209 protein-coding genes, 1 tRNA gene and 3 rRNA genes (2 of these 213 only partly in view) are annotated in these 226,521 nt (G+C 71.4%); 90 read left to right on the top strand and 123 right to left on the bottom strand.

From position 1 onward, the window contains the following. The 6 genes from ACQEUU_RS31845 to ACQEUU_RS31820 form a co-directional block, all read right to left on the bottom strand. A protein-coding gene (locus ACQEUU_RS31845) for an ABC transporter substrate-binding protein (protein ID WP_433072784.1) crosses the window boundary here: on the bottom strand, window positions 1–553 show its 5' portion. The gene continues 503 nt to the left of window position 1, outside the view; only the first 553 of its 1,056 coding nucleotides appear in the window; its start codon is at window positions 551–553; the stop codon falls past the left edge of the window. Next, window positions 550–1,575 (bottom strand): ABC transporter permease, encoded by a 1,026-nt coding sequence (locus tag ACQEUU_RS31840; protein WP_433072783.1) that lies wholly within the window; start codon window positions 1,573–1,575, stop codon window positions 550–552. Before ACQEUU_RS31840 ends, ACQEUU_RS31845 begins: the two co-directional genes overlap by 4 nt. Beyond that, the gene (locus tag ACQEUU_RS31835; RefSeq protein ID WP_433072782.1) at window positions 1,575–3,059 is read right to left on the bottom strand and encodes a sugar ABC transporter ATP-binding protein; all 1,485 of its coding nucleotides are present in this window, start codon (window positions 3,057–3,059) and stop codon (window positions 1,575–1,577) included. Before ACQEUU_RS31835 ends, ACQEUU_RS31840 begins: the two co-directional genes overlap by 1 nt. Before the next feature lie 12 nt (window positions 3,060–3,071). Continuing rightward, window positions 3,072–4,229: an ROK family protein gene (locus tag ACQEUU_RS31830; protein WP_433072781.1), complete on the bottom strand. Its 1,158-nt coding sequence runs from the start codon at window positions 4,227–4,229 to the stop codon at window positions 3,072–3,074. A 176-nt stretch (window positions 4,230–4,405) separates the two neighbouring features. Beyond that, a complete protein-coding gene (locus tag ACQEUU_RS31825) occupies window positions 4,406–5,278 on the bottom strand; it encodes an SDR family oxidoreductase (RefSeq protein ID WP_433072780.1) in 873 nt (290 codons plus the stop codon). 53 nt (window positions 5,279–5,331) lie between these two features. Then, complete coding sequence (locus tag ACQEUU_RS31820; protein WP_433072779.1) at window positions 5,332–6,396, bottom strand: MBL fold metallo-hydrolase; 1,065 nt, start codon at window positions 6,394–6,396, stop codon at window positions 5,332–5,334. Window positions 6,397–6,443: 47 nt separating this feature from the next. On the opposite strand from ACQEUU_RS31820, the gene ACQEUU_RS31815 reads away from it, so the two are divergent. Then, a complete protein-coding gene (locus ACQEUU_RS31815) occupies window positions 6,444–7,271 on the top strand; it encodes a glutathione S-transferase family protein (RefSeq protein ID WP_433072778.1) in 828 nt (275 codons plus the stop codon). Here ACQEUU_RS31815 and ACQEUU_RS31810 read toward each other — a convergent pair. Together ACQEUU_RS31810 and ACQEUU_RS31805 are read right to left on the bottom strand one after the other, a co-directional pair. Next, window positions 7,219–8,499, bottom strand: a complete 1,281-nt coding sequence (locus ACQEUU_RS31810; protein ID WP_433072777.1) for an MFS transporter — start codon at window positions 8,497–8,499, stop codon at window positions 7,219–7,221. The two genes, ACQEUU_RS31815 and ACQEUU_RS31810, sit on opposite strands and share 53 nt — an antisense overlap. Next, a complete protein-coding gene (locus ACQEUU_RS31805; RefSeq protein WP_433072776.1) occupies window positions 8,496–9,113 on the bottom strand; it encodes a helix-turn-helix domain-containing protein in 618 nt (205 codons plus the stop codon). The genes ACQEUU_RS31810 and ACQEUU_RS31805 overlap by 4 nt, the downstream gene beginning before the upstream one ends. Before the next feature lie 75 nt (window positions 9,114–9,188). Between ACQEUU_RS31805 and ACQEUU_RS31800 the strand changes: the two genes are divergently transcribed. The 6 genes from ACQEUU_RS31800 (at window position 9,189) to ACQEUU_RS31775 (ending at window position 15,835) form a co-directional block, all read left to right on the top strand. Further along, window positions 9,189–9,839 carry a B3/B4 domain-containing protein gene (locus ACQEUU_RS31800; RefSeq protein WP_433072775.1) on the top strand — a complete coding sequence of 217 codons (651 nt, stop codon included), beginning with the start codon at window positions 9,189–9,191 and terminating at the stop codon, window positions 9,837–9,839. A 204-nt stretch (window positions 9,840–10,043) separates the two neighbouring features. Further along, on the top strand, window positions 10,044–13,742 hold the full coding sequence (locus tag ACQEUU_RS31795; protein WP_433072774.1) for a multifunctional oxoglutarate decarboxylase/oxoglutarate dehydrogenase thiamine pyrophosphate-binding subunit/dihydrolipoyllysine-residue succinyltransferase subunit: 3,699 nt from the start codon (window positions 10,044–10,046) through the stop codon (window positions 13,740–13,742). 140 nt (window positions 13,743–13,882) lie between these two features. Continuing rightward, on the top strand, window positions 13,883–14,059 hold the full coding sequence (locus tag ACQEUU_RS31790; RefSeq protein ID WP_433072773.1) for a DUF6104 family protein: 177 nt from the start codon (window positions 13,883–13,885) through the stop codon (window positions 14,057–14,059). Between the two features lie 92 nt (window positions 14,060–14,151). Continuing rightward, the gene (locus ACQEUU_RS31785) at window positions 14,152–14,958 is read left to right on the top strand and encodes a DUF4097 family beta strand repeat-containing protein (protein WP_433072772.1); all 807 of its coding nucleotides are present in this window, start codon (window positions 14,152–14,154) and stop codon (window positions 14,956–14,958) included. Continuing rightward, window positions 14,955–15,698, top strand: coding sequence for a helix-turn-helix transcriptional regulator (locus ACQEUU_RS31780; protein WP_433072771.1), 744 nt, complete (start codon window positions 14,955–14,957; stop codon window positions 15,696–15,698). Before ACQEUU_RS31785 ends, ACQEUU_RS31780 begins: the two co-directional genes overlap by 4 nt. Next, the gene (locus tag ACQEUU_RS31775; RefSeq protein WP_433072770.1) at window positions 15,695–15,835 is read left to right on the top strand and encodes a hypothetical protein; all 141 of its coding nucleotides are present in this window, start codon (window positions 15,695–15,697) and stop codon (window positions 15,833–15,835) included. The genes ACQEUU_RS31780 and ACQEUU_RS31775 overlap by 4 nt, the downstream gene beginning before the upstream one ends. Window positions 15,836–15,860: 25 nt before the next feature. Here the strand turns inward: ACQEUU_RS31775 and ACQEUU_RS31770 are convergent, their stop codons facing one another. The 5 genes from ACQEUU_RS31770 to ACQEUU_RS31750 all read right to left on the bottom strand — a co-directional run bounded on the left by ACQEUU_RS31770 (window position 15,861) and on the right by ACQEUU_RS31750 (window position 19,952). After that, window positions 15,861–16,817: a zinc-binding dehydrogenase gene (locus tag ACQEUU_RS31770; protein WP_433072769.1), complete on the bottom strand. Its 957-nt coding sequence runs from the start codon at window positions 16,815–16,817 to the stop codon at window positions 15,861–15,863. Between the two features lie 9 nt (window positions 16,818–16,826). Then, window positions 16,827–17,708, bottom strand: a complete 882-nt coding sequence (locus ACQEUU_RS31765; RefSeq protein ID WP_433072768.1) for a hypothetical protein — start codon at window positions 17,706–17,708, stop codon at window positions 16,827–16,829. A 35-nt stretch (window positions 17,709–17,743) separates the two neighbouring features. Beyond that, a complete protein-coding gene (locus tag ACQEUU_RS31760; RefSeq protein WP_433072767.1) occupies window positions 17,744–18,169 on the bottom strand; it encodes a type II toxin-antitoxin system VapC family toxin in 426 nt (141 codons plus the stop codon). After that, on the bottom strand, window positions 18,156–18,413 hold the full coding sequence (locus tag ACQEUU_RS31755) for a hypothetical protein (protein WP_433072766.1): 258 nt from the start codon (window positions 18,411–18,413) through the stop codon (window positions 18,156–18,158). Before ACQEUU_RS31755 ends, ACQEUU_RS31760 begins: the two co-directional genes overlap by 14 nt. Window positions 18,414–18,512: 99 nt before the next feature. Next, window positions 18,513–19,952, bottom strand: coding sequence for an acetyl-CoA synthetase (locus ACQEUU_RS31750; protein ID WP_433072765.1), 1,440 nt, complete (start codon window positions 19,950–19,952; stop codon window positions 18,513–18,515). Window positions 19,953–20,300: 348 nt separating this feature from the next. On the opposite strand from ACQEUU_RS31750, the gene ACQEUU_RS31745 reads away from it, so the two are divergent. From ACQEUU_RS31745 to ACQEUU_RS31725, 5 genes are all read left to right on the top strand, one after another. Beyond that, window positions 20,301–21,371, top strand: coding sequence for a trypsin-like serine peptidase (locus ACQEUU_RS31745; RefSeq protein WP_433072764.1), 1,071 nt, complete (start codon window positions 20,301–20,303; stop codon window positions 21,369–21,371). Between the two features lie 204 nt (window positions 21,372–21,575). Then, window positions 21,576–22,739, top strand: coding sequence for a trypsin-like serine peptidase (locus ACQEUU_RS31740; protein WP_433072763.1), 1,164 nt, complete (start codon window positions 21,576–21,578; stop codon window positions 22,737–22,739). 506 nt (window positions 22,740–23,245) lie between these two features. Continuing rightward, window positions 23,246–24,751 (top strand): trypsin-like serine peptidase, encoded by a 1,506-nt coding sequence (locus ACQEUU_RS31735; RefSeq protein ID WP_433072762.1) that lies wholly within the window; start codon window positions 23,246–23,248, stop codon window positions 24,749–24,751. A gap of 442 nt (window positions 24,752–25,193) precedes the next feature. Continuing rightward, complete coding sequence (locus ACQEUU_RS31730; protein ID WP_433072761.1) at window positions 25,194–26,705, top strand: hypothetical protein; 1,512 nt, start codon at window positions 25,194–25,196, stop codon at window positions 26,703–26,705. Window positions 26,706–26,899: 194 nt separating this feature from the next. Then, complete coding sequence (locus tag ACQEUU_RS31725; protein WP_433072760.1) at window positions 26,900–28,384, top strand: trypsin-like serine peptidase; 1,485 nt, start codon at window positions 26,900–26,902, stop codon at window positions 28,382–28,384. 52 nt (window positions 28,385–28,436) lie between these two features. On the opposite strand, the gene ACQEUU_RS31720 is transcribed toward ACQEUU_RS31725, so the two are convergent. Together ACQEUU_RS31720 and ACQEUU_RS31715 are read right to left on the bottom strand one after the other, a co-directional pair. Further along, entirely contained in the window at window positions 28,437–29,789 is a 1,353-nt protein-coding gene (locus ACQEUU_RS31720; protein WP_433072759.1) for a hypothetical protein, read from the bottom strand. Window positions 29,790–29,923: 134 nt separating this feature from the next. Beyond that, window positions 29,924–31,096 (bottom strand): NAD(P)-dependent malic enzyme, encoded by a 1,173-nt coding sequence (locus tag ACQEUU_RS31715; RefSeq protein ID WP_433072758.1) that lies wholly within the window; start codon window positions 31,094–31,096, stop codon window positions 29,924–29,926. Between the two features lie 276 nt (window positions 31,097–31,372). Here ACQEUU_RS31715 and ACQEUU_RS31710 point away from each other — a divergent pair, with 276 nt between their 5' ends. The 4 genes from ACQEUU_RS31710 to ACQEUU_RS31695 are packed head-to-tail and all read left to right on the top strand — an operon-like array spanning window position 31,373 to window position 34,281. Continuing rightward, window positions 31,373–32,230 carry a transporter substrate-binding domain-containing protein gene (locus tag ACQEUU_RS31710; protein ID WP_433072757.1) on the top strand — a complete coding sequence of 286 codons (858 nt, stop codon included), beginning with the start codon at window positions 31,373–31,375 and terminating at the stop codon, window positions 32,228–32,230. A 3-nt stretch (window positions 32,231–32,233) separates the two neighbouring features. Beyond that, window positions 32,234–33,061, top strand: a complete 828-nt coding sequence (locus ACQEUU_RS31705; RefSeq protein ID WP_433072756.1) for an amino acid ABC transporter permease — start codon at window positions 32,234–32,236, stop codon at window positions 33,059–33,061. After that, the gene (locus ACQEUU_RS31700) at window positions 33,058–33,801 is read left to right on the top strand and encodes an amino acid ABC transporter ATP-binding protein (protein ID WP_433072755.1); all 744 of its coding nucleotides are present in this window, start codon (window positions 33,058–33,060) and stop codon (window positions 33,799–33,801) included. The genes ACQEUU_RS31705 and ACQEUU_RS31700 overlap by 4 nt, the downstream gene beginning before the upstream one ends. Before the next feature lie 54 nt (window positions 33,802–33,855). Continuing rightward, window positions 33,856–34,281, top strand: coding sequence for a CGNR zinc finger domain-containing protein (locus tag ACQEUU_RS31695; protein ID WP_433072754.1), 426 nt, complete (start codon window positions 33,856–33,858; stop codon window positions 34,279–34,281). On the opposite strand, the gene ACQEUU_RS31690 is transcribed toward ACQEUU_RS31695, so the two are convergent. Continuing rightward, window positions 34,251–34,547, bottom strand: coding sequence for a S24 family peptidase (locus tag ACQEUU_RS31690; RefSeq protein WP_433072753.1), 297 nt, complete (start codon window positions 34,545–34,547; stop codon window positions 34,251–34,253). The two genes, ACQEUU_RS31695 and ACQEUU_RS31690, sit on opposite strands and share 31 nt — an antisense overlap. A gap of 90 nt (window positions 34,548–34,637) precedes the next feature. Here ACQEUU_RS31690 and sodN point away from each other — a divergent pair, with 90 nt between their 5' ends. From sodN to ACQEUU_RS31675, 3 genes are all read left to right on the top strand, one after another. Beyond that, window positions 34,638–35,039, top strand: a complete 402-nt coding sequence (gene sodN, locus ACQEUU_RS31685) for a superoxide dismutase, Ni (RefSeq protein ID WP_270155758.1) — start codon at window positions 34,638–34,640, stop codon at window positions 35,037–35,039. A 128-nt stretch (window positions 35,040–35,167) separates the two neighbouring features. After that, complete coding sequence (locus ACQEUU_RS31680) at window positions 35,168–35,593, top strand: anti-sigma factor (RefSeq protein ID WP_270155759.1); 426 nt, start codon at window positions 35,168–35,170, stop codon at window positions 35,591–35,593. 17 nt (window positions 35,594–35,610) lie between these two features. Beyond that, window positions 35,611–36,390 (top strand): RNA polymerase sigma factor SigF, encoded by a 780-nt coding sequence (locus tag ACQEUU_RS31675; RefSeq protein WP_270155760.1) that lies wholly within the window; start codon window positions 35,611–35,613, stop codon window positions 36,388–36,390. Here the strand turns inward: ACQEUU_RS31675 and ACQEUU_RS31670 are convergent. Next, on the bottom strand, window positions 36,387–36,773 hold the full coding sequence (locus ACQEUU_RS31670; RefSeq protein ID WP_433072752.1) for a hypothetical protein: 387 nt from the start codon (window positions 36,771–36,773) through the stop codon (window positions 36,387–36,389). The two genes, ACQEUU_RS31675 and ACQEUU_RS31670, sit on opposite strands and share 4 nt — an antisense overlap. A 118-nt stretch (window positions 36,774–36,891) precedes the next feature. On the opposite strand from ACQEUU_RS31670, the gene ACQEUU_RS31665 reads away from it, so the two are divergent. Next, on the top strand, window positions 36,892–37,857 hold the full coding sequence (locus ACQEUU_RS31665) for a diacylglycerol/lipid kinase family protein (RefSeq protein ID WP_433072751.1): 966 nt from the start codon (window positions 36,892–36,894) through the stop codon (window positions 37,855–37,857). 278 nt (window positions 37,858–38,135) lie between these two features. Further along, the gene (locus tag ACQEUU_RS31660) at window positions 38,136–38,390 is read left to right on the top strand and encodes a WhiB family transcriptional regulator (RefSeq protein WP_270155763.1); all 255 of its coding nucleotides are present in this window, start codon (window positions 38,136–38,138) and stop codon (window positions 38,388–38,390) included. Between the two features lie 181 nt (window positions 38,391–38,571). Here ACQEUU_RS31660 and ACQEUU_RS31655 read toward each other — a convergent pair whose 3' ends face one another. Beyond that, window positions 38,572–40,041 (bottom strand): PAS domain-containing sensor histidine kinase, encoded by a 1,470-nt coding sequence (locus ACQEUU_RS31655; protein WP_270155764.1) that lies wholly within the window; start codon window positions 40,039–40,041, stop codon window positions 38,572–38,574. A gap of 389 nt (window positions 40,042–40,430) precedes the next feature. Here ACQEUU_RS31655 and ACQEUU_RS31650 point away from each other — a divergent pair, with 389 nt between their 5' ends. From ACQEUU_RS31650 to ACQEUU_RS31620, 7 genes are all read left to right on the top strand, one after another. Then, complete coding sequence (locus tag ACQEUU_RS31650; protein ID WP_270155765.1) at window positions 40,431–41,150, top strand: GntR family transcriptional regulator; 720 nt, start codon at window positions 40,431–40,433, stop codon at window positions 41,148–41,150. 24 nt (window positions 41,151–41,174) lie between these two features. Next, window positions 41,175–41,891: a dethiobiotin synthase gene (gene bioD / locus ACQEUU_RS31645; protein ID WP_433072750.1), complete on the top strand. Its 717-nt coding sequence runs from the start codon at window positions 41,175–41,177 to the stop codon at window positions 41,889–41,891. Window positions 41,892–41,928: 37 nt separating this feature from the next. Then, window positions 41,929–42,510: a helix-turn-helix domain-containing protein gene (locus ACQEUU_RS31640; RefSeq protein ID WP_433072749.1), complete on the top strand. Its 582-nt coding sequence runs from the start codon at window positions 41,929–41,931 to the stop codon at window positions 42,508–42,510. Window positions 42,511–42,593: 83 nt separating this feature from the next. Continuing rightward, the gene (locus ACQEUU_RS31635) at window positions 42,594–43,754 is read left to right on the top strand and encodes a sensor histidine kinase (protein WP_433072748.1); all 1,161 of its coding nucleotides are present in this window, start codon (window positions 42,594–42,596) and stop codon (window positions 43,752–43,754) included. After that, complete coding sequence (locus ACQEUU_RS31630) at window positions 43,745–44,398, top strand: response regulator transcription factor (RefSeq protein WP_433072747.1); 654 nt, start codon at window positions 43,745–43,747, stop codon at window positions 44,396–44,398. Before ACQEUU_RS31635 ends, ACQEUU_RS31630 begins: the two co-directional genes overlap by 10 nt. Next, on the top strand, window positions 44,395–45,159 hold the full coding sequence (locus tag ACQEUU_RS31625) for a hypothetical protein (RefSeq protein WP_433072746.1): 765 nt from the start codon (window positions 44,395–44,397) through the stop codon (window positions 45,157–45,159). The genes ACQEUU_RS31630 and ACQEUU_RS31625 overlap by 4 nt, the downstream gene beginning before the upstream one ends. 51 nt (window positions 45,160–45,210) lie before the next feature. Then, on the top strand, window positions 45,211–46,857 hold the full coding sequence (locus ACQEUU_RS31620; protein WP_433072745.1) for an acetolactate synthase: 1,647 nt from the start codon (window positions 45,211–45,213) through the stop codon (window positions 46,855–46,857). Window positions 46,858–46,863: 6 nt separating this feature from the next. On the opposite strand, the gene ACQEUU_RS31615 is transcribed toward ACQEUU_RS31620, so the two are convergent. Continuing rightward, entirely contained in the window at window positions 46,864–48,423 is a 1,560-nt protein-coding gene (locus tag ACQEUU_RS31615; RefSeq protein ID WP_433072744.1) for a serine/threonine-protein kinase, read from the bottom strand. 245 nt (window positions 48,424–48,668) lie between these two features. Between ACQEUU_RS31615 and ACQEUU_RS31610 the strand changes: the two genes are divergently transcribed. After that, window positions 48,669–49,049 carry a thioesterase family protein gene (locus ACQEUU_RS31610; RefSeq protein WP_433072743.1) on the top strand — a complete coding sequence of 127 codons (381 nt, stop codon included), beginning with the start codon at window positions 48,669–48,671 and terminating at the stop codon, window positions 49,047–49,049. Here ACQEUU_RS31610 and ACQEUU_RS31605 read toward each other — a convergent pair. From ACQEUU_RS31605 to ACQEUU_RS31575, 7 genes are all read right to left on the bottom strand, one after another. Beyond that, on the bottom strand, window positions 49,039–49,251 hold the full coding sequence (locus ACQEUU_RS31605; protein ID WP_433072742.1) for a biotin/lipoyl-binding carrier protein: 213 nt from the start codon (window positions 49,249–49,251) through the stop codon (window positions 49,039–49,041). The two genes, ACQEUU_RS31610 and ACQEUU_RS31605, sit on opposite strands and share 11 nt — an antisense overlap. A 33-nt stretch (window positions 49,252–49,284) precedes the next feature. Continuing rightward, window positions 49,285–50,676, bottom strand: coding sequence for an acetyl-CoA carboxylase biotin carboxylase subunit (locus ACQEUU_RS31600; RefSeq protein ID WP_433072741.1), 1,392 nt, complete (start codon window positions 50,674–50,676; stop codon window positions 49,285–49,287). A gap of 133 nt (window positions 50,677–50,809) precedes the next feature. Continuing rightward, a complete protein-coding gene (locus tag ACQEUU_RS31595) occupies window positions 50,810–52,078 on the bottom strand; it encodes an HD-GYP domain-containing protein (protein ID WP_433072740.1) in 1,269 nt (422 codons plus the stop codon). Further along, window positions 52,075–53,430, bottom strand: a complete 1,356-nt coding sequence (locus ACQEUU_RS31590) for an HD-GYP domain-containing protein (protein WP_433072739.1) — start codon at window positions 53,428–53,430, stop codon at window positions 52,075–52,077. The genes ACQEUU_RS31595 and ACQEUU_RS31590 overlap by 4 nt, the downstream gene beginning before the upstream one ends. Before the next feature lie 225 nt (window positions 53,431–53,655). Further along, window positions 53,656–54,594, bottom strand: coding sequence for an NAD-dependent epimerase/dehydratase family protein (locus tag ACQEUU_RS31585; RefSeq protein ID WP_433072738.1), 939 nt, complete (start codon window positions 54,592–54,594; stop codon window positions 53,656–53,658). A gap of 9 nt (window positions 54,595–54,603) precedes the next feature. Continuing rightward, the gene (gene rsrA, locus ACQEUU_RS31580) at window positions 54,604–54,870 is read right to left on the bottom strand and encodes a mycothiol system anti-sigma-R factor (protein ID WP_433072737.1); all 267 of its coding nucleotides are present in this window, start codon (window positions 54,868–54,870) and stop codon (window positions 54,604–54,606) included. Then, complete coding sequence (locus ACQEUU_RS31575; protein ID WP_433072736.1) at window positions 54,867–55,472, bottom strand: sigma-70 family RNA polymerase sigma factor; 606 nt, start codon at window positions 55,470–55,472, stop codon at window positions 54,867–54,869. Before ACQEUU_RS31575 ends, rsrA begins: the two co-directional genes overlap by 4 nt. A 233-nt stretch (window positions 55,473–55,705) precedes the next feature. Here ACQEUU_RS31575 and ACQEUU_RS31570 point away from each other — a divergent pair, with 233 nt between their 5' ends. Further along, window positions 55,706–56,443, top strand: coding sequence for a class I SAM-dependent methyltransferase (locus ACQEUU_RS31570; RefSeq protein WP_270158216.1), 738 nt, complete (start codon window positions 55,706–55,708; stop codon window positions 56,441–56,443). A 4-nt stretch (window positions 56,444–56,447) separates the two neighbouring features. Here the strand turns inward: ACQEUU_RS31570 and ACQEUU_RS31565 are convergent, their stop codons facing one another. Both ACQEUU_RS31565 and ACQEUU_RS31560 read right to left on the bottom strand, forming a co-directional pair. After that, a complete protein-coding gene (locus ACQEUU_RS31565; RefSeq protein WP_433072735.1) occupies window positions 56,448–56,780 on the bottom strand; it encodes a TraR/DksA family transcriptional regulator in 333 nt (110 codons plus the stop codon). A 171-nt stretch (window positions 56,781–56,951) separates the two neighbouring features. Continuing rightward, window positions 56,952–57,683 (bottom strand): SOS response-associated peptidase, encoded by a 732-nt coding sequence (locus tag ACQEUU_RS31560; protein WP_433072734.1) that lies wholly within the window; start codon window positions 57,681–57,683, stop codon window positions 56,952–56,954. A 107-nt stretch (window positions 57,684–57,790) separates the two neighbouring features. Between ACQEUU_RS31560 and aroA the strand changes: the two genes are divergently transcribed. After that, complete coding sequence (gene aroA, locus ACQEUU_RS31555; RefSeq protein ID WP_433072733.1) at window positions 57,791–59,080, top strand: 3-phosphoshikimate 1-carboxyvinyltransferase; 1,290 nt, start codon at window positions 57,791–57,793, stop codon at window positions 59,078–59,080. Between the two features lie 34 nt (window positions 59,081–59,114). Next, complete coding sequence (rsgA, locus tag ACQEUU_RS31550; RefSeq protein WP_433072732.1) at window positions 59,115–60,203, top strand: ribosome small subunit-dependent GTPase A; 1,089 nt, start codon at window positions 59,115–59,117, stop codon at window positions 60,201–60,203. A 28-nt stretch (window positions 60,204–60,231) separates the two neighbouring features. Here the strand turns inward: rsgA and ACQEUU_RS31545 are convergent, their stop codons facing one another. Beyond that, entirely contained in the window at window positions 60,232–60,675 is a 444-nt protein-coding gene (locus ACQEUU_RS31545; RefSeq protein ID WP_433072731.1) for a YiiD C-terminal domain-containing protein, read from the bottom strand. Between the two features lie 101 nt (window positions 60,676–60,776). On the opposite strand from ACQEUU_RS31545, the gene hisN reads away from it, so the two are divergent. Then, window positions 60,777–61,559, top strand: a complete 783-nt coding sequence (gene hisN / locus ACQEUU_RS31540; protein WP_433072730.1) for a histidinol-phosphatase — start codon at window positions 60,777–60,779, stop codon at window positions 61,557–61,559. Here hisN and ACQEUU_RS31535 read toward each other — a convergent pair. From ACQEUU_RS31535 to ACQEUU_RS31520, 4 genes are all read right to left on the bottom strand, one after another. Continuing rightward, the gene (locus tag ACQEUU_RS31535; protein WP_433072729.1) at window positions 61,556–62,341 is read right to left on the bottom strand and encodes a fructosamine kinase family protein; all 786 of its coding nucleotides are present in this window, start codon (window positions 62,339–62,341) and stop codon (window positions 61,556–61,558) included. The two genes, hisN and ACQEUU_RS31535, sit on opposite strands and share 4 nt — an antisense overlap. After that, window positions 62,328–62,810, bottom strand: a complete 483-nt coding sequence (locus ACQEUU_RS31530; RefSeq protein WP_433072728.1) for a low molecular weight protein-tyrosine-phosphatase — start codon at window positions 62,808–62,810, stop codon at window positions 62,328–62,330. The genes ACQEUU_RS31535 and ACQEUU_RS31530 overlap by 14 nt, the downstream gene beginning before the upstream one ends. A gap of 59 nt (window positions 62,811–62,869) precedes the next feature. Next, the gene (locus ACQEUU_RS31525) at window positions 62,870–63,946 is read right to left on the bottom strand and encodes a serine hydrolase (protein WP_433072727.1); all 1,077 of its coding nucleotides are present in this window, start codon (window positions 63,944–63,946) and stop codon (window positions 62,870–62,872) included. A 105-nt stretch (window positions 63,947–64,051) separates the two neighbouring features. After that, a complete protein-coding gene (locus tag ACQEUU_RS31520) occupies window positions 64,052–64,948 on the bottom strand; it encodes a phenylalanine 4-monooxygenase (RefSeq protein ID WP_433072726.1) in 897 nt (298 codons plus the stop codon). 126 nt (window positions 64,949–65,074) lie between these two features. Between ACQEUU_RS31520 and ACQEUU_RS31515 the strand changes: the two genes are divergently transcribed. Continuing rightward, complete coding sequence (locus ACQEUU_RS31515) at window positions 65,075–65,527, top strand: Lrp/AsnC family transcriptional regulator (protein ID WP_433072725.1); 453 nt, start codon at window positions 65,075–65,077, stop codon at window positions 65,525–65,527. An 87-nt stretch (window positions 65,528–65,614) separates the two neighbouring features. On the opposite strand, the gene rrf is transcribed toward ACQEUU_RS31515, so the two are convergent. From rrf to ACQEUU_RS31500, 3 genes are all read right to left on the bottom strand, one after another. Further along, window positions 65,615–65,731 (bottom strand): 5S ribosomal RNA (rrf, locus tag ACQEUU_RS31510). A 78-nt stretch (window positions 65,732–65,809) separates the two neighbouring features. Then, window positions 65,810–68,918, bottom strand: a 23S ribosomal RNA gene (locus ACQEUU_RS31505). Between the two features lie 337 nt (window positions 68,919–69,255). Further along, a 16S ribosomal RNA gene (locus ACQEUU_RS31500) occupies window positions 69,256–70,779 on the bottom strand. The 16S, 23S and 5S rRNA genes sit together here, the layout of an rRNA operon. A gap of 552 nt (window positions 70,780–71,331) precedes the next feature. Between ACQEUU_RS31500 and ACQEUU_RS31495 the strand changes: the two genes are divergently transcribed. From ACQEUU_RS31495 to ACQEUU_RS31485, 3 genes are all read left to right on the top strand, one after another. Beyond that, on the top strand, window positions 71,332–71,736 hold the full coding sequence (locus ACQEUU_RS31495) for a hypothetical protein (RefSeq protein WP_433072724.1): 405 nt from the start codon (window positions 71,332–71,334) through the stop codon (window positions 71,734–71,736). 176 nt (window positions 71,737–71,912) lie between these two features. Next, the gene (locus ACQEUU_RS31490; RefSeq protein WP_433072723.1) at window positions 71,913–72,068 is read left to right on the top strand and encodes a hypothetical protein; all 156 of its coding nucleotides are present in this window, start codon (window positions 71,913–71,915) and stop codon (window positions 72,066–72,068) included. 6 nt (window positions 72,069–72,074) lie between these two features. Then, complete coding sequence (locus ACQEUU_RS31485; RefSeq protein ID WP_433072722.1) at window positions 72,075–72,299, top strand: hypothetical protein; 225 nt, start codon at window positions 72,075–72,077, stop codon at window positions 72,297–72,299. Here the strand turns inward: ACQEUU_RS31485 and ACQEUU_RS31480 are convergent. Together ACQEUU_RS31480 and ACQEUU_RS31475 are read right to left on the bottom strand one after the other, a co-directional pair. After that, entirely contained in the window at window positions 72,296–72,607 is a 312-nt protein-coding gene (locus tag ACQEUU_RS31480; RefSeq protein ID WP_433074441.1) for a group II truncated hemoglobin, read from the bottom strand. The two genes, ACQEUU_RS31485 and ACQEUU_RS31480, sit on opposite strands and share 4 nt — an antisense overlap. A 203-nt stretch (window positions 72,608–72,810) precedes the next feature. Continuing rightward, complete coding sequence (locus tag ACQEUU_RS31475) at window positions 72,811–73,386, bottom strand: hypothetical protein (RefSeq protein WP_433072721.1); 576 nt, start codon at window positions 73,384–73,386, stop codon at window positions 72,811–72,813. Window positions 73,387–73,579: 193 nt separating this feature from the next. Between ACQEUU_RS31475 and ACQEUU_RS31470 the strand changes: the two genes are divergently transcribed. Beyond that, entirely contained in the window at window positions 73,580–74,896 is a 1,317-nt protein-coding gene (locus ACQEUU_RS31470) for a glycoside hydrolase family 6 protein (protein WP_433072720.1), read from the top strand. Here ACQEUU_RS31470 and ACQEUU_RS31465 read toward each other — a convergent pair. From ACQEUU_RS31465 to ACQEUU_RS31450, 4 genes are read right to left on the bottom strand one after another with little or no spacing between them, the layout of a single operon-like run. Next, on the bottom strand, window positions 74,893–75,480 hold the full coding sequence (locus tag ACQEUU_RS31465; RefSeq protein ID WP_433072719.1) for a GTP-binding protein: 588 nt from the start codon (window positions 75,478–75,480) through the stop codon (window positions 74,893–74,895). The two genes, ACQEUU_RS31470 and ACQEUU_RS31465, sit on opposite strands and share 4 nt — an antisense overlap. Then, window positions 75,461–75,811, bottom strand: a complete 351-nt coding sequence (locus ACQEUU_RS31460) for a DUF742 domain-containing protein (RefSeq protein WP_433072718.1) — start codon at window positions 75,809–75,811, stop codon at window positions 75,461–75,463. Before ACQEUU_RS31460 ends, ACQEUU_RS31465 begins: the two co-directional genes overlap by 20 nt. Further along, the gene (locus ACQEUU_RS31455; protein ID WP_433072717.1) at window positions 75,808–76,233 is read right to left on the bottom strand and encodes a roadblock/LC7 domain-containing protein; all 426 of its coding nucleotides are present in this window, start codon (window positions 76,231–76,233) and stop codon (window positions 75,808–75,810) included. Before ACQEUU_RS31455 ends, ACQEUU_RS31460 begins: the two co-directional genes overlap by 4 nt. Further along, window positions 76,226–78,463 (bottom strand): sensor histidine kinase, encoded by a 2,238-nt coding sequence (locus ACQEUU_RS31450; protein WP_433072716.1) that lies wholly within the window; start codon window positions 78,461–78,463, stop codon window positions 76,226–76,228. Before ACQEUU_RS31450 ends, ACQEUU_RS31455 begins: the two co-directional genes overlap by 8 nt. Window positions 78,464–78,769: 306 nt before the next feature. Here ACQEUU_RS31450 and ACQEUU_RS31445 point away from each other — a divergent pair, with 306 nt between their 5' ends. Further along, window positions 78,770–79,072, top strand: coding sequence for an EthD family reductase (locus ACQEUU_RS31445; RefSeq protein ID WP_433072715.1), 303 nt, complete (start codon window positions 78,770–78,772; stop codon window positions 79,070–79,072). A gap of 449 nt (window positions 79,073–79,521) precedes the next feature. After that, entirely contained in the window at window positions 79,522–79,662 is a 141-nt protein-coding gene (locus ACQEUU_RS31440; protein ID WP_433072714.1) for a hypothetical protein, read from the top strand. A gap of 13 nt (window positions 79,663–79,675) precedes the next feature. On the opposite strand, the gene ACQEUU_RS31435 is transcribed toward ACQEUU_RS31440, so the two are convergent. Continuing rightward, window positions 79,676–81,268, bottom strand: a complete 1,593-nt coding sequence (locus ACQEUU_RS31435; protein ID WP_433072713.1) for a peptide chain release factor 3 — start codon at window positions 81,266–81,268, stop codon at window positions 79,676–79,678. Between the two features lie 180 nt (window positions 81,269–81,448). Between ACQEUU_RS31435 and ACQEUU_RS31430 the strand changes: the two genes are divergently transcribed. Further along, entirely contained in the window at window positions 81,449–82,381 is a 933-nt protein-coding gene (locus ACQEUU_RS31430; RefSeq protein ID WP_433072712.1) for a CPBP family glutamic-type intramembrane protease, read from the top strand. 71 nt (window positions 82,382–82,452) lie between these two features. Here ACQEUU_RS31430 and ACQEUU_RS31425 read toward each other — a convergent pair whose 3' ends face one another. The 6 genes from ACQEUU_RS31425 to ACQEUU_RS31400 all read right to left on the bottom strand — a co-directional run bounded on the left by ACQEUU_RS31425 (window position 82,453) and on the right by ACQEUU_RS31400 (window position 88,839). After that, a complete protein-coding gene (locus ACQEUU_RS31425) occupies window positions 82,453–82,866 on the bottom strand; it encodes a VOC family protein (RefSeq protein WP_433072711.1) in 414 nt (137 codons plus the stop codon). A gap of 173 nt (window positions 82,867–83,039) precedes the next feature. Continuing rightward, window positions 83,040–83,116, bottom strand: a tRNA-Met gene (locus ACQEUU_RS31420). A gap of 53 nt (window positions 83,117–83,169) precedes the next feature. Beyond that, on the bottom strand, window positions 83,170–86,136 hold the full coding sequence (locus tag ACQEUU_RS31415) for a UPF0182 family membrane protein (protein WP_433072710.1): 2,967 nt from the start codon (window positions 86,134–86,136) through the stop codon (window positions 83,170–83,172). Between the two features lie 132 nt (window positions 86,137–86,268). Continuing rightward, window positions 86,269–87,309, bottom strand: a complete 1,041-nt coding sequence (locus tag ACQEUU_RS31410) for a YlbL family protein (RefSeq protein WP_433072709.1) — start codon at window positions 87,307–87,309, stop codon at window positions 86,269–86,271. A 10-nt stretch (window positions 87,310–87,319) separates the two neighbouring features. Continuing rightward, a complete protein-coding gene (locus tag ACQEUU_RS31405) occupies window positions 87,320–87,745 on the bottom strand; it encodes a molybdenum cofactor biosynthesis protein MoaE (protein WP_433072708.1) in 426 nt (141 codons plus the stop codon). A gap of 20 nt (window positions 87,746–87,765) precedes the next feature. After that, window positions 87,766–88,839 carry an NAD-dependent epimerase/dehydratase family protein gene (locus ACQEUU_RS31400; protein WP_433074438.1) on the bottom strand — a complete coding sequence of 358 codons (1,074 nt, stop codon included), beginning with the start codon at window positions 88,837–88,839 and terminating at the stop codon, window positions 87,766–87,768. A gap of 130 nt (window positions 88,840–88,969) precedes the next feature. Between ACQEUU_RS31400 and ACQEUU_RS31395 the strand changes: the two genes are divergently transcribed. The 3 genes from ACQEUU_RS31395 to ACQEUU_RS31385 all read left to right on the top strand — a co-directional run bounded on the left by ACQEUU_RS31395 (window position 88,970) and on the right by ACQEUU_RS31385 (window position 91,810). Beyond that, window positions 88,970–90,175 carry a zinc-dependent metalloprotease gene (locus ACQEUU_RS31395; protein WP_433072707.1) on the top strand — a complete coding sequence of 402 codons (1,206 nt, stop codon included), beginning with the start codon at window positions 88,970–88,972 and terminating at the stop codon, window positions 90,173–90,175. Continuing rightward, window positions 90,172–90,747, top strand: coding sequence for an NUDIX hydrolase (locus ACQEUU_RS31390; protein WP_433072706.1), 576 nt, complete (start codon window positions 90,172–90,174; stop codon window positions 90,745–90,747). The genes ACQEUU_RS31395 and ACQEUU_RS31390 overlap by 4 nt, the downstream gene beginning before the upstream one ends. Window positions 90,748–90,814: 67 nt before the next feature. Further along, window positions 90,815–91,810, top strand: coding sequence for an endonuclease/exonuclease/phosphatase family protein (locus tag ACQEUU_RS31385; RefSeq protein WP_433072705.1), 996 nt, complete (start codon window positions 90,815–90,817; stop codon window positions 91,808–91,810). Here the strand turns inward: ACQEUU_RS31385 and ACQEUU_RS31380 are convergent. After that, a complete protein-coding gene (locus ACQEUU_RS31380) occupies window positions 91,797–92,381 on the bottom strand; it encodes a DUF2064 domain-containing protein (RefSeq protein WP_433072704.1) in 585 nt (194 codons plus the stop codon). The genes ACQEUU_RS31385 and ACQEUU_RS31380 overlap by 14 nt on opposite strands. Next, window positions 92,378–92,893 carry a M48 metallopeptidase family protein gene (locus ACQEUU_RS31375; RefSeq protein WP_270157779.1) on the bottom strand — a complete coding sequence of 172 codons (516 nt, stop codon included), beginning with the start codon at window positions 92,891–92,893 and terminating at the stop codon, window positions 92,378–92,380. The genes ACQEUU_RS31380 and ACQEUU_RS31375 overlap by 4 nt, the downstream gene beginning before the upstream one ends. 336 nt (window positions 92,894–93,229) lie before the next feature. Here ACQEUU_RS31375 and ACQEUU_RS31370 point away from each other — a divergent pair, with 336 nt between their 5' ends. The 3 genes from ACQEUU_RS31370 to ACQEUU_RS31360 all read left to right on the top strand — a co-directional run bounded on the left by ACQEUU_RS31370 (window position 93,230) and on the right by ACQEUU_RS31360 (window position 98,189). Beyond that, the gene (locus tag ACQEUU_RS31370) at window positions 93,230–94,432 is read left to right on the top strand and encodes a ThiF family adenylyltransferase (RefSeq protein ID WP_433072703.1); all 1,203 of its coding nucleotides are present in this window, start codon (window positions 93,230–93,232) and stop codon (window positions 94,430–94,432) included. Window positions 94,433–94,496: 64 nt separating this feature from the next. Beyond that, window positions 94,497–95,834, top strand: coding sequence for an ABC1 kinase family protein (locus tag ACQEUU_RS31365; protein ID WP_433072702.1), 1,338 nt, complete (start codon window positions 94,497–94,499; stop codon window positions 95,832–95,834). A gap of 261 nt (window positions 95,835–96,095) precedes the next feature. Beyond that, a complete protein-coding gene (locus ACQEUU_RS31360) occupies window positions 96,096–98,189 on the top strand; it encodes a heavy metal translocating P-type ATPase (protein WP_433072701.1) in 2,094 nt (697 codons plus the stop codon). Between the two features lie 150 nt (window positions 98,190–98,339). Here ACQEUU_RS31360 and ACQEUU_RS31355 read toward each other — a convergent pair whose 3' ends face one another. From ACQEUU_RS31355 to ACQEUU_RS31340, 4 genes are all read right to left on the bottom strand, one after another. Beyond that, on the bottom strand, window positions 98,340–98,537 hold the full coding sequence (locus ACQEUU_RS31355; RefSeq protein WP_433072700.1) for a hypothetical protein: 198 nt from the start codon (window positions 98,535–98,537) through the stop codon (window positions 98,340–98,342). 40 nt (window positions 98,538–98,577) lie between these two features. Then, the gene (locus ACQEUU_RS31350; protein ID WP_433072699.1) at window positions 98,578–98,847 is read right to left on the bottom strand and encodes a WhiB family transcriptional regulator; all 270 of its coding nucleotides are present in this window, start codon (window positions 98,845–98,847) and stop codon (window positions 98,578–98,580) included. A 520-nt stretch (window positions 98,848–99,367) separates the two neighbouring features. Next, window positions 99,368–100,252: an acyl-CoA thioesterase gene (locus tag ACQEUU_RS31345; protein ID WP_433072698.1), complete on the bottom strand. Its 885-nt coding sequence runs from the start codon at window positions 100,250–100,252 to the stop codon at window positions 99,368–99,370. Between the two features lie 134 nt (window positions 100,253–100,386). Then, window positions 100,387–102,429, bottom strand: coding sequence for an ATP-dependent DNA helicase UvrD2 (locus ACQEUU_RS31340; protein ID WP_433074435.1), 2,043 nt, complete (start codon window positions 102,427–102,429; stop codon window positions 100,387–100,389). A 208-nt stretch (window positions 102,430–102,637) separates the two neighbouring features. Here ACQEUU_RS31340 and ACQEUU_RS31335 point away from each other — a divergent pair, with 208 nt between their 5' ends. Together ACQEUU_RS31335 and ACQEUU_RS31330 are read left to right on the top strand one after the other, a co-directional pair. Beyond that, the gene (locus ACQEUU_RS31335; protein WP_433072697.1) at window positions 102,638–103,483 is read left to right on the top strand and encodes an alpha/beta hydrolase; all 846 of its coding nucleotides are present in this window, start codon (window positions 102,638–102,640) and stop codon (window positions 103,481–103,483) included. A gap of 75 nt (window positions 103,484–103,558) precedes the next feature. Beyond that, complete coding sequence (locus tag ACQEUU_RS31330; protein WP_433072696.1) at window positions 103,559–103,807, top strand: glutaredoxin domain-containing protein; 249 nt, start codon at window positions 103,559–103,561, stop codon at window positions 103,805–103,807. Between the two features lie 93 nt (window positions 103,808–103,900). Here the strand turns inward: ACQEUU_RS31330 and ACQEUU_RS31325 are convergent, their stop codons facing one another. The 16 genes from ACQEUU_RS31325 to ACQEUU_RS31250 form a co-directional block, all read right to left on the bottom strand. Further along, the gene (locus ACQEUU_RS31325; protein WP_433072695.1) at window positions 103,901–104,344 is read right to left on the bottom strand and encodes a hypothetical protein; all 444 of its coding nucleotides are present in this window, start codon (window positions 104,342–104,344) and stop codon (window positions 103,901–103,903) included. Between the two features lie 63 nt (window positions 104,345–104,407). Further along, window positions 104,408–105,382 (bottom strand): NAD(+) diphosphatase, encoded by a 975-nt coding sequence (nudC, locus tag ACQEUU_RS31320; RefSeq protein WP_433072694.1) that lies wholly within the window; start codon window positions 105,380–105,382, stop codon window positions 104,408–104,410. 66 nt (window positions 105,383–105,448) lie between these two features. Beyond that, window positions 105,449–108,709 carry an ATP-dependent helicase gene (locus ACQEUU_RS31315; protein ID WP_433072693.1) on the bottom strand — a complete coding sequence of 1,087 codons (3,261 nt, stop codon included), beginning with the start codon at window positions 108,707–108,709 and terminating at the stop codon, window positions 105,449–105,451. After that, complete coding sequence (locus tag ACQEUU_RS31310) at window positions 108,703–111,828, bottom strand: ATP-dependent helicase (protein ID WP_433072692.1); 3,126 nt, start codon at window positions 111,826–111,828, stop codon at window positions 108,703–108,705. Before ACQEUU_RS31310 ends, ACQEUU_RS31315 begins: the two co-directional genes overlap by 7 nt. A 187-nt stretch (window positions 111,829–112,015) precedes the next feature. After that, entirely contained in the window at window positions 112,016–114,868 is a 2,853-nt protein-coding gene (locus ACQEUU_RS31305) for a CDP-glycerol glycerophosphotransferase family protein (protein ID WP_433072691.1), read from the bottom strand. Between the two features lie 94 nt (window positions 114,869–114,962). After that, complete coding sequence (locus ACQEUU_RS31300) at window positions 114,963–115,283, bottom strand: MGMT family protein (RefSeq protein WP_270157426.1); 321 nt, start codon at window positions 115,281–115,283, stop codon at window positions 114,963–114,965. Further along, on the bottom strand, window positions 115,271–115,630 hold the full coding sequence (locus tag ACQEUU_RS31295) for a hypothetical protein (protein ID WP_433072690.1): 360 nt from the start codon (window positions 115,628–115,630) through the stop codon (window positions 115,271–115,273). The genes ACQEUU_RS31300 and ACQEUU_RS31295 overlap by 13 nt, the downstream gene beginning before the upstream one ends. Window positions 115,631–115,652: 22 nt before the next feature. Beyond that, window positions 115,653–116,795 (bottom strand): S8 family serine peptidase, encoded by a 1,143-nt coding sequence (locus tag ACQEUU_RS31290; RefSeq protein ID WP_433072689.1) that lies wholly within the window; start codon window positions 116,793–116,795, stop codon window positions 115,653–115,655. A gap of 5 nt (window positions 116,796–116,800) precedes the next feature. Next, window positions 116,801–117,709, bottom strand: a complete 909-nt coding sequence (locus ACQEUU_RS31285) for a hypothetical protein (protein WP_433072688.1) — start codon at window positions 117,707–117,709, stop codon at window positions 116,801–116,803. Between the two features lie 56 nt (window positions 117,710–117,765). Next, a complete protein-coding gene (locus tag ACQEUU_RS31280) occupies window positions 117,766–119,073 on the bottom strand; it encodes a S8 family peptidase (protein ID WP_433072687.1) in 1,308 nt (435 codons plus the stop codon). Then, window positions 119,067–119,783, bottom strand: coding sequence for a hypothetical protein (locus ACQEUU_RS31275; protein WP_433072686.1), 717 nt, complete (start codon window positions 119,781–119,783; stop codon window positions 119,067–119,069). Before ACQEUU_RS31275 ends, ACQEUU_RS31280 begins: the two co-directional genes overlap by 7 nt. 56 nt (window positions 119,784–119,839) lie before the next feature. Further along, on the bottom strand, window positions 119,840–121,021 hold the full coding sequence (moeZ, locus tag ACQEUU_RS31270; RefSeq protein WP_433072685.1) for an adenylyltransferase/sulfurtransferase MoeZ: 1,182 nt from the start codon (window positions 121,019–121,021) through the stop codon (window positions 119,840–119,842). Between the two features lie 76 nt (window positions 121,022–121,097). Next, entirely contained in the window at window positions 121,098–121,958 is an 861-nt protein-coding gene (locus ACQEUU_RS31265; RefSeq protein ID WP_433072684.1) for an alpha/beta fold hydrolase, read from the bottom strand. Window positions 121,959–122,066: 108 nt separating this feature from the next. Further along, a complete protein-coding gene (locus ACQEUU_RS31260; protein ID WP_433072683.1) occupies window positions 122,067–122,657 on the bottom strand; it encodes a TetR/AcrR family transcriptional regulator in 591 nt (196 codons plus the stop codon). A 24-nt stretch (window positions 122,658–122,681) separates the two neighbouring features. Beyond that, window positions 122,682–123,410, bottom strand: a complete 729-nt coding sequence (locus ACQEUU_RS31255) for an ABC transporter ATP-binding protein (protein ID WP_433072682.1) — start codon at window positions 123,408–123,410, stop codon at window positions 122,682–122,684. Beyond that, entirely contained in the window at window positions 123,407–124,549 is a 1,143-nt protein-coding gene (locus tag ACQEUU_RS31250; protein WP_433072681.1) for an ABC transporter permease, read from the bottom strand. The genes ACQEUU_RS31255 and ACQEUU_RS31250 overlap by 4 nt, the downstream gene beginning before the upstream one ends. A gap of 711 nt (window positions 124,550–125,260) precedes the next feature. Here ACQEUU_RS31250 and ACQEUU_RS31245 point away from each other — a divergent pair. After that, window positions 125,261–125,569, top strand: coding sequence for a hypothetical protein (locus tag ACQEUU_RS31245; RefSeq protein ID WP_433072680.1), 309 nt, complete (start codon window positions 125,261–125,263; stop codon window positions 125,567–125,569). Window positions 125,570–126,401: 832 nt separating this feature from the next. On the opposite strand, the gene ACQEUU_RS31240 is transcribed toward ACQEUU_RS31245, so the two are convergent. After that, window positions 126,402–126,683: a hypothetical protein gene (locus tag ACQEUU_RS31240; protein ID WP_433072679.1), complete on the bottom strand. Its 282-nt coding sequence runs from the start codon at window positions 126,681–126,683 to the stop codon at window positions 126,402–126,404. A gap of 346 nt (window positions 126,684–127,029) precedes the next feature. Then, complete coding sequence (locus tag ACQEUU_RS31235) at window positions 127,030–127,968, bottom strand: Ku protein (protein ID WP_433072678.1); 939 nt, start codon at window positions 127,966–127,968, stop codon at window positions 127,030–127,032. 51 nt (window positions 127,969–128,019) lie between these two features. Between ACQEUU_RS31235 and ligD (ACQEUU_RS31230) the strand changes: the two genes are divergently transcribed. The 5 genes from ligD (ACQEUU_RS31230) to ACQEUU_RS31210 all read left to right on the top strand — a co-directional run bounded on the left by ligD (ACQEUU_RS31230) (window position 128,020) and on the right by ACQEUU_RS31210 (window position 131,061). Further along, complete coding sequence (ligD, locus tag ACQEUU_RS31230) at window positions 128,020–128,937, top strand: non-homologous end-joining DNA ligase (RefSeq protein ID WP_433072677.1); 918 nt, start codon at window positions 128,020–128,022, stop codon at window positions 128,935–128,937. Further along, on the top strand, window positions 128,934–129,818 hold the full coding sequence (ligD, locus tag ACQEUU_RS31225) for a non-homologous end-joining DNA ligase (protein ID WP_433072676.1): 885 nt from the start codon (window positions 128,934–128,936) through the stop codon (window positions 129,816–129,818). Before ligD (ACQEUU_RS31230) ends, ligD (ACQEUU_RS31225) begins: the two co-directional genes overlap by 4 nt. 33 nt (window positions 129,819–129,851) lie before the next feature. Beyond that, entirely contained in the window at window positions 129,852–130,061 is a 210-nt protein-coding gene (locus tag ACQEUU_RS31220; RefSeq protein WP_433072675.1) for a hypothetical protein, read from the top strand. A gap of 62 nt (window positions 130,062–130,123) precedes the next feature. Next, window positions 130,124–130,744 (top strand): TetR/AcrR family transcriptional regulator, encoded by a 621-nt coding sequence (locus ACQEUU_RS31215; RefSeq protein WP_433072674.1) that lies wholly within the window; start codon window positions 130,124–130,126, stop codon window positions 130,742–130,744. Window positions 130,745–130,830: 86 nt separating this feature from the next. Next, entirely contained in the window at window positions 130,831–131,061 is a 231-nt protein-coding gene (locus ACQEUU_RS31210) for a DUF3107 domain-containing protein (RefSeq protein WP_433072673.1), read from the top strand. A gap of 75 nt (window positions 131,062–131,136) precedes the next feature. Here the strand turns inward: ACQEUU_RS31210 and ACQEUU_RS31205 are convergent, their stop codons facing one another. Continuing rightward, window positions 131,137–131,781, bottom strand: coding sequence for a ferritin-like fold-containing protein (locus ACQEUU_RS31205; RefSeq protein WP_433072672.1), 645 nt, complete (start codon window positions 131,779–131,781; stop codon window positions 131,137–131,139). 349 nt (window positions 131,782–132,130) lie between these two features. On the opposite strand from ACQEUU_RS31205, the gene ACQEUU_RS31200 reads away from it, so the two are divergent. Next, window positions 132,131–133,924 (top strand): DEAD/DEAH box helicase, encoded by a 1,794-nt coding sequence (locus ACQEUU_RS31200; RefSeq protein WP_433072671.1) that lies wholly within the window; start codon window positions 132,131–132,133, stop codon window positions 133,922–133,924. Between the two features lie 188 nt (window positions 133,925–134,112). Further along, complete coding sequence (locus tag ACQEUU_RS31195) at window positions 134,113–134,982, top strand: alpha/beta fold hydrolase (protein ID WP_433072670.1); 870 nt, start codon at window positions 134,113–134,115, stop codon at window positions 134,980–134,982. Between the two features lie 9 nt (window positions 134,983–134,991). Here the strand turns inward: ACQEUU_RS31195 and ACQEUU_RS31190 are convergent, their stop codons facing one another. Genes ACQEUU_RS31190 through ACQEUU_RS31180 form a run of 3 tightly spaced genes read right to left on the bottom strand, consistent with a single transcriptional unit; the run spans window position 134,992 to window position 137,372 of the window. Continuing rightward, window positions 134,992–135,978 (bottom strand): RecB family exonuclease, encoded by a 987-nt coding sequence (locus tag ACQEUU_RS31190; protein WP_433072669.1) that lies wholly within the window; start codon window positions 135,976–135,978, stop codon window positions 134,992–134,994. 1 nt (window position 135,979) lies between these two features. After that, window positions 135,980–136,696 (bottom strand): MBL fold metallo-hydrolase, encoded by a 717-nt coding sequence (locus ACQEUU_RS31185; protein ID WP_433072668.1) that lies wholly within the window; start codon window positions 136,694–136,696, stop codon window positions 135,980–135,982. 49 nt (window positions 136,697–136,745) lie between these two features. Next, window positions 136,746–137,372: a DUF6758 family protein gene (locus tag ACQEUU_RS31180; RefSeq protein WP_433072667.1), complete on the bottom strand. Its 627-nt coding sequence runs from the start codon at window positions 137,370–137,372 to the stop codon at window positions 136,746–136,748. A gap of 74 nt (window positions 137,373–137,446) precedes the next feature. Here ACQEUU_RS31180 and ACQEUU_RS31175 point away from each other — a divergent pair, with 74 nt between their 5' ends. After that, a complete protein-coding gene (locus ACQEUU_RS31175; RefSeq protein ID WP_433072666.1) occupies window positions 137,447–137,842 on the top strand; it encodes an NUDIX hydrolase in 396 nt (131 codons plus the stop codon). A gap of 18 nt (window positions 137,843–137,860) precedes the next feature. On the opposite strand, the gene ACQEUU_RS31170 is transcribed toward ACQEUU_RS31175, so the two are convergent. Beyond that, window positions 137,861–141,376 carry a hypothetical protein gene (locus ACQEUU_RS31170; RefSeq protein ID WP_433072665.1) on the bottom strand — a complete coding sequence of 1,172 codons (3,516 nt, stop codon included), beginning with the start codon at window positions 141,374–141,376 and terminating at the stop codon, window positions 137,861–137,863. Window positions 141,377–141,716: 340 nt separating this feature from the next. Continuing rightward, on the bottom strand, window positions 141,717–142,697 hold the full coding sequence (locus tag ACQEUU_RS31165) for a lysostaphin resistance A-like protein (protein ID WP_433072664.1): 981 nt from the start codon (window positions 142,695–142,697) through the stop codon (window positions 141,717–141,719). Between the two features lie 99 nt (window positions 142,698–142,796). On the opposite strand from ACQEUU_RS31165, the gene ACQEUU_RS31160 reads away from it, so the two are divergent. Continuing rightward, window positions 142,797–143,528: a hypothetical protein gene (locus tag ACQEUU_RS31160; RefSeq protein WP_433072663.1), complete on the top strand. Its 732-nt coding sequence runs from the start codon at window positions 142,797–142,799 to the stop codon at window positions 143,526–143,528. After that, complete coding sequence (locus ACQEUU_RS31155; protein WP_433072662.1) at window positions 143,525–144,085, top strand: DUF6529 family protein; 561 nt, start codon at window positions 143,525–143,527, stop codon at window positions 144,083–144,085. The genes ACQEUU_RS31160 and ACQEUU_RS31155 overlap by 4 nt, the downstream gene beginning before the upstream one ends. Here ACQEUU_RS31155 and ACQEUU_RS31150 read toward each other — a convergent pair. Further along, a complete protein-coding gene (locus tag ACQEUU_RS31150) occupies window positions 144,082–145,023 on the bottom strand; it encodes an HpcH/HpaI aldolase/citrate lyase family protein (RefSeq protein WP_433072661.1) in 942 nt (313 codons plus the stop codon). The two genes, ACQEUU_RS31155 and ACQEUU_RS31150, sit on opposite strands and share 4 nt — an antisense overlap. Window positions 145,024–145,065: 42 nt before the next feature. Between ACQEUU_RS31150 and ACQEUU_RS31145 the strand changes: the two genes are divergently transcribed. Next, entirely contained in the window at window positions 145,066–145,515 is a 450-nt protein-coding gene (locus ACQEUU_RS31145) for a hypothetical protein (protein ID WP_433072660.1), read from the top strand. Here the strand turns inward: ACQEUU_RS31145 and ACQEUU_RS31140 are convergent. Next, window positions 145,455–146,414 (bottom strand): EamA family transporter, encoded by a 960-nt coding sequence (locus ACQEUU_RS31140; RefSeq protein ID WP_433072659.1) that lies wholly within the window; start codon window positions 146,412–146,414, stop codon window positions 145,455–145,457. The two genes, ACQEUU_RS31145 and ACQEUU_RS31140, sit on opposite strands and share 61 nt — an antisense overlap. A gap of 97 nt (window positions 146,415–146,511) precedes the next feature. Here ACQEUU_RS31140 and ACQEUU_RS31135 point away from each other — a divergent pair, with 97 nt between their 5' ends. The 3 genes from ACQEUU_RS31135 to ACQEUU_RS31125 all read left to right on the top strand — a co-directional run bounded on the left by ACQEUU_RS31135 (window position 146,512) and on the right by ACQEUU_RS31125 (window position 149,515). Further along, complete coding sequence (locus ACQEUU_RS31135) at window positions 146,512–147,711, top strand: magnesium transporter MgtE N-terminal domain-containing protein (protein WP_433072658.1); 1,200 nt, start codon at window positions 146,512–146,514, stop codon at window positions 147,709–147,711. A gap of 1 nt (window position 147,712) precedes the next feature. Further along, window positions 147,713–148,180 (top strand): DUF1003 domain-containing protein, encoded by a 468-nt coding sequence (locus tag ACQEUU_RS31130; RefSeq protein ID WP_433072657.1) that lies wholly within the window; start codon window positions 147,713–147,715, stop codon window positions 148,178–148,180. Between the two features lie 195 nt (window positions 148,181–148,375). Then, window positions 148,376–149,515, top strand: a complete 1,140-nt coding sequence (locus ACQEUU_RS31125) for an Mrp/NBP35 family ATP-binding protein (RefSeq protein WP_433072656.1) — start codon at window positions 148,376–148,378, stop codon at window positions 149,513–149,515. Between the two features lie 48 nt (window positions 149,516–149,563). Here ACQEUU_RS31125 and ACQEUU_RS31120 read toward each other — a convergent pair whose 3' ends face one another. The 4 genes from ACQEUU_RS31120 to sigE form a co-directional block, all read right to left on the bottom strand. Beyond that, window positions 149,564–149,920, bottom strand: a complete 357-nt coding sequence (locus tag ACQEUU_RS31120; RefSeq protein WP_433072655.1) for a sec-independent translocase — start codon at window positions 149,918–149,920, stop codon at window positions 149,564–149,566. 153 nt (window positions 149,921–150,073) lie between these two features. Then, window positions 150,074–151,858 carry a trypsin-like peptidase domain-containing protein gene (locus tag ACQEUU_RS31115; protein ID WP_433072654.1) on the bottom strand — a complete coding sequence of 595 codons (1,785 nt, stop codon included), beginning with the start codon at window positions 151,856–151,858 and terminating at the stop codon, window positions 150,074–150,076. Window positions 151,859–152,039: 181 nt separating this feature from the next. Continuing rightward, complete coding sequence (locus ACQEUU_RS31110) at window positions 152,040–152,567, bottom strand: anti-sigma factor family protein (RefSeq protein WP_433072653.1); 528 nt, start codon at window positions 152,565–152,567, stop codon at window positions 152,040–152,042. A 1-nt stretch (window position 152,568) separates the two neighbouring features. After that, window positions 152,569–153,138: an RNA polymerase sigma factor SigE gene (gene sigE, locus ACQEUU_RS31105; RefSeq protein WP_270154997.1), complete on the bottom strand. Its 570-nt coding sequence runs from the start codon at window positions 153,136–153,138 to the stop codon at window positions 152,569–152,571. A gap of 248 nt (window positions 153,139–153,386) precedes the next feature. On the opposite strand from sigE, the gene ACQEUU_RS31100 reads away from it, so the two are divergent. Continuing rightward, a complete protein-coding gene (locus tag ACQEUU_RS31100) occupies window positions 153,387–154,025 on the top strand; it encodes an O-methyltransferase (RefSeq protein WP_433072652.1) in 639 nt (212 codons plus the stop codon). A gap of 89 nt (window positions 154,026–154,114) precedes the next feature. On the opposite strand, the gene ACQEUU_RS31095 is transcribed toward ACQEUU_RS31100, so the two are convergent. Continuing rightward, window positions 154,115–155,524 (bottom strand): leucyl aminopeptidase, encoded by a 1,410-nt coding sequence (locus tag ACQEUU_RS31095; RefSeq protein WP_433072651.1) that lies wholly within the window; start codon window positions 155,522–155,524, stop codon window positions 154,115–154,117. 75 nt (window positions 155,525–155,599) lie between these two features. Next, on the bottom strand, window positions 155,600–155,767 hold the full coding sequence (locus tag ACQEUU_RS31090; RefSeq protein ID WP_101788278.1) for a DUF3117 domain-containing protein: 168 nt from the start codon (window positions 155,765–155,767) through the stop codon (window positions 155,600–155,602). 187 nt (window positions 155,768–155,954) lie between these two features. On the opposite strand from ACQEUU_RS31090, the gene ACQEUU_RS31085 reads away from it, so the two are divergent. Together ACQEUU_RS31085 and ACQEUU_RS31080 are read left to right on the top strand one after the other, a co-directional pair. Beyond that, window positions 155,955–156,731 (top strand): PaaX family transcriptional regulator, encoded by a 777-nt coding sequence (locus ACQEUU_RS31085; RefSeq protein WP_433072650.1) that lies wholly within the window; start codon window positions 155,955–155,957, stop codon window positions 156,729–156,731. Beyond that, on the top strand, window positions 156,728–157,504 hold the full coding sequence (locus ACQEUU_RS31080) for an enoyl-CoA hydratase-related protein (RefSeq protein ID WP_433072649.1): 777 nt from the start codon (window positions 156,728–156,730) through the stop codon (window positions 157,502–157,504). Before ACQEUU_RS31085 ends, ACQEUU_RS31080 begins: the two co-directional genes overlap by 4 nt. Window positions 157,505–157,512: 8 nt before the next feature. Here ACQEUU_RS31080 and ACQEUU_RS31075 read toward each other — a convergent pair whose 3' ends face one another. The 6 genes from ACQEUU_RS31075 to ACQEUU_RS31050 all read right to left on the bottom strand — a co-directional run bounded on the left by ACQEUU_RS31075 (window position 157,513) and on the right by ACQEUU_RS31050 (window position 161,694). Further along, window positions 157,513–158,028, bottom strand: coding sequence for a DNA-3-methyladenine glycosylase I (locus tag ACQEUU_RS31075; protein WP_433074431.1), 516 nt, complete (start codon window positions 158,026–158,028; stop codon window positions 157,513–157,515). Window positions 158,029–158,057: 29 nt separating this feature from the next. Beyond that, window positions 158,058–158,720: a hypothetical protein gene (locus ACQEUU_RS31070; protein ID WP_433072648.1), complete on the bottom strand. Its 663-nt coding sequence runs from the start codon at window positions 158,718–158,720 to the stop codon at window positions 158,058–158,060. A gap of 69 nt (window positions 158,721–158,789) precedes the next feature. After that, entirely contained in the window at window positions 158,790–159,374 is a 585-nt protein-coding gene (locus tag ACQEUU_RS31065) for a TIGR00730 family Rossman fold protein (protein WP_433072647.1), read from the bottom strand. An 11-nt stretch (window positions 159,375–159,385) separates the two neighbouring features. Beyond that, the gene (locus tag ACQEUU_RS31060; protein ID WP_433072646.1) at window positions 159,386–160,183 is read right to left on the bottom strand and encodes a TIGR00730 family Rossman fold protein; all 798 of its coding nucleotides are present in this window, start codon (window positions 160,181–160,183) and stop codon (window positions 159,386–159,388) included. A 220-nt stretch (window positions 160,184–160,403) separates the two neighbouring features. After that, complete coding sequence (gene dapE / locus ACQEUU_RS31055; RefSeq protein WP_433072645.1) at window positions 160,404–161,471, bottom strand: succinyl-diaminopimelate desuccinylase; 1,068 nt, start codon at window positions 161,469–161,471, stop codon at window positions 160,404–160,406. A 7-nt stretch (window positions 161,472–161,478) separates the two neighbouring features. Beyond that, on the bottom strand, window positions 161,479–161,694 hold the full coding sequence (locus ACQEUU_RS31050) for a hypothetical protein (protein WP_433072644.1): 216 nt from the start codon (window positions 161,692–161,694) through the stop codon (window positions 161,479–161,481). On the opposite strand from ACQEUU_RS31050, the gene ACQEUU_RS31045 reads away from it, so the two are divergent. Next, on the top strand, window positions 161,693–162,586 hold the full coding sequence (locus ACQEUU_RS31045; RefSeq protein WP_433072643.1) for a hypothetical protein: 894 nt from the start codon (window positions 161,693–161,695) through the stop codon (window positions 162,584–162,586). The two genes, ACQEUU_RS31050 and ACQEUU_RS31045, sit on opposite strands and share 2 nt — an antisense overlap. 10 nt (window positions 162,587–162,596) lie before the next feature. Here ACQEUU_RS31045 and ACQEUU_RS31040 read toward each other — a convergent pair whose 3' ends face one another. From ACQEUU_RS31040 to fdxA, 3 genes are all read right to left on the bottom strand, one after another. Then, a complete protein-coding gene (locus tag ACQEUU_RS31040) occupies window positions 162,597–163,271 on the bottom strand; it encodes a DUF4178 domain-containing protein (RefSeq protein ID WP_433072642.1) in 675 nt (224 codons plus the stop codon). 114 nt (window positions 163,272–163,385) lie between these two features. Next, on the bottom strand, window positions 163,386–164,456 hold the full coding sequence (gene dapC, locus ACQEUU_RS31035) for a succinyldiaminopimelate transaminase (RefSeq protein ID WP_433072641.1): 1,071 nt from the start codon (window positions 164,454–164,456) through the stop codon (window positions 163,386–163,388). Window positions 164,457–164,562: 106 nt separating this feature from the next. Continuing rightward, window positions 164,563–164,883 carry a ferredoxin gene (fdxA, locus tag ACQEUU_RS31030; RefSeq protein WP_148029241.1) on the bottom strand — a complete coding sequence of 107 codons (321 nt, stop codon included), beginning with the start codon at window positions 164,881–164,883 and terminating at the stop codon, window positions 164,563–164,565. A gap of 144 nt (window positions 164,884–165,027) precedes the next feature. Between fdxA and ACQEUU_RS31025 the strand changes: the two genes are divergently transcribed. From ACQEUU_RS31025 to ACQEUU_RS30990, 8 genes are all read left to right on the top strand, one after another. Beyond that, window positions 165,028–165,219, top strand: coding sequence for a putative acetyltransferase (locus tag ACQEUU_RS31025; protein ID WP_333486664.1), 192 nt, complete (start codon window positions 165,028–165,030; stop codon window positions 165,217–165,219). Window positions 165,220–165,236: 17 nt separating this feature from the next. Further along, window positions 165,237–166,298: an ABC transporter substrate-binding protein gene (locus ACQEUU_RS31020; protein WP_433072640.1), complete on the top strand. Its 1,062-nt coding sequence runs from the start codon at window positions 165,237–165,239 to the stop codon at window positions 166,296–166,298. Between the two features lie 101 nt (window positions 166,299–166,399). Further along, a complete protein-coding gene (locus tag ACQEUU_RS31015; RefSeq protein WP_433072639.1) occupies window positions 166,400–167,173 on the top strand; it encodes a class I SAM-dependent methyltransferase in 774 nt (257 codons plus the stop codon). 166 nt (window positions 167,174–167,339) lie between these two features. After that, the gene (locus ACQEUU_RS31010) at window positions 167,340–169,574 is read left to right on the top strand and encodes a hypothetical protein (RefSeq protein ID WP_433072638.1); all 2,235 of its coding nucleotides are present in this window, start codon (window positions 167,340–167,342) and stop codon (window positions 169,572–169,574) included. 4 nt (window positions 169,575–169,578) lie between these two features. Then, window positions 169,579–171,399 carry a UvrD-helicase domain-containing protein gene (locus ACQEUU_RS31005; protein ID WP_433072637.1) on the top strand — a complete coding sequence of 607 codons (1,821 nt, stop codon included), beginning with the start codon at window positions 169,579–169,581 and terminating at the stop codon, window positions 171,397–171,399. A 59-nt stretch (window positions 171,400–171,458) separates the two neighbouring features. Continuing rightward, window positions 171,459–173,291: a sigma factor-like helix-turn-helix DNA-binding protein gene (locus tag ACQEUU_RS31000; protein WP_433072636.1), complete on the top strand. Its 1,833-nt coding sequence runs from the start codon at window positions 171,459–171,461 to the stop codon at window positions 173,289–173,291. A gap of 16 nt (window positions 173,292–173,307) precedes the next feature. Beyond that, window positions 173,308–174,369: a cysteine--tRNA ligase gene (locus ACQEUU_RS30995; RefSeq protein ID WP_433072635.1), complete on the top strand. Its 1,062-nt coding sequence runs from the start codon at window positions 173,308–173,310 to the stop codon at window positions 174,367–174,369. 276 nt (window positions 174,370–174,645) lie between these two features. Further along, window positions 174,646–177,147 (top strand): penicillin acylase family protein, encoded by a 2,502-nt coding sequence (locus tag ACQEUU_RS30990; RefSeq protein ID WP_433074428.1) that lies wholly within the window; start codon window positions 174,646–174,648, stop codon window positions 177,145–177,147. On the opposite strand, the gene ACQEUU_RS30985 is transcribed toward ACQEUU_RS30990, so the two are convergent. After that, window positions 177,148–178,083 carry an MBL fold metallo-hydrolase gene (locus tag ACQEUU_RS30985; RefSeq protein WP_433072634.1) on the bottom strand — a complete coding sequence of 312 codons (936 nt, stop codon included), beginning with the start codon at window positions 178,081–178,083 and terminating at the stop codon, window positions 177,148–177,150. It lies immediately after the preceding gene. Between the two features lie 30 nt (window positions 178,084–178,113). Then, complete coding sequence (locus ACQEUU_RS30980; protein WP_433072633.1) at window positions 178,114–178,515, bottom strand: hypothetical protein; 402 nt, start codon at window positions 178,513–178,515, stop codon at window positions 178,114–178,116. 105 nt (window positions 178,516–178,620) lie between these two features. On the opposite strand from ACQEUU_RS30980, the gene ACQEUU_RS30975 reads away from it, so the two are divergent. Further along, complete coding sequence (locus tag ACQEUU_RS30975) at window positions 178,621–179,520, top strand: hypothetical protein (RefSeq protein ID WP_433072632.1); 900 nt, start codon at window positions 178,621–178,623, stop codon at window positions 179,518–179,520. 149 nt (window positions 179,521–179,669) lie between these two features. Here ACQEUU_RS30975 and ACQEUU_RS30970 read toward each other — a convergent pair whose 3' ends face one another. After that, window positions 179,670–180,092: a DUF6113 family protein gene (locus ACQEUU_RS30970; RefSeq protein ID WP_433072631.1), complete on the bottom strand. Its 423-nt coding sequence runs from the start codon at window positions 180,090–180,092 to the stop codon at window positions 179,670–179,672. Window positions 180,093–180,103: 11 nt separating this feature from the next. After that, window positions 180,104–181,009 carry an N-acetyl-1-D-myo-inositol-2-amino-2-deoxy-alpha-D-glucopyranoside deacetylase gene (gene mshB, locus ACQEUU_RS30965; protein ID WP_433072630.1) on the bottom strand — a complete coding sequence of 302 codons (906 nt, stop codon included), beginning with the start codon at window positions 181,007–181,009 and terminating at the stop codon, window positions 180,104–180,106. Window positions 181,010–181,042: 33 nt separating this feature from the next. On the opposite strand from mshB, the gene ACQEUU_RS30960 reads away from it, so the two are divergent. Then, the gene (locus ACQEUU_RS30960; protein ID WP_433072629.1) at window positions 181,043–183,109 is read left to right on the top strand and encodes a prolyl oligopeptidase family serine peptidase; all 2,067 of its coding nucleotides are present in this window, start codon (window positions 181,043–181,045) and stop codon (window positions 183,107–183,109) included. Window positions 183,110–183,168: 59 nt separating this feature from the next. Here the strand turns inward: ACQEUU_RS30960 and ACQEUU_RS30955 are convergent, their stop codons facing one another. Further along, a complete protein-coding gene (locus tag ACQEUU_RS30955; RefSeq protein ID WP_433072628.1) occupies window positions 183,169–184,962 on the bottom strand; it encodes an ABC transporter ATP-binding protein in 1,794 nt (597 codons plus the stop codon). Next, window positions 184,962–186,650 (bottom strand): ABC transporter transmembrane domain-containing protein, encoded by a 1,689-nt coding sequence (locus ACQEUU_RS30950; RefSeq protein ID WP_433072627.1) that lies wholly within the window; start codon window positions 186,648–186,650, stop codon window positions 184,962–184,964. Before ACQEUU_RS30950 ends, ACQEUU_RS30955 begins: the two co-directional genes overlap by 1 nt. Before the next feature lie 144 nt (window positions 186,651–186,794). On the opposite strand from ACQEUU_RS30950, the gene ACQEUU_RS30945 reads away from it, so the two are divergent. The 3 genes from ACQEUU_RS30945 to ACQEUU_RS30935 all read left to right on the top strand — a co-directional run bounded on the left by ACQEUU_RS30945 (window position 186,795) and on the right by ACQEUU_RS30935 (window position 191,365). Then, window positions 186,795–187,415: a phosphotransferase gene (locus ACQEUU_RS30945; RefSeq protein ID WP_433072626.1), complete on the top strand. Its 621-nt coding sequence runs from the start codon at window positions 186,795–186,797 to the stop codon at window positions 187,413–187,415. A 253-nt stretch (window positions 187,416–187,668) separates the two neighbouring features. Next, the gene (locus ACQEUU_RS30940; protein WP_433072625.1) at window positions 187,669–190,395 is read left to right on the top strand and encodes an AAA family ATPase; all 2,727 of its coding nucleotides are present in this window, start codon (window positions 187,669–187,671) and stop codon (window positions 190,393–190,395) included. A 61-nt stretch (window positions 190,396–190,456) separates the two neighbouring features. After that, window positions 190,457–191,365, top strand: coding sequence for an alpha/beta hydrolase family protein (locus tag ACQEUU_RS30935; RefSeq protein ID WP_433072624.1), 909 nt, complete (start codon window positions 190,457–190,459; stop codon window positions 191,363–191,365). Between the two features lie 73 nt (window positions 191,366–191,438). Here ACQEUU_RS30935 and ACQEUU_RS30930 read toward each other — a convergent pair whose 3' ends face one another. The 5 genes from ACQEUU_RS30930 to ACQEUU_RS30910 all read right to left on the bottom strand — a co-directional run bounded on the left by ACQEUU_RS30930 (window position 191,439) and on the right by ACQEUU_RS30910 (window position 196,946). After that, window positions 191,439–192,875 carry an MFS transporter gene (locus tag ACQEUU_RS30930; protein ID WP_433072623.1) on the bottom strand — a complete coding sequence of 479 codons (1,437 nt, stop codon included), beginning with the start codon at window positions 192,873–192,875 and terminating at the stop codon, window positions 191,439–191,441. Window positions 192,876–192,947: 72 nt separating this feature from the next. Beyond that, window positions 192,948–193,436 (bottom strand): MarR family winged helix-turn-helix transcriptional regulator, encoded by a 489-nt coding sequence (locus ACQEUU_RS30925; protein WP_433072622.1) that lies wholly within the window; start codon window positions 193,434–193,436, stop codon window positions 192,948–192,950. An 89-nt stretch (window positions 193,437–193,525) separates the two neighbouring features. Beyond that, on the bottom strand, window positions 193,526–194,266 hold the full coding sequence (locus ACQEUU_RS30920; RefSeq protein ID WP_270158595.1) for a succinate dehydrogenase/fumarate reductase iron-sulfur subunit: 741 nt from the start codon (window positions 194,264–194,266) through the stop codon (window positions 193,526–193,528). Continuing rightward, entirely contained in the window at window positions 194,263–196,188 is a 1,926-nt protein-coding gene (locus tag ACQEUU_RS30915) for a fumarate reductase/succinate dehydrogenase flavoprotein subunit (protein WP_433072621.1), read from the bottom strand. The genes ACQEUU_RS30920 and ACQEUU_RS30915 overlap by 4 nt, the downstream gene beginning before the upstream one ends. Further along, the gene (locus ACQEUU_RS30910; RefSeq protein WP_433072620.1) at window positions 196,185–196,946 is read right to left on the bottom strand and encodes a succinate dehydrogenase cytochrome b subunit; all 762 of its coding nucleotides are present in this window, start codon (window positions 196,944–196,946) and stop codon (window positions 196,185–196,187) included. Before ACQEUU_RS30910 ends, ACQEUU_RS30915 begins: the two co-directional genes overlap by 4 nt. Window positions 196,947–197,075: 129 nt before the next feature. Here ACQEUU_RS30910 and ACQEUU_RS30905 point away from each other — a divergent pair, with 129 nt between their 5' ends. The 6 genes from ACQEUU_RS30905 to ACQEUU_RS30880 all read left to right on the top strand — a co-directional run bounded on the left by ACQEUU_RS30905 (window position 197,076) and on the right by ACQEUU_RS30880 (window position 204,051). Next, complete coding sequence (locus tag ACQEUU_RS30905) at window positions 197,076–198,005, top strand: LysR family transcriptional regulator (RefSeq protein WP_433072619.1); 930 nt, start codon at window positions 197,076–197,078, stop codon at window positions 198,003–198,005. Between the two features lie 33 nt (window positions 198,006–198,038). Beyond that, a complete protein-coding gene (locus ACQEUU_RS30900; RefSeq protein WP_433072618.1) occupies window positions 198,039–199,169 on the top strand; it encodes a PP2C family protein-serine/threonine phosphatase in 1,131 nt (376 codons plus the stop codon). Further along, window positions 199,166–200,314, top strand: a complete 1,149-nt coding sequence (locus ACQEUU_RS30895) for a sensor histidine kinase (RefSeq protein WP_433072617.1) — start codon at window positions 199,166–199,168, stop codon at window positions 200,312–200,314. The genes ACQEUU_RS30900 and ACQEUU_RS30895 overlap by 4 nt, the downstream gene beginning before the upstream one ends. 288 nt (window positions 200,315–200,602) lie before the next feature. Further along, on the top strand, window positions 200,603–201,391 hold the full coding sequence (locus ACQEUU_RS30890; protein WP_270158601.1) for a hypothetical protein: 789 nt from the start codon (window positions 200,603–200,605) through the stop codon (window positions 201,389–201,391). Window positions 201,392–201,403: 12 nt separating this feature from the next. Next, entirely contained in the window at window positions 201,404–203,302 is a 1,899-nt protein-coding gene (locus ACQEUU_RS30885; protein WP_433072616.1) for a fumarate reductase/succinate dehydrogenase flavoprotein subunit, read from the top strand. Next, complete coding sequence (locus ACQEUU_RS30880) at window positions 203,299–204,051, top strand: succinate dehydrogenase/fumarate reductase iron-sulfur subunit (RefSeq protein ID WP_433072615.1); 753 nt, start codon at window positions 203,299–203,301, stop codon at window positions 204,049–204,051. Before ACQEUU_RS30885 ends, ACQEUU_RS30880 begins: the two co-directional genes overlap by 4 nt. A gap of 57 nt (window positions 204,052–204,108) precedes the next feature. On the opposite strand, the gene ACQEUU_RS30875 is transcribed toward ACQEUU_RS30880, so the two are convergent. From ACQEUU_RS30875 to ychF, 13 genes are all read right to left on the bottom strand, one after another. Further along, window positions 204,109–205,347: a hypothetical protein gene (locus ACQEUU_RS30875; protein WP_433072614.1), complete on the bottom strand. Its 1,239-nt coding sequence runs from the start codon at window positions 205,345–205,347 to the stop codon at window positions 204,109–204,111. Window positions 205,348–205,421: 74 nt separating this feature from the next. Next, on the bottom strand, window positions 205,422–206,984 hold the full coding sequence (locus ACQEUU_RS30870) for a hypothetical protein (protein ID WP_433072613.1): 1,563 nt from the start codon (window positions 206,982–206,984) through the stop codon (window positions 205,422–205,424). 64 nt (window positions 206,985–207,048) lie between these two features. Beyond that, the gene (locus ACQEUU_RS30865; RefSeq protein ID WP_433072612.1) at window positions 207,049–207,444 is read right to left on the bottom strand and encodes a (deoxy)nucleoside triphosphate pyrophosphohydrolase; all 396 of its coding nucleotides are present in this window, start codon (window positions 207,442–207,444) and stop codon (window positions 207,049–207,051) included. After that, the gene (locus tag ACQEUU_RS30860; protein ID WP_433072611.1) at window positions 207,441–208,532 is read right to left on the bottom strand and encodes an NlpC/P60 family protein; all 1,092 of its coding nucleotides are present in this window, start codon (window positions 208,530–208,532) and stop codon (window positions 207,441–207,443) included. The genes ACQEUU_RS30865 and ACQEUU_RS30860 overlap by 4 nt, the downstream gene beginning before the upstream one ends. After that, window positions 208,529–209,158: a hypothetical protein gene (locus ACQEUU_RS30855; protein ID WP_433072610.1), complete on the bottom strand. Its 630-nt coding sequence runs from the start codon at window positions 209,156–209,158 to the stop codon at window positions 208,529–208,531. The genes ACQEUU_RS30860 and ACQEUU_RS30855 overlap by 4 nt, the downstream gene beginning before the upstream one ends. Window positions 209,159–209,161: 3 nt before the next feature. Continuing rightward, on the bottom strand, window positions 209,162–211,654 hold the full coding sequence (locus tag ACQEUU_RS30850) for a type IV secretion system protein (protein ID WP_433072609.1): 2,493 nt from the start codon (window positions 211,652–211,654) through the stop codon (window positions 209,162–209,164). Then, complete coding sequence (locus ACQEUU_RS30845; RefSeq protein ID WP_433072608.1) at window positions 211,651–214,128, bottom strand: ATP-binding protein; 2,478 nt, start codon at window positions 214,126–214,128, stop codon at window positions 211,651–211,653. The genes ACQEUU_RS30850 and ACQEUU_RS30845 overlap by 4 nt, the downstream gene beginning before the upstream one ends. A gap of 47 nt (window positions 214,129–214,175) precedes the next feature. After that, window positions 214,176–217,994, bottom strand: a complete 3,819-nt coding sequence (locus tag ACQEUU_RS30840; protein WP_433072607.1) for a TcpE family conjugal transfer membrane protein — start codon at window positions 217,992–217,994, stop codon at window positions 214,176–214,178. Between the two features lie 54 nt (window positions 217,995–218,048). Next, the gene (locus ACQEUU_RS30835) at window positions 218,049–218,312 is read right to left on the bottom strand and encodes a hypothetical protein (RefSeq protein WP_433074425.1); all 264 of its coding nucleotides are present in this window, start codon (window positions 218,310–218,312) and stop codon (window positions 218,049–218,051) included. Window positions 218,313–218,369: 57 nt separating this feature from the next. Then, window positions 218,370–219,092, bottom strand: coding sequence for a conjugal transfer protein (locus ACQEUU_RS30830; RefSeq protein WP_433072606.1), 723 nt, complete (start codon window positions 219,090–219,092; stop codon window positions 218,370–218,372). A 689-nt stretch (window positions 219,093–219,781) separates the two neighbouring features. Beyond that, complete coding sequence (locus ACQEUU_RS30825) at window positions 219,782–220,060, bottom strand: hypothetical protein (protein ID WP_433072605.1); 279 nt, start codon at window positions 220,058–220,060, stop codon at window positions 219,782–219,784. Window positions 220,061–220,176: 116 nt separating this feature from the next. Further along, complete coding sequence (locus ACQEUU_RS30820) at window positions 220,177–220,908, bottom strand: class I SAM-dependent methyltransferase (protein WP_433072604.1); 732 nt, start codon at window positions 220,906–220,908, stop codon at window positions 220,177–220,179. 93 nt (window positions 220,909–221,001) lie between these two features. Then, window positions 221,002–222,078 (bottom strand): redox-regulated ATPase YchF, encoded by a 1,077-nt coding sequence (ychF, locus tag ACQEUU_RS30815; protein WP_433072603.1) that lies wholly within the window; start codon window positions 222,076–222,078, stop codon window positions 221,002–221,004. Window positions 222,079–222,129: 51 nt separating this feature from the next. Here ychF and ACQEUU_RS30810 point away from each other — a divergent pair, with 51 nt between their 5' ends. Further along, entirely contained in the window at window positions 222,130–223,419 is a 1,290-nt protein-coding gene (locus ACQEUU_RS30810) for a DNA recombination protein RmuC (RefSeq protein WP_433072602.1), read from the top strand. 14 nt (window positions 223,420–223,433) lie between these two features. Next, window positions 223,434–223,949, top strand: coding sequence for a DUF6542 domain-containing protein (locus ACQEUU_RS30805; protein ID WP_433072601.1), 516 nt, complete (start codon window positions 223,434–223,436; stop codon window positions 223,947–223,949). 63 nt (window positions 223,950–224,012) lie between these two features. On the opposite strand, the gene ACQEUU_RS30800 is transcribed toward ACQEUU_RS30805, so the two are convergent. Beyond that, the gene (locus tag ACQEUU_RS30800) at window positions 224,013–224,636 is read right to left on the bottom strand and encodes a TetR/AcrR family transcriptional regulator (RefSeq protein WP_433072600.1); all 624 of its coding nucleotides are present in this window, start codon (window positions 224,634–224,636) and stop codon (window positions 224,013–224,015) included. Here ACQEUU_RS30800 and ACQEUU_RS30795 point away from each other — a divergent pair. After that, window positions 224,623–224,904 (top strand): cupin domain-containing protein, encoded by a 282-nt coding sequence (locus tag ACQEUU_RS30795; protein ID WP_433072599.1) that lies wholly within the window; start codon window positions 224,623–224,625, stop codon window positions 224,902–224,904. The genes ACQEUU_RS30800 and ACQEUU_RS30795 overlap by 14 nt on opposite strands. A 326-nt stretch (window positions 224,905–225,230) precedes the next feature. Here ACQEUU_RS30795 and ACQEUU_RS30790 read toward each other — a convergent pair whose 3' ends face one another. Continuing rightward, complete coding sequence (locus tag ACQEUU_RS30790) at window positions 225,231–226,202, bottom strand: ABC transporter permease (RefSeq protein WP_433072598.1); 972 nt, start codon at window positions 226,200–226,202, stop codon at window positions 225,231–225,233. Window positions 226,203–226,215: 13 nt separating this feature from the next. After that, on the bottom strand, window positions 226,216–226,521 hold the 3' portion of the coding sequence (locus tag ACQEUU_RS30785; protein ID WP_433072597.1) for an ABC transporter ATP-binding protein. The gene runs 657 nt beyond the window's last position; only the last 306 of its 963 coding nucleotides appear in the window; the start codon falls outside the window, past its right edge; it ends in the stop codon at window positions 226,216–226,218.

Raw genomic sequence — 226,521 nt, 5'->3', positions numbered from 1 at the left:
TGACCGGGTTCGAGACGTTCTTCTCCTTGAGCGCGGCGCCGATGTAGTGGCCGGCGGCCACGCCCATGCCGTAGTTGTCGCCGCCGACCCAGGTGCGGTAGGCGAGCTTGTCGGGGAAGATCCGGTCGAGGTTGACCACGGGGATGCCGGCGTCGGTGGCCCGCAGCGCGATCTGGTTCAGCTGCTGGCCGTCGTTGGGCAGGATGACGAGCGCGCTCACCTTGGCGGCGATCAGCGACTCGACGGCGGAGATCTGCTGGTTGATGTCGTTGGTGGGTTCGACGGGCCGGAACTCGACGTCCGTGTACTGCTTGGCGGTGGCCTCGGCGTTCTTGGCGATGGCCGCGATCCAGCCGTGGTCGGCGGCGGGGGCGGAGAAGCCGATGGTCACCTTGGTGCCCGGTTCGTCGTTGCCGCCGGCCGCCTGGGTGGCGGCGGGAGCGGCGGAGGTCGGCGCGGCTGCCGGCTCGTTGCTGGTGCAGCCGGCCGCCAGCAGCGCGGCCCCGCCGAGCCCGCCGATGAGGAATCCCCTGCGTGCGACGTTGTCACTCATGGTGCTCTCTCCTTCAAGTTCCGCCGCTGGAGAAGGACGGCGACGACGATGATCAGGCCCTTGGCGATCAGCTGGTCGCTGGTGTTGAGGCCGTTGAGGATGAACAGGTTCGTGATGAGCGTGAAGATGAGCAGGCCGAGGATCGATCCGATGATCGTGCCCCGGCCTCCGGTGAGCAGGGTGCCGCCGATGATCACGGCGGCGATGGCGTCCAGCTCGTACAGGTCGCCATGGGTGGACGAGCCGGTCGTGGTGCGGGCCATGATGAGGATGGCGGCGATGCCGCAGCACAGGCCCGACAGCGCGTACAGCAGCATGGTGTGGCGGCGCACGTCGATGCCGGCGAGCCGGGCCGCCTCCGGGTTCCCGCCGACGGCGTAGGTGCGGCGGCCGAACGTGGTCCGGTTGAGCAGGATCCAGCCGAGCGCCACGACCAGCGCGAAGACGTAGACCAGCAGCGGGACGCCGAGCACCCGGGTGGTCGACAGCTCGACGATGGCGGAGTTGTCCGGCTGGATGAGCTGGGTCTTGCGGTCGGACATGCGCTGGGCGAGCCCGCGCGCCGCGACCAGCATGGCGAGGGTGGCGATGAACGGCACCAATCGCCCGTAGGCGATGAGCAGTCCGTTCACCAGCCCCGCCCCGGTGCCGACCAGGATGGCGCAGATCGCCATGACGACCGGCCCGAACTCCTGCGTGGCCACCGTCGTCGCCCAGACCGAGGCCAGCGCCATGATCGCGCCGACCGAGAGGTCGATGCCGCCGCCGATGATCACGAACGTGGCGCCGACGGTGATCACGCCGATGGTGGCGGCCAGCGAAAGGATGCTGACCAGGTTCGAGGTGGTGGCGAAGGCCGTCGGCCGGGTGACCAGCCCGACGGCGACGAGCAGGGCGATCGCGACCAGCAGGCCCACGTGGCCGCCCTCGATCAGCCCGCGGAGCGGGTTGCGCGCCGGCCGGGGCGGTGACGCCGTCCCGGCCGGCCCGGAATCCGCCCGTGGTTTGGTGGGGTCGCTCATCAGGCCGCCCTCCCGTTCATGATCATGTCGAGTACGAGGTGCTCGTCGAGCTCGCGGGCGTCGCCCTCGTGTATGACGGCGCCCTCGCGCAGCACGAGCACGCGGTCGGCCAGGCCGAGCACCTCCGGCACCTCGCTGGAGACCAGCAGCACCCCGATGCCCCGGTCGGCCAGCTCGCGGATGACCGCGTAGAGCTCCGCCCGCGCGCCCACGTCGACGCCCCGGGTCGGCTCGTCGAGCAGCAGCAGCTTGCGGCTGCCGAGCAGCCAGCGGGCGAGCACCGCCTTCTGCTGGTTGCCGCCCGACAGCGTCTTGATCGGCCGTTCCGGGTCGGGCGGGCGGATGTCGAGCGCCTTGGTCAGCCGCTGCGCCTCCGCTCTCTCCCGCGTACGGTCCAGCCAGCCGAACGTGGCGAACCCCGGCAGGCTGCCGAGGGTGATGTTGGCCGTCACGCTCTGGTCCAGCAGCAGCGCCTGGGCCTTGCGCTCCTCGGGGGCCAGTCCCATGCCCCGGCGCACGTTCCCGACGACGCTGTGCCGCACCTGCTCGCCGGACAGCACCACCCGGCCGGCGGCCGGGCGCGCCCCGTACACCGCTTCGAGGATCTCCGAGCGCCCCGAGCCGACCAGGCCGGCCAGCCCGACGATCTCGCCGGCGCGCACCGAGAACGACACGTCGCGGAACGCGCCCGGCGAGCTGAGCCCCTCGACCCGCAGCACCTCCTCCCCGGGTTCGCGCTCGGACCGGGGCGGGAAGACGTACTCGACGTTCCTGCCGGTCATGAGCGAGACGATCTGGGAGGTGGGGGTGTCGCGGGCGGGCAGCCCCACGGCGACGGTGCGGCCGTCCTTGAGCACGGTGACGCGGTCGCCGATCTCGCGGATCTCCTCCAGCCGGTGGGAGATGTAGACCACGGCGACGCCCTGGCCGGTCACTTCGCGGATGATGCGGAAGAGGTTGGCCACCTCGTCGTGGGCGAGCGCGGCCGACGGCTCGTCCATGATGATCAGACGGGCGTCGTGCGACAGCGCCCTGGCCATCGACACGACCTGCTTGGCCGCCGGGGACAGCCGGCCGACCTCGGTGGTGGGGCGGATCTCGGGGTGGCCCAGGCGTTCCAGCACCTGACGGGTGGCCCGGTTGCCCGCGGCCCGGCTGACGAAGCCGAAGCGGGCGTGCTCGTGTCCGAGGTAGACGTTGTCGGTCACGCTGAGCCCGTCGACCAGGTCGAGCTCCTGGTAGATGGTGGCGAAGCCGAGCTTGATCGCGTCGTTCGGGCCGGACGGGCGGACCCGCTGCCCGTTGAACTCGATCGTGCCCTCGTCCGGCTGGTGGACGCCGGCCAGGACCTTGATGAGCGTGGACTTGCCGGCGCCGTTCTGGCCCAGCAGGCAGTGCACCTCGCCCGCCCGCACGTCGAGATCCACGCCGTCCAGCGCGCGCACGCCGGGAAACTGCTTGACGATGCCCCTCATGACGAGCATGCGGGCTCCCTTTCAGGCGTTGACGATCTTGTTGATGTTGTCCGGGGACAGGTAGTGCTCGATCGCCAGGATTCCGGCGCCCAAGGCGGCGGCGTCGACTCCCATGCGGCTCGGCACGATCGACAAATGGTGGGTGGCCAGCGGCAGCGACCGGCGGTAGATCGTCTCCCTGACGCCCGCGAGCAGGTGCTCGTGGACCCGGGAGAGCGCGCCGCCGATGACGATGGCCTCGGGGTTGAAGAAGTTGACCAGGCCGGCGAGCACCTCGCCGATGAGCCGGCCGGCCTCGCGCACCAGCCGCAGCGCCTGGGTGTCGCCGGCCTGGACGAGTGCGACGACGTCGGCGCCGGTCTCGGCGGGGACGCCCAGTTCGGTGAGCCGGCGGGCGACAGCGGCGCCGCCGGCCACGGCCTCGAGGCAGGCGCTGTTGCCGCAGCGGCAGCCGGACTCCTCGTGGCCGTTGACGCGGATGTGGCCGATGTCGCCGGCCGAGCCCTGGGCGCCTCTGTGGAGCCTGCCCTCGGCCACGATGCCGCAGCCGATGCCGGTGCCGACCTTGACGAACAGCAGGTGGCGGGCCGTGGGGAAGGCGTTGCGGTGCTCGCCGAGCGCCATCACGTTCACGTCGTTGTCGACGAGGACGGCGGCGCCGGGGAAGGAGTCGGGGATCGGGTAGTCGTTCCAGCCGGGCATGATCGGCGGGTTGTTGGGCCGGCCGGTGGCGAACTCGACCGGTCCCGGCACTCCCATGCCGATCACCCGCAGCGCGGCCCGGGGCCGCCCCGCCGCGGCGAGCAGCCGGTCGATCCGGCCGTCGACGTGGGCCAGGACCTTCTCCGGCCCCTCGCCGATGAGCAGCGGGTCCTCACACTGGGCGAGCACCACCCCGGTCATGTCCATGAGCACGATCCGGCAGTGGGTGGCGCCGAGGTCGACGCCCGCGAACGCGTGCTCCTCGGTGTGGAGGCGGAGCTGGCGCGGCGGCCGGCCGCCGGTGGACTCGCCGCTCTCGGTCTCCTCGACCAGCCCGCGTTCGATCAGCGCGTCGACGCGCTGGGAGATCGTGGAGCGGGCCAGGCCGGTGAGCCTGGCGAGATCGGAACGGGTCGTGGCCGATCCTGCGCTGATGAGCGTCAGGACGTCTCCGGGCGAGCCCGGGGCGGGGGTCATGCCGCGACAATAAGATCACGCCCCGCGTAATTCAAGAGTGCGAGCGACATAACTCCCCATACTTACGCCGATCAGCGAACAAAGTCTGATTCGCCGGGCAAAGCAAAGGCCGGACGGGGATCTCTCCCGTCCGGCCGTGACCTGCCCCTTCGCGAGGCCGCGCGCGAAGCCCGCAATCAGAGCATGCGCTGCATCGACTCGGCGGCGGACTGCACGTACGGCTGCTCGGCCATGATCTCGCCCCAGTGGTCGGCGACCGACTCGGGCGTGAGGTCGTCGGTCTTCCAGCCGGGGCCCTCGGCGACGAACACCCGGGCCACCCGGCCGCCGCCCACGCTGAACACCTCGCCGCTCACCTCGCACGACTCGTGCACCAGGTAGGCCACCAGGGCGCTGATCCGCTCGGGGGTGAACTTCGACTCGAACTCCGCGGGCAGCAGCGCCTCGGTCATCCGCGTCCAGGCGATGGGCGCGATGGCGTTGGCCTTGATGCCGTTGCGCGCGCCCTCGATGCCGATGGTCTTGGTCAGGCCGACCAGGCCCATCTTGGCCGTGGAGTAGTTGGCCTGGCCGAAGTTGCCGAACAGGCCTGCCGGGCTGGAGGTGTTGACGACCCGGCCGTAGCCGGCCTCCTTCATGTGCGGGTAGGCGGCCTGGCTGACCAGGAACGAGCCGCGCACATGCACGGCGAGCACGTTGTCGAAGTCCTCGACCGTCATCTTGGCCAGCGACTTGTCACGCAGGATGCCGGCGTTGTTGATCACGATGTCGACCTTGCCGAACGCGTCGACCGCCGACTGGACGATCGCCCGCGCGCCCTCGGGGGTGGCGACGTTGTCGGTGCTGGCCAGCGCCTGGCCGCCGTTCTTGGTGATCAGCTCCGCCACCTCGGCGGCGGGACCGGCCGACGCGCCCGTGCCGTCCAGCGCGCCGCCGAGGTCGTTGACGACGACCTTGGCGCCGCGCTCGGCCAGCAGCAGCGCGTGCGAGCGGCCGAGGCCGTGCCCGGCCCCCGTGATGATCGCGACCCTGTCATCGAACCGCAGCATCGAACCTCCAGGCCAGAAGAACAAGATTCTGTTAGCTGCACGATAACCCAGGATCAGTTCCCGGCACCGGTCCACAGGTCCGGCTCGCCCGGCAGGCGGCGCGCCCGGCCCCGCGACTCCAGCCAGACCAGGTGGGCCAGCGTCTCGTTGCCGGCGGTACGGCGCATGAACGGCGGGATCGACTCCCAGGGGCGCGACCAGGTCAGCTTGGTCGCCACCTCCCAGCAGGTGACGCCGTCCGCGCCCGAGACGACCCGCTCGATCTCGGCCAGCCGCTCGCGGTGGTGCTCCATCACGTAGTCGACCCGCCCGGCCAGCTCCAGGAACCGGTACTCGTGCGCGGGGAGCACCTCCTCCACGTCGAACGCGCGCAGGGCGTCCAGCGCGTCCAGGTAGTCGGCCAGCGGGTTCGGCGCCGACTGGGGATGCACCACGACGGCGGAGGTGATCCTGGGCAGCACGTGGTCGCCGGTGAACAGCAGCTTCCTGGACGGCTCGGCGAAGCACAGGTGGCCGGGCGAGTGCCCGGGGGTCCACACCGCCCGCAGGTCCCAGCCGGGCAGGTCCAGCCGGTCGCCGTCCTCGATGAGCCGGTCGGGTGCGGCCATCGTGACGAAGCTGCGGATCATCATGGAGGCGCCGGCCAACTCGTCCACGAACGCGGAGGGCACGCCGCACCGCAGCAACTGCGCGCGCTCCCCGGCGACGAGGCCGTCGATGAACGCCTCGTCGTAGCGGTCGCGCAGCAGCCCGGCGTCCGCGGGGTGCAGCCCGATCCACGCGCCCGACGCCTCCCTCACCCGCCCGGCCAGCCCGTAGTGGTCGGGGTGGATGTGGGTGACGAGCACGGCCCTGACGTCGGCGACGGTGTAACCGGCCACGCCGAGCCCGGCCTCCAGGGCTCCGTACGCCTCGTCGGTGTCCCACCCGGCGTCGACGATCGCCACGCCGTCGGCCAGCTCCAGCGCGTAGACGAGCACGTACCGCAGGGGGTTGATCGGGATGGGCACCGGGATCGACCAGAGTCCCGGCCGCACCCGCTCGACCTCGGGGATGCCGCCGCCCGTCCAGGCCGCCCGCTGCTTCTCGTTGGAGGGGGTCACCACGAACTTCGCCATGCACGTGATTCTGCCCGTACCTCCCGAACCATGTTCTACTAGGGGTCATGGACGGGGTACGGGACGGGCGCTGGGTCAGGCAGGCCAACCACTTCACCGACCGGCTGGGGCCGCCGGAGCCGGGCCGCTACCGGCTCTACGCCTCCTACGCCTGCCCGTGGGCGCAGCGGGTGCTGATCGTCCGCGAGCTGCTCGGCCTCCAGGACCTGCTGGACGTCGTGATCGTGGACCCGATCAGGGACGAGCGGGGCTGGCGGCTGCCGGGCGGCGGGTTCCTGTCGGAGCTGTACCTGGCCACCGACCCGGGCTTCGAGGGCCGCCACACGGTGCCGTGCGTGTGGGACCTCAAGGAAGGGCGCATCGTCACCAACGACTTCCCGCAGATCACCCTGGACCTGGAGACCCGCTGGGGCGGCACGCCCGACCTGTACCCGGAGGAGCTGCGCGACCGGATCGACGCCCTGAACGACCGCCTCTACCACGGCCTCAACAACGCGGTCTACGAAGCCGGCTTCGCCAAAAGCCAGGAGGCGTACGAGGACGCGGTGCGCCGGGTGTTCGCCACGCTGGACTTCCTGGAGGAGCGGCTGACGGGGTCGGAGTTCCTGTTCGACCGGCTGACCGAGAGCGACGTGCGCGCCTACACGACGCTGGCGAGGTTCGACACGGTCTACTACGCGCACTTCAAGTGCTCGATACGCCGGCTGACGGACTATCCGGCGGTGTGGGCGTACGCGAGGAGGCTGTACGCGATCCCGGCCTTCCGCGAGACCACGGACTTCGACCACATCAAGCGCCACTACTACCTGACCCAGACGGCCATCAACCCGAACCGGCTCGTGCCCCTGGGACCGGAGCTCGACTGGAGCCTGTGACCGGCATCCGGACGAACAGCAGCGCCGAGGCCAGCACCACGGCCGCGCTCACCCCCCAGGCGGCGGCCACGCCGGCCTGCACGGCCAGCGTGCCGAGCGTCAGGTTGGCCAGGATGCCGCCGGCCTGCAGGGAGAGCGAGGACGTGGAGGTGACGGTGGTGCGTTCGGCGGCCGTGACGGCGTTGTGGGTCATCTCCAGGCACAGCAGCCCGGCCACCGACGAGCCGACGAACAGCAGCACGTAGGCGCCGCCGGCGGTCAGGAGCCCGGCCGCGCCACCGAGCCCGGCGGTCGCGGCCAGCGCGCCGACGGAGAGCGCGGTGGCCACGAGACCGGCGATCGCCCCCCTGGCCGAGCCGCCGGCCAGGCGGGCCGCCCGGGGCGCGAGCGCGCTGCCCGCGGCGCTGCCGGCGAAGCCCAGCGCGGCGACGACCGCGTACGCCGTGCTGCCCTGCTCGGCCGTGCCCGTCAGCTCGGCCAGCCGGCCCGGGGTGAGCAGCTCGATCGACATCAGCATCACGCCCGAGGCCGCGGCCGCGAGCATCAGACGGCGCAGCACGCGCCCGCCGGCCGCCAGCCGCACCCCGGCGGCCACCGTGGCGGGCACCTCGCGCAGCACGCCTCGCAGCGTCCGGCGGGCGTGCGGGGGCTCCGGCAGCGCGAGCAGCACGACCGCCAGCAGGACCGCCGCCGCCACCGCGCCGACCAGGCTCGGCACGGCCAGCGGGAACACCGGCCCAGGCGGCACCACGAGCGGCAGGACGCCACCGGCCAGCACGCCGAGGCAGAGCGACACGGACTCCATGGCCGCGCCGCGGGACAGCCCCGGCTTGAGGTCGGCGTCGCGCCCTTCGAGGCGGTGCAGCGTGTCGACGTACCAGGAGGTGGCGGGACCACTGGACAGGGCCCTGGCGACGCCCTTGAGCGCGCCGCTGACCAGGAACATCCAGAAGGTCGTGGACACGCTCATCAGCAGGAGCGCCGCCGTCAGGAACGCGGCGGAGACGGCCAGCATCACCCGCCGCCCCACGACGTCGGACAGGCCGCCGGTGGGCAGCTCCAGGGCCACGGTGACCGTCGAGAAGACCGTGACTACCAGGCCGATCTGCGCCAGGCCGAGACCTCTCTCGGTCATCAGCAGCACCATCGCGGGCATCGTCAGCCCGACCGGCAGCCAGGTCAGGAAGCAGACGAGCGTGTAGCGGCGTAACGCGGAACGGGCGGTCATGACTCCTCCTCCTGGGAGGCCTCCTGGCAGGCCTCCTGGGAAGCCTCCTGGGAAGCCTCCTGGGAAGCGCGGGGAACGGCGCCCAGCCAGACGTGCACCTTCCTGGCGCCGGGGTCGCCGGCGTGGCGGGCGGCGAGCCGGCGCAGGATCTCGTCGGCCCGCTCCTTGAACTCGCGGAGCGCGGCGGGCGGCAGGGTGAGGAGGTGGTCGCTCATCCCGGATACGTCCGCCCACTCCTCGGGCCAGTCGGCCTGGTCGTACTCCTCCATCACCCGCCCGACCATCTCGGCCTGCCGCAGGTGGATGATCCTGAGCGCCTCGCGGCCCTCCGCGCTGGCGGACAGCTCGACGGCGTCCCACGAGGTGTAGCGGTGGCGGGCCCGCCATCGGCGTTCGCGGCCGTCGCGCTGGTCGGCGTCCTCCTCGATGAAGCCGTACTTGAACAGCTCGCGCAGGTGGTAGCTGGTCGAGCCCGAGCTCTCTCCGACCTTGCGGCCCAGCTCGCTCGCGGTGGCCGGCCCGTCGCCGCGCAACAGGCCGAGCAGGCGCACCCGCAGCGGGTGGGCGACCACCTTGAGGACCCGCGGGTCACTGATCTTGTACTGCTCCTTCATACGAGGAAGCGTAAACCGCAAAGGCTTTTTTGCAAAGACAATTTTGCGGTTCTTGGAGATCGATAGACTGGACGCATGCTCGACGACATCTGGGTGGACGACGCGGTGACCGCGCTCCGTCCCGACTTCGCGGTGCTCGCCATGACGGCCCGCGGCCTGCGCAACGGACCGACCGACGACCGGTCCCGCGCCTGGCTCGCCGAGGCGGCCGAGGCCGCGCGGCCGGTCCAGGACGCCAAGATCGACGCCTGGAAGGACGCCTACCGCGCCTTCGGCGCCAAGCCGCAGCGCACCCGCCCGTCGGTCGACGCGCTCACCCGCAGGCTCCCACTGCCCGAGATCAACCTGGTGGTCGACGCCTACAACGCCGTCAGCGTCAAGCACGCGCTGCCCATCGGCGGCGAGGACCTCGACCGCTACTCCGGCCCCGCCCGCCTGGTCAGCGCGACCGGCGACGAGGAGTCGGAGGAGGCGCTGGGGCGGCCCGAGCCCGGCGAGGTCGTCTGGCGCGACGACCTGGGCGTGACCTGCCGCCGGTGGAACTGGCGCCAGGTGGCGCGCACCCGCCTCACCGAGGACACCACCAACGCGATCTTCCTGCTGGAGCGGCTGGAGCCGATGACGATGGAGGAGCTGAAGGAGGCCGGCGAAGAGCTGGCCGACCTGCTGACCCGGCTCACGCCGGAGGTCCGGATCAGCTCCCGGCTGCTATCAGGAGGGAAGTAAACGTCCCCGCCGGGGGTTGGTACGAAAGAGTAATAGTCTTGGCGCAGCCCGGACAGGCAAGGAGAGGCGCGGCCTCTTCGGGGACCCCGAGAGGATCGACCATGACGCGACGGCCTAGGCTGCGCGCTGAACCGGTCCGGGCGAGTAGCCTTGGACAGGTTCTCTATCATCAACGCCGATCTGCGGAAGAGGGCGATTTCCGCCGTGTCGTCTGAGTCGTCGCGGACAAACCCGCTGGCAAGCTTCGGTCAGAACGAATGGCTTGTCGACGAGCTGTACCAGAAGTACCTCCAGGATCCCGAGTCTGTGGACAAGGCCTGGTGGAACTTCTTCGCTGACTACAACCCTGACTACGGACCGGGGCGCACCCCGGCCAGGGAGGCGGCGAACGGCACGGCTACCGCGCCCGCGCCTCCTCCCGCACCCACCCCCAAGCAGGCCCCCACACCTGCTCCCAAGCAGGCCCCCGAGCAGGCGAAGGAGTCGCCCAAGGCGGCGCCCGCCGCTGCCAAGCCGAAGCAGCCGCAGACCCCGGTGCCCAAGGGCGCCGAGGAGGTCAAGCTGCGCGGCGCCGCGGCGCGCACGGCCGTCAACATGGACGCCTCGCTCGCCATCCCGACCGCGACCAGTGTGCGGGCGATCCCGGCCAAGCTGCTCGTCGACAACCGCATCGTGATCAACAATCACCTCAAGCGGGGTCGTGGCGGCAAGGTCTCCTTCACCCACCTGATCGGCTTCGCCGTGGTCCGCGCGCTGGCGACCATGCCGGAGATGAACTACTCCTTCGCCGAGGTCGACGGCAAGCCGACCCTGATCAAGCCGGAGCACGTCAACCTCGGCCTGGCCATCGACGTGCAGAAGAGCAACGGCGAGCGCCAGCTGCTCGTGCCGTCGGTCAAGGCGGCCGAGGAGATGGACTTCCGGCAGTTCTGGATGGGCTACGAGGAGGTCGTCCGCAAGGCCCGCGCCGGCAAGCTCGGCGTCGACGACTTCGCCGGCACCACGATCTCCCTGACCAACCCCGGCACGATCGGCACCGTCCACTCCGTGCCGCGCCTGATGCCCGGCCAGGGCACGATCATCGGCGTGGGCGCGATGGAGTACCCCGCCGAATACCAGGGCGCGTCCCCCGAGACGCTCTCCCGCCTGGCCGTCTCCAAGGTCATGACGCTGACCAGCACCTACGACCACCGCATCATCCAGGGCGCGCAGTCCGGCGACTTCCTGCGCACGGTCCACCGGCTGCTGCTGGGCGAGGACGGCTTCTACGACGAGATCTTCGAGTCCCTGCGGATCCCGTACGAGCCGGTCCGCTGGGTGCAGGACGTGTCGGCCTCGCACGACGACGACGTGTCCAAGTCCGCCCGGGTGCTGGAGCTGATCCACGCCTACCGCGTACGCGGCCACCTCATGGCCGAGACCGACCCGCTGGAGTACAAGCAGCGCAAGCACCCCGACCTCGACATCCAGTCCCACGGCCTGACCTTGTGGGACCTGGAGCGCGAGTTCGCCACCGGCGGCTTCGGCGGTCGCCCGCTGATGAAGCTGCGCGAGATCCTCGGCGTGCTGCGCGACTCCTACTGCCGCACGGTCGGCATCGAGTACATGCACATCCAGAACCCCGAGGAGCGGGCCTGGATCCAGGCGCGGGTGGAGAAGCCGCACGCCTCCCCGGCCCGTGACGAGCAGCTCAACATCCTGAGCCGGCTCAACACCGCCGAGGCGTTCGAGACCTTCCTGCAGACCAAGTACGTCGGCCAGAAGCGCTTCTCGCTGGAGGGCGGCGAGTCCCTGATCCCGCTGCTCGACTCGGTGATCAGCGACGCCGCCGACGAGGACCTCGACGAGGTCGTCATCGGCATGGCACACCGCGGCCGGCTCAACGTGCTGGCCAACATCGTGGGCAAGTCCTACGGGCAGATCTTCGGCGAGTTCGAGGGCAACATCGACCCGCGCACCGCCCACGGCTCCGGCGACGTGAAGTACCACCTGGGCGCCTCCGGCGAGTTCACCGCGCCGAGCGGCAGGACCATCACCACCTCGGTGGTGGCCAACCCGTCCCACCTGGAGGCGGTCGACCCGGTCCTGGAGGGCGTCGTCCGCGCCAAGCAGGACCTGCTGGAGCGCGGCGAGGAGGGCTTCACGGTCCTTCCGGTGCTCGTCCACGGCGACGCGGCCTTCGCCGGCCAGGGCGTCGTGGCCGAGACGCTCAACCTGTCGCAGCTGCGCGGCTACCGCACCGGCGGCACCGTGCACGTCGTGGTCAACAACCAGGTCGGCTTCACCACCTCGCCCGCCTCGTCGCGCTCCTCGGTCTACGCGACCGACGTGGCGCGGATGATCCAGGCGCCGATCTTCCACGTCAACGGCGACGACCCGGAGGCCGTGGTCCGCGTGGGCCGGCTGGCCTACGAGTACCGTCAGACGTTCCGCAAGGACGTCGTCATCGACCTCATCTGCTACCGCCGCCGCGGCCACAACGAGGGCGACAACCCCGCCTTCACCCAGCCGCTGATGTACGACCTCATCGACGCCAAGCGCTCGACCCGCAAGCTCTACACCGAGGCGCTGATCGGCCGGGGCGACATCACGGTCGAGGAGGCCGAGTCGGCGCTCCGCGACTACCAGGCCAAGCTGGAGCAGGCGTTCACCGAGACCCGCGAGGCGGCGAAGAAGCCGCTGGAGGCGGGGGCGATGCGGGTGCCGCCGACCGAGGTGGTCAAGTGGTCGCACGCCGACACGGCGACGTCGATCACCGACGAGACGCTCAAGCGCATCGTCGACACCCAGCTCAGCCTGCCCGAGGGGTTCACGCCGCACCCGCGCCTGGCGCCGGTGCTGCAGCGCCGCGGCCAGATGGTCGAGCAGGACGCGATCGACTGGAGCATGGGCGAGACGCTGGCGTTCGGGTCGCTGCTCATCGACGGTCACCCGGTCCGCCTCGTCGGTCAGGACTCCCGGCGCGGCACGTTCACCCAGCGCCACGCGGTGCTGGTCGACCGCGTGACCGGCGCCGAGCACACCCCGCTCAAGACGTTCAACCAGGGCACGACGAAGTTCTACGTCTACGACTCGCTGCTCAGCGAGTTCGCCGCGCTGGGCTTCGAGTACGGCTACAGCGTCGTGCGGCCCGACGCCCTGGTGGCGTGGGAGGCACAGTTCGGCGACTTCGTCAACGGCGCCCAGACGATCATCGACGAGTTCATCTCGTCCGGTGAGCAGAAGTGGGGTCAGCGGTCGGCCGTGGTGCTGATGCTGCCGCACGGCTACGAGGGCCAGGGCCCCGACCACTCCTCGGCCCGGATCGAGCGCTTCCTGCAGGTCTGCGCGCTCGACAACATGACGGTCGTGCAGCCGACCACCCCGGCCAACCACTTCCACCTGCTGCGCTGGCAGGTGAAGTCGGGCCGCCACCGGCCGCTGGTCATCTTCACGCCGAAGTGGCTGCTGCGCCACAAGCGGGCCACGTCGAAGGCCGCCGACTTCACCTCCGGCACCTTCCAGCCGGTCATCGGCGAGACGCTGATCGACCCTGGCAAGGTCACCAGGGTGGCGCTGTGCTCCGGCAAGGTCTACTACGACCTGCTGGCCAAGCGCGAGGCCGACGGCCGTGACGACGTCGCGCTGGTCCGCCTGGAGCGGCTCTACCCGTACCCGAAGGAGGAGCTCGACGCCGAGCTGGCCCGCTACAGCCCGCAGGCCGAGCTGCTCTGGGTGCAGGACGAGCCGATCAACATGGGCCCGTGGCCCTACCTGTCGCTCAAGCTGGCGGAGGACCCCGACCTGCTCGACGGCCGCCGCCTGCGGCGCGTCTCCAGGCCCGCCAACAGCTCGCCCGCGGCCGGCTCGCACGCCGCCCACGACGCGGAGCTGGAGGAGATCCTGCGCCAGGTCTACGGCTGATCCGATCGGTCCCGTCAACCCCCGCCCACTCGGCGGGGGTTGACGCGTCTTCGCGGCCGTCCTGGCAGGCCGGGCACGGCACTAAAGTCAAAGGTGGGCGTGCCGGCGCGCGGCCGGCGGAGCCGAGGAAACGGAGCGCGATGTACTTCACGGATCGGGGGATCGAGGAGCTGGTCGACCGGCGGGGCGAGGAGGAGGTCACCCTGCTGTGGCTCGGCGAGCGGCTGCGCGAGTTCGTCGATCTCCATCCCGAGTTCGAGACCCCGGTCGAGCGCCTGGCCACCTGGCTGGCCAGGCTGGACGACGAGAACGAGTGACCGGCGACCCGCCCGGTAAACGCGATACATCTTGAGTTTTCCCTCGACGCGACATATCGTGTCTTAGGTAGGTGTGTCGCGGAGAGGGCGGGATGATGCAGCAGTGGACGATCGAGGGCCCCGAACAGCTCACCTTCGGGCACGTCGGCTCGCTCGACGTGCGCGTCGTCGCCGGCCGGCTCGCCGTGCTGGCGAGTGACGGCCCACCGGCGCTCAAGGTGGCCGAGTTCGACTCCGAATCACCGCTGCTGGTCGCCTACGACGAGGACGCCCGCCGGCTGAGCGTCACGTACAAGGATCTGACCTGGGACGGGATGCTCGGCTGGTTGCGCCGCGACCGGCGCAGGACCGTCGCGACGCTCACCGTGCCGCGCAGCTGCGTGGTCAACGCCGGGGTGGTGTCGGCGTCCGCCGTCGTGGCCGGGTTCGAGGCGGCGACGCGGGTCAAGAGCGTGTCCGGGGAGATCGTGCTCGACGGCGTCAGCGGCGAGGTGAACGCCACCACCGCCTCCGGCCACGTGGAGAGCCGGGCGATGGCGGGCGACCTGTCGTTCAAGAGCGTCTCCGGCGACCTGACCGTGGCCGGCGGGCTGCCGCGCAGGCTGCGCGCCAACACCGTCTCCGGCCGCATCACCGCCGACCTCACGCTGCGGCCGACCGGCCACGTGACGCTGCACACGGTCTCCGGCGCCATCATGGTCCGGCTGCCGGACAACGCGCAGGCGGACGTCACGATCAGGTCGACGTCCGGCCGGCTGGTCAGCGCCTTCGGCGAGATCGCACAGAGCGGCGGCTCCGGCACCCGGTCCATGTCGGGCCGGCTGGGCGGCGGCATGGCGTCGCTGTCGGCGACGACCGTCTCCGGCGACGTCACGCTGCTCAAGGGGGAGAAGGAATGAGTCCCGTCTTCGGTCACGGCAGGCTCCGGCTGTACCTGCTCAAGCTGCTGGAGGAGAGCCCCCGCCACGGGTACGAGGTGATCCGGCTGTTGCAGGACCGGTTCCTCGGCGTCTACTCCCCCTCCCCCGGCACCATCTACCCGCGCCTGGCCCGGCTGGAGGAGGAGGGCCTGGTCACGCACGAGGTGACCGACGGCAAGAAGGTGTTCTCCATCACCGACAAGGGCCGCGCCGAGCTCAACGAACGCCTCGACGAGCTCGACGACCTGGAGCAGGAGATCTCGGCCTCGGTGCGCGACATCGCCAGGGAGGTGAAGGAGGACGTCCGCGACACGGTCAAGTCGCTGCGCGAGGAGCTGACGCGGATGGCCAAGGACGTGCGCACCACCGGCTCCCGCGACGACGTCCGCCAGACGCACGAACGGCAGAAGCAGGAGTTCCGGCGGCTCAAGGAGGAGCAGAAGCGGCAGTGGACCGAGCACGCCCAGCACTGGCAGGGGCAGGGCGAGCGGCTGGCCGGGGAGTGGCGGCGCATCTGGGCGGAAGTGTGGCGCACGGTCGGCGACGCGCCGGACAACCGGGTCGAGCTGGACAACGAGCTGGGCGAGGCGCTGGCCGACTTCGTGGCCCGGGTGCGCGAGGAGGCGTCGGGCTCCCCCCTCACCCGCGAGAAGCTCGACGACCTGCGGCGCACCCTCGACGAGGCCGCCGCCCGGGTCCGCGACACCCTCCGGTCGTGATCCGCTACGGTCTGCGCCCGCCGGTGCAGCGCCTGGTCCCCCGCCGCCGGATCCAGGCCCCGGCCGCGCCGCCTTCGGACCCGCCGCGCCGGGAGACCGCGCCCGCGCCGGGCGACGCCCGCCCGGCGCGCCCCTGACGGGCAGGCGCGCGCCGCGCGGTCGTCAGACCGTGAAGACGATCTTGCCGAAGACGTCGCCCTCGTGCATGGCGGCGAACCCGTCCCCGGCCTGCGCGAGCGGCACCGTCCGGTCGATGACCGGCCGGAGCCCGGTCTGCTCCAGGAAGACGCCCAGCCGCCGGAGCTGGTCGCGCGTGCCCATGGTGGAGCCGACCACCGAGAGCTGCAGGAAGAAGACCCGGTTCAGGTCGGCCGGCGGGACGGCCCCGCTGGTCGCGCCGCTGACCACGATCCGTCCACCCGGTCTGAGCGACTTGAGCGAATGGTCCCAGGTGGCCTGGCCCACGGTCTCCATGACCGCGTCCACCCGCTCCGGCAACCGGGCGCCGGTCTCGAAGACCTGGTCGGCGCCGAGCTCGCGGGCGCGCTCCCGCTTGGCCTCCGAACGGCTGGTCGCCCAGACGCGGAACCCGCCCGCGCGGCCCAGCGCGATGAGCGCGGTCGCGACCCCGCCCCCGGCCCCCTGCACCAGCACGGTCGAGCCGGGCTCCAGCCCTGCCTTGTCGAACAGCATCCGGTACGCGGTCAGCCACGCCGTCGGCAGGCAGGCGGCCTCCTCGAAGGAGAGCGCGGCCGGCTTGGGCACAAGGTTGCGGCGGGGCACGGCCACCCGCTCCGCGAACGTGCCGTCGTACACCTCCGACAGCAGCGACCGCTTCGGGTCGAGCGTCTCGTCGGCCCCCGAGCCGACCACCGCGTGCACGACGACCTCGTTGCCGTCCTCGTCGACGCCGGCCGCGTCGCAGCCGAGCACGATCGGCAGCCGGTCCTGCCGGATGCCGACGCCCTTGAGCGTCCACAGGTCGTGGTGGTTGAGCGCGGCCGCCCGCACCGCTACGGTCGTCCAGCCGTCGGGGACCTTCGGCTCCGGGCGCTCGCCCAAGGTCAGCCCGGCGAGGGGGTTGTCGGCATCGGTCTGTGTGGCGGTAACGGCGAACATGGCCGCACCTTACTTGACGCTGATCCGGATGCCGTCGAGCGCCTTGCCGATGAACGCCTCGTCGCCCATGGCGACCACCCGCATCCCGTCGCGGCACACGTCCTGGACCGGGCGGCCGCGTCCCCGGATGGCGCGGGGCAGGCCGCGCGGCTTCTCGCAGCCGGGGCTGGGGATGAGGGCCACCATGTCGGTCGAGCCGCCGCCGAACCAGAGCTGCGGGCCCACCGGGTCGCCCTCCTCGACGTCGCCGGGCTCGGCCAGCCGCACCCGGCCGGCGCCGGACAGCACGAGGTGGCCGTCGTCGGTCACCTGGCCGCGCAGCCCGTCGGCGACCGCCACCCGCTGGGCGAAGTCCAGGCCGGGCGGGCGGTCGTACAGGGCCATCCGCCACGGGCCGAACGCGAACAGCAGCACCTGCCCGTACGAGCCGCTGCCGGCCTGGCGCGGCCAGAGGGTCACGTTGTCGGCGAACGACCTGATCGGCTCCCCGCCCTTGGTGATCTCCAGCTCGCCGTTGTAGGGGGCGGTGAGCTGACGGAACAGGCCGTCCACCCACAGGCCCCGGAACGGCCGCAGGCCCAGCCGCTCGAGACCGAGCTCGGCGGGGTAGCGCACGGTGGCCCGGACGCCGTGCGGGAACACCACCTCGATCCGCGCCACGTCGCCCTTCACGACCGGCTGAGGATGCAGCAGGTTGTGGCCGCTGCCGACGCGGGTGAGCGACCGGATGGGACCGATGGGCCTGTCGGCCGTCGCGGCCGGTGACTCCTCCCGGCGGCTGAGGACCAGCCCGACGACGGACACGCCGAGCAGCACGAGCACGAGCAGCAGCCCGATGGGGCGGCGGCGGTCGCGCGCGCCCACCTCGATGACGTCGAACGGATCGGCCACGGCGGACCTCGCAGGCGAGTGGTGCTGCCTTCAGTTCAGTGGAGCGGCGACCGCCAGCGCAACCCCTCGAACTTGGCGAAATCCCGATCACAGGTCACGAATTCGCATCCATGCTCGATGGCGAGCGCCGCGAGGTAGGCGCCGGGGATGAGCTTTCCCTTCGCGTCGGAGGCGCGGCACAGCCGGGTGAAGATCTCCCAGTGGCGCTGGCCTGCGTGGATCGTCACCGCGTGGGCCTGGCCCCGGACGCTCTCGGCGAAACGTCGGGCCGTCTCGAAGGGAGTCGCACCGGGGATACGCGGGTTGGTGACGATCCGGATGAAGCCGTTGATGACGACATCGCTCAACGCGTAGGACTCCTCTCCGTGGAGAAGGTCCTTGAGCACAGCGAGGCACTGCTCGTGATGCTCCATGTCGCGCCGCTGGGCGTTGACGAGGATGTTGACGTCAGGCATCCTCATGGCGCCGCACCCCCAGCACCCGCTCGATGTCCTCCAGTTCCAGAATCTCCTGGATCTGGTGCCAGGTCAGCTTCGGCCCCGCTTCGGCCCCTGAGACGGGTAGGTCGATCACGGGTCGCTCCGCCATGTCGGCGGAGCGGTTGAGCAGGTGGCGCAAGGCGTCCTCCATCACTGAGTTGAGACTGCGTCCGTTTCTGGCCGCGTACGCCTTCGCCTCGTTGAGAAGCGTCTCGTCGATGCGCACCGTGGTCCTCCGCATGACTCCAGCGTCCATCAGTGACATTTAAATGTCAATAGCGGAGCGTAGTCGTACGGACACGATCTTTGCATGGCCTTTGCCGTCTCACCAACTCGCCACGTTGACCTGGCCGTCCGTCGTCAGCTCGACCCGCCGGCCCACGAGCTCCCGCGACTCGGCGTCGGCCAGCAGGTCGTCCCGGGTCACGTGCGCGTACGCCCGCGCCCCCGAAGGCAGGTCCACCACGAGGTGGCCGCGCTGCCGGGCGCCGTCCCTGGCGTGCGCGACCGTGTAGCCGGCCACGACCCCCGGGCCCTCGCAGGTGTCCGCGATCGGCACCGGCTCGGCGGTGAAAACGGGCTCGGGTCCGCCCAGGACGCCCCCCGGCTCCGTGGACCAGATCGCGTAGGTGTGCTTGGTGAGGTGCATGCCGACCCCGGTGACCAGCCCGTGCCCGCCTTCGGCGCGCAGCCGTTCGGCCATGGCGGCGGTGGAGTGCAGCACGTAGTCGCTGGCAGGGCCGCCCGCGTACGGCAGGCCGCCGGTGACGGTGAGGCCCCGCGGGTCCAGCGGGTCGAGTTTGATCGCGTCGCACGCCTGCCGCAGCGCGATGGCGAAGCAGCTGTAGACGTCGAACGCCCGCATGTCGTCCAGGGTGAGCCCGGCCCTGGCGAACGCGGACTCCGCGGCCCTGGCGATGGCCGGGGAAGCGCCGAGCGCGGGCCGGGCGGCCACCTCCCAGGTGTCCTCGGCGTAGGCCCAGCCGCGCAGGTAGAGGCGCTGGTCGCCGGGCACCCCGAGCCGGTCGGCGAGCTCGGAGCTGACCAGGAGGACGGCCGCAGCCTGGTCGACCTCGATCACGGCCACGGTGTTGCTGTTGTAGGGCCAGCCGACGAACCGGCCCCCGCCGATCAGTTCCTCAGCGGTGCGCGGGGTGCGCCGCCAGGCGTGCGGGTTGGCCGCGGCCACCCGCGTCATCGGCGCCATCATCCGGCCGCGGTCCAGCATCTCCTCCTCGACGGTGAGGCCGAGGGCGGCGCGGCGGGCGGTCTCCATGATCGGATAGGTGTGCACGGGCAGGAAGAGCTCGTGCGCCAGCTCGCTCGGGTGCGGGGGCCGTTCCCAACCGTAGGGCGGCCTGGGGTCGGCGGGGTGGCTCCACGGCGCGTGCTCGCCCGCCTGCCGGTACGCCCTGCGGGTGGCCAGCGCCTCGGCGCCGGCGACCAGCGCGGAGTCCAGCTCTCCCGCCGCGATCCCGGCCGCCGCCCGGCCGATGAGCGCCTGCGGGGCGGTGCCGCCCACCTTGGAGTACGCGGTGTGCCGGGGCGTGGCGCCGAGCCTCTCGGCGAGCCGGCCGGTGGGCGTGTCGTACTGCCAGGAGTCGGTGTAGACGATCTGGATCGAGTCGAGGCGTTCCACCGGGAAGCGGGTCTGGCCGGCGGCGGCGCGCGCCACGCCCTCCCACAGGTCGAGCGGTTCGGGGCCGGGCTGCTCGCGGACGGTGCGCTGGGCCGCGCCGATGAGACAGGGGGTGCGTGGATCCATGCCCCCATCCAACCAGAACAAGATTCGGTTGATAAGGAACGGGTTTCCCCGGGGCGGCACAGAACAAGATCCATGAGCGGCGATCAAGGAATCCGGGGCGCCCGGAAGAGCGATGTTCCCTGCCGATCGGAGCGTCCTCCCATAAGGCCCGCAAGCCGCTCGAATTCGCGCGTCAATCCCGGGCCCACCTGGGGCGACGACGTACAATGAAGATCATTTCTAGCACCCTTGACATGGTTCTTATGCGACGCAAGTCACGCTCGCCTAGATAACGAATCTCCATCCCGGCTGCAATACGCCTTGTTGATCTGGAAAAATCCACCGTTACAACCCCAGAAAGGCACTTTCATGATCCCCCGGGCCAGGCACCTGCTAGCCGCCGCCGTCAGCGGCGCGCTGCTGATGCTGCCCACCCTCCCGGGGACCGCGAGCGCCGCGGCGAGCCAGGTCTTCGCCGTCTCGCTGGCCAAGAGCAAGGCCGAGGTGCAGAAGGTCGCCGACTACTGGAAGCCCGAGAGGCTCAGGAAGGCCGAGACCTACAGCCCGGCCGCGCCCCCCTCGGGCGCGCCGAAGGCCGGAGGCGGCTCGGTGAACGTGCCGGCCCAGCGCATCGTGGCCCTGCGCAAGAAGGCCGGTCCGGTCAACGCCGTCGCGCCGCGGCAGGGCACGGCCAGCACGATCGGCAAGGTCTTCTTCCGCCTCGCGGGCAAGGAGTACTGGTGCTCGGCCGCCGCCGTCGCGGCCGCCAACCATAGCGTGGTCGCCACCGCCGCGCACTGCGCCTACGACCCCCGCAGGGGCGAGGCCGCCGACTCCTGGATCTTCGTCCCCGACCCGGGGGCCGCCGGGACCACACCGCACGGCGTCTACGTCGGCTCCTCGATCAGCATGCACGAGGACTGGCCGGGCAAGAACGACTACGACTACGACTACGCGTTCGTCACGGTCCACCGCGGCTTCACCTGGGTCAAGCAGGGCAACGCCTACGTCGCCAAGGACGTCGGCCGGCTGCAGGACAACGTCGGCGGGCTCGGGCTGGAACTGTCCAGGAAGCCGCCGATGGCCCGGGTGCACGCGTTCGGCTATCCCGCGGGCCCGCAGCCCGACGGCAGCCAGCCGTTCAACGGGCAGACGCTGAGGAGCTGCGTGGGCGCCACCCGCAAGACCATCGCGCCCGGCCTCGACCTCGACCACGGCGTGCAGCTCAGCCCGTGCAACTTCAGCAAGGGCGCCAGCGGCGGCCCGTGGATCACCGGCCTGCGCGCCAACCTGGGCGACCTCATCGGCGTCAACAGCCTGACCTGGAACCGCGACGCCAAGGGCGAGTTCGACGCGGTGTCCTCGCCGTACCTCGGGCCGGTGGCGGGTGACGTCTACCGTCACGCCGCCGCGCAGACGACTCCGGCAAATGTGATTTAGTTCACGTCCCCTGGAACGGCCACTCGGGGCGATCAGCCCATACACGGATCTCGGTACGGTCACGGCGGCGTCCGCCACGTTGACAGCGGCCGGTGAAAACCCGCATGACCAGAGTGAACCGTTATACGGTTCCGGCTGTCCATCTGCCGGTATCCGGGCGCATCAAGGCGCCGCGCCGGCGTAAGACAGAAGCCTGGAGTTACCTTGAAGCGCATCCTCCTCCCCATCGGCGGTGCCGCCGTGGCGACCGGCATGCTGGTCGTCGGTCTGCCCGCCACCGCTCAGGCCGCCGGAGACGTCGCGATCGACCCGATGGCCAGGAACGCCGGCCAGGCGGCTTCGGTCGCCTCCTTCTGGTTCGCCTCGAACGGTGCCGCCCTCCGCCGCGCCACCGCGTACACCTGGGACTCCAACGAGGTCCGGAAGGTCGTCTCCAAGGGCGGCTACACCCCCGACGGCAGCCCCGGGACCGCCGCCCCCACCAGCGGCAACAAGGCCGCGGGCGGGTCGCAGAACGTGAACCTGCCCAAGACCGTCGGCAAGGTGTTCTTCGTCGACGGCTCCGGCAAGTACCGCTGGTGCTCGGCCACCTCGATCCAGTCGAACTACCGCAACCTGGTCGTCACGGCCGGCCACTGCGTGTACGACACGGAGTCCAACAAGGCCCTGCTGGACAACTGGGTCTTCGTGCCCGGCTACTACCAGGGCAAGGCGCCGTGGGGCATCTACGTCGGCAAGCAGGCGTTCACCCACTACGACTTCGACGTCTACGAGGACTACGACCGCGACTACGCGTTCGTCACCGTCTACAACGGCATCCAGTTCACCGGCGCCAAGCAGGTGAGCAAGCGCGAGTTCCAGCGGTTCAGCGGCCCCAAGCGGTCCTGGGGTGGCCGTCACTACATCCTGCTGTCCAAGGACGCCGGCCGGCTCGGCGACAACGTGGGCGGCCAGGGCTTCGCCTGGAACCAGCCCGCCAACCGCACCGTCCGCACCTTCGGCTACCCCTCGGCGCCGCACCCCGACGGCGACAGGCCGTACAGCGGCGTCACCCCGAAGCACTGCTACGGCAAGACCACCGGCAAGTCCGTGAGCGCCTCGTGGCTCAAGATCCAGGAGCACATCGCGCTCAAGTGCGCCGTGACCCCCGGCTATGACGGCGGGCCGTGGATCCAGCAGTACAGCAACGCCAAGCGGGTCGGCTACGTCAACGGCGTGACCAGCACCTTCGCCGACCAGGACGGGAACGACCGGATCGACTACATCACCTCGCCGTACTTCGACGGGGAGACGGCCTCGGTCTACAACTCGGCCAAGAACGTGTGGTCGGGCAAGATCGTCGGCCCCAACGGCGAGCTCTACCGCTGACCCTCCCGCTCCACCTGAAAGGGCCCGGCCGCCTGGCGCCGGGCCCTTTCGCATGCCCGGAGGTTCCAGTGGAACCGGGTGGCTCGCGGACGGCACGACCGATCTCCGGCGTGACGCGAAACCCCGCAAATAGGCACATATCTACCGAGAGATCCGCGAACCTGAAGGTTTCCTGGCAGGAGGCTGGCATGTTAGACGGAGGATCAGCCCCATTCGGTTCCTGTGATCTAAGTCACATTCAACTGACTACCGTACGTGACAGCCCTCTAACGGCACTTTGGTACCAGAAGCCACACTCCCTCCCTGCCCTGCGAAAACGTGCTCTTATGATCACTGGCCGCGATTATCTCTGACTGATAACGGAATGGTCACGGGCGTTTGGGTCGATGCCAGACCTTTCGGATTGGCTTCCACCTGCGGAGATCACCGCGCTATGTTCCTTGCTATCCCTTTACTGACGCATGGGACGCACGTTGCGGCCCACGACAGACCAAGGAGCAGTTCCCTTGAAGCGCATCCTCATCCCCGCCGGTGGCGCCGTTCTGGCCACCGGTCTCCTGGCCGCCGGCCTGGCCACCACCACCGCTCAGGCCACCAGCGACGTCGCCACCGACGCGATGGCGAAGAACGCCGCCGCGGCCAAGGCCATCGCCGAGTTCTGGGCGGACAGCAACGGCGCTGCTCTGAAGGCCGCCAAGGAGTCCAACGTCTGGGACAAGACGGACGTCAACAAGCTGCAGAGCAAGGGCGGCTACAGCTCGGACACCAAGCCGGGCTCGACGGCTCCGATCGGCGAAGAGAAGAAGAGCACCGCCAAGGCGCAGAACGTCAACCTGCCGAAGACCATCGGCAAGGTGTTCTTCGTCAACGGCAAGGGCGAGAAGAAGTGGTGCTCGGCCACTTCGATCCAGTCGAAGTACCGCAACCTCGTCGCCACCGCCGGCCACTGCGTCTACGACGTGCAGGCCAACTCCGACGTGATGTCCAAGTGGGTCTTCGTCCCCGGTTACTACCAGGGCAAGTCCCCCTACGGCATCTATGTCGGTAAGCAGGCCTTCACCCACTACGACTTCGACGTCTACGAGGACTTCGACCGCGACTACGCGTTCGTCACCGTCTACAACGGCGTCAAGCTCGGTGGGGGCACCGCCAAGAAGGTCTCCAAGGCCGAGTTCGACAAGTACCAGGGCCTCAAGGAGGCCAAGGACGTCGAGATCAGCCGCGAGGAGTTCCGCGCGTGCAAGCTCGACCCCACCTCCACCGAGGCGTGCTGGGTGAAGCCCGGCTCCCGCCCCGAGAAGGTCGGCCCGGACTACCCCGGTGCCGTCGTGGAGAAGGACGAGGTCAGCGAGCGCACGTACCAGCGCGCTCCCGTCGGCAAGAAGAACGGTGCGAAGTTCGGTGAGCCCATCACCGACATCGTCACCGAGAGTGAGTACAAGAAGTACGCCGGCCCCGGCAAGAAGTGGCAGGACCGCGCCGGCAACTTCCTCATCACGCACTACTACGTGCAGAAGTGGGTCAAGCCCGGTTCCGACACGAAGTTCTTCAAGACCGTCTTCACCATCATCGAGAACGCCGCGACCGACGCCGGCCGCCTCGGTGACGTCGTCGGCGGCCAGGGCTTCGCGTGGAACCAGCCGACCGGCAAGTACGTGCGCGTGTTCGGCTACCCGGCCTCCGCTCACCCCGACGGCCACAAGAACTTCACCGGCGTCACTCCGAAGTGGTGCTACGGCAAGACCACGAAGAAGCTGGTCGGTGACAAGGCCAAGAAGATCGAGGAGCACGTCGGTCTCAAGTGCGCCATGACCGAGGGCGCCGACGGTGGTCCGTGGCTGTACAACTACAAGAACAGCAAGCGTCTCGGCTACGTGAACGGTGTCACCAGCACCTTCAACGACCAGGACGGCAACAACCGCGTCGACTACATCTCGTCGCCGTACTTCGACGGCGAGACGAACACGGTGTACAAGGCCGCCGCCAACGTGTGGTCCGGCAAGATCCTCTAAGTGGGGACGCCCTGACGGTCGATCCCTGAGAGATCGTCATCTGTAAGACCCGAAGGGCCCGGCAGTCCAGCCGGGCCCTTCGGCGTTCCCGGACTCGGAAAGGTGAAGGGCGCTTGGACGCACGGGAGCCATGGATGGTGCCATCAGAGCACTGTGATGTGCGTCACACCCGCCCGATCGAGGTCACCGACGCGGCGCACGGATCTCCCGAGTCACTTTAACAACATCCTTATGCTGATCTGCGGGAACGCCTCTCGGGGTGGCTTCCCCCCGCTCCTGCGCGGGAGCCGACTAAACATCACAGATTGATCACGTCCGACTTGTCGCCTCTTTTCCTTCCAAAGCGGCTTCCGGCGAGCAAGATCGACACTGTATGTTCTGGCTATCCCTTTACTGACGCATGGGACGCAAGAGGCGTTCCACGACAGCGCAAGGAGTTACCTTGAAGCGCATCCTCCTTCCCGCCGGTGGCGCCATTCTGGCCACCGGTCTCCTGGCTGCCGGCCTGGCCGGCACCGCTCAGGCCGACGACAAGGTCGCCGCTGACGCCCTGGCCGCCAGCCAGGCGAAGGCCGCCGAAGTCCTCGACTTCTGGACCAAGTCCAACAACGCCGCCCTGAAGCAGGCCTCGGCCTACTACTGGGACGACAAGGCGGTCAAGAAGATCGTGTCCAAGGGCGGCTATTCGCCCGACGGCAAGCCTGGCTCGACCGCGCCCATCGGCGAGGAGAAGAAGGTCGCCAGCAAGACCCACAACGTGAACCTGCCGAAGACCATCGGTAAGGTCTTCTTCGAGGGTCGCGACGGCAACCTCTACTGGTGCTCCGGCACCTCGATCCAGTCGAACTACCGCAACCTGGTCGCCACCGCTGGTCACTGCGTCTACGACGTGGCCGGCAACGACGAGGTCGTGTCGCGCTGGGTCTTCGTCCCGGGCTACTACCAGGGCAAGACGCCTTACGGTGTGTACGTGGGCAAGCAGGCCTTCACCCACTACGACTTCGACGTCTACGAGGACTTCGACCGCGACTACGCGTTCGTCACGGTCTACAACGGCATCGGCGGCACGCTCAACAAGCCGAAGCAGGTCACCAAGGCCGAGTTCGACGCGTACAAGGGCGACAAGGACGTCAAGAAGGTCCAGGTCTCCCTCGAGGAGTACAAGAAGGGCAAGCTCGACCCCAAGACCACTGAGTACTACTCGGTGGACCCGGGCTCGCGGGCCGAGAAGGTTGGCCCCGACTACCCCGGTGCGGTCGTCGAGAAGAAGGAAGTCAGCAAGAGCGAGTGGTGGCGCGCTCCGGTCGGCAAGGCCAACGGCGCCAAGTACGGCGAGCCGGAGACCGTGTCGGTCACCAAGAGCGAGTTCCTGTCCTACCGCGGCCCCGGCGAGAAGAACGTCGACCGCGCTGGCAACTACACCATCACGCGCTACTACGTGCAGCAGTGGTACAAGCCGGGGACTGAGTTCAAGTTCATCCGGACTGACTACTTCATCATCGTGCACGAGGTCAAGGACGTCGGTCGCCTCGGTGACGTCGTCGGTGGCCAGGGCTTCGCGTGGAACCAGCCGACCGGCAAGTACGTCCGTACCTTCGGCTACCCCTACGCCAAGCACCCCGACGGCAGCAAGCCGTTCTCCGGCAACACGCCGAAGTGGTGCTACGGCAAGACCGGCGCCAAGACCACTCAGGTGCCGTCGCTGAAGATCGAGGAGCACGTGTCGCTGAAGTGCGCCGTCACCGGCGGCTACAACGGCGCCCCGTGGCTCTTCAAGTACAGCAACGCCAAGCGCCTCGGCTACGTCAACGGCGTGACCAGCGTTCTGTACGACACGGACGGCAACGACCGCTGGGACTACATGTCCAGCCCGTACTTCGACGGTGAGACCGCTGCGGTCTACAACGCCGCGAAGAACGTCTGGTCGGGCCAGATCACCCCGATGCCCAAGTAATTCGGGTTGATCTTCCTGGGTCGGGGGTCCAAACCTCGATTCTCCTGCACCACCCGAAGGGCCTGGCGAAAGCCAGGCCCTTCGGCCGTTTCTGATGACATTTCTGACAAGATCTCTGTTGCTTTGTGACAAGAGTGACCAGAGTGTCGATAGTGTCTGATCACCCCTCTATGTCAGACCTGTGGAGCCATTCCGTGAAGCGCCTGTTCGTGCCCCTCGCCGCTGCCAGCCTTGCCGCCGCAGCCTTGGCCATTCCGGCACAAGCCGCCCCCCAGTGGGTCAAGGACCCCCTGACCCCTCAGCCCAAGGACGCCTACGGCGCCGCCTTCTTCTGGCTTGACGCGAACGGCGCCGCCCTGAAGAAGGCCACCCAGTACACCTGGGACGCCAAGGAGGTCGACAAGATCGTCCGTAAGGGCGGGACGACCCCCGATGACGGCAAGCCGGGCGCCACCGCTCCGGCGACGACCAGCTCGGGCGGCAAGACCAAGAACGTGAACCTGCCGCGGACCATCGGCAAGGTCTTCTTCGTCGACAAGTCCGGCAAGCACCAGTGGTGTTCGGCGACCTCGATCCAGTCGCGCCACCGCAACCTGGTCGTCACGGCCGGCCACTGCGTGTTCGAGAGCGGCCAGGACGTCTTCGCCAAGTGGGTCTTCGTCCCCGGCTACTACCAGGGCAAGGCCCCGTACGGCATCTACGTGGGCGCCTACGCCTTCACGCACTACGACCTCGACGTCTACGACGACTACGACGGCGACTACGCGTTCGTGGCCGTGCACAACGGCTTCGCGCTGGCCGGCGAGAAGGAGGTCACGGCCAAGGAGTACCACGCGTGGGCCGGCGACAAGTGGGTGAAGCCGCGTGAGATCACCCGCGAGGAGTTCACCAAGTGCCAGCTCAACCTCGGCGAGTGCTGGTCGGAGGGCAAGGACACCCAGCCTGAGCTGGCGGGCCCGGACCACCCCGAGGCGGTCCTGGAGAAGGTCGAGGTCAGCCCGGAGACGTACAAGAAGGCCAAGGTCGGCCGCGCGCAGGGCGCCAAGTACGGCGAGCCGGTGACCGAGTCCGTCACCGAGGCGCAGTGGACGGCCTACAAGGGCCCCGGCACCAAGGCCAAGGACCAGGCCGGCAACTACACCATCACCCGCTACTACGTGCAGCGGTGGGTCAAGCCCGGCACGGCCCGCAAGTACTTCGAGGCCCGGTTCATCATCGGCCTGGCCAAGGACACCGGCCGGCTCGGTGACGTCGTCGGCGGCCAGGGCTTCGCGTGGAACCAGCCGATGGGCCAGCAGACCATGGTCTTCGGCTACCCGGCCGCCCCGCACCCCGACGGCGACAAGCCGTTCACCGGCGTGACGCCCAAGTACTGCTACGGCAAGACCGGCACCAAGACCATCCAGGCGAACTCGTTCCGGGTGGAGACGCACCAGGTGCTCAAGTGCTCGATGACCCCGGGCGCCGACGGCGGCCCGTGGCTGATCAAGTGGAACAACGCCAAGCGCACCGGCTACGTCAACGGTGTCACGAGCGTGTTCTACGACAACGACGGCAACGACCGGGTCGACCACATCAGCTCGGCCTACTTCGACAGCGAGACCGCCGACGTCTACAACAAGGCGAACCTCGCCGAGACGAAGAAGGTCGTCGGCCCGAACGGCGAGCTGCTGCAGTAGTCACGCGGTCGGAAGAGCCCGCCGGCGCGCCCCGGCGGGCTCTTCCCGTTCTTCAGACCGCCAGGGCCCGCGTCCGCTCCTTCAGCGCCCGGACCGGGGCCTCGTTCTCGTACGGTTTCAGCCGCCTGCGCAGGTCGGTCATGTAGCTGCGGGAGCGCGCCGACTTCAGCTCGCTCCCCAGCGTCATGGCGCCGAACGCGACCGAGCAGGCCTCCTCCAGCTCGCCGCACTGCAGCAGCCCCGCGGCCAGCAGCGACAGGTTGAACATGCGGCCGCGCACGAACCGGCCGTCCATGTCCAGCGAGCGCCGCGCCTGCCGTACGGTCCGCTCCCCCTCTCCCAGGTCGCGGAAGCAGTGGGCGAACTTGGCCGACAGGTAGGCCTCGTCGAAGTAGCCCAGCCAGCTCGGCTCACCGGTCGGCTCGCGGACGTCGAAGGCGCGCTCGGCCTCGTGCAGCGCGCCGCCGCAGGCGCGGCCGTCGCCCAGCCCGGCGTGCGCGTGCGCCTCCAGGACGTGGCTGGAGGCGAGCAGGGTCGCCACCCCGGCCCGCCGGGCGGAGAGCTGTGCGGTCCGCGCCAGGTCCAGGGCGTGCGCGTGCCGGCCCAGGTAGATCGCCTGGTGGGCCATGCCCGCCAGGATCTCGCCGCCCAGCGCGTGGTCGTCGGCGCCTCTGGCCAGGCGCAGCGCCTGGATCAGGTAGCGCTGGGCCAGGCCGTGCTGCTCCTGGTCGTAGGCCATCCAGCCGGCCAGCCTGGTGAGCTCGGCGGCGGCCGCGGCCAGCCGGCGGCCGGTCGCGTCGCCGTACGAGCCGTCCTTGAGCAGCGGTGTGACCGCCGTGTCCAGATAGCGCACGACAGACGAGCGGACGTGCCCGCTGCCGAACCGGTTGTCCAGCTCACCGAAAGAACGGGTGACCTCGTGGATGGCGGCGACGTCCGCCATGCCCACTCTCCGGGCGCCCAGCGCGCTGGGCCGCCCTTCCGGCGGCGAGGTGAGCCACCGCACCGCCCCCACGGAGCCCGCCCCGATCGCGAACGTCGAGTCGATCAGGAACCTCCGTCTCTCCACATCGGCCCGCCACAGCGCCGTCACGGTCGCGACCCCCTCCTGCCACGTGTGCGTGAACTCCTGCCCGAGATCGTGGGGCGTCGCGGTGGGCAGGCCCAGGTCGCCGACCGTGACGGGCCTGCCCAGCCGTAAGGCGAAGATCTCGGTCAGGAGTCCGGGCACCGGGTCCCGCGGCCGCTGACCACCGATCCATCGCAGGACGGAGCTGTGGTCGTACTTGAGGCCGGGGGCGCCACGCGCGGCTCCCAGATCGTTGAGGCGCCTGGCGAGACCTTTGTGGGAAAACCCCGCCTCGGCGATGAGCTGCCGTAGCAGTCGGTTGGGCTCGCGTCGCATCGCTCTCCTCTAAGGCAGGAGCAGGCGCCCGCATGCTTACAGAGGGTTCCTGTTATAGCACGCTGAGTAAAGGAAGTTTGGCGAATCCTTGACCCGGGGCGGACCCGGCGCTGTTTCTGCCTGAGAGGCGGCGGTCAGGCGCGGGCGACTCCGTCGGCCCTGGCCTGCGCGGCGACGGCGGCGGAGACCGCGGGGGCGACCCGCGCGTCGAACGGGCTCGGGATCACGTAGTCGGCCCGCAGGTCGTCGCCCACCACGCCCGCGAGGGCGTCGGCGGCGGCCACCTTCATGTTCTCGGTGATCGTGGTGGCCCGCACGTCGAGCGCGCCGCGGAAGACGCCGGGGAAGGCCAGCACGTTGTTGATCTGGTTGGGGAAGTCGGAGCGGCCGGTGGCGACGACCGCGGCGTGGCGGGCGGCGACGGCGGGCTCGACCTCGGGCGTCGGGTTGGACAGGGCGAACACGATGGCGCCCTCGGCCATGGAGGCGATGGCCCGCTCGCTGACGGTGGAGCCGGACAGGCCGACGAACACGTCGGCGCCCGCCAGCGCCTCCTCGGTGGACCCGCTGTGGCCGGCCCGGTTGGTGTCGCGGGCCAGGGCCTCCTTGATCGGGTTGAGCCCTTCGCGGCCGGCGTAGAGCATGCCCTTGGAGTCGGCGACGGCGATGTCGCCGATGCCGGCCTCCAGCAGGATGCGGCTGACCGCGACGCCGGACGCGCCGGCCCCGGCCACCACGGCGCGCAGGTCGCCCAGCGTGCGGCCGGTCAGGCGCGCCGCGTTGCGCAGCGCGGCCAGCACCACGATCGCGGTGCCGTGCTGGTCGTCGTGGAAGACGGGGATGTCGAGCCGCTCGCGCAGCCGCTCCTCGACCTCGAAGCAGCGCGGCGCGCTGATGTCCTCGAGGTTGATGCCGCCGAAGGAGGGCGCGAGCCGGGCGACGGTCTCCACCAGCTCGTCGACGTCCGTGCAGGCCAGGCAGAGCGGCACGGCGTCGACGCCGCCGAACTCCTTGAACAGCAGCGCCTTGCCCTCCATGACGGGCATGGCGGCCGACGGCCCGATGTCGCCCAGGCCGAGCACGGCGGTGCCGTCGCTGACGACGGCGACCACGTTGGGGACCCAGGTGTAGGTGTCGGCCAGCGCGGGCGTCTCGGCGATGGCGCTGCAGACGCGCGCCACGCCGGGCGTGTAGGCGAGCGCCAGATCGTCGTTGTCGCGGACCGGAACGGTGGAGCGGACCTCAAGCTTGCCCCCGCGGTGCAGCGCGAAGGCAGGATCGTTCTCGTAAGCGGATGTGTCGGACACAGCGACCCCAGTAGTGGTTGCGACGGAAGAGACCTTGGGCAGACGGGCGGAGAAGCCCGGCTTCGGTTTCGCCAGGATTCCCTCGTCGATGCCTCGGAGGGTACGGGGGTCACCCGTCGCACCATACTGACACACGCTGACAGGGGGTCAGGTACCGCCCCCGAAGCCGTTCCGTTGACGCATCGTTAATTCTCTGATGACAGAGTGCCCCTAAACCAGCTTTAAACTGCACAAAACTCATCTTCGCTGCTCTACCACTATCGAGGAGGCCTCCCCATGGCCCTCTGGTCCATGAAGCGCCACGGCATCGCCGCCGGCGCGCTCGCGTTGACCGCCGCCCTGACCCTGTCCGCGTGCGGCAGCGACTCGGGAGGCACCGACACGGCCTCCGGCGACGCGTCGGCCTCCGCCGCCGGCGGTGCCAAGCTCGTGAACCCCGGCAAGCTCACCGTGTGCACCAACGTCCCGTACGAGCCGTTCCAGTTCAAGGACGACAGCGGCAAGATCGTCGGGTTCGACGTCGACATCGTCGACCTCGTCGCCAAGAAGCTCGGCGTCGAGCAGGAGATCGTGGACATCGACTTCGCGGTGATCAAGAGCGGCGCCGCCATGGCCACCAACAAGTGCGACCTGGCCGCCGCCGGCATGACCATCACCGAGGAGCGCAAGGCGAACATCACGTTCTCCGACCCGTACTTCGACGCCACCCAGGCGCTGCTGGCCAAGAAGGGCACCGGCGCCACGTCCCTGGAGGACGTCAAGGCCAAGGGTCTCAAGCTGGGCGCCCAGGCCAGCACCACCGGCCTCGACTACGTCAAGAAGCAGGGCTTCGACCCGACCGAGTACGCCGACTCCCCCAAGGAGCTGCTCGCCCTCCAGGCCGGCCAGGCCGACGTGATCGTCCAGGACCTGCCCGTGGTGCTCACCTGGCTGAAGAAGCCGGAGATCGCGGAGAAGTTCGAGCTGATCGCCAGCCTCGACACCGGCGAGCAGTACGGGCTCGGCATGAAGAAGGACGCCGACCCGGTGCTGGTCAAGACCGTCAACGAGGAGCTCACCGCGGCCAGGTCCAACGGGACCTACGACGAGATCTTCATGAAGTGGTTCGACAAGAAGCCCGGGGAGCTGGGCTGATCCATGGCGGACCAGCCGAAGACCGCTGAGCCGGTCCAGCGCCGGCTCAGCCCTCGAAAGAGGCAGCGCATCAGCCGCGGCGCCCAGTACGTCGTCCTGGTCCTGGCCGCAGTCGCCCTGGTCCTGTACGCCGACTGGGGCGAGCTCGGGAAGAACTTCGCCCGGCAGGACGTCGCGGCCGAGATGCTGCCCGACCTGTTCACGATCGCGCTGAAGAACACGATCATCTACTCGGTCGGAGGGTTCGCCTTCTCGTTCGTGTTCGGTCTGATCGTGGCGCTGATGCGGTTGTCCACGGTGGGTCCGTACCGGTGGCTGGCGACGCTCTACATCGAGATCTTCCGTGGCGTGCCCGCCCTGCTGGTCTTCCTGATGATCGTCTTCCTGCCGCTGGCCCTGCCCGGCTTCGCGGTGCCCTTCGGCACCTACGGCCAGGCCATCCTCGGTCTCGGCCTGGTCGGCACCGCCTACCAGGCCGAGATCTTCCGGGCCGGCCTGCAGGCGGTGCCCAAGGGGCAGACGGAGGCCGCCAGGTCGCTGGGCATGTCGGCCGGCCGGGCGCAGTTCACCGTGGTGATCCCGCAGGCCATCCGGATCGTCATCCCGCCGACCACCAACCAGTTCGTGGCCCTGCTCAAGGACTCCTCGCTGGTGCTGTTCCTGGGCGTGTCGGGCGAGTACGTCGAGCTGACCAAGTTCGGCAATGACATGGCGTCCACGTACGCCAACGCCACGCCGCTCCTGGTCGCGGGCCTGACGTACCTGATCGTCACGGTGCCGCTTGGCTACCTCGCGGGACGGCTGGAGAAGCGCAAGGGGACGAACCGATGACGCACGCGATCGAGATCAAGGACCTGCACAAGCACTTCGGCCAGAACGAGGTGCTGCGCGGCATCGACATGACTGTCGAGCCCGGCCAGGTCGTCTGCGTCATCGGGCCGTCGGGCTCCGGCAAGTCGACGCTGCTGCGCTGCGTCAACCTGCTGGAGGAGCCCACCCGGGGCAAGGTCCTCGTCGAGGGCGTCGAGGTGACCGACCCTGACGTGGACATCGACGCCGTACGACGCCGTATCGGCATGGTGTTCCAGCAGTTCAACCTGTTCCCGCACATGACGGCGCTGCAGAACGTCATGATCGCCCAGCAGCGGGTGCTGAAGCGCGGCAGGAAGGAGGCCGAGGTCGTCGCCAGGGAGAACCTGCGCAAGGTGGGCGTCGGCGAGAAGTGCGACTCCTTCCCCGGGCAGCTCTCCGGCGGGCAGCAGCAGCGGGTGGCCATCGCCAGGGCGCTGGCCATGGACCCGAGCCTCATGCTGTTCGACGAGCCCACCTCCGCGCTCGACCCCGAGCTGGTCGGCGACGTGCTCGCGGTCATGCGCCAGCTGGCCGAGGAGGGCATGACCATGCTCGTGGTCACCCACGAGATGGGCTTCGCGCGCCAGGTGGCCGACCGGGTGGTGTTCATGGACGGCGGCGTGATCGTCGAGGACGGACCGCCCGCCCAGGTGATCGGCGACCCGCGGCACGAGCGGACCCGCTCCTTCCTGGCGCGCGTCCTGCACCCTGAGGAGTGACCGCCGGGCGTCCGGGGCACCGGGCGCCCGGTGCTTTTCGTGTAATACTCGCGCATGGACTTGACCTCTTACGCCGAGTGGGCGGTCCGTCTCGTCAACGACCCCGACCCCCCGGCGGAGCTGCGTGGGCTGCGGGCCGAGCTGGCCGCCGTCTTCGACGCCGCGGACGCCGAGGAGCGGCTCGTGGCCCTGCTCAACGAGCTGCTCGTGCGCTACCCCGTACGACCCCAGCTGACCGACCACGACGGCCAGGGCTGGCACCTGCACCTGGCCGGCCACACCGGCGCCGCCGCCGTCATGGGACTCGCCTCCATGGTGGCCGAGCTGGGCGCCGACCGGCTCGGCCGCTGCCTGGAGCCGCACTGCACCCGGGCCTTCCTCGACACCTCGTCCAACCGCTCCCGCCGCTACTGCTCGGCCCGCTGCGCCAGCCGGGCCAACGTCGCCGCCTACCGGGCGCGCCGCCGCGGCGGCCAGTAACGCAGCACGACGCGGCCCACGACGTCGGTCACCGGGCCGAAGTCCCAGCTGTCGCGGCGGCCCGCGGCGCGCTGATTGTCGCTCTCCAGCCACCAGCCGCCGGCCTCGCGCCAGGCGGCCCGTTTGACGATGAGCCGTTCCTGATTGCCAGGCAGCCGGGCCACCACGACGTCGCCCGGCCGGATCCGGGCCCGGCGGCGCACCAGCAGCCAGTCGCCCGGCAGCAGCGCGGGCCGCATCGAGTCACCCTCGACACGCACTCTCATGGGCCGCCACCCCCTCCTCCAGAGGCGTTTGCAGACGAGTAAGGTCGGTACGAGGACCAAGCTGATTCGGCATCAAGGAAGGATTTTCTGATGCTCGCACGACTGCTACGACCCAAGCATGTCGCTTCCGCGCACTGCGACCTGCCCTGCGGCGTCTATGACCCGGCGCAGGCCCGGATCGAGGCGGAGTCGGTCAAGGCGATCATGGAAAAGTACGCGGCCAACGAGGACCCGGTCTTCCGCGCCCGTGCCATCAAGATCAAGGAGGAGCGCGCCGAGCTGGTCAAGCACCACCTCTGGGTGCTCTGGACCGACTACTTCAAGCCGCCGCACCTCGAGCAGTACCCCCAGCTCCACCAGCTCTTCTGGGACGCCACCAAGCTCGCCGGCGCCGCCGGGGCCAAGGGCACCGTGGACGTCGCCAAGAGCGAGGAGCTCCTGGGCAAGATCGACGAGATCTCCAAGATCTTCTGGGAGACCAAGGCCGCCTAAATCGGCATAAAAGGCTCTGTGCGGTCAACGGCCGCACAGAGCCTTTTCCGTTGAGGGCGAGTCTGAATCCGCCAAGCACCTCTCCCGGGCGGTAAGTTGCAGTCAGCGTCGTATACGCGAGGAGGATCGTGACCGAGGAAACCGAGGCGCGCGTGACAGGCGAGGCAGGCATCCGTGACGTGGTGAGCATCAGGCTCCCCGCCGACAGCGCTTATCTTTCCGTGTTGCGCACGGCCACAGCCGGACTGGCCGCCCGGCTGGACTTCACGCTCGACGAGATCGAGGATCTGCGGATCGCGGTCGACGAGGCGTGCGCCATGCTGCTCAACGAGGCGGTGCCGGGCACCGACCTGACCGCCGAGTTCGAGCTGACCGGGCAGGAGATGCAGGTCCGGGTCGAGGTGGCGACAGTCGGGAGCTCCGCGCCGAAGCGCGACGACTTCGCCTGGATGGTGCTGACAGCCCTCGCCGACGACGTGGACGCGGTGACCGACGTCGCCGACCGCATGGCGATCATCCTGCGTAAGCGCCGAGGCGCGGCGAGGCCGGCGTGACGGAAAGGACTGGAGCCATGGCCGCCAGCGAACACGCCGTGCCCGACCGGGTCCGTGCTCGCCTGCTGTTCGCCGAGCTGTCCGAGCTGGGCCCCGACGAGCCGCGCCGGCAACGCATCAGGGACGAGTTGGTCGAGCTCCACCTTCCCCTGGTCGAATACCTGGCCCGCCGCTTCCGCAACCGGGGTGAGTGGCTCGACGACCTGACCCAGGTCGCCACCATCGGGCTGATCAAGTCCATCGACCGCTTCGACCTCAACCGCGGCGTCGAGTTCTCCACCTACGCCACGCCCACCATCGTCGGCGAGATCAAGCGTCACTTCCGCGACAAGGGCTGGGCGGTCCGGGTGCCGCGCCGCCTGCAGGAGCTGAAGCTCTCGCTGACCAAGGCCATCAGCGAGCTGTCGCAGCGCGAGGGACGCGCGCCGACCGTGGCGGAGCTGGCGGCCTACCTGAAGATGACCGAGGAGGAGGTGCTGGAAGGCCTTGAGTCGGCCAACGCCTACTCGACGGTCTCCCTGGACGCGCCCGACTCGGGCGACGACGACGCCCCTGCGGTGTCCGACTCGCTCGGCATCGTCGACGAGTCGCTCGAAGGTGTCGAATACCGCGAGTCACTCAAACCGCTGCTCGAACGGCTGCCTCCGCGCGAGAAGCGGATCCTGCTGCTGCGGTTCTTCGGCAACATGACGCAGTCGCAGATCGCCACCGAGCTCGGCATCTCGCAGATGCACGTGTCGCGCCTGCTCGCCCGCACCCTCGCCCAGCTCCGCGAGGGTCTGACGGCCGACGACTAGACGTCGTCGCCGAAGAGCGCGTGCGTGGTGGGAGGCGCCAGGAGCATGCCCAGCCCGGCGAGGGCGACCACGATCAGAGGGATCCCGAGCGCGGGCTGGTCCGCCTGGATGAGCGTGACGGCCACCGGGAAGATGAAGATCTGGGTCACCACGCTGGGCGCCCTCCCCCAGCGTTCGGCGGCCAGCAGCCCGCCCCACGCGACCCAGAGCAGCCCCGCGCCGATCAGCACCCCGAACGCGGCCTCGGCCAGCGCCGTCGTCAGGGAGCCCGCCTCGCCGAGCACCGTCTCCACGGCCACGTAGATCCCCAGCCCGAGCGCGACCAGCCCCTCAAGGGCGACGATCACGGCGGCCATCACCAGACTCCACGGACGCTTCCCCACACCCCGCACCCTATCCGTCCCCGCCCGCGCCCCGGGCGTGCGCCTTCTCGTCCAACATCGTGTCCGAAATAGGACGTTTGCGACAAGCCCGACATCCATCAGCGGCTACGCTGGCCTCATGCGCGCGATGCTCCTGGTCAACCCCAAGGCCACCACCACCAACGCCCGCACGCGCAACGTGCTGATCCGCGCGCTCGGTGCCGCCGTGGAGCTGGCCGTGGAGGAGACGGCCTACCGCGGCCACGCGGCCACGCTGGCCGCGACCGCCCGCGCCAAGGGCTACGACCTGGTGGTCGTGCTGGGCGGCGACGGCACCATCAACGAGACCGTGAACGGCCTGCTCAACCCGGTCAACGGCGCCCCCGAGCCGCTCGGCGACGATCCGAGCCTGAGCCGCCCCGCGCTCGCCGTCATCCCCGGCGGCAGCGCCAACGTCTTCGCCCGCGCCCTCGGGCTGCCGAACAACCCGGTCGAGGCCACCGGCGCCGTGCTGGAGGCGCTGCGCGAGGGCCGCAGACGCACCGTGGGCCTGGGGCAGGCGCTGTGGGAGGGTGAGAGCCGCTTCTTCACCTTCTGCTCGGGCCTGGGGTACGACGCCGAGGTCATCAGGGCCGTCGAGGGCCTGCGCGGCACCGGCCGCAAGGCCACGCCCCTCCGCTACGTGAACACCGCGCTGCGCCACTACCTGGCCACCGACAAGCGGCATCCCGCGATGACGCTGACCGGGCCGGGCGTCCCCACCACCCGCGGGGTGTTCCTGGCGATCGTCTCCAACACCTCGCCGTGGACGTATCTCGGCCCCAGGCCGGTCACCCCCACCCCGTGGGCGAGTTTCGAGACCGGGCTCGACCTGCTGGGGCTGCGGCGGATAGGCGTCACGTCGCTGCTGCCGGTCATCCGCCACATCCTCACCGAGCGTGACAGCCTGCCGTCCGGCAGGCACCTGACGCAGTTGCACGACGAGGCGGAGTTCACCCTCACCGCGAGCCGTCCCGTGGCGTTTCAGCTGGACGGAGACTATCTGGGCGAACGTGAGGCGGTGACGTTCCGGGCTACACCGAACGCGTTACAAGTTCTGGTCTAGCTCGTTACATTCGGTCATAGTGTGACGCATACGACAGCCATTACGGTGAAAACTTGGGCTCCGCCCTCTTGCGTGCACTCTCCGTGGCTGAAAAGCTCATAGTGACGTCGGAACGTAGGACCTTTAACCCAAACCCCCAGGTCCTCCGGCGTTCAGCGCGGGCACCCCCGGTTCCAGACAGAGCGCCGGGGCACTGTTCGCACGCCTTAGTGAAACTCTTCACAAAGTAGTAGCCGCACGGAGCCGACCGCAGGCTCCATCTACTAAGGAGTGAACGCATGGACTGGCGCCACCGAGCTGCCTGCCGTGACGTGGACCCCGAGCTGTTCTTCCCGATCGGGAACACCGGACCGGCACTCATGCAGATCGAGGAAGCCAAAGAGGTCTGCCGTTCCTGTTCGGCCGTGGAGTCCTGCCTCAAGTGGGCGCTGGAGTCCGGGCAGGACGCCGGCGTGTGGGGCGGTCTCAGCGAAGACGAGCGCCGCGCGCTGAAGCGCCGCACCGCTCGGGCCCGCGCCCGTGCCAGCGCCTGACCGACCTCGACCCGGAAGGCAGGAATCCGCCTGAAAGCCACGACCAGCCGACCAGCCCGGCACGACGACGTGTCCGCCGGAACCACGCCGCGTCCCTGACCACAGGGGCGCGGCGTTCAGGTATCAGGCCCCAGGCACCAGGCATCAGGCATCAGGCACCGGCCCTTCAGGCATCCGGACGTCATCCGGCGGGCAGCGGGATCGACAGCGTGGCCTCCGTGCCCCCGCCCTCGCGCGGCCTGATCGCCAGCTTGCCCGACAGCTCCCCCTCGACGAGCGTGCGCACGATCTGCAGCCCGAGGCTGGTCGAGCTGTCGAGGTCGAACCCCTCCGGCAGGCCCCTGCCGTCGTCCCAGACGACCACGTGCAGCCGCCCGGGACTGGACTCCACCACCACCTGCAGCCGCCTCGGCCGGCCGTGCTGGAGCGCGTTCTGCAGCAGCTCGGTCAGCGCCATGGCCAGCGGGGTGGCGATGAGCGAGGGCAGCACGCCGAACGCCCCCACCCGGCGCGGCGTGACGGCCGCCTCCGGCGCCGACACCTCACCCGCCATCGCGATCACCCGGTCGGCGATCTCGTCGAAGTCGACGAACTCCTCCGGCGCGTGGGAGAGGGTCTCGTGCACGATCGCGATCGAGCCGACCCGCCGCACCGCCTCCTCCAGCGCCTCGCGCCCCTCCGGCACCTGCAGCCGCCTGGCCTGCAGCCGGAGCAGGGCGGCGACGGTCTGCAGGTTGTTCTTGACCCGGTGGTGGATCTCGCGGATGGTGGCGTCCTTGGTCATCAGCTCGCGCTCGCGCCGCCGCAGCTCGGTCACGTCGCGGATGAGCACCAGCGCGCCGATGCGGCCGCCGCCGACGATCAGCGGGATCGCGCGCAACTGCACGATCGTGCCGCCTGACTCCACCTCGGTCTCCTTGGCGGCCCGCCCGCTGGCCACGATCATCAGGTCTTCGTTGATGGGCTCGTCGGAGTAGCACAGCGTCGCGGTGACCCGGCCCAGCTCGACCCCCACCAGGTCGGCGTGGAGTCCGAGCCGCCGGTAGGCCGAGAGCGCGTTCGGGGACGCGTACGTGACCCGGCCGGCCCGGTCGAGCCGCAGCAGGCCGTCGCCGACGCGCGGCGAGCGCACCAGGATGGGCTCCTCGCCGGAGAACGGGAAGCGGCCCTCCGCCACCATCTGCGCCAGGTCGGAGGCGCTCTGCAGGTAGGTCAGCTCCAGCCGCGACGGGGTGCGGGCCGACGACAGGTTGGTGGAGCGCTGGATCACGGCCAGGAACCGGGCCTCGCCGCCGGGGACGGCCCGCCGCACCGGGATGGTCTCCTCGCGCACCGGCACGCCGGTCGACCAGTCGGGGTCGCCCTCGCGGCAGATGCGCCGCTCGGACCAGGCGGTGTCGATCAGCGGGCGCTCGCCTCTGGTCACGACGCTGCCCACGACGTCGTCGTGGTAGACGGTGGGGCCGGTGGTGGGCCGCATCTGGGCGATCGCGATCCAGCCGCCCTCGCCGAGCAGCGGCGCCCACAGGATGAGGTCCGCGAACGACAGGTCGGCCAGCAGCTGCCAGTCGGAGACCAGCGAGTGGAGCCAGTCGAGGTCCGCCGCGTCGAGCGCCGTGTGGCGGACGACGAGGTCGCTGAGAGTCGGCACGAGTGCATCATGCGTGCTTCTCCGCTGAACAACCAAACCGGCGCCCTGACGGAACCGCCAGATGAGGGCCCCAGTGAGAACCATCACATCGTCGGGGCGGCAGGAGCCCGGGAAGCCGCGTTCCGCCCGAGCCCGCGCGTGCGCGCCGCCGAAAGGGCCATCCCTCGGTTGCCACGCCGCCCACGGCTGTGGATATCCTTCACCATCAGCCTGAGCTGCCTGTACGGGGCGCGCGGCAGGGCAGGTGAGCGGGTCTGCGCGGAGCAGGGAGCCGGGACACCGGGGAGCTGCCCTCGCACGCGGTTGACCGTGAGGGCAGATATGAGTTCCGATGATCTAGCGGTGATCAGACACGCCCTCACCGCCGTGGCAGAAGTGAAGGTGAGAGCGTGACAGACGAAGGCCCTCGCGTACCGAAGTACTACGACGTGAAGCGGAGCCTGCTCGAGCTCACGAAGTCGCTGGCGCCGGGCACCGCGCTGCCGCCGGAGCGGACGCTCGCGGTGCGCTTCGAGACCTCCCGCACCACGGTCAGGCAGGCGCTGACCGAGCTGGTGGTGGAGGGGCGGCTGCTGCGCATCCAGGGCAAGGGCACGTTCGTCGCGCAGCCCAAGGTGGCCCAGGTGCTCCAGCTCACCTCGTACATCGGAGACCTGCGCACGGCGGGGCTGGAGCCCGACACGAAGATCCTGGAGATCGGCTACATCACCGCCGACGAGCCGCTGGCACGGCGGCTGGCGATCAACCCCGGCGGCCGGGTGCTGCGCATCCACCGCCTGCGCCTGGCCAACGGCGAGCCCGTCTCGGTCGACACCACCCACCTGTCCGCGCGGCGCTTCCCGCGCCTGCGCCGCGAGCTGGAGGAGCACTCCTCGCTGTACGAGACGCTGCACAACGCCTACAGCGTGCGGCTGACGGACGCCGAGGAGATCATCGAGACCGTGCTGGCCACCCCGTACGACGCCAAGCTGCTCGGCGTGGACGTGGGCCTGCCCATGCTGCTGCTCACCCGCCACGCCTTCGACGCCGACGGCCACCCGGTGGAGTGGGCGCAGTCGCTCTACCGCGGCGACCGCTACAAGTTCGTCACCCGCCTGCGCCGCCCCTGACCTTCCCCCCTCTACGCTGGGCCGATGAGCGTCATCGTGGTCACCGGCACCGGCGTGGGCGTGGGCAAGACGGTGGTGTGCGCGGCCCTGGCGGCGCTGGCCCGCGCCCGCGGGGCGAGCACGGCCGTGGTGAAACCCGCGCAGACCGGCCTGGGGCCCGGCGAGCGCGGCGACGTGGACGAGGTCATCAGGCTGTCCGGAGTGCCGACCACGTTCGAGCTGGCCCGGTTCGAGCCGCCGCTGTCGCCCGCCGCGGCGGCGCGCGCGGCCGGGGTGCCGCCGGTGTCGCTGCCGCAGGCCGCCGCGCGGGTCCGTGAGCTGGCCGAGAGCAACCGGCTGGTGGTCGTGGAGGGCACGGGCGGGCTGCTGGTGCGGTTCGACGAGGACGGCGCCACGATCGCCGACCTGGCGCGGCTGCTGGGCGCGCCGGTGCTCGTGGTGGCCGGGGCCGGCTGCGGCACGCTCAACCACACGGCGCTGACCCTGGAGGCCGTCGCGCACCGCGGGCTGGACCTGGCCGGGGTGGTCATCGGCGCGTGGCCGAGGGAGCCGGGCGTGACCGAGCGGAGCAACGTGGCCGACCTGGAGATGCTGGCGGCCCGGCCGCTCGCCGGCGCGTTGCCGCTGGGCGCGGGGCGGCTCGACGCTGGGGCCTTCGCGGCGGCGGCGCGGCGCGGGCTGGCCGTGACGCTGGGCGGCGCCTTCGACCCTGCCGCGTTCCGCGACTCGTACCGCGTCTAAAATTGCCGGGCCGGCAAGTCGATGTGCGAGGGTGGCCATGGCGAAGGCGATCGAGGACGTGCTGGCCGAGGTCGGCCCCCGGCTCAAACGGCTGCGCGCCGACCACGGCCTGACCCTGACCGGGCTCGCCGAAACCACCGGCATCTCCACCAGCACGCTGTCGCGCCTGGAGTCGGGGCAGCGCCGGCCCACCCTGGAGCTGCTGCTGCCCATCGCCCAGGCCTACCAGGTGCCGCTGCAGGAGCTCGTGGGCGCGCCGCAGGTCGGCGACCCGCGCATCCGTCCCACGCCGCGGCGGCTGAACGGCATGACCGTGCTGCCGCTGACCCGTCAGCCGGGGCCGCTGCAGGCGTTCAAGATGATCATCCCGCCGGGGCGGGGCACGCCCGAGCCGCAGACCCACGAGGGCTACGAGTGGCTCTACGTGCTGTCCGGCCGGCTGCGCCTGGTGCTGGCGGACCGCGACCTGCTGCTGAAGGCGGGAGAGGCGGCCGAGTTCGACACCCGGCTGCCGCACTGGTTCGGCAGCGCCGACGAGCAGCCCGTCGAGATCCTCAGCCTCTTCGGCCGGCAGGGCGAGCGCATGCACGTCCGGGCCCGGCCGAAGTCCCGCGCCTGATCCCCGGGGTGGGGCTACCCCCACCCCGACGAGGACGTCAGACCCATGTCCAGCGGGCATCCCGACTCAATACGGTGGATCCCATGAAGGTCCCCCGCCCCTGGTCGGCCCGGGCCTGGCTGGACACCGCCCACGTGATCACCGGCCTGCCGGTCGCGGCCGTGCTCGCCTCGGCCACGCTCCCGCTGGTCCTGTTCCCCGGCACGCTCCGCCGCGCCCTGCCCTGGCTCACCCGGGTGCAGCGCTCCAGGTTCGCGGCGTTCCAGTCGGCGCGCATCCCCCCGGTGCCGGTGGCGGCCCACTGGCGCACCCTCAGCCTGTGGCGGCAGACGGGCTACCACGTGCTGTCGCCGCTCGTGAGCCTCCCCGCGGCCGTCCTGGTGTCGACGGCCTGGGGGGCGGGTCTGGTGGGCGTGCTGTCGTTCCTGGCCCCGGTCATGAACCCGCCGCCCCTGGTCTTCACCCCCGACCTGCGCGACCCCGCGGTGACGGGCGTCTACGTCCTGGCCGGCGTCGTCCTGCTGGCGCTGGCGCCGCTGCTGGCACGCGCCATGGCGGCGCTCGACCTGGCGATCGCCCGCGCGCTGCTCGGCCCCAGCCGCAAAGAGCTGGACGAGCGGATCGAGACGCTGACCGAGAGCCGCGCGGGCGTGATCGACGCCGCGGACGCCGAGCGCCGCCGCATCGAGCGCGACCTGCACGACGGCGCGCAACAGCGGCTGGTGTCCCTGGCCCTTAACCTCGGCCTCGCCCGCGCCACGCTGACCGACCTGCCCGAGCCCGCCCGTCAAGCCATCGAGCAGGCCCACGAGGAGTCCAAGCAGGCGCTCAGGGAGCTGCGCGACCTCGTACGCGGCCTGCACCCGGCCGTACTCAACGACCAGGGCCTGGACGCGGCGCTCTCCGGCGTGGCGGCGCGGGCCCCCGTCCCGGTGCGGCTGGACGTCGGCCTCGACCGCCGCCCCTCCCCGACGATCGAGGCGGTGGCGTTCTTCGTCGTCTCCGAGGCGCTGACCAACATCGCCAAGCACGCCGCCGCCACCAGGGCCGAGGTGAGCGTGCGGCGCGAACGCGACCGGCTGCTCCTGCTGGTGTACGACGACGGCTGCGGCGGGGCCACGATGGAGCGCGGCACGGGGCTGCGCGGCCTGGCCCAGCGGGTCGAGGCCGTGGACGGGACGCTGAAGCTGAGCAGCCCGCTGGGCGGGCCGACGACGATCGAGGTGGAACTGCCGTGCGCATAGTGCTGGCCGAGGACTCCGTGCTGCTGCGCGAGGGCCTGATACGGCTGCTGGAAGGCTCCGGCCTACGCGTGGTGGCGGCCGTGGCCGAGGCCGAGGGCCTGCTGCGCGCCGCCGAGGAGCACCGGCCCGACCTGGTGCTGACCGACGTGCGCATGCCGCCCACGCACACCGACGAAGGGCTGCGGGCCGCGCTGGTGCTGCGCCGCGAGCAGCCGAAGCTCGCGGTCCTGGTGCTGTCGCAGTACGTGGAGGAGCGCTACGCCGCTCAGCTGCTGTCGTCCGCCATCGGCGGCGTCGGCTACCTGCTGAAGGACAGGGTGGCGGACGTGGCCGAGTTCGTCGACGCGCTGCGCCGGGTCGCGGCCGGAGGCACCGCCCTCGACCCCGAGGTGGTCGCCCAGCTTCTGCTGCGCGGCCACAGCGACCCTCTGGACCGGCTGACGCCCCGCGAGCACGAGGTGCTCAAGCTGATGGCCGAGGGCCGCTCCAACGCGGGCATCGGCCAGGCACTGGTACTCAGCGAGGGCGCGGTGGGCAAACACATCGGCAACATCTTCGCCAAGCTGGACCTGCCCCCGGCCGAGGGCGACCACCGGCGGGTGCTGGCCGTGCTCCAGTTCCTCAAGATCAGGAGCTTGCCGTGAGACGGCTCTGGCTGATCCTGGGCACCGTGCTGACGGTGGCGGCGCTGGCCGTCTCCACCGGGGTCGTCTGGGCGGCGCTGGCCGACCCCAGCCCGCCCAGCGAGCTGTCCTGGCGCTCCATCCCGTTCCGGGGCGGCGCGCTGACGGTCGAGGCCCGCGGCGACGACGTCAGCGTGCACATCCAGGCGGGACAGGCCGGCTCCATCGGAGTCGAGCGTGACCTGGTGTGGACCGGCAGGAAGCCCACGGCGCGCGAGCAGTGGGACGGCGGCACGCTCCGTCTCGACGGCACCTGTCCCGGCGGTGGGCACCCCGCCATGGCGGACTGCCTGATCCGCTACCAGCTCTTCGTACCGCCCGAGACCGACGTCTCCGCGACCGCGAACGCCCCGCTGAGCGCCCGCCGCATGCGCGGCGACGTCAGCCTCACCTCGGTCTGGGGAGCCGTCGGCGCCCACGACCTCACCGGTGACCTGCGGCTGCGGAGCGAGACCGGCGACATCGCCGCCGACCGCCTGCGCGGCGGCGCGGTCGACGCGCAGACCGGCACCGGCACGGTGCGGCTGTCGTTCGAGACTCCCCCGTCGGACGTGCGCGCCACCGTGAGGGCCTCCGGCGACATCGGGCTGGAACTGCCGGGAGGCGTCTACGACGTGATCGCCGGCGCCCCCAATACGGACGTCGACAGCCGTCTCGACCCGTCCTCCTCGCGCAAGGTGCGCGCCTCCACCCCCGACGGCGGCATCCACATCTGTTGCTGACCTCCCCCTGGGTGCTGTTTACTCCTGTGGCTCATTGGTAAGTTCCGGGCTATGGAGTCTGCGAAACACGCCGGTGACGCCGCTGTCGCCGTGTCCAAGGCCTACGGTGTCGAGACCATGTTCACCCTGTCGGGAGGGCATGTCTTCCCCCTGTACGACGGTGCCCAGCACGAGGGCATGCGCATCCTCGACGTCCGCCACGAGCAGAGCGCGGTGTTCGCCGCGGAGGCCACGGCGCGGCTGACGAGGAAGCCCGGCCTGGCGGTGCTCACCGCGGGCCCCGGCATCACCAACGGCGTCAGCGGTGTGGCCACGGCCCACTTCAACGGCTCGCCGGTGGTCGTCATGGGCGGGCGCGCCCCTCAGTCCCGCTGGGGCAGCGGCGCCCTGCAGGAGATGGACCATCCGCCGCTGCTGACGCCGATCACCAAGCTGGCGTTCACCTCCTCCGGCGCCGACTCGGTCGGCCAGGACGTCGAGATGGCCTTCCGCACCGCCGTGGCGCCGCACCGGGGGCCGGTCTTCCTCGACTTCCACATGGACCACCTGTTCTCGCCGTCGCCCATGCACGAGCCCCAGACGCAGTCGCCCTCACCGCTGGAGCCCGACCCCGACAGCCTGCGCGCCATCGCCCGGCTGCTGGCCGAGGCCGAACGCCCGGTCCTGGTGTACGGGTCCGACGTGTGGATGGACCGGGCCGAGGAGGCCGCCCGCGACTTCGCCGAGGCCTGGCGGCTGCCGGTCATCCCCAACGGCCAGGGCCGCGGCGTCCTCCCCGCCGGCCACGAACTGCTCGTCACCCGCGCCCGCGGCCAGGCGTTCGCCCAGGCCGACCTGGTCATCGTGATGGGTACCCCGCTGGACTTCCGGCTCGGCTACGGCTGGTTCGGCGGCAAGGACGGCGCCCCGCTCGCCAAGGTGGTGCACATCGCCGACGCGCCGTCCCACCTGGCCACCCACATGTCCCCGGTCGCCTCCGCCGCCGGCGACCTGTCGGTGGTGCTGTGGAGCCTCGGCGACGCCTGCGGCGAGGTCGGCGTCAAGCCGTCGCGTTACGCCGACTGGCTGTCCACGCTCGCCGACCACGCCGCGGCGGCCGTCGCCGGTGACGCCGCGCTGCTGGCCGCCGACACCGACCCGATCCACCCCATGCGCATCTACGGCGAGCTGGGCAAGCTCCTGGCCGACGACGCGGTGGTCATCGGCGACGGCGGCGACTTCGTCTCCTACGCCGGCAAGTACGTCGAGCCGCGCCGGCCGGGCAACTGGCTCGACCCCGGCCCGTACGGCTGCCTCGGCACCGGGCTCGGCTACGCCATCGCCGCCCGCCTGGCCCGCCCGTCCTCGCAGGTGGTGCTGCTGCTCGGCGACGGCGCCGCGGGCTTCTCGCTGATGGACGTCGACACGCTGGTCCGGCACCGCCTCCCGGTCGTGATGATCTGCGGCAACAACGGCATCTGGGGTCTGGAGAAGCACCCGATGCAGCTGCTCTACGGCTACGACGTGGCCGCCGAGCTGCAGCCGCAGTGCCGTTACGACCAGGTGGTGACGGCACTGGGCGGCGGCGGCGAGCTGGTCACCAAGCCGTCGGAGATCGGGCCGGCGCTGCGCCGCGCGTTCGACTCCGGCATCCCGTACCTGGTGAACATCGCCACCGACCCGCAGATCGCCTACCCGCGCAACACCACGGGGGTGTGAAGGCGGCTAGTCCTTGGGCACCGGGGTCGTCGTGGGGCTCGGGGTGGCCGATCCGCACGGGTCGATCGGGATGAGGACGACCTTGACCGGCTTGTCGATCTGGAGCTCCTCGCCGCCGTCAGGCCAGCTCTGCGCCACCTTGAGGCACTCGTGCTTCACCTTGCCGCCGGTCTGGTCGTCGGCGAAGACCTTGAAGCCGACGTTCTCGATCATGGCCTTGGCCTGCGGGTACGGCAGATCGACCACGTAGGGCACGGGCTTCTTGGGCTTGGGGCTCGGCGAGGTCGGCGCCGACTTGGACGGCTTGTCCGCGGGAGTGATCGTCGGAGTTGGGGACTCCTCCGGCTCCTCCGTCTCCTGAGGGGTGGGGGTCATCTCCTGGCGCACCGGCGGCGTCTCGGCCTGGCGCGTCACGCTCGGCTTGGGCGGCCTCTTGGTGGGCTTGGTGGGGGTCGGCTCGTCGACGGGCGCCGGGTCGTCCTGCGCCGCCGCGGTCGTCTCCACGGGCGACCCGCTCGAACCGCTCATGTTGGTCAGCGCGACCGCGCCCGCACCCACCCCGACCACCAGGGCGGCGGCCAGCGCGGCCACCAGGCCGCCGCGGCGGGGCGTCTTGGCGGCGCGGCGGCCCTGCCGGGGCGCGGCGGCCGTGGTGGCCTCCGCGGCCTGCGGCGGCCCGGTCGGGTAGGCATCCACGGGCGGCGGCATGGACGCGCCCGTGGTCGGTATGACCGGCTGCGGACGCGGCGGCTCGCCGGCCGCGATCATGCGTGCGGCGTCGCTCATCGCCCTGGCGTTCGGGAAACGCCGCGCGGGGTCCTTGGACAGCGCCTGCTCCACCAGCGCGCGCACCGGCGGCGGGATGTCGGGAGGCAGCGGCGGGGGCGCCTCCCTGATGTGCTTGAGCGCGATCGTGACGGGGCTGTCGCCGTCGAACGGGCGCTGCCCGGCCAGGCACTCGTAGGCGACCACGCCGAGCGCGTAGATGTCGACGGCGGGCGTGACGGGCGCGCCCTCGGCCTGCTCGGGCGCGCAGTAGGCGGCGGTGCCGAGGACCATGCCGGCGTCGGTGAGCCGGTTGCCCAGGTCGGAGCGGGCGATGCCGAAGTCGGTGAGCACGAGCGTGCCGTCGCGCTGCACGAGCAGGTTGCCCGGCTTCACGTCGCGGTGGACGATGCCCCGGTCGTGCACGGCCTGCAGGGCCGACGCGGCCTGCGCGATCAGCTCCATGGCCGGCTGGGGGGCGATCCGGCCCAGGCGGGTGAGCAGCCGGTCGAGCGGCTCGCCGTCGACGAACTTCATCACCAGGTAGACGGTGTCGCCGCTGACGCCGTAGTCGTAGACGTCGACGACCCCCGCGTGGTTGATCGTCGCCATCGCCCGCGCCTCGGCCTGGAACCGGGCCAGGAACCCCGGGTCCTGCATGCGGCCCGGGAGCAGCACCTTGACGGCGACGGTCCGGGCGAGGACGGTGTCCTCGCCGCGCCAGACCTCGCCCATGCCGCCGGCGCCGATGCGGGTATCCAGACGATACCGCCCGGCCAGCGTTGTCCCTTGGGCCACCATGACTTCCCCCGCTACCCCTCTGCCTCTCGAACCTCGCCCACCCCAGGGTTCTCCAACAAAGCGAATTTGTGTCGCGGTGAGATCACGCAGAGGTCACGGAATTCCGTGAATGTACGACTCACCTTTCTCACACGCGACACAAATGCCACAAGCCGTACAAACCCTATCCTGCGGCCTAGGGGCCGCGCTTGTCCCCGTTTTCGGCCAGATCACGATGCCTGCGCCTCACCACTAGGCTGGACCGCATGACGCTCGCTCCGGGTCTCCGCTCCCAGCTGCTCACCATGGTCGAGCGGAGCGACACCGCGGCCAAGATCGGCAGTGGCGACCTGGCGGTGCTCGCCACCCCCCGCCTGCTGGCCCTGGCCGAGCAGGCGACCGTGCAGGCCGTCGCCGCCCACCTCGCCCCCGGCCAGACCTCGGTCGGCACCCGCGTCGAGCTCGAACACCTCGCGGCGAGCCCGGTCGGGGCGCACGTCGAGATCGGCGTCGAGCTGACCGCGGTCGACGGCAGACGTCTGACCTTCGGCTTCCACGCGCGCGACAAGGACACGCTCGTCGCCCGCGGCACGATCGAGCGGGTCGTGGTCGACCGCGACAGGTTCATGGCACGCGTCACTCGATGACGGCGATCAGGTCGCCTTCCTGGATCACGTCGCCCTCGGCCACCTTCAGCTGGGCCACCACGCCGTCCTCCTCGGCGAGCACCGGGATCTCCATCTTCATCGACTCGAGGATGACCAGCGTGTCGCCGTCGGAGACCGTCTCGCCCTCCTTGACGACCACCTTCCACACGTTCGCCACCATCTCCGCACGAACTTCAGCCACCGCGACTCCCCTCTACGAAATGATCCAACAATGTCATGCGGGACCGCCGCCGCGCATCCGCGCGACGAGACCCGTGTCGTAGTCGCCGCTGACGAACTCGCGGTGCTCCAGCAACTCCGCGCAGAACTCCAGGTTGTTCTTCGGGCCCTCCACGGTGAAGCTCGCCACCGCCTTGCGGGCCCGCTCCAGCGCCTCGGTACGGGTCTCGGCATGGACGCACAGCTTGGCCATGAGCGGATCGTAGAACGGAGTCACCGTATCGCCGGCCGCGTAACCGGAGTCGACCCGTACGCCGTCGCCGACCGGCTCGTCCCACACGGTGATCACGCCGGGCCCCGGGAGGAAGCGCCGGGGATCCTCGGCGTAGACGCGGAACTCGATCGCGTGGCCGGTCGTCACCGGCGCCACCTCGGGGCTCTCCCCGGCGGCGACCCGCAGCTGCAGCTCCACCAGGTCGAGGCCGGTGACCAGCTCGGTGACGGGATGCTCCACCTGGAGCCGGGTGTTCATCTCCAGGAAGACGAAGTCCTGGGCGTCGGCGTCGACCAGGCACTCCACGGTGCCGGCGCCGAGGTAGCCGACGGCCTCCCCCGCCCGCACGGCCGCCGCGAGCATCCGCTCCCGCAGCTCGGGGGTGAGGCCGGGGGACGGCGACTCCTCCACCACCTTCTGGTGGCGGCGCTGCACCGAGCAGTCGCGCTCCCCCAGCGCCACGACCTCGCCGCCCGGCAGGCCCAGGATCTGCACCTCGACGTGGCGGGCCCGTTCGATGTAACGCTCCAGCAGGATGGCCGGCCCGGCCAGCGCGTCGCCCGCGCCACCCGCCGCCGCGGCGGCCGCGAACCGCGCGGCGGCCCTGGACGCCTGCTCGAACGCCTTGGCCAGCTCCCGCTCGTCACGGGCCACGCTCATGCCGATGCCGCCGCCGCCCCCGGCGGTCTTGACCATCACCGGGTAGCCGATGTCCCGGGCCGCCGCCAGCGCCAGGTCCAGGTCGGTGGCGGGCTCGCGGGTGCCTGCCGCGACCGGGACCCCGGCCGCCTCCATCAGGTTACGAGCGTTGATCTTGTCGCCCATGCGGTCGATCGCCTCGGGCGACGGCCCCACCCAGGTCAGCCCGGCGTCGATCACGGCACGCGCGAACCCGGAGTTCTCCGACAGGAACCCGTAACCCGGGTGGACCGCGCGCGCTCCGGTGGCCCTGGCCGCGTCCAGCACCTTGGCGGCGTCGAGATAGCTCTGCGCGGGAGCGGCCGGGCCGATCAGCACGGCCTCGTCGGCCTCGCGCACGAACGGCAGCCCCGCGTCCGCCTCCGAGTGAACCGCGACGGCCCGAAGCCCCAGCCTCTTGACCGTACGAATGATCCGACGGGCGATTTCTCCCCTGTTGGCGACCAGAACGGGCCCCAGCGACTCAATCAGCACGGAGCAACCCTACGACCGCCGCGCTCGACACCCCGTTCCTCCGAAACCACCGATCCTCACCGACGGATCTGTAGGATTCCTACAATGACCGGCACGCGGCGGCCCGCCGGCCAGCCGCCGGACTGCGTGACCCCTACAGCCGCAGCAACGGCCGGCCCGCCGCCCGGGCCAGCGCCTCCACCGCGTCGGCGTCGTAGGCGACGCCCGCGCCCGCCCTCAGCCGTTCCAGGGCCGCGCTCGCCCTGTCGCGGTCGGTCGACCCGCCCAGCAGGTCGTCGTAGGCGTTGACCACCTTGATGATGCGGCTGGCGAGCGGCGGATCCTCGCTCACCGGATCGCACTGGCGGCTCACCAGGTCGGCCACCCGGTCGAGCACGCCCGTCTGCCTGATCACCTCGGCGCCCAGCTCGGCGATGCGGCGGGCCTGGTCGGGCTCGGCCAGCACGGTCGCGCCTCCGGGGATCGGATCGCGCAGCGAGAGCTGGCCGATGTCGTGCATCAGCGCGGCGTACTCCAGCTCCAGCAGCTCCGGCTCGGCCATGCCCAGCTCCCTGCCGACGGCCACGGCCAAGCGGCTCACCCGGCGCGAGTGGCCGGGCTCGACGTAGCCGCCGACCTCGGTGACCCTCGACAGGGCGCGCACGGTCTGCAGGTAGGTGGCGCGGATCCCGGCGTACTTGCGGAAGGCCACCTGGGTGACCAGCAGCGGGGCCGCGAAGACGAGCAGCGCCACCAGGTCCATGCTGTGCGTGGCGAGCGCCAGCAGCACTCCTGAGGAGGCCACCGCGGCGCCGAGCGGGAAGGCGACGTTGAGCTCGTCGCGCACCGCCACCCGGAACGCCGTGCGCACCTGCTCGGCCCTGAGCATGGCGGCGATCAGCACGTCGATCAGCAGCATCAGGACGATGAGCACCACCATCACGCCGAGCGCGGGCCACCAGGTGCCGCCCTCGCCCTGGGTGAGCCGGTAGAGCGGGTCGGCGAGCGGCCGGAAGGCGAAGGCCAGCAGCGCGCCGGTGAGCAGGCGGCGGGCCATCGCGTCCAGCCGGGGCGGCCGGCCGACGGCCAGATGGGGCAGCGCGCCCGCGATCATGCCGACCGCGATCACGGCCACGACCTGGAGCGCGGAGTGGCGCAGCGGGTTCTGGCTGAGGTCGAGCAGCAGCGTGTAGCCGAGCGCGGCCGCGGCCCCGATGGGGGCGACCTCCCGGTTGCCCGGCATGGTGAGCCGGGCCAGCTCACCGGCCGCGATCAGCGCGCCGAACCCGACGGCGACCTCCGGCCGGTCGAGCCCGGCGGCCGAGATGTGGCCGATGCCGGCCACGGCGACCGCGCCGGCGGCGCAGACGAGCAGCAACTGGCCGGTGCGGAGCCGCGGCAGTCCACGGAGTCCCCGGCTCACTGCCCGGTCACCACCTGGATGGGCATGGTCGGGTCGTCGTGATCCTTCGTGAGGGTCTCGGCGGCGTCGGGAGGCGGCGGGTCGAGACGCCGCGGCGGCTGCCACGGCTCGCGCTCCAGCGCCCGCACGAACGCGGCCACCATGACCGGGTCGAACTGGCTGCCCGCCCCCTTGCGCAGCTCCTCCACGGCCACGCTGACGGGCCGGGCGCCGCGGTAGGAGCGGTCGGAGGTCATCGAGTCGAAGGCGTCGGCCACGGCGATGACGCGGGCGAACTCCGGGATCTCGTCGCCGGCCAGCCCCATCGGGTAGCCCTTGCCGTCGTGGCGCTCGTGGTGGTGCATGATCCCGGCGAACGCCTCGTCGAGGAAGTCGATGCCCTGCACGATCTCCAGCCCGCGCATCGGGTGGAGCTGGATCGCGGCGAACTCCTCCTCGGTGAGCGGCCCGTCCTTCTGCAGCACCTTGGTGGGCACGCCCAGCTTGCCGACGTCGTGGAGCATGCCGGCGTAACGGATGGCGCGCATCCGCTCGGTGCCCATGCCGATCTCCTCGGCGATCATGCCGGACGCGAGCGACACCCGGGTGCAGTGGCCCCTGGTGTAGTAGTCCTTGGTCTCCACCGCCTGGCACAGGGCCGCGATCGTGGCGTCGTACGAGCGCTGCTGCGCGTGGTACTGGCCGAACGCCCAGCGGGCCACGAAGAGCGGCACCAGCACCAGCACCGCCGAGATCGACTGGATGGTCGCCCACAGCCCGGCCACCAGGAGCCCGAACGTGCCGTAACCGAAGTAGGACAGCAGGAACTGGGTCAATCCACCCAGCGGCATGCCGGCCGGCCTGACGCGGGTCGCCAGCCTGACCATGGCGAGCGTGAGCAGGATGTTGAGCGGCACGAACACCGCCGTCGCGGCGACGTACGGGCCGATGAGGTCGTCGAACGCGTGGACCTCCGGCACGCCGATCGCGCCGCCGAGCCAGACGTAGACGACCCCGGCGGCGTAGCCGCAGATGGCGAACTGCGCGCCGTTGAAGACGCGCTTGATGAGCGGCAGCCCCGGCCGCACGCTGAGCATGGCCGTCAGCCCCACGAGCGCCGCGCCCTCGGGCCCGATCAGGACCACGGCGGCCAGCGCGGCCGAGAAGCTGACCGACACGGCGAAGTGCTCCACGGTGAGCAGGGTCGGCATCGACTCGCACACCAGGAACAGGAGCATCAGGACGAGCAGGACGTCGTAGTTGCCGGCCAGGGCCGGCCCTCCGGGCGCGACGGCGCCCCATCCGATGAGCCCGGCCACCGCGCCGATCAGGGCGATCAGGTAGACCCTCGCGGGCCACGGCAGTTCACGCATTGCGGCCCCCCTCGCGCGATCAGATCCAGGAGACACCGGGGGGCGCCGCGCCGCCCGCCAGGAAAATGATCACGGGAGTGATGAGCACGACGGCCGTGAACAGCCGGGCGATCAGTGGCTTCAGCATGCGCTCGCCTCCTCGTCGATTCCTGAGGCTCACGCTACAGAAGTCGGGCCCCGCAGACCGGCCGAGTCGCGAATCGCAAGCAAAGCGTAATCGAACAACTACCTGTGGCGACTCCGGGCCCACTCCACCGTGAGCTTGATCCCCGCGGGCAGGTCGATCCGCGGCTCCCAGCCGAGGCCCTCGTAGGCGGGCACCGGGTCGACGGCCATGGCCGGCAGGTCGCCGGGGCGCGGCGGGGCGAAGCCCGGCTTGTCGGGCGCGCCGACCGCGTCGGCGATCAGCGTGTGGAGCCTGCGGTCGGTGGTCTGGATGCCGGTGCCGAGGTTGAACCGGCGGCCGTCGCCGTCGGAGCCGCACGCCCGGACGAAGCCCTCCACGACGTCGTCGACGTAGACGTAGTCGCGGGTCTGCGTGCCGTCGCCGTAGACGACCGTGGGGGTGCCGGCGAGCAGCGCGTCGGTGAAGATCGACACGACGCCGGCCTCACCGTCGGGCGACTGGCGCGGCCCGTAGACGTTGGCCAGCACCAGCGTGGTGTATTCCATCCCGTACAGGCCGCGGAAGGCGGACAGGTAGGTCTCGCCGCTGAGCTTGGAGGCCGCGTAGGGCGAGCGCGGGTCGGTGGGGGCGTCGCCGGGCACCGGGATCGTCTGCGGCCTGCCGTAGACGGCGACGGAGGAGGCGAACACCACCTTGCGCGCGCCGCCCTCGCGGGCGGCGGCGAGCACGGCCGCGGTGCCGGTCACGTTGAGGCTGGCGTCCGCCACCGGGTCGGCGACGCTCCTGCGCACGCTGACCTGCGCGGCGAGATGGCAGACGACCTCCGGCCTGAGCTCGGCCGCGAGCGCGACGAGCGCGGGGTCGCGGACGTCGACCTCGTGCAGCCGCAGCCGGCCGGTCCCGGTGGCCTCGGCGAGGTTGTCGCGGTCACCCGACGACAGGTCGTCGACGACCGCGACCTCATGCCCCTCGGCGAGCAGGCGGTCGACGAGATTGGACCCGATGAATCCGGCACCTCCGGTGACGAGCACGCGCATGAGGTGATCCTAGTCGGACAGCTCGGCCCTTACTCGCGCGATACGCGCCAGCACCTTGTCGCGCAGGTCGCCTGGGATCGGGTCGCAGCCGCACTTCCTGGCCACCAGCTGCTTGATCGCCTTGTCGAGGTCGTACTCTTCGAGGCAGGGGCCGCACTCGTCGAGATGCACACGGATCTCGGCGACGTCTCCGGCGGTCAGCTCGCCGTCGAGATACTCGTAGACCCGATCGAGGACGTCACGACAGTCGGTCTCATGCGGCCTGCCACAGCTCATTTCGATCCCTCCGTCGGGACCAGGCCCCTCTCACGAGCGTAGTCCTCCAAATGACCGCGCAACTGCCTGCGCCCGCGGTGGAGCCTGGACATCACGGTGCCGATCGGAGTGCCCATGATGTCGGCGATCTCCTTGTACGGGAAGCCCTCGACGTCGGCGAGGTAGACCGCGATCCTGAACTCCTCGGGCAGGGCCGCCAGGGCGTCCTTGACGTCGCCGTCGGGGAGGTGCTCGAGCGCTTCGACCTCGGCGGACTTCAGCCCGCTCGAGGTGTGGGAGCCCGCCCGCGCGAGCTGCCAGTCCTCGATCTCCTCGGTGCCGGCCTGCTTGGGCTCGCGCTGCTTCTTGCGGTAACTGTTGATGAACGTGTTGGTGAGGATCCGGTAGAGCCAGGCCTTGAGGTTGGTGCCTTCCTGGAACTGGTGGAAGGACCCGAACGCCTTGGCGAAGGTCTCCTGCAGCAGGTCTTCGGCGTCGGCGGGGTTTCTGGTCATCCGGAGCGCCGCCGAGTAGAGCTGCTCGAGGTAGGGCATGACGTCGCGCTCGAATCGCTCGCCCCGCTGCTCCAGAGTCTCCGCGCCTGTCGCGGGCACCGGACCCACCCCCCTAAGATCACCAGTGACCGCCCGTGACGGAACACCGTACTCAGGGGAGGATACCCGTTCGCCGGTGACCGGCCGGTCGCCGGGGACGGCGTCGAGCAATGTGAGCATGCTCGTCGCAACACGCCCGTGCCTCCGTCTGTTCCCGCAAGATAGAAGGTGACGAACAACCCGGTGCGGGGAAAACCATACGTACCGGCTGGTAGCCATTTCCCGGAACCCAGGAGTCGCGTGTGCTGCCCATTCCGGCCGAGGAACTCAACGGCTCAGGAACACTGGGGCCGTACTGGACCTTTTACCACGCCGTCGTCGCCGAGCAGCTCAGCAGATGGCTCCCCGCCGACCCGTCCGTCGTCCTCGACCTGTCCGGCGGGCGCGGCCGCTGGTCCAGCCAGGCGGCGCGAGCGGGCCACCGGGTGATCGAGGTCCTCGACTTCCGCCGCACCGCCGAGGGGGGCCGGTTGCGGGACGCGGGGCTGGTCCGCCACGTACGCGCCGACGACCTGTCGTTCCTGCCCGACGAGAGCGTCGACGCGGTGGTCGCCGAGGAGCGCGCGATGTCGATCGAGCTCATGGCGGAGTCGGCGATGAGCGACGTGGCGCGGGTGCTCAAGCCGGGCGGCCGGGCCCTGGTGTGCGTCGACTCGCTGGTGCTGGGCATGGCGATCCTGGCCGAGCAGGGCCAGTGGCAGCACCTGCGGCAGACCGGGGAGGTCATGCTGGTGCCGTGGCCGGACGGCAGCATCACGCGCTGCTTCAGCAGCACGCAGCTGCGCGAGCTGCTGACGGGCGCCGGCCTGGAGGTCGAGTGGGTGCGTCCGCGCACGGTGCTGTCGCCCTCGACCGTCGACCACGTGCTCGGCTCCGACACCCGCACCCTGTCCTACCTCGTGCGCACCGAACTCGACGCGCGGCCGGACGAGGACGACACGGTCGGCATCCACCTGGTGGCCAGCGCCCGCAAGAGCTGAGCGGTCAGCGCCTGCGCTCCCGCTTTCCCTGGCACTGCACGCACCGGGCCGCCTCCGGGCGGGCCTCCAACCGGCCTTCCGGCACCTGCGCGCGGCAGTCGACGCACTGCCCGTAGCTGCCTTCGTCCAGCCTCTTGATGGCGTCGATCACCGCTCTGCGCTGCGTCGTGGCGACGGTGAGCATCGCCCTGGCCCGATCGGCGTCGGTCAGGTCGGAGCCCGCGTCGGCGGCGGAGTGCTCCCGGATCGCCACCGGGTCGCCCTGGAGAACCCCGATCGATCGGTCGAGTTCGGCGAGCATGTCTTCCAGTCGCTCACGAGCGGTCGTGACGTCCACGGATCCGCACCTCCGGGAAAGTGGGGGCAGCCCGCGGCGGGAGTCCCCGGTGATCCCGCGCGGTGCGATTCAGGGGCATGGGGTAAGCGGTGACACCCTGTGAAGGGATGCCATGCTTTCCTCACCGGATGCCCGCTTCGTGCCCTCCTTACACCTTCGGAGCGGAGCGCTTCATCCCTCCTCCGGGAGGGGCTCGATGAGTCCGGGGCCGTTGTTCCTGACGTTGTTGACGTCGGTGCTGACGGGGTGGGCCGTGAGCCTGCCCGGCTGGGCCGGCACCAGCAGCCGCTGGGCCTGCTCGGTGTCGGTGACCTGGGGGTCGAGCCACTCGCCCCAGCGCTCCCGCTCGATCATCATCGGCATGCGGTCGTGGATGCGGCCCAGCTCGTCCTCGGCGTTCGTGGTGATCACCGTGCAGGTGACCAGCCACTTCAGCGGGTCGTCGTCGGCGCGGTTCGGGTCCTTCCAGAACTCGTAGAGCCCCGCCATCGCCAGCACCCCGCCGTCGGACGGGTGGATGAAGTAGGGCTGTTTCTTCTTCTTGTCGCCCTCGACCGGCATCCACTCGAAGTAGCCGTCGGCCGGCAGCAGGCAGCGCCGCTTGGCGAACGCCTGCCGGTAGGACGGCTTCTCGGCCAGCGTCTCAGCCCTGGCGTTGATCATCCTGGACCCGACCGACGGGTCCTTGGCCCACGCGGGCACCAGCCCCCACTTGACCACGCGCAGCTGCCGCACGGCCCGCTCGGCGTCCTTCGGCACCCGGCTCAGGACGGCGTAGACGTTCTTGGTCGGCGCCACGTTGTAGTCGGCGCCGAGCTCCTTTTCAGGGTCGGCGTCCTGCTCCACCTGGAACTCCTCCAGGAGCTGGTGCTTGTCGCGCGCCGACGCGTATCTCCCGCACATGACTCCCACACTGCCACGTTCGTCTTTCGCTCGCATGTACGAGTCGTACGAGTTCCGCGGATTCCTCGCGTTCCTGGAGCGGCGCGCCGGGCCAGTAGGCTTTGACCATGCCCGACGTCCACTGGCCCGCCCCGCACGCCGACGCCCCCGTCACGGCGTCCGTCTCGCTGCCCGGCTCGAAGTCGGTGACCAACCGGGCGCTGGTGCTCGCCGCGCTCGCCGACGGCCCCGGGGTCGTCCGGCGCGCGCTGCGCAGCCGCGACGCCGACCTGATGGCCGACGCGCTGCGCGCCCTCGGCGCCACGCTCACGACCTCGGCCGAGACCGCGTCCGGCGTCGACTACACGGTCACCCCGGGGCCCGTCCGCGCCGGCGCGCGCGTCGACGCCGGGCTGGCCGGCACCGTCATGCGGTTCGTGCCGCCCGTGGCCGCGCTCGCCGACGGGCCGGTGACCTTCGACGGCGACCCGCACGCGCGCAAGCGGCCGATGGGCCCGATCCTCGGCGCGCTGCGGGCGCTGGGCGCGCGGGTCGACGGCGACGCGCTGCCGTTCACCGTCCACGGGCCGCTCACCGGGGGCGAGGTCACGCTCGACGCCTCGGCCTCGTCGCAGTTCGTCTCGGGGCTGCTGCTGGCGGCCGCGCGGTTCGAGAAGGGGGTGGTGGTCCGCCACGCCGGGCCGCCGGTGCCCTCGCAACCCCACATCCGGATGACGATCCACATGCTCCGCACGGCCGGAGTCCGGGTCGACGACGGCGAGCCCGACGTGTGGCGCGTCGAGCCGGGGCCGATCGCGGCCCGCGAGTGGGTGGTGGAGCCCGACCTGTCCAACGCGGCCCCGTTCCTGGCCGCCGCCCTCGTCACCGGCGGCACGGTGACGGTCCCCGGCTGGCCTCTGGAGACCACTCAGGCGGGCGACGCGCTGCGCGACCTGCTCGCCCGGATGGGCGCCGACGTCCGCCTGGAGTCCCGCTCCGCCGAGGCCGCCGACCTCGTCGTGACCGGCACGGGCGAGCTCGCCGGGATCGACGCCGACCTGCGCGAGGTGGGCGAGCTGACCCCGACCGTCGCCGCGCTGGCCGCGCTCGCCGGCACGCCGAGCCGCCTGCGCGGCGTCGCCCACCTGCGCGGCCACGAGACCAACCGGCTCGCCGCGCTGGTCAACGAGATCAACCGGCTCGGCGGCGACGCCGAGGAGACCGATGACGGCCTGGTCATCCGCCCCCGCCCGCTCCACGGCGGCCTGTTCCACAGCTACGACGACCACCGCATGGCCACGGCCGGCGCGGTGATCGGCCTGGCGGTTCCCGGCGTCGAGGTGGAGAACATCGCGACGACGGGTAAGACCCTTCCGGAGTTCGCGCGGATGTGGGCCGCCATGCTGGGCGGCCGGTGACCGCCGTGTGCGAGTTCCTCCGCCATCACGGGGTATGCGGGCCTTCCGGACGAGGCGGCGAGGTCATGGGAGCGGATCGCTGAGAAGGCGGGAGTACGACGAGGACGACGTGCGGGTCAGGCCGGGCAAGGGCTCCAGGCCGCGGACCCGCATCCGCCCTGCCCACGAGGACGCGGAGCAGGGCTTCGTGGTGGCGGTCGACCGAGGCCGCTACACCACGCTGGTGGAGGCCAAACGCAAGCAGCAGCGCCGCCTGGTAATGGCGATGAAGGCGCGCGAGCTGGGCCGCAAGGGCATCGTGGTGGGCGACCGGGTGGCGCTCGTAGGGGACGTCTCCGGCAGGCCCGACACCCTGGCCAGGGTGGTGCGGGTGGAGCCGCGCACGTCCATGCTGCGGCGCTCGGCCGACGACACCGAGGACACCGACGGCATCGAGCGGCCCGTGGTGGCCAACGCCGATCAGCTCGTCATCGTGACGGCGCTGGCCGATCCGCCGCCCAGGCCGCGGATGATCGACCGGATCCTGGTGGCGGCGTTCGACGCGGGGATCGACCCGCTGCTCTGCCTGACCAAGTCCGACCTGGCGCCTCCCGACGACCTGGTGGCCCAGTACGCGCCGCTGGGGGTGCCGCACGTCGTGGTCCACCGGGGCGGTTCGCTCGACGAGCTGCGCGAGCACCTCAAAGGACGCCTCAGCGTGCTGGTCGGACACTCGGGAGTGGGCAAGTCGACGCTGGTCAACGTGCTCGTCCCGGACGCCAACCGGGCCGTCTCCCAGGTGAACGCGGTCACCGGACGCGGCCGCCACACCTCCACCTCCGCCGTCGCCCTGGAGCTGCCCGAAGGCGGCTGGATCATCGACACGCCGGGGGTGCGCAGCTTCGGGCTGGCCCACGTCTCGGCGGAGACCGTGCTCGCGGCGTTCCCCGACCTGGTGGAGGGCACGCTCACATGCCCCAAGGGCTGCACCCACCTGACGGAGGGCTGCGCCCTGGACTCCTGGGTGGCGGCCGGTCACGCCGACCTGGCCCGCCTGCGGTCCCTGCGCCGCCTCCTCGCCAGCCGCGAGGGCTCCCTCGACGACGCCCCCGACCAGCCCGCGGGCCCCGTCCCGGAGCGCTGACCGTACGCCATCCCCGGTTCGGGGGGCGTCAGCCTGACGGGAGCAGGGTCCAGGAGAAGGTGAGGGTGGCGACCGGTGTGCCCTCCTCGTTGCGCACCTCGACCTCGACGTCGAACTCCGGCCGCTCCCCCGCGTCCAGCCGCGGCACCACCTCGTCGCGGGAGGCCAGCAGCCGGGCCGACGCGACGATCTCCCCCTTGGCCGGCTTGAGGTAGCGGACCGTGGACGCGGCGACCAGGGGCACCGCCCGGCTGAGCTGGTCCCCGAAGGCCGTGAGCATCGCGGCGCCGGACGCCGCCTCGGCCAGCGTGAACAGGGCTCCCGCGTGCGGACCGCCCACATGGTTGTGCAGATCGGGCCGGTCCGGCAGCCGGCTGACGGCGCGCCCGTCGGCCGCCGAGTCGAAGGTGATGCCGAGGGTGCGGGCGAAGGGCACCGACTGGATCAGCAGATCGCCGATGTCAAGGGACATGCCCGCATACTACTCGTCAGTAACCGGGAAAGCGGGAGTACCGGAAATGCCGCCGCGACTGACTGATGTCCGGCGCGGGCGGCACGGTAGCGTGACACCTCGTGCAGGGATACCACGATGACCTCCGCCTCGCCCACGTCATGGCCGACGCCGCGGACGACCTGACGATGCGGCGATTCAAGGCGGTCGACCTCAAGGTCGAGACCAAGCCGGACCTCACCCCGGTCAGCGACGCCGACCGGGCCGTCGAGGAGGCGATCCGGGGCACGCTGCGCCGTGCCAGGCCGCGCGACGCGGTGGTGGGCGAGGAGTTCGGCACGACCGGCTGGGGCGCCAGGTCGTGGATCATCGATCCCATCGACGGCACCAAGAACTACGTGCGCGGCGTGCCCGTCTGGGCGACCCTGATCGCGCTCATGGAGTACGGCAAGGTCGTCGTCGGCCTGGTGTCGGCTCCGGCGCTGGGCCGCCGCTGGTGGGCGGTATCCGGCGGCGGCGCGTGGACCGGCAAGAGCCTGACCAAGGCGAGCCGGATGCGCGTCTCGTCCGTCTCCTCCCTGGAGGACGCCTCCTTCTCCTACTCCAGCTTCGGCGGCTGGGAGGAGACGGGCCGCCTCGGCGGCTTCCTCGACCTGGGCCGCGCCTGCTGGCGGACGCGCGCGTACGGTGATTTCTGGTCGCACATGATGGTGGCCGAGGGCTCGGTGGACCTTTCGGCCGAGCCCGAGCTGTCCCCGTGGGACATGGCGGCGCTCACCGTCATCGTCGAGGAGGCCGGCGGCCGCTGGACCGACACGACCGGCGCGCGCGGCCTGGAGGGCGGCAGCCTGGTGTGCACCAACGGGCTCCTGCACGACGAGGTCATCGCGCGGCTCAACGCCTAGAGCGCGAGCACCCCGGCCACCGCGTCCATCAGCCCTGCGCGGTACGAGCCGCCGAACAGCACGACGTGCACGAGCAGCGGATGGAGCTGATGCAGCGGCACCCGCTCCCGCCAGCCGCCGGCGAGCGGCGCCACCTCCTGGTAAGCGCCCAGGATCCGATCCAGGTACGGAGCCCCGAACAGCGCGAGCATGGCCAGGTCGGTCTCCCGGTGACCGCCGTGGGCCGCGGGGTCGACCAGCACGACCCGGCCGCCGGACCACAGCAGGTTGCCGCTCCACAGGTCGCCGTGGATGCGGGCGGGCGGCTCAGGCTCCCCGCAGACCTCGGCGAACCGCTCCACCGCCCGGTCGATGAGCGCCAGGTCACCGGACGACAGCCGCGCCATGCGGGCGAACGGCAGCACCCGCCGCTCCGCGTAGAAGGCCGGCCAGTCGTCGGCCGGCGTGTTGTCCATCGGCAGTTCGGCGATGAACCCCGGCCACGGCGCGCCGAAGGCGTCGGCCCCGGCGAGGTGCATCCGCGCCAGATCACGGCCGAACCACTCGGCCGCGGCGGCGGACGGCCGCTCCTCCTCCACCCACGACAGGACCAGCCGGTCAGGCCCGGCCTCGATCACCTCGGGCACGGCGACGACCTCGCCCAGCCAGCGCAGCCCGGCGGCCTCGGAGGCGAACACCTGGGAGGCGGCGCCCGTCTTGGCGAACACCACCCGCCCGTCGTCCAGCACGCCCCGCTGCAGCCGCCAGCCGTGCGACCGGCCCAGGTCCTCAGTCGATCTCATCGGCGATGTGCTTGGCGATGCCCTGAGAGGCGCTCTCGACCAAGGAGAGCACCTCCACGAACCCCTCGTCGCCGCCGTAGTACGGATCGGGCACCTCGGCGCCGGAGGGAGCCTCAGGGTCGAAGGAACGGAACAGCCGCACCTCCACACCAGGAGGCGCCATCCGGCTGAGGAACGCCGCGTTGTCGCGATCCATGGCCAGCACCAGGTCATAACGGTCGAACCAGTCGCGGGTGAACTGCCGGGCGACATGCCGGGATCCGTCGTACCCGTGAGCGGCGAGCACCCGCATCGCCCGCTGGTCCATCGGGCCGCCGACATGCCAGCCACCGGTGCCGGCGCTCTCCACGATCACCCGCTCGCCCAGCCCGTGAGCGGCCAGCACCGAACGGAGCACGGCCTCGGCCATCGGGGAGCGGCAGATGTTGCCCATGCAGACCACGCACACGCGGTAGGTCGGAGATGTCATGTCTCTATCGTGACCCCTCCCCCCGACCACTCGTCACCCCGGGGCACACAGGGCCACCATCACGCCGGGCAGCGCCGGAAAGACTTCATGATCCGCTCTGCTACGCCTTCCACGGTCGCGATCCCGTACCCGACCTCCGGGCCGCCCTCGGTCAGCACCGCGATCGCGTAGTCGTGGCCACCGCCCCGGATCAGGCCGGCGCTCACGACGGCCCAGCGTTCCGTGGACACCCGCTTCAGCCAGCCGTTCTTCAGCGCCACCCGATCGCCCCGGCACCGAGCGGCGCTGATCCCCCAGTCCTGCCCGTCGACGACCTCGCCCATGAGCCGAAGCACCCGCCCGCGATCGGCGGCGCGCAGGGGACTCCGCTCCGACACCAGCGCCTGGACCAGCCGGACCTGGTCCTCGGCCGAGGTCCGGGTGATCCCCCAGCAGTACAGGTCGACGCAGGTGCCGGGGACGCCCTCGGTATGCCGCAGCCCGAGCTTCCTGCCCGCCGCGGTGAATCCGGAGGCCGCGCCGATGCGCGGCCAGAGCCTGTCGGCGGCGTGGTTGTCGCTGTAGCGGATCATGGCCCCCGCGTCCCGCCTGACCGCCGCGGGCAGCTTCTGCCAAGGGGTACGGAGGAGCAGCGCCATCAGGATCTGGACCTTGGCCGTGCTGGCAGTGATCATCGGGCGGCGAGGCCGGTAGCCGTAGACGCGGCCGGTGGTGAGATCCTTGACCAGGGCCGCGACCGGGCCGGGCCGGGTGGCGAGGTAGCGGTCGAGACGCCGGGTGATCTTCTTGGCGTCGATCCGGCGCACCTGCTCGACGGTCCCGGCGCCCTCTTCATCCCGCTCGGACCTCCCGCCGGTCTCCTCCGCCCGATCGGGCCGCCCCGCCGTCCTGGTCACTCCGGAACGGCGTTCGCCGTGAGGGTCCGACGGGACGGGCCCTTCGGGGCGGGCTTCCCTCCGCCCGACGCCCGGCAAGCCGAGCTCGCCAACGGATCCCGCCTCCCCGAACAGGCCCGGGATGACCGGTGGCCCGAGTGCTCGGGGCGAGCCTCGGTCCGGAGCCCTGGCGCGGGCGGGAGCCGAGGCCGTGGCGAACGCCGGCGCGGCCAGCAGGCTCCACAGGACCACCAGCGCCATGACCAGCCGTGATAACCCGCCGCGCGGCCCCGCGATCAGCCGTGGCAGAGCGCCACGTAGCCCCGCGATCATCCATGCATTATCACGAAGACCGCACCCACGCCGCTAGACGCGGTGGCGCTCCCCGGCCAGCAGCCCGGCGATCGAGTCGTCATCGCACGTGGCCCAGAACCCGCCGACCACGTCCTCCAGGTGCGCCAGCGACTCAGCCGCGAACAACACATCCTGATATTTCGTGATGTCGTAGTGGGTCGTCCCCATGGCGGCCACGTCCAGCGGCCGGATGTCCATGCCGCGGAACTCCTCGATCTCCCCGTACGAGGAGAGGATCCCCGCCCCGTAGGCCCTGAGCTCGCCGGCCTCGCGCATCACGCCGAACTCCAGCGTGAACCAGAACACCTTCGAGACGAACTCCAGCGCCTCCTCGCCTTCCACCCGCCGCGCCGCCTCCCCGGCCAGCCGGTAGAGCGCCGCGTACCGGTCGCTGGCGAGCGCGTTGGCGTGACCGATGACCTCGTGCACGACGTCCGGCTCCGGCGTGTAGAACGGCACGGAATGGTGCCGGATGTACTGCGTGGAGTGGAAATACCCGTCCGCCAGCACGCCGTAGAACTCCCGGAGCGGCACCAGCCCGGCGGCGGGCAGGTAGCGGAACCCGGTGAGCGGCTCCAGCAGCTCACTGACCTCCTGCAACTGCGGGATCCTGGTCTCGGGAAGCCCGAGCCTGGCTGTGGCGTCGAGATACTCGGCGGTGGCGTACTTGCGATGCTTGATCGCCAGCTCCCGGCTGACCAGGGCCCAGACCTCGTGCTCCTGCTCGGTGTACTCAGCCACGGGGATCGGCGTGCCGCGCCGGTAGCCCACGGCCAGGGCCGCGATCGCGTTGCGCCGCGCCCGATACACGGAATCCGCGAACCCGGGGTGCGACGCGGCGAGCTCGACCACCACCGACCCGTCGTCCTGGGTCGCGACCGGGGCGAAGTACTGTGCTTCCTCGAACATGCACCAGATGACAGCAAGTCCCCGCCGATCTGGCAAGAGCCGCCAGTTTTGCTACGCGATACGCTCAATTTCGTACGATGAACACCGATATTTCTAGTCGAATCGCGCAGCCTTTGAGGAGCCTTCGTGGACGATCTCGACGCCCGACTGCTGGTGACCATGCGCGCCCATCCCCGCATCGGCCTCACCGAGCTGGCCCGCCGGCTCGGTGTCGCCCGCGGCACCGTCCAGGCCCGCCTCGACAAGCTCATCGCCAAGAAGGTGATCGCCGACTTCGGCCCCACGGTCGACCCCGCGCGCGCCGGGCATCCGATCCTGGCCTTCGTCTGGCTCCAGATCGCCCAGGGGCGCCTGGCGGAGGCGGTGGAGACGCTGAGGGCGGTGCCGCAGATCCTGGAGGTGCACGGCACCAGTGGCCAGCACGACCTGCTCTGCCGGGTGGTCGCGAAGAGCACCGACCACCTTCAGGAGATCATCGCCGACATCCTGACGTCTCCGGCAGTGCAGCGCACCGACACCACGATCACCTTGTCGACCCAGATCCCCTTCCGGATCGAACCGCTCCTTCTCAACCCCTGAAACGCGCCCCGGAAGAGCTCCGACAACGCTCCAGAAATGCGGAAAGGCCCCGAGCGCAATGCTCGGGGCCTCCCCAACTAAAAGATTGTCCGGCGGTGACCTACTCTCCCACACCCTCCCGAGTGCAGTACCATCGGCGCAGAGAAGCTTAACTTCCGGGTTCGGAATGTAACCGGGTGTTTCCTTCCCGCCATAACCGCCGTAACCCTCCGAAACACACAAACATCACTGTTTGCAGTCTCAGAATTGCCTAGTGGACGCGAGCAAGAAAAACAATGCTTTGTGGTCAAGTCCTCGGCCTATTAGTACCGGTCAGCTCCACACGTTACCGCGCTTCCACCTCCGGCCTATCAACCCGGTCATCTCCCGGGAGCCTTACCCCCTCACAGGGTGGGAGACCTCATCTCAAGGCAAGCTTCCCGCTTAGATGCTTTCAGCGGTTATCCCTCCCGAACGTAGCCAACCAGCCATGCACCTGGCGATACAACTGGCACACCAGAGGTTCGTCCGTCCCGGTCCTCTCGTACTAGGGACAGCCCCTTTCAAGTCTCCTGCGCGCGCAGCGGATAGGGACCGAACTGTCTCGCGACGTTCTAAACCCAGCTCGCGTACCGCTTTAATGGGCGAACAGCCCAACCCTTGGGACCTACTCCAGCCCCAGGATGCGACGAGCCGACATCGAGGTGCCAAACCATCCCGTCGATATGGACTCTTGGGGAAGATCAGCCTGTTATCCCCGGGGTACCTTTTAGCCGTTGAGCGACACCGCTTCCACACGCCGATGCCGGATCACTAGTCCCAGCTTTCGCTCCTGCTCGACCCGTCAGTCTCACAGTCAAGCTCCCTTGTGCACTTACACTCAACACCTGATTGCCAACCAGGCTGAGGGAACCTTTGGGCGCCTCCGTTACCCTTTAGGAGGCAACCGCCCCAGTTAAACTACCCACCAGACACTGTCCCCGATCCGGATCACGGACCAGAGTTAGACATTCAAAACGACCAGAGTGGTATTTCACCAATGACTCCACCCGAACTAGCGTCCGAGCTTCCCAGTCTCCCACCTATCCTACACAAGACGCTCCAAACACCAATGTCAAGCTGTAGTGAAGGTCCCGGGGTCTTTCCGTCCTGCTGCGCGAAACGAGCATCTTTACTCGTAGTGCAATTTCGCCGGGTCTGCGGTTGAGACAGCGGGGAAGTCGTTACGCCATTCGTGCAGGTCGGAACTTACCCGACAAGGAATTTCGCTACCTTAGGATGGTTATAGTTACCACCGCCGTTTACCGGCGCTTAAGTTCTCACCTTCGCCAACTCGAAAGCCGGCTAAGCGGTCCCCTTAACGTTCCGGCACCGGGCAGGCGTCAGTCCGTATACATCGTCTTACGACTTCGCACGGACCTGTGTTTTTAGTAAACAGTCGCTTCCCCCTGGCCACTGCGACCCCCACCAGCTCCCACCGCAAGGATGTTCACCAGCAGAGGTCCCCCTTCTCCCGAAGTTACGGGGGCAATTTGCCGAGTTCCTTAACCACAGTTCACCCGATCGCCTTGGTATTCTCTACCTGACCACCTGAGTCGGTTTAGGGTACGGGCCGCCACAACACTCACTAGAGGCTTTTCTCGGCAGCATAGGATCATCCACTTCGCCACAATCGGCTCGGCATCACATCTCAGGATATGCGCGGGGCGGATTTGCCTACCCCACTCCCTACATGCTTACCCCAGGACAACCATCGCCTGGGCTGGACTACCTTCCTGCGTCACCCCATCGCTTACCTACTACCCGATCGGATCGAGCGTTCACCCTGACCCCAGGCCCGAAGGCCCGAGCGAGCTAAGGACTCTTAGCATCACGAGGTTCGATATGGGCGCATTGAAGCGGGTACGGGAATATCAACCCGTTGTCCATCGACTACGCCTGTCGGCCTCGCCTTAGGTCCCGACTTACCCTGGGCGGATTAACCTGCCCCAGGAACCCTTGGTCATCCGGCGCGAGGGTTTCTCACCCTCGATTCGCTACTCATGCCTGCATTCTCACTCGCACAGCCTCCACCACTCGATCACTCGGCGGCTTCACCGGCAGCACGACGCTCCCCTACCCACCAACAAGACTCACGTCCCATCAGTGCCACGACTTCGGCGGTGTGCTTGAGCCCCGCTACATTGTCGGCGCAGAATCACTTGACCAGTGAGCTATTACGCACTCTTTCAAGGGTGGCTGCTTCTAAGCCAACCTCCTGGTTGTCTCTGCGACTCCACATCCTTTCCCACTTAGCACACGCTTAGGGGCCTTAGTCGGTGATCTGGGCTGTTTCCCTCTCGACTACGAACCTTATCGCCCGCAGTCTCACTGCCACGCTCTCACTTACCGGCATTCGGAGTTTGGCTGACGTCAGTAACCTTGTCGGGCCCATCGGCCATCCAGTGCTCTACCTCCGGCAAGAAACACGCAACGCTGCACCTAAATGCATTTCGGGGAGAACCAGCTATCACGAAGTTTGATTGGCCTTTCACCCCTACACACAGATCATCCCCCAGGTTTTCAACCCTGGTGGGTTCGGTCCTCCACCCAGTCTTACCTGAGCTTCAACCTGCCCATGCGTAGATCACTTCGCTTCGGGTCTACAGCATGCGACTCAAACGCCCTCTTCAGACTCGCTTTCGCTACGGCTCCCCCACACGGGTTAACCTCGCCACACACCATAACTCGCAGGCTCATTCTTCAAAAGGCACGCAGTCACATCACACAACAGCAAGCTGCTGTAAGCTCCTACGGCTTGTAGGCACACGGTTTCAGGTACTCTTTCACGACCCCTCACCGGGGCACTTTTCACCTTTCCCTCACGGTACTCGTGCACTATCGGTCATCAGGGAGTATTTAGGCTTACCAGGTGGTCCTGGCAGATTCACACAGGATTTCTCGGGCCCCGTGCTACTTGGGATCCCCTCCAGCAGTCGACAAGGTTTCGCCTACCCGGCTCTCACGGTCTACGGCAGCCCTTCCCAGAGCTTTCGACTACCCCATCGATTTCTCACTGCTCGAAGAAACGGCAGCTCCTTCAAGAAGGTCCCACAACCCCGGACATGCAACGCCTGCCGGCTATCACACACGCCCGGTTTGGCCTCCTCCGCTTTCGCTCACCACTACTCACGGAATCACTCTTGTTTTCTCTTCCTACGGGTACTGAGATGTTTCACTTCCCCGCGTTACCACCAACCGCCCTATACATTCAGGCGGAGGCAACACCACATGACTGGTGCTAGGTTTCCCCATTCGGACATCCCCGGATCAACGTCTGGTTGGCGACTCCCCGAGGCTTAACGCAGCCTCCCACGTCCTTCATCGGCTCCTGATGCCAAGGCATCCACCGTGTGCCCTTAAAAACTTGGCCACAAAGATGCTCGCGTCCACTATGCAAATCTCAAACAACAAACAGCAACCAGATCACCCGCCACACCTGTGACGAGCCCTCCGGTCCTGTGCTGAGGTCGTACAGACAGCGAGCCCACCCCAGGGGATGGGCCCAGCCGAGTCCGTTCCCTCAGGACCCAACAGTGTGTCCAACCAGTCTCGGCCCTCCCCCGCACGCTCCCACTCCCACCCCTCACGAAGAGGATGCGGGCGGTACTAGCACGGTGACAACCGGGACCGGTTGAGTAGCCAGTGCTCCACTAGTGAGCTGTCACCCCACCACACGTACGGTGGTGACGGGTGAGAGTGCTCCTTAGAAAGGAGGTGATCCAGCCGCACCTTCCGGTACGGCTACCTTGTTACGACTTCGTCCCAATCGCCAGCCCCACCTTCGACCGCTCCCCCCACACGAGGTGGTTGGGCCACGGGCTTCGGGTGTTGCCGACTTTCGTGACGTGACGGGCGGTGTGTACAAGGCCCGGGAACGTATTCACCGCAGCGTTGCTGATCTGCGATTACTAGCGACTCCGACTTCATGGGGTCGAGTTGCAGACCCCAATCCGAACTGAGACCGGCTTTTAGGGATTCGCTCCACCTCGCGGTTTAGCAGCCCTCTGTACCGGCCATTGTAGCATGTTTGCAGCCCAAGACATAAGGGGCATGATGACTTGACGTCATCCCCACCTTCCTCCGAGTTGACCCCGGCAGTCTCCCATGAGTCCCCACCACCCCCGAAGGAGCGTGCTGGCAACATGGAACAAGGGTTGCGCTCGTTGCGGGACTTAACCCAACATCTCACGACACGAGCTGACGACAGCCATGCACCACCTGTCACCCAGTCCGAAGAGGCGCACATCTCTGCACGTTTCCGGGTGATGTCAAACCTTGGTAAGGTTCTTCGCGTTGCGTCGAATTAAGCAACATGCTCCGCCGCTTGTGCGGGCCCCCGTCAATTCCTTTGAGTTTTAGCCTTGCGGCCGTACTCCCCAGGCGGGGCGCTTAATGCGTTAGCTCCGGCACGGAACCCGTGGAAGGGTCCCACACCTAGCGCCCAACGTTTACAGCGTGGACTACCAGGGTATCTAATCCTGTTCGCTCCCCACGCTTTCGCTCCTCAGCGTCAGGTAAGGCCCAGCAAGCCGCCTTCGCCACCGGTGTTCCTCCTGATATCTGCGCATTTCACCGCTACACCAGGAATTCCACTTGCCCCTGCCTACCTCTAGCCGGCCCGTATCCACCGCAGACCCGCAGTTAAGCTGCGGGCTTTCACGGCAGACGCGACCAGCCACCTACGAGCTCTTTACGCCCAATAATTCCGGACAACGCTTGCGCCCTACGTATTACCGCGGCTGCTGGCACGTAGTTAGCCGGCGCTTCTTCTGCAGGTACACGTCAACTTCGTCCCTGCTGAAAGAGGTTTACAACCCGAAGGCCGTCATCCCCCACGCGGCGTCGCTGCGTCAGGCTTCCGCCCATTGCGCAATATTCCCCACTGCTGCCTCCCGTAGGAGTCTGGGCCGTGTCTCAGTCCCAGTGTGGCCGGTCGCCCTCTCAGGCCGGCTACCCGTCGTCGCCTTGGTAGGCCACTACCCCACCAACAAGCTGATAGGCCGCGAGCCCATCCCCGACCGAAAAACTTTCCACCCGCATCCGATGCCGGAGCAGGTCGTATCCGGTATTAGACCCAGTTTCCCGGGCTTATCCCAGAGTCAGGGGCAGGTTACTCACGTGTTACTCACCCGTTCGCCGCTCGAGTACCCCGAAGGGCCTTTCCGCTCGACTTGCATGTGTTAAGCACGCCGCCAGCGTTCGTCCTGAGCCAGGATCAAACTCTCCATAAGATGATTTGAATCCCAACCAAAAAGGAATCCGTCATAAATGACGGGGTTGTGCATCATGCACTGGCTTTTAACACACTGTTGAGTTCTCAAGAAACGGACGCGTACATCCCGGCAAGATCCGCAGCGGGCTCCTGCCGAAGAGGCGTTCATCTCGTCTTTGTGTCACCGATCTTTTCAGCCCCCCGAGTTTGTGTCAAATTGACGCAAACCCTGCCGAGCCGCCAAAGTAGGCAACCGCCCCGTCTCCGAGGCAACCCCTCTAACTTACCAGACGATCCGGACAGATGCGAATCAACCGGACATCTGGCGAGGAAGTGGGTTTGCCGGGCTTCTGTGGCTCTCGCGAGCCCCTCGTTGCCCTGGCCTGAGCAACTCTAGCAGCCTCCAAGACCGTCCCGAGCCCACAGAGGTAATCAGGAGGTCCTCCCCTCCCCAGAGAACACCCAAACCTCAGGGCTCGCGGGAGTGTAGGCAAGCGAACGGCAAGCGATCCGCAACACGCTTCCTGTACTCATGACTCACGAGCACACTGCGCTCTCGGAGGTGTCCGGCATGACCCGCTCGGAATTCGACGACATCCGTGCTTTCCTCGCCGACCCGGCGAGCCAGGCGGGCGACCTGCTGGCCGTGGCCAGGGCGCTGGTGGAGGACCTGGAGCAGGCCCGCATGCGCGAGGCGGTGCTGCGGACCCACTACCTGAGGCTGCTGACCGCCGCCCGTGCGAGCGTGGCGGCCGAGTACGCCGGCGCGGACGACCCCATGACGTTCGTCAAACACGAGCTGGGCGGGCGCGGCCAGCTCCCGGAGCAGGGCGAGGCCGTACAGCGCATCCTGTCGGACGCGCGGACGGCGGCCGCGCTGCTCGCCTGCCTGGCGGAGCGGGAGGCGAAGCCGCGCCCGCGCGGCAGCGTCCGCCTGCGCCGCTGCGTCGGCCCCGCCCGCAGCCTCCCCCGCTGACCTGCCCAGATCGACGTCCGACCGGTCACTCGATCATGAAGAGGCCGGAATGACCGGCCCTCGCGGGCCGGCCGAGCCGCAAACAACCCGGGGGTGACCGCGCGCATACCTACGCTTGGGGCGGCGACTGTAAGACTGCGCATATGTGGCAGAGAGGGATGAATTGGGCGGCCATCGTGCTGGTAGCCGTATTCAACCTGATGTGGCTGGGCGTGGTCATCTACGCGGACGTGACCTCCACGCTCTGGTCACGCCTCACCCAGGCCGCGGTCGCCCTGCTCCTGCTCGGCTGGGCCGCCAAGAGGACGGCGCAGATGATCGGCAAGGCGTGAGTTTCGATGAGCGAGCAACCGTACGAGATCGGCAAGGATCTGGGGGACGACCCGCAGCTGTCGTGGGCCGCGATGTACGAGGACGTGTTCCCGCAGCGGCACCTGATCGCCGAGATCGACGACGAGATCCCGCGCGGCATCTCCCGATGGGTGCGTGAGGAGGACTCTCGCGAGTCCGACACCTTCATCGACCCGATGGACGACCCGCCGAACGTGGACTTCGAGGGTTAGGGCTGGTACGGAGGGGCCACACCCCATCCCCACCGCGGCACCGGCGCCTGCCGGGGCGGCGTCGCCCCTGGCTGTGAGTTGGTGCGGGCGATGCGCGTGCCCCATTCGACGTAGCCGGAGAAGGCGGCCCTGAACTCCGGGTCGTCCGGCAGCCCCACCTCGTCGGCGGCGTCCATGAGCAGGCTCACCCAGCGGCGCCGCTGCGGCTCGGAGATGGCCTTGCCGAGATGGTGGGCGAGCATGTGCGGGTAGCCGCCGCGCTCGCCGGTGTAGCGGGCGGGCCCGCCGAAGACCTCGCCCAGCCACATGGCCACGTACCGGGGATGGTCGGGGTCCTGCCCGCGAACAGGGGGCCGATCAGTTCGTCCTTCACGACCTGCCGGTAGAAGGCCGTCGTCAGCCGTTCCAGCGCCTCGGCTCCGCCGGCCCACTCGTACAGGGTCGGCACGTTCTCCTCAGTCATGTAATGATGTAATCATCGCGTCGTCCGCCGGGCAACACCCCGTACGCCCTAGAAGTCCTCACACGTCGCGTACCAGCTTGCGGAGAGCCGGTCGACGGAGGAGAAGCGGTAGGTCTTCAGCCGCTCGCCGCTCACGTACGTCAGCCCGCAGAACTCCAGCCAGCCCCCAGAGCCGATCACGCCCAGGTCGGCCCGGTCGACGTGGCGGACGGCCCGGCCGACCGGGAAGAGGCCGACCCACTCGACGTCGAGCACGCTCTCGGCGTCCCCCACCGTGACGTGGTCGGGATGGAGCGGCAGCGAGCGCACGTAGGCGGTCAGCGCGGGCTCCGACACCGCGAACGCCGCGCGCATCGGCAGGTCGGCCGCGACGGTCGCGTAGGTGAGGACGGCCACGAGAGGCGCGACCGCGATGCCGGTGCTCCTGCGGTAGCGCGGCACGCAGAGCAGCAAGCTCCACACGGCCGCCGCGAGGATCCAGAACAGGACCGCGTAAGACAGGACATAAAGGCTGCCGCCAGGGAAGACCATCCCGATCAGGGTGAGAAGGGCCGCGAGCGTGGCCGGCGCCACGAGCCAGAGCCACCGCACCCTGCCGGTCGAACCCGCCTCGGGGACACGCACACACGGGACCCTAACAAAAGCAGGTCGGCCGACCGACCGGATCGCGAGCAGTCGTAACCCGGGGTGAAAGTTTCAGCCCGTGAGGGGCCTCCCGCCTGTGCCTTTGCGTCCCGGCGGCCGGAGCGCGCTTCTGGCCGGAGGCGGACGCTCCCTACCATGCGTGGGAGCGCTCCCATATCAGGACGGAGTTTCCATGTCCCGCAGCAGGCCCGTGCTGGCCACCCTCCTCACCGCGGTCGCCACCGCCGTGGCGGGGGCGGCGATCTTCTCCTCCTCCGCCGTCCAGGCCGCCGACTCGGCGTTCTACGTGGACCCGGAGACGAACGCCGCCAAGTGGGTGGCGGCCAACCCCTCAGACAGCCGCGCCGCGGTGATCAGGGACCGGATCGCCGCCGTCCCGCAGGGACGCTGGTTCGCCACCTACAACCCGTCGACCGTCCGCTCCCAGGTCGACGCGTACGTGCGCGCCGCCGCGACGGCGGGCAAGATCCCGATCATGGCCGTGTACGCGATGCCGAACCGCGACTGCGGCGGCCCGAGCGCGGGCGGGGCGCCGGACCACACGGCCTACCGGGCCTGGATCGACCAGATCGCGGCCGGGCTGGGCGGCCGGCCGGCCACGATCGTGCTGGAGCCGGACGCCCTGGCCATCATGACGAACTGCATGAACTCCAGCGAGCAGGCCCAGGTCCAGGCGTCGATGGCGTACGCGGGGCAGCGGTTCAAGGCGACGTCGTCCCAGGTCAAGGTGTACTACGACATCGGGCACGACGCGTGGCTGTCGGCCTCGGAGGCGGCCAACCGGCTGCGCGGCGCCAACGTGTCCACCAGCGCCGACGGCATCGCTGTCAACACCTCCAACTACCGCTCGACCCCGGGCCTGGTCTCGTACGCGAAGAGCGTCCTCGCGGCGACCGGTGACTCCCGACTGCGCGCGGTGATCGACACCAGCCGCAACGGCAACGGTCCCTCGGGCAGCGAGTGGTGCGACCCGGCCGGCCGCGCCACGGGCACGTGGAGCACCACCGAGACAGGCGATTCGATGATCGACGCGTTCCTGTGGGTCAAGCCGCCCGGCGAGGCGGACGGCTGCATCGCGAGCGCGGGACAGTTCGTGCCGCAACGCGCCTACGACCTGGCCATCGCGGCCGGCGAGCCGACCCAGACGCCCACCGTGACCCCGACCATCACCCCGACGGTCACGCCGGGCCAGGGCTGCACCGCCGAGTTCACGATCGTCAACAAGTGGCAGGGCGGCTTCCAGGCCCAGGTCACCGTGCGCAACACCGGCACGACGGCCATGAACGGCTGGCAGGTCGGCTGGGGCTTCACCGGCGGTCAGTCGATCTCCCAGCTCTGGAACGGCGACCTGAGGACCTCCGGCTCGTCCGTGACCGTCGCCAACCTCGGCTGGAACGGCACCGTGGCCGGCGGCGGCAGCACCACGTTCGGCTTCCTGGCCAACGGCCAGGAAGTCACTCCGGCCCCGATCACCTGCGCCGCCCGCTAGCGGACCTCCATGGCATGGGTGACGAGCGTGGTCAGCACCTCCTTGACCGAGGAGCGGTTACGCGCGTCGCACATGACGACCGGGGTCTTCTCGTCCAGTCCGACGGCCCGCCGCACCTTCCCCGGATCGTGCCGGCGGGCCCCGTCGAAGCAGTTCACCGCGACCACGAAGGGCAGCTTGAGCTGCTCGAAGTAGTCGACGGCGGGGAAGCAGTCGGCCAGCCTGCGGGTGTCGGCGAGCACCACGGCGCCGAGAGCGCCGAGCGCCAGCTCGTCCCACATGAACCAGAACCGGTCCTGGCCGGGCGTGCCGAACAGGTACAGCCACAGGTCCTGGCGGATGGTGATGCGGCCGAAGTCCAGGGCCACCGTGGTGGCGACCTTCCGCTCCACCCCGGACACGTCGTCCACGCCCACCCCGCGGTCGCTCAGCAGCTCCTCGGTGTGCAGGGGACGGATCTCACTGATCGTGCCGACCATGGTGGTCTTGCCCACGCCGAAGCCGCCGGCCACCAGGATCTTCAGGGCGGTCGCGGTGAGCGTCCCTCCGGAAGGCCGGGGGCGATCAAAGCCTGCGAATTCCATGCAGTACATCCCTGTAGGTACGTTCGTCGATCGACTGGTTGGCGGGCTTCGGCGGGGTGATGCTCACGAGCCCTTCGCGGCGCAGGTCGCCGAGAAGGACGCGGGTGATGTTGAGCGGCAGCCCGAGCCCGGCCGCGACGTCGGCCACGGGGGTCGGCTTGCGGCAGACGTGCAGGATGGTGTGGTGCTCCGGATTCAGCGCCGCCGTTTCCGAGGGCAGGCGGACCGTGGCGACGATGGCCACCAGGTCGAACGACTCCCCCTGGGGCCGCGCCCGTCCGCCCGTGAGCCCGTACAGCCTGATCAGAGGCCCTGGGTCGTCTTCCGTCACGGTGTCATCCCGTTCCAGACCGGCGCGGGGGCCGCGCCTCTCGGCAGCGCGGTCAGGTGCTCGCCCACCCGCCGGACGAGCAGGGCCATCTCGTACGTGATCAGGCCCAGCTCGGCGTCGCCCGCGGCCAGGACCGCCAGCCGGGCACCCTGGCCGGCGGCGGTGACGAACAGGAAGCCGCCCTCCAGCTCGATGATCGTCTGGCGGACGCCGCCCATCCCGAAGTGCCGGCCCGCGCCCAGCGCCAGGCTGTGGCTGCCCGCCGCTATCGCCGCGAGGTGCTCGGTGTCCTCCCTGGTCAGCTCGTGAGAGCCGCCCATGGTGAGGCCGTCGGCGGACAGCAGGACCGCGTGCCGCACCCCCGCGACCCGGTTGGCCAGGTCGTCGAGCAGCCAGCTCAGCTCAGATCTCGCGTCAGCCATGGGAGTCCCTTTCGTTCCGCCCGTGCTCGCGGCCGCCGTCGGTCTCCCTGCGCGCCTGCCGCCAGCCCTCCTGCATGGAGGTCATCAGGCTGAACAGTTCCTCGGGGGCGCGGGTGGAGATGTCGGACTCCTGCTCCGGGCGTGATTTTCGTAGTTGTGGTGCGAGATGGGCCTGGCGTACCCGGACCGGCAGGCCGTCGAGGTCGTCGTCCGGCTCGGCCGCCTGCCGCGGGATCGGACCGGTGGGCGGGCCGGGGCTCCGCGCCGGGACGGGCGGGCGCACCTCGCGCGGCGGCGAAGGCGGGATCGCGCGGCCGGGCTCGAAGAGCGAGTAACCGGTCCGCGGCGGGACCGGGGCGCGTTCGGCGAGCACGCAGGACGGCAGCATGATGATCGCGGTCGTGCCGTCGTACGGGGAGGGGCGCAGCGTGACCTTGACGCCGTGCCGCGCGGCCAGCCGGGACACCACGAAGACGCCCATCCGGTCGCTGCGCGCCAGGTCGAACTCGGGCGGGGTGGCGAGCTGGGCGTTCAGCTCCTCCATCGTCGCGGGGTTCACGCCCAGGCCGCGGTCCTCGATCTCCAGGGCGAACCCGTTGGCCGCGGTGAGCCCGCGCACCTGCACCCCGGTGTTGGGCGGCGAGAAGGCGGTGGCGTTCTCCAGCAGCTCGGCGATCAGGTGGATGACGTCGGTCACCGCGGCGCCCGTGAGCAGCGGGCCGTTCGGCATCGGCTGGACGGTGATCCGCGTGTAGTCCTCCACCTCCAGCGCCGCGCTGCGCACCACGTCGAAGACCGGCACCGGGTCGCGCCAGCGGCGGGCGGGGGCGGCGTCGGACAGGATGATGAGGTTCTCCGCGTGACGGCGCATGCGGGTGGTGAAGTGGTCGAGCTTGAACAGCCCTTCGAGGGTGTCGGGGTCCTCGGCCTTGCGCTCCATCGTGTCCAGCAGCGCGAGCTGACGGTGCAGCAGCGCCTGGTTGCGGCGGGCCAGGTTCAGGAAGACCTGGCCGACGCCCTTGCGCAGGGTGGCCTGGCCGACGGCGGCCTCGACGGCGGTGCGCTGCACGGCCGAGAAGGCCCGCACCACCCCCTCCACCTCGGCGATGCGGGCGCTCTCCAGCTCGGGCGTCTCGGCCGGGTCCACGTCCTCGCCCTTGCGCAGCCGCTCGACCAGCCGGGGCAGCCGTACCTCGGCCAGTTCGACGGCCGAGCCCTGCAGCTTCTTCAGCTCGTTCACCAGCGACCGGCCGAACCGGTACGACAGCGCGATCGACAGCACCACGGCCAGAAGGCCGAGGCCGGCGACCAGCGCGATGCGCAGCAGCCCGGCCAGGACCAGGTCCTCTCCCTTGGCGGTCGCGCGGGCGAGCTCCTTGGTGTAGTTGTCGCTCAGCGTGGCGTGCACCGCGCCCGTGTCGCGCCGCCAGGCCTCGGCCAGGATCGGCGGCTTGCCGCCCTTGTTCCAGTGGAAGACGGCGTCCTCGGCGGTCACGAACCGCTGATACTCGGGCGAGGCCAGCAGCCGCTCGTGCCCGACCCGCAGTTCGGGGCCCATGTCACGCTCGGCGTTCGCGAGCTGGACGCGCCGGCCGGCCATCGCCGCGACGAACGCGCCGTGCTCGGCCCTGGTCATCTCCCCGCGCTGCAGCGCCGGCGTGAGGATGGCGTTCTCCCTGGCCAGGTACTCGTCGACGGCGCCGTAGTAGCCGAGGCCGCGCAGCACCCGGTACGACGACACGGCGGTGACGCTCTCGGCGCCGGTGAACTGACGGTTGGCGACGCTGATGAGCGTGTTGAACTTCTCCGTCGTGGCGAGCGGGGACACCTGGTCCAGGTCGGCGGCGGCCCGCACGCTGGGCAGCCCGTCGAGCTGGTCGAGCAGCGCGCCCACCGCCTCGGGCGGGGTGCTGACGCTCCCGCTCACCGTGGCGGCCACGTCCCGGATGCGGGTCACGGCCTGGTCGGTGTGGTGGCGCTGGGTTCCGAGCTGGGCGTTGCCGGCGGTGTCCCCCGCCGCCTCGGCGGTCAGCTGCCGCTCCTTCTGCAGCTCCGCGATCAGGTCGCGGGCGGGGGCGCCGACGGCGTCCCACTCGCTGCGGCTGTTCGCGAACCCGGAGGTCTCGCTCACCATGCTGTACGCGAGGTAGGCCCATAAGCCGATCAGGGAGATCAGCGGTACGACGAGGATGCGCAGGATCTTCGCACGGACCGGCGGGGCGGCTCTCATACGCTTCATCCAATCCGCGCGTTGCCTGCGCATGGTCGATGCCGGAAGGGCGGCGAGTGCTTGCAGAGCACTCCCGCGACCGATGCGCGCTGTGATTTGCCCCACTATGCCGCTGAGCCTCATAGGCGACAACCCAGCGTCGCAAAAGTTGAGATTTTGATATCTAATTCGCCACATACTGGGCTTTACAAGCCTCTGTCATGATGCTTGGGTCCGGCCCCTCATCGGACGACACGCCCTGCCCGAGGGCTACCGCTCGGGTTCCCGCCGGGGTTTGATCGAGGCAACTCGACATCTGGAGGCGTCATGGCGTACCAGCTTCTCGCGCTCTACCACCACCCGGAGAGCGCCTCCGCGTTCGACAAGCACTACGACGAGGTGCATGCCCCGCTGGCCGCGCGGCTTCCCGGCCTGCGCGCCTACACCGCCACCCGGCCGGCGGGCCAGGATCCGGCCTACCACCTGGTGGCGGTGCTGACCTTCGACGACGAGGCCGCCTTCAACGCCGCCATGGGCAGCGACGTCGGCCAGCAGGCGGTGGCCGACCTGGCGAACTTCGCCGGCGGCGGCGTCACCATGCTGACGGGCCCGGCGGCGACGGTGGTCTGACCGCCCGCACGGCCGGCGGGTGGATGCCATCCGGGCCTGTGGCAGGCGGGAGGTGCTGAGGGCGTAAGGACCCCTATGCCCCGGTCGGCGTCCTCCGAGGGGAGATCCCCGGAGGGCGCCGGCTTTTCTGGACATCATTCGGATCTCACCGCGACCATGCTGCGTATGGCTCGTTCACCTGCGGGAACCGTGGTCGAGGCGATCCCTCGCGACTGGTTCGAAGAGTACGTCCGCGCCCTGCTCGACCGTGCCGAGAACCTCAGCCTGGACGAGACGGGCTGGATCCAGATTGACGAGGAGCTCGCCGACGTCACGCTCGTCGAGGGCGAGCATCTGCGGCGCCAGACGTCGCTCCCGGTTGTCATGGGCAGCGGAGGCGGCTGGGGCCGGCCGTTCGCGGCGATCGCCTGCTGCTCGCGCGGCGCAGGCTGGAGGTCAAGTTCCGCGAGATGGTCGCCGAGATGGCCGACAGCTGGAACGCGGACGTCCCGGAGCTGCTGGCGCACGACCCGCGCGAAGCCGAATTCTGGGTGCCCGCGCTGAGCAAGGACCGCGCGGAGTACGCCCGGTGGGTCGAGGAGAACCCGTAAGCGGCGCGGGGCGTCAGCGCGGCTCCTGGCTGGTGTCGGCGATCAGCGGCTCCAGGGTCAGGCCGGGCTGGTCGCGGGCGATGGTGCGCATCCGCCACTGGTCGGTGAACAGCGCCAGCAGCGCCTGGTCGCCGGCGCGGGTCAGCACCTCGCAGCCGCGCTCCCTGTCCAGGGCCGGCGCGGAGGCGGCGTCGGTGCGGCGGGCCAGCGTGTAGTCCAGGCGGTCCAGGCCGATCTCGGCGCCGAACTCGGCGGCCATGCGGTGCTGCACCACCTCGAACTGCATCGGCCCGACCGCCGCCAGCACCGGCGCCTGGTCGCCGCGCAGGTCGGAGCGGAGCACCTGGATGACGCCCTCGGCGTCGAGCTGGTCGATGCCGCGGCGGAACTGCTTGGACTTGCCGGAGTCGCGGACCCGGGCGACCGCGAAGTGCTCGGGGGCGAAGCTGGGGATCGGCGGGAAGGCCACCTGGGGCCCCTCGAACAGGGTGTCGCCCGGCCGCAGCGCCCCGGCGTTGACCAGCCCGACCACGTCGCCGGGGTAGGCCTCGTCCAGCGTGGTGCGGTCCTGGCCGAAGACGCTCTGCGCGTACTTGGTGGCGAACGGCCGCCCGGTGGCGGCGTGGGTGAGCACCATGCCGCGCTCGAACCGTCCCGAGCAGACCCGGACGAACGCGATCCGGTCACGGTGGGCCCGGTCCATGTTGGCCTGCACCTTGAACACCAGCCCGGAGAACGGCGCGTCCAACGGGCGGCCCACGCCGTTGACGTCGGCGCGGGGCGCGGGCGGCGGCGCCAGCTCGACCATCGCGTCCAGCAGGCGCGCGACCCCGAAGTTGGACAGCGCGGCGCCGAACAGCACCGGCGTGGACTCGTGGGCCTCGAAGGTCTTCTGGTCGTGGTCGGCGCCGATGGCCGACAGCAGCGCGACCTCCTCGCCGGCCCGCGTCCAGTCGTCGCCCAGCTCGGCCCTGGCCTGCTCGTCGGTCAGCTCGCGGGTCAGCGCCTTGGTGGCGCCGCCCGGGGTGCGCTCATAGCCGACCGCGCGCCCGGCAGGACGGTCGATCACGCCCAGGAAGTGACCGGCGGCGCCGATCGGCCAGGTGACGGGGGTCGGGCGCAGGCCCGTACGGTCCTCGATCTCGTCGAGCAACTCCAGCGCGTCGCGGCCGGGACGGTCCCACTTGTTGACGAACGTGATCACCGGGATGCGGCGGTGGCGGCAGACCTGGAACAGCTTCATGGTCTGCGGCTCCATGCCCTTGGCCGCGTCGATCAGCATGACCGCGCAGTCGACGGCGGCCAGCACCCGGTAGGTGTCCTCGGAGAAGTCGGCGTGGCCGGGGGTGTCGACCAGGTTGAACACGTGGCCCCGGTAGTCGAAGCGGAGCGCGGCGGAGGTGATGGAGATGCCGCGGGAACGTTCGATCTCCATCCAGTCGGAGGTGACGCCGCGCCGCCCGGCCTTGCCGTGCACCGCGCCGGCCTGGGTGATCGCCGAGGCGTGCAGGGCGAGCGCCTCGGTCATGGTGGACTTGCCCGCGTCGGGGTGGCTGATGACGGCGAACGTCCTGCGACGGCCGCCTTCCCCCGTGATGTCGATCATCGCCCTGCCTTCGCCGTCCTTCTCGCGCCAAGCACTCTACCTTGACATCTCGACCCCCTCGGCGGCCCTCTGGTACCGCTGGCTGTACTCGTGCTGGGGCGTACGCGGGAGCGACTGAAGGGCGTGCGGCTGGTGTGCTGATGACTGTCAGTCAAGCCCCTCCCCCAAGGAGACATCCCCATGGCAGTCAACAGCCGGTTGGACGCCCCCCGGCAGGACCCGGGCCAGACCGGGCTGCGTGGTCTCATCCGCCGCCGCCCGCTGCTCAGCTTCTTCGTTCTGGCCAATCTGCTGAGCTGGGCCGCCTGGACGCCCTACATCCTCTCGGCGACCGGTCTGGGGGTGCTGGACTTCTCCTTCCCCTCTGTGCTCGGCAGCACGCAGATGCTCGGTGTGCTGCCCGGCGCCTATCTCGGCCCGATCCTCTCCGCGTTCATCGTGACGGCGGTCGCGGACGGCAGGGAAGGCATCCGTCGCTGGCTCCGCCGGATGACCAACTGGCGGGTCAATTGGCGCTGGTACGCCCTGGCCGGCCTCGGCGTCCCCGCGGCCCTCATCGCCGCCGGTCTCGCGCTCTCCGACGGAGACGTCCGCATGCCGTCCGCGGTCCTGCTCCTGGCCTACCTGCCGAGCCTGGTGATCCAGATGGTCACCACGGGCCTGGCGGAGGAGCCCGGCTGGCGCGACTTCGCCCTGCCCCGCATGCAGCGCAAGTGGGGCCCGCTGGGCGGCACCCTCGTCCTCGGCCCGCTGTGGGCCCTGTGGCACCTGCCGCTGTTCATGAGCGAGTGGGGTCAGTGGCCGGACGTCACGTGGCTGCGGATCGCCGAGTTCGTCGCCTTCTGCTGCACCTTCAGCGTGGTCGTCACCTGGGTGTTCAACCGGACCCGTCAGAGCCTCCCGTTGATCATGCTGCTGCACGTCAGCGTCAACAACTTCATGTCCGTGCTGTACGGCGACATGTTCCCGTCGATCGCCTCCGTCGAGCAGGCGTCGCACGTCACGCTGCTCGCGGGCACCACGGCCGCGCTCGTGGTGCTCGTGGCCACCCGCGGCCGGCTCGGCTACCGGCCGGTCGAGGAACCCGCACCCGAGGTCGCCCAGCGGAGCTGAGCCGTGGGCGGGCCAGGCGACGTGTCCTCCGGAGAGCCGGGAGGACACGTCGTCTCCGCGTTCCGGTGGACCTATTCGGCGTAGGGCTGGTCGGTCCCGCGGTCGCTGTAGCCGAGACTCCAGACGTGGCCGTCCGGGTCGGCGAACGCGCCGCCGTACCCGCCCCACGGCAGGGCGCCGGCGGGCTTCAGGACGGTCGCGCCGACCTTCTCCGCCTCCGCGAGGACCTCGTCCACCCGCGCCTCGCTACGGACGACGTAGGTGAGGACCAGCCCGGTGAAGCCGCTGCCCTCCGGGCTCAAGCCCACCTGGTCGGCCAGGCCCTCGCGGCCGTAGAGACCGACGGGCGAGGCGCCGTCCGACTCGAAGAACACCGAGACGCCGTAGTCGTCCTTGATCTTCCAGCCGAGTCCCTCGGCGTAGAACCGCTTGGCCCGTTCCAGGTCGCGGACACCGAGCAGGATCGAACTGACGTGTGCCTGCATTCCGGGTCTCCTTCGTGTTCCGGGGAACATGCACATACGGCTCACGTTAGGGACCGGTTCGGGCCCGCGCTTCTTCGTTCCTGCCCGGCCGGCGCTTGGTGATCCCGGCCGGCTCGCGATGACCCCGGACATGCGAAACGCCCTCCGGGATGATCCCGGAGGGCGTTTCCTCTTGGTAGCGGGGGCAGGATTTGAACCTGCGGCCTCTGGGTTATGAGCCCAGCGAGCTACCGAACTGCTCCACCCCGCGTCGGTGTGTGTCTAAAGACTATCCCTGACACGGGGCTTACGCAAATCGACGGACTAGGACGCTCCCGCCGGTGACGCGGACGGCGACGGGGCCGCCGACCCGGTGGGGGCCGGTGACGGTGCGGGCGAGCCTGTCGGGGCGGGCGTCGGGGTGGTGACCGGCGCCTGGACGCCGGCGCCCTGAAGCTTCTCCAGAGCCTCGTCCAGGCGCTGCTGGGCCTTGCCGAACTCCTCCCAGTTGGGCGGGTCGCTCTGCAGGGCCTTGGTGGCGTCGTCGTAGGCCCTCTGCGCGTCGCTGATCGCCGTCTGCAGGGCCGACGTCTCCTGGTTCTGCTGGGCGTCCTGGTTCTGCTGGTCCTGCTGGTTCTGTTGCGGCTGCTGTTGCTGATCGGTGGTCCGCTCTTCGCCGAACACCTGGCCCAGTGCCAGGTCGAGAGTGCGGCCGACACCGATCTGGCTGCCGAACGAGACCAGGACGCGCTGCAGGATCGGGTACGGCTCCTGGCCGCCGCCCGCCGCCACCTGGATGTAGACGGGTTCGACGTAGACGAGCCCGCCCGCGTACGGCAGCGTCAGCAGGTTTCCGTACCGGACGGAGGAGGCGCCGACACCCAGCAGGTTGAGCTCACCCGCGAACCGGCTCTGGAAGGCGTTCTGCGCCTGCCCGGGGCCGGGGATCGGGGTGTTGGACGGCATACGCAGGATGCGTAGCTTGCCGTAGTTCTCACCGGCGGTGGAGTCGACGGCCATGAACGCCGCCAGGTTGGGGCCCTGCCGTGGCACGAACGTGGTGGTCAGCGAGAACGTCGGCTCGCCGCCCGGCATCGTGGTGGTCAGGTAGTAGGGCGGCTGCTTGACGTTCCGCTCGCCCTGCGACGGGTCGTTCGGGACGTTCCAGAAGTCCTGGCCGCTGTAGAAGGCCGCGGCGTCGGTGATGTGGTAGCGCGACAGGGTGTAGCGCTGCACCTTGAACAGGTCTTCGGGGTAGCGGATGTGCGCGAGCAGGCTCTGGCTCATCTCGGTCTTCGGCTGGATGATCCCGGGGAACGCGCTGCTCCACGTCTTGAGCACCGGGTCATTGGGGTCCCAGGCGTAGAGGGTGACGGTGCCGTCGTAGGCGTCGACCGTGGCCTTGACCGAGTTGCGGATGTAGTTGATCTCGTCCAGCGGCTGCTGGGCGATCACCCGGGACCGGTCGGTGGCCGTGTCGCGGGTCATCTCCTGCAGGCTCTCGCTCTGCGAGTAGGGGTAGGCGTTGGACGTGGTGTAACCGTCGACGATCCAGGTCACCCGGCCGTCGATGATCGCGGGGTACGGGTCGGAGTCGAGCGTCAGGAACGGGGCCACCTTGGCGATCCGGTCACGCGGGCCGCGCTCGTACAGGATCTTGGAGTTGTCGTTGACGTCGCCGGACAGGAGGATGTTCACCTCGCTGTACTTGGCGGCGTAGAACAGCCGGTTGAGGAACGAGCCGACCGGGACTCCGCCCTTGCCGGTGTAGGTGGTGTTCTTCTGCCCGGTGCCGCCGGTCTCCGGGTAGTCGAGCTCCTGCGGACGCTCGGGGTTGCCGCCGGCGATGACGTACTCGGCGCCGGTGGTCTCGCCGAAGTAGATGCGCGACTCCTTGAGGCCGGTGCGCTCGGCCAGGGCGCCGGTGACCGGCATGTCCTTGGCGTCGTAGGCCGGCAGACCGCTGGAGTCGACCTTGTTGCCGGGCGCGGCGACGAAGCCGTAGCCGTGGGTGTAGACCAGGTGGCGGTTGATCCAGTTGTTCTGGCCCTCGGGCGGGCCGCTCAGCTCGCGCACGGCCACGATGTGGTCGGTGAGCTTGCCGTTCTCGTCGGGGTAGCGGTCGACGTCGAGCTGGTCGGCGAACTCGTAGAAGCCCCTGATGCGCTGGGTCTGCTCGTAGGTGGCGGACACGAGGCCCGGGTCGAGCAGGCGGACGCCGGTCACGGAGGCGTCGCCGGCGGCGTTCGCCCGCACCTTGCTGGGGTCCGCCTCGGCGCTGTAGGCCTCGACCTTCGCGTCGTCGATGTTGTAGGCCTGCCGGGTCGCGTCGATGTTGCGGGCGATGTAGGCGGCTTCCTTGCCCTGCTGGTTGGGCCGGACCTGGAACTGCTCGACGAGCATCGGGTAGACGCCGCCGATCAGCACCGCCGAGAGCGCGAGCAGGCCGAACGAGACCCCGGGCAGCATGCCGCCGGGCCGGATCACCCCGGCGAAGAACAGCAGGGCGCAGATCAGGGCGATGATCGCGAGGATGTTCTTGGCGGGCAGCACCGCGTTGATGTCGGTGTAGGAGGCGCCGTGCACGAAGCCGCGCTCGGAGAAGACGAGGTCGAACCGGTCGTACCAGTAGGCGATGGCCTTGAGCAGCACGAACACGCCGAGCAGCACCGACAGGTGGACGCGCGCGGCCTTGGAGGCGTGCACGCCGGGGGACTGCAGCCGGAACCCGCCGTACAGGTAGTGGGTGATCGCCGCCAGGATGATCGAGATGATCACCGCGGTGAACAGGAAGTTGAGCACCAGCCTGATGAACGGGAGCTCGAACATGAAGAACGAGAGGTCGAGCTCGAACTCGGCGTCGGTCGTCCCGAACGGCTGGCCGTTGGCGAACTGCATCCAGGTCGGCCACTGGCCGGCGGTCGAGGAGCCCGCGAAGAGGGCGAGCAGCGCCATGCCGACGATGAAGACGAGCTTGCGGTGCGGGTCGATGGCCTGCCGGTAGCGGTCGGCGCCGCTGCCGCCGCCGCCGAAGACCGCGGGCCCGAACAGCGGCCTGGACCGGAAGGCGAGCAGCATGTTGCCGCCGACGATGCCCGCCATGAGGGCCGCGCCGACGAGGAACAGCACGATCTGGGTGACCAGCACGCTGGAGAAGACCCGCGTGTAGTCGATCGCGGTGAACCATAGATAGTCGGTATAAATACCGGAAAAAAGGAAAAATAGCGCCACAATCGCCACCAGTGCGATCGCGACAGGCAGAAGCAGTCGCGGTCGGCGGGGCAAGCGCATCGCCCTGCCGCCGGCTCCTGGGGTCCGGAAGCTCAAGGCCAACCCCTCGTCGTGATGAAGAAACGGTCCGTGTCTGGCAACCTACACCGCAGTGTCACCACTACGGCCAACGCGCGGCGATGGCGGGAAGTTTCATCCAGAACAAGACGGGACCTCCCCTTTACCTGAGGCCAGCGCCTCGAGCGCCAGCTTCGCGTCGTGCAACGTCTCGGCCTTGACCAGCCGCAACCCGTCGGGCACGGCCCTCAGCGCCTCGGCGCAGTTTCCCGCGGGGGCGAGGAAGATCGTGGCGCCGGCGTTGCGCGCGCCCACCATCTTCTGGGGGATCCCGCCGATCGGGCCCACCTTCCCGTCGGGCCTGATGGTGCCGGTGCCGGCGATCTGCTTGCCGCCGGTCAGCTGGCCCTCGGTGAGCTTGTCCACGATGCCGAGCGAGAACATCAGCCCCGCGCTCGGCCCGCCGACGTCCCCCACGTTGATGTCGACGTCGAACGGGAACTCGTAGCCCGGCTGCATGTTGACCCCGACGATCGGCTCGCCGCCGGCGGCCACGGTCGGCACCGTGACGTCGAGCTTCTCCCCGCCCCTGGTGATCGTGAACGTGACCGGGTCGCCCGGCTTGCGCGCCCGCACGGCCTTGCTGACCTCGTCGGTCCTGGTGACCGGCTCGCCGTCGACCGCGACGATCCTGTCACCCTTCTGGATCTTGCCCTCGGCGGGCTTGCCCTTCACGGTCGAGGCGACCGAGATGACGGCCTCGTACGGGATCTTCAGCTCGTTCAGAGCCGCGGCCGTGGCGTCGTCCTGGGAGTTGGTCATCTCGATCGTGTTCTCCTCCTCGACCTCCTTCTGGCTGCGGTCGGGGGCGAAGATGGTCTCCTGCGGCACCACGGCCACGGTCGGGTCGATCCAGCCGCGCAGCGCCGTGAGCAGGTCGATCTGGGAGGTGGGGCCGCCCTGGTAGGCCACCGTGACGAGCCGCAGCGCGCCGGTCGTCGGGTAGGTCTCGCGCCCGGCTATCTTGATCACCGGCTGCTTGTCGATGTCGCCGAGGGTGTTCTCGGTGGGGCCGGGGCTGAGCACGACGTACGGAACGTCCACGACCGCGCCGCCGATGCCCAGCGCGAGCACGAGGAAACCCGAAACGAGCAGCGTCAAGGCACGTCGCGACATGGATCCGAGCTTATTCGCAGGCGCCGACCCACTCGGCCGACCCGTCGGCGAACTCCTGATGTTTCCAGATCGGCACCTGCGCCTTGAGGTCGTCGATCAGCCTGCGCGCCGCCATGAACGCCTCGTCGCGGTGGGGGCAGGCCACGGCCACGATGACCGCGGTCTCGCCCAGCTCCAGGTCGCCGAGCCGGTGGACGGCGGCGAGCGCGGTCACGGGGAAGTCGGAGGCCACCTTCTCGGCCACGGAGCGCAGCTCGCGATCGGCGGACGGGTGGGCGGAGTAGGAGAGTCTCGTCACCCGCTTGCCGTGGTCCTGCTCCCGGACGGTGCCCACGAACACGGTGGTGCCGCCGGCGGCGTGGTCGCCCACCGCGGCCAGCACCTCGTCGACGGAGAGCGGAGTGTCACGAAGGGCGAGCAACCGGATGACGTCCACGTGGAGAGCCTACAGATTTCTCACTGGCGGCGCTTCTTGCGCACCTGGCGGACGATCGCGGCGGTGCCGATGACGGCCACGGTGGCTCCGGCCGCGGTGAGCGTGGCCTCCTTGACCGGCAGCCGCCTGCCGACCACGGTGGTGCGGTTCTCGCGCAGCTCCAGGAGCTGCTTGAAGGCCGCCTCGTTGGTCCACGACGGCGCCCACCCGGCCTCGCGCAGGCTCGTGCAGTCGACCACCCACGGGTAGACGACGTAATGGAGGTCGGTGGCCGGGGCGGGCGTGACGCCCAGCCGGTGGAGGCGCTGGGCGGTGCCGAAGGTCAGCCCGGCCGGCAGCTCGAACCGCCTGATCCCGGAAAGCTCCTCGACCTGCTCCAGCTCCAGCCAGCCGTCGCAGCCGACGGCCGCCACGCCGGTGACGACGCCCTGGGCGGCCAGCTCCAGCGCGGAGACCAGGTCGTCGATGTGGCAGAACTGCCAGCGCTGCGCGCACCCCTTGACCGTCAGCAGCCGCGGCGACTCGAAGTGGCGGGTGATCACCGTGTCGACGCCGGGCCCGACGACCGCGGCCGGGCGCAGCACCGTGACCTCCAGGCCGGGGTGGCTCCGCAGCGACCTGCGGACCAGGGCCTCGATCTCCAGGTAGTCGCCGACCACGCCGGTGTCGGGCTCGGCCGCCACCGGGGCGTCCTCCGCGAGCGGCACGTCGTTGTCGGACTCGGCCCCGTACACCATCGCGCTCGTCACCAGCACCACCCGCCGGACGCGCGCGGCCGCGCTGGCGGTGAGCACGGTCTGGGCGGCTCTCAGGTTGTACGCGCGGCGCTCGCCGGGGTCGGAGTCCACGGCGTAGTCACCGGCCAGATGGACCACGACGTCGATGTCGGAGATCCGGTTCGCCAAGAGCGGATCGCGGACGTCGATCACCCGCCAGGTGGCTTCCTGGATGTCGCCGCGCTCCTCGTCGATGGCCACCACTCTGCGGAAATCCGCGGACGTGACGAGCCTGGCGAGCAGCTCGCGGCCCAGGCCGGATGCGGCACCGGTGACGGCTACGACGGGTCGGCGCGGGCGTTTCGAGGTAGGCACCAGGTCCTCACTTTGCACTGATCCGCCACAGGACGGCTAACGTGGCGGATGTGGACTCCTCCATCCTGCACGAGGTAGAGCGGTGACTGACCTGCCAGGTCGCGAAAACGACCCCAACGAAAACCCTTTCGCCATGTTCGGCGACCCTGAGCAGATGGCTCAGGCGATGCGCCAGTTCGCCGACATGCTGTCGGCGCCCCAGGGTTCCGGCCCGGTCAACTGGGACATGGCCAAGAACATCGCCCGACACGCCGTCGTCGCTCAGGGTGACCCGAGCGTCATGGAAGGTGAGCGCCGCCAGATCGTCGACGCGCTCCACCTGGCCGACCTCTGGCTCAACGAGGCGACCACGCTGCCCAGCGGCGTGTCCAACCCGCAGGCGTGGAGCCGGTCGGAGTGGATCGAGAACACGATCCCCGTCTGGCGCAAGCTGGCCGAGCCGATCGCCGAGCGCATGGTCGAGACCATGGGCGGCGCGCTCGGCGGCGCCGGGCTGCCGCCCGAGGCCCAGCAGATGGCCGGGCCGCTGATGGGCATGCTCAAGCAGATGGGCGGCATGATGGTCGGCCAGCAGATCGGCCAGGCCCTCGGCTCGCTGGCGCGTGAGGTGATCGGCACCACCGACATCGGCCTGCCGCTGTCCGACACGGCCGCGCTGCTGCCCGGCGGCGTCGCCTCCTTCAGCGCCGGCCTGGAGCATCCCGCCGACGAGATCAGGCTCTACCTGGCGTTGCGCGAGGCCGCGCACCACCGGCTGTTCCAGCACGTGCCGTGGCTGCGCGGCCACCTGCTCGGGGCCGTCGAGGAGTACGCCAAGGGCATCACGGTCGACACCTCCGCCCTGGAGGAGCAGATCCGCGGGCTGGACATCAACAACCCGCAGGCGCTCCAGGAGGCGCTGAGCGGCGGCGCGCTGCTCAAGCCCGAGGAGACCGAGCGGCAGAAGGCCGCCCTGGCCCGCCTGGAGACGATGCTGGCCCTGGTCGAGGGCTGGGTCGCCACGGTGGTCGACGCTGCGGCCGAGGGCAAGCTGCCGTCGGCGGTGGCGCTGGCGGAGACCGTGCGGCGGCGCCGCGCCACGGGCGGGCCCGCCGAGCTGACCTTCGGCACACTCGTCGGCCTGGAGCTGCGGCCGCGCAGGCTGCGCGAGGCGGCCAAGCTGTGGCAGATGGTCAAGGAGGCGCGCGGCCTCGACGGCCGCGACGCGCTCTGGTCGCATCCCGACCTCATGCCGACGGCCGACGACCTGGACGATCCCGAGGCGTTCGTCCGGGGCGGCGGCGACTGGGACATCTCTCAGTTGGAGCGCAAGCCCGGCGACGAGGACGACCAGCGTTGAGCCTGCACGACGACGCGGTGGCCGTGCTCTCCGCGTGGACCGCGCCCACGGACGGGGAGGAGCTGCTGCGCGCCGAGTTCCTCGGCCATCTCGCGGCCCACGACGACGCCATGCTGCGCGCGTGCGCGCCCGGCCACCTGACGGCGACCACGGCGGTGCTGTCGCACGACGGCGCCCGGGTGCTGCTCACCCTGCACCCCAAGGCGGGGATGTGGCTGCCGATGGGCGGCCACTGCGAGCCTTCCGACACCACGCTGGCCGGCGTGGCGCTGCGCGAGGCGGTGGAGGAGTCCGGCATCGCGGATCTGACTCTGCTGCCCGGCCCGCTGGCGCTGGACCGCCACCAGGTGTGGTGCCATCCGCCGCACAGCTGGCATCTCGACGTCGAGTACGCGGCCGTCGCCCCCGCCGGCGCCGAGGCCGTGATCAGCGAGGAGTCCCTGGACCTGCGCTGGTTCCCGGTGGAGGAGATCCCCGACCTGTCCGACGAGGCGACCAGGCGTCTCGCGGCCCGGGGGCGGGCGGCGCTGGCCGGCGCCCTCGCCTCGCACGACCGCGGGGCCGCCGGCTGATGCGCGGGTCTCCCGTCGACGTCGTCAGCTGAAGATCCGTACGGTTCCGAAGGGGGTCCCCGTGGGCGTGTCCGCAGAGAGTCCGGTCGGGGGGACGATCGTCACGCCCGCGCGCCGCAGGCGCAGCGGGCGCACCGGGGCCGTGCTGACGTGGCTCGCCGTGACCCCCTTCGCGGCGTGGGCGGTGACGAGGCTGGCGGGCCTGGAACGGGGGGCGATCCCCACTCAGATCATGACCGCGACGCCGTACGCGGCCGCGGGCTCGCTGCTTCCGCTGATGATCGCCGCGCTCGGGCGGCGGCGGGCCGCCACCGCGGTCGCGCTGGTGACCAGCGCCATGCTCGGGTTCAGCGTGCTGCCGCGAACGCTCGGCGTGGCGGAGGCGACCGCGGGCCGGCCGTTCCGGGTGCTGACCGTCAACCTGCTGTTCGGCAGGGCCGAACCGCAGGCGGTCATGGACCTGGTACGGCGGCTGCGGCCGGACGCGCTCAGCACGCAGGAACTGACCCCCGGGGCGGTGGCCGAGCTGGACTCGGCCGGGCTGGGCGAGATCATGCCGCACCGCGTGCTGATGGCCGAGTGGAGCGCCGCCGGCAGCGGGATCTTCTCCCGCCACCCGCTGGAGGCGCTGCCCGGCGCGCTGCCGCCGCTGGAAGGCCACAACATGCCGGTGGCCAGGCTGGCACTGCCCGGCGTGGCGCCGGTGGAGTTCTTCGACGTGCATCCCGTGCCGCCTATCGGGCCGCACGCGACCGCCTGGCACGCGGCGCTGGAGGCGCTGCCCGGCTCGTCCGACCGGGCTGTGCGCATCCTGGCGGGCGACTTCAACGCCTCGCTCGACCACGCGCCGATGCGCCGCCTGCTGGCACGCGGCTACAAGGACGCCGCCGACCAGGTGGGCGCGGGGCTGATCCCGACCTGGCCGGCCAACCGTCGGATCCCGCCCGTCATCACGATCGACCATGTGCTGGTCGACGAGCGGGTGGGGGTGAAGGCGGTCAGCGTGCACGACGTGCCGGGCACCGACCACCGGGCGGTGTTCGCGGAGCTCAGCGTGCCATGAGCAGGGCGCGGGTGCTCTCCCAGCCTTCGAGGCCGGGGTCGAGGCGCCCGGCGTCGCCGGGGTGGCGCAGCCGGTGCCAGCCGGGGCCGGTCGCCACCATGCGGCGGCCGGGAGCCTGCGCGCGCAGCGCCGCCACCGGGTCCGGGTCGTCCAGATCCGGGTCCGCCCAGCCGGGCGGCGGCAGCCGGCAGGCGAGCGCGACGGCGCCGCCCCCTTCGGCGGGGCAGACCGTGACCTGCGCGCGTCCCAGCTCACGGAAGAGCTTGCCGACCAGCAGCGGCGGCAGGTCGGGCGCGTCGCCGGCGACGATCGCGGCCTGGTCGCCCTTCAGCAGCTTGAGCACGTCCTTGACCGGGTCGTCCTCGCCGATCTCGATGATCTCGGTGCCCGGCCAGACGAGGTCGTCCAGGCCCGGGACGCTCGTCGCCAGTACGGGAGTCACCAGCTCGAGGCCGGCGACCAGCTCGTAGGTGTCCTCGGCGATGGCCTCCAGCCAGCGGGCCGGATCGACGCCCCGGGGCGCGGAGAGCGCCATGCTCTGCCGTACGAGAACCGCGACGGTGCGCGTCAACACTCCTCCGGGGCGCTGTGAGCGGCGGCGGAGAAGCCCTCCAGGAAGCCGCGGGCGCGCTCGGCCTTCGGGTAGCGCTCCACCAGGGCCCAGAACCGCGGGCCGTGGCTGGGCACGAGGAGGTGGACCAGCTCGTGCACGATGACGTAGTTGATCACCCATTCGGGCAGGCCCTTGAGCCGGGTCGAGATGCGGATCGTGCCGGTCTCGGGAGTGCAGGAACCCCACCGGTGCTGCTGGTTGTCCACCCATCGCACGCCGGCCGGGCGGGCCTTGCCGTCGAGGTACTTCGCCGAGAGCTCCTTCGCCCGCTCCAGCAGCGCCTCGTCGGTGGGCCGCCGTTTGCGCTCCTTGGCCGCGAGCCGATCGAGCATCCGGCTCACCCATTCATCCGCGTCCTCACCGCTGAGCCAGGCGGGCAGGAGCACGATCGTTTTGTCGCCGTCGCGGTAAGCGGAGACCGTACGCCGGCGACGAGAACTGCGACGGACCTCGACTGTCTCGGGGGGCACATATGCACGGTAGCCGACACGCACGGAATTCCCCAGAGGGCGGGGACATGTTTGTGCTGGTCAGATGATTAAGAGCTGGTGAATTTGGGCACGCGGGCTTTCCTGATCGTCATGAGAGGGTTCGCCCCGTACCACCGGCCTGGGCGGAGCTTCAAGATGAGGGTTACTGCTGGTCAGGACTTTGGGGGTGATCGTTCTCTTCGCTGCGGATTGCCAAGAATTTAATGTCATCGGGAGTTGTCCGCCGTCCACAGGCGGCCGTGGAAAGCGGCGGGTTATCCACAAGGCGGGGCGTTCGAGTGCGGGATCTTGAATGTGCGTGCAAATCTTCGGGCCATGAGGCCACGCCTGCATCCCGCCCTCCGCCTCGTCGACCGTGACGAGCAGACCGTCCAGCTCGGCGCCCACCCGCGGCGGGCCGTCGTCCTGACCGGGCTGAGCCGGGCCGCCCGCCGGTGGCTCGGCGGTCTCGACGGCAGCCGCGACCTGGCCGTCGCGTTGCGGGAGGCGCGTTTGGCCGGGCTGCCCGAGGCGTTCGCCCGTGCCCTGCTCGACCGGCTGGCCACGTCCGGCGCGCTCGACGACGCCGGCGGTCCGGCGCTCCCGCTGTCCCTGGCCGCCCTCGACCGGATGCGGCCCGATCTCGACGCGATGGCTCTGGCCGGGGCCGCGCCGGGGGCCGGGCGGGCGGCGCTGCGGCGCAGGGCGGACTCGCGGGTGCGGGTCTACGGCGCCGGGCGGGTGGGGGCGCAGGTGGTCGCGCTGCTGGCGGCGGCGGGCGTGGGCCGGATCCGGGTGTTCGACCCCGAGCCCGCGCGGCCCCGTGACCTGGTGCCCGGTGGGCTGACGTGGGCCGAGGTCGGGCTGACGCGGGAGGCGGGCGCGGCGCGGCGGGCCGACCCCGGTGACGAGGGAGCGGGAAGGCGGGATCGGGGCGGCGCCGAAGGCCGTGCTCCGGCCGGCACGGGAGTGGGCACGGCCCGGTCCGGCGAGAGGGCGGAGGGCCGGGGGCGGCCCGGGGCGCGCGCCGCGGTGGAGGTGCTGGCGGGCGGGCCTTTCCTGGGCGACGGCACCGAGCGGCCCGACCTGGTGATTCTCACGCCGGTGCGGCCGCTCGACATGGTGCTGGTCAACGAGCTGATGACCCTGCGGATCCCGCATCTGCTCGGATCCGCCTTCGAAGGGCATGGATTGGCGGGTCCGCTCGTTATACCTAGACAGACCGCCTGTTTGCACTGCCTGGACTTGACCAGACGGGACCACGACCCGGGCTGGCCGGTCGTCACCGCCCGGCTCGGCGGCTATCCCCCCGGGGAGATCGCCTGCGACGCCGCGGCGGCGGCCTCGGTCGCGGCCGCGGTGACCGGTCACGCTCTCGACTACCTTGATGGTCACGCCTCGGCTGTGATGAACGGCACAACCGACATATCGCCTGATCGACGCTGGAGCTACCGATCTTGGGCAATCCACGCGCAATGTCGTTGTATACGAGACAATCCAAATCCGCTAACAATGGTCATGTCAGCTACCTGCCAGTGACCTGCGTAGGTAACGACCGTCGAAGGGGGGAAGCGGCGTCTCCGCCGAGATTCCGCAGATCAGGATGAGCGATCTTCCTCGCCGTGCCGTCACGCGCTCCGCCAAGCTGGCCAGCCTGCCCCTCAGTTTCGCCGGACGCACCGCGCTCGGACTGGGCAAGCGCATCGGCGGCAGATCCGCCGAGGTGGTCGCCGAGGAGATCCAGCAGCGCACCGCCGAGCAGATCTTCAAGGTGCTGGGCGAGCTCAAGGGCGGCGCCATGAAGCTCGGCCAGGCGCTGTCCATCTTCGAGGCCGCGCTGCCGGCCGAGATCGTCGCCCCCTACCGGGCCACGCTCACCAGGCTGCAGGACGCGGCTCCCCCGCTGCCGGTCGCCACCGTCCACAAGGTGCTGGCCGAGCAGCTCGGCGACGACTGGCGTGACCACTTCCGGTCGTTCGACGACGAGCCGACGGCCGCCGCCTCCATCGGCCAGGTGCACCGCGCCGTGTGGCACGACGGCCGCGAGGCCGCGGTCAAGATCCAGTACCCCGGCGCCGGCAAGGCCCTGCTCGGCGACTTCACCCAGCTCGCCAGGCTCGGCAAGCTGTTCGGGGTGCTCATGCCGGGCCTCGACATCAAGTCGATGCTCGCCGAGCTGCGCGAGCGGATCGCCGAGGAGCTCGACTACCTCCGCGAGGCCGAGGCGCAGCACGCGTTCGCGCTGGAGTTCCACGGCGACCCCGACTTCCATGTGCCCGACGTCATCGCCGCCAACGAGACCGTGCTGATCACCGAGTGGATGGACGGCGTCCCGCTGTCCCGCGTGATCACCGAGGGCACGAAAGAGGAGCGCGACCGGGCCGGGCTGCTGTTCGTGCGCTTCCTGTTCTGCTCCCCCACCAGGGTCAGCATGCTGCACGCCGACCCCCATCCGGGCAACTTCCGTATGCTGCCCGACGGCAGGCTCGGGGTCCTCGACTTCGGCGCGGTCAACCGGGGCGGCTACCCGCTGGCGTTCGGCCAGCTCACCCGCATCTTCAACCAGGGCGACATGGACACCGTGGTAGCCGGGCTGCGCGCGGAGGGGTTCATCCGGCCCGACATCGAGATCGACCCCGACGCGCTGCGCGCCTTCCTCGCCCCCTACGTCGAGCCGACGGCCGTGGAGGAGTTCACCTTCAGCCGCGAGTGGCTGCAGGCGCAGGCGGCTTCTGTGACGGACCTGCGGCCGGGCAACGTGGTCCGCCAGCTCAACCTGCCTCCCTCGTACGTGCTCATCCACCGGGTGCACATCGCCGGGATCGGTGTCCTGTGCCAGCTGGGCACCACGGCCCGCTTCCGCGACGAGGTGATCCGATGGGTCCCCGGCTTCTCCGACGACCCCGACGACACCGACGCCAAGGCCCTGGCCACCGCCTGATCCCCACTGCCGCGCCGGCCCGTTCCCAGCGGACCCGCGTCCGTTCATCGAGGTAAGGGGCCGGCTCTGGCCCACCTCTCGGGGTCGGCGGTGGGTCTGGCCGTTCATCGGGTAACGCGCCGGTTCTCGCCCGTTCATCTGGTGACGCGCCGGGCTCTCGCCCGCTCGTCGGGGGCGGTGGTGGGTTGCGGTAGTCGCCGGCTTTGGTTCAGACGGGGACTGCTCCGGGGGAGATACCCCTCAGGGGCATAGAGTCGGAGGATGAGCGCACACCACGGGCACCAGCACGCTCCTGGATCCGGCGCGTCCGGCCATCGACGGGACGGGACCGCTCATGCGCACCACGACAGTGGCGGCCATGGTGGCGGCCATGGTGGCGATCATGTCGGGCGGTTCCGGCGGCTGTTCTGGATCATGCTGGTGCTGGCCGTCCCGGTGGTGGGGTTGAACGAGATGTTCGCCGATCTCGTCGGCTATGAACTCCCCCGCGCGGCGTGGGTGCGGTGGGTCTCGCCGGTTCTGGGCACCGTCATCTACCTGTGGGGCGGCCGGCCGTTCCTGACGGGGGCGGTCTCGGAGATCCGTTCCCGCAAGCCGGGCATGATGCTGCTCATCGGTCTGGCCATCACGGTGGCGTTCGTCGCCTCCTGGGGCGCGAGCCTGCACGTGCTCGATCACCGGCTGAACTTCTGGTGGGAGCTGGCCCTGCTGGTGGTCATCATGCTGCTGGGCCACTGGATCGAGATGCGCTCCCTGGCCCAGACCAGCTCGGCGCTGGATTCCCTGGCGGCCCTGCTGCCTGACGAGGCGGAGAAGGTCACGGGGACCGAGGTGGTCAAGGTCGCGCCGTCCGACCTGGTGGTCGGGGACGTCGTGATCGTCCGCCCCGGCGCCTCGGTGCCCGCCGACGGGAAGATCGTCGACGGTTCCGCGAGCATGAACGAGTCCATGATCACTGGAGAGTCCAGGCCCGTCCGCCGTTCTGCCGGCGACCAGGTGGTGGCCGGAACCGTGGCCACCGACTCCGGCCTCAGGGTCGAGGTCACCGCCACCGGCGAGGACACCGCCCTGGCCGGCATCCGGAAGCTCGTGGCCGACGCCCAGGCCTCCTCCTCGCGGGCCCAGCGCGTCGCCGACACCGCGGCGGGATGGTTGTTCTGGTTCGCGCTGGGGTCGGCCGCGATCGCCGGCGTCGTCTGGGCGCTCCTCGGCATGCCGGACGCCTCGGTCGTGCGGACCATCACCGTGCTCGTCATCGCCTGTCCGCACGCTCTCGGCCTGGCGATCCCGCTGGTGGTGTCCATCGCCACCGAGCGCGCCGCCCGCGGCGGCGTGCTGGTCAAGGATCGGCTGGCGCTGGAGTCGATGCGTACGGTCGACACGGTCCTGTTCGACAAGACCGGCACCCTGACCAAGGGTGAGCCGGCCGTGACCGGCATCGAGCCGGTCGGCGGCCACGACGAGGACGAGGTGCTGGCCCTGGCCGCGGCGGCGGAGAGCGACAGCGAGCACCCCCTGGCCAGGGCCGTGGTGGGCGCGGCGCGGGCCCGCGGTCTGGACGTGCCTCCGGCCACCGGCTTCTCCTCCTCCCCGGCGGTCGGCGTCAGCGCGCGCGTGGACGGCACTGTGGTCGAGGTCGGCGGGCCGTACCTCCTCGACGACCACGGCCTGGACGAGCTTCCCGTCGCCCGTGACTGGCGCGCGGAGGGCGCGATCATCCTGCACGTCGTGGCCGATGGCCGGGTGATCGGCGCGCTCCGCCTGGCCGACGAGATCCGGGCCGAGTCCCGCGACGCCGTCGACGCCCTGCACGCCGCCGGAGCCCAGGTCATGATGATCACCGGTGACGCTCAGGCCGTCGCCGACACCGTCGCCCGCGACCTCGGCGTCGACCGGGTGTTCGCCGGCGTCAGGCCGGAGGACAAGGCTGCCAAGGTCGCCGAACTGCAGGCCGAAGGCAAGAGGGTGGCGATGGTCGGTGACGGCGTCAACGACGCCCCCGCCCTGGCCCAGGCCGACGTCGGCATCGCGATCGGCGCCGGCACGGATGTCGCGATCGGTTCGGCGGGAGTCATCCTCGCCTCCTCGGATCCGCGCTCGGTGCTCTCCGTCATCGAGCTGTCGCGGGCCGGCTACCGGAAGATGAAGCAGAACCTGTGGTGGGCCGCCGGTTACAACCTGATCTCGGTGCCCCTGGCGGCGGGGGTGCTCGCGCCGATCGGGTTCGTGCTGCCGATGAGTGTCGGCGCGATTCTCATGTCGGCCTCGACCGTGGTCGTCGCGCTGAACGCGCAGCTGCTGCGCCGGCTCGATCTGACCCCCGCACGCAGCGCGGGCGCGTACCTGCACCGCTGAAAACGATCACCCGTCGGCGCCCGCCGCGAACGCGGCGCGAGGGAGGAACGCGGCGCGGGGGAAGAAACGCGGAAGACCCGCGCGGAACAGTCGTTCCGTGCGGGTCTTCTTCTCGGCGGGAGATCCTGCGCCGGCGGCAGGATCTCCCGATCACAGCCCCAGGCTCAGCGCCCGGCTGAGGCGCTCTTGGGCGCGCCGGACGTCACGCCGCGCCTTGCGGACGCGGGTGATGCGGGCGGCCATGCGGTGCTCCTCCGCCTCGCGGTGGAGGGTCCGTATTCGGTCGTTGACCAGTTCATGGTAGAGATACGGGGCCGAGAAGTCGCTGCTCGTCGGGACCAGGCTCATGGGATTTCCTCTTTCTGGTGGTTACTGCAGGATCGGTGGTTCAGGCCGCGACGGGGTGCTTCCGCGGACGGCCACGGGGCCGCTTGCGGGGCACGATGGTGCCGCGGAGGATCAGTTCGCCGCCCCACACGCCCCAGGGCTCCTCCCTTTCGAGCGCGCGCTCGAGGCAGGTCTTCTGGATCGGGCACCCGGTGCAGAGCGCCTTGGCGAACTCGACGTCCTCCGGCGACTCGGCGAACCACAGGTCAGGGTCGGTACGACAGGGGATCTCGGCTTCGTCGACCAGGTCCATGATCGTCTTCGCCCCCATCAGTTTTCTCCTTTGATCGAACCTTTTGTTTCGGTCGGGACACACCTCGTGGGTGATCGGGATCACGGACAAACAAAGAGGCCGCGGATCCTGTTTGCGGATCCGCGGCCTGGGGGCTGCTGTGTGCCGGTCAGGTTATGACCGGAGCATCCCTCCAGGGTTGCGGACCCACTCCACGCTTGGCGGTCGGCTGGGTCGGCACTTCGGCGCCCGCGACGAGAGCGGGCATGCTCGGAGCAGCGGCGGCACCGAAGACGGGAGCGCTCGCAGCGGCGGCGCCACCGTGGGCGCGCGCGTACATGACGGACTCCTGGCGACGGGCATACTCGTCCTGCCGCAGCCTGGCCGGGCCATCGACGAGCCTCACCGAGTCACGGCATGCGGAAACGAGCCACTGCGTGGCCGGCGTGTTGATGCTGATCACTGTGACTCACCTCCGCTCTGGGATCGCCGGGCAGGGACGCCCGACTCGCTTGTGCAAGACCCTAAACCGGGATCCCGGCGTTGGGCAACGTATTTTCTACCTGCGATTTTGTGACAATCTCGTGCGGATCATGGCCTCCTGAACCACGGACACCACGAGTTCACCGGAGGCGTTGTACATCTCGCCGCGCGCCAGCCCCCTGGCCCCTCCGGCCCACGGCGACTCCTGCGCGTACAGCAGCCATTCGTCGGCCCTGAACGGCCGGTGGAACCACATCGCGTGGTCGAGCGAGGCGCCCATGATGTCGCTGGTGCCCCAGGCCAGCCCGTGCGCGAGCAGGATCGTGTCGACCAGGGTGTAGTCGGAGGCGTAGGCGCCCAGCACGACGTGCAGCAGCGGGTCGTCGGGCAGGTCGGCGTCGAAGCGGAACCAGACGTTGGTCTCGGCGCTGCGCAGGTCGGGATCGAGGTGCGCCTCCCAGACCAGCGGGGAGACGTAGCGGGCGTCGACCGGGCGCGGCCTGGCCAGCCACTCGCGCTGCTCGTGGTCCTCGCCGACGAGCGCGGTGATCTGCTCCTGGAAGGTCGGCAGGGTCTCGGGCGCGGGCACGGCCGGCATCGCCGAGGCCTGGTGCTCGATGCCGGGCTCCTCGATGTGGAACGAGGCCGACATCGTGAAGATCGCCTTGCCGTGCTGGATCGCCACCACCCGCCGGGTGGTGAACGACCGGCCGTCGCGGACGCGCTCGACGTCGTAGACGATCGGTACGGCCGGGTCTCCGGGGCGGATGAAGTAGGCGTGCAGCGAGTGGACGTTCTTGCCGGGCGGTACGGTGCGGCCGGCGGCGACGAGGGCCTGCGCGGCGACCTGCCCGCCGAAGACGCGCTGGATGCGCTCCTCGGGGCTCCGGCCGCGGAACATGTCGTGCTCGATCTGCTCCAGGTCGAGCAGGTCGAGCGCTTCCTTCAGGGCCTCGTTCACCCATCCCCCTTCATGTCGGAACGCGAGAACCCCCCGGACTCGCCCCCTCATAGTGGCATTGCGTGGTTTCGCGGCGGTTACGATGGCTCCGCGCCGCGAAACGACAGCACAGCGTACGCGACGGCGGGACGAGCTCAGTGTCCGCCGCCACGGCACAGGCCGAGCACCGCCTCCCCGTAGCGGTCGAGCTTGACCCGGCCGATGCCCGCGATCGACAGCAGCTCCTGCTCGGTCGTCGGCACCCGCTCGGCGATGGCCTGCAGCGTCACGTCCGTGAACACGACGTACGGCGGGATCTTCGATTCCTTGGCCGTGGCCGTGCGCCACGCCTTCAGGCTCTCCAGCAGCGCCTCGTCGTAGTCGGCGGGGCAGGTCGCGCACCGGCCCAGCTTCTGCTCGGCGGCCGCCACCAGGGTCTTGGCGCAGATCCGGCAGCTGACCGGGGTCGCCGGCTCCCTGCGCTCGCGGGCGGGCGCCGCGACCCTGGCGGGCGCGGACGGGCGACCCGTCAGCCCGTCGAGGAACCGGCTCGGGCGGCGGCTCTTGCGCCCGCCCGGCGACCGGGCCAGCGCCCACGACAGGGACAGATGGCGGCGGGCGCGGGTGATGCCCACGTACAGCAGCCGGCGCTCCTCCTCGATCTGCTCCGGCGTCTCCGCATAGATGATCGGCACCATGCCGTCGGTGAGCCCGACGAGGAAGACCGCGTCCCACTCCAGCCCCTTGGCGGCGTGCAGGGAGGCGAGCGTGACGCCCTCGACGGGCGGCGCGTGCTGCTCGGCCGCGCGCCGCTCCAGCTCGGCCACGAACGCCGGCAGGTCGGCGCCCTCGGCCGCCAGGTCCTCCGCCAGATCGGCCAGCGCCTTGAGCGACTCCCACTTCTCACGCGCCTTGCCGCCGCCGGGCGGTGCGGGGGTCAGCCCGACGCCGGCCAGGATGTGGTGCACCTCGGCGGCCAGCGGCTCACCCGAGTGGGAGCGGGCCGCGCCGCGCAGCAGCACGACGGCCTGGCGCACCTCGGCCCGCTCGAAGAACCGCTCGGCGCCGCGCACCACGTACGGGATCTCCGCCTTCGACAGCGCCTCCTCGTAGGCCTCGGACTGCGAGTTGGTACGGAAGAGCACCGCGATCTCGCGGGACGGGACGCCCTGCTCCATCAGCTTGCGGATGCCGCGCGCGACGCCGGCGGCCTCGGCGGGCTCGTCGTCGTAGTCGGCGAACACCGGCCTGGGTCCGTCGGGGCGCTGCGCGACGAGCTCCAGGCGGTGGGGCGACCTGCTCTTGGCGATGACGAGGTTGGCCAGGTCGACCACCTGAGGGGTGGAGCGGTAGTCACGCACCAGCTTGATGACCGCGGCGTTCGGGAACTCGACCGCGAACCCGGTCAGGTAGCGCGGGGTCGCGCCGGTGAAGGAGTAGATCGTCTGGTTGGGGTCGCCGACCACGCACAGGTCGTCGCGGCCCCCGAGCCAGGTGTCGAGCAGCAGCTTCTGCAGCGGGTTGACGTCCTGGTACTCGTCGACGACGAAGTAGCGGTACTGCTGGCGGATCTGGGCGGCGACCTCGGCGTGCTCGGTCATCACCGCCGCGGTCAGCTCCAGGATCGTCTCGAAGTCGAGCAGGTGGCGCTCACGCCGGATCCGCTCGTACGCCTCGTACAGCCGCGCCACCTCCTCGGCGGAGACCGGAGGGGTGCGGTGGTGCTTGGCGGCGGCGGCGACGTAGTCCTCGGGCCCGATCTGGGTGACCTTGGCCCATTCGACCTCGGCGGCGATGTCGCGCAGCTCGGCGCGGTCCGGGCTTCTCCTGACGGCGCGGCAGGCTTCGACCAGGACCGGCAGCTTGGACTCGATCACCGACGGCGGCGCGCCGCCGATCACCCGCGGCCAGAAGTAGGTGAGCTGCCGCAGCGCGGCGGCGTGGAACGTGCGCGCCTGCACCCCCGGAGCACCCAGGTGCCGCAGCCGCTGGCGCAGCTCCCCCGCCGCGCGTGTGGTGAACGTCACGGCGAGCACGCTCCGCGCGTCGACCACCCCGCCGCGCACCGCGTGCGCGATCCTGTGGGTGATGGCCCTGGTCTTGCCCGTGCCGGCGCCGGCCAGCACGCACACCGGCCCGCGCACGGTCTCGGCCACCTCACGCTGCTCGGGGTCGAGCCCGGACAGCACGTCGTCCACGCTGCTCACCTGTCCATCCTCCCAGCCGGTGGCGGTCCGGGGGCCATTGTGCCAACCAGCGGTGTCACCTGTTTCACTGCCAACGAGATGCAAACGACCGGGTTCTTCCACCACAATGGGCCAGTCCAGGTGATGGGGAGAAAGGAAGGCCGTGCGCACAGCGGTTGCCCTGAGCGCGATCGCGCTCGCTTTTGTGACGCTTACCCCGGTGAGCGCGCAGGCGGCGCAGGATCCGACGCCGGGTCCCGCGGCGACGATGACGACCGACCCCGACGGCATCGGCGGCCTGTCCAAGGAGACCATCTCCTACGGCAAGCACCACCGCCAGCAGATGGACGTGTGGTGGACCCCCGACGGCATGCAGCGGCCCGGGGTCTTCATCATCCACGGCGGCTGGTGGTCCAGCGGCGACAAGAGGGGCATGACGCAGATCACCCGCTCGTTCGCCGATCTGGGCTACACCGTCTTCAACATCAACTACCGGCTGTCGACCCACGCCGCCTGGCCCGCGCAGCGCACCGACGCGCTGGCAGCGATCGCCGCCGCCCGCCGCCACGCCGACCGGTGGGCCTTCGACGCGAAGAACTACGTGGTGGTGGGGTTCTCCGCCGGCGGCCACATCGCCGCCGCCGTCGGCACCTTCGGCAACGGCATGCAGGGGCTGAAGGGCGTGGTCGGGCTGTCGCCGATCATCTCCCCGCTGCGCGCCTACACCGACGGGGCCGCGGCCACCGACCTCAACAAGATCCGGCTGCGCAGGGCGGCGGTCCGGCTGGCCGGCGACTGCCACCCCAAGGGCAAGTGCTCCCGGGTGTGGGCCAGCATGGAGGTCTCCTGGCACGCCAGCCGCAAGGATGCCCCGATGCTCACCGTGCACGCGCAGGACGAGTTCGTGCCGCCGGCCCAGAGCGCACTGCTCAAGCAGTCCCTCGGCAAGCTCGGCGTGCCCGTCGAGACCGTCATCATGCCGGGCCAGTCGCACAGCTCCGCCCTCTACCGCGAGCCGGGCGTGGCCGAGCGCGTCCAGGCGTGGATCGCCGACCGCATCGGGTGAGGGATTAACCGGGCGGCACGCGGTGTTGCACCGGACGCCTGTCTTTTCCCCTGACCTTGGAGGGATTCCCCAGAGATGGCGCTCACGGTCTACAGCACCACGTGGTGCGGCCCCTGTAAGCGGCTCAAGTCCCAGCTGGCCCGCGAGGGCATCAGCTTCGACGAGGTCGACATCGAGCGAGACCCGGACGCGGCCGCGTTCGTCATGAGCGTCAACGGCGGCAACCAGGTGGTGCCGACGGTGGTCATCGAGACCCCCAAGGGGCGCATCGTCCGCACCAACCCGTCGGCCCGCGAGGTCAAGGCTCTCCTGGAAGCGGCCTGAAGGACGCTCGAGCCCTCGGCTTCGCCGCCGGAGGGCTCGAGACTTGGCTAACATCGCCACCGAGACCTGGGTGTTTAGGTCACCCAGGTCTCATCAGTGCGTGTGGCTGTCGAGCTTGCGCTCCAGCCGCGCGATGTCGCCCTTGAGCTCCGTACGCACGCTCTGGATCTCGCCCTTGAGCTCCGTGCGCACGCTCTGGATCTCGCCCTTGAGCTCCGTGCGCACAGCCTGGATCTCCTCCTTCAACTCCGTACGGACGCTCTGGATCTCCTCCTTCAGCTCGGCGCGCAGGCCGTGGATGTCGGCCTTGAGCTCGGCGCGGACGTCCTGGATCTCGCCTCTCAGCTCGTCGCGCATGAGGGACATCTCGGCCTTGAGGGTCACGACCGCGTCGGTGACGACGTTGGTGATCGCTTCGATCATGCGCTGCTCGGAGGCCCGGTCCTTGTCGTCCATGCGCATCTCGGCGGCGGCGACGTGGATGGCCAGCTTCTGGCGCTCGATGTCCAGGATCTCCTGGACCTGGGTTTCGTTCATGTGCATGAGCGTAGCCCTTCAGTCACTTACCGTGCTTTGGGTTTCACACTAAGTGAACATGGTCTACCAGTCACCCGTGAGCGGGCTGCCGTACCAGGTCTCTATGAGCCGGCGGGCGATGGAGACCGGGGGCGGGAGGCGGACGTCGCCGGTCCGGAGCGCGCGGGCCAGTTCTTCCCTGGAGAACCAGCGGGCCTCGGCGATCTCCTCGGCGTCGGGGGTGAGGTCGGTGGACAGGGCGTTGGCGAAGAAGCCGAGCATGAGGCTGCGCGGGAAGGGCCACGGCTGGCTGCCGAGGTAGCGCGGGTCGGCCACGACGATGCCGACCTCCTCGGCCACCTCCCGGATGACGGCGGCCTCCAGCGACTCTCCCGGCTCGACGAACCCGGCCAGGATCGACAGCCGGCCCTCCGGCCACTGCGGGCCGCGGGCCAGGAGGCAGCGGTCGTCGGGGTCGCGGATCAGCATGATGACCGCCGGGTCGACGCGGGGGAAGTGCTGGCTGCCGTCGCGCGGGCAGACGCGGATGTGGCCGCCGGCCTCGACGGTCGTGCGGGCGCCGCAGCGCGGGCAGAACTGGTGGACGCCGTGCCAGGCCTCCAGGGCGACGGCGTAGACCAGGAGACCGGCGTCGCGGTCGCCGAGCAGGCCGCCCGCCTGGCGCAGCCCGGCCGGCACCGGGCGGCCTTCCGCGGCGTCGTGCGGGCTCATCGGCACGGTGACGCGGCCGTTGACGTCGCCCGCCGAGCCGCCGGGCAGCGGAGCCGCCACGGCGAAGTAGGTGACGCCGTCGGCGACGCCGAGCAGGAAGCGCTCACCGGGTGGCGCCTCGGCCGGGGTGTAGAGCACCGCCCGCACCTCGTCGCCGGCGCGTTCGACGAGCGTGCGGCCGTTGTCGATGACGAGCACCCGGGTCGAGGGGTCGTTCCAGGCCTGTTCCAGCCAGGCGGTGTTGGCTCTGCGTGCCGCCGACCTGTCGACGGTGCCCCGGGCGAGGAGCAGCGGTCCGATGAGTTGCTCTTCCGCGCGCGTTTCCACGGGCCCACCCTTCCGAATCCGCTGTCATCCTATGGCCGCTCCGGGAAGATCTTCGAAGGGACGCGGCTACTCGGCGGGCACCGACTCGATGAGGGCGACGAGGCCGTCGGCGTCGAGCAGGTCCACCGGCCGGACCGTGCGGTTGGCCCGCACGTAGTGGAAGGCCGCGCCCACCCGGTCCAGTGGCACGCCGGCCAGGTGGGACCAGGCCAGCCGGTAGGCGGCGAGCTGGACCGACGCGGCGCGGGCCGCCCGGCCCTGGGGCGGACGGCCGGTCTTCCAGTCGACGACCTCGTAGCGGCCGCCGGGCAGCTCGAACACGGCGTCCATGCGGCCGCGCACCAACCGATCGGCGATCATGGTCTCGAACGGGACCTCCATGTCGACCGGCCGCCGATCGGCCCACTCACTCTCCTCGAACCGCTCGCGCAGCTCCGCCAGCCGCACGTCGGCCTCCTCCGGCTCGGCGTCCAGGCCGAGCTCGAAGTCGTCGATGAGCCGCTGCTGGTCCCACCGGGTCTCCAGCCACCGGTGGAAGGAGGTGCCGCGGCGGGCCAGCGGGGCGGGTTTGGTCGGGACCGGGCGGCGGATCCTGCGGGCCAGCTCGCGCGGGTCGGCCGCCAGCGTGACCAGGGAGGAGACGGTCAGCCTGGCGGGCAGTTCGACGGTGGTGGAGTCGGGCCGCCGATGCAGCTCCCGTTCGCGCAGCAGCAGGTCGGTGTCGCGCTCCCAGGCCTGGACGCGCTCCTCCTCGAAGGAGCGGAGCGTCTCGTCCTCGTCCTCGTCGGAGTCGAGGCCGCCCGTGAGCGCGTCCTCCACCAGCCGGGCGCCGTCGAGTACGGACTCGTACCGCAGACCGGCGGGCTCCACCGGCCAGAGGGCCTGGGGCGGCTCGGCCAGCAGCGGGTTGGCGGCGCCGGGTTCGAGGTCGGCGGCCCAGACCGCGACCCGGTCGGCGGTGTCGCGGATCTCCAGCAGGAAGTCCGACGGCGCGAGCGGCTTCGACGCGGTGCCCCACCGGTAGCCGGAGGCGATCAAGTGGTAGTGGGCGCGGGTGACGGCCACGTACGCCAGCCGCCGCTCCTCCATGAGATCCCTGGCGCGGCAGAGCTCGTCGAAGACGGCGAGGTCCTCCTTGCCCAGGCCGGACAGCCGCGGCAGGTCGGCGGCGTCGCCGCGCAGCGGGTAGGGCAGCTTGCGCGGGTTCTCCGTCCAGCGGCCGTTGACCACCGGCGTGGCGGGGAAGACGCTGCCCGTGGTGATCGCGCCCGTGGAGCCGGCCAGCTGCGACAGGCCGGGCACCACCACGACCGGCCATTCCAGGCCCTTGGAGGCGTGCACGGTCATCAGCTTGACGCTGTTGCTCTCGCCGACCCGGCCGCCTTCCAGCCCGAACTCCTCGCTCTCGGCGGCCTCCAGGTAGGCGAGGAACGCGCCGAGCGTCGGGTCCTCGGCGTCGCCGGCGAACCGGGACGCCGCGTCCAGGAACGCGTCCAGGTCCGCCCTGGCGGCGAACGCGCTCGCCGTGCCGCTGCGCGCCGCCACCTCGATGTCCAGGCCGAGCCGCCGCTCCACCTCGCTGATCAGGTCGGGCAGCGGCTGCGCGGCGTGCGCGCGGAGCTGGCGCAGCTCGTGCGCGAACGCGACCAGCCGGGTGGCGGCCAGCGGCGAGAACGACGCCAGCCACTCCTCCCTGTCGGGCAGTTCGTCCAGGGCGTCGATCAGGCTGCCCTGCTCGTCGGCCAGGTCGGCGACGGCCTGCTCCAGCGGGTCGTCCTCGTGGCGGCTCTCGCGGGACTGGCGGACCAGCTCGCGGGCGCGGTCGCCGAGCGCCCGCAGGTCGGCGGGGCCGATCCGCCAGCGCGGCCCGGCCAGCAGCCGGGCCAGCGCGTCGCCCGCGGTCGCGTCGTAGAGCACGCGCAGGGTGGCCACGATGTCGCTGACTTCGGGCACGGTCAGCAGGCCGCCGAGGCCGACCACCTCGACCGGGATGTCGCGGTCCTCCAGCGCCTTGCGCAGGGCGGGGAACTGCGAGCGCTTGCGGGCCAGGATGGCGACGTCCTGCGGCTGGATGGCGAGGGTCTTCTTGCGCTCCCGTTCGCCCCAGGGCAGCCCGTCGGGCGCGACCTCCTGGCCGAGCATCCTGCCGATCATCCCGGCGATCCACGCCGCCTCGTCCCCGGCGGTCTCGTGGAAGGCGCAGGTGACGCGGCCCCGGTCCACCCGGTTGGGACCGGGCACGAGCACGGGCACCTCGCGGGCCTCCATCCGCAGCGGGAGCTGGACCCGGGCGGCGACGTCGAGCACCCGGTCGCCGTTGCGGAAGCTGACGCTGAGCCGGCGCGCCGGGGCCGGGTCGCCGGAGGCCGTGCGGAAGTCGGCGGGGAAGCGGCGCAGGTTGCCGGCCGAGGCGCCACGCCAGCCGTAGATGGACTGGCACGGGTCGCCGACGGCGGTGACCGGGTGGCCGCCGCCGAACAGCGAGCGCAGCAGCACGAGCTGGGCGTGGCTGGTGTCCTGGTACTCGTCGAGCAGCACCACCGCGAAGCGGGAGCGCTCGATCTCGCCGACCTCCTTGTGGTTGGCGGCGATCCTCGCCGCCAGCGCCATCTGGTCGCCGTAGTCGATGACCTCGCGCCTGCGCTTGAGCCGCTCGTACGCCTGCACGAGCGGCAGCAGCTGCTCCCTGGCGGCGTGCACGGCGAGCGGCCTGCTCTGCGCCTTGGTGACGCGGCCGGGCAGCGCGGCGTGCCGCTCGTGGAGCCAGGCGCCGATCCGGCGCACGTCCTCGGGCCCGCGCAGGTGCTCCGACAGCTCGCCGGCGAGCTCCAGGACGGCGGCGGTGACCGAGGCGGGGCCCAGCTCGACCTTGTCCATCGGCCCGTCGTACAGGGCGACGACCCGCGAGGCGAGCTGCCAGGAGACGGCCGGGGTGACCAGCCGCATGGTGGGCTCCAGCGCCTCGCGCAGCGCGTGGTCGGTGACCAGGCGCGAGGCGTAGGCGTGGTAGGTGGAGACCGCCGGCTCGTCGTGCAGCAGCTCGGGCTCGGCCAGGCCGGCCTCGACCAGCCCGGAGAGCCGTTCCCTGACGCGGGCGGCCAGCTCGGCGGCGGCCTTGCGGGTGAAGGTGAGGCCGAGCACGTTCGCGGGCTTGACGAGGCCGTTGGCGACCAGCCAGACGACGCGGCCGGCCATGGTCTCGCTCTTGCCCGAGCCCGCTCCCGCCATGACGACCATCGGCTCCAGCGGAGCCTCGATGACGGCGGCCTGTTCGGGGGTGGGCGGCAGGATGCCGAGCTTGTCGGCCAGTTCGACCGGGTTCAGCACACCTGTCCCCCGCTGTCGTTCACTGGGCAGCTCGACCTGGCGGCGCAGGTGCGGCAGCCGTCGTTCGCCCTGGCCTGGAAGACCGGGCCGGACATGCCGATCGCGACGGTGTCGACCAGGTCCGCGGCCCAGCCGGGGTTCTGGTCGTCGGCGAGCGCACCCTGCTTCTGCTCGATCGCGTCGTTCTTGCCGGCGGCCTTGCCGAGCTGGACGAGCGCGGCGCCGCCCGGCTCGTCCATGCCGTGCCTGGCGAACGCGCCCAGCAGCGCGGCGAGCTGGTAGACGCCGAGCTGCGGGTGGCGGTCGAGCTCGCCGGGCTTGGGCTTGGCGCCGCCGGTCTTGAGGTCGATGATCACCGCGCGGCCGTCCTCGTCGCGCTCCAGCCGGTCGACCCGGCCCTTGATCTGGACGCCCTCGGCGATGGTGGCCACGAAGGACTCCTCCAGGGCGACCAGATCTCGGCCGTTGTCCCGCTGCCAGCGCAGGAACTTGCCGATCATCTGCTCGGCCACCTGGCGCTGCTTGCGGTTGAACCAGGCGCCGCCGAAGTCGAGCTCCTTCCAGACGTCGTCGAGGCGCTTGCCCAGCATGTTCTCGTCGGGCAGCCCGGTGGCGGCGAGCACGGCCAGCGCGTGGATGACGTTGCCGAGGCCCTGCGCGCTGCTGGTGCCGGCGGCGCCGACGGCCGTCTCCAGCAGCCAGCGCAGGCCGCACTTGGTGAAGCTCTCCACGGCGGAAGGGGAGATGGTGACGACGTCACCGGGCCAGCTCAACGGCCGGTCGTCGGAGATCGGGGTGAGCGCGTACCACTCGTTGGGGTGGGCGCCGGAGACGCCCGCGGCGGCGAGCCTGGCGAGCTGCCTTGCCGCGTTCCTGCGCATCCCGGCCGGTTTGGTGGGGTCGGTGACCGCGCTGCGCAGGTCGGCCACGAGCGCGGGCATGCTGAGCCAGCGCGACCGGTCGCCGGCCCCGGCCTCCTCGACGGCGCCCGGCATCAGCTCCGACAGGAACCTGGACGGCCGCTCGTCGGTGTCCTCGCCGCCGACGGCGGTGACGACGAGCCGGTGGCGGGCGCGGGTGGCGGCCACGTAGAACAGCCGCCGCTCCTCGGCCAGCAGCTTGGAGGCGAGCGAGGCGGCGTTCGGCCGGCCGCCCTCGACCACCTCGACGAGGTCGTCCACGCCCAGCAGGGTGCCGCGCAGCCGCAGGTCGGGCCAGACGGCCTCCTGCACGCCCGTCACCACCACCACGTCCCACTCCAGCCCTTTGGCCCGGTGGGCGGTCAGCACGCGCACCGCGTCGCCGTCGGGGGCGCGTTCGGACAGCGTGTCGCCGGGGATCTCCTGGGAGGCCAGGTCGTCCAGGAACACCTCGGGCCCCGCCTTGGGCATCCGGTCGACGAACCGGGCCGCCTGGTCGAACAGCGCCACGACCGCGTCGAGGTCCCGGTCGGCCTGGGCGCCGCGGGTGCCGCCGCCCAGGCTCATGTCGGTCCACCTCGCGGCCAGCCCGCCGGCCTGCCAGACGGCCCACAGCACCTCTTCGGCGCTGCCCTGCTCGTCGAGCGCGGCGCGGGCGGTGGCCAGCAGCCTGGCGACGCGCTCGGCGGGCACGGCGACGTGCGGCTCGATCCGTACGAGCTCGCGGGGGTCCCTGATCGCGGCGACGAGCAGCTCGCCGGACGAGCGCGGCACGTACGGCAGCTCGGGGGGGTCGGCGGCGACCTCGTTGTCGGCGATCTTGAGCGCGCGGCGGAGGCGGCGCACGCCGATCATGTCCGTGCCGCCTAGCGGCCCGGTCAGCAGCTCTTCCGCGACGTTCTCGTCCAGCTCCGCCGGGTCGATCGCGACCCTGAGCAGGGTCAGCAGAGGGCGGACGCCGGGCTCCTGGGCGATCGGCACCTCGTCTCCGGCGATCATCGTGGGCACGCCGGCGTTGACCAGCGCCCGGCGCAGCAGCGGCACCTGGCGCTTGGCGGAGCGCACCAGCACCGCCATCCGGTGCCAGGGCACCCCGTCGACCAGGTGGGCGCGGCGCAGCGTGTCGGCCACGACCGCCGCCTCCTGGCTGGTGCTGTCGGCCAGCAGCACGCGCACCTCGCCCGGCGGCGCTTCGGGCAGCGGCGTCAGGTCGCGGTGGCCGCGGGTGCCGCGCTCGTCGGGCATCGGCGCGGCCGGCAGCCGGGCGGCCACCCGCCGGGACGCGGTCAGCAGGTCCGCGCCGGCCCGGCGGCACACGCGCAGCGCCAGGACCGGCGCGTCGCGGCCGTCGAGCGTACGGAAGCGCTGCGGGAAGCGCAGGATGCCGTGCACGTCGGCGCCGCGGAAGCCGTAGACGGACTGGTCCGGGTCGCCCACCGCGACCAGGTCGCGCCCGTCGCCGGCGAGCTGCTGGAGCAGGAACTCCTGGGCCGGGTCGGTGTCCTGGTACTCGTCCACGAACACGGCGTCGACCGCGGCCCGCTCCCGCGCCCGCACGCCGGGCTCGGCGAGCAGCCTGCCGGCCTCGGCGATCAGCTCGGCGTAGTCGAGGGTGCGCTCGGGGTCGAGGTCGAAGCGGGTCTCGTAGCGGTCGGCGAAGCGGCCCACGGCCACCCAGTCGGCGCGCCCGTGCCGCCTGCCGAGCTCCTGGAGCCGCTCGCCGTCGAGCCCGCGCTCGGCGGCGCGGGACAGGAAGTCGCGCAGCTCCTCGGCGAACCCCCGGGTCCTGAGCGGTTCGCGCAGGTCGTCCGGCCAGTCGAGGGCGCCGTCCTCCAACTCGCCGTGGAGCAGCCGCCGCACCTCCAGCAGTTGCTCCGGCCCCGTGAGCAGCCGGGGCGGCGGCTCGCCGGACAGCACCGCCTCACGGCGCAGCAGCGCGTAGGCGTAGGAGTGGAAGGTCATGGCCACCGGCGTGCGGGTGGTGCGGCGCAGCCGGGCGGTGACGCGCTGGCGCAGCTCGCCGGCCGCCTTGCGGCTGAAGGTGAGGATCAGCACGCGCTCGGGGTCGGCGCCCCGGCGCTCGATCCGGTCGACCACGCTCTCGACGATCGTGGTGGTCTTGCCGGTGCCCGGCCCGGCCAGGACCAGCAGCGGGCCGCCCGGGTGGTCCACCACCGCGCGCTGGTGCCCGTCCAGCACAGGGGGCTCAGCGGGCCCCCCATTGCCACGGCGCACCAGTCGCCAGCCCTGACCACTCACAACCCTAGATTCCATCAGACCACAGGGGTAGATCGTGCCGGATTGACCGGTCTCCCGAGCGATCGACCAGGGTATCGGGGCAAATCTGGGTTTTCCCGCCCGACACGCCGGGCGGGAGAACGCCGGATCAGGAGAAGATGTGGTCCACGACGCGGGCGGTGGCCTTGCCGTCGTCGCGGGGCGCGAACGTGGCGCGGAAGGCGTCGTAGCGGTCGGCGTGCGCCGCCGCGACCTCGTCGATCGACCGCAGCGCGTCGACCACCTCGGCCGAGGTGGACAGCACCGGCCCCGGCGCGATCTCGGGCAGGTCCAGGTAGAGACCGCGCTTGGTGGCGTACTTGGCCAGGTCGTAGCCGTACAGCACGATCGGCCTGCCGGTCACGGCGAAGTCCATCATGACGGACGAGTAGTCGGTCACCAGGACGTCCGCCACCAACAGCAGATCCGTAATATCCGGATAAGTCGTGACGTCGTGGGCGATGTCGGGAACGGCGGGCACCGCCTGCATCGGGTGACCCCGTACCAGCAGCTCGTGGTCCGCGCCCAGCGCCTCCCGCGCCTTCGCCAGGTCGAGCTTGACCATGGCGTTCTTGCGGTCGTAGTCGCGCCACGTGGGCGCGTACAGGACCACCCGCTTGCCCTCGACCAGCCCGAGGCGCCGGCGCACCTCGGCCGCCAGCTCCTCGCGGTCGGGAGCGGTCAGCACGTCGTTGCGGGGCAGCCCGCACTCCAGCACCTCGCCCTGGTAGCCGAACGCCTTGCGCAGCACGGGCGTGGCCCACGGCGACTGCGACAGCAGCACGTCCCAGCCGCGCACCTCGGCGGCCTGCCGGTGCCAGACGGGCGGCCTCGGGTCGCGCCGCATGTGCGGCTGGTCGTTGCCGATGTGCTTGACCGGGGTGCCGTGCCAGGTCTGCAGCACCACCTGGCCCTCGCGGGAGCGGAACCAGACGGGCAGGAACGAGTTCGTCACGATGTAGCGGGACCTGGCCAGCGCCGCCTTGTGCTCCCGGCTGCCGGTCCGCACGACGGTGGCGGGGCCTGGCGGCGTGAACGCGCCGTCCTTGACGATCCAGATGTGCTCGCGGTCGTCGCCGCGGCGCAGCCGCTCCTCGTAGATCGCGCGGACGCTGTCGGCGTACAGCCGGCCCTCGTTGACCACGTAGACGGTGGCGTCGCCGAGCGGCTCGGTGCGCTGCTGCGGGTAGAAGACCTTGCGCAGCACGTGGGTGCCGGCCAGGCCCTTCTCGTCGGCCGGCCGGTCCTCCTCCGACAGCACCACCGGCACGTCGAAGCGGGTGGACACCAGGCGGAAGCAGTGGCCGCCGGCCGTGCGCGGGGTCTCGTCCAGCCCCTCCAGCGCGGCGTGGTCCATCCGCACCGGGACGATCTCACCGGACGGGTGGCGCATGGACATGTTCCAGGTGCCGGAGGCCAGCGGCACGGGCTCGCCGAAGCGGTCCATCGCGCCGGGCTCGAACCGCACCTCGAACCGCTCGCCGGTGCGCTCCATCGGCAGCTGGTAGGACAGCCCGGAGCGGTGGCGCAGCGAGATGGCGCGCGGCCCGGCGGCGTCGGGGTAGCTGCCGCGCAGGACCAGCGTGGCGCCCTCCCACCCGGCCGAGACGATGACGGGCCGGATCCGGTGGGCGGAGACGATCACACGGTCGCGCCGGTCGCCCAGCACGGTGATCTCGCGGTCACCGCTGGTGAACCGGGTCTCCCCCAGGTCGCCCAGCATGACCGTGGCGGCCGGGTCCCCCTTCGGCTCGACCCACAGCCGGCGGCCGTCCTTCTCCTGCAGCAGCGCCGGCACGGCCAGGTCGAGCGTCACCTCGGTGCCCGAGCCCTTGGGCGTGAAGTCCGCGGCGATCCGGTGGCCGCCGAGCCTGGCGTGGCCCTTGGTCACCACCCGGCCGGGCATGGCGATCCTCAGCTTCAGGTGCTCGTCGTCCACGGTGACGCCGGTGAGCTCGGCCCGGTTGGGCTGGAACGCCACCTGGAGCGCGCGGTCGGAGGTCCACACCGGCCGGACCCACCAGCCGGGCCTGAGCTGACGTCCGGCGGGCCGCTCGCTGCGCCCGACGCCGTAGCCGCGCAGCAGGCCGGTGGCCCAGGCGCCGCGACTCCAGAACACGATCTCGGCCCGCCACGTCGTGGTGTCGGCCACGGCCGGGCGGCGGCGCAGCCGGCGGCGCACCGCCGAGACCACGCCCCGGGCCGCCCCGCGCCAGCGCAGCGCGAACGGGTTGAGCTCGGCCGTGAAGCCGGACCAGTCGTAGTTGCAGCCGACCTCGCGGGCTCCGTGGGTGGCCTCGGGGGCGAGCACGCGCCGGGTGCGCAGGCGCACCGGCGGCAGCCAGCGCGGGCCGCGCAGCACCACCGTCGCCCAGTTGAAGCGCCGGCTGCGGACGGACAGCCCGGCCAGGTAGGCGTAGCCGGAGATGCGCAGCCTGCCGCCGTCCCAGACGATGTCGTCGATGTGCGTGACGGGCACCAGGTCGGCCTTGCGCAGCCGGTACAGGGCGGCCGGCAGCTCGTCCTTGAACGGCAGGTCGGCGTACCAGCGCAGCCCTTTGCGGATGCGCCTGGACGGCTCGGCGGCGGCCGCCACGACCTCGGCCAGGGTCTCGCCCTCGGCCAGCTCCTCGTCGGAACGGGCCTCGATGAGGTGGCACATGAGGCGGCGGGCCACCGGGAGCTCGCGCTTGACCTTCGGATCCACCCCGGCGAGGTACGGGCGCACGAGGGCGAGGAGTTCGCGCCGCGTCGCGGGACCGCGCTTGACCGCCAGGTCCATCCGCGCGCCCAGCGGCCCGCTGAGCACCTCGGCGTCGAAGGCCGGGTCGCGTCCGCCGGGCCCGACGAGGCTCATGACGTCGGCGAGCGGCTCGCCGCGGTCGCAGAGGTCCTGGACAGCCTTGAGGCGGTCGGGGACCGCTTCGCCGCCCGGGCTCTGGGCTGTTACGCCGTTAGCCATCGGGTAGGCACCGCCTTTCAGGCCGCCGTCTATGTTCTGCCTATGGTAATAGGAGTCACATGCAGCCAATTCGCGCTGTTCGCGAAGAGGCAGGTCAGTGTGCTTCCTGTGAATCCGCTGAACGCCCGTCCCAGCGCGCGCGGCGCATGTCGGCCCGTTCGCCGCGCAGCGGAGTGCCCTCCTCGCGCCAGTGGGACAGGCAGCGGGCCTCGTGCCCGGGGGCGCCGGTGCCGTCGGCGTGCACCACGCGCCACCAGGGCACGCCGCCGCCCCAGGTGGACATCACCCGCCCGACCTGGCGCGGTCCGCCCTCGCCGAGATACTCGGCGACGTCGCCGTAGGACATCACCCGGCCGGGCGGGATCCGCTCGACGAGGTCGAGCACCCGCTCGGCGTACGGGGTCAGGGAGTCCACGCGGCCGGCCCCGCGGCGAGCATCTCGTCGAACGCGCCGATCGCCAGCGCCGTGCCGTCGGCCAGCACCTCCACCACGCCGTCGCGCAGCGCGTAGACCTCGCCGTCCTCGCCGACGAGCCGGGCGCCGAGCGCGCCCGACAGCCGCACCAGCTGCGCCACCTGCCAGTCGGAGCCGGGCTCCCCGACCACCTGGCCGCGCCACGCCCCCACGGCGTGGTCGCCGTCGCCGTGCCTGGCGACGATCTCGTCGGACCCGCGCAGCTCGAACCCCGCCGCCTCGACCGCCTTCACCAGGTCCGCGAGGGCGATGGGCGACTCACGAACCACGCGCAGCTCGTATCCCATGAGGCGCGACCTTAGCGGATCTTCACTGTCTGCGTTGGTTGAGAACCACGATCCCGCCACAGAACAGCACAAGCGCTATCAGAACCCCGAGCCCGTACAGCCAGAGCCGCCACGGGTCCGGTCCCGGCGCCGACGGCGGCGGGGAGTCCTCGCCCTGCCCGAAGTGCTGATCACTCGGTACGGGGATGCTGCGCCGCTGCCCGGCGAGCCCGGCCGCGGCGTTCAGCGCGGCGCCCGCGTCGACCACGCCGAAACCGGTCCGCTCGTCGTAGCCGGCGGCGGGCCTGCCCCTGGCGCCCGCGGCGAGCGCCTGGGCCACCTGGTCGGGCCGCAGGCCGGGGTGGCGCGCCTTGACGAGCGCGGCGACCCCCGCCACCAGCGCCGCGGCCGCGCTGGTGCCCTCCGACGTGCCGTAGCCGCGGCCGCGCTTCATCACGGGAACCCCGGACCCCGGCGCGGCGACCAGCACGGACAGGTTGTCGCTGCTGTACGGGGCCACCTGGCTCCGCTTGTCCACGGCCGCGACGCCGATCACGCCCGGGTACCCGGCGGGGAAGCTCCAGTAGGAGGTGCCGTTCTCCCTGGCGTACTCCGTCCGCCCGTCGTTGCCCACGGCCGCGACCAGCACCACGCCCTTGCCGAGCGCGTACGAGACCGCCTCCCGCTCGGACCGGTGCGCCCCGTACGTGCCGATGGACATGCTGACCACCTGCGCGCCCTGGCCGACCGCGTAGCGCAGGGCGCGGGCGAGCGGGCTCTCGATCACCGCGCGGTCCTCGGCCAGGGGCGGGTCCACCCGGTCCGGGTCCTCCGACACCGCCAGTGGCAGGGACAGCACGCGGGACTCGGGCGCGACGCCGACGTAACCGCCGTCCGCGCCGGAGGCGGCGATGAGCCCGGCCATCGCGGTCCCGTGCGCGCCGGGGGCCGCCTCGCGGCGGACCGCGCCGGAGCTCATGTCGGGGCCGACTGTGACGCGGCCGCGCAGCTCCTTGATGCCGGGGTCCACGGCGCTGTCGATGACGGCCACGGTGACGCCCGCGCCCTTGGTCGTCTGCCACGCCTGCTCGACGTTGAGCGCGTCGAGCACCCACTGCTGCTGTTCGCGGATGGGCGCCTGCGCGGGCGTCTGCAGCACGAGCAGGGCGGCGGTCAGCGCGCGCACGGCGGCTAGCACACGTTCCCCTGGGTGCACGGCGGGACCTTGGGCGGGTCGGCCAGGAAGTAGGCGACCTGGTTGCCGATGGATCTGGCGGCCGGCCACAGCTCGCTGTGCAGGCTCTCCTCCTGCCGGATCGCGGCGCGGGTGCGGCCGTCGGCGTAGCCGCCGGTGGTGAAGACGAGGTAGGGGCCGGCGCCGACCCAGCCGGTGCGCTGACGCTGCTGGACGCCGAACCGCTCGGTCACGGTGCCGGGGAAGGCGACGGGCAGCACGCCGACCCGGTCGTCGTGGGTCAGGTCCCCGCCGGCCGAGGCCCGCGCCTCCTCGTCGGCCAGCACGGCCACGCCGACGGTGAAGACGAAGGTGGAGGTCTGGTCGACGTACGTGGCGCGCAGCATGCTGACGCACCCGTGCTCGGTCAGGACGGCCCCGACGGCCGGGTCCACGGCGTCGCGGCAGCGCGCCTCGGGGGCGATGCCGACCCGCCTGGCGTACTGCTGGGCGCGGTCGAGCCCGAGGTACTTCAGCTCCTCTGGGAAGATCCCGGTGGTCGGCCACGCCTGCCAGCGCCGGGCGATCTCCTCCTGCTTGTAGCGGTTCTGCTCCTCGGCGGTCAGCGGCCGGGAGCGCGTCTCCCTGAACAGGCCCACGGTGCCGACCAGCACGACGACGGCCGAGAGGGCGACGATCACCCCGACCAGCGTCACGAACACGCGCCGGTAGCGGACCCCCTGCTGCACTTCGTCGATCTGGGCGCGGTTCCGCGCCGGTCTCCCGGACCAGCCCCCGGCGCGGCCGGTCGCCGACGGCCAGTCGCGCACGCGCGACCTGCGGCCGGTGCCGAGCGGGTTCCTCCGTCCCGGCGTGGCGTTCCCCCCGGCGCGCGGCAGGCCTGTCGTGGACCTACGTGCCTTCACCACCGCCTCGTTCCCAAAGCTCGGCTCTGTGTCATTCGTCCCCTCAACGGGACGGATCATGCGTCCTGGTCATTGTGCGCGCGCCGGACCCGTCTCACCAACGTCAGGATGACCACGAGGGAGCCGATGGCGCCGCCCGCCGACGCCGCCGCGATGGAGGCGTGCAGCACGATGCGCCGCTCGTCGCGGTGGACGACCCGGACCGGGCCCGGGTGGCCGCCGCCGAGCGGCCTGGCGGGGTCGTGCGCCTGCCGGGCGGGCGCGGTCTCGGTGTGCCGGGCGAGCTTGGCCGCCTCGGCCAGCGCTCTGGCGGCGTTGACGACGCCGAAGCCGGTGCCGGTGTCGTAGCCGCCGGGCGGGCTGTCGGTGGCGCCGGCGGCGAGGGCGCGGGCCACCAACGGCGGCGACATTTTCGGATATTTCGCTTTTATGAGGGCGGCGACGCCGGAGACCAGCGCGGTCGCCTGCGACGTGCCGCGCCCCACCCAGTACTCGTCGCCCGGCCCCGCGCCCATGATGTCCACTCCCGGCGCGGCCACCAGCACCGAGGAGTTGCCGTTGGAGAACGTCGCCCGCCGCAGCCCGGCGTCGGCGGCGCCGACCGCGACCACGCCGGGGAAGGCCGCGGGGTAGGAGTACGGGGCCGCCCCCGCCACCTGGCGGGTGCCCTCGTTGCCGGCGGCGGCGACCAGCACGACGCCCTTGCCGATCGCGTACCGGACCGCCGCCCGGTCCTCCCTGCTGGCCAGCTCCTTCGAGATGGACAGGTTGATGACGTCGGCGCCCCGGTCGACCGCGTAGCGGATGCCCCTGGCCACCACGTCCTCGAACCGGCGGTCGACGTTGAACGTGCGGAACCCGGGCTCCTCGTCCTCCAGGATCACCCGTACCGACAGCACCCGGGCCTCCGGGGCCACGCCGATGACCCCCTTCTCGCCGCCGGGGCCGTGTCCGTGGCCGGCGATCAGGGACGCCATGTACGTGCCGTGCAGCCGCCGGGGCGGCACCCCCGGCGGGTTGGCGCCCTCGGTGAAGTCCCTGCCCACGGTGACGGAGCCGGCCAGGTCGCGGTGGTCCGGGTCGACCCCGGAGTCGAGCACGGCCACCGTGACGCCCGCGCCCCGGCTGACCTGCCAGGCCGCGGGCAGGTCGAGCGTCCTGATCACCCGCTCCTGCCCGCCGCGCACCTCGTCGGCCCGCGCCGGCCCCGCGTCGAACGCCAGCGCCCCGGCCACGGCCAGCGCCCCCGCCCGCCGCGCCCACGCGCGCCCGCGGCCGGTCGCCGCGGCCCCGGCGCGCGGCCGGGACGGGGCGCCTGAGCGGCCGGGCGAGCCGGTTCTCGCGGGGAGGCGGGAGGTCAGCACTGCCACTCCCCGGCGGCGCAGTCGGGCATCCGGGGGCGGCTCAGGTCGGCGAGGATCCTCTCGGAGATCTCGGTCGCGAAGGCGAAGACGGCCGGCCGCTGCTCGGCCGCGCGGGCGGGCCGCCCGTCCACCTGCCCGGCCGTGGTCAGCACGAGGTACGGGCCGGACTGACGTACGGAGCCCTGCTGGCGCACCGAGGGCGTGAACCGGTCGGCCACGGTGCCGCGGAAGGCCAGCGGGCGCAGCCCGGGGACCGGCGCGCCGCCGGCGGGGAAGACGGCCTTGGCCCGGACGGCGCGCGCCTCGTCGGGCAGGGCCACCACGCCGACGGTGACGAGCACGCCGCGCAGGGCGTCGATGTACGTGGCGCGCAGCACCGCCCGGCACCCCGCATCGGCCAGCGCGGGGGCGGCCTCGGCGTCGACCGCTTCGGCGCAGCCGGTGCGCGGCGAGATGCCCAGCCGGCGGGCCCGCTCCCGGCCGCCCTGCTCGGCCGAGTAGGGCGGCGTGGCCGGGAAGACGCGCCCGGCCTCCCAGGTGCGCCAGCGCTGGGCGACCTCGCGCTGGGCGGCGGCCTTGAGCTCGGCGGCCGTCGGGCCGCGGGTGAGCTCGAAGCCCGCCGAGCTGGCCGCGACCCCGGCGGCCACCGCGCAGACCAGGGTCAGCGCGGAGGCCACCGTCAGGATGGGCCAGAGGCGAGCGTTGTCCACGGGATCGACCTTAATGCGGCCGACCCGCCGCCACCCGCATAAACCGGACCCTTGGTCTAGTACTCCGGCAAGCTGGGGTCCACGGTCTTGATCCAGCTCAGCACGCCGCCGCCGACGTGCACGGCGTCGGCGAACCCGGCGTTCTTGACGACCGCCAGGGCCTCGGCGGAGCGGGCGCCCGACTTGCAGTGGAGCACGATCCGCTTGTCCTGCGGCAGCTTCTCCAGGGCCGAGCCGTTGAGGAACTCGCCCTTGGGGATCAGCGTGGCGCCGGGGATGCTGACGATCTCGTACTCGTTGGGCTCGCGGACGTCGACGAGGTAGATGTCGTCGCCGGCGTCCTGCATGGCCTTGAGCTCACGGGCGGTGATGGTGGAGCCGGTGACCGCCTCGCTGGCCTCGTCGGACAGCGCGCCGCAGAACGCCTCGTAGTCCTCCAGCAGCTCGGTGACCGTCGGGTTCTTGCCGCACAGGACGCACTCGGGGTCCTTGCGGACCTTGACGTCGCGGTACTTCATCTCCAGGGCGTCGTAGATCATCAGCCGGCCCACCAGCGGCTCGCCGATGCCGGTGATCAGCTTGATGGCCTCGTTCACCTGGATGGACCCGATCGACGCGCAGAGCACGCCGAGCACGCCGCCCTCGGCGCAGGAGGGGACCATGCCGGGAGGCGGGGGCTCCGGGTAGAGGCAGCGGTAGCAGGGGCCCTGCTCGGCCCAGAACACGCTGGCCTGGCCGTCGAAGCGGTAGATCGAGCCCCACACGTACGGCTTGCCCAGCAGCACCGCGGCGTCGTTCACCATGTAGCGGGTGGCGAAGTTGTCGGTGCCGTCGAGGATGAGGTCGTACTGGGAGAAGATCTCCATGACGTTCTCGGTGGTCAGCGAGGTGTTGTGGACCACGACGTCGATGAGCGGGTTGATCTCGCGCACGGACTCGGCCGCGCTCTCGGCCTTGGGCCGGCCCACGTCCGACTGGCCGTGGATGACCTGGCGCTGCAGGTTGGAGTCGTCGACGACGTCGAAGTCGATGACGCCGAGCGTGCCGACGCCCGCGGCGGCGAGATACAGCAGCGCGGGCGAACCGAGGCCGCCGGCGCCCACACACAGCACCTTGGCGTTCTTCAGCCGCTTCTGCCCGGCCATCCCCACGTCGGGGATGATCAGGTGGCGCGAGTAGCGGCGCACTTCGTCAACGGTCAGCTCGTCAGCCGGCTCGACCAGCGGTGGCAACGACACTTTCTACGCTCCCGTTTCAGGGGACTTATCTCCCTGTGAAACCTAGCCGGGCAGTGGGGCATTCCCCAATCGCGTCTCACCCATCAGACGGCGTGCCTCCGCGGCGACGAGCCGGGGCTGCTCCATCATCGCCACGTGCCCGCAACCGGGCAGCAGCACGAGCCTGACCTGCGGGAACGCGCGGACCGCGCGGGGCCGTGGCGGGCCTGACCAGCCGGTCGTGCCTGCCGTGGATGATCAGTGTGGGAGCCTCGACGCGGGTGGCCAGCCGCCACAGCGCGTCGGGGCCGCGCCGCAGGTACTCGGTCACGATGCCACGGGCCGAGCCGAGCATGGCGGCGATCGTGTGCGGCAGGTCGTCGCGGCGGCGCAGCTCCTCGACCGCCTCGCTCAGCCGTACCGGGTGGACGGCGTGCGCGTTCGCCCAGACGAGCCGGAGCGTGGCGTTGACCCGCTGCTCGGCGGGGAGCAGCTTGAGCCTGGACGCGACCCACTCCCCCAGCACGGGCGTGGCGGCCGCCGCGACGCGCACCGGGCCGTACCGGGGATACAGGTCGGGCAGCGCGGGCGAGACGAGGGTGAGGGAACGCACCAGGTCGGGGCGGGTGGCGGCGACCCGCACGGAGACCGCGCCGCCGAGCGAGTTGCCGAACAGGTGGGCCGGGCCGGTGTGCTCCAGGAGGCCGATCACGGCGCGGGCGTGGGCGGGCACGCTGTAGTCGCCGTCGGGGGCGGCGGGCGAGCACCCGGCTCCTGGCAGGTCGATGGCGTGGCCGGTGACGACGTCCTTGAGCTCGTCCATCAGGTCGGTCCAGTTCGTCGCGGAACCGGCCAGCCCGTGCACGAAGACCGCCTGCTCGCCGGGGCCTTCGGGGGTGGACCTGACGTGCACGGGCCCGATCATCCGTCCCGGCCAGTGCGCGACCGGCTCTGCCATGGCCCCCTCCTCGATCTCCTGTGCGTCTCTTCCCGTCCTCACCATAGGGAGCGCGGCGAGCGATCTTCAAACGGGCCGGGCCGCACGACGCCGGGGAGGGTCCCCGACTCAGGGCTCCGTCTCGGCGCGGACGCGCACGAACGGCTCCAGCAGTGCCCGCGCGGACTCCCAGGTGGTCTCCAGGTCGGTGCCGGACTCGATCAGCCGGGAGCCGGCGAACACGATCGCGTTGATCATCTCCGCCGTCTCCGGCACCGCTGGGACGCCGAGGTCGCCCAGCGCCTCCACGAGCGGCTCCAGGAGCTGCCGGTGCATCGCGCGGCTCTGCTCGGCGACCGTGTCTCCCGGCACGACCTCCGCGAGGACCGTGGCCAGCGCGTGCTCGCCCTCCGTGATGAGCTCGAAGTTGGTCAGCACGTAGGCGAGCACGCGGTCGGCAGGGGACCCGGCGTCGTCCATCGCCGCCGCGACCCGCGCCGACCAGCGGGGGAAGACGTCCTCCACCACCGCGTTGAGCAGGTCTTCCGAGGACCGGAAGTACTGGTAGAGGCTGGGCCGGGCCAGGCCGGCGCGCGCCGCGACCCGGGTCAGCGTCGGCGGCCGGCCGGTCTCCGCGAGGATCTCCCTGGCCGCGTCCAGCAGCGCCCGGTGCTGGGCCGCCCGGTGCTCGGCCACGGTCGACGCCCGAATGCGTGGCACCCGCCCTCCTCCGCCGTGGTCGGTCTACTCCGACAGTCTCCCATCCACCATCGTGAGGACGCGGTCGCAGTGGCCGAGCACGTCGTGATCGTGGGTGACCATGACGGTCGCGACGGACGACTCGTGCGTCTCGTGCGCGAGCAGCGAGACGATGTCGTCGCTGCGTGCCCGGTCGAGCGCGGCGGTCGGCTCGTCCACGAGCAGCACGGCCGGCCGGGTGACGAGGGCGCGGGCGATGCCGACGCGCTGCCGCTCGCCGCCGGAGAGCTGGTGCGGGCGGTGCCCGGCGCGGTGCCCCATGCCGACCCGCTCGAGCAGCTCGCGGGGGTCGTGACCGTCGCCCGCTCGCCTGCCCGACACGTCGAGCGCGAAGCGCAGCTGGTCGAGCGAGGTCAGGGCCGGGATGAGGTTGCCGGACTGGAAGACGAACCCGATCCGTTCGCGGCGTTGACGCGCCTTCTCCCTGGCCTTGGCCCGGGAGATGTCGACGCCGTCGAGCAGGACCCGGCCGCTGTCCGGCGTGGTGAGCGCCCCGGCGACGGCGAGCAGGCTCGACTTGCCGGAGCCGGACGGCCCGACCACGGCGACGAACTCGCCCGGCGCCACGTCGAGGTGCACGTCGTCAAGGGCGGTGACCATGGCGTCGCCGTCGCCGAGCTTCAGGGTGACGCCCTCCACCCTCAGGCCGCCGCGGTCCTGGGCGGCCGGCTCGCGCGCGTCCGGGCGGGGGGATGTGGAGCTGGTGGTGGTCATCTCTGCCCTCCCAGGGCTGCGAGCGGGTCGACGCGGACGATGCGGCCCACGGCCGCCGCGGCTCCGGCGAGGCCGAGGCCGACGAGGAGCAGCGCGGCCAGGACGAGCGGGGGCGTCTCCAGCGCGAACGGCATCGGCGTGGTGGTGAGCAGCGTGCCGCCGCCCACTCCGATCAGGAAGCCCACGGCGGTGGACACGATCAGGATCACGGTCGCCTGGATCATCGTGTCCCGCATGAGGTAGCCGGTCGAGGCGCCCATGGCCCGGATGACGGCGAGCTCGTGCCTGCGCTGGATCGTCCACACGGTGAAGAACGTGCCGACGACGAGCGCGGAGATGGCGTAGAGGAACACCTGGATGAGCGTCAGCGTGGCGGTCTCGGCGGTGTAACCGGGCGAGGCGCCGAAGGACTCCTCGAGCGTCATGCTCGTGGTGCCCGCCGCGGCGTCGCCGCCGGCCAGGTCGATCGCGTTTCCGTCCCGGCCGCGCAGCGCGATGGCCGTGGCCTCCTCGTACGCCCCTTCCCGGACCTCGTCGTCCGGCCCGGCGCCCGCGTGCACCTGCTGCCAGGAGCGCAACGGCAGGTACGCCACGTCGACATGGCCGAAGGTGCGCTGGTCGCCGGTGGTGCCGACGACCTTGAGCCGGGTGTCGAGGCGGTCGATGACGACGGTGTCGCCGATGGCCAGGCCCAGGTCCAGGACGGTCTGGCTGACCACGATCCCGTCGGCGTCACCGAGCCCGGCGCCGTCGGAGACCTCGGGCGCGAGGAAGGAGCCGGGTTCGACGCCGAACAGGGCCAGGTCGATCGGCACCTGGATGCCCCCCGCGGTGGTGGCCTTGGCGTTGACCAGCATGTTGCCGAATGGCGCGGCGTCGCCGACGTCGTCGCGGCCCTGCCACGCCTCGGCCCGGTCCACGTTGACGGTGCTGCGGGAGAAGGCGGAATCGGTCTTGGTGCCCTCGGCGAAGGCGAACGCGGTGACGGGCAACCGCTGGAGCCCGGAGACGCCGTCGTTGACGAGCCCGGCGGACAGGCCGGACAGCAGCACGACCAGGGTCGCGATGAGGGCGACGACCCCGCCCATCAGGCCGAAACGTGCGCGGGCGAAGACCAGCTCGCGCCAGGCCAGGAACATGGCACTCCTTCGCAGAAGGGGATTTCACGGGGACGGTTGAGCGCCGCGACTTACCGACGCGCCGTAGGAAAGATACCAACACCATGTCGGGACCTGCCCACGGCCTCGCGCCCATGGATCTCACGACGCGCCGGGAGCGGCACAAAAGGCGGCCGGATGTCGTTTGTGGCGGCCACGACAGGAAACCATGACAACAGCGATACCGAAGGTGACCTCTCCGACACTCACCGTGATGAAGATCCGGGTCGGTGGCATGACAGGCACACCGGCCGCGGGGAGGACATTCGCCGGAGGAGGACCGTCGAGCGGCCCCTCCGGCGAATGCCGGTCATGGACCGTTCACGCGTTCGCCGTCGCCTCACGGAGTGGGCGCGAGAAAGGGCGACGCCCGTGCCCGCATATCGCTTTTACGCGACACGCCATGCTCCGGCGTGCCCTTTTCCGGCGCGATTCGGGAGCGGATCACGTAGGCCGGACCTCGTTTTTCCGGGGCGGCCCTCCTTGGCCTCTAATCGGACATTTTTCACATTTCGCGCGATAGATCTACAAGACAAGCAATAAGACTGTTAATGCATCGCAAAATGGGACGATTCTCGTTTACTGGATCACAAGCCCGGAAATGACATTCACCGGATGACTCACCGGACGACTCGTAGCAGTCATCCGGAATCGTCGAGAACGGGGCAATCGAACCTTTAGGGGGAAAACGCAATGCCCAAGCTCAAGAGTGTTATCGCGGGCCTCGCCGCCGGCGCCGCGCTGACCGGCGGCCTGGTCGCCGGCGGTGCGACCGCCGCCGTGGCCGCGCCGACCGCCGCGCCCATCGTCGCCAACGACGACTGGGACGGTAACTTCTTCGGTCACCACCACGGCTTCTTCGGCCACCACCACCACGGCAAGAGGTGCGGCCGGCACCACTGGGGCGGATACCGCAGCAAGAGGGTGTGCGTCGTGGTGAGGAACTTCAACGTCAACGACAACGAGCGCCGCAACCGTCACCACCGCTGGGACGGCGACTAATCGGTCTCGTAGCGATGGGATGAGTGCTTGTTTTCATCCACGGCCGTCCGGCTCCTTCCCAGAGGAGTTCTGCGGCCCAGGATGAATGCGAGGCCCTCGGAAACGGTTCACGCCCTAGGGCGTGGCCGGTCCTGAGGTTCGATTCCCCTCGTCTCCGCGGGAACATACGGGGCTCCGCCGGCACTGACGCCGGCGGAGCCCTTACGCGTCCCCACCGCCTTTTCACCCCCGCCGTCTACGTCCTCGTCGGTGCTCGCCTTCGCCGGCCTGCCGTCATCGCACCGCCCCGGCCGCCCACCGCCTGGCGGGCCGCTTTGAGTGTGCGCGTCCGATAGGGGTGGTGGAGCTGCTCCGAGGGTGCAAGGGCCTCTCGGCCGGGGCCCGCCGAAGCCCGAATACCACTCTCCCCCGGACCACCAGAACCCCGAATACCGCTCACCTGGGCCGCCAGAACATCCGAATACACCACTCCCCGGAACACCAAATGCCTGAATCGCCGCTTCGCCGGATTCCGAACGCCGCATGAGCCACCTCCGGAACCGGCCCGGACGAGAACAGCGAAGAGGGCTCCGCCGGCGCCATTGCCGGCGGAGCCCTTCGACGTTCACCGCGGAGATCCGTGAAAATAAAATCGGACGGGCCGCGTCATCCGACGCGGCCCGTCCACGAGAGCCCAAAATTCACCACAGACCGGAAACCGTATCCCCCGAGAGGGCTCGACGACCGTCAATGAGAACGAGCGCTCATCATTTCACCGTCAACGACGGCTGATCACCACCCGACGGCGCACTCCATTGGCTAAGCCATGTGACGGTCGGCGAGGTTGTCCGCGTCAGTCACCGTTACGGTCCCAGTCCCAGTCGCGGTGGTGACGGTGGTGCTCCTGCGGGTTCCGGTTGAAGTTGAAGTTCTCGACGATGATCCGGATGTTCCGGTGCTTGCGGTGGCAGCGCCTGCCGCAGAAGTGCCCGCCGGTCAGGACCGACGTGCCCGCGCTGACCTGGGTGGCGGCATTCGCGCTGGTAGCGGTCATGGTCGCGCCCGCGACCACGACACCACCGGTCACGGCGGTGCTCAGGGCGAGGCCCGCGATAACGCTCTTGAGCTTGGGCATTGCGTTTTCCCCCTAAAGGTTCGATTGCCCCGTACACAACCTTTCCCATTGCGTAAGAAAGGTCTCGGATGATTGTGGAACACTCATCCGGTAAGCGTCATTCCCGGCGCTGTGAGCGAGCAAACAGCTATCTCGCCATTTTGCTATGCATTAGCATTGCTATTGCTTATATTCAACGTCTATGAAATGAAATACCCTGAATTGTCTGTAATGTCCTATTCGGTGATCGCGAACCCACAGGACACCACCTGGGGAGGCGCGAGCGGCATCCGAGGAAACGACGTCGTTCATCCGTACGGGACGGGTTCGACGCCGGAGAGCACGCCCCGCTCAGCCGGTCACGGTGTCAGGCCGACTTGCGGGCCTTGCGCTTGGCGGGGGCCTTCTCGCCTTCCGCGCCCTTGTCGCCCTTGTCGCCCTTGCCGGCCTTGGCCTTCGCCTTGCCCGAGGACCCTGAGGACCCCGAGGACCCCGAGGCGGCTCGTTCGGGCTTGGCCGGAGCGCCCTCGCGTTCGCGCTTGGCCGCCTCGACGCTGGCCCGCAGCGCGGCCATGAGGTCGACGGCCGGGCCGCCCTCCTCCTCGGTCTCCGGGGCCGCGACGACCTCCTTGCCCGCCACCTTCGCCTCGATGACTTCCTGCAGGGCCTCGCGGTAGGTGTCGTGGTACTCGGTCGGGTCGAAGTCGGCCTCCATCGTGGAGATCAGCGACTCGGCCATCTTGAGCTCCTGCGCGCGCACGTCGATGTCCTCGTCCAGGAACTCGAAGTCCGGCTTGCGGATCTCGTCCGGCCAGAGCATGGTCTCCAGCACGAACACCCCGTCGCGCACCCGCAGGGTCGCCAGCGACTCGCGCTGGCGCAGCGCCACCTTGACCACCGCCACCTGCCCGGAGCTCTCCAGCGCGTTGCGCAGCAGCACGTACGGCTTGGCTCCCTGGGCGTCGGGCTCCAGGTAGTAGGACTTGGCGAAGTAGATGGGGTCGATCTGCTCGGCGGGGGCGAACTGCAGCACGTCGATGCGGCGCGAGGTGCTCAGCGGCAGCCCCTCGAAGTCCTCGTCGGTGAGCACGACCATCTCGCCGGTGGCCAGTTCGTAGCCCTTGGCGATGTCGGCGTAGGGGACCTCCTCGCCGTCCACCGTGCACACCCTCTTGTAGCGGATGCGGCCGCCGTCGTCGCGGTGCACCTGGTGGAAGCTGACGTCCTTCTGCTCGGTGGCCGAGTAGAGCTTCACCGGGATCGTGACCAGCCCGAAGGAGATCGCACCTTTCCAGATGCTGCGCATGGGCAACTCCTCAGCAGTAGCGGGCGGCTCACCACGGGGCACATACCCGTCATGGTGCAACCAATGCCATATCCCATCGAACCCATGCTCGCCGTACCTGGGGTATTACCATCCGATCCCGAACGGTATGCCCTGGAGGTCAAATGGGATGGCATCCGGGCCATCGTGTACGCGGATGGTGAACCGAAGGTAACGGGGAGGCACGGCGCCGACTACACCCGCCGTTACCCCGAGATCCTGGCGCATGCGGTGAAAGGGGCCGTGATCGACGGCGAGGTGGTCGCGCTCGGTCCGCACGGCCGCCCCAGCTTCGTCCGCCTGCAGCGGCGCATGCACATGACCGACCCCGAGCCGCTCGTCCTGGACCGCTTCCCCGTCACGTACCTGCCCTTCGACCTGCTCGTCCTGGACGGCACCCCGCTGTTCGGCCTGCCGTACCGGGACCGGCGGGCCCTGCTGGACGCTCTGGACATCGGCGCTCCCCCGTCCTTCCCCGGCGGGTCGGACCTGCTGGCGGCCACCCACGAGCAGGGACTCGAAGGCGTGGTCGCCAAGCTGCTCGACTCGCCCTACGAGCCGGGCGTGCGCTCCCGCTCCTGGATCAAGGTCAAGCACCTGAGCACCACCGAGGTGGTGATCGGCGGCTGGAAGCCGGGCAAGGGCCGCCGCGCGGGCGGGATCGGCTCGCTGGTCATGGGCGTGTTCACCCCGCGCGGGCTGACGTACGTGGGACACGTCGGCACCGGACTCACCGACGGGACGCTGGCGGAGCTGTACGCGCTGCTCCGGCCGATGGAGATCCCGCGGAGCCCGTTCCACAACCCGGTCCCGTGGCGTAATCGATGGGTTAGACCCGATCTCGTCGGGGAGGTGGCGTACACGATGTGGACCGACGAGCTGAGATTGCGGCATCCCGTGTGGCGCGGCCTGCGGCCCGACAAGCCGCCCGCGGAGGTGACGGCCCGATGAGTGCGGCGAGCAAGGTGCCGGTGCGGGTGGACGGGCGGGAGCTGACGCTGAGCAACCTGGACAAGGTGCTCTATCCCGAGTGCGGCTTCACCAAGGCCGAGGTCATCGACTACTACAGCAGGATCGCCCCGGTGCTGCTGCCGCACGTGGCGGGCCGGCCGCTGACGGTCAAGCGCTTCCCGGACGGCGTGGCCGGCATGTCGTTCTTCGAGAAGAACGCCCCCGAGCACACCCCCGGCTGGGTGCGCCGGGCCCGGCTGCCCGCGCCCGGCAGCACCAAGGACCGCGAGACCATCGACTTCGCCGTCCTGGAGGACCTGCCGGGGCTGGTCTACTACGCGAACCTGGCCGCGCTGGAGCTGCACGTGCCGCAGTGGCGGGTGGACGACGACGGGAGCTCCCTGCCGCCGGACACGCTGGTGTTCGACCTGGACCCGGGGCCGCCCGCGACGATCGTGGAGTGCTGCCAGGTGGCCCTGGCGCTGCGTGAGGTGCTGGCGGCCGACGGCCTGGAGGCCAGGCCGAAGACCAGCGGCAGCAAGGGCATGCAGCTGTACGCCGCCTGGGACTGCCGGGAGGAGCCGTCGGCGTACGCCAAGCGGCTGGCCCAGGCCCTGGCCAAGGAGCACCCCGGCCTGATCGTCAGCGTGATGGCGAAGAAGCTGCGGACGGGCAGGGTCTTCATCGACTGGAGCCAGAACAACCCCGCCAAGACCACCGTCGCGCCGTACTCGCTGCGCGCCAGGGAACGGCCGACGGTTTCCACGCCCCTGCTGTGGCAGGAGGTGGAGAGTTGCCGGAGCCCTGAGGACCTGGTGTTCACCTCGTCCGATGTGCTGGCGAGAGTGGAAGAGCATGGCGACCTGTTCACCCAGGCGTAGTCTGAATCCGTCCACACGAAGAGGGGGACCGACATGTCCGAGATGGACGTACGCGGAGACGACGACAACTTCGCCGAGGACGCGGAGCTGCCGATCGAGACTCCCGCGGCCGACGCCGCCGAGCAGCAGCGCCAGCTGCGCGAGGAGGAGGAGATGCGCCGCGAGCTTCCCCTGGAGGTCAACCCGGCCGACGCGGTGGAGCAGGATCGCGTGGTCGAGTACGACGACGACGACTATCGCTGAGGCGGCGGCACCCCCCACGTAGGATGTCGGCAGACCAGGCACGAACACCCATGGAGACCCGCGTGACCGCTACCCCGGACGCCAAGCCCCGGGGCACCCGGCTGCCCCGACTCGCCCGCCGCAGGCAACTGCTCAGCGCGGCGCAGGAAGTGTTCGTCGAGAACGGCTATCACGCGGCCGCCATGGACGAGATCGCCGACCGCGCGGGGGTCAGCAAGCCGGTGCTCTACCAGCACTTCCCCGGCAAGCTGGAGCTCTACCTCGCGCTGCTGGACCTGCACGTCGACGACATGGTCAACCGGTGCAGGGAGGCCCTCGCCTCCACGACCGAGAACAAGTCGCGGGTGCAGGCGACGTTCAGCGCGTTCTTCGACTTCGTCTCCACCCAGGGCGAGGCGTTCCGGCTGGTCTTCGAGTCCGACCTGCGCAACGTGGCGCCGGTGCGGCAGCGCGTGGAGCGCTCGCTGCACGAATGCGCCGAGATGGTCAGCGCGGTGATCCAGGAGGACACCGGCTGCACCAGCGACGAGGCGCACCTGCTCGGTGTCGGGCTGGTGGGCATGGCCGAGGTGAGCGCCCGCTACTGGGTGACCAAGCACGGCGCCATCCCCAAGGACGCGGCCGAGCAGCTCATGGCGCGGCTCGCCTGGCGGGGCATCAGCGGTTTTCCGCGTACGGCTTAACGCGTTCGCTGGGCGCGATCAGCTGGGTTTTCCCCGCGCTGAGCGGCGACGATGGGGGAGGCCCCGCCCCGTTGAAAGGGAGCATGATGGAAGTCAAGATCGGCGTGCGTTCGGTGCACCGTGAGCTCGTGGTGGAGACCGACCTGTCGGCCGAGCAGGTCGAGGAGGAGATCAGGCAGGCCCTCGCGGCCGATCGTGGTGTCTTCGCCATCACCGATGTGAAGGGCAGGCGGGTGGTGGTGCCGGTGGCATCGCTGGGCTTCCTGGAGATCGGCGAGGACGAGTCGCGCCCGGTGGGCTTCGGCGGCACCCTCTAGGCCGCCGTCCCTCAGGACGTCACCGGCCCGCGTGCCGCGCTCGTGAGGGCGCGGCACGCGGGCCGGCGGTGTTCGTCAGATGCCGAGGGCCGCCATCCGCTTGCCGTGCTCCTCGGTCAGCCTGGCGAACAGGCGGGAGATCTCCGCCTGGTCGTTCTCGCCCGACTCCACCAGCATGGTGGCCAGCTCCGGGCGCGCCGCCGCGACCCGCTGGCCCTGGCTGAGCGCCTCGCCGACGAGCCGCCTGGCCCACAGCGCCAGCCGCCCGCCCGCCGACGGGTCCGCCGCGACCCCGGCCCGTACGCGCTCGACCGCGAACTCCGCGCGCCCCTCGTCCTCCAGCACCACGTCGACCAGCTCGACGATCGACGGGGCCAGGCGGCGGGCCGCCTCACGATAGAAGTCGAGCGCGATGCCGACCCCCACGTACGCCTTGACCAGCGCCTGGAGCCAGTCGGCCGGGCTGGTCTGGGTGTGCCAGGCGTCCAGCGCCTCGGCGAACGGCTGCATCGCCCGCTCCGGGTCGGCCCCCAGGTCGCGCAGCCGGCCGTACAACAGCCGGAAGTGCTGGTATTCGGCGACGGCCAGCTCGCACAGCGCCGTCCGGTCGGCGAGCGTGGGCGCCAGGGCGGCGGCGTCCTCCGTCATCCTCGTGAAGGCGCTCAGCTCCGCATAGGCCAGGACGCCGAGCAGGTCGACGACCCCAGGAGACTCGTTCATGGATGGCAGCGTACTTCCGGCAATGTTCGGGAACATACGTAAGCCTGGCCAGCGTTGTGCTATCGAGTACACTGCTCTGAGAAAGTGCGACCGCACTGTGTACATTCGGGGTTCTGTCCCCGGATCCCCCGATCCCCGGGCGCGCGGTCGTGATGACACGAGAGGGCTGGCTCTACCGCGAGGACCCAGGAACGGGGTCGGTTTTTCCACCCGTCGGTCCCGGCAGGCCCGCCTTCATTTGAGACTGAGGCAGGCCACGCTGACGACTTTCCGAGACCTCGGAGTCACTCCAGAAATCGCCGATGCCCTCGAGACCGAGGGCATCACCACACCGTTCCCGATCCAGGAGATGGCGCTTCCGCTCGCGCTGAACGGCCAAGACCTGATCGGCCAGGCCCGCACGGGCACCGGCAAGACCTACGCGTTCGGCATCGCCATGCTGCAGAGCATCGGCAAGCCGCGCAAGAACCGCAAGAAGCCCCGCGGGCTGGTCGTCGTGCCGACCCGGGAGCTCGCCACGCAGGTGAGCGAGGACCTGGTCACCGCCGCGGGCAAGCTCGGCTCCCGGGTGCTCACCGTCTACGGCGGGCGCGCGTACGAGCCGCAGATCGAGGCGCTCAAGGCGGGCGTCGACGTCATCGTCGGCACCCCCGGCCGGCTGCTCGACCTGGTCAAGCAGAAGCACCTCGACCTCAGCCAGGTCACCAGCCTGGTCCTGGACGAGGCCGACCGGATGCTCGACCTGGGCTTCCTGCCCGACATCGAGCGGATCTTCAAGCTGATCCCGGCGGAGCGCCAGACGATGCTGTTCTCGGCCACCATGCCGGGCGAGATCGTCGGGCTGTCCCGCAAGTACCTCAACCGCCCCACCCACGTGCGCGCGGAGCTGGAGAGCGGCGAGTCCGAGACCACCCCGCAGGTGCGCCAGATCGTGTGGCGCGCCCACCGGATGGACAAGATCGAGATCCTCTCCCGGCTGCTGCAGGCCGAAGGCCGCGGGCTCACGATGGTCTTCTGCGAGACCAAGCGGGCCTGTGACATGGTCTCCGAGCAGCTCGACACGCGGGGCTTCGCGGTCGCGGCCGTCCACGGCGACCTCGGCCAGGGCCAGCGCGAGCAGGCTCTGCGGGCGTTCCGCAACGGCAAGATCGACGTGCTGGTCGCCACCGACGTGGCGGCCCGCGGCATCGACATCGACGACGTCACCCACGTGGTCAACTACGACTGCCCCACCGACGACAAGGCCTACGTGCACCGCATCGGCCGCACCGGCCGGGCCGGGCGCACGGGCATCTCGGTCACGTTCGTGGAGTGGGAGGAGCTGACCCGCTGGAAGATGATCAACCAGATGCTCGGCCTCGACTTCCCCGAGCCCGAGGAGACCTACTCCACCTCGCCGCACGTCTTCTCCGAGCTCGGCATCCCCGAGGGCACCAAGGGCGTGCTCCCGCACGCCAGCCGGTCCCGGGTGGGCCTGTCGGCGGAGCGCATCGAGGACCTCGGCGAGACGGGCCGGCCACGCGGGCGCGGCCGGCGCCGCGACGAGCGCGAGGAGCGTGAGGAGCGGCGGGAGCGTCCCGCCTCCACCCGCACGCGCCGGCGCACCCGTGGCGGCAAGCTCGCCGAAGACAGCCCCGCAGGCAGCCCCGCAGTAAGCCCTGCCGTCGAGACGCCGGAGGTCGAGCACGTGACCGGTCGCTCCAGCAAGCAGCAGGAGGAGACACCCGCGATCATCACTGCCGAGGAGGTGGCGGCGGCCGCCGAGCCGCGCCGCCGCACCCGACGGTCCGCCGTCGCGGAGCCGGTCGCGGACGTCCCCGCCCCTGAGGAGCGGGCCGTCACGGCCCCGGTGCGCGAAAAGGCCCCCGTCCGGTCGCGGCGGGAGGCCGCCCCCGTGGCGCGCGAGCCCGAGGTCGCGCCGGAGCCGCGCGCCGAGGCCCCGGCCCCGGTGCGCGAGCCGGAGTTCTCGGCCCCGCCGAGGCGGGAGCCGGAGCGGATCATCCCGGCGAGCCCGTTCTCGGTGATCTTCCAGTCGCCCGACCTGGCGACGGACGACGACGACATCGCGCCGTCGGCCGCCACGGAGCGCAAGCAGCAGCGCCGCAACGGCGGCAACCGCGGCAACCGCCGCCGCGCCGGCTGACGGTTCCGCCGAAGGCGCGCACCCCGTCCGGGTGCGCGCCTTTCGCATGCGGGCGGCAGGGCGTCCCCGCACGTCGAGGGCTGTCTTCCGGGTGTTTCCGCCGACCGGCGGCGCCGGATTCCCCGCTGCCACCGGCGTAACGCGTTCGCCGGTGTTGACGCGGTGGGCTCTGGGTATTGTTGCCCCACGTGAGTACGCCGCGATTCCTGCACCTGCCTCCTGGCGTCACCCCAGGCAAGATCGAGACCGCCCGGGGCACGTTCGCGGTCCTGGAGGCGCTGCCGGCGACCGGAGTGGTGGAGCGCGGGCCCGCGATCCTGCTCCCGGGGCTGACCGGCAGCAAGGAGGACTTCATCGCGGTCCTGCAGACGCTGGCCCTGTCCGGCCGCCGCGTGCTCGCCGTCGACCTGCGCGGCCAGTACGAGACGCCGGGCGCCGACGACCCCGCCGCCTACACGTGCGCGGCGCTCGGCGCCGACGTCGACGCGCTCGCCCAGCAGGCCGGCGACGGCGAGCCGGTCCATCTGGTGGGCCACTCCTTCGGCGGCCTGGTGGCGCGCGAGGCGGTGATCGACGGGCGCACCAAGTTCGCCTCACTCACGCTGCTGGGCTCCGGCCCGGCCGGCATCACCGGCAAGCGCGCCGAGCACGCCCGGTGGCTGACGCGCACGATCCCCGCCTCGGGGCTGCGGCACGTGTGGCACGCCGGCTTCGAGCCGGACGCGCTGGCGGCGGAGGTGCCCGACGACATCCTGGCGTTCCTGCGCGAACGGCTGCTGGCCAACTCGCCGACGGGCCTGGCGGCGATGGCCGCCGAGGTGGTGTCCGCGCCCGACCGCACGGACGAGCTGCGCCAGATCGAGCTGCCCACCCTGGTGCTGTACGGCGAGCACGACGACGGCTGGCCGGCCGAGACGCAGCAGGAGATGGCGGCGGCCCTGGGCGCCGAGTGCGTGGTGGTGCCGGGCGCGGCCCATTCGCCCGCCGTGGAGGCGCCGGAGACCACGGCGGCGGCGCTCGTCAGGTTCTGGAACACGGCCGAGAGCCACACCCTCTGACCCCGGGCCTCACTCCGCCAGGCCGTCCCAGGGGCGGTGTTCGGGGGCGGCGGTCAGCCCTTCGGGGCAGTGGCGGCGGAAGTCGCACCAGCCGCAGATCGGGCCGGGACTCGGCGCGAACAGCTCGTCCAGCTCCGCCGGCACCCGCGGCGGGCTCACCAGGGGCCGCTCAGGCCGCTCGGCGGCAGGCCCGCCCGTGGCGCCGGCGACGGGCGGGCCGGTGTTTCCCTGCGTACGGGACGCGCCCGCCCCGCCTGACCGGGGCCGTCCGGGCCGGGCCGGCTCACCCATGACCGCCCGGTAACGCTCGTCGGCGTCGGCGGCCTCCGAGCCGATCTCCTCGGCGCGCCGCAGGTGGCGGTCGAGGGACTCGTCCGTGTGACGCCACTGCACGATCTCGCCCGTCGGCAGGTGGTGCAGCTCGACGGCGCGGGCCGGGGTGCGCATCATGCGGGACGCCGCGACCGCGTAGATCGCCAGCGCGAGCGAGGAGCGCGCGTCGTCCTGGGTGAGCGGCCGCCGCCCCGTCTTGTAGTCGACCACGACTAACTCGTCGCCGCGCCGGTCGAGCCGGTCGATGCGGCCCGAGACGGCGATCACCGACGTCCGGGTGGCCACCGTGCGCTCGACGCCGACCGGGTCGTCGGACGGGTCGAGCGTGGCCGCGTACCCCGAGACCAGGTCGCGGCTGCGGTCGAGCCAGTGGGCCGACTGGGCCTCGTCCCTGAACCCCTCGCTGATCCATCCCCTGGTGAGCAGGACGGCCGCGGTCAGCGGCGTGCGCCGCTCGTACGGCTCCCGCCACCACGCCGCGAGCGCGTTGTGGACGCTCGCCCCGACGCTGTTGTGGGCCCAGGCAGGGCCCTTCGACGGCTGCGGCCGGTCCAGGTAGGTGAACCGGTAGCGGCGCCGGCAGTCGAGCCAGGCGTTCAACCGCGACGGCGTGCAGGAATAGAGCCGCCGCGGCATCCCTTCCAGCGGAAGCTGGTCGTACACCCTAGTCGTCGCCGGAGTCGAGCCTGATGCGGGCGGCCTTGGTGCCGTCGGCGAGCGGGCTCTCCTCCGCGGGCTCGGTCTCCACCCGGGTCAGCGAGCCGGAGATCCAGTCGTCGAAGTGCGGCTCCAGATCTCCGACGGTCACCTCCTCGCCGTGGGCGGGCAGCACCCGGGTCGCGCCCGGCAGCGTGAACAGCCGCCCGCCGATGGCGGTGAGCTGGTCGGCCAGGCGGGGGTACTCGCCGCCGAGCTTGCCGGGGCCGTCGGCCTGCAACGTCTTGCCGGAGAAGACCGCGTTGAGGCCCTCGCAGTAGAGCGAGACCCCGCCGGGCGTGATGCCGGGCGTCTCCATGACGTCGAGCTGGACGTCGGCGACCTGGAAGACGCCGTCGTCCTCCATGTCGATGTCCGGCCAGGTCTCGGTCCAGGTCTCCCGCCAGAGCTGCTTGTCCTTGGGATGGAGGGCGACGACGGCCTCGTCCCTGGCCGCCACCTCGATGGCGGCGCCGACATGGTCGGGAAGGCCGTGGGTGCAGATGACCGCGAGCACCTCGCGCTCGCCCACCGCCTCCAGGATCTTCTCGGCGTCCCTGGACGGGTCGATGACGATGGCCTCCTCGTCGTCGCCGATGATCCAGGTGTTGTTCTCGACCTTGTGCTCGGTGCCGTCGATGTCGACGAGGCCCTCGGTCACCACTCGCTCGATACGCGCTGTCACGCCTCCGAACTCTAGCCCGTCCACACCCATGAGCGAATCCTGTCGGGCCTCAGTCTTGGAGCCGGGGCGAGAATGCGCCGAACGGAATGTCGAGGTCGTGGTCGCGCATGTCGATCAGGCTCAGCTCGGCGAGCGCGATGATGCAGCCGGCCTCGGCGGGCCAGGCGATGGCCCACAGCCAGTTGCCGAGCGCCTCGCCCGCGTAGACGGCCCGGTCGGGCGAGCCGTGCACGCACCACAGCGGCGCGGGATGCCCCATCACCTCGATCTTGGCGTTGGGCGGCCCCGCGTCGAACCCCTCGCCGGGGTCGGGCCCGGACAGCCCCGCGAACGCCGCCCCGATGCACACGCCCGGCTCCTCGGCGATGACGAGGAGGTCGGCGGGGCCCTCCATGAGGGACGGCCCGGAGAGCGCGACCAGGCTCGCCCGCACGCCCTTGACCTCGTCGCCCACCTCGCCGAACCCGGTGACGAGCCATCCGGACGGCAACGGCCAGGGCAGCCACACCGGCACCAGCGAGGTCTTGCGCATCGCCTGCGCGGCCGTCTCCGAGGGCGGCCGGGGAGGCTGGTACGGCAGGACGTCACCGTGCGCGTCGCAGCGCCAGGCACTCGACCACACGCTGGGCGCGTGCAGCGGGCCGAAACACCGGGGGCAGGTTGGAGCCGCTCTCACAGCTACCCACGGTGCTTCGTCGGGGACCGCCCCGTCAAGACCACAGTCCGTTATCACGTCGTAATGTTGGTCAGGTGCGCGTAAATTGTGTCGGCGCGATCGTCCTGGACGACGCGGGCCGCCTTCTGCTCGTCCAGCGCGGCCGCCCGCCGAGTGCGGGGCGCTGGTCGCTGCCGGGCGGCCGGGTGGAGCCCGGCGAGTCCGACGCCGCCGCCGTGCGGCGCGAGCTGCTGGAGGAGACGGGTCTGGAGGTGGCCGTCGGGCCGCTCGCGGGCACGGTGGACCTGCCGGCTCCCGGCGGCGTCACGTACGAGGTGCGCGACTATCTCGCCACTGTGGTCGGCGGCGCGCTCACGCCGGGCGACGACGCCGCGGACGCCCGCTGGTGCGCGCCGGACGAACTCACCCGCCTGCCGCTCACCGCCGGCCTGCTCGACACGCTGCGCGCCTGGCGCGCCCTTCCGCCGTGACGGGCCTCCCCGCGGCCCTCAGCGGCCGGCGGTGAGGGAGGACGTCCAGAGGATGAGGTGGTCGTCGCTGTACGTCGTGGAACGGCCCAGCGCCACCACCTCCTCACCTGAGATCGTCACGGCGGCCAGCCACTGCGCGCCCGGCCCGGCCAGGCGGTCCTTCTTGAGGTCGAGCCGGCTCCACGACAGGCCGTCCTGCGAGATCCAGGCCGCGCTGTCGCCCTCGCCCTGCGTGCCGTGCCAGCCGACCGCCACCAGGCCCTGCTCCGCCGCCGCCAGGTCGTGCACGCCCGCCGCCTTCTCCGCGGGCAGCCACGACGTCTCCCAGGTCTCGCCGTCGTCCTCGGAGACGGCGGAGAAGGCCCGGGACGCGCCCGAGGAGGTCTGGGCCGCGCCGATGACCACCAGCTTGTCCTGGTAGGCCACCACCTGGCGCAGTCCGGCCGAGGACGCGTCCGGCGGGGCCAGCCGCTCCCTGGCCGTCCAGTTGAGCCCGTCCCCCGACACCCAGACGACGCCGCTCTCGTGCCCGGCCGCGCCCGCGCCGCCGACCGCGACGTACCCGTCCGGGGTGGCGGCCAGGTCGTGCAGGCGCACGCCCGAGCCGCCCTGCGGCAGCCGCGCCGCGCGGGTGTAGGCGCGCAGGTCGGGGGTGAACCAGACCGCCGCCGCCGTGCCCGCCGGGCCGCGGTCCTCGCCCGCGAGCAGGTATCCCCCGGGCCCCGCCGCGACCGTCCGCACGTCCAGGTACGGGTGATCGCCCTGCCTGGCCAGGTCGTCGGACAGAGGCACCTTCTTCCAGGTGCGGCCGTCGGCGGAGCTGACCAGGAGCGGCTCGGTCACCTGGAGATCGGCCTGGGTGCCGCCCACGGCGAGCCAGCCGCGCCTGCCGAACGCCACGTCGTTCAACTGCTGCCGCCGGGGTCCGCCGAGCCCGATGGACGTCCAGTCCTTCCAGTCCTGGGTGGTCCAGACGCCCGCCTCGCCGGCGGCCGAGCCGACGGCCACGTACCGGCCGTCGTGGCCGGCCAGGCCGCTGGTCTCGCGCGCCATCCTGGTCAGCCCCTCGACCTGGTCGAGCCGTACCCGCGCCGCCTTGCCCCGCTGGGGCGCGGCCACGAGCACCGGCTCGTTGTGCACGTCCGAGACCGCGCGGTCGCCGCCCGCGTACAGGGTGCCGCCCGCGCCGATGGCGAAGCCGCGCAGCGTCGCGCCGCCCAGGTCGCCGATGCCGGGCCGCGTGCTCCACGAGCCGCCGTCCGCGCTGGTCAGCACCGCGTACGAGCCGATCCCCGCCTGGCTCACCGCGGCCACGCCGCCCTCGTACGGGACGAGCCGCTCCACGCCGGGGCTGGCCGCGGGCAGGCCGTCGATCGTGCCGCACTGCGACCACTCGCCGCCGGTGGGCGAGCAGTAGACCCGCACGTCGCCGGTGATCGTGCGCTGCCGGGTGGAGACCAGCACGAAACGTTTCGACGCCACCGCCAGCGAGCCCGCCTTGGGCGTCGCCTCGGGGAGCTGGAACCCCGTCGCCTGCCAGGTGCGGCCGCCGTCGCCGGACCTGATGACGCGGGAGCCGTCGCCCTGCGCGGGCCTGGCCATGGCCACCACCGTGTCGCCCCTGGCCGCCACGGCCCGGATCCCGCCCGCTTCCAGGCCGCGGGTCTCCACCCGCTCCCAGTCACGGCCGTCCTCCGAGTGCCAGGCGGCCGGGCCCGCTCCGCCGTCGCGCAGCGCCGCCTCACCCACCGCGACGAACCCGGAGCCGGTCCTGGCGATGTCGTGGATCAGGTCGCCGGGCCGGAACGCCGCGCCGCCGGCCGTCTGCCAGTTCAGGCCGTCGGCGCTGGTCCACAGCCCTGCCTCGCGCACCCCGTCGCCCCCGGCGGCCAGCCACCGGCCGCCGCCGCCGACCACGCGCCGCACGATGGGCGTGCTCGCGCCGGTGACGCGGCCGAGCTGCCACTTCCTGCCGTCGGCCGAGTACAGGAACAGCGGCCTGGGCGTCGGGCTGGTGGTGTCGCTGCCCACGACCACCACGGCACGGCCGTCGGCGGCCAGGTCGTTGAGCTTCTGGTCGGTGCCCTGCCCGGCCGCGGGGACCGTGAACAGGTCGTCGCCGTTCCTGCCGGTGCCGGTGGCGAGCCTGAGCTGGGCCTCGTCGGGGGCGCGCCACTGCCACACCAGCATGCCGGCGGCCACGAGCAGCGCGATCGCCAGCGCCACGGCCATCGGCACGACGGGGCTGCGCCGCCGCCGCGTCGGGCTCGCCCGCCGCATCGCCGACGGGGCGGGGCCCCGCTCGTGCCTTCCGCCGCTCCCCGGGGGCCGTGCGGGTCCGGAGGCGACCAGCAGATCGGGCCGCGTCGGCCTCCCGCCCGGCGGTCTCCCCACCCGCCGTACCGGCTCGTCCTCGTCGGGTACGTGCTCATCCGGTACGGGCTCGTCGCCGGCGGACTCCTCTCCCGGACTCCCCCGCACGACTCCCGCGCCGCGACCGGCAGGCTCATCCGCCAGGCTCCCGCTCACGGCTCCCGCTCCGTAAGCGATCTCCCAGCGAGGCTCCTGACCGCTCGGGGCGTCGTCCTCCCGGGAGCGGTCGCGGGCGGGCTCCTCGGCCCGGTGGAACCAGCTGGAACCGCCGCCGGCGGGAGCCGCCTCCCCCGCATAGGGCTCGCCACGCCTCGGAGACGGGCGTCCCGCAGCCTCGTCACCCTCGCCACCGCCCCGGGACTGACCGCCGTGGGCCTCGCCGCCGCTCTGGGGCTCGCCGCTGGTGGGTGTGCCGCCTGTCGGGGGCTGGGGGGTCTCGGCGCCGCTCTGAGAGTGGCCGGGGTCCTCGGCGCGCTGGGGGGCGGCCTCTGGAGGCGGGGGCTCGTGTGCGATCCCGTACGGGGCCGTACGGGCGTCTCCGCGGCCTTCACGGTCTGTGCCCGTACGGGCGATGTCGCCGGGGGAGTCCTGGTGGCCGAGGTCCTTCCCCGCCCCCTCGCCGGGCGGGGAAGGCTCGGACTCTCCGGACGCCGGTGGCGGGACGGGACGTGGTGGCCCGCTGGCCACGAGCTTGTCCGGGCGGTCGACCGTGCGCCGGCGGCGCCGGGGCTCGGTCTCCGGCTCGGCGGTGGGAGAGCTGTACGGTCGTCGGCCCTTGGAGGGTTCGGGAGGGTCGTCCTCCGGGGTGGGGGCGGCGAACGGCGGCAGGCCCCAGGGTGAGGTGAGCGGTAAGCCGCGGGTGCGGTCGTCCGTGGGCCCCGGCGGGTGGTGCCGGATCCGGGGTTCGCGCGCGGGCCCTTCAGCCTTGTGCTCGCCCGCCGCGGAACCGCCCGGTCCGGTGGGTGCTTCCCCGTGCGTCCGTTCGGAGCCGGCGGGCGGGGAGGACCCGGCAGGACGGCCGGCCGGGGGTGGCGACGGCGGGTCGCTGCGGCCTGTGGCCGGGGTGGGGTCGTCGGCGGGGGGTGAGTCCGGGGCTGTGGCGTCGCCGGGACGAGGGTCGTCTGGCGGCTGCCGTTGCTGGTCACTGGCGCCGGAGGCCACGCGCCGTACCTCCTAGTCGGACGGGTCGAGCGGGACGGAAGCGGCCGGTCCGCTCGATGGTCGAGATCGCTCTGGTCGGCATTGCTCAGCGGGGACGAGGTAGAGCCTGGGGACCGTTCCAAGGGCTACTTAGCCGCAAATGTGCACTAAATGCGCTTATTTCGACCTTCGCGTCCCTCCTTCCGGCGTCCGCGACAGCATCACCACGATCACTCATACCCCACCGGCCAGAGACGATCACCCCTCACCTCGTACGTCCATCTCCACAGAACCAGAGCAGCACGTCGGAGCCGGAATGGCGAGAGCTCTCTAGCGAGATTCCTGACACCCTGCGGGCGATTTATCCGGTAGTAGTGCTGATTGACCGCTTTTTGGCCAGATAAAGCACCAAAATGATGAAGACCCCTAGTTGTACGACCGTCGCCGCGAGCGCTTGCCACGGCACCGGCACCGACGCCTGGTCCAAGGCCTCGTCCAGCTTCCCCGCCGCCGCGCTGACGCCGAACGCCATCATGTTGTTCAGCACGTGCAGCGCGATGGCCGCCTCCAGCCCGCCGGTCCGCACCGCGAGGAACGCCATGGCCACGCCGAAGCTGAACACGTCGAGCAGCCCCGCCCACGAGTAACCGTGCAACGACGCGAACAGCACCGAGCTGATCACGATCCCCCACCACGGGTTGCGCAGGTGCGCGCCGAAAGCCTGCAGCAGCCACCCGCGGAACATGTACTCCTCGGTGGCCGCCTGGAAGGGCACGAACAGCACGATGACGACGAGCGCGGGCAGGAAGCGCTCCCACCCGGTCCAGCCGAAGATGTCGCCGGTCTGCTGTCCCGTGGCGACCAGCAGGATCATCTGGACGATCTGGGCCAGCACCATCGACAGCAGGGCCACGCCCCCGCAGATCAGCAGCCACGACCAGCGCAGCCGCCCGGCCACGGACGACAGCGTCCCCGGCCGCCGCCGCTGCACCAGCGCGGCCACGCCGAACACCAGCGGCAGCACGGCCGCGATCGACAGCAGCAGCAGGAGCATCCCGTACACCGGATCGCCGGAGATCTGCCCCGGCCCCGGCGGCGGGATGCGCAGGATCGCCCCGATGACGGTCCCGGCCAGCAGCACGACCGTGCCGATGACGAAGAACCCGGCGGCGACGACCAGAGTGCCGACGACCTGCCGCCACAGCCGGTTGGCCGGGGTTCTGGCGAGCTGGTCGTATCGCGCGTCCTGAGGCACGGGCGCGAACCAGGACGGCGGCGGCGGGTACGGCGCGTAAGCCGGCGGACCGTACGGTCCCGGTGAAGGCTCAGGATTCTCCTGCATCTCCATATTCTGTCCGTCCGGTGCGCAATAGTTCACAGACGGCCCGGCCTTTTCGGCGGATGCTCGAAGGCGTACGCATGCCGATCCTGGGAGCAAGCCATGTCAAGGCTGGGACCTATCGTCACCCTGGCGGCGGGCGCCGTGCTCGCCGCGGGGCTGGGCGTCGCCAGCGTCACCGCCGCGCCGGCGGCCGATCCGACCGCCGCCACGGCCGGTGAGGCGACGCGAGCGCCGGAGGCCGCCGAGGCGACGGAAACACCGGAGAGCGGCGAGGCCACGGCCTCGGCCGAGCCCTCGCCGGCCGAGACGCCGACGTTCGAGGAGTCGCCCCCCGCGCCGGAGAAGGCCGACTACGCGGGCCGGGTGAAGGGCAACGGCGGCCTGATCGCGATCTCGATCCGTGACGGCAAGGCCATCGGGTACTTCTGCGACGGCCGGACCGAGTCCTGGTTCAAGGGCGACGCGACCGGCGGCGAACTGGCGCTGAAGGGGACCGGGAAGGCCACGGTCAAGGCCGAGCTCGGTGACGGCAGGGCCGCGGGGCAGGTCGCGGTCGGCGGGAAGCGGTGGAGCTTCGTCGCCGCCACGGTCAGAAAGCCCTCGGGCCTGTACCGCGCCAGCGCCGTCGTCAGGGGCGCCAAGGTGCGCGCGGGCTGGATCGTCGTGGAGAACCCGGGCGGCGGCTACACGCAGGTCGGCGCCGCCTTCAGGAACGACGAGCCGGTGGACGTCCCGCGGCTCGACGGCGACGACCCGACGAGGTCCGTCTCCGTGAACGGAACCACCGTCACGCCCGAGGACGTCGACGGTTTCATCGAGGAGATGCGATGAGAGGAGACGCGATGACCGCCGTCCACCGCCATCCCGCCCGGAGCTCCGTCCCGCTGCTGGTGCCGCTGCTGGCCGGCGCCGTGATCATGGTCGCGCTCGGCGTGTACGGGCGCGCGCACACCCCCACCGGCTTCGCCGTGGGCGTCGCGGGCTTCTCGGCCGCGCTGCCGATGAAGGTCTGGCTGACCACGGCCGCCGCCGCGCTGGCCGTGGTGCAGGTCGTCTCGGCCCTGTCGATGTGGGGCAGGCTGGGGGTCCGGATCCCGGCGGGGGTCCACCGGTGGTCGGGCAGGCTGGCGTTCCTGCTCACCATCCCGGTGGCCTTCCACTGCCTGTACGCGCTCGGCCTGCAGTACGACGTGCCGCGGGTGATGGTCCACTCGCTGCTCGGCTGCTTCTTCTACGGCGTGTTCACCACGAAGATGCTGGCCCTGCGCAAGGAGAACACCCCGGGCTGGACGCTTCCGGTGATCGGCGGGCTGGCGTTCACCGCGCTCGTCGGGCTCTGGCTGACCTCGTCGTTCTGGTTCTTCACGGCCGTGGGGTTCACGGTCTAACCCGCCGGGTCGAAGCTCGTGGTGCGCTTCAGCCCGGCGGCCCGGCCCTTGGCGGCCACGACCAGCGCCATCTTCCGGGACGCCTCGTCGATCATCTCGTCGCCGAGCATGGCCGCGCCGCGCTTCTCGACCGTCGTGTAGTACTTGTACGCGTCGAGGATGAGCTCGGCGCGGTCGTAGTCCTCCTGTGGCGGCGAGAACAGCTCGTTGGCCGCGTCGACCTGCAGCGGGTGGAGCACCCACTTGCCGTCGTAGCCGAGCGCGGCCGAGCGCCGGGCGGCCCGGCGGAACCCGTCGACGTCCTTGATCTGCAGGTAGGGGCCGTCGATGACCTGAAGGTCGTGGGTGCGGGCGGCCATGAGCAGGCGCATCAGGATGTAGTGGTAGGCGTCGCCCTCGTCGTAGCCGGGCGGCTGCTCGCCCACGACGAGGGTGCGCATGTTGATCGAGGCCATGAAGTCGGCCGGCCCGAAGACCAGCGTCTCCAGCCGCCGGGACGAGCCGGCGATGGCGTCGGCGTTGACCAGCCCGCGCGCGTTCTCGATCTGCGCCTCGATGCCGATGCGGCCCGGCTCGTAGCCCATGGCCTTCTCGATCTGGGTGAGCAGCGTGTCGAGCCACACGACCTCGGTCGGGTCCTGCACCTTGGGCAGGATCAGGCAGTCGAGCCGGTCGCCGGCGCCCTCGACGACCTCGATGACGTCCTTGTACGCCCACTGCGTCGCCAGGTCGTTGACCCGCACCGCGACGGTCTTGCCGTCCCAGCCGCCCTCGCGCAGCGCGGCCACCACGTTGCGCCGCGCCTCCTCCTTGGCCAGGGGCGCGACGGCGTCTTCCAGGTCCAGGAACGCCTCGTCGACGGGCAGGCCGCGGGCCTTCTCCAGGAAACGGGGGTTGCTACCGGGCACGGCCAGGACAGATCTACGCGAACGCAACATGAGCCACACCGTAACGGCACCGGAGCCGGTTACATTCGAGCTGTGACGGACGACACCCTTGCAGTTGAGCTATCGGCGACTGGGCTATCGGCGGCTGGGCTATCGGCGACTGAGCTATCGGCCATCGAGGAGGCCGCCAAGAAGTCCGGCGTCCTCTGGCTCGACCTGGACCGGCCGCGGCTGGCCTGGCACGCGTGGCACGACGGCGCGATCCACCTGGTGACCGGCGGCGAGGAGCAGGAGCTGCCGGGGCTGGCCGGGCGGGAGAGCGTACGGGTGACGCTGCGCAGCAAGGACAACGGGGCCCGGCTGGTGGTGTTCGACGCCGCTGTGTCGGTCGTCGAGCAGGCGGCGGCGCCCGAGGCGGTGGCGGCGCTGGCCAAGGAGCGGCTCAACGCCCGCGACAGCGAGCGCCTGACCGAGCGCTGGGCTCAGGGGTCGACGGTGCTGCGGCTCACGCCGACGGGCGCCGCCAGGTCGACCGGCGTCTGACGGACGATGGTCGCGGTCTGCGCGAGGAGCGCGCCCGACAGCACGATGAGGCCGCCGACGATCTGGTACGCGCCGAGCGCCTGGCCGAGCAGCAGCCATGCGACGATCGAGCCGGCGATGACCTCCAGCGAGGCCACGGTCGCGCCGACGGCCGCCGAGAGCCTGCGGACCGCGTTCACCCCGAGGATGTAGGCGATGACGGTGGCCACGACCACCAGCCACAGGTACGCGACGAGCACCGGCAGCGGGGTGCCGCCGACCGGCGAGGCGGTCCGGGTGAAGGCGTCCCACGGGAGGTTCCACGGCTGGGAGATCGGCGCGAGCACGACGGCGGCGCCGATCATGCCCCAGGCGATCAGGCCGAGCGGGTCGATGTCATCCCCGAAGCTATCGTTCATCAGGAAATATCCGGCGCAGCACGCGCCGGCCAGCAGCGCCAGCCCCAGCCCGATCGCGTCCAGCCGGAGGCCCTGCCAGGCCTCGACCACGATGGCCAGGCCGGCCACCGCCATGACCGCGCCGAGGTAGGCGGCCCTGGCCAGCCGGATCTTCCGCACGAACCGCACCCACGCCACCACTATCACCGGCGCCATGAACTCCAGCAGCAGGGCGATCCCCACCGGCAGCCTGGTGATGGCCGCGAAGTACAGTGACTGCACCCCGGCGATGGCGACGACCGCGTACACCGCGAAGAACGGCAGCCGCGAGCGGGCGATCCGCAGCGCGGACGGCTTGACCACGGCGAGCACGGCGAGCAGCAGCACCCCGGCGCCCGCCATCCGCACCCAGACCGCCTCCAGCGGCGCCAGACCGGCGGCGTTGAGGTATTTGGCCATGGTGCCGGAGAAGGCGAAGCAGAGCGAGGACACGAAGGCCATCGCGAGTCCCGCGTAGCGCACGTGAACCCCCGTCGAACGTCATTACCGTGGTGCAGGTTGGATACTGACACGTCAGGCGTCCGCGGCGCAACGCGGGGGCGCTGTTAGCCTGGCTGACGTGCAGATCTTCGTCGCCCGGCTGGCGGGCACCCCGGTCTTCGACCCGGCGGGCGATCAGATCGGCCGCATCAGGGACGTGGTCGTCGGGCTGCGCGGCTCGCGCCCGCCCCGCGTGCACGGCATGGTGGTCGAGGTCCGCCCCCGCCGCCGGGTGTTCCTGCCCATCACCCGGGTACGGGGCATCGAGGCCGGCGCGGTGATCTTCACCGGCAAGCTCAACGTGCGCCGGTTCGAGCAGCGGCCCCTGGAGACCCTGGTGATCGGCGAGATGCTCGACCTGACCGTGCGCGTCGACGGCGAGCCGATGACCGTCTACGACGTCGCCATCGCCGAGACCAAGCCCGCCGAGTGGCAGGTCACCCAGATCGCGGTCTACCGGGGCAGGCGGCGGCGCGACGCCCGGGTGGCCGGCTGGGACGAGGTCTCCGGTTTCGACATCCTCCAGGAGAACCAGGGCGCCGCCGGGCTGATCGCCTCCTTCGAGTCGCTGCGCGCCGCCGACCTGGCCAACGCCCTGCACGAGCTGTCCGGCAAACGACGCGAGGAGGTCGCCCGCGCGCTCGACGACGACCGGCTGGCCGACGTGCTGGAGGAGCTGCCGCCCGGCGACCAGATCGGCATCCTCGGCGCGCTCGAACCGGAGCGGGCCGCCGACGTGCTGGAGGAGATGGGCCCCGACGACGCCGCCGACCTGCTCCACGACCTGCCCCCGGAGCAGGCGTCCGCGCTGCTGGCGCTGATGGAGCCGGAGGAGGCCGCCCCGGTGCGGCGGCTGCTCACCTACCCGCACGACACCGCCGGCGGCCTGATGACCACCGATCCGGTCATCCTCCCCCCGACCAGCTCGGTCGCCGAGGCGCTCGCGCACATCCGGCAGCAGGAGCTGACCCCGGCCGTGGCGGCCCAGGTGTTCATCACCCGCCCGCCCAACGAGACCCCGACCGGCCGCTACCTCGGCGTGAGCCACTTCCAGCGGCTGCTCCGCGTCCCGCCCTCCACGCTGCTCGGCAACGTCATCGACCCGTCGATCGACCCGATCAAGCCCGACCTGCCGCTGCCCGACGTCGCCGCCTACCTGGCGGTCTACAACCTCGTCGCCGCCCCGGTCGTCGACGAGCACAACCGGCTCGTCGGCACGGTGACCGTCGACGACGTCCTTGACCACCTGCTCCCCGAAGACTGGCGCGAGAGGCTCTGACGTGACGACCGAACGCCTTGACCAGCCCCGTGACCTGCGCCGCTCACTGCGCCCCCACTACGACCCCGAGGCGTTCGGCCGGCTGTCGGAGCGCATCGCCCGCTTCCTCGGCACCGCGCGCTTCCTGGTCTACATGACCGTGTTCGTGGTGGTCTGGGTGAGCTGGAACGTCGCCGCCCCGGCCTCGTTCCAGTTCGACCCGTACCCGTTCATCTTCCTCACGCTCATGCTGTCGCTGCAGGCCTCCTACGCGGCCCCGCTGATCCTGCTCGCGCAGAACCGGCAGGACGACCGCGACCGCGTCCAGTACGAGCAGGACCGGCAGACGTCCGAGCGCAACCGCGCCGACGTCGAGTACCTCACCCGCGAGATCGCCGGCCTGCGGCTGGCGCTCGGCGAGGTGGCCACCCGCGACTACCTGCGCTCGGAGCTGCAGCGGCTGGGCGAGGAGCTCAAGGAGTCGCGATGACCACCGGCGGCCCTCGTCGCCGTGCGGGTCACCCAGTAACCTTGGCACGTTGCCCGATGAGCCTGCTGGATTAACGGGACCGGTTCCCGGGTTCATACCATGGAGGGGCATCCTCAACCGGCGTTCCCGCGCCTGTCACACCCATACCGGCAAAGGAGGGACGGCACCCCCTCACCGGGGCGTGCCGAGACTTCGATGGCACCAACCCAGGAACAGGTGACGGCCGCCCTCGCCACCGTCATCGACCCCGAGATCCGCCGCCCGATCACCGACCTCGGCATGGTCAAGGGCGTCGACATCGCCGCTGACGGCAGGGTGCGCGTCGGCGTCTTCCTCACGGTCGCCGGCTGCCCGATGAAGGACACGATCCGGCGCGACGTCACGACCGCCGTCGCCAAGGTCGACGGCGTCACCGCCGTCGAGCTGGAGCTCGACGTGATGAGCCAGGAGCAGCGCAAGGAGCTGCAGACCAAGCTCCGCGGCGACCGGGGCCCCGAGAAGGAGGTCCCGTTCAACAAGCCCGGCTCGCTGACCCGCGTCTTCGCGGTCGCCAGCGGCAAGGGCGGCGTCGGCAAGTCCTCGGTGACGGTCAACCTCGCCGCCGCCATGGCCGCGAACGGGATGAAGGTCGGCATCGTCGACGCCGACATCTACGGCCACAGCATCCCCCGCATGCTGGGCGCGGCCGAGCGGCCCACCAAGGTCGAAGACATGATCATGCCGCCGGTGGCCCACGACATCAAGGTCATCTCGGTGGGCATGTTCAAGCCCGAGGGCAACACGCCCGTGGTGTGGCGCGGCCCGATGCTCGACCGGGCGCTCCACCAGTTCCTCACCGACGTCTACTGGGGCGACCTCGACGTCCTCCTGCTCGACCTGCCACCGGGGACCGGCGACATCGCCATCTCGGTGGCCCAGCGACTGCCGGGGGCCGAGATCCTGGTCGTCACCACGCCGCAGATGGCCGCCGCCGAGGTGGCCGAGCGGGCCGGTTCCATCGCGGCGCAGACCCACCAGCAGATCGCCGGCGTCATCGAGAACATGGCCTGGCTGCCCTGTCCCCACTGCGACGAGCGCATCGCCGTCTTCGGCGAGGGCGGCGGCCAGACGGTCGCCGACGCGCTGACCCGCATCCTCGGCGCGCGCGTGCCGCTGCTCGGCCAGGTCCCGATCGACCTGCGGCTGCGCGAGGGCGGCGACGAGGGCAAGCCGCTGGTCCTCACCGACCCCGACTCCCCCGCCGCGACGGAGCTGCGCTCGATCGCGACCACGCTGAGCAAGCGCGCGTCCAGCCTCAAGGGCATGCAGCTCGGGCTCGCCCCCAACCGGGGCTGACCGCACGGGCGTGGGCCGGCCCGCCTCGTCGCGCCTTACGGGTGCGGGTCAGGTCGCCTCGTTGTCGTACGGGGGGACCTCGCCCACGCTCAGCTCCCCTCCCACCGGGGCGGGGTAGGCCGGCTCCACCTCGGCGACGGCCGGTTTGCCGTCCTTCCAGCCGTCGTCGTCCTCGAGCAGATGCTTGCGGACGAAGTTGCGCGGATTGAGGTCGGCGGGGTCGAAGTCGGAGAACTCGGGGCCCAGCCCGGCCCGCAGGTCGTCACGCGCGCTGTTGGCCATGCGGCGCAGGTTGCGCAGGGTCTTCCCGGCCTGGGCGGCCGCCTGGGGCAGCTTCTCCGGGCCGAAGACCAGCAGCGCGATAATGATCAGCGCACCGACTTCCAGCCAGCCAAGTCCGAACACCGTCAGCTCCCAGCAGTCAACCGCCCCGAGGACAACCCCGGCTATCCCACAGACTAAGGGCTCTACCGGGTAGCTGGGACTCCTCCCCCCGGACCTCGTCATCACCCCGTGCGGACCCCCGGACCTCACGCCCGAGAGGTCCCGGGCGAGGCGTCACGACGGCGTCGGGGTGGGGGCGTCGGCGGTCACGACCAGGGTCGCGGTGTGCTCCTGCTTGTCGCGCTCGTACTTGATCTGGATCTTCGCCCCCGGCGCCTTGCTCCGGATCAGCGCGATGAGCTCGTTGCCGTCCTGCAGGCGCAGGCCGTCGACCTCCAGGATGACGTCGCCGGCCTTGAGCCCGGCCTTCTCCGCCGGGCCGCCCTCGTCGATCGGCGGGCGGCCGTTCTGGTGGCCGGAGGCGATGCGGACGCCCTCGCCGCGGTAGTCGGTGTCGAGCACGACGCCGATCTTGGGCCGCTTGGCCTTGCCGGTGGTGATGAGCTCCTCGGCGACGCGGCGGGTCTGGTTGACCGGGATGGCGAAGCCGAGACCGATGCTGCCGCTCTGGTTCGTCATGGACCGGCTGAGGGTCGCGATGGCCGAGTTGACGCCGACGACCTCGCCGCGGCCGTTGACGAGCGGGCCGCCCGAGTTGCCGGGGTTGATGGCGGCGTCGGTCTGGATGGCGCTGATGTAGGCGGGCTCCTCGCTGCCCGTGCCGCTCTCGTCGCCGGCGATGACCGGCCGGTTGAGCGAGCTGACGATGCCGGTGGTGACGGTGCCGGTCAGGCCCAGCGGGGAGCCGATCGCGATGACCGGGTCGCCCACGACCACCTGGTCGGAGTTGCCGAGGGTGATCTCCGGCGTGCCGAACGTCTCCTCCGGCTTCAGCACCGCGAGGTCGGAGCCGGGGTCGCGGCCGACGATCTGGGCCGTCGTACGCTTGCGGTTGTTGAAGATGACCCGGATCTCGCCGTCCCTGGCGGCCAGGGCGACCACGTGGTTGTTCGTCACCACGTAGCCGTTCTTGATCAGGAACCCGGAGCCGGAGGCGCCCTCGGTGTTGCTGCCGTTGCCGACCTCCAGCGAGACCACGCTGGGCAGCACCCGGGAGGCCACACCGGCGACCGAGCCGGGGGCGCGCTCGATGTTGCCGGTGGGGGCCGGGCCGAGGCTGTAGGACGGGTCGGTGCCGCCGCTCGGCCGGGTCAGCAGGTAGGTGCCGACGCTGCCGAGCCCGGACGCGACCAGGGCGATGACCAGGGCGACCACGAGCAGCAGCGGCGTGCTGGGGCCTCGCCTGGGCGGCGGGACCCTGGTGGCGCCGGGCGGCGGGGCCCAGTGGGGGCCCATGGGCAGGGCGCTCGGTGGCGGCGGCGGGCCGCCCACGCCGAACGGGCCCTCGCCGCTGGGATTGGTGAACGCGCCGGGGCGGCGCCCGCCTCCGGGATCGCCGAAGAACGGCCAGTCGCGGGTCGGCTGCGAGCCTTCGCCCGCGGGGCTGCGGAACTGCGGGTTCTCGCCGCTCGGATGACCGAAGCGGGACGGCTCCCCGTGCCCCGGCCCCTCACCGCTCGGAGCGCCGAACCGCGGGCCTTCACTCCTGGGATCGCCGAAACCGTCCCCGGGATCGCCGAAACGCGGACTCTCGCCGCCCGGGTGGCCGAAGGCGGGAGGCGGGGCGGGGTTCTCGTACGGGTGCGAGCCCTCCCGGCGGGCCGAGCCGTCGTCATAAGGCCCGTCGGCGTAAGGGCCATCGCCATAAGGGCCATCGCCATAAGGGCCGTCGTCGTAGGAGTGGGCGGGGCCGTAGACGGAGGTCTCGCCGGAGTCGTCCCAGCCGGAGGACGGCCGCCTCTCGGCCGGCTGCTCGCCGGCGGGCAGGAACTCGGGCCGTCCCGGTGGCTCAGGATTTCCCGACGGCGTGCGTCCTTCGCGGCGCGTCTCGTCGGTCATCTACTCTCACCACTCCTTGCTCACGACACCGCAATCATGGCTTGATCGGCATACGGGTGCTGTAAAGCAGCTGTCAGCCCAATCCGCCTGACATATCCCGATCCCAGATCGTATGCCCCCCACGCCATGGACTACGCCATCACGAGTATCCCAGTCGGGGGGGCACTCAAGGAGTGGCCCCTCAAGGAGTGGCGGTGGCCGGAACGTCCGCCGGCGTCGGCTGGACCCGCTTGACGAGCTCGACGGGCGGGGCCTGAGTGTTCTGCCCGACGCCGGAGACGGCGAAGAACGTCCCGAGCGCGACGGCCGCCGACACGAAGCCGACCGCCATGTACGTGCTGCGCCGCCTAGTCCCGCGGCCAGGGCCCGAGGAGCCGCCACCAGTGGAGTTCCTGCGGGGCCGGTTGTCCAAAGGGGCGATGCTGTGCGGCCCCGGGATGGGCACCCCTCCGAACGTACGGGTAGGGAAAGGCCGCTCCCTGGGCGGCAGCGGCCCGCCGGGCTCGGCCATGCGCATCAGCGACAGGGTGAGGTCGGCCGGCAGCGCGGGGTGTTCGAGCGACCGCAGGCGCGTCTTCAGCGCCCGCACCGACTCCACCTCGCGCCGGCAGTCGGCGCAGAAGGTCAGATGGGCCAGCGCCCGGTCTCGCTCGGCGTGGTTGAGCTCGCCGTCGACGAGCGCGGACACGCGTTCTCCAAGGTGGGTCATGTCAGACTTCCTCCCCACGGGTTACGGTCGGGGGGAGTTGGGAATTGCGGGGTGCTCGGTGTTCGAGCGCCTCGCGCAACTGTGCCCGGCCACGGTGAATCCGGCTTCTGACCGTTCCCAGCTTGACGCCGAGCGTGGCCGCGATCTCCTCGTAGGACAACCCCTCGATGTCGCACAGCACGATCGCCGCCCGGAACTCGGGGGCGAGCGCGTCGAGCGCGGCCTGGATGTCCGGCTCAAGATGGGCGTCGTGCAGGGCCTGCGCCGGCGACGGCTCGCGACCGCGAATCCGCTCGGCCGCGTCGTCGGCGAGACCCTCGAACCTGATGCGCTGCTTGCGCCGCGCCATGTCGAGGAACAGGTTGGTCGTGATCCGGTGCAGCCAGCCCTCGAACGTGCCGGGGGTGTAATTGGACAGCGACCGGAAGACCCGGACGAAGACCTCCTGGGTCAGATCCTCCGCGTCATGGACGTTGCCGGTGAGACGGTACGCCAGGCGATAGACCCGTGCGGAGTGGGTCCGCACCACTTCATCCCAGGTGGGAGGGGTCCATTCGGGCTCGGGCACCATACCGGGGACATCGGACAACGGAGTATCGGCCTGGTGGTCACTTTCGTCCACCAGAACTCCTCTCTCTGAGACCACCGCTACCGCCATAGTGCCTGCTTTTGTCCCTCCGTGCGCACTGGCTGCCATCGAGACCGGCAAAGCCCGTTTAAACCTGCAACGCCTCGGGGCCCTCCTGAGTTCCCGTCCCGGCCCTCCTCCCCTAGGCTGCGATCGGTGACCAATCGCACGAAAGTGGGGGGAGGAGGCCGATGACCAGTCCGTTGGAGGCCACTCTGGCCTATGCGGAGCAGTTCCATCACGAGGATGAGATCCTGCACGCGGCGCGGCAGCGCGGGCTGGAGATGGGCGCCCCGCCCATCCTTCCCGGCGGCGGGGCCGCGCTCTGCTTCCTCGCCACCGTGATCAACGCCAAGTCGGTGGTCGAGATCGGCACCGGCTGCGGCGTCTCCGGGCTGTGGCTGCTGCGGGGCATGCGCGCCGACGGCACGCTGACGAGCGTGGACGTCGAGCCGGAGCACCAGCGGATGGCCCGCCAGGCCTTCGCGGAGGCGGGCTTCTCGGGCGGCAGGGTGCGGCTGATCGCCGGCCGCGCGCTCGACGTTCTGCCGCGGCTCTCCGACGGCGGCTACGACCTGGTCTTCGCCGACGCGGCCAAGCAGGAGTACGCCGACTATCTCGCCGAGGCCGTCCGCCTGCTGCGCGTCGGCGGCGTCGTGGCGTTCGACAACGCGCTCTGGCACCACCGGGTGGCAGACCCCGCGCAGCGCGACCCCGACACGGTGGCCGTGCGCGAGCTGGGCAAGCTCGTGCAGGCCGACGACCGGCTGCGGTCGGTCCTCATGCCGCTCGGCGACGGCCTGCTGGCCGCGGTCAAGGTCGCGGGCTAGAACGGGCCAGAACGGCCATAGCAGGCCAGAACGGGCCACGGCAGACGGATTGGGCGGGTCGGGGCGGGCCGGAGCGGGTCAGGACCGGCTCAGAGCCCGGACAGCCACTCCAGCAGCACGCGCACGCCGAACCCGGTGGCGCCCTTGGTCAGGATCCCCTCGTCGACCGTGCTGCGCCCGACGCCGGCGATGTCGAGGTGGGCCCACGGCCGGTCACCGGCGAACTCGCGCAGGAACAGCGCCGCCGTGATCGACCCAGCGCCGAAGCGGGAGCCGATCTCGACGTTGGCCAGGTCGGCGACCGGCGACTCCAGCGCGCCCGCGTAGTCGTCGATCAGCGGCAACCGCCACAGCCGGTCGCCGCTGGCCTCGCCCGCCTGCGTCAGCCGCTTGGCCAGCTCGTCGTCGGAGGCGTAGAGGCCGCCGACGTGGCGGCCGAGCGCCACGGTGACGGCGCCGGTGAGCGTGGCGACGTCGACGACCACGTCAGGGTCGAGCCGCGCGTCGGCGTAGGCGAGCGCGTCGGCCAGCACCAGGCGGCCCTCGGCGTCGGTGTTGAGCACCTCGACCGTGCGCCCCCCGTACGGCTTGATCACGTCACTGGGGCGCTGGGCCGTGCCGGACGGCATGTTCTCGGCGGCGGCCACCAGGCCGGTCACCCTGACCGGGAGGCCGAGCTTGGCCAGCGCGGCGAGGACGGCGATGACCACGGCGCCGCCGGCCATGTCGGTCTTCTGCGTCTTCATGTTCTCGGTGGGCTTGAGCGACAGCCCGCCCGAGTCGAACGTGATGCCCTTGCCGACCAGCACGACGTGGCGGCCGGCGGGCCGGTCGGGGGTGTAGGAGAGCTGGATGAGGCGGGGCGGCCGGACCGAGCCGCGGCCGACGGCCAGGAGGCCGCCGAACCCCTCGGCCTGGAGCTGCTCCTCGTCCCAGACGCGGACGGGGACGCCCTGCTCGGCGGCCCGCTCGGCCAGCCACGACGGGCTCTTGACCGACGACGGCGTGTTGCTCAGGTCACGGGCCAGCGCGACGGCCTGGGCGACGCTCTCGCCCAGGCGCACCTGCTCCTCGTCGGCGCCGACGAAGGTGAGCGCGCGGACCGGCCGCTTCCCCGGCGAGCCGATCTTGAACGAGTAGGCGGCCAGCAGCGCGGCCTCGGCGAAGGCGCGGACGTCGCCCTCGGGGGCGACGACGGCCAGCGACTCCTTGCCGCGGACGCGGCGGGTCAGCGTGGCCGCGGCCTTGCGCAGCGCTCGCGGCGAACCGTCACCCACGCCGTAGAGCAGCACCCGGCCGACGCCCTCGCCCCTGGCCACCGGGACCTCGACGACCTCACCGGCCTCGCCTCCGGCCTCGTAGTGCGCGAGCAGCCCGGCGACCGGCACGTGCAGGTCCAGGTCGAGCGCCGGGCGAAGCTCGGAATCGTACGGAACGGCCAGCAGAGCGGCGTCTTCGGGCACCCGCGCCGCCACTGACACGGCGGTCTCGATCGGCACTTTCTCTCCTCATACGTCGGCGACCCTGGCACGCCGGTGCACGCCAGGGCCGGGGTGAAGATCGTCCGGGGAGCTCTAGCCGACGACGCTCTTCAACGCTTCGCCGAGCGCCTTCGCCTCGTCCGCCGAGATCTCCACGACGAGCCGTCCGCCACCCTCCAGGGGGACCCGCATGACAATGCCGCGCCCTTCCTTGGTGACCTCAAGCGGACCATCGCCGGTCCGCGGCTTCATCGCCGCCATGCGTGCATCCCTTCCTGCCTTGGGCTCCCGCGGCCCGCGATCGCGACCTCCGACCTCCCGAGAGGGGCGGTCGGCGTATTCACGTCTTCTGTGATGTCCTATTCTCCCGCATCGAGAGCCCTCATGGGTAACGATCTCCTCCCAGAATGCGTTGTCGAGCGGGTCGAAGACCTCCAAACTGGACTTCGTGCACGCACGCGCCGCTCTGTTCGACCTGTACGGGGACCACCTGCGCTCCCGCGGTGGGCAGGCGTCCGTGGCCGCTCTCGTACGGCTGATGAAACCCTTGGACATCGCCGCTCCGGCCGTGCGCACGGCCGTTTCCCGCATGGTCAGGCAAGGCTGGCTGGAGCCGGTCCGGCTGCCGCGGGGCCCCGGCTACGGCGTCACGCCCAAGTGCGTCAGGCGGCTGGACGAGGCGGCGCTGAGAATTTACCGAGCCGGGACCCTGAGCTGGAACACCCGATGGCATCTGATCGTGTTCCCGCCCGTCAAGGAACGGCCGCGCCGCGAACGGATCAGGGCCACGCTGACGTTCCTGGGCTACGCGGCGCTGTCGGAGAGCACCTGGATCGGCCCGCGCTCCTCCGTCGAGCTGGACAACCTGCTGGAGTGCGAGGGAGTGCGGCCCGATAGGTTCGACGCGGCACTGGAGGGCGACCCGCGCGAGCTGGTGGCCCGGGCATGGGATCTGCACGCCATCGGCGAGGCTTACGAGCAGTGGCACGCCGAGGCTGACACGCTGATCACCACCCTGCCCGCCCAGGCGCCGCCCGACCAGGTCTTCGCGACGAGGAGCAAGCTCGTGCACGGATGGCGGAACTTCCTGTTCCGTGACCCCGGCCTGCCGCCCGAGCTGCTGCCCGCGGGCTGGCCTGGCGAGAAGGCCAGGGCGTTCTTCGAGCAGGAGGCAGCCCGGCTGCTGCCCGCAGCCGCCGCGTTCGTCGACAGGGAGTTGCATTGATCCGCTATGACGTGGCCGACGCCGTCGCCACCATCACGCTCGACCGGCCCGACGCGATGAACTCGCTGACGGCGGAGGTCAAGACCGCCCTGCTGGAGGCGCTGCGCCGGGCGGCGGCCGATCCCGGCGTGCGCGCCGTCCTGCTGACCGGCTCGGGCCGGGCCTTCTGCGCCGGGCAGGACCTGCGCGAGCACGCCGCCAACCTGGAGGCCGGCCGCGCCCTGGACGACACCGTCCGCCGGCACTACAACCCGATCATCGAGCTGATCACCACCATGGACCAGCCGGTCGTGGCGGCGGTCAACGGCGTGGCCGCGGGCGCGGGCGCCGCGCTCGCCTTCGCCTGCGACCTGCGGGTCGCGGCGGAGAAGGCCAAGTTCGCGCTCGCGTTCGGGGGCATCGGCCTGGCGCCCGACTCGGGCGCCTCGTGGACGCTGCAGCGCCTGGTCGGGCTCGGCCGGGCCACGGAGCTGCTGCTGCTGGGCGAGCCCGTGGACGCCGCCCGCGCGCTGGAGCTGGGCCTGGTCACCCGCGTGGTGCCCGCCGACGAGGTGCTCAAGACCGCCCACGAGCTGGCCGTACGGCTCGCGCAGGGGCCGACGAGGGCCTTCGGCGCCACCAAGCGGGCGCTGGCCCACGCGGCCGGCCACTCGCTCCCCGAGACGCTGGCGCTGGAGGCCGACCTGCAGGACGCGTGCGTGGCCACCGACGACCACGTCCGGGCCACGGCGTCGTTCCTGGCCAAGGAGCGGCCGGTGTTCCACGGCCGCTGACGGCCGGCTCAGGCCCGCGCGGAACAGTCTTCGACGTGGTCGTTGACCAGCCCGATCGCCTGCATCAGCGCGTACGCGGTGGTCGGGCCGACGAACCTGAACCCGTGCCTCTTCAGCTCCTTGGCCAGGGCCGTGGAGGCGGGGGTGACGGCCGGCACGTCGGCCATGGTCCTGGGCGCCGGGGCCGACGGGTCGGCGTACTTCCAGACCAGGCCCGAAAGGCCGTCGGGCAGCTCCATCGCCGCCCTGGCGTTGGCCACGGCCGCCTCGATCTTGGCCCGGTTGCGCACGATCCCCGCGTCGCCGAGCAGCCGCTCGACGTCCGCCTCGGTGTAGGCGGCCACCTTGGGGATGGCGAAGCCGTCGAAGGCGGCGCGGAAGTTCTCGCGCTTGCGCAGGATCGTCAGCCACGACAGGCCCGACTGGAACGCCTCCAGCGTCACCCGTTCGAAGACGCGGTCGTCGCCGCGCACCGGGCGGCCCCACTCCTCGTCGTGGTAGGCGAGGTAGAGCGGGTCCGACATACCCGCCCAGGAGCAGCGGATGACCTCGGTCACACGCGGCCGTCCTCGGCCTTGCCCTCGGCCTTGTCATCGGCCTTGTCATCGGCCTTGTCATCGGCCTTGTCCTCAGCCTTGTCCCGCTCATCGCCGGGATCCCGGTCCTCCGGGGCGGCGGCCTCCAGGGCGTCCGGGGTCGCGGGGTCCGGGGTCGCTTCGGCGTCCGGCGCCGCGGGCTCGATCCAGGTGACCGGCTCGTGCTCGGCGCTGGCCGGCTCCTCCCGCACGGCCGCGGGCACGTGGCCGTTGGACAGCGGGTCGGACTCGACGGGCAGCGCCAGGGGCGTCGCGGGCGGTTCGTGCTCGGTGCGCGGCCCGTTGCCGGGCGCGGCGTAGACCTCCTGCCGGGCGTGCAGCCGGCTCGACAGCAGCTCCGAGACCCGCTGCTCCAGGATCGCGATCCTGGTGTCGCGGGCGCTGATGGCGTTGGCGGCCCGGTGCAGGGCCTCGTCGACGCTCTGCGTGTGGTAGCCGACCAGGTTGACCGGCAGCTGCAGCGCCATGAAGTCGACCGCCGTGAGCTTGCCCGCCTCCGGGAGGTTGAGCGGCGGCACGTCGGGCGGGAACTCGGTCAGCTCACCGCCTTTGCCCCGGGACACCTGGAACACGCCCGCCAGGATGGCGAGCGCGGCGATGGCGAGTATGACCAGCAGCACATTGGCATCGTACTCATACCACCGGGGCACGAGTCCCGCACTTGCCGCACCCGGTGAGCAGCCGGACGCTCAGTCGGCGGCCTCGCTCAGCTCCTCCACAGAGGGCCGTACGGGCTGGGCGCGGGCTTCCAGGCGGGCGAAGGCCTCGTCGACGGTCGTGGTCCAGGAGATCGCGTCGAAGACGTCGGCCCGGCAGAATCCCGCGTCGTACATGCCGCCGACGAGATCCCTGAGCGGCTGGTAGAGCCCCCACGGGTCGAGGACCACGAGCGGCCGGTCATGGATGCCGAGCACCCTGGCCGTCCACATCTCGAACAGCTCCTCCAGCGTCCCGATGCCGCCGGGCAGCACGAGGAAGGCGTCGGACCTGGCGTCCATCTCGCCTTTCCGCTCGCGCATGTCGGCCGTGACGATCAGCTCGTCGGAGTCCTCGTCCGCGATCTCGATGTCGACCAGGACGCGCGGGATGACGCCGATCGTGCGGCCGCCGGCGGCGCGGGCCGCCCTGGTGATCGCGCCCATGCAGGAGACGGTCGCGCCGCCGCTCACCAGGGTGTGGCCGCGCCGGGCCAGCTCACTCCCGACTTCGGTCGCCAGTCGGAGGTACTTGTCGTCGATGTGACGGCTGGAGGCGCAGAAGACGCAGATGTTCACGGGGAGCCAGCCTATTGCGGCTCGCCCACCTGCGCCCTGGCGGCTTCCCTCTCCTCGTCGACCTGCCGCGACCGGTGCAGCTCGGAGTCAGTGATGATCTTCACCGCCTCGTCCACGTCGTCGGTGACCTTGATCAGATCGAGGTCCTGGGGGGCGATCTTGCCGGTGCCGGCCAGCTGGCTCTTGATCCAGTCGAGCAGGCCGCCCCAGAACTCCGAGCCCATCAGCACCACGGGGAAGCTGGTGACCTTGCGGGTCTGGACCAGGGTGAGCGACTCGAACAGCTCGTCGAGCGTGCCGAACCCGCCGGGCAGCGCGATGAACCCGCACGAGTACTTCACGAACATGGTCTTGCGTACGAAGAAGTAGCGGAACTCGATGCCGAGGTCCACGTAGTCGTTCATGCGCTGCTCGAACGGCAGCTCGATGCCGAGCCCCACCGACACGCCGCCGTCGACCTCGGTGGCGCCCCGGTTGGCCGCTTCCATGACGCCGGGCCCGCCTCCGGTGACGACGGCGAAGCCGGCCTGCGCCAGCGCGGTGCCCAGCTTGCGGCCCGTCTCGTAGTCGGGGGAGTCTCCGGGGGTGCGCGCCGAGCCGAACACGGTGACCGCCCTGGGCAGCTCGGCGAGCTGGCCGAAGCCCTCGACGAACTCCGCCTGGATGCGCAGCACGCGCCACGGGTCCATGTGCACCCAGTCGGAGGAGCCCTGGCGGGCCAGCAGCCTCTGATCGTGGGTGGATTCGGGGACCAGGTTGCCGCGCACCACGGCCTGTCCCTGGCGCCGTTCGCGGCGATTGGCTCTCATACGGTTCACGCTATCCCCAACAGTTCCTTTGATGTCCGGATCCTGGCTATCCTGCGGCGTTGGACGAGGAACGCCCTCCGGAAGGCGCTCAGAAGAATCTTGAAAAACTTCCCGGTGAACCGGGAACCAGATTTCGCGACCCTTGCGTCTAACCGGCGAGGGTGCTGCTCGGGACTGAAAGTGGCTCTCCCCGTCAAATGGCCGGCGAGGAGAGCCACTTTCACTGTGTCCGGCCCCCGGTGAGCCAGGCGCGCATCGCCCGCTCGCTTTCCACGATCTTCTCCAGCGTCACGTACTCGCCCTTCTGGTGGGCCAGGTTCGGGTCGCCGGGGCCGTAGTTGACGGCCGGGACCCCCAGCGCGGAGAAGCGGGCCACGTCGGTCCAGCCCAGCTTGGCCCGCGGCGTCCCGCCGACGGCCTCGGTGAAGGCGGCGGCCACGGGGTGGGTCAGCCCCGGCCGCGCCCCCGGCGCGGCGTCGACGAACGTGACCTCGTACCCCTCGAACACCTCGCGCACGTGCGACTGCGCCGCCTCGATCGTCAGGTCGGGGGCGAACCGGTAGTTGACCGTGACCACGCACTCGTCGGGGATGACGTTGCCCGCCACGCCGCCGCGCACGCCGACCGCGTTCAGGCCCTCGTGGTACTCCAGCCCGTCGACCACCGGCCGTCGCGCCCGGTAGGCGTTGAGCCTGGCGAGCACGGGCTCGGCGCCGTGGACGGCGTTGACCCCGAACCACGACCTGGCGCTGTGGGCGCGTTTGCCGGTGACCCGCACCTCGGCGCGGAGCGTGCCCTGGCAGCCGCCCTCGATCTCCCCGTCGGTCGGCTCCATCAGCACGGCGAAGTCGGCGGCCAGCCAGCCGGGGTGCTCGCGGGCGACCCGGTTGAGCCCGTTGCGCTCGGCCTCGACCTCCTCGCAGTCGTAGAAGACGTACGTGACGTCGCGGACCGGATCGGGCACGGTGGCCGCCAGCTTGAGCGCGACGGCCACCCCCGCCTTCATGTCGGAGGTGCCGCAGCCGTGGAGCAGGCCGCCCTCCACCCGGCTGGGCAGGTTGCCGGCCACCGGCACCGTGTCGAGATGCCCGGCGATCAGCACCCGCTCCGCGCGGCCCAGCCCGGTGCGGGCCACCACGGTCTCCCCCGACCTGTCGACCTCCAGGTGCGGCAGCCCGCGCAGGGCCTCCTCGACCAGCCCGGCCAGCGCCTGCTCGGCGCCGCTCACCGAGGGGATGTCGACGACGGCCGCGGTCAGCGTGCGGACGTCCTGCGTCAGGTCAAGCATCAGGTGTTCACTCCGTGTTCGCGCAGCACCTCGTCGAGCGCTGCCTTGTCTTGACGCCGCTCCGGCTCCAGGCATCTGAGCACCAGCAGACACGGCGCAGGTCCACGGCGGCCACCACGGCGGCCACCACCGCGGCGCGGGCCTGCTCGTCGGCCGGCGACAGCTCGGCGGGCCGTTCCCACAGCTCGTCGATGGCCGGTGACAGGGTGCTCACTTCCGTCATGGCCCCGGAGCCTATCCCGCCGGGTAGGTTCTTCAGCGTGCACCTGCGCTTCTCACGAGGAGTCATCACCATCGCGGCCATCGTGCTGGTCCTCGCGGTGGGCATCTCCTTCGGCGTCTACCAGTTGCTCAAGCGCGCCCCCAAGCCCCTGGCCGTCCCCGAGGCCAGTTGCGTCGTGCGCACTCCCGACGACGAGCGCGAGATGGACATCGAGCAGGCCCAGATCGCGGCTACCATCGCGGCCGTGGCGGCCCGGCGCAAGCTGCCGGAGCAGGCCGTGGTGATCGCGTACGCGACGGCGCTGCAGGAGTCCAAGCTCTACAACGTCAACTACGGCGACCGCGACTCGGTCGGCGTGTTCCAGCAGCGCGAGTCGCAGGGGTGGGGCACCAAGAAGCAGATCATGGATCCGGTCTACTCCACCAACCGGTTCTTCGCCGCCCTGGAGAAGGTCAAGGGCTACCGCAAGATGCCGGTGGCGGAGGCGGCCCAGGCGGTGCAGCGCTCCGCGGCGGGCTACGCTTACGGCCCGCACGAGGAGGAGGCCAGGCTCCTGGCCGCGGCGTTCACCGGACGGGTCCCGCGCGCCGTCCACTGCTGGTACCCGCCGCAGGACGCGAAGGCGGGCGGCGGACAGGCGGCGGGCGAGCGGACCGCCGTGCCGCGGCCCAGGACGGCCCAGGCGCGCCGCCAGCTCAAGCGGGCCCTCGGCGGCACCGCCGTGACCGACCGCAGACGCGGCTGGCTGATCGCCGCCTGGTCGGTGGCGCACGCGCAGAAGTACGGGCTGAGCCGGGTGGAGTACGCCGGCGCCCGCTGGTCCAACGACCTGCGGGTCGAGGACTGGCAGGACGCGAGCGCGGCCGGCGGCAGGACCGTCGAGCTGGCCTGACCAGCCCTGACTAGGACGACGCGCGGCTGATGATGCCGATGGAGCCGGGCGGCAGCGGCTGCGCGTACGCGGCCGTCCACGGCTGGCCCTGCACCCGCTCGAACGACAGCAGCCGCCCGTCGGTCGCGCGGTAGTCGGCGAAGTCGAGCAGCCCCCGGTCGGGCATGCTCGTGCTGCCCTCCGACCGGAACGCGCCGGTGCCGCGCTCCAACGGGTGGAACTCGACGTCATCCATGATCAGGCTGCTCCGCGCGGGGACCATGCCCTGGGTGGGCACGTCGGTCCAGAGGAGCACCTCCAGGTGCGGCGGCTGGCCGGGAGCCCTGCCCTTGCGCATCTCGACCGTCAGCCACTGGGTGCGTCGGGCGCTGTCGCGCAGGCGGTACTCCACCCACTGCTGGCCCTGCCAGGACACGTACAGCGCGCCGATCACGCGCACCGGCGAGCCCAGCACGTCGATCTTGTCGCCCACCCGGAGCGTGCGCGGGTCGGTGTAGTCGGTGCCGGCCTGCCGTGCGGCGGCGACCGGCGCCGGCAGCGGGGGCTCGACGGGAGCGACCTCGACCGGCATGTCGGCCGCCGTGCGGTCCTTCCTGTCCTGGCGCAGGGTGGCCACGAACGCCCCGAGCAGGAGAAGGACGGTGGCGATGCTCAGCCCGAGAACGACCATGGAGGTCATGCTCATCGTACGGCTCGCTCCACTCGCGGTTCGCCTCGGCGAACGCCCGGTATCTACTTGTGCTGCGGTATATGCGGCTCGCCCCTTCCGTCCGCAGGAGGGAGCGTTTGAGGGGCGATCCTACTGGAGGCGGCGCACTGCCGCATCGATGCGTTCGTCCGTGGCTGTGAGCGCCACCCGGACGTGCCGCCCACCTGCCGTTCCGTAGAACTCCCCGGGCGCGACCAGAATGCCGTTCTCGGAGAGCGCACCCACCTGGTCCCAGCAGTCGCGCCCGTCGGAGGCCCACAGGTAGAGCCCGGCCTCCGAGTGGTCGACACGCCAGCCCGCCCGCTCCAGCGCGGGCCGCAGCAGGGCGCGGCGCGCGGCGTAGCGCTCGCGCTGCTCGTCGGCGTGGCGGTCGTCGCCGAGCGCGGCGGTCATCGCGGCCTGCGCGGGCTGCGGCATCAGCATGCCGGCGTGCTTGCGGATCTCCAGCAGCCGCTTGATCAGCGCGGGGTCGCCGGTGACGAACCCGGTGCGGTAGCCGGCCAGGTTGGACCGTTTGGACAGGGAGTGGACGGCGAGCAGGCCCTCGTGGGACCCCTCGCACACGTCCGGGTGCAGGATCGACACCGGACGCTCCTCCCAGCCGAGCTCGATGTAGCACTCGTCGGAGGCGACGACCGCGCCGCGCTCGCGCGCCCAGGCCACCACCTTGCGCAGGTGCTCGACGGGCAGCACCCGGCCGGTCGGGTTGCCCGGCGAGTTGATCCAGACGAGGTCGGCGTGCTGCGGGCCGAGCGCGAGCAGGCCGTCGGCGGCCGTGCCCGCCGCCCCCGCCAGCCGGGCGCCCACGTCGTAGGTGGGATAGGCCAGCTCGGGGAAGACCACCCGCTCAGCGCCGAGATAGGCCGGCAGCCAGGCGACGAACTCCTTGGAGCCGATCACCGGCAGCACGTCGCGCTGGTCCACGCGCACGCCGTGCCGGCGCGCCAGCCACCCCGCCGCCGCCTCGCGCAGCGCGACGGTCCCGTGGGTGTAGGGGTAGCCGGGGCTGTCGGCGGCCTGGGTCAGCGCGTCCTGGACGAGCCCGGGCACCGGGTCCACGGGAGTGCCGACCGAAAGGTCGACGATCCCGCCAGGGTGCGCGCGGGCGCGCTCCTTGTACGGCTCCAGCCGGTCCCAGGGAAAGTCGGGCAGGTTGTTCACGGTTCTCCAGGCTCGTACGTACGACTGAGGACCGCGCACCGCGGACGGCACGCGGCACGGCTCCGCCGCCCCACCGGTGGTGCGGCCCGCGTACGGGCCGCGCCGGCTACTCGCTCTGCGGCGGGAGGGCCGCCACGACCGGGTGGTCCTTCTCGATCTTGCCGACCTTGGACGCGCCGCCGGGCGAGCCCAGGTCCTCGAAGAAGTCCACGTTGGCCTTGTAGAAGTCCTTCCACTGCTCGGGAAGGTCGTCCTCGTAGAAAATCGCCTCGACCGGGCACACTGGCTCGCACGCTCCGCAGTCGACGCACTCGTCGGGGTGGATGTAAAGCATGCGCTCGCCCTCGTAGATGCAATCGACGGGGCATTCCTCGATGCACGCCTTGTCCAGGACGTCCACGCAAGGCTGCGCGATGACGTAGGTCACCTCGAGCTCCTTCTTCTCCGCACCATGGCATGACTCTGACCGCGGTTTGCTAGGCCCTAGTATTGCCGTGCTCACCAGGTGGCTGAAACGGAGGGTGGCAAACTCATGGCCGCTCGTCTCGTGATCACTATCTCAGCAACCGACGTGGGATCGCGCGTCACCACGCGGAGGCGGGTCCCCGGAGGCTTCCGCGACGCCGTGGGCGTCCTCGAATCCTGGGCCGACGGCGTGCTGCGGGTGCGCAAGCGCGACGGCACCGTCGTGGAGATCCCGGAGGAGACGCTGGTGGCGGGCAGGGTCGTTCCGGTCGCGCCTCCTCGACCTGGACAGAAGTAACGGTAAGTATTCATCATGTGACCGTACGTACCTGCGCCGCCGTAGCCGCCATCCTCGCCAGCGCCGGATGCGGCGCGTCGCCGTCCGCCGAAAAGCCCGCGTCCCAGACGCCCGTCAAGGTCCACGCCGCCTCGCTCAAGGAGGGGTTCGGCACCTACGAACGCCTCGTCCAGGAGGCCCAGCGCGAGGGGGCGCTCACCGTGGTGGGGCTCCCGCGCGACTGGGTCAACTACGGCGAGGTCATCGACACCTTCGCCGACAAGTACGGCATCAAGGTCAACCAGCTCGAACCGCAGGCGAGCAGCCGCCGGGCGCTCGACAGCGCCGCGCGGCTGAAGCCCGACGTGTTCGACCTCAGCATCGAGGAGGCGGTCGGCGCGGCCGGCCGGTTCGCCCCCTACAAGGTGCGGGGCTGGCTCGACCTGCCCGACCACGTCAAGGACCCGGCCGGCGCGTGGTACGCCGCCTACGGCGGCTACATGTCCATCGGGTACGACCCGCGCGCGGTGGCCGCCCCCGCCTCCTTCGCCGATCTGACCAGGCCCGGGTACAAGGTGGCGCTCGACGGCGACCCGCTGCGCTCCAGGGCCGCCTTCTCCGGCGTGATGGCCGCCTCCCTGCGGGGCGGCTCGCCGCTGCCGCAGCGCGGCGTGGCGCTGTTCGGCAAGCTCAAGCAGGCGGGACAGCTCACCTCCCCGGCCTCCGCCAACACCATCGTCACCTGGGACCACGTCAACGCCGCCCGCGCCGCCCGCGACGCCGCCTCCTGGAAGGTGACGATCCCCAGGGACGCGCCGCTCGGCAGCTACCACGTGCAGGCGATCGCCAAGGCCGCGCCGCACCCCGCCGCCGCCCGGCTGTGGCAGGAGTACCTCTTCTCCGACGAGGGCCAGAACCTGCTCCAGAAGGGGTACGCGCGGCCCGCCCGGGGCGAGGCGATGCTCATGCGCGGCACGCTCGACACCGAGCAGGCTTCCAGGCTCCCGAAGCCGCCGGGGCCGCCCGTGCTGCTGACGATCCCGCAGACCGACGCCGGGAAGACCTACGTGAAGAAGCAGTGGGCGAAAAGCGTGGGGTGAGGCCAGTGTGATCAGGTGTGTCGTAGCGACCATCTAGCTCTAAAGTGAACCGACAGCACGGCCACGGGGGCCCGATGTCTCATGATTGAGAGCTGATCGTCTTGCGATACGACACACCGGGCCTGGAGCGGTGGAACAGTCGCGTCTACGACAGCAGCTTCGGCTACGTCTCCACCGAGGGCGCGCCGCTGGTCGACCTGCTCGACCCGCAGCCGGGCGAGCGCGTCCTCGATCTCGGGTGCGGCACCGGCGTGCTGACCGCCCAGATCGCCTTCCGCGGCGCCGAGGTGCTGGGCATCGACGGCTCGGGCGCGATGATCGAGAAGGCGCTGGCCCAGTATCCGGGCATCACCTTCATCGTCGGCGACGCGCACGACTTCACCGTGGCCCGGCCGTACGACGCCGTCTTCTCCAACGCCGCGCTGCACTGGATGAACCGCCCGGACGCGGTGATCGCCAGCGTGCGGGAGGCGCTGCTGCCCGGCGGCCGGTTCGTCGCCGAGATGGGCGGGGCGGGCAACTGCGCCGAGCTGACCACCGCCATGCTGACCGCCTGGCGCGAGTACGGCCTGCGCGAGCCCGAGCTGCCGTGGTACTTCCCCTCCCCCGCCGAGTACGCCCGGCGGCTGGAGGCAGAGGGCTTCGTCGTGCGGCTGCTGGAGTACTTCGACCGGCCCACGCCGCTGGAGGAATGCCCCGGAGGGGCCGCCGACTGGGTGCGGATGTTCGCCCCGTCGGCGCTCGACGGGCTGGCGCCCGACCTCGTCGAACCCCTGCTCCAGCGGGTCAACGAACTCGCGGCCCCGGCGCTGCGCCGGGAATCCGGATGGATGGCCGACTACGTGCGCCTACGGTTTGCCGCCGTTCGACGCTGATGCGTAGTGCAGGATGCGTAGGGCTGTTTTGCCGGACTATGGTCTCTTCAGTGGGCGGCGAGATGACGGCACGGCGACACGGCGTCGCATGGCCCGCGACGTGGCGGCGTGAGGGGCTGGTGAACGGAACGGGATGAACTTCTGCCTGAGCGACCTCGTACCACCGTTGAGGTGGAGCGACACGTCCACGATCACTCTGCTCACCGGGCAGCCGGGACTGCCCGACGCCTGGTGGCGCAGCCTGCCCATGCCGCGCGTGCTCGCGGCCATCGGCCCCGAGTCGCTGGGCGAGCTGCTCACCGAGATCGCCATCGAGCACTGGCCCGCCGCCGCCGTGGGTGACGTGCTGCCCGCGCTGCACATGCTGGACCCCGACGAGGCCGACGAGCCGTACGTGGCCATCGCGCTCGACCGGGCCGGGTCGTGGCCGGGGCTGCTGGCCCTCACCAGCCGGGAGCTGATGGACCAGCCGTTCGTGCAGGCCCGGCCGGTGCTGACGGCGCTGTTCTCCTCCGCCCTGCTCCGCCTGTCACCGGCCGCGCCCGTGCCGGCGTCCGGCGCGGCGACCCTGGACGAGGAGACCCCGGCCCCCGCGCTCGCCTCCCAGCCGGCCCACCCCGTCGACCAGCACCCGGCGAACGGCGACGACCAGGAGCCCCACGCCGCGGAGCCCGCCGAGCCGGGTCCTGCCGCGCGGGACGCCGCACCCGGCCGCGCCGCGGAGCACCACGCACCCGCCGCCCCGGAGGACGACGAGCCGGACAGCTCAACCGCCGACGAGGATCGCGCCGACGCGGTCTCCGTGGCGCCCCCCGCCTCGAAGGCCGAGACCCCCGACGCCGCCGAGGCGGACGCCGAGCCTGATCGCGCCGCACAGGACGCAGACCCCGAGGCCCACGCCGGGCCCGATCGGGCCGCGCAGGACGCGGACCCCGACGCCGCCGAGGCGGACGCCGAGCCTGATCGCGCCGCGCGGGACGCCGAATCCGGCGACGACCCCGGTCACGAGCACCACGCCGCGGAGGCCGCCGAGCCGGCTCCTGCCGCGCGGGACGCCGCGCCCGGCCGCGCCGCGGAGCATCACGTACCCGCCTCGGAGGGCGAGGAGCCGGACGGGTCATCCGGTGACGGCGACGCGGCGGAGGATCACGCCGAGGCCGCCCCCGTGGCGCACGCCGCGCAGGACAAGGCCGCGCAGGACGATTCGGTCGCTGATGGTGACGCGGCGGGGCCGGTCGGCTCTGTGGAGGGTGACGCCGGGGAAGGGGACGTCGCGGCGGGGGACGAGACGGAGGACGAGGAGGCGGATCTGCCGCGCCTCATCGAGGCGGCGTTCGCCCACCTGGACGACAAGAGCTGGGCCGTGGCCCAGAACCGGGTGTTCACGGATCAGCCGTCGGCCGTGGACCAGCTCGCCAAGCTGTTCGCCGTGCCGCCCGCCGAGATCGCCGCCACCGAGGACCGGCTGCGCGCCATGCTGGACGAGTGGCTCGCCAGCGACGAGGCCGCCCCGTACCGGGCGCATCTGCAGGAGCTGCGGGAGAAGATCGGCCCGTCCGCTCCCAAGGAGCGCCTGATCCAGGCCGCCGACTGGCACGGGCGGGAGATCAAGGCGCTGGAGGTGCCCGCCTGGCAGTTCGTGCTGGCCACGCTGCCGGACCGGCCGCTGCCCGAGCGCAAGCCGGTGCCGCCGTCGGCGTTCAGCGCGCCCTACGGCCCGCCGCCGGCCGCCTTCGCCCCGAAGCCGTCTCCGTCTCCTGGGCTGCCGCCCGGGTTCGTGCCGCCTGATCCGGTGCCGTCCCAGTTCCAGGCGTTCGCCCCGGCGGTGCCGGTGCAGGGCGAGGCGAACGGCGCGGGCTCCGATGAGCAGCCGGGCAAGCCGTACCAGCCGCTCAAGGACGTCTCGCAGACCAGGCGCTGCTTCCGCCAGCCCGACGGCCGGTGGTGGCTGCGCGTGGACGTGACGGCCGAGCAGCTCTCGGGCGGCGAGTGCGCGCTGCCGACCGGGTTCGCCGCGTACCTGGGGCTGTCGCCGGGCGAGAGCAGGACGGTGCGCAGCGCGGCGGGCGAGCTGACCATGACCTGGCACGGCCGGCCGGTGCTGGAGTCGATCGACCGGCTGCTGGCGGACGTCGGCGCCAAGGAGGGCGGTCACCTGTTCCTCACGCTGTCGGACGAGGGCGTGCTGCGCGCCCGCCACCTGCCGGTGGCCGCGGCCGGAGCGGAGAAGATCACCAAGGCGCTCCGCCTGGTCGGCTACACGGCTCCGGGCGGCACCCGCGACCAGGCGGCGCGGGTGATCGCGACGAGGATCGGCATGACGGGCCCGGTGAACCTGCCGGATCTGCTCACCAGGCTCCGCGAGCGCGGGGACCGCGATCTGCTCCATCTTCTGGACTGATGCCGTGCCGCGGCTCGCGATCGGCCCTGAGTTTCCCAGGGAGCTCGGCGCACTGGCTCAGCCGGTGCGCAGGGACGTCGTGGTCGCGCTGAGGCGGTTCCTGCTGAACGTGGCCGGCGCCCCGCACCCCGAGTCGGTCAGGGGCGCCAGGGACGCGCGGGTGGCGACGCTCCGGCTGGCCGAGGGCCACCGGGGGGTGGTGGTGCGCCGGCGGGACGTCTACTGGCTGCGCACCGTGCTGCCCGACCCGGAGGCCTGGTCGTACGCGGCCCGGCACCGTTACGGCGTCAACCCGGTGCTCGGCGTGGTCGAGGAGTGGGACGCCGAGTCGCTGGAGCGGATCGAGCCGGCGTTACGCAGGTCGGCGGGCGGCTCCCGGCTGTTCGAGGCGATCTGCGACGGCGACCTGCTGGCGCTCGGCATCGACGTGCGCGCGCTGCCCCTGGTCCGGCTCATCACCACCGAGGCGGACGTGGCCGCGCTGGAGCCGCTGCTGCCGCCCACCCAGTACGTGCCGCTGGCGGTGCTGGCCAGGGGCGGCACGCTGGCCGAGGCGTGGCGGGAGCTGGACGGCTGCCGCGCCTTCGAGGAGGACCCCGAGGAGCCGGTCGACCCGGAGGACTTCCACCGGGCGCTGCTGCGCAGCCCCGACCGGGCCGCGTTCGCCGCCGACAGGACGGAGCTGGACCGGCTGCTGACGGAGCCCGACTGGTGGGTCTTCCCGCACCCGCCGCAGCACCGGCTGGCCAGGGCCCGCTACGACCATCCGGTGCTGGTGGTGGGCGGGGCCGGCACCGGCAAGACGGTGGTCGCGCTGCGCCGCGCCGCCCACCTGGCGGCGCACGGCAGCGGGCCGGTGCTGCTGGTGACGTTCTCGCAGGGGCTGTGCGACGAGCTGTCCGGCCGGCTCGACCGGCTGATCCGGGACGAGCTCGTACGCAAGCGCATCGAGGTGGACAACCCGGAGCGGCTGGCCATGCGGCTCGTGGCCCAGGCGGAGGGGCGTCGCCCGGTGCTGGTCGGGCCGGGTGCGAGGACCATGGACGAGCTGATCGACGAGGCCCGCCTGCTGCTGTCGAGGGCGACCGGCGACCTGCTCGACGACGTCGAACCGGGGCGCAAGCCGTACCGGCACATCGTGGTGGACGAGGGGCAGGACGTCAGCCCGGCGCAGTGGCGGCTGCTGCGGGCGGCGGCGCCGCGCGCGTCCGACGACCTGTTCATCGTGGGCGACCCGCACCAGCGCGTCACCGACACGCGGGTGACGCTCGCCGCGGTGGGCGTCCCGGCCATCGAGTTCTCGCTCAAGGTCTCCCACCGGTTGTCGCGGGAGGCGCTGACGTTCGCGGTCCGGGTGCGCGGCGGAGGGCCCGCCGACGGGCTGGTCAAGGGCATGTCGGCGCTGTACGGTTTCCGGTCGGCGCGGTTCGGGGCGCGGCCGGTGGTCCGCGGGTACGCGAGCGCGGAGGCGGAGCTGGCCGGCCTGGAGCAGATCGTCGCCGCCTGGCTGGACGAGGGCGTGCCCGCTGACCGGATCGCGGTGGGGGCGCGCAACCTGGAGCTGGTCCGGGCCGCCAAGCGGACGCTGCGTGACGTGCCCGTGCGGGTGTCGACGTTCGCCAACCTCAAGGGGCTGGAGTTCGAGCGGGTGGCGCTCATCGGGGTGGCCGAGGGCATCGTGCCGGAGCGGACTCCCGAGGATCCCGGCGCCCGGGCGCGCGCGCTGCAGCGCGAACGGAGCATGCTGTACGTGGCCTGCACCCGGGCCCGGTCGATGCTCTACATTTCTCATTCCGGACGAGGGAGCCCTTTTCTGTCCTTCTGATCACATAGTCTGAACTGCGGATATCTATCGTTGCCGGTTGGACCCCAATGAACCTCAGCTTGAGCGACCTCGCGCCACCACTGCGCTGGACCGCACCTGGTCAGATCGCACCGATCGCGGAAGAGTCACAGCTGCCCGAGGCGTGGTGGCAGGCGATCCCGTTCGACCGGGCGTGCGCCATCGTGGGCACCCAGGCCGTGGCGGGCCGGCTCGCCGACCTCGCCGTTGCCTTCTGGGGGCATCTGGTGCTGGGCGACATCCTGCCCCTGCTGCGCTTCTCCGACCCCGCCGAGGCCGAGCGGACGCCGGAGACGCTCGGCAAGGACGTGGTGCAGAAACTGTTCAGCGGCGTGTTCGACCGGCTGCTGGAGCCGGCCACGACCGCCGTGGCCGGGCCGGCCCAGCAGGACAAGCCGCTGCCGGAGCTGATCGACGGCGTGTTCGCGACGCTGGACGAGCGGCAGCGGGCCATCGCCCGTGACCGGCTGTACGCGGCCGACCGGGCCACGCTGGACGAGCTGGCGCAGCGCTTCTCGGTGACCAGGGAGCGCATCCGGCAGATCGAACGCGACCTGCGCGACCACGTGGAGCTGTGGCTGCGCGGGCCGGAGGCGGCGGCGCTGACCGCGCACGTCACCTGGCTGCGCGGCCGGCTCGGCTCAGCCGCGCCCGCCGACGACCTGACGGCCGCCGTGCCGTGGCACCGGGCCGAGCTGCGCACGCTGGGCATCCCGGCCTGGCGGTTCGTGCGCACGCTGCTGACCGGCTACGAGCAGGCCGACGGCTGGCTGGTCGCGGGCGGCGCCGACGACCTTCGGGAGAAGACCCGCCAGCTGTTCGCCGACGGGCCGCACCCGCTCACCGAGGCGGTGACCATGGTGGCCCAGCTCGGCGTCCGCGAGGACGTGGCCGAGCGGTGGATCCTCGCCGTCCCGAACCTGCGGGTGCTCGACGGGCACGTGGTGCCGTGGCCGCGCAGCATCAACGACAAGGCGGAGGCGGTGCTGGCGATCTCGGGGAAGCCGATGGCCCCCGAGGAGATCCAGGAGCGCATCGGCGAGGACTACAGCCTGGTCGGCATCCGCAACCAGCTCACCGCCGACGACCGGTTCCTGCGGCTCGACCGCAACAAGTACGGCCTGACCCGCTGGGGCGGGGACGAGTACCTCGGCATCAGGGAGATGATCGTCAGGGAGATCGAGCGGGCCGGCGGCGAGGCCCCGGTCAGCACGATCGTGACCAACCTGACCTCCCGCTACGACGTCAGCGAGAGTTCGGTCCGCGCCTACTCGGGCGGCCCCGGGTTCGAGCGCAGCCAGCGCGGCTGGATCCGGGTCGCGGGCACCTCCCCCTCCGGGGAGGGCGGCTCGTACCAGCCCCGCAGGGACGTCTCGGAGACCCGGCGCAGCTTCCGCAGCCGTGACGGGCGCTGGTGGCACCGGGTGGACGTGAACGCCGAGCACCTGCGCGGCTCCGGCTCGCCGCTGCCGACCGGGTTCGCCGCGCACCTGGGCATGGCGCCCGGCGGGTCGCTCACCGCCTCGTCGCCCTCCGGCGACGTGGTCATCAGCTGGCACAACCAGCCGACGATGGGCTCGATCCGCAACGTGCTCGCCGACTTCAAGGCGAGCGAGGGCGACCACGTGTTCCTCACCGTCTCCGACGGCGGCGAGCTGCTCACCCGCTACCTGCCGGCGGCCCCTCCCGGGATGCCGCCGCTGAACCGGGCCCTCTATCTCATCGGCTACACCGCGCCGGTGACCTCCGAGCTGGAAGGGCTGCGGCTGATCGGCGCGCGGGTGGGGCTGCCCGAGACGGCCACCCGCGAGGAGGTACTCGCCCGGCTGCGCGAGCGGGGCGACCGCGACATCCTCGGCTTCCTCGGAGGATGACGGCTAGGGTCGAGGGATGCTGCGGATCTACGACACGCGCGCCCGGCAGGTCGAGGAGATCGCGCCCGCCCGCGGGCTGCGGATGTACGCCTGCGCGCCTCCCGTCCACCGCCGGGCCCACCTCGGCGACCTGCGCCAGGCGCTGCTGTCCGATCTGATCCGCCGGGTCCTGGAACGGCACCGGGTGCGGATGGTGGTCTGCCGGGCGGGCGACGACGCCGGCCACCCGGCGGGCGAGGCCGAAGCGTTCGCCCTCGACGCCGCGGCGCTCAACCTGCGCCCGCCGGAGCAGTCCCCCCGCGCCGCCGACCACACCGATCAGCTGATCGGGCTGATCGCCAGGCTCGTCGAGCGGGGGCACGCGCACGTCGCCGACGGCCGCGTCGTCTTCGACGCCGCGACCTCTCCCTCGTACGGCGGACTCGCGGGAGGCGGCGCGGCGGGGTGGGAGCTGTGGCGGCCCGTTGACGGCGAGGCGGCGTGGGACTCCCCGTGGGGCCGTGGCCTGCCGGGGCCGCACGTCGCGTGTTCGGCCCTGGCGCTGCGGCTGCTGGGCGAGCGGATCGACATCTTGACCGGCGGCGCCGAGCTGATCTCCCCGCACCACGAGGCCGTGAGCGCCCAGGCCGACGCGGTGACCGGGCGCGAGGTGGTGCGTCACTGGGTCCACGGAGCGGGCCTGCTGGTCGGGGGCGGCGAGCCGCCGGAGCTCTCCGCCGTGACGGCCGACGGGATCGACCCGCTGGCGGTGCGCCTGGCGTTCCTGGAGCACCACTACCGCCGCCCCCTGGACCTCTCCCCGGCCGCGCTGCGCGCCGCCGACGCGACCGTGCGCCGCTGGCGCGCCCGGGTGGCCGAGTGGTCGGAGTCGCCGAGCGCGCCGATGGCCGCCGCGTACGTCGAGCGGGCCGAGTCCGCGCTCGACGACGACCTCGACACCCCGGCGGCGCTGCGTGTCCTGGCCGAGCTGGAGCGGGACGCGTCGGTGCCGCCGGGCGCGAAGTTCGAGTCGTTCGTCCATCTGGACCAGGTGCTGGCCCTCGACCTGCCCGCCGACATCGGCAGGCCCCGGCCCTGAGTGCCCCGCGGCCGAGCGGTGGCGGAAAGGGGTCGGGCGGACGGCATGGCAGGAGCCGTCCGCCCGGGTGGCGCCGTCCTGAAGCGGGGGTGTGGACGGTAACGCGCCATGAGCACGATAAGCAGGTCCCGGGTTGCATCCGGGTTGCGGCCTGTCCCGCTGTGGCCGGACGACGACGGGCGGTGATGGCGGCGAGAGCAGTGGACAAAAGCTGCCAAACTGGGTGCCAGCGTGCGCAAGATGGAGGTTTACGTGAGGTTGAGGCCGTACGCGTGGATGCCGTGGCCGCTGCGGTGGTTCGCGCGGGTGTTGACGGTTCTCCTGGCGATCGCGCTGGTGCTCGCGGCGGTGCTGGTCTACACCGTACGGCAGTCGTTCCCGCAGTTCGAGGGCACGGTGCGGCTCCCCGGACTCACCGGGAATGTGGAGATTTATCGTGATAAATACGGAATCCCGCACATCTACGCTGACACGGCCGAGGACCTCTTCCTGGCCCAGGGGTTCGCGCACGCCCAGGACCGCTTCTGGGAGATGGACTTCCGCCGCCACGTGACCGCCGGCAGGCTGTCGGAGCTGTTCGGCGCGGCGACCCTCGACAACGACAAGGCCATCAGGACCATGGGCTGGCGCCGGGTGGCCGAGCAGGAGCTGCCCGACCTGACGGACCGCACCAGGCGCTTCCTCGACTCCTACGCCAAAGGCGTGAACTCCTGGATCACCGCCAACCCCAACGCCTCCGACCGCAGTCTCGAGTACTCGATTCTCAAGGTGCAGAACGGCGCCTACGAGCCCGAGCCGTGGACCCCGCTCGACTCCGTCTCCTGGCTCAAGGCCATGGCCTGGGACCTGCGCAGCAACCTGGAGGACGAGATCGACCGCGGCCTGGCGCTCGCCGAGCTGCCGCCGGAGCGGGTCGCCCAGCTCTATCCCGGTTACCCCTTCGACCGGCACAGCCCGATCGTCACCCGGGGCACGATCGACCGGGAACGCTTCGACCAGACCGCCGAGCCGCGCACCCGGCAGGACCCGCGGGCCGACAGGCAGGTGCTCGGCCAGGCGGCGCGGACGCTCGACGCGGTGCCCGCCATGATGGGCGCGGCCGACCGGGAGGGCATCGGCTCCAACTCGTGGGTGGTCGCCGGCGAGCACACGAAGAGCGGCAAGCCGCTCCTGGCCAACGACCCGCACCTGTCGGCGCAGCTGCCCTCGGTCTGGTACCAGGTCGGCCTGCATTGCCGTGAGCTGAGCGAGGCGTGCCCGTACGACGTGACGGGCTTCTCGTTCTCCGGCGTGCCCGGCGTGATCATCGGTCACACCGACAAGATCGCCTGGGGCTTCACCAACCTGGGTCCCGACGTGGCCGACCTGTTCCTGGAGAAGGTCGACGGCGACACCTACCTCTACCAGGGCGAGCAGGTCCCGCTGCAGACCCGCCAGGAGAGGATCGAGGTGGCGGGCGGCGCCCCGGTCACCATCACCGTGCGCAGCACCCGGCACGGGCCGCTGGTCAACGAGGTGATGGGCCAGGTGAAACCCGGCGACGAGGCCAACGCGGTGGCCCTGTCGTGGACCGCGCTGATGCCCGGCCGCACCGTCGACGCGATCTTCGAGCTGAACGCGGCGAGTGACTGGCACGAGTTCCGGGCGGCGGCCGCGCTCTTCGACGTGCCCGCGCAGAACCTGGTCTACGCCGACACCTCGGGCACCATCGGCTACCAGGCGCCCGGCCGCGTCCCGGTCCGCCAGAAGGGTGACGGCACCGTGCCGGTGCCGGGCTGGACCGGCGAGTACGACTGGAACACCGCGCCCATCCCGTACGACCAGCTCCCGTCGGTGCGCAACCCCGCCGAGGGGTTCGTGGTCACGGCCAACAACGCCGTCATCGACCCTCAGCGCTACGCGCCCCTGCTGACCAAGGACTGGTCGTACGGCTACCGCTCGCAGCGCATCCTCGACCTGCTGCAGGAGGAGATCGGCAAGGGGAAGGTGGACGCCGCGACGATGGCCCGCGTCCAGCGGGACGACCGCAACCTGTTCGCCGCGACGCTGGTGCCCGCGCTGACGGCCGTGGACCTGGCCGGCCCGGCCGAGGAGGCGCGGGCGCTGCTCGACGGCTGGGACGGCGCCCAGGACACCGGATCGGCCGCCGCCGCGTACTTCAACGCCGTCTGGCGGCACCTGCTGGAGCTGACCTTCCACGACGAGCTGCCGGAGGGCGCCCGGCCGAACGGCGGCGACCGCTGGTACGAGGTCGTCGCCGGGCTGCTGCCGGACCCCGACGACCCGTACTGGGACGACACCCGTACCGAGCAGGTCACCGAGCGGCGTGACGACATCCTGCGCCAGGCCATGGCCTCGGCCTACCAGGAGCTGGCGGAGCTGCTCGGCCCGGACGTGAAGGCGTGGCGCTGGGGCGACCTGCACCGGCTCACGCTCACCCACGACTCGCTCGGCACCTCGGGGATCGCGCCGATCGAGGCGCTGTTCAACCGGGGCCCGCTGGCCGTGGCGGGCGGCAAGGACGCGGTGGACGCGGCCGGCTGGAACGTGCAGGAGGGGTACGCGGTCACGACCGTGCCGTCCATGCGCATGATCGTGGACCTCGGCGACCTGGACGAGTCCCGGTGGGTCAACCTGACGGGCGCCTCCGGTCACGCCTTCCACGACAACTACTGGGACCAGGCCGAGCTGTGGGCCAGGGGCGAGCTGCTGCCGATGCGCTCGGACGCCGCCTCGGTGACCGGGGCCGCCGTGCACACCCTGCGGTTGCGCCCCTGATCAGGACGTGAACGAGCGCGACTCCCCCACGGCCAGGTCCCACAGGCGCTCGCGGGGCAGGCCGTGGGCGGCCCACTGCTCCCGGGTCCACTCCAGCGGGCGCAGCAGCGGCTCGCCGGACAGGACGAACGTGCCCCAGTGCATGGTGGCCATCCGGTGCGCGCCCACGTCCAGGAAGGCCCGCACGGCCTGCTGGGGGCTCACGTGGGCCGGCTCCATCGCCCACGGCGGCTGGTAGGCGCCGACCGGCATCAGCGCCAGGTCCAGGCCGGGGTGGCGGGCGCCGATCTGGGCCAGGCGCTCCCCGTAACCGGTGTCGCCGGCGAAGTACACCGACCCGTCGATCACCCATCCGCCCCACAGCGTCTTGCAGAAGTCGAAGAGGGTACGCCTGCTCCAGTGATGGGCGGGCACGAACTCGAAGCTCACCCCGCCGACCGTCGCCGACTCCCACCAGTCCAGCTCGATCACCTCGGTGAACCCCCGGCCCGTGAACCACCTGCCGAGCCCGGCCGGGACGAGCATCGGCGTCCCCCTCGGCAGCCTGCGCACGGTGGGCCAGTCCAGGTGGTCGTAGTGGTCGTGGCTGATGACCACGGCGTCGACAGTCGGCAGGTCCTCCCAGGCGAGGCCGGGCGGGGTCAGCCGGGCCCGCACGCCGGGGATGCGCCGCGACCACACCGGGTCGGTCAGGATGGCCAGGCCGCCCGTCCTGATCAGGTACGTGGCGTGCCCGACCCAGGTCACGGACGTCTCCCCGGCCGCGACCGGGGGCAGCCCACCGCCGGCCACCGGGATGCGGGCGGCCTCGCGCAGGTCAGGAGGGAACACGGTGTGCCAGGCGATGCTGATCACCTCCCGCAGCCCCGACGGGGCGTAGGTGAGGCGGTCCCGGTAACTGTCTGGCCTCTTCGGAGCACGGATGATCTGCGTCATGCGGACCCCCTGCCCTGAGTGCTGGATCAGTCACCCACGGGGAGAACCGTCTGCGCGTTCGCGCCAGCGCGGCGGGACGCGCCGGTAACCGCCCTCGTCCAGGCCCGCCAGCCGCTCGAAGGGGTTGTAGGACGCCTGGTCGCCGCAGACGACGACCGAGACGAGCATGGCGAGCAGATACAGGGGCAGCATGGGAAGGCCGGCGCAGCAGGCCCACTGGGTGGCGTGCCGGTTCTCGTGACCGATCAGCGTGTCATCGAGATGGTCGCGTTTGGTGATCACCACGTTGCCGACCGTGAACGCCCCGGCGATGGGGAAGCGGTAGCGGTAGCCGTGGGCGAGCACGAGCCCGTAGGGCCCGGACCGCCTGGTCGCCCCGCCGATCACGGCGATGAGCAGGCCGAGAGGAGTGGTGAGATTAACGAAATTCACGATTCGCCGGAACCGATATCGCCTGTCCATGCGTCTGAGTCTTGACCAATCTTGTCAAATCGGAATAATGATTTGCGTCCTGAAATCTCCTAGAAGAGCAGGATTATGAGATCCACCATCCTGGGCGCGCTGCTCGGAGCCGCAGCACTGGCCGGAGCCGGCGGAATCGCGATCACCCAGACATCAGCCACCGACCCCTTATCCCTCACCGGTTCTTCAGCCGCCGCGGCGGCGTTACCCGCCACCACACCCCCCGGCAACGGGGCGTACGTGGCGAAGACCGAGATCGTCGACAGAGACGGCGTGTCCTATCTGGACGTCTCCGTAACGTACGGGACCGCGGCCAAGTTCAGGGTCAAGCAGCGGGTCTGCAAGCGCAAGTCCTGCCGCACGCTCACCGTCGGGCTGACGGTGGCGGCCGGGGCCGGCCAGGTCAGCAAGCGGCTCGGGCGCGGCGACTTCTGGCTGCGGGGCAAGCCGAGGATCAGGATGTGGCCGCTTCCCGGCCCCACGGTCACCGTCACCGCGCCGCCGGTCACCGTCACCGAGACCGTCACCGCGACGGTCACCGAGACGGCCACGTTCACCTGCCAGCCGGCGCCTCTATCGGAACCGCCCACGTCGACGCCACCAGAGGACCCGACGGTGGACCCGACAGCCGACCCGTCCGTGACCCCCACGGTCGATCCCACGGCCACCCTGCCACCCTCGGAGCCGCCCTCGGTGCCTCCTTCGGTTCCGCCTTCGGTGACGCCGACCATCACGGACCCGCCGACCGGCACTCCGACCGATCCGCCCACGGGTTCCCCGACGGACCTGCCGACCGACCCGCCGCCGGACCTGCCGACGGTCGAGCCGACCGAGATCCCGACGTGCCCAGGGCCGACCGACACCCCCACTGACACCCCGACCGACACCCCGACGGACGTACCGACGGACCCGCCGACCGACCCGCCCACGGACACTCCGCCCCCGGCGGAGACCGTGACGCCGCAGGTGCGGTGACCGCGCTCTCCCGGTCCGGCGGCCTCCCTTCCTCCGCCGGGCCGGGAGAAACGCAGAGTTATATTTATCCGCTCTTATATTGCCTGCCGTGACAAGTCAGCAATTGACCTGTCGCGCTATCGCGCAGCGCATTCACGCCCCCGGCACGCCTATTTCGCGGAGCCGAGCCCGCGACTCTCCGGATATCCGCGCAGCAGCCACGAACCCCCGGTCGAGGGCGACATCAGGAATGCCGCGACGGCCGCCGCCATCCCGCCGTAGAGATACACGTGCCCGGCCAGGTTGCCTGAGATGACCAGGTCGCCCGCGCCCAACTGGACCGAGAACGCCATCGACACCAGCAGCCATCCGGCCGACGTGACGGCGGCCGGCGCGCGGCCGCGCATCAGCTTGCCCGCCCCCAGCGAGACGCCGAAGACCAGGAGCACCCAGAGCACCGCAGAGACGACCGGGAACCCCGGCCACGCGCCGTGCGTGAACCCGCCCACCACGCCCAGGACGACGCCCAGGACGAAGAGCATGCCGTACGCGGCTCCTCCCAGCGCCGACTCGGCCTGGCTGCGTTGCTCCATGTCGATCGAGGTTAGTGGATCCCGGCGAACAGATCGTTCTCGCGTACGTGCGGCTCGCCGAGACCGCCGGTCTCTGGCGGCGGGCCGGGCACGGCGGGACCGCGCTCCCCGATGGCCAGCACGAAGTGCTCGACTCCCCGTACCTCCTGACCGATGTCGTTGGAGAGCGCGAACCACGGCTCGGCCACCGTGATCTGGGTCCGGTGCGCGCGCATCGCCGCGGCCTTGTGGCCGAGCCAGGGCCGGGCGTCGATCTCGGTGGTGACGACCTCGTCGGGGTCGCCGAACGGCAGGTCGTCCACGCTCGCGACCGTGAACGGGGCCCCGGCCTCCCGCAGCGCCTCGTTGGACCGGAGCAGCACCGACCTGGGCGTGGCCGTGTGGTAGAACTTCGCGATCCGCCACGGCTCGCCCTCGCCGAAGCCCGGGTCGGCCGCCAGCTCGAACGCCCGGCGGGAGACTCGGTGGGCCTGGATGTGGTCCGGGTGGCCGTAGTGTCCGTTCTCGTCGTACGTGACGAGGACCTGGGGCCGCACCTCGCGGATGACCGTGACCAGCTCGGCCGCGGCCTCGTCCACGTCGGCCTGCCAGAACGCGCCGGGCCGGTCGTTGGTGGCGACCCCCATCATCCCGGAGTCGCGCCAGCGCCCGGGCCCGCCCAGGAAACGGTGGTCCTCGACGCCGAGCGCCTCGCAGGCGGCGGCCAGCTCGCCGATCCGGTGGTCGCCGAGCATGTCGTCCTCTTCGGACGCCAGGTGCGAGAGCTCCACGGGGATGATCTCCCCCTCCTCGCCCAGCGTGCAGGTGACGAGCGTGACGTGGGCGCCCTCGGCGGCGTAGCGGGCCATCGTGGCGCCGGTCCCGATCGACTCGTCGTCGGGGTGGGCGTGCACCAGCAGCAGCCGTCGGTCAGTCATGTCCCGAGCGTAACAACTGGCAGGATTGGCCCCATGAGTGAGAGCTTCCCGCGCCTGTCCGCCAGGACCCGCCGCTTCACCCTGGGAGTGCCCAGAGGCTTCACCCTCTCCCCCGACGGCGCCCGCGTGCTGTTCCTGCGCACCGGGTCGGGCACCGACCCGGTGACGTGCCTGTGGGAGCTCGACACCGAGACCCAGGTCGAGAGGCTGGTCGTCGACCCGCGCTCGCTCGACTCCGGAGAGGAGGACCTGCCGCCGGAGGAGCGCGCCCGCCGCGAGCGCAGCCGCGAGCAGGCGGGCGGCGTCGTGTCCTACTCGACCGACGCCGACGCCACCACGGCCGCGTTCGCCCTGTCCGGTGGCCTCTACGTGACCGACCTGGCCGCGGCGCGCACCCGCCGGCTGGAGACCGCGGGCGCGGTGATCGACCCGCGGCTCTCCCCCGACGGCAGCCGCGTCGCCTACGTCACCGGCGGCGCCCTCCACGTCCACGACCTGGCCACCGGCGAGGACCGCGCGCTGGCCACGCCCGAGTCGGAGACGGTCACCTACGGGCTGGCGGAGTTCATCGCCGCCGAGGAGATGGGCCGCATGCGCGGCTTCTGGTGGTCACCGGCGGGCGACGCCCTCCTGGTGGAGCGGGCCGACGAGGCCCCGGTCCAGACCTGGTACATCGCCGACCCGGCCAACCCGGGCCGGCCCGCGACCCCGCAGCGCTACCCCGCCGCCGGCACGCCCAACGCCGTGACCGAGCTGTTCGTGCTGGGGCTCGACGGGTCCAGGGTCGCGGTGCCGTACGAGCACGAGTACCTCGTGACCGCGGCGTGGGACTCTCACGCCCTGTCGATCGTGACGCTCTCCCGCGACCAGAAGACGATGCGGCTGCTGTCGGTCGACCCGGAGACGGGGAAGTCCACGCCGGTGCGCGAGGACCGCGACCCGGCCTGGGTCGACGTCGTCCCCGGCGTGCCCGCCCACCTCGACGACGGCTCGCTGGTCTGGGTGGCGGTCGCCGACGGCGGCCACCGCCTGTTCGTCGGCGACCGCCCGGTCACCCCGCCGACCCTCCAGGTGCGCGCGGTGCTGGACGTCGACCATGACAGCGTGCTGTTCAGCGCCAGCGGCGACCCGACCGAGATCCAGCTGTGGACCTGGGACGGCCACTCGCTGCTGCCGGTCTCCACCCGGTCGGGCGTCTTCACCGGCCGGATGGCGGGCGGCGTCGGCGTGCTCACCGAGCAGAACCTCGACACCGAGGGCGTCACCACCACCGTCGTGCGCCGCGACGGCGTCGCCGTCCCCATCCCCTCCCACGCCGAGCGCCCCGGTCTCGACCTGCGCGTCTCGCTCGGCCGTTCCGGCCGTCGCGAGCTGGCGACCGCCGTGGTGCTGCCCTCCTGGCACGAGCCGGGCTCGCGGCGGCTGCCGGTCCTCATGGACCCGTACGGCGGACCGCACGCCCAGCGGGTGCTCAACAGACGCGGCGGCTACCTGGAGAGCCAGTGGTTCGCCGAGCAGGGATTCGCCGTGGTCGTGGCCGACGGCCGGGGCACCCCGGGGCGCGGGCCCGCGTTCGAGCGGGCGGTGCTCAACGACCTGGCCACGCCCGCGCTCGAGGACCAGATCGACGCCCTGCGGGGGGTCGCCGAGCAGTACCCCGACGACCTCGACCTGGACAAGGTGGCGATCCGCGGGTGGTCGTTCGGCGGGTTCCTGGCGGCGCTCGCGGTGCTGCGCAGGCCCGACGTGTTCCACGCGGCGGTGGCGGGCGCGCCGGTGACCGACTGGCGGCTGTACGACACCTGTTACACCGAGCGCTACCTCGGGCATCCCGGCGAGCAGCCGGAGGTGTACGACAAGTCCTCGCTGTTCGGCGACGCCGCCAAGCTGGAGCGGCCGCTGCTGCTCATCCACGGGCTGGCGGACGACAACGTGGTGGCGGCCCACACGCTCCGCCTGTCGTCGGCGCTGCTGGCGGCCGGGCGGGCGCACACCGTGCTGCCGCTGTCGGGCGTCACGCACATGACGCCGCAGGAGGTCGTGGCGGAGAACCTGATGCTGCTCCAGGTCGACTTCCTGAAGAGGTCCCTGCACCTCTGAGCCGCGCGACGGACCACGGTCGGATCCCCTGCGGGACCAGACCGTGGTCCGGGGCCGGGTCAGGTGGAGGCGCGGACCTGGGCGGACTCCGCGGGCGGGACGGGGTCGGCGTTCGGGGCGCCGTGCCAGCTCCGCCACAGAGCGGCGTAGGAGCCGCCCGCCGCCACCAGCTCGTCGTGGGAGCCCAGTTCGGTGATCCGTCCGTCCTCCACCACCGCCACCCGGTCCGCGTCGTGCGCGGTGTGGAGCCGGTGCGCGATGGCGATGACCGTGCGCCCGTCCAGCACCGCGGCGAGCGAGCGCTCCAGGTTCCTGGCGGCCCGGGGGTCGATCAGCGACGTGGCCTCGTCCAGCACCAGCGTGTGCGGGTCGGCGAGCACGAGCCGGGCCAGCGCCAGCTGCTGCGCGTGCGCGGGTGAGACCGCCAGGCCGCCGGAGCCGACCACCGTGTCCAGCCCGTCGGGCAGGCCGAGCGCCCACTCCAGGGCGTCCACGGCGGCGAGCGCGTCGCGTACCGCCTCCTCGTCCGCGCCGGGGCGGGCGATCAGCAGGTTGTCCAGGAGCGTGCCCTTGAAGACGTGGTGTTCCTGGGTGACCAGCGCGACGTGGCCGCGCAGCTCGTCCAGCGGCAGCTCCACCAGGGGCACGCCGCCGACCGCGACGGTCCCGGCGCGGGGCCCGTGGATGCCCGCGAGCAGCCTGCCGAGCGTCGACTTGCCCGCGCCCGACGGCCCGACCACGGCCAGCCGCTCGCCGGGCCGCACGGTCAGCGACACGCCGTGCAGCACGTCCCGTCCCTCCCGGTAGGCGTAGCGCACCTGGTGGGCGCTGAGCCGCTCGTCGGCGGGCCGGTCGCCGGCGGGCTTCCGGTCCTCGGGCACGTTGGCGACGCCGAGCAGCCGGGCCATGGACGCCGCGCCGACCTGAAGCTCGTCGATCCACATGAGGAACCGGTCGAGCGGGTCGACGAGCTGCTGGGCGTAGAGGACGGCGGAGGTGACCTGCGCCAGCGTCACCCACCCGTTGCCGTGCAGGAACCCGCCGACGAGCAGCGTCGCCACGACCGGCACCACGTAACCCAGCTCGACCGAGGGGAACCAGAGGGTGCGCAGCCCGAGCGTGTAGCGTTCGGCGGCGTACGAGCCGGCGATGTCGCGGTCGGCCCGCTCCCGCCGCCGCCGCTCCAGGCCGAGCGCCTCCACGGCCCTGGCGCCCTCCACGGTCTCGGCCAGCCCTTCGGTCATCTCCGCGTACGCGGCGTTCTCGCGCAGGTAGCCGTCCCTGGCCCGCCGGAGGTACCAGCGGGTGGAGAAGTACAGCAGGGGCGCGGCCAGCAGCATCGGCAGCATGAGCAGCGGGCTCACCAGCACGATCGCGCCGATGGTGATGACGAACGTGACGACGGCGATCAGGGTCTCCGGCACCGCGTGCCGTACCGTCCTCGACAGCGAGTCGACGTCGCGCGACGTCCGGGTCAGCAGGTCGCCCGCCCCCGCCCGTTCCACGGTCGACAGCGGCAGGGCGAGCACCCGTTCGACGAACTCCTCGCGCAGCTCGGCCAGCACCTTCTCGCCCAGCCTGGCCGAGGCCAGCACCGCGTATCTGACCAGCACGCCCTGCAGCAGCAGGAACCCCGCGACCCCGGCGGCGAACAGCGCCACGTTCACCGCGACGCCGTGCTCGACGTCCTCGACCAGCGCGCCGAGCTGCCACGGCACCACCAGGCCGGCCACGGCGGAGAGCGCGTGCAGGGCCAGGGCGGCGGCGAGCCGCCGGGGGTACTTCAACGTCAACCGGCGCGCGTAGGCGCGCACCTGCTTCCGGTCGGCGACCGGGAGGATCTCGCGGGCCATCAGGTCTCCCCTCGCGTCACGGCGGCGGCGTACGCCGGGCAGGCCGCCAGCAGGTCCCGGTGGGCGCCCTCGGCCGCGACCCGGCCGTCCTCGACGTAGACGACGTGGTCGGTGCGGTCCAGCACCAGCGGGCTCGTCGTGCAGACCAGCGTGGTGCGGCCCGCCCGGGCCGCCGCCAGCCGGCCGGCGACGCGCGCCTCGGTGTGGGCGTCTACGGCGCTGGTCGGCTCGACCAGGATGAGCACCTCGGGATCCGCCAGCAGCGCCCGGGCCAGCCGGAGCCGCTGCTGCTGCCCGCCGGAGAACTCCCGTCCCGCCTCCGCCACCTGCGCGTCGAGCCCGCCGGGCAGCGTCTCGACGATGTCCTCGGCGCAGGCCGCGCGCAGCGCCCGGTCGATCCGGTCCGGGGTCGCGGTGCCGCGCACGTCCAGCTCGTCCCGTAGCGGTCCGCTGAACAGGCGGGCGCCGTTGTCGGCCACGAGGATGCGCGAGCGCACCTCGGCCATCGGCAGGGCCGCCAGGTCGGCGGAGCCGAAGGTGACGTCGCCGGTGGAGTAGCGGCCCAGCCGGTCGGCGATCTCGATGGCGTCCTCGGGCCGGGCCGCGGCGAGCGCGGTGAGCGTGCCCGGCTGCAGGGTGACGCCGCTGTGGCTGTCGCGCAGCACGCCGCCCGCGGTGCTGCCCGTGCCGCCCGTCACCTCCGGCTCGATCGACAGGATCCGCACCACCCGGCGGGCGGCCACGTGTCCCTTGGTGAGCCGGTCGGCCGCCTCGGTGATCGTGCGCATCGGCGCGATCAGGAAGACCGCGTACGCGTAGAAGGCGACGAGCTGGCCGACGGTGATCCGGTCGTCGACCGCGAAGGCCGCGCCGACGCTGGTGACGAGCGCGATGAGCAGTCCGGGCAGCACGATCTGGGCGCCTTCGAGCAGCGACTCCACCCGGGCGACGCCGACGCCCGCGTGCCGGACGCGCTGCGACTCCTCGCGGTAGCGCTCGGCGAACACCTGCTCGCCGCCGATGCCGCGGAGCACCCGCAGGCCGGCCACGATGTCGGCGGACCTGGTCGACAGCTCGCCGGCCAGGTCGCGCTGCCGTTTCTGCCTGCGGTGCAGGGGGCGCAGCAGCGGCCCGACCGCCGCGGTCATGACGGGCACGCCGATCAGCACCATGAGCCCGAGCACGGGCGAGGTCGAGACGAGGATCACGGTCACCGTGACGATCGCCACGACGGCCCCGGCGCCGCGCAGCAGGATGTCCATCGAGCTGCCGATGTGCGCGATGTCGGAGTTGCCGACGCTGACGACCTCGCCGGTCGACAGCCGTTTGGACAGGGTGGCGCCGAGCCTGGCCGCCTGCCGGGTGGTCAGCTGGACGGTGCGGTAGGCGGCCGACAGCCAGTTGTAGACGGCGAACCGGTGCCGCATGATCCCGGTGAACGCCTGCACCAGCCCGAGCCCGAGCAGGATGGCCGACCAGGTGAGCAGGGCGCCGGTGTCCTTGACCCGGAGCGCGTCGACGCCCATCCCGAGCGCGGCCGGCACCAGGGCCTGGGCGAGCCACCAGGTGGTGGCGAAGGCGATGCCGCCCAGGAGCGCGCGGCTCTGCCGCCGGACGTTCCACCACAGATAGCGGAACGGGCTGCGGATGTCGGGCGTGCCGGGGTCGGCGTCGGGAAGGGATCGCATGGCCCGTCAACAGTCGCAAAGCCGCAGGTTGATCGGCAAACCATTTACCCGGAGCGTGTCGATCACCCGACGTTTCGTACAAGGTATGACAGTCTGGGCGCGCCCTCTCACACCCGCCCCATGAGTACGCCAGAATCGTCTCTCGTGGAACACGGGTACACCAACAGCACAGTCGGAGACGGCGCTCTGGTCGTCAAGTGCTATCAGGGGCCCGACGCCGCCGTCCGGCTCCGGACGGAGGCGCGGTTCCTGCGGCGGCTGCGCCGGCGGCTGCCGGTGCCGAGGCTGCACGCGGTCACCGACACGAGCGTGAGCATGGCCTACGTTCCCGGCGCCCACGGTCAGGACCTGCTCGACGACGGCCACCCGATCGAGGTCCTCGCCGAGTGCGGCCGGGCGCTGGCCCGGCTGCACCGGATGGGGTTCGTGCACGGCGACTACGGGCCGCAGAACATGCTGTTCGACCCCGACACGTTCGAGGCGGTGGCGATCCTCGACTGGGAGTGGGCGCATCCCGGCCGGCCGGTGGAGGACCTGGCGTGGTGCGAGTGGATCGTCCGCGCCCACCATCCGGAGCACGTGCCGCACCTGCGTCACTTCTTCGAGGCGTACGCGGGGCCGGTGCCCTCGTGGGAGGAGCGGCACGCGTCGATGCTCACCCGCTGCCGCAACCTGCTGGAGTTCGCCGCGCGGTGGGAGCCGGGCGGCGAGGGCGAGAAGCTGTGGCGGCAGCGGATCGACGACACCGCCGACTGGGTGGCCTGACCGCTTCGGCGTCACCGGCCCCGGCCGGCCGTTCGATCCGAACGCTCCCCGCCGGGAACCGCCGCCTGGCGGGGGCCACGCCCTCCTCCGCGACCGCCGTGACGTAGAGACCATGCGCGGTTTCGGCCAGGGCGCGGAGCAGGTATTTGTACGCTCTGAAACGTACTGATAAAGCCCCATCGGCCCATCGGCGATTTCGCCGACTTTACAGGTGGGCCTTTTCTGGTTGACATACGCGAGTCACACTCAGGTCATGCCAGAGGCGCTGTACGGCCGCGCCGCCGAGCTGGACCTGGTGCGGCTGCTCCTCGACAGGGCGCGGGCCGGAGACGGCGGCGCGCTGGTCCTGGCGGGACCGCCGGGCATCGGCAAGACCGCCGTGCTCGGCCGGGCCGAGGCCATGGCCGACGGGTTCACCGTCCTGCGCGCCCGCGGGGTGCCGCAGGAGACGAGGCTGGCCGGGTCCGGGCTGCACGCGCTGCTGCGGCCGGTGGCGGGGCTGGTCCGGTCGCCGGTGCTGACTCGGGCGCTGCGGCTGGGCGCGGCCGGGGGCGGGATGGCGGTGCCCGCCGCGGTGCTGGAGTTCCTGGCCGAGCTGGCGGCGGCGGAGCCGGTGCTGGTGTGCGTGGACGACCTAGACCTGCTCGACGAGGTCAGCAGGGAGGCGCTGGGCTTCGCGGCCAGGAGGGTGTCGGGCGAGCGGATCGCCCTGCTGCTGACGGTACGGGACCCGGCCGGGCTGCCGGAGGACGTGCCCGTGCGGGCGCTGGAAGGGCTGGACCCCGCCGCGTGCCGGGCGCTGGCCCACGAGCTGGCGGGCGCGCTCCCCGACGACCTGGGCGCCTGCCTGGCCCGCCTGGCCGGGGGCAACCCGCTGGCGTGGCGCGAGCTCGTCGGATCGCTGACGCCCGAGCAGCTCGCCGGGCTGGCCGCGCCGCCCACGGGCCTCCCGCCGGGCGGCCGGCTGCACCGCGCGCACGCCGAGCGGCTGGCCCGGCTCCCGCAGGCCACCCGGTTCCTGCTCCTCCTGCTCGCCGCCCACCCCGGGCTGGACACGGAGACGCTCCGCCGGCCGGCCCGGTGGCGGCCCGAGCCCGGCGCCGAGGGACGGGTGCGCCGGGGCCTCCTGGCGGCCGAGCCCCTCGCCGTCCTGGCGCCGGCCGAGCGCGCCGGGCTGATCAGGGCGGACGGCGGGCGGTACGCGTTCACGGACGAGACGGTGCGCGCCGTCGCCTACGCGGAGGCGCCGCCGGCCCGCAGGCGCGCCGCGCACGCCGTGCTGGGCAGGCTCCTCGACGGCGACCGGCACCGGCTCGCCCGCGCCTGGCATCGCGCGCACGCCCTGGACGGGCCTGCCGACCAGCTCGCCGCCGAGCTGGCCGCCGCCGCGTCCGCCGCCGCCGCACAGGGCTACCCGGGCAGGTCCGCCGCGTACGAGCACGCCGCCGAGCTGACCGGCGCCGAGGAAAGCAGGGAGGAGTGGCTGGCCGCGGCCGCCCGCCACGCCTGGGTGTTCGGCGACCTGCCCAGGGCCAGGTGGCTGCTCGCGCAGCCGGGGCACCCCCTGCGGGGCCAGGCCGAGCTGATGCGCGGACGGCTGGAGCTGCTGAGCGGCCACGCCGACAGCGCCAGGGACAAGCTGCTGACCGCCGCTTCCCGCCTGGTGCGGCGCGACCGGATCGACGGCGTCAAGGCGCTGCTGCACGCGGCCGAGGCGAGCTACCTGGCCGGCGACATCCGCGCCTTCCACGCCATCGCCGGCCAGGTCGCGCTGCTGCGCCGCCCCGACGACTGCGCCAACGCGCAGCTCATGTTCGAGTACCTGCAGGGGATCGCCGCCACGTTCAGCGGCGACCACCGGGCGGCCGCCGGGCCGCTGCGGCGGGTGGTGCGGCTCGCCCCGGCCGTGTGCAGCCCCGTCCCGCTGGTGTGGGCCTGCGTGGCGAACCTCCTGCTGGGCGAGGACGCGACCGCGCTGGAGCTGTCGGCGCGGGCGATCGACACCGCGCGCAGGACCGGCGCGGTCACCCTGGTGCCGCAACTGCTGGAGTCGATGGTTCAGGCGTACTTCTGGCTGGGCCGCTACTCGTCGGTGGCCGCGCACGCCGCGGAGGGGCTCCGGCTGGCCGAGGCGTCCGGCCAGCTCAACGCCGCCGCCCGGCACCTCGCCTGGCTGGCGCACGTGGACGCGGTACGCGGCGACGCCGAGTCCTGCCGCGACCACGCCCACCGCGCCCTCGACCTGGCCGAGGCGCACGGCCTGGGCATCGCCGGCGCCCTCAGCACCTGGGCGCTGGCCCACCTCGACCTCGCGGCCGGCCGGCTCGCCGACTCCGCCGCCCGGCTGCGCGGCCACCGCGACAACGACCATGTCGTGGTCCGGGTCATGGCCAGCCCGCACTTCATCGAGGCCGCGGCCCGTACAGGGGACGACCGGCGCGCCGCGGCGGCGCTGCGGGCGCTGGAGCGGTGGGCCGGCAGCACCAGCAGCCCGGACCGGCGGGCGCTCGCGGCGCGCTGCCGGGCGCTGCTCGCCGCGCCCGGCGAGGCGGGCGAGCGCTTCCAGGAGGCTCTGGAGCTGCACCGGCAGGGCGCCTGCCGGTTCGAGACGGCGCGCACCCAGCTCTTGTACGGAGCCGCGCTGCGCAGGGAGCGACGGCCCGGGGCGGCGCGGGAGCACCTGCACGGGGCGCTGGAGACGTTCGAACGCCTGGAGGCGCGGCTGTGGAGCGAACGGGCCCGCGCCGAGCTGCGCGCCGCCGGTGAGACCGTGACCCGGCCGGGATCGGGCGGCGGGCCCGAGCAGCAGCTGACGGCCCAGCAGCTGCGCATCGCGCGGCTGGTGGCGGAGGGGGCGACGAACCGGGAGGTGGCCGCCCAGCTCTTCCTCAGCCCGCGCACCGTCGACCACCACCTGCGCAACGTGTTCGCCAGGCTGGGCGTGCGCTCGCGGGTGGAGCTGGCGCGCAAGCTGTTCTGACACCGGCCCGTGCTGACACCGGCGATTCACGCGATGCGGGGACGGGCCGGCCGGTCCAACAATGGCGGCGTTCGCACCCCCCACAGATGGAGTTGCCGACGTGCATCCCCGTAACGCGATCGCCAGACTCGCCGTGGCCGCCGCTCTGGCCTGCGGCGCCCTCACGCTGGCCCAGCCCGCGCAGGCCGCCGGTCCGTACGAGCGCGGCCCGAACCCGACGGACTCCCTCTTGGAGGCGAGCCGCGGTCCGTTCAGCACCTCCGAGCAGTCGGTGTCCTCCCTCGTGAGCGGGTTCGGCGGCGGCCGCGTCTACTACCCGAACGACACCAGCCAGGGCACGTTCGGCGCGATCGCCATCTCGCCCGGCTACACCGCCTCCTGGTCCACCCTGTCGTGGCTCGGCCCGCGGATCGCCTCCCACGGGTTCGTGGTCATCGGCATCGAGACGAACACCCGCTACGACCAGCCGGACAGCCGGGGCCGCCAGCTCCTGGCCGCGCTCGACTGGCTGGTGGAGGACAGCCCGTCCGCCGTGCGCGGCCGCATCGACCCCTCGCGGCTGGCGGTGGCGGGCCACTCGATGGGCGGCGGCGGCAGCCTGGAGGCCGCGGACGACCGGCCCAGCCTGCAGGCCGCCGTCCCGATCGCCCCGTGGAACCTGACCAAGAACTGGTCCGGCATCCGCGTCCCGACGATGATCATCGGTGGTGAGACCGACTCGATCGCCCCGGTCTCCTCCCACTCCCAGCCGTTCTACGAGAGCATCCCGGCCTCGTCGGAGAAGGCGTACCTGGAGCTGAACGGCGCCAGCCACTTCTTCCCGCAGACCACGAACACCACGATGGCCAAGTCCATGGTGTCCTGGCTGAAGCGGTTCGTGGACGACGACCTCCGCTATGACCCCTTCCTCTGCCCGGCCCCCCGGAGCAGCGCGATCGAGGAGTACCGCGACACCTGCCCGCACAGCTGACCCCCCGCCTCCGGCGGCCTCCCTCCCTCGCGGCGGGAGGCCGCCCGCGTGTTCACCCCCGCGGCGCTGTGCCCTACCGGCTGAGCGTCTCAGGCGAGGCCGGCTGCCGGACGGCGGGCGCGGGCGGGCGGAGCACGGTCAACGCGACCACGAGCGCCGACAGCAGCAGGCCCGCCGCGATGCCGAACGCCAGCCGGTAGCCGCCGGTGAGCGCCGCCGCGTCCGTCAGCCCTCGGGCCAGCAGGTCTCCGGTACGGGACGCCGCCATCGTGGACAGCACGGCCACGCCCAGCGCCATGCCGATCTGCTGGGTGGTGTTGAACAGGCCCGAGACGAGCCCCGCGTCGTCGGGCCTGGCCGCCGACATGCCCAGCGTGGCCAGCGCGGGCAGCACCAGCCCGCCTCCGGCGATCAGCAGCATGACCGGCAGCAGGTCGGTGACGTACGACGCCTGGACCGGCACCCGGGTGAGCCAGCCCATCGCGGCCATCAGCATGACCAGGCCGGCGACGAGCACGGCCCGCGCCCCGAACCGGGCGTTGAGCCGGGCGGACAGGAACAGCGAGACCCCGCCGATGGCGACCGCCGCCGGCAGCATCGCCAGGCCCGTCTCCAGTGCGCTGTAGCCCAGCACCTTCTGCATGTAGAGCGCGACGAGGATCTGGAAGGCGAACATCGCCGACAGGCCGAGCATCTGGGCCAGGTTGGCGCCGGAGACGTTGCGGGAGCGCAGGACGCGCAGCGGCATGAGCGGGGTGCGGGCCGCGGCCTGCCGGGCGAAGAAGCCGGCCAGCAGGGCCAGCGACAGCGCGCCCAGGCCCAGCGTGTGGCCCGCGGCCCAGCCGTACTCCTCGATCTTGACGACGGTGTAGATGCCCAGCATCAGACCGCCGGTGACCAGCGCGGCGCCCAGCGCGTCGGCGCCCGCCGCGAGCCCGGTGCCGCGGTCGGCGGGCAGCACGCGGACGGCCAGCGCGACGCTGACCAGTCCGATCGGGAGGTTGATGAAGAAGATCCAGTGCCAGGAGAGCGCGTCGGTGAGGACGCCGCCGAGCACCTGGCCGAGTGAGGCGCCGACGGCGCCGGTGAAGCTGAACACGCCGATCGCCCTGGCCCGCTCGCCCGGCTCGGTGAACAGCGTCACCAGGATGCCGAGGACCACGGCCGAGGCCATCGCGCTGCCCACGCCCTGCAGGAAGCGGGCGGCGATCAGCATGGCCGGCGTGGCGGCCAGTCCGGCGAGGAGCGAGGCGAGGGTGAAGAGCGCGTTGCCGGCCAGGAACATGGTCCTGCGGCCGATCAGGTCGCCCAGCCGCCCGGCGAGGAGCAGTAAGCCGCCGAAGGGGAGCAGGTAGGCGTTGACGGTCCAGCTCAGCGCGGCGGGCGTGAAGCCCAGGTCGTGCTGGATGGCCGGCATCGCGACGGTGACGATGCTGCCGTCGAGGATGGTCATCAGGCTCGCCGCCGACAGGACGATCAGGGCGAGTGTGCGGGATGGGGTGGGCGACATGGCCCCTCCTGTTCAGATGAGGACAGGTGGGACCCTAACAGATAGTTTTGTTATAGACGATCCTTAACGGATCTATTTCTGGGCCTGCCTGGCCCGGCGCGCGCCCGGCGCGACCTCCTCCGGGGTGGACAGATGGCCCTCGACCAGCCGCGTCATCGCCGAGAGCAGCATCTCCCGCTCCGCCTCCGGCAGGGCGGCCAGCGCGTCGCGGTGCACGCCGTCGACGATCCGCTGACTGTGCCGGGCGGCCTCGGCGCCCTTCTCGGTGACCGCGACGATGCGCGCCCGCCGGTCGGCGCTGGAGGGGCGGCGCTCCGCCAGGCCCGCCTTCTCCAGGGCGTCGACGGTGACCACCATGGTCGTCTTGTCCATGTCGCCGAGCTCGGCGAGCTGGATCTGCGTGCGCTCCTCCTCCAGGGCGTGGACGAGCACGCAGTGCATGCGCGGGGTCAGGCCGATCTCGGCCAGCGCCGCCGCCATCTTCGTACGCAGCACGTGACTGCTGTGGTCGAGCAGGTACGACAGGTCGGGCTCGGAACGGCCTGGCGCCATGGCGGTCATGCTGTCAGCCTACTCAATCGTCCCGATCCGGATTATCCGCCAAGCAAGAGAGGCCGTGCGGGGGACGCGCGGCCTCTCTCCGGACTCGGCTACTTGGCGTTGGCCTTGAGGTAGTCGCTGTTCATCCGGGCGATCGTGTCCAGCGGGATGCCCTTCGGGCAGACGGCCGTGCACTCGCCGGTGTTGGTGCAGCCGCCGAAGCCCTCGGCGTCCATCTGGTCCACCATGGCCTTGGCGCGGGTCAGGCGCTCGGGCTGGCCCTGCGGGAGCAGGCTCAGGTGGGTGATCTTCGCGGCGGTGAAGAGCGACGCCGACCCGTTGGGGCAGGCCGCGACGCACGCGCCGCAGCCGATGCAGGTGGCGGCGTCGAAGGCGGCGTCGGCGTCCTCCTTGCGGACGGGCACGCTGTGCGCGTCCGGGGCGGAGCCGGCGGGGACGGAGACGAACCCGCCCGCCTGGATGATGCGGTCGAAGGCGCTCCGGTCGACGACCAGATCCTTGATCACCGGGAACGGCGCGGCCCGCCACGGCTCGATGGTGATGGTGGCGCCGTCCTCGAAGTGGCGCATGTGGAGCTGACAGGTGGTGGTGGCCACCTGCTCGCCGTGCGCGACGCCGTTGATGACCATGCCGCACATGCCGCAGATGCCCTCACGGCAGTCGTGGTCGAAGGCGATCGGGTCGTCGCCTTCGAGGATGAGCCGCTCGTTCAGCACATCCAGCATCTCCAGGAAGGACATATCGGGCGACACATCCTCCACCCGGTACGTCACCATGCGTCCGCGGTCCTTGCGGCCGCTCTGACGCCAGACCTTCAGGGTGAGGTTCACTTGTAGCTCCGCTGGCTCATCTTGACGTACTCGTAGTCGAGCTGCTCCTTGTGCAGCACCGGCGGGCCGTCGGGCGAGTACTCCCACGCCGAGACGTGGGCGAAGTTCTCGTCGTCGCGCAGCGCCTCGCCGTCGGAGTCCTGCGACTCGGCCCGGAAGTGGCCGCCGCACGACTCGGTGCGCACCAGGGCGTCCAGGCACATGAGCTCGGCCAGGTCGAAGAAGTCGGCCACCCGGCCGGCCTTCTCCAGCACCTGGTTCAGCTCCTCCGCGGCGCCGGTGACCTTGACGTTCTCCCAGAACTCCTGGCGCAGCTCGGGGATGCGCTCCAGGGCCTTGCGCAGCGACTCCTCGGTGCGCTCCATGCCGCAGTAGTCCCACATGAGCTTGCCCAGCTCGCGGTGGAAGGAGTCGGGGGTGCGGGTGCCGTTGACCGACATCAACCGGTCGATCTTGGTACGGACCTTCAGCTCGGCCGACGCGACGGCCTCCTCGTCGACGTCCCCGAACGGCCCGTCGGCCAGGTAGTCGCCGATCGTGGTGGGCAGCACGAAGTAGCCGTCGGCCAGGCCCTGCATCAGCGCGGACGCGCCGAGCCGGTTGGCGCCGTGGTCGGAGAAGTTGGCCTCGCCGATCACGAACAGGCCGGGGATCGTCGACTGCAGGTCGTAGTCCACCCACAGGCCGCCCATCGTGTAGTGCACGGCCGGGTAGATGCGCATCGGCACCTCGTACGGGTTCTCGCCCGTGATGCGCTCGTACATCTCGAATAGGTTGCCGTACTTCTTCTCCACCGCGTCGCGGCCGAGCCGCTGGATGGCGTCGCGGAAGTCCAGGTAGACGCCCAGACCGCCGGGTCCGACGCCGCGGCCCTCGTCGCAGACGTTCTTGGCGGCGCGGGAGGCGATGTCACGCGGGACCAGGTTGCCGAAGGCGGGGTAGATCCGCTCCAGGTAGTAGTCGCGCTCGGCGTCCGGGATGTCGCCGGGGGCGCGGGTGTCGTTCTTGCGCAGCGGCACCCACACCCGGCCGTCGTTGCGCAGCGACTCCGACATGAGCGTGAGCTTCGACTGGTGGTCGCCGGAGACCGGGATGCAGGTCGGGTGGATCTGCGTGTAGCAGGGGTTGGCGAAGTACGCGCCACGCTCGTGCGCCCGCCAGATCGCGGTGGTGTTGCAGCCCTTGGCGTTCGTGGACAGGAAGAACACGTTGCCGTAGCCGCCGGTGGCGAGCACCACGGCGTCGGCGACGTGGCGCTCGATCTCGCCGGTCACCATGTCGCGCACGATGACACCGCGCGCCCGGCCCTCGGAGACGATCAGGTCGAGCATCTCGTGCCGGGTGAACATCTCCACGGTCCCGGCCGCGATCTGCCGCTCCAGCGCCTGGTACGCGCCGAGCAGGAGCTGCTGGCCCGTCTGGCCGCGGGCGTAGAAGGTCCGCGACACCTGGGCGCCGCCGAACGAGCGGGTGTCGAGCAGGCCGCCGTACTCGCGGGCGAACGGCACGCCCTGGGCCACGGCCTGGTCGATGATGTTCACCGAGACCTCGGCCAGCCGGTAGACGTTCGACTCGCGGGCGCGGAAGTCGCCGCCCTTCACCGTGTCGTAGAACAGGCGGTAGATGGAGTCGCCGTCGCCGCGGTAGTTCTTGGCGGCGTTGATGCCGCCCTGGGCGGCGATGGAGTGGGCGCGCCGGGGCGAGTCCTGGTAGCAGAACGACTTGACGTTGTAGCCGAGCTCGCCGAGGGTCGCGGCGGCGGAGCCGCCGGCCAGGCCGGTGCCGACCACGATGACGTCGAGCTTGCGCTTGTTGGCCGGGTTCACCAGGCGGGCGCCGAACTTGCGCTTCTCCCACCGCTCCTCGATGGGACCGGCCGGGGCCTTGGTGTCGCGGATCTCCGCGCCTTCGACGAAGTTCACTGGACCACTCCGAACGTGATGGCGAGCGGCGGCGCGAGGAAGCCGACGACCAGGGCGGCGGACACCAGCACCGCGACCGCGCGCAGCGCCTTGTTCCTGGCGCGGTTGGCCACGCCGAGCGTCTGGAAGGCACTCCAGACGCCGTGCCGCAGGTGCAGGCCGACCAGGGCGACGGCGACGACGTACAGGAGCGTCACGTACCACCGGGACGGGTCGAACCCGGCGATCATGCGGTCGGCCGGGGTGGAGTCGAAGCCCTTCGGGTTCATCACGCCGAAGGTCAGGTCGAGCAGGTGCCAGACCACGAAGAGGGCGATCGTGATGCCGCCGAACCGCATGATGTGCGTCGCGTACCCGTTGGCCTGCGACTTCCTCCTGGCGGCGTACTTCACCGGGCGGGCGGCGGCGGCGCGGCGGGACAGCGAGATCGCCGCCCACATGTGCAGGACCACCGAGACGACCAGGACGACCTCCAGGATGGTGAGCAGGGCCCGGTACGGGGCCATCGGCTCCAGGAGGGTGCGCAGGGCGTGCGCGTAGTCGTTGAAGGACTCGCGGCCGGCGAAGATCTTGAGGTTGCCGAGCATGTGGCTGATGAGGAAGATCACCATCACGGCGCCCGTGACGGCCATGATGACTTTCTTGCCGTTCGACGAGGTCAGGAATCCGCCGGGACGCCTGGCTCTGGGCTTCTCACCCTCTGGGGGGTTGACGGGCGCGGTCGCGGCGCCGCGTTCTATCGTGGCTGTCACGTTCATCGACGCTAGGTAACCTGCGATGATCCGTCCAAGTCATGAGAGGTCTGGTTTCGATAGCCAGCGGCTATGATGTCTGGTTTGTACGGCCGAGGCGCGTTCACCGGCCAAGCCGGTTGCGAGGAAAATCACATGCAGTTCCAGCAGTTGGCGTACTTCGTGACAGTGGCCGAGACCAGGCACTTCACCCACGCGGCCGAGCGGATGCGGGTCGCCCAGCCCTCGCTCAGCAAGCAGATCAAGGCGCTGGAGAACGAGCTGGGCGCGCCGCTGTTCTCCCGGGCGCGCGGCAACGTCACGCTCACCCCGGCCGGGGAGGCGCTGCTGCCGCTGGCCCGGCGGATGCTGGCCGACGCCGACACCGCCAGGCAGGAGGTCGCCGAGCTGGCCGGGCTGCGCCGGGGCAGGGTGCGGCTGGGCGCCACGCCCTCGCTGTGCGCTGGGCTCATGGCCGACGCGCTGGCCCGCTTCCATCACTCGTACCCCGGGATCGGCCTGCTCGTCGAGGAGGGCGGCTCCCGCGACCTGGTGCGGGCGCTGGCGCGCGGCCAGCTCGACCTGTCCCTGATCATCATGCCGCTGCAGCACGACGACCCGTCGCTGGTGACCGAGGAGATCCTGCGCGAGAACCTGGTCGTGGCCTCGCCCGCGGCCGAACGGCCGCGCAAGCCGTACCTGCGGATCGAGGAGCTGCGGGGCAGGCCGCTGGTGATGTTCCGGTCCGGCTACGACCTGCGTGACGCGACGCTGACGGCGTGCCGGCAGGCCGGGTTCGAGCCGAAGTTCGCCGTCCAGGGCGGCGAGATGGACGCGGTGCTGCGGTTCGTGGAGGCGGGGCTGGGCGTGGCCGTGGTGCCGTCGATGGCGCTGGACGGGCGGCCGGGGCTGGCCGGCACGCCGCTGGCGCCGCCGGGACTCAGCCGGACGATCGCGCTGGCGCACCGCAAGGACGTGGAGCCGACCAGGGCCGCGCAGGCGTTCCGGGCGACCCTTCTGTCCTACGTGATCGAAGCCGGTCAGGAAGGCACCCTTCCACAAGGGGTCGAACTCATCGCAGAATGAGCCCACAGGCCCTGGATCTTCGGAAGGGTGTGCGTGACGGCGACGTTGAACGAGACGCTGACCCTGCTCCTCATCGAGGACGACGCAGGAGACGCGTTCCTCGTGGAGGAGCTGCTCAAGGAGGCCGAGGCGCCGCCCAGGATCACCTGGGTGCGCACCCTCGGGGAGGCGAGGGCCAGCCTCGGCCCGAGCGTCCAGTGCGTGCTGGTCGACCTGTCGCTCCCCGACGCGAGCGGCCTGGAGGCGCTGAAGGAGGTCCTGGAACTCGCCAGCGACGCCGCGGTGCTGGTGCTGACCGGGCTGCGCGACGTCCACGTCGGCGTCGCCGCGGTCCAGGCGGGGGCCCAGGACTACCTGGTCAAACAGGACATCGACGCGCGCCTGCTGGCCAGGGCCATCCGCTACGCCATGGAGCGCAAGCGCGCCGACCTGGCCCAGCGCCGCCTGGTCGAGGCCGAGCTGACCGCCAAGGAGAACGCCCGCCTGGAGAACGGCCTGCTCCCCGTGCCACTCCTGCGCACCCGCGAGCTGCGCCACACCACCCGCTACCTGCCCGGCTCGCAGGGACAGCGGCTGGCCGGCGACTTCCTCGACACGGTGCAGACGCCCGACGGCTCGGTCCACGTGGTCGTCGGCGACGTGTGCGGCCACGGCCCCGACGAGGCCGCGCTCGGCGTGGCGCTGCGCATCGCCTGGCGCACGCTCGTCCTGGCCGGGCAGACCGGCGACCCGCTCCTGCGGACGCTCGACACGCTGCTGCGGGCCGAGCGCAGGTCCCCGGAGATCTTCACCACGCTCTGCACCGTCACGATCACGCCCGACCTGTCCCACGCCCGGATGCGGGTCGTCGGCCACCCGCCCCCGGTGGTGGTCCGCGACGATGTCGTCGGCGTGGTGACGGGCGCGCCGTCCGGACCTCCTCTCGGCATCTTCCCGGACGCCCGCTGGACCGAGCTGGACGTGCCGCTGGGCGAGCGCTGGTCGATGATGCTCTACACCGACGGGCTGATCGAGGCCACCGTCGGCGGAGGGCTGCTCGGCGTGGACGGGCTGCTCGGGCTGGTCCGCCGGCACGGCGTCATCGACGTCGACCGGCTCATCGGCGAGGTCGGGACCCTCACCGACGACCTGGCGGCCGTGGTCGTCAGCAGGGGTGAGACGTGAGCATCCATCCGCTGCCACCCGCCAGGCCGCCGACCGGCATGGGCAGGGTGCCGATCGCGCGCTGGTTCGTCTTCGCCGGCGCGGCCACCGCGGTGGCGTTCCTGGCCGGCGTGACGCTCATCATGCTGATGATCTCCCAGGTGCGCGAGCTGGGCCACGAGCCCGAACTGGCCGCGCGGGTCGACCGGCTCAACATCGCGCTCGTGGTGCTGTTCGTGGTGATCCTGGCCGCGGGCGTGGCGCTGGCGTTCATCGTGCGCTTCACCGTGCTCGACCCTATCGCCCGGCTGACCGAGCAGGTCCGCACGGTCGCGGGCGGCGACTTCGACCACCGGCTCGGCGTGGAGCGGCCCGCGGAGCTGGCCGAGCTGTCGAGCCACATCGACTCGATGCGCAGACGCATCCTGTCCGGCTGGCGCACCGCCACCGAGCAGGCCGACGAGCTGCGCCGCTCCAACGCCGAGCTGGAGCAGTTCGCGTACGTGGCCAGTCACGACCTGCAGGAGCCGCTGCGCAAGGTGGCCAGCTTCACCCAGATGCTGGAACAGCGGTACGGGGACGAGCTGGACGACCGGGCCAGGCAGTACATCCACTTCGCGGTCGACGGCGCCAAGCGCATGCAGCTGCTCATCGACGACCTGCTCGGCTTCTCCCGCGTGGGCCGGATCGGCGGAGAGAGAACGCCGATGGACAGCGACGCGGCGGTGCGGGCGGCGCTGGAGAACCTCTCATCGGCCGTCGAGGACACCGGCGCCACCGTCACCACCGGCCCGCTGCCCCAGGTCCTGGGCAGCCCTCTGCTGCTCACCCAGCTCTTCCAGAACCTGATCGAGAACGCGATCAAGTTCCGCGGCGACGAGCCGCCGCGGGTCCGGATCGAGGCGGTCGAACGCGACGGCATGTGGGAGTTCAGCTGCGCCGACAACGGCATCGGGGTCGACCCCCGGCACGCCGACCGCATCTTCCTGATCTTCCAGCGCCTGCACCCGCGCGACGTCTACCCCGGCACCGGCATCGGCCTGGCCCTCTGCCGCAAGATCGTCGACTACCACGGCGGCCGGCTCTGGCTCGACGGCGGCTCCGGCGGGCGCGGTGCCACCTTCCGCTGGACCCTGCCCGCGGCCGACGACGCCGCGTACTCATAAAGCCCCGCCTTTTGGGCAACTCATAAGAGTTGTCCGTCAAATCGATAACTTTTTCGTGACTGTGGCGCGGTTATCTCACCAGGTACAGCGCCCCTGACGGGCTACGTGACAGGAATCACAGCGTGAGCAGGAGAAAGTGAGTGACCGTCCTCACAAATCCCGATGCGCTCGTCGTAACGTATGCCACACCAACTGCGCGACCGAGCGGCATTGCCGCCGCCGAACGCGCCTACAGAACGACCCGGACCCCCAGGCGTGCGGGGTCCGCGGGAGGTGGAGAGGTCCGCGATGACCCAGACGACGCCCGAAACCCCAGCGAGAAGGCAGCGGGCCCAGGTCACGGTGCGCACCCTGCGCACCGACCGGTGGTGGCTCAGCCCGCTTGTCGTGTTCCTCGGGCTCAGCTCATTCCTGATCTACGGTGTGTGGGCGATCCTCGACACGAGCAACTTCGTCGAACCGTATATCGCCCCCTTCGCCGCACCCTGTCTGACCACGCAGGACGTCTGTGAAGGCGCGCGGCTGTTCGGGTGGGCGCCCGTCGGCGACTGGTACGCGCTGCCGCCGGGGCTGCTGATCCTCGGCCTGCCCGGCGGGTTCCGGCTGACGTGCTACTACTACCGCAAGTCCTACTACCGCTCGTTCTGGCTGTCGCCGGCGGCGTGCGCGGTGCAGGAGCCGCACGGGAAGTACACCGGTGAGACGCGTTTCCCGCTGATCATCCAGAACGTGCACCGCTACTTCTTCTACTTCGCGCTCCTGATCGGCGCCATCCTCACCTACGACGCGGTGATCGCCCTCGTGCACAAGCCGCTGGGCCTGGGCAGCTGGATCCTGATGCTCAACGCCGTGCTCATCCTCGGCTACACGCTCGGCTGCCACTCCTGCCGTCACATCACCGCGGGCCGGCTCAACCACTTCTCCCGGCACCCGCTCCGCTACCGGGCCTGGACCTTCGTCTCCAAGCTCAACGCCAAGCACCAGCAGTGGGCGTGGGCCTCGATGTTCTCCGTCATGGGCGCCGACCTCTACGTCCGCCTGGTGGCCAAGGGCATCATCGCCTTCCCGTTCGCGTAAGGATCACTTCAAGTGGATAACTCGATCAACATCGAGCGTCACGAGTACGACGTCGTCGTCATCGGCGCGGGAGGCGCCGGCCTGCGTGCCGCCATCGAGGCCCGCCAGCAGGGCAAGCGCACGGCCATCGTGTGCAAGTCGCTGTTCGGCAAGGCCCACACCGTCATGGCCGAGGGCGGTGCCGCGGCCGCCATGGGCAACGTCAACTCCGACGACAACTGGATGGTGCACTTCCGCGACACCATGCGGGGCGGCAAGTTTCTCAACAACTGGCGGATGGCCGAGCTGCACGCGAAGGAGGCGCCGGACCGGGTCTGGGAGCTGGAGGCCTGGGGAGCGCTGTTCGACCGCACCAAGGACGGCAAGATCAGCCAGCGCAACTTCGGCGGCCACGAGTACCCCCGCCTGGCCCACGTCGGCGACCGCACCGGCCTGGAGATGATCCGCACGCTCCAGCAGCGGGTGGTGGCGCTCCAGCAGGAGGACTACGAGCAGCACGGCGACTACGAGGCCTACATCAAGGTCTTCCAGGAATGCACGGTGACGCGCCTGCTCAAGGACGGCGACCGGATCTCCGGGGCGTTCGGCTACTGGCGCGAGACCGGCAGCTTCGTGCTCTTCGACGCTCCCGCCATCGTGCTGGCCACCGGCGGCATCGGCAAGTCGTACGTCGTCACCTCGAACTCCTGGGAGTACACCGGTGACGGGCACGCGCTGGCCCTGCTGGCCGGGGCGAGCCTCATCAACATGGAGTTCATCCAGTTCCACCCCACCGGGATGGTCTGGCCGCCGTCGGTGCGCGGCATCCTCGTCACCGAGTCGGTGCGCGGCGACGGCGGCGTGCTGCGCAACTCCGAGGGCGAGCGCTTCATGTTCAAGTACATCCCCGAGGTGTTCAAGGACAAGTACGCCACCACCGAGGAGGAGGCCGACCGCTGGTACACCGACCAGGCCAACAACCGCCGGCCTCCGGAGCTGCTGCCCCGTGACGAGGTCGCCAGGGCCATCAACGCCGAGGTGAAGGCCGGTCGCGGATCACCCCAGGGCGGCGTCTACCTGGACGTCTCCACCCGCCTGCCGGCGGAGGAGATCAAGCGGCGGCTGCCGTCGATGCACCACCAGTTCAAGGAGCTGGCCGACGTCGACATCACCGCCGAGCCCATGCAGGTGGGCCCGACCTGCCACTACATCATGGGCGGCGTCGAGGTCGACGCCGACACCGGCGGCGCCTCCGTACCGGGGCTGTTCGCGGCCGGCGAGGTGTCCGGCGGCATGCACGGCTCCAACCGGCTCGGCGGCAACTCGCTGTCGGACCTGCTGGTCTTCGGCCGGCGCGCCGGCGCCGGCGCCGCGGCCTACGTGGACGCGCTCGCCGCGCGGCCCAAGGTCGACCAGGCGCAGGTCGACTCCGCCCGCGCCGAGGCCATGGCGCCGCTCGAACGCTCCGGCGAGAACCCGTACGAGCTCCACCACGAGCTCCAGCGGACCATGAACGAGCTGGTCGGCATCATCCGCAAGGCGGAGGAGGTCTCCGAGGCGCTACAGGTGGTGGAGAAACTCAAGGAGCGCGTGCGGCTCGTCGGCGCCGGCGGCTCGCGCATCTACAACCCGGGCTGGCACCTCGCGCTCGACCTGCGCAACATGATCCTCGTGTCGGAGTGCGTGGCCAAGGCCGCGCTGCTGCGTGAGGAGAGCCGAGGCGGCCACACCCGCGACGACCACCCCGGCATGCGGCCGGAGTGGCGGCGCAAGCTGCTGGTCTGCTCCACCGAGGACGGCGGGTCCATCGTGGTCGAGGAGAAGGAGCAGCCCGCGATGCGGGACGACCTGATCAGCCTGTTCGACCGCGACGAGCTCAGCAAGTACCTCACCGACGAAGAGATGGACGAGTTCGACAGGATCGCGAAATGAGCTACAAGGCGAAGTTCAAAGTCTGGCGCGGTGAGGGCGGCGAGGGCAAGCTCGAAGACTTCACCGTCGAGGTGAACGAGGGCGAGGTCGTCCTCGACATCATCCACCGCCTCCAGGCCACCCAGGCCCCCGACCTGGCCGTGCGCTGGAACTGCAAGGCCGGCAAGTGCGGCTCCTGCTCCATGGAGATCAACGGCAAGCCGCGGCTGGGCTGCATGACCCGCATGTCGACCTTCGCCGAGGACGAGACGATCACGGTCACCCCGATGCGGACCTTCCCCGTCATCAAGGACCTGGTCACCGACGTCTCGTACAACTACCAGAAGGCCAGGGAGGTGCCGTCCTTCACGCCCCCGGAGGACGTGCGGCCCGGCGAGTACCGGATGCAGCAGGTCGATGTCGAGCGGTCTCAGGAGTTCCGCAAGTGCATCGAGTGCTTCATGTGCAACAACGTCTGCCACGTGATCCGCGACCACGAGGAGAACAAGCCGGCCTTCTCCGGGCCGCGGTTCCTCATGCGGATCGCCGAGCTCGACATGCACCCGTACGACGTCGCCGAGCGCAAGGAGTCGGCCCAGGAGGACCACGGGCTCGGCTACTGCAACATCACCAAGTGCTGCACCGAGGTCTGCCCCGAGCACATCAAGATCACGGACAACGCGCTGATCCCGATGAAGGAGCGCGTGGTGGACCGCAAGTACGACCCGCTGGTGTGGCTGGGCAACAAGATCCTCAGGCGCGCCAAGTAGGACCGCGAAAGCGCGGCGGGACGATGTCCCGCCGCGCTTTCGCGTGTCCGGAGCACCTCAGCGGAAGGGACGCCACCGGTCGTCGTCGTCGGGGCCGTCGCCGGCCTCGGGGAAGCGCTGCTCGACCGTCCGGTCCTGCGGAGGCTGCCGCAGCGACCCGCCCCACGGCTCGGAGTCGCCGGGCTCGGCGGCCGAGGCCGGGCCGAGCGGCCGGTCCGGGGCGTCCTCGTACGGGCCCGCGCCGCCCGGCGGGATGTCGGAAGGCGGCGGCTCCGGCGGCACCAGCGGCTCGAACGGCGCCCTGAACTCCTGCCGCTCCTGCTCGGGCGGCTCATGGCTGTAGGAGTCGAACTGGTCGGGAGGGAGCACGACCGGCTCCTGCGCGGGCGGCGGCTCGGCCACCGGGCCGTGGGCGACGTGGGTCGCGTTCGGGTCGTGGTAGACGGCGCCGTACTGCACCTGGCCGGTCGGGAACGTCTGGACGGGCACGAAGCTGATGATCGGCGCGTAGGCGGTGCCGCCCGGGTAACCGGGGGCCGCGACGCCGGCGGTGGCGTAACCGGGCCCCGCCGGGTAACCCTCGGCCGGGCCCGGGTGGTGCGGGAACGCGCCCAGAGAGGCGCCGGCCTGCGGACCCGCCTTGCGCACGGCCGCGGCGTGGGCCATCCGGCGCAGCCGGCCTTCGAAGATCAGCACCGCGAACAGCGCCAGCAGCACCATGATCAACGCCGGGATGCTGAGCCGCTGGGTGAGGCTGCGCTGATCGTACTCAGGCGCCGCGTTGCGCACCTCCCACTGCACCGCCTCGCTCTCCACCGAGGCCGGATCGGTGGTGATCGGCGGCGTCGGCGTCTCGGTCCCGGCCACGGTGGGCATCTGGACCGACTCCTCCGGCGTCGTCGCCGCGACCTCCGGCACCTCCTGCGGGCTCTGCGTCGGCACCTGCTGCGGCGGCGGAGCGGCGGACTGGCTGGTCTCCGGCGTGTCGGGGACGGCGGCCGACCTGGTCCTCGACGGCTTGGGAGCCTGCGTCTTCTTGGTCGGCTTGGCCGTGACCGTCCGGGTGATCGTGGTCTCGGGCTGCTCCGGCGTCGGAGTCGGGGTCGGCAGCGTGGTGGTGATCGTGATCGTGGTCTCCGGCTGCGTCGGGCACTGCCCGGCGTCGCAGGGCTCCACCGGATCCAGCGCCGTGGCCGACGCCATCGCGCTCGCTCCGACGAACGGGAGGACCCCGACGCCGGTCAAGGCGAGAGCGAGCACCATGGCGGAGACGGCCGTCGCTCGTGTGCGTGCCACCTGTGCCCTCCGCGCGATCTCGAATCCACGGTCAAGGGAATACTAGTCGGGTCAAAGAAACAGTAAAGACGGATCTACAATACCTTTCTCCGCGCCCGCCGGGTCTGCGCGTACGCGACCCCCCAGAGCGCCGCGCACAACACCCCGATCGCCGCGGCCGCGTACGGCAGGCCAGCGACTCCGGACAGCGGATCGGCCCTCTTCTCGGCCCGCACTCTCACCTGTGCGCCCTCGACCTCCCTCGGCAGCGGCGCGCCCTGCGCGACCTGGGGCGGCGGCACGACCTCGGGCAGCCTCACCTCCCCGAACCGGTGCGCCTGGCCCATCCCCTCGCGGACGGGCTCATCCGGTAGATACTCCAGCGCCCGCTCCTCCCACGTGTCCCGCGCCCCCGCGTCGCCCTTCCCCTGAGCCCTGCCATGAGTGCTGCCATCAGCCCCACGCCGGCCACCCCCTTCATCTCCACGCCGTCCGCTCTTGTCACCTTCACCCCATCCGGACCACCCGGAACCGCGCTTCCCGAACCCATCGGACTCGCGCCTGCCGGACTCACCGGGATCACGCCCGGCCGACCCGGCGAACTCACGCCCGGCAGACCCAGCGGATTCGCGCTCGGCCGACCCGGCGGATTCGCGCTGGGCTGACCCGGCGAACTCGTCCCAGCCGGACCCCTCCGGCTCGTCCCCACCGGCTCCCCCGGACTCACGCTGCCCGCCGCGGTCGCCCCGGCCGCTCCCCTGCTCCCCGCCGCCGGTTCCGCCGGGCTCGGACCGGCCGCTCCCCCGCTCATCCCATCCCGTCGCGGCGGACCGGTCCCGGGGCTGATCGGCATGGCCGGGGGCGCGTTCCGCCCTCTCCTGAGCGCGTGCCTCGGCCCGATCAGGAGACGCCTCCGCTGCGGAGCCGGCGTCCCAGGCGTCGTCGCGCCGGCCCTCGTACTCGGGGCCCGAGGAGCCCGGTCCCGAGGAGCCGGGTTCCGAGGAGCCGGGTTCCGAGGAGTCGGGTTCCGAGGAGTCGGGTTCCGAGGAGCCGGGTTCCGAGGAGCCGGGTTCCGAGGAGCCGGGTTCCGAGGAGCCGGGGACGGCGGGGCCGCGCGTCCGGACGGCGTCGGGGTCGGCGATGACCGGGGTGGCGGCGCTGCGGGTGATGGTCGTCAGGCCGCCGTCCGCCTCGCGGAGCCGGGCGACCGCCGCCACCCGCACCTCCTCGGCGCCCGGCGGAACGGACAGCACCACCCGCACGGACCGCTCCGACGAGACGTCCCCCAGCCGGCACGTCCCCGACCCCGGCACGGACACCCCTTCCGGAGCCTCCAGCGCCCGGGACGCCAGCGCCCGGGCGGTGATCTCGGCGCCCCCCAGGTCGGGCGTGTCGGACGAACGCGCCGAAAAATCCGGGGCACAGGACAGCTCAGTCAACGAGTGCACCGGCGTGGCCGCCACCGCCAGCCGGGCGTCCCCGGCCATGCCGCTCAGCCGCACCTCGTACCGGAGCACGTCGCCCGTCCTCATCCACCTGAGCATCCCGGCAGGATCGTCCACCCGTTCCAGCACCATGGCCACGCCCGCCGCGGCCACCGGCACGGCCGGCGCCGCCACCAGGGCCAGGACCCCGGCCACCACCCAGGCACGGTTCATCGTGCCGCCTCCCCCGATGCGACAAATAACACCCAGTAATCGTTATGTCACTGTGAGCGATGGCTCAATCCTGTACGAGCAGTTTCTCGACCGCTTCCATAAGGGGCAGGTCCGCCTTCAGCCACGCCACGTCGTAGTACTCCCCCGGCGCGAGCCATCGCAACGCGAGATGCTCGCGGGCCTGCGGGGTTCCCGACAGCAGGCCGGCCAGCCAGGCGCGCATCACGTACCCATCGGTGCTCAGCGGCCAGTCACCGCCCACCCGCGCGCCGACCTCGATCTCGACGCCGAGCTCCTCCCTGCACTCGCGCACCAGGGCCTCGATCTCGCTCTCACCGGGATCGACCTTCCCGCCGGGGAACTCCCAGCCGCCCCTCAGCGCGGGCGGCTCGGCCCGCTGCGCGGCCAGCACCCGCTTACCCGGACCGATGATCACCGCGGCCACCACGAGCACCGTCATAGGGCGGGAACCCCCGCCTTGGCGAGCTGGTCCAGGACGGCGGGGTTCTGCAACGGCCGGGTGAATCCCACGATCTTGTCGCGCCCCTCGTAGCTGGTCACCTTGATCGGCCCGCACAGGCGGCAGCGGGCCTCCACCATCTTGCCCTTCGACACGACCAGCCCGACGTGCCCCGGCCGGTCCGGCGCCGTCCCCGGCCCCGAGTCGAAGAACACCAGGTCGCCCGGCTGCTCCGCACCCTGCTCGATCTTCACCCCGAACGGCCACTGGCCGAACGTGGTGCGCGGGATCGACAGCCCCGCGTGCCGGTACGCGGCGTAGATGATGCCCGAGCAGTCGAACGCGTCCGGGCCGGTGCCGCCCCAGAGGTACGGCTTGCCGCGCTGGTCCAGCGCGTAGCTCAGGATCTCGGCCACCACGGTGCTGGGCGCGGCCTCGACCAGCGGCTCGTCGCACGCGTCGTCCGCCTCCGGCGGCAGCTCGACCTCGCCGGACTCGGCGTACTTGCGGGCGATCTCCTCGACCTGGTCGACGTACCACCAGGCGCGGTTGTAGACGAACAGCGCCCGCCGCACGTCCTCCGGCGCCCCGTTGCGCTTGAGCATCTTGGCCGCGCCGAGGATCGCGTCGGCGGGGTTGTAGACGTCGCCGACGCCGTCACCGTCTCCGTCGGAGGCATACCCGTTGAACTGCGACGACATCGGGATCCTGGCCTTGCCTCCCCAGGTGCTGATCAGGAACTGCATCGGCCCGGCCGCGCCGGCGTAGTTGGTGCCGCTCTTCACGCCGGGCAGGTCGGACCGGCCGTGGTCGGTCTCGCGCTTGCCCACGGCGGCCAGGATCGTCCACTGGACGCCGACCTTCTCCCCGTGCTCCCGGTACAGCTCCAGATACTCGCCCGGGATGTCGGCGCCGGCCGAGTCGGACGCCCGCTGGGCGCGGGTGCCGTCTTCGGTGCAGTCGGGCAGTTCGCCGCCGGAGCCGATGAACGAGGGGATCGAGGTCATCAGCATCGGCGAGATGACGGCCAGTATCAGCAGGAGCGCCCCGGCGACGACGGCCGCGACGACGGCTCGGGACCGGTTCACCCCTGGGTGTCCCCCTCCTGGCCGTCGCTCGCCGGCTGGAGGTCGAACACGCGCCAGTCGGAGCCGAGCTGGCTGACCGTGACCGCGTAGTCCTCCGACAGCCGGCGGGTGCCGCCCGTGGTGCTGATCTGCTGGGTTCCGGTGATCACGAACACGATGGACGCCTTCTCGATCTGCCTGATTTCCCGGAGTTTCGCCGCCGCCGTGGACACCACCTGGTCGGTGCGGTTCTGCTCCACGGTGCCGGGCGAGGTGAGGGTGCGGGTGAGCACGGTGCCCAGGTCGGCCGTGGTGTAGCGGCGCACCCGGGCCGCGTACGCGGCCGGATCCTCGTCGTGGCGGAACGTGGCGTACTCGGCCGTGAACCGCTCGGCCAGGTCGGCGGCGGCGGCCAGTTGCTCCTTCGACATGGGCAGGTAGGAGTAGACGTCGAACGGCGCGTCGCTGGCGGTCGCCAGCGGCGTGGCCGGGACGACGGGCGAGGTGGTGGTACGGGGTGCGGTCCGCTGCCGCTCGGCCGTGGGTTCGCCGGAGTCCGGCCACATGGTCAGGTAGAGGCCGACGGCGGCGAGCACCACCACGATGGCGGCGAAGACCAGCCCTCGCCTGTCACCCGGCTGCGCCACGGCCTAGTCCTTGTCGGGGTTGCTGGGGTTGAGCCAGAAGGGCACCTCGGGCTCGTTCCTGCGCGAGCTGCTGCCCCAGAGCGGCGGCGGCTCGGAGCCGCGCCGGTCGGAGTCGGAGCGGTCGAAGAACCCGCCCCCGGAGCCGCCGAAGACCCGGCCGTCGGGGTTGCGGCCGAAGATGCCGCCGGAGGAGGACCGGTCGGGGCCGCTGTCGCTCCACCGGGAACGCCCGGAACGCGACCCGCCGCCGAACAGCGACCCGCCACCGGACCCGCCTGACCCGCCGGACCGCGACCGGCCGGAACCGCCCGAGCCGCCCGAACCCGAACCCCCGGACCGGGACCCGCCGGACCCGCCGAACAACGACCCACCGGACCGCGACCGCCCCGACCCGGAACCGCCGCCGGACCCGGACCCGCCCGACCCGCCGAAGCGCGAGCGCGTGCCGCCCGGGGAGGTGGCGCCGCCGCGCGGCGCCCAGCCACCGCTGGGCCGCCCGCCGAACCAGCCACCGGAACCGCCCGAGCCACCGGAACCACGGGAACCGCCCGAGCCGCCGGAACCGCCGGAGCCCAGAGCTCCGCTGATCCCGCCCCCGGAAGACCCGCCCGCACCACCGGACACCCGCGGACCGCCCGCCCCAGCACCGCCGGACACCCGGGGACCGCCCGCCGCCGACCCACGCGGGCCGCCGGCCGTCCGCGGGCCGCCCGCGCCGCCACCCGACCGTACGGGGCCGCGCCCGGCGGGACCGCCCCGGCCGTTGGCCCCGCCCAGGTTGAGCGGTGGCGCGTCGCCCTTGCGCGCCTCGGGCACCCGCCTGCCGACGCCCCTGGCGCCCTGCTGCTCCTTGTCCAGCGGCGCGGGCACGCGCACGCCAGAAGCGCCCTCGCCCTCCTCGCCCCTGGCCCGGCCCTGGGCGACCCCGGACGCGGCCGCGCCCGCCACTCCGCCGGACGCCGCGGCCGTGATGAGCGGCTCGGCCTTGCGCACGCCCCAGCGTCCGATCCGCGCCGACGCCACCGGCGGCAGCACGTTCGCCGAACGTTCCAGCGTCCGCGAGCTGGCCGCCTCGCCGAGCATCCGGGTGGCCAGGGTGTGGCCGTTGATCGAGGAGAACAGGTGCTGGAACGGTCTGCGGTAGAAGAACACCGCGATCGTCAGCAACGCCATGAACAGGATCTGCAGCCCCCACGGCATCGCCGTCGAGATGATGAGCGCGTACCCGTACACGAGCACCCCGAGCACGAGCGCCAGCACGGCCTGCCGCAGCAGCGTGCCGATGAGCATCTCCACCCAGCGCATGGCGATGATCCGCCCGCTGCCCGGATGCACGCCGATGAGCAGGAACACCGGCCCGAGTATCAGCAGCAGCAGGAAGCCGACCTTCAGCACCAGCAGCGACACCGCCACCAGGAAGATGAGCACCCCCGCCACCATGGCGGCGATGAGCGCCCCGATGGCCACGCCGAGCCGGCTGGTCCAGTCCCGGCCGGAGAAGATGAAGTAGCGCGAGTCGTTCCTGAGCTTGTCGGCGACCTCGGCGTACTTGGCCTGGTGGGCGCCCACGTCGGGGGCGGGGTTCTCGACGGTCGCGACCGGGATCGACTGGGTCTCCAGCATGACCCGGCCGAAGTCGCGGACGATCGGCTGGTTGGGGTCGGCGGTGCCGAACATGCCCATCAGCCACGGCTTGCAGACCAGTGTGGACCAGAGCGCGTCGGCGTTCTGGTCGACGCCGGGGGTGCCGTTCTGCCCGTAGCCGCCGGCCCGTACCTCGGGGTTGGTCTGGCCGGGCGGCGGCAGGCAGGACGTGCCGCCCGCGCCGGGCAGCCCGGAGAAGGCGGAGTTGACCACTTCGCCGGTCTTGTCCGTGACGACCTTGCCCAGCCCGGTGAAGTCCTGCGGCCGGCTGAGGAACCAGGTGGCGACCGTGACCGCGAGCACCATCCAGATCACGCCTTCGGCGGTGGTGGTGGCCCGCTTACGGATCAGCCCGTACCAGGCGAGCCAGATCGCGCCGAGGATGACGACCGGCTGGAGGTAGGGCCAGTACATCGCCTGCGAGAGGTTCGTGACGATGTCGTCGACCACGTCCTTGATCGCCTGGAGCGGTCCTTCGGTGGCCGCCGCCTGGTACGTGGTGATCGTCATTCGGTCGATGGCCTTGGCCCAGAGGAAGATCGTGTTGGCCCAGGAGTTGCCGAGCACCGCGGCGATGTCCGAACAGCCCAGCTCGTGCGTGTGCCAGAACTGGCCGGCCATGCCGAACTGGCCGTAGTTGGTGGGGGCCGCCGGCGGGCCGCCCTCGCGGGCCGGCGGCTGGATCATGCCGTCGACGCCGCTGCCGATCACCTCGGGGGCGAGCTCACCCGACAGGTCGCAGGGCGCGGCGGCGGCCGGCGACGTGGCGCCGACCACGACGGGCACCACGACGAAGCCGAGCAGCACCGTCACCACGGCGAGCGCCCATCGCTTGGGTAGCCGGATCTTCATGACCGCACCTCCTGCGCCCTGCCCACGCCCTCCTGAAGATCATCATGCCCGTTGGAGTCGGGTTTGTCGTGCGTCGGGTTCGTGTCGAGCCAACGGAGCAGTTCCTCCGAGATGAGGTCCACCCCGATGCGGCCGGCCCTGCCGTCCAGATCGCGGAACACGCACTCCCCGTTGCCCAGCGACCGGAGCACCGCCTTGTGCTCCTCCAGCGGCTCCACCCCGAGCAGTGCCATCACGTGGTCGACCTCCACCCGTTCGGTCGACCGGAAGGCGAACACGGACGACAGGCAGTTCGTCACCTGCTCGTTGAGCAGGTCGCCGGCGTTCTGGGAGACGAGCACCAGCGCCGTGTTGCGGGAGCGGCCCATCCGGCTGACCTCGGGCACCAGCTTGGCGCCCTCCGGCGTGGAGGTGATCGCCCACGCCTCGTCCAGGAAGATGGCCTTGGGCGCGCGCCGGTCCAGCCCGTTCATCAGCCGCCGCGCGAACTGGGACACCAGATAGAGCAGCGCCACCGACAGCCGCTGCTCGTAGGAGTAGTCGTCCCTGCCCGTGGTCACGTCCGGCAGGGTCAGCCCGCCGAGCGTGAACACGGTCGTCCACCCCTCGGTGTCGATCTGGTCGCCGCCCGACGGGTCGAAGCAGAGCCTGGCCAGGTGCATCTCGGACATCGAACGCAGCACCGCGCCGAGGTTCCTCGACGCGGCGTCCTCGGCCCGCTCCAGATAGGCGACGACCTTGCCGAGCGACGGGTCCGGCTGGTTGGACACCGCCGCCACCGCCTGGATCATGGCCGACTCGCGCTCCTCCGACATGCGGGGCAGGAGCAGCCGGAGCGTCTCGGTGGCCATGGTCTTCTTGGCCGCGATGTCGTCGCCGAACGAGAACGGGTCCAGCAGGCCCGGCGCCGCCGACCCGAGCGGGATGACGCGCGCCCTGCGCCCCCGCTTCTCCAGCAGCCGCACCAGCGACTCGGCGTCGCCCTTCGGGTCGATCACCGCCACCGTGACGCCGCGCAGCGCCATCTGGTAGATCATCAGCAGCGCGAGCGTGGTCTTGCCGCCACCAGGCTCGCCGGTGATCGCGATCGCCGTGGGCCGGTTGCGGCTGGCGGCCAGCAGCGGGTCGAAGTGGACGATGCTGCGGGCCCGGCCGACGGTCTCGCCGATGTACGGGCCCAGCCAGCCCTCGCCGCCGTGCTCCAGCCGGTCGCCGAGATCCACCGTCGCGGTCGCCATGCCGCCCGCGATGGTCCGCAGCGGCTGCCGCTGGGCATAGGCGTTGATCTTGACCCGCTCACCCGGCAGCGACTCGCAGAACAGCGAGAACTGGTCGCCCGTCGAGTTCACCACGTCGATGCCCATGTCGCGGTAGTGCTCCACGACCGCCTCCACCCGCTGCACGCAGATGTCCTCGGTCGGGGCCGACACGATCAGCCGGTGCCACCCGTACACGAACGGCAGCCGCTCCTTGGTGATGCCGTGCTCCAGCATCCGGGCCGCGTCGATCTGCTCCGCCAGCGCCAGCGGCGCCTCCGCGCCGGCCTCGCGGATGTGGATGTCCATGTCACGGGCGTGCGCCAGCTTGCGCGCCACGTCGCGGGACGCCTTAACCGGCGGGATCAGCCGCATCCGGGACGAGATCTCCACCGGGAACGGCAACTGGTCGGCGAAGTGCAGCCACGGCTCCCCGTCAGGGAACGGCATGAGGTCGGGGAACCGGGCGAACGACAGATGAGCCACGTACGAGTCACCCTGCGGCTGCACGATGCGCAGCAGCGACCGGCCGTTGTGGACCTCCCCCTCGACCAGCGCCTCGATCTCGCCCTTGCCCCAGCGCCGCTTCGGGCTGGCCGACGGCGGCCCGTCGGCCAGCCCGCCCGCCGCCGCGTGCTGGAACAACCACGCCACCTCCGTGGAGGTGGCGTGCCTGGCGTAGAGCGCGCTCGACGCCAGCGCCCGGCCGAGCCGCTCGGCCTGCTCGGTCCAGCGCGTGATCTCGCCGTCCTTGACGTGGTCGTCCTCCAGCCCCAGCGCCTTCTCCGTACGCTGGTAGAACCCGAGCAACTGGGCCAGCGCGCCCGCGCCGAGCTGCTTGCCCCGGGCCCCGAGCCTGACCCCGAGATAGACCTCCTTGGTCCAGAAGTCCTTGGCCCAGACGTGGCGGTACATCTCCTCCAGGTAGTCGCGCCAGCCCGGCCCCTCGTCGGACGTGCCGTTGAGCGCCATCGCCCACTCCGCCGCCGGATAGGCCCGGTGCGCCACCCGCAGGTGCACCTCGGCGTCGGGCATCCTGATCGCGGCCAGCGCGATCGTGATGTTGGTGGCCAGCGCCTCGCGCTCCTCCGGCGTGACGAACTCGTAACTGACCGTCGGAAGCCGGAAGTACGCCCACGCGCAGGTGTCCGTGAGCAGGATGCGGTCGTCGAAGAACCGGACGGCCAGGCGCTGGCGCGCACGGGACGCCCTGCTCATGCCGCCCCCTCAGCGCATGAGCGGGTCAGACCTGCTCGGATGTTCACTTAACGCTCACCGATTCTCGTGCCTGGGGGGTCACCAGCCAACTCCTCTTCGCTCGGTCGGATCCTCTGCGCCGCGAAGCCTGCGACCACGACCCCCGCGAGCGCCAGATAGGCCCGCCTGCCGGCCGTGCGCAACCGCCCGGGATCCACGACCTCCACCCCGCCGGGGGCCAGGTCGTCCTCCCAGGGCACCCTGACGATGGCCCGGCACCTGCCGCTGGCCACCGCCTCCGCCTGCTCGACGTCCGGCATCGAACGCCTGCTCACCCCGTTGACCACCATGACCGCGCGCCGCCTCAGGTCGGCGCAGCCATGACCGTCGAGCCACTCGTACGTCATCCCGACCGCCTCCGGCGCCTCCTCGCTGGCGGGCACCACGAGCACCAGCTGGTCCGCGTACGGGAGCATCCGGGCGGCCAGCGCCGCCGCCGGGTCGATCACGGTCAGCTTGTAGTGGCGGTCCAGCAGCGCCAGCGCGTCGCCCAGCCGCTCGTCCGAGAAGAGGTTGCGGTCGGCCAGCCGCTGCTCGGCCTCCGCGTCACCGTCCGCGCCCACCACCTCCAGGCCGGACGAGGTCCGCGTGGTGTAGCCGCGCATCCGCAGATAGCCGCCGATCTGGTGGAGGCCCGCCAGCAGCGACGTCAGCGTCTCCGGAGTCTCGGGCTCGATCCTGCTGCTCAGCGTGCTCTCGCCGCTGCCCGCGTCCAGGGCCACCACGCGGTCGTCGCGGTAGTGGGCCAGCGTGTGGCCCAGCATCAGCGCCGTCGTGCTCTGGCCCGCTCCACCGGTGCAGCCCAGCACCACGATGCGGCGGCTCCCGCTGAACACGCTCCTGGCCCGCGCCTCGTCGATCTCGGACCCGTCGCCGCGCACCCCGTTCCCGCCGACGACGACCCTGGCGACCCGCCGCCAGCCGCCGGAGTCGCGCCCCACGACGGACTCCACGCGCCGGACCTGCGCCTCCCCCGCCCGAGGCCCCGGCACGATCCTGCCCTCGTTTCCTTGCTCCTCCCCGCGCGTCCCGTAACCCTCACCCGGCAGATCCTCGGCCGCCCGCGACACATCCGCGGAACGCGCCTCCCCCCGCCCATGCCACCCCTCGACCCCCGGCGCCTCGCCGCGCCGCGGGCTCCCGGGCCTGACGGCCGCGTCCTTCCGCGAGTCCCCCGACCCGGGGTCCGCACCGTCGCGCAGGGCGGCCGTGTCGTCCCGCACGTTCCGGGATCCGCTCGGCGCAGCCGTCGAGCGCGAGACCCGCTCGTCGGCCACCCGCGGACCCCGCCGCCTCTCAGCCTCGGCCCGCAGATCATCGGCGGGTGCTTCCCGGTCGCGCCCGGACCTCGGGCCCCGACCGGCCTGCGACCGCTCCCGGCCGGCCTCGGACCGCCCTTCGGGTTCCCGGCCGACCTCAGGTCGCCCTTCGGGTTCCCGGCCGACCTCAGGTCGCCCTTCGGGTTCCCGGCCGGCCTCCGACCGCCCTTCGGGTTCCCGGCCGGCCTTCGATCGCACAGCGGAGTCCCGACCGGCCTCGGGTCGCCCTTCGGGGGCCGGGCCGCTCCGGCTCGACCGGGCCTCCTGGACGTGCGCGGCCGGCGCCTCGGGCCCTTCACGCTCGGCGGGCTCTGGGTCGGTCACCGCCCGAAGGGCCCGGCGACGCGCGGGCCGCCCCTTCGCGGGGGCCACGCCTTCCCCGGACGCCTCGTCCCCGCTCACGGATCCGCCGGCACCAGCCTCAGCCGACGGCGCCGCAGCGCGATCGTCCCGCTCCTGAAGCCCGGCCGCCGCCGCAGTCTGACGGTCCCGCTCCACAGGCTCGGACGCCGCCGTCACAGCGTGGTGGTCCCGGTCCGCAGGCTCGGAGGCCGCCGTCACAGCGCGTTCATCCCGGTCCACCGGCTCAGGCGACGCCGTCACAGCGCCGTCATCCCGGTCCACCGACTCGGACGACGCCGTTACACCGTGGTCGCCATGATCCGCCGGGTCGGACGGGGTGTCCGGGGTGCTGTTGTCGTGTTTCGGAGGCTCGGGCGACGCCGGTACGGCAGGTACGGCCTGGTTCGCGGGCGTGGAGGCGCTCGGAGCGTTGGTGCGCTGCTCGGGTGCGTCCTCGTGAGGCTGAGGGGAGTTCTCCGTATCCGCCGTAGCGGCGCGGTGGGCCTCCGGCGCGGCGGTCTCTCCGGACCGGGCGCCGGGCACCTCACGCGCGGCGGCCTGCTCCGGCGGCTCCGCTCCGGCGCCATCCTCCGGGCGGGCGGGCTTGGAGGTCTCGTCACGTCGGAGGGGGAACGTCTGCTCGGGTCCGCGATCGCGCAACGGGCGGGACAGCGTGACCGGCCGGGAATCGGGGCTCAGCGGCGCCCAGCTGCGCTGCGCCTCGGCGAGCAGAGCCGGGTTGAGCTTGGGCGGCTGGCCCTTGCGGTGCTGGCTCCTGGCGGCCGCGTCCTCCTGGCCGTGCTCGGACCCGGACCCCTCGTCCGCCGCGCCGGCCGGAGGGCCGTCGGCGCTGGCGGCCAGCTTGCGGAGGCGCCGCAGCGCCTCGGTGTCGATCGGCTTGCCGCCACCGCCCTGACGCGGCCTGCGCACCCCGGTCTCCTCGCGCGAGGCGGCGTCGCCGTCGCGAGGGGCTTCTTCCGTACGGGAGCCTTCCGAGGCGGAACGCCGGGCCGCCGGACCAGCGAGCGGGGCATCCGAGCCCGTACGCCGGACGGCCGAGCCCGTGCCCTCGGCGTCGGAGGGATCACGCCGAGCCGCCTGACCGTCCCGCACGGAACCGGCCGGCCCGACATCCCGACCTGAACCAGTCCGCCCGACGTCCTGAGCTGAACCGGCCGCCCCGCCGTCCAGCCGCCCCACCTGGCGGCTCCGTACCGAGCCGGCCGTCCCGCCGTCCCGCGCCGACGCGGCCGCCCCGCCGGACCGGGCCGAGCCGGGCTTCTGATCGTCACGGGCGTGCGCCACGTGGGAGTCCCGGGCGGGCGCGACCGCCTGGTCTTCTCCAGCCGGGGCGGGCCGGTCGTCGCGTACGGTGCCGGGGGCCTGGGCGGCACCCGTGGCCGCCGGCTGGGAGCGCTCGGCGCCGCCGGGCTCCGTGGCGCGGGTGTCGCGGACCAGGCGCAGCTCCCGTACCGGCTGGCGCGGCGAACGGCCGGGAGCGGGTTCCCCGGCGGAAGTCTGCTCGGGCACGTCGTGGGGCGGGAGGGCGGGAGGCGAGCCGGGACGGGTGCGGGATCCCCAGCCGCTGCGGGCCGGCTCCGCCGCGGCGACGGGGAGCCGGGTCGCGGACTCCGCCGCCGTGACCTTGAGCTGGGTGGGCGCCACGGGGGCCTGGGCGGCGGCTGCTGCGGCGGCGGCCACCGCGGGCCGGACCTGGCGCGGGCCCGTCGCCGTCGCGCGCTTGCGTGAGGTCTTGCGCGTGGCCTGGCGGGACGTGCGCGCGGCCTTCACCCGGACCGGGTAGGCGCGCCAGACGCGGGCCGAGAACGTCACGGTCTCAGGCTCCGACAGGGACGCCAGGCGGTACCACGCCTTCGGCTCTCCGAGGTAACGCAGCTGGGACTCCAGCAGCTCGGTGAGCCGCTTGCCTTCGATGACGGGCCGGGTGGACAGCCACGTCACGATGCCGGGCGGCACCAGGAAGAGCACGTGCCAGGGCATCGCCACCGGGACGCCGACGAGCCAGAGCAGGAGCGACCACGGGACGAGGACGCCGACGAACACGCCGATCCAGACGATCGGGAGCGGCATGGGCAGTCGTAGGTCGTACAGCTTGTAGAGCCGCTTCTCGATGCGCCAGATGTTCGTATACGTGGGCAGGTCCACGCGGTCCTCCTCTCCACCCGCTCGTACATGACCACCGGGGAGTGGTCTCAACCCTTACTGGATGCCGAGGGCACCCGCGATCGCCTTGGCCGTCACCTCGATGATGTTGGGTACGTAGAAGATCACTCCGATGGCCACGGCCAGGATGAGGAACTGGACGAATCGCGTGATCTCGCGGGTGAAGAGGAAGAACAGCGCGACCACGGACACGACGACGAGGAACAGCGGGGCGAAGAACGCGCGCAGGAAGTCGGCGAGTCCTTCGGTGTTGACGCCGGTCGGTGCGGGGCTCGGCGTCATCTCGATCAGGTGGAGCATCAGGGTTTTCACGATCACTTCTCGTCCTTCCGGGGGGTGCCGATCAGCAGAACCGGGCTATCCGACGACACGACCGGCACCACGGATGTCGTCGACGTACCACTTGTCGCCCTGCTTCTCGACGGTGAGGCGGTATGCCTGCTGGAGACGGCCGTCGGCGGTGCCGGACCCGGCGGCGACGTCGGGGGCCGTGGACGCCGCCGCGCCGGGCACGATCCAGACCACGACCGCCTCGATCTCTCTTGTGGCACCCCCCACAGGCACCACGACGCTCTTGAGCTCTGCGAAGGTGAAGGCGCCGGCGAAGCTCGGCAGGCTGGTGCCGGCGGTGACGTAGCGCTGGAGTTCGGCGGTGTTGCCCGAGGCGTAGTTGCGGAAGAAGCCCTCCAGTTGCGGTTTGAGCTCGGCGGTCGCCGCGTCGTCGGTCTCCGGCACGGCGGCCTGGGGCAGCTGGGCGGGAGCGGGGGCGGGCAGGATCGCGGGCCAGCCCGAGACGACGAACCTGCGGCCGGCGTCGCCGGTCGAGTAGTAGATCGGCACCGACAGGTGGAGCCTGCGCGGGCCGGTCTGGAAGGCCACCGTGACCACGGCGTTGTTGGCGTCGGCGACCTCGATGTCGTACGGCTGGATGGCGACGGCGCCCAGCTTGCCGTTGCCGTCCCAGCCCAATTGCTGGTCCATGCCCTCGGCGACGAACGCGGACAGCTTGCTGGACCTGCTCACGGCGTCCTCGGGGCTGAAATTCAGGTAGACGCCGGCGAACTGCGCGGCGAACGCCATGGCCTGGTCCTCCGGGAAGCCGCTGCCCGGTTGCGCGGACTCATTCGGAGCGGCGGCGTTTTGGCCGGTAAACCGCTCGAATGGGGCACGGATCCCATTTACCACGATTACTACGATAAGCGCCCACAGAACTATCCGGCCCGTCCAGACGAGCCACCGCCCGCCGCCACCCGACCAACCGCCGCGCCGCGGCCTGCGCGGAGGCGGCGCGTCGTAGCCGGTGTCGGGGTGTGCGGAAAGCTCGGGCCCGCCAGCGATCCGAGGACCGTGCTGGACGGTTGACCTACGAGCCATCACGCCTCCGCTCGCGCCATCCCCCCGGCTGGCGCGGTGTCGTCCGTTGCCGATCCCCATCATCCGCGGTGAAGCAGTCACCTTATCCGGTCTCCGCCATTGTTCCAGGAAAGCCACGCCCATGCTGCAAGCATCGCCGTCCGGGGGCAAACCGAGTGCGCATAGGACGCACCTGGCGCGCCGGTTTGTGTGTGTTCCCTGTCGAAAGGGCATTCGACCAGGCCAGAGACCTAAAAACGCATAACCCGACCGCCACGAATATCTGTCCTCGTCGCGGAGCCCACCCGTTGACCTGCGCTTTCTTTCCCGGACTCGGCCCTTCGACGCCGCCCGGCCTCACCCTTGACGATGCCGCACGGGTCTTGATCACTCGGCGGCCGCCCGGGGACCGGACCTCAGGCGGACTCGCGCGAGCGGGGGGCGCGGAGCCCCGCAGGCTGGACGGCGCGCTCCAGGGACCCGCGCAGCTCCGCGAGCAGGCTGGTGGCGGCGTCCCGGCCGCGCAGCCGGGTGGCCACCTCCTCGCGCTCACCGGCCTTCATACGCAGATAGTCGGCCCGGTCGACGCGCAGGCCGTACATCAGCTCCACCCGCAGCAGCGCGAGCTCCTCCTCCAGGCTGATGCCGTTGAGCGTGGGCGCCTGGCGCCGGTTCCTGTTGATGCGACGAAACATGAGGGCCTCCCGAGTCAGCGTGGCCGCCGTGTCGATTCGACGCGCGGGCGGCCCAAGTGGTTGACGCGGAAGAGGTCCCGCAATCAGATATTTGGGAACCGGCCAACTGTGGCCAATCACACACCCGCCGTACGGGCCACGAAGACGAACTCGCGTCCCGGCCGATCCGGGGCGTCGCGTACGTCCTGGACCTGGAAGCCGGCCTCGCGCAGCGACCTCCCGACCTCCTCGCGCCCGCGGAAGCGCAGCGTCGAGTCCGAGGTGAGCACCGCGCCGTCGGCCTCGAACACGTACGTGTGACGGAAGGTCACCAGCGGCCCCGACACGTCCAGGACCTCACACCACGACTCGACGCGGCCGGTGCCGGGGACGTCGGTGACGGCGTGCGTGCGCGCCCGGTCCCACTCCCGCCAGGCCCGGCGGGCGGGATCGCGGGTCTCGAAGACCAGCAGGCCGCCGGGCCGCAGGGCGGCGCGCACCCCGCGCAGGGCGGCCGTCCACGCGTCGTCGGTGAGGAAGACCTGGGCCACGTTGCCCGTCATGGTGGCCAGGTCGGCCCGGAGCGGCGGGAGCGTGGTGGCGTCGCCGAGGATCCAGCGCACCCGGTCCGCGCCCGGCTTGGCGCGGGCGACCGCCAGCGACGCCGCGGCGGGGTCCACCGCCGTCACCTCGACGCCGCGCTCCGCCAGCAGGCAGGCGAACACGCCGGTGCCGCATCCCACGTCCAGCACCCGCCGCGCGCCGAACTCCGCGACCATGGCGGCGTACGGGCCGAGGTCGCTCCGGTCGGCGTCGATCGCGTCGTAGATCCGGGCCAGGCGGGGCTCGGCGAAAATCGGATCGGGCACGCCCCGACGCTATCGTCCCCGCACAACCGCTTTCCGGCCTCGGACGACGCCGATCACACCGCCGGAAGAGACATGAGGCGGGCCGGAGGGCGGTCAGACGTTGAAGCGGAACTCGACCACGTCGCCGTCCTGCATGACGTAGTCCTTGCCCTCGATGCGGGCCTTGCCGGCGGCGCGGGCCGCGGCGATGGAGCCGGCCGCCACGAGGTCGTCGAACGAGACCACCTCGGCCTTGATGAAGCCGCGCTGGAAGTCGGTGTGGATGACCCCGGCCGCCTCCGGCGCGGTGGCGCCCTTGCGGATGGTCCAGGCGCGGGACTCCTTGGGGCCGGCGGTCAGGTAGGTCTGCAGGCCGAGGGTCTCGAAGCCGACCCGGGCGAGCTTGCTCAGCCCGGACTCGTGCTGGCCGACGGACTCCAGCAGCTCCATGGCCTCCTCCTCGTCGAGCTCGACCAGCTCGGACTCCAGCTTGGCGTCGAGGAACACCGCCTCGGCGGGGGCGACCAGGGCCGACATCTGGGCCTTCAGCGCGTCGTCGACGAGCTCGTCGGAGTCGACGTTGAACACGTAGAGGAACGGCTTGGCCGTCAGCAGGTGGAGCTCGCGCAGGTCGGGGCCGCCGAGCCCGCTCTCGAAGATGGTCTTGCCGGTCTCCAGGACGGCGAGCGCGGCCTGGGCCGCCTCCAGCGCGGGCTTCTTGTCCTTGTTGTGGCGCGACTCCTTCTCCAGGCGCGGGATGGCCTTCTCGACCGTCTGCAGGTCGGCCATGATCAACTCGGTATTGATCGTCTCGATGTCGCGCTTGGGGGAGATGTCGCCGTCGACGTGGGTGACGTCGGGGTCGTTGAAGACCCGGATCACCTGGCAGATGGCGTCGGTGTCGCGGATGTTGGCGAGGAACTGGTTGCCCCTCCCCTGCCCCTCCGAAGCGCCCTTGACCAGGCCCGCGATGTCGACGAACTCCACCTTGGCGGGCAGGATGCGAGCCGAGCCGAAGATCTCGGCCAGCTTGGGCAGACGCTCGTCGGGCACACCCACGATGCCCACGTTGGGCTCGATGGTGGCGAACGGGTAGTTCGCGGCGAGGGCGTTGCCGGTCTTGGTCAGCGCGTTGAACAGCGTGGACTTACCGACGTTGGGCAGGCCGACGATGCCGATGGAAAGGCTCACGCCCAGCGAGTTTACTTGCTTCCCGAAGGCGGCCAGGCGTGTCGGGGGCCGATGCGGGCGCGATGTCCTGCAATCATCGATGAGGTGGATGTCGTCTCGCTTCTGCTGGGTCTGCTGATCGGCGCGGCCATCGGGTTCCTCGTGGCCAGGACGAGGGCGGCGGTGCGGGTGGCCGAGGCCGACGCGCGCGCCAAGTCCGCCGCCGAGAAGCTGGTCTACGTCGAGGAGCAGCTCGCCGAGCGCTTCCAGGCCCTGTCCACCCGCGCGCTCGACGTCAACAACGTGCGCTTCCTGGAGCTGGCCGAGACCCGGCTGGCCGCCACCAGGGCGGAGGCGGCCGGTGACCTGGAGCAGCGCAGGCAGGCGGTCGAGCACCTGGTGGAGCCGCTGCGCGACGCGCTGGCGCGGGTGGAGACCCAGCTGCGCGACACCGAGTCGGGCCAGCGTGCGGCGCGGGCGGAGCTGGCCAGGGAGATGGAGTTCGTACGGCACAGTCACGAGCAGCTCCGCGCCCAGACCATGGCGCTGGTGCGGGCGCTGCAGCGGCCGGAGGCTCGCGGCCGGTGGGGCGAGATGCAGCTGCGCCGGGTCGCCGAGATCGCGGGCATGCACCGCCACTGCGACTTCGACGAGCAGGTGGCCGAGGGCCCGGTACGTCCCGACATGGTGGTGCGGCTGGCCGGCGGCAAGAACATCGTGGTCGACGCCAAGGTTTCGCTGTCCGCCTACCTGGAGGCCGCGGAGGCGGGCGACGAGTCGCTGGCCACGGTCCGGCTCGACGCGCACGCCCGGCACGTCCGCGAGCACATCGACCGGCTGGCCGCCAAGTCCTACTGGCAGGCGTTCACCCCGACGCCGGAGTTCGTGGTGCTGTTCATCCCCGGCGAGGCGTTCCTCGCCCCGGCGCTGGAGCGCGACCCCGGCCTGCTGGAGTACGCGATGGCCCGCAAGGTCCACATCGCCACCCCCACCACGCTGATCACGATGCTGCGCACCGCCCACTACGCCTGGCAGCAGGCGGCGCTGAGCGAGAACGCGCGGGTGGTGTTCGAGCTGGGCAAGGAGCTGTACGAAAGACTGTCCTCGATGGGGCGGAACGTGGAGTCGCTCGGCAGGTCGCTGGCCCGTACCGTGGAGGCGTACAACAAGACCGTCGGGTCGCTGGAGAGCCGGGTCCTGGTCACCGCACGCAAACTGCACGATCTGGGCGTCGTCGACGGTGAGCTCGACTCTCCCGGGGCGGTCGAGGGCGTGCCACGGCCCCTGGCGTCCCCCGAACTGCTCGAAACCACGTCTCTCATCACACACGCGAACGGTAAGTTGGCCAACGGGTCGCAATAAGGGGGGTGGGGCCGGTGACCGGCACAGGCAAGCGTTCCGCCGTCAGGCTGACCGCCCGCGGGGCCATCGCGCTCACGCTCGTCTCCACGCTCGCGGGCTACGTGCTGGCCGCCCTGCTGGACATGCAGCTGCTGGTCGGGCTGGCGTTCGTGGCCGCGTCCCTGCTGGGCGTGGTGCTGGTCAACCCGCGCGAGCTGCTGTCGCTGGTGGTGACGCCGCCGTTGGTGTTCTTCGTGGCGACCCTCTTCGTCGAGCTGGGCCGGGCGCTCGTCACGGTCGGCATCCTGCAGTCGCTGGCGCTCGGCCTCTACGGCTCGCTGTCGCGCGGCGCGCCCTGGCTGTTCGCCGGCTCGGCGATCGTGCTGGGCGTGGCGTGGGCGCGCGGGCTGCGCGACAACGTGCGCGAGCTCCGCGACGAGTTGCGCGCGGGCGCCGAGGTGCCGCGGCCGCGCCAGCCGCAGGCGTACGTGCCGGAGCCCGACGGCTACTTCGAGCCGCGCGTCTACGGCACGCCCCGAGGCGAGGACTGACGACCCGGCGGACCACTCGGTCGCGCCTCCGATCGGGGTGTCCGGGATCTCGCTCGGATGGCTTCAGTCCCGGGAGGGCTGGAGCAGGTCGAGGGCCTCGTCCAGGGCGGGGCTCGGCGCGAGGCCGCGGGCCGCTCGGATCGCGCCGGCCAGGAAGCTGATCCAGACGTCGACCAGCGCCTCGATCCCGCAGGGGCGCCCGCCGGCGAGCCAGTGGAGCGCGGTCTCGTCACAGGCGGCGGAGAACCCGCGCAACGGCAGTTGGAGCGCCGGCTCGTCCGCGTCGAGGCCGAGCAGCTCGCAGACCGCCCGGATCCCTTCGCAGCGCGTCGCCTCGAAGGCATCCCAGGCCAGGCCGGTGGCCTCGGAGCGGCGAAGGATCAGGTTGCGGGCGGCGTTCTCGTGTTCGGCCAGGAACTCCAGGTGGGCGACGAGGTGGCGGCGGAGCCGTTCGAGTGCGGACCCCTCGGGGGTGAGCTTCACGGCCTCGCGGAGGCGGCGGTCGATCTCGCGCACGGCCTCCGCGTAGAGGCTCTCCTTGCCGTTGAAGTGGTGGGACAGGAGCCCGTGGGCCACGCCGGCGGAACGGGCGATGTCCCCGACCGTGACGTCCGCGTAGGGGCGCTGGGAGAAGTGCTCCAGCGCGGCGTCGAGCAGCTTCCGGCGCGCCTTTATGGACGGCCTCATCCAGCCCGGCCACGGCAACGTCCCGCACATCCACTCCAAGGAGGACGAGGCGTTCTACGTCGCCTCCGGAGCCTTCGAGTTCATCAACGGGGACGAGAAGATCACGACCGGCCCCGGCGACTTCGTGTACATCCCCAAGGGCACGCGCCACGCCTTCAGGAACATCGGCCCGGAGCCCGCCAGGCTCCTCGTCTTCTACACGCCCGCCGGGCCGGAGTCCTTCTTCCTGAAGCACGGCGAGACGGACCGGGCTCCGTACGCGGATTGACCAAGACCGCCGCGCTGTGATTGGCACCTGCGGGTGCGGCGCATCGTTGCCGACGGCCGCCATGCCGCGGCGTGGATCGACGCGCGCGTCGGCGTCGAGCATCAGGACGCATGCGTGTGGTTCGAGCTCTCCGACCAGTGACCGATCAGCCGCGTCGTCGACTACTGGCCCGAGCCGTACGACCCGTCGTCCGGCCGCGAGCACCTGGTGGAGCGCTGGTAGGCCCTGGGCGTCACGCAGGGCGTACGGCAGCGGCGCGCCTTGCAGAAGGCGGTGACGGTCCTGCGCCAGGCCGTCCCGTCACCGTGATGAGGCGATGATCGGCTTCAGATGCGGGGACGAAGGGTGCGCCGGACGGCGACGCCGCCCAACGAGAGAGCGGGGATGAGCAGGATTCCCGCCTCGGTCCATTGGAACCGCCAGAACCTGTCCTCGGGGTGAAATTCGGCCACCTGGCGATAGCCGTGGCTGAAAGAGCACTTGGCGTACTTCTTGGTCGTCTCATCCGTCCCGCAGGGGCCCGCGAGCGCGAGATGTCTCTCCTGAGAGGTGTACCTCACGCCGCTTCCGTCGATCCAGTAGCTCGTCACGTACAGGGAGCCTTCCGGTTCGAGCTCGTCCATGACCGTGGCCTGCACGGCTCGTTCCGGTGTCGCGTAGGAGGATGGCGCCCTGAGGAGTCCGAAGAATGCCAACGCGCACACCGCCAGGGTCACCGCCATCGCCGGCAGGGTCCGCCGTAACAGTGCGCCCGCGGCCATGCCGAGCAAGAACGCGGACAGCCACCACGCCGCCGGCATGATGCCGACAATGCGGAACCAGCTCATGTCGAAGCGATAAACGTTGTAAGGGGGGACGTCGAAGGCCGCCAGCCAAGGCTCCACGATGGCGGCCAGCGCCAGCCCGCCGAGCGTGACCGCGGCGCCGAGCCCGACGATCTTGGCCGCCAGCCAGCGGCGCCGCGTCACCGACTGGGTCCAGGTCAGCTGGTGCGTGCCCTGCTCGAACTCCCGGGCCAGCAGCGGAGCGCCCCAGAAAGCGCCGATCATCGCCGGGGCCAGCAGCGGAAGCCATCCGAGGAGTTCCCCCACCGACCGTATGCGCTCGTTCATCTCCCCTCGGTAAGCGCTGCACACGGGCGTGTCCGCCACGCAGTCGGTCGCCGGAGCGTTCTGGGCGGCGAAGTCGGCCGCGCCCAGACCGCTGATGAGCAGAACCACGCCGAGGACGGCCAGCAGCGCCGTGGTGAGGAGCACCTGTATGCGGTGCTGCCGCCAGGTAAGCCACAACACTTCCATGTCTCCTTAGCGATCAGGCAGTGGTCAGGGTCGGACGAGGCAGCGCCGTGGTGTCGGGGCGGCGCAGGTAGGCCAGCACCAGCTCCTCCAGGCTCACACCGGACGCACTCCATCGCGGGTCGTGCAACGGCGTTCCCGGACCGGTGCGGACCAGCAGGTCGGCCTGCCGTTCGCTCCGGCTGTCGCTGATCACCGGCATCCGGGCCGCCACCCCGTCGGCCAGCTCGGCCGGACCGGACAGCGTCCGGTGAGTGGCGAGCAACTCGTCGACCTCACCACTGATCTGAACCTGGCCGCGGTTGAGCACCACCAGCCAGTC

Source organism: Nonomuraea sp. CA-218870 (assembly GCF_050936535.1).
GTDB lineage: Bacteria > Actinomycetota > Actinomycetes > Streptosporangiales > Streptosporangiaceae > Nonomuraea > Nonomuraea corallina.
The sequence above is the reverse complement of the archived record's forward strand: the minus strand, read 5'-3'. Positions and strand labels throughout refer to the sequence as shown.

What these genes read in the sequence shown, in the direction of transcription:
- ACQEUU_RS31840 (WP_433072783.1), bottom strand. Translation starts at nt 1,575, where the DNA reads ATGAGCGACCCCACCAAACCACGGGCGGATTCCGGGCCGGCCGGGACG.
- ACQEUU_RS31835 (WP_433072782.1), bottom strand. Translation starts at nt 3,059, where the DNA reads ATGCTCGTCATGAGGGGCATCGTCAAGCAGTTTCCCGGCGTGCGCGCG.
- ACQEUU_RS31830 (WP_433072781.1), bottom strand. Translation starts at nt 4,229, where the DNA reads ATGACCCCCGCCCCGGGCTCGCCCGGAGACGTCCTGACGCTCATCAGC.
- ACQEUU_RS31825 (WP_433072780.1), bottom strand. Translation starts at nt 5,278, where the DNA reads ATGCTGCGGTTCGATGACAGGGTCGCGATCATCACGGGGGCCGGGCAC.
- ACQEUU_RS31820 (WP_433072779.1), bottom strand. Translation starts at nt 6,396, where the DNA reads ATGGCGAAGTTCGTGGTGACCCCCTCCAACGAGAAGCAGCGGGCGGCC.
- ACQEUU_RS31815 (WP_433072778.1), top strand. Translation starts at nt 6,444, where the DNA reads ATGGACGGGGTACGGGACGGGCGCTGGGTCAGGCAGGCCAACCACTTC.
- ACQEUU_RS31810 (WP_433072777.1), bottom strand. Translation starts at nt 8,499, where the DNA reads ATGACCGCCCGTTCCGCGTTACGCCGCTACACGCTCGTCTGCTTCCTG.
- ACQEUU_RS31805 (WP_433072776.1), bottom strand. Translation starts at nt 9,113, where the DNA reads ATGAAGGAGCAGTACAAGATCAGTGACCCGCGGGTCCTCAAGGTGGTC.
- ACQEUU_RS31800 (WP_433072775.1), top strand. Translation starts at nt 9,189, where the DNA reads ATGCTCGACGACATCTGGGTGGACGACGCGGTGACCGCGCTCCGTCCC.
- ACQEUU_RS31790 (WP_433072773.1), top strand. Translation starts at nt 13,883, where the DNA reads ATGTACTTCACGGATCGGGGGATCGAGGAGCTGGTCGACCGGCGGGGC.
- ACQEUU_RS31785 (WP_433072772.1), top strand. Translation starts at nt 14,152, where the DNA reads ATGATGCAGCAGTGGACGATCGAGGGCCCCGAACAGCTCACCTTCGGG.
- ACQEUU_RS31780 (WP_433072771.1), top strand. Translation starts at nt 14,955, where the DNA reads ATGAGTCCCGTCTTCGGTCACGGCAGGCTCCGGCTGTACCTGCTCAAG.
- ACQEUU_RS31770 (WP_433072769.1), bottom strand. Translation starts at nt 16,817, where the DNA reads ATGTTCGCCGTTACCGCCACACAGACCGATGCCGACAACCCCCTCGCC.
- ACQEUU_RS31760 (WP_433072767.1), bottom strand. Translation starts at nt 18,169, where the DNA reads ATGAGGATGCCTGACGTCAACATCCTCGTCAACGCCCAGCGGCGCGAC.
- ACQEUU_RS31750 (WP_433072765.1), bottom strand. Translation starts at nt 19,952, where the DNA reads ATGGATCCACGCACCCCCTGTCTCATCGGCGCGGCCCAGCGCACCGTC.
- ACQEUU_RS31745 (WP_433072764.1), top strand. Translation starts at nt 20,301, where the DNA reads ATGATCCCCCGGGCCAGGCACCTGCTAGCCGCCGCCGTCAGCGGCGCG.
- ACQEUU_RS31720 (WP_433072759.1), bottom strand. Translation starts at nt 29,789, where the DNA reads ATGCGACGCGAGCCCAACCGACTGCTACGGCAGCTCATCGCCGAGGCG.
- ACQEUU_RS31710 (WP_433072757.1), top strand. Translation starts at nt 31,373, where the DNA reads ATGGCCCTCTGGTCCATGAAGCGCCACGGCATCGCCGCCGGCGCGCTC.
- ACQEUU_RS31705 (WP_433072756.1), top strand. Translation starts at nt 32,234, where the DNA reads ATGGCGGACCAGCCGAAGACCGCTGAGCCGGTCCAGCGCCGGCTCAGC.
- ACQEUU_RS31700 (WP_433072755.1), top strand. Translation starts at nt 33,058, where the DNA reads ATGACGCACGCGATCGAGATCAAGGACCTGCACAAGCACTTCGGCCAG.
- ACQEUU_RS31695 (WP_433072754.1), top strand. Translation starts at nt 33,856, where the DNA reads ATGGACTTGACCTCTTACGCCGAGTGGGCGGTCCGTCTCGTCAACGAC.
- ACQEUU_RS31690 (WP_433072753.1), bottom strand. Translation starts at nt 34,547, where the DNA reads ATGAGAGTGCGTGTCGAGGGTGACTCGATGCGGCCCGCGCTGCTGCCG.
- sodN (WP_270155758.1), top strand. Translation starts at nt 34,638, where the DNA reads ATGCTCGCACGACTGCTACGACCCAAGCATGTCGCTTCCGCGCACTGC.
- ACQEUU_RS31675 (WP_270155760.1), top strand. Translation starts at nt 35,611, where the DNA reads ATGGCCGCCAGCGAACACGCCGTGCCCGACCGGGTCCGTGCTCGCCTG.
- ACQEUU_RS31665 (WP_433072751.1), top strand. Translation starts at nt 36,892, where the DNA reads ATGCGCGCGATGCTCCTGGTCAACCCCAAGGCCACCACCACCAACGCC.
- ACQEUU_RS31660 (WP_270155763.1), top strand. Translation starts at nt 38,136, where the DNA reads ATGGACTGGCGCCACCGAGCTGCCTGCCGTGACGTGGACCCCGAGCTG.
- bioD (WP_433072750.1), top strand. Translation starts at nt 41,175, where the DNA reads ATGAGCGTCATCGTGGTCACCGGCACCGGCGTGGGCGTGGGCAAGACG.
- ACQEUU_RS31640 (WP_433072749.1), top strand. Translation starts at nt 41,929, where the DNA reads ATGGCGAAGGCGATCGAGGACGTGCTGGCCGAGGTCGGCCCCCGGCTC.
- ACQEUU_RS31635 (WP_433072748.1), top strand. Translation starts at nt 42,594, where the DNA reads ATGAAGGTCCCCCGCCCCTGGTCGGCCCGGGCCTGGCTGGACACCGCC.
- ACQEUU_RS31620 (WP_433072745.1), top strand. Translation starts at nt 45,211, where the DNA reads ATGGAGTCTGCGAAACACGCCGGTGACGCCGCTGTCGCCGTGTCCAAG.
- ACQEUU_RS31615 (WP_433072744.1), bottom strand. Translation starts at nt 48,423, where the DNA reads ATGGTGGCCCAAGGGACAACGCTGGCCGGGCGGTATCGTCTGGATACC.
- ACQEUU_RS31610 (WP_433072743.1), top strand. Translation starts at nt 48,669, where the DNA reads ATGACGCTCGCTCCGGGTCTCCGCTCCCAGCTGCTCACCATGGTCGAG.
- ACQEUU_RS31590 (WP_433072739.1), bottom strand. Translation starts at nt 53,430, where the DNA reads ATGCGTGAACTGCCGTGGCCCGCGAGGGTCTACCTGATCGCCCTGATC.
- ACQEUU_RS31585 (WP_433072738.1), bottom strand. Translation starts at nt 54,594, where the DNA reads ATGCGCGTGCTCGTCACCGGAGGTGCCGGATTCATCGGGTCCAATCTC.
- rsrA (WP_433072737.1), bottom strand. Translation starts at nt 54,870, where the DNA reads ATGAGCTGTGGCAGGCCGCATGAGACCGACTGTCGTGACGTCCTCGAT.
- ACQEUU_RS31560 (WP_433072734.1), bottom strand. Translation starts at nt 57,683, where the DNA reads ATGTGCGGGAGATACGCGTCGGCGCGCGACAAGCACCAGCTCCTGGAG.
- aroA (WP_433072733.1), top strand. Translation starts at nt 57,791, where the DNA reads ATGCCCGACGTCCACTGGCCCGCCCCGCACGCCGACGCCCCCGTCACG.
- rsgA (WP_433072732.1), top strand. Translation starts at nt 59,115, where the DNA reads ATGCGGGCCTTCCGGACGAGGCGGCGAGGTCATGGGAGCGGATCGCTG.
- ACQEUU_RS31545 (WP_433072731.1), bottom strand. Translation starts at nt 60,675, where the DNA reads ATGTCCCTTGACATCGGCGATCTGCTGATCCAGTCGGTGCCCTTCGCC.
- ACQEUU_RS31535 (WP_433072729.1), bottom strand. Translation starts at nt 62,341, where the DNA reads ATGAGATCGACTGAGGACCTGGGCCGGTCGCACGGCTGGCGGCTGCAG.
- ACQEUU_RS31530 (WP_433072728.1), bottom strand. Translation starts at nt 62,810, where the DNA reads ATGACATCTCCGACCTACCGCGTGTGCGTGGTCTGCATGGGCAACATC.
- ACQEUU_RS31525 (WP_433072727.1), bottom strand. Translation starts at nt 63,946, where the DNA reads ATGGCGCTGGTGGTCCTGTGGAGCCTGCTGGCCGCGCCGGCGTTCGCC.
- ACQEUU_RS31520 (WP_433072726.1), bottom strand. Translation starts at nt 64,948, where the DNA reads ATGTTCGAGGAAGCACAGTACTTCGCCCCGGTCGCGACCCAGGACGAC.
- ACQEUU_RS31495 (WP_433072724.1), top strand. Translation starts at nt 71,332, where the DNA reads ATGACCCGCTCGGAATTCGACGACATCCGTGCTTTCCTCGCCGACCCG.
- ACQEUU_RS31485 (WP_433072722.1), top strand. Translation starts at nt 72,075, where the DNA reads ATGAGCGAGCAACCGTACGAGATCGGCAAGGATCTGGGGGACGACCCG.
- ACQEUU_RS31480 (WP_433074441.1), bottom strand. Translation starts at nt 72,607, where the DNA reads ATGTGGCTGGGCGAGGTCTTCGGCGGGCCCGCCCGCTACACCGGCGAG.
- ACQEUU_RS31470 (WP_433072720.1), top strand. Translation starts at nt 73,580, where the DNA reads ATGTCCCGCAGCAGGCCCGTGCTGGCCACCCTCCTCACCGCGGTCGCC.
- ACQEUU_RS31465 (WP_433072719.1), bottom strand. Translation starts at nt 75,480, where the DNA reads ATGGAATTCGCAGGCTTTGATCGCCCCCGGCCTTCCGGAGGGACGCTC.
- ACQEUU_RS31455 (WP_433072717.1), bottom strand. Translation starts at nt 76,233, where the DNA reads ATGGCTGACGCGAGATCTGAGCTGAGCTGGCTGCTCGACGACCTGGCC.
- ACQEUU_RS31450 (WP_433072716.1), bottom strand. Translation starts at nt 78,463, where the DNA reads ATGAGAGCCGCCCCGCCGGTCCGTGCGAAGATCCTGCGCATCCTCGTC.
- ACQEUU_RS31445 (WP_433072715.1), top strand. Translation starts at nt 78,770, where the DNA reads ATGGCGTACCAGCTTCTCGCGCTCTACCACCACCCGGAGAGCGCCTCC.
- ACQEUU_RS31440 (WP_433072714.1), top strand. Translation starts at nt 79,522, where the DNA reads ATGGTCGCCGAGATGGCCGACAGCTGGAACGCGGACGTCCCGGAGCTG.
- ACQEUU_RS31435 (WP_433072713.1), bottom strand. Translation starts at nt 81,268, where the DNA reads ATGATCGACATCACGGGGGAAGGCGGCCGTCGCAGGACGTTCGCCGTC.
- ACQEUU_RS31430 (WP_433072712.1), top strand. Translation starts at nt 81,449, where the DNA reads ATGGCAGTCAACAGCCGGTTGGACGCCCCCCGGCAGGACCCGGGCCAG.
- ACQEUU_RS31425 (WP_433072711.1), bottom strand. Translation starts at nt 82,866, where the DNA reads ATGCAGGCACACGTCAGTTCGATCCTGCTCGGTGTCCGCGACCTGGAA.
- ACQEUU_RS31415 (WP_433072710.1), bottom strand. Translation starts at nt 86,136, where the DNA reads ATGCGCTTGCCCCGCCGACCGCGACTGCTTCTGCCTGTCGCGATCGCA.
- ACQEUU_RS31410 (WP_433072709.1), bottom strand. Translation starts at nt 87,309, where the DNA reads ATGTCGCGACGTGCCTTGACGCTGCTCGTTTCGGGTTTCCTCGTGCTC.
- ACQEUU_RS31395 (WP_433072707.1), top strand. Translation starts at nt 88,970, where the DNA reads ATGTTCGGCGACCCTGAGCAGATGGCTCAGGCGATGCGCCAGTTCGCC.
- ACQEUU_RS31370 (WP_433072703.1), top strand. Translation starts at nt 93,230, where the DNA reads ATGAGGCCACGCCTGCATCCCGCCCTCCGCCTCGTCGACCGTGACGAG.
- ACQEUU_RS31365 (WP_433072702.1), top strand. Translation starts at nt 94,497, where the DNA reads ATGAGCGATCTTCCTCGCCGTGCCGTCACGCGCTCCGCCAAGCTGGCC.
- ACQEUU_RS31360 (WP_433072701.1), top strand. Translation starts at nt 96,096, where the DNA reads ATGAGCGCACACCACGGGCACCAGCACGCTCCTGGATCCGGCGCGTCC.
- ACQEUU_RS31355 (WP_433072700.1), bottom strand. Translation starts at nt 98,537, where the DNA reads ATGAGCCTGGTCCCGACGAGCAGCGACTTCTCGGCCCCGTATCTCTAC.
- ACQEUU_RS31350 (WP_433072699.1), bottom strand. Translation starts at nt 98,847, where the DNA reads ATGGGGGCGAAGACGATCATGGACCTGGTCGACGAAGCCGAGATCCCC.
- ACQEUU_RS31330 (WP_433072696.1), top strand. Translation starts at nt 103,559, where the DNA reads ATGGCGCTCACGGTCTACAGCACCACGTGGTGCGGCCCCTGTAAGCGG.
- ACQEUU_RS31325 (WP_433072695.1), bottom strand. Translation starts at nt 104,344, where the DNA reads ATGAACGAAACCCAGGTCCAGGAGATCCTGGACATCGAGCGCCAGAAG.
- ACQEUU_RS31305 (WP_433072691.1), bottom strand. Translation starts at nt 114,868, where the DNA reads ATGGCTAACGGCGTAACAGCCCAGAGCCCGGGCGGCGAAGCGGTCCCC.
- ACQEUU_RS31295 (WP_433072690.1), bottom strand. Translation starts at nt 115,630, where the DNA reads ATGGGATACGAGCTGCGCGTGGTTCGTGAGTCGCCCATCGCCCTCGCG.
- ACQEUU_RS31265 (WP_433072684.1), bottom strand. Translation starts at nt 121,958, where the DNA reads ATGGCAGAGCCGGTCGCGCACTGGCCGGGACGGATGATCGGGCCCGTG.
- ACQEUU_RS31255 (WP_433072682.1), bottom strand. Translation starts at nt 123,410, where the DNA reads ATGACCACCACCAGCTCCACATCCCCCCGCCCGGACGCGCGCGAGCCG.
- ACQEUU_RS31250 (WP_433072681.1), bottom strand. Translation starts at nt 124,549, where the DNA reads ATGTTCCTGGCCTGGCGCGAGCTGGTCTTCGCCCGCGCACGTTTCGGC.
- ACQEUU_RS31245 (WP_433072680.1), top strand. Translation starts at nt 125,261, where the DNA reads ATGCCCAAGCTCAAGAGTGTTATCGCGGGCCTCGCCGCCGGCGCCGCG.
- ACQEUU_RS31240 (WP_433072679.1), bottom strand. Translation starts at nt 126,683, where the DNA reads ATGCCCAAGCTCAAGAGCGTTATCGCGGGCCTCGCCCTGAGCACCGCC.
- ACQEUU_RS31235 (WP_433072678.1), bottom strand. Translation starts at nt 127,968, where the DNA reads ATGCGCAGCATCTGGAAAGGTGCGATCTCCTTCGGGCTGGTCACGATC.
- ligD (WP_433072677.1), top strand. Translation starts at nt 128,020, where the DNA reads ATGGTGCAACCAATGCCATATCCCATCGAACCCATGCTCGCCGTACCT.
- ligD (WP_433072676.1), top strand. Translation starts at nt 128,934, where the DNA reads ATGAGTGCGGCGAGCAAGGTGCCGGTGCGGGTGGACGGGCGGGAGCTG.
- ACQEUU_RS31220 (WP_433072675.1), top strand. Translation starts at nt 129,852, where the DNA reads ATGTCCGAGATGGACGTACGCGGAGACGACGACAACTTCGCCGAGGAC.
- ACQEUU_RS31210 (WP_433072673.1), top strand. Translation starts at nt 130,831, where the DNA reads ATGGAAGTCAAGATCGGCGTGCGTTCGGTGCACCGTGAGCTCGTGGTG.
- ACQEUU_RS31205 (WP_433072672.1), bottom strand. Translation starts at nt 131,781, where the DNA reads ATGAACGAGTCTCCTGGGGTCGTCGACCTGCTCGGCGTCCTGGCCTAT.
- ACQEUU_RS31200 (WP_433072671.1), top strand. Translation starts at nt 132,131, where the DNA reads ATGGCGCTTCCGCTCGCGCTGAACGGCCAAGACCTGATCGGCCAGGCC.
- ACQEUU_RS31165 (WP_433072664.1), bottom strand. Translation starts at nt 142,697, where the DNA reads ATGCAGGAGAATCCTGAGCCTTCACCGGGACCGTACGGTCCGCCGGCT.
- ACQEUU_RS31160 (WP_433072663.1), top strand. Translation starts at nt 142,797, where the DNA reads ATGTCAAGGCTGGGACCTATCGTCACCCTGGCGGCGGGCGCCGTGCTC.
- ACQEUU_RS31155 (WP_433072662.1), top strand. Translation starts at nt 143,525, where the DNA reads ATGAGAGGAGACGCGATGACCGCCGTCCACCGCCATCCCGCCCGGAGC.
- ACQEUU_RS31150 (WP_433072661.1), bottom strand. Translation starts at nt 145,023, where the DNA reads ATGTTGCGTTCGCGTAGATCTGTCCTGGCCGTGCCCGGTAGCAACCCC.
- ACQEUU_RS31125 (WP_433072656.1), top strand. Translation starts at nt 148,376, where the DNA reads ATGGCACCAACCCAGGAACAGGTGACGGCCGCCCTCGCCACCGTCATC.
- ACQEUU_RS31115 (WP_433072654.1), bottom strand. Translation starts at nt 151,858, where the DNA reads ATGACCGACGAGACGCGCCGCGAAGGACGCACGCCGTCGGGAAATCCT.
- ACQEUU_RS31110 (WP_433072653.1), bottom strand. Translation starts at nt 152,567, where the DNA reads ATGACCCACCTTGGAGAACGCGTGTCCGCGCTCGTCGACGGCGAGCTC.
- sigE (WP_270154997.1), bottom strand. Translation starts at nt 153,138, where the DNA reads ATGGTGCCCGAGCCCGAATGGACCCCTCCCACCTGGGATGAAGTGGTG.
- ACQEUU_RS31100 (WP_433072652.1), top strand. Translation starts at nt 153,387, where the DNA reads ATGACCAGTCCGTTGGAGGCCACTCTGGCCTATGCGGAGCAGTTCCAT.
- ACQEUU_RS31090 (WP_101788278.1), bottom strand. Translation starts at nt 155,767, where the DNA reads ATGGCGGCGATGAAGCCGCGGACCGGCGATGGTCCGCTTGAGGTCACC.
- ACQEUU_RS31075 (WP_433074431.1), bottom strand. Translation starts at nt 158,028, where the DNA reads ATGTCGGACCCGCTCTACCTCGCCTACCACGACGAGGAGTGGGGCCGC.
- ACQEUU_RS31060 (WP_433072646.1), bottom strand. Translation starts at nt 160,183, where the DNA reads ATGAGAGCCAATCGCCGCGAACGGCGCCAGGGACAGGCCGTGGTGCGC.
- dapE (WP_433072645.1), bottom strand. Translation starts at nt 161,471, where the DNA reads ATGCTTGACCTGACGCAGGACGTCCGCACGCTGACCGCGGCCGTCGTC.
- ACQEUU_RS31045 (WP_433072643.1), top strand. Translation starts at nt 161,693, where the DNA reads ATGGCCCCGGAGCCTATCCCGCCGGGTAGGTTCTTCAGCGTGCACCTG.
- ACQEUU_RS31050 (WP_433072644.1), bottom strand. Translation starts at nt 161,694, where the DNA reads ATGACGGAAGTGAGCACCCTGTCACCGGCCATCGACGAGCTGTGGGAA.
- ACQEUU_RS31040 (WP_433072642.1), bottom strand. Translation starts at nt 163,271, where the DNA reads ATGAGCATGACCTCCATGGTCGTTCTCGGGCTGAGCATCGCCACCGTC.
- ACQEUU_RS30995 (WP_433072635.1), top strand. Translation starts at nt 173,308, where the DNA reads ATGCTGCGGATCTACGACACGCGCGCCCGGCAGGTCGAGGAGATCGCG.
- ACQEUU_RS30990 (WP_433074428.1), top strand. Translation starts at nt 174,646, where the DNA reads ATGCCGTGGCCGCTGCGGTGGTTCGCGCGGGTGTTGACGGTTCTCCTG.
- ACQEUU_RS30985 (WP_433072634.1), bottom strand. Translation starts at nt 178,083, where the DNA reads ATGACGCAGATCATCCGTGCTCCGAAGAGGCCAGACAGTTACCGGGAC.
- ACQEUU_RS30975 (WP_433072632.1), top strand. Translation starts at nt 178,621, where the DNA reads ATGAGATCCACCATCCTGGGCGCGCTGCTCGGAGCCGCAGCACTGGCC.
- ACQEUU_RS30970 (WP_433072631.1), bottom strand. Translation starts at nt 180,092, where the DNA reads ATGGAGCAACGCAGCCAGGCCGAGTCGGCGCTGGGAGGAGCCGCGTAC.
- mshB (WP_433072630.1), bottom strand. Translation starts at nt 181,009, where the DNA reads ATGACTGACCGACGGCTGCTGCTGGTGCACGCCCACCCCGACGACGAG.
- ACQEUU_RS30960 (WP_433072629.1), top strand. Translation starts at nt 181,043, where the DNA reads ATGAGTGAGAGCTTCCCGCGCCTGTCCGCCAGGACCCGCCGCTTCACC.
- ACQEUU_RS30955 (WP_433072628.1), bottom strand. Translation starts at nt 184,962, where the DNA reads ATGGCCCGCGAGATCCTCCCGGTCGCCGACCGGAAGCAGGTGCGCGCC.
- ACQEUU_RS30950 (WP_433072627.1), bottom strand. Translation starts at nt 186,650, where the DNA reads ATGCGATCCCTTCCCGACGCCGACCCCGGCACGCCCGACATCCGCAGC.
- ACQEUU_RS30940 (WP_433072625.1), top strand. Translation starts at nt 187,669, where the DNA reads ATGCCAGAGGCGCTGTACGGCCGCGCCGCCGAGCTGGACCTGGTGCGG.
- ACQEUU_RS30935 (WP_433072624.1), top strand. Translation starts at nt 190,457, where the DNA reads ATGGCGGCGTTCGCACCCCCCACAGATGGAGTTGCCGACGTGCATCCC.
- ACQEUU_RS30930 (WP_433072623.1), bottom strand. Translation starts at nt 192,875, where the DNA reads ATGTCGCCCACCCCATCCCGCACACTCGCCCTGATCGTCCTGTCGGCG.
- ACQEUU_RS30925 (WP_433072622.1), bottom strand. Translation starts at nt 193,436, where the DNA reads ATGACCGCCATGGCGCCAGGCCGTTCCGAGCCCGACCTGTCGTACCTG.
- ACQEUU_RS30910 (WP_433072620.1), bottom strand. Translation starts at nt 196,946, where the DNA reads ATGAACGTGACAGCCACGATAGAACGCGGCGCCGCGACCGCGCCCGTC.
- ACQEUU_RS30905 (WP_433072619.1), top strand. Translation starts at nt 197,076, where the DNA reads ATGCAGTTCCAGCAGTTGGCGTACTTCGTGACAGTGGCCGAGACCAGG.
- ACQEUU_RS30890 (WP_270158601.1), top strand. Translation starts at nt 200,603, where the DNA reads ATGACCCAGACGACGCCCGAAACCCCAGCGAGAAGGCAGCGGGCCCAG.
- ACQEUU_RS30880 (WP_433072615.1), top strand. Translation starts at nt 203,299, where the DNA reads ATGAGCTACAAGGCGAAGTTCAAAGTCTGGCGCGGTGAGGGCGGCGAG.
- ACQEUU_RS30870 (WP_433072613.1), bottom strand. Translation starts at nt 206,984, where the DNA reads ATGAACCGTGCCTGGGTGGTGGCCGGGGTCCTGGCCCTGGTGGCGGCG.
- ACQEUU_RS30865 (WP_433072612.1), bottom strand. Translation starts at nt 207,444, where the DNA reads ATGACGGTGCTCGTGGTGGCCGCGGTGATCATCGGTCCGGGTAAGCGG.
- ACQEUU_RS30850 (WP_433072609.1), bottom strand. Translation starts at nt 211,654, where the DNA reads ATGAAGATCCGGCTACCCAAGCGATGGGCGCTCGCCGTGGTGACGGTG.
- ACQEUU_RS30845 (WP_433072608.1), bottom strand. Translation starts at nt 214,128, where the DNA reads ATGAGCAGGGCGTCCCGTGCGCGCCAGCGCCTGGCCGTCCGGTTCTTC.
- ACQEUU_RS30835 (WP_433074425.1), bottom strand. Translation starts at nt 218,312, where the DNA reads ATGCTCCACCTGATCGAGATGACGCCGAGCCCCGCACCGACCGGCGTC.
- ACQEUU_RS30830 (WP_433072606.1), bottom strand. Translation starts at nt 219,092, where the DNA reads ATGGCGTTCGCCGCGCAGTTCGCCGGCGTCTACCTGAATTTCAGCCCC.
- ACQEUU_RS30825 (WP_433072605.1), bottom strand. Translation starts at nt 220,060, where the DNA reads ATGTTTCGTCGCATCAACAGGAACCGGCGCCAGGCGCCCACGCTCAAC.
- ACQEUU_RS30810 (WP_433072602.1), top strand. Translation starts at nt 222,130, where the DNA reads ATGCGGGCGCGATGTCCTGCAATCATCGATGAGGTGGATGTCGTCTCG.
- ACQEUU_RS30795 (WP_433072599.1), top strand. Translation starts at nt 224,623, where the DNA reads ATGGACGGCCTCATCCAGCCCGGCCACGGCAACGTCCCGCACATCCAC.
- ACQEUU_RS30800 (WP_433072600.1), bottom strand. Translation starts at nt 224,636, where the DNA reads ATGAGGCCGTCCATAAAGGCGCGCCGGAAGCTGCTCGACGCCGCGCTG.
- ACQEUU_RS30790 (WP_433072598.1), bottom strand. Translation starts at nt 226,202, where the DNA reads ATGGAAGTGTTGTGGCTTACCTGGCGGCAGCACCGCATACAGGTGCTC.